Annotated in this window: 162 protein-coding genes (1 of these 162 cut by a window edge); 72 read left to right on the top strand and 90 right to left on the bottom strand. The window is 37.0% G+C overall.

Going from position 1 to position 230,686, the window contains the following annotated elements; genetic code table 11:
- From F3J23_RS14520 to F3J23_RS14510, 3 genes are all read right to left on the bottom strand, one after another.
- On the bottom strand, positions 1 to 102 hold the 5' end (the start) of the coding sequence (locus F3J23_RS14520; protein ID WP_167030388.1) for a hypothetical protein. It extends 3,576 nt beyond the left edge of the window; 102 of the gene's 3,678 nt are visible here — the first part of the coding sequence; its start codon is at positions 100 to 102; the stop codon falls past the left edge of the window.
- A gap of 406 nt (positions 103 to 508) precedes the next feature.
- Entirely contained in the window at positions 509 to 889 is a 381-nt protein-coding gene (locus tag F3J23_RS14515) for a hypothetical protein (RefSeq protein ID WP_167030386.1), read from the bottom strand.
- 56 nt (positions 890 to 945) lie between these two features.
- A complete protein-coding gene (locus tag F3J23_RS14510) occupies positions 946 to 1,113 on the bottom strand; it encodes a hypothetical protein (protein WP_167030384.1) in 168 nt (55 codons plus the stop codon).
- Positions 1,114 to 2,529: 1,416 nt separating this feature from the next.
- Between F3J23_RS14510 and F3J23_RS14505 the strand changes: the two genes are divergently transcribed.
- Positions 2,530 to 3,195: a S24 family peptidase gene (locus tag F3J23_RS14505; RefSeq protein ID WP_228455343.1), complete on the top strand. Its 666-nt coding sequence runs from the start codon at positions 2,530 to 2,532 to the stop codon at positions 3,193 to 3,195.
- 160 nt (positions 3,196 to 3,355) lie between these two features.
- Here F3J23_RS14505 and F3J23_RS14500 read toward each other — a convergent pair whose 3' ends face one another.
- The 18 genes from F3J23_RS14500 to F3J23_RS14415 all read right to left on the bottom strand — a co-directional run bounded on the left by F3J23_RS14500 (position 3,356) and on the right by F3J23_RS14415 (position 27,089).
- Complete coding sequence (locus F3J23_RS14500; RefSeq protein ID WP_167030382.1) at positions 3,356 to 3,634, bottom strand: hypothetical protein; 279 nt, start codon at positions 3,632 to 3,634, stop codon at positions 3,356 to 3,358.
- 106 nt (positions 3,635 to 3,740) lie between these two features.
- A complete protein-coding gene (locus F3J23_RS14495) occupies positions 3,741 to 4,409 on the bottom strand; it encodes a hypothetical protein (protein ID WP_167030380.1) in 669 nt (222 codons plus the stop codon).
- 95 nt (positions 4,410 to 4,504) lie between these two features.
- Entirely contained in the window at positions 4,505 to 7,462 is a 2,958-nt protein-coding gene (locus tag F3J23_RS14490) for a PKD domain-containing protein (protein WP_167030379.1), read from the bottom strand.
- A 98-nt stretch (positions 7,463 to 7,560) separates the two neighbouring features.
- Entirely contained in the window at positions 7,561 to 10,545 is a 2,985-nt protein-coding gene (locus F3J23_RS14485; RefSeq protein ID WP_167030376.1) for a PKD domain-containing protein, read from the bottom strand.
- A 13-nt stretch (positions 10,546 to 10,558) separates the two neighbouring features.
- Complete coding sequence (locus tag F3J23_RS14480) at positions 10,559 to 13,348, bottom strand: hypothetical protein (RefSeq protein WP_167030373.1); 2,790 nt, start codon at positions 13,346 to 13,348, stop codon at positions 10,559 to 10,561.
- Positions 13,349 to 13,373: 25 nt separating this feature from the next.
- Complete coding sequence (locus tag F3J23_RS14475; protein WP_167030370.1) at positions 13,374 to 16,424, bottom strand: baseplate J/gp47 family protein; 3,051 nt, start codon at positions 16,422 to 16,424, stop codon at positions 13,374 to 13,376.
- A gap of 88 nt (positions 16,425 to 16,512) precedes the next feature.
- Positions 16,513 to 16,923 (bottom strand): GPW/gp25 family protein, encoded by a 411-nt coding sequence (locus F3J23_RS14470; protein WP_167030368.1) that lies wholly within the window; start codon positions 16,921 to 16,923, stop codon positions 16,513 to 16,515.
- Between the two features lie 156 nt (positions 16,924 to 17,079).
- Positions 17,080 to 17,370, bottom strand: a complete 291-nt coding sequence (locus tag F3J23_RS14465; RefSeq protein WP_194303860.1) for a PAAR domain-containing protein — start codon at positions 17,368 to 17,370, stop codon at positions 17,080 to 17,082.
- 5 nt (positions 17,371 to 17,375) lie between these two features.
- Positions 17,376 to 19,121, bottom strand: a complete 1,746-nt coding sequence (vgrG, locus tag F3J23_RS14460) for a type VI secretion system tip protein VgrG (protein WP_167030365.1) — start codon at positions 19,119 to 19,121, stop codon at positions 17,376 to 17,378.
- A 1-nt stretch (position 19,122) separates the two neighbouring features.
- Positions 19,123 to 19,842 (bottom strand): CIS tube protein, encoded by a 720-nt coding sequence (locus tag F3J23_RS14455; protein ID WP_167030362.1) that lies wholly within the window; start codon positions 19,840 to 19,842, stop codon positions 19,123 to 19,125.
- The gene (locus tag F3J23_RS14450; protein WP_167030358.1) at positions 19,842 to 20,003 is read right to left on the bottom strand and encodes a DUF5908 family protein; all 162 of its coding nucleotides are present in this window, start codon (positions 20,001 to 20,003) and stop codon (positions 19,842 to 19,844) included. Before F3J23_RS14450 ends, F3J23_RS14455 begins: the two co-directional genes overlap by 1 nt.
- Before the next feature lie 201 nt (positions 20,004 to 20,204).
- Positions 20,205 to 20,672, bottom strand: a complete 468-nt coding sequence (locus tag F3J23_RS14445) for a phage tail protein (RefSeq protein ID WP_167030355.1) — start codon at positions 20,670 to 20,672, stop codon at positions 20,205 to 20,207.
- A 2-nt stretch (positions 20,673 to 20,674) separates the two neighbouring features.
- Positions 20,675 to 21,106 (bottom strand): phage tail protein, encoded by a 432-nt coding sequence (locus F3J23_RS14440; protein ID WP_167030349.1) that lies wholly within the window; start codon positions 21,104 to 21,106, stop codon positions 20,675 to 20,677.
- A gap of 37 nt (positions 21,107 to 21,143) precedes the next feature.
- Positions 21,144 to 22,469, bottom strand: a complete 1,326-nt coding sequence (locus F3J23_RS14435; protein ID WP_167030352.1) for a phage tail sheath family protein — start codon at positions 22,467 to 22,469, stop codon at positions 21,144 to 21,146.
- 24 nt (positions 22,470 to 22,493) lie between these two features.
- A complete protein-coding gene (locus F3J23_RS14430) occupies positions 22,494 to 22,925 on the bottom strand; it encodes a phage tail protein (protein WP_167030349.1) in 432 nt (143 codons plus the stop codon).
- 37 nt (positions 22,926 to 22,962) lie between these two features.
- A complete protein-coding gene (locus F3J23_RS14425) occupies positions 22,963 to 24,687 on the bottom strand; it encodes a phage tail sheath family protein (RefSeq protein WP_167030346.1) in 1,725 nt (574 codons plus the stop codon).
- Positions 24,688 to 24,762: 75 nt separating this feature from the next.
- A complete protein-coding gene (locus F3J23_RS14420) occupies positions 24,763 to 26,466 on the bottom strand; it encodes a phage tail sheath family protein (protein ID WP_167030343.1) in 1,704 nt (567 codons plus the stop codon).
- A 38-nt stretch (positions 26,467 to 26,504) separates the two neighbouring features.
- Positions 26,505 to 27,089 (bottom strand): DUF4255 domain-containing protein, encoded by a 585-nt coding sequence (locus tag F3J23_RS14415; RefSeq protein WP_167030340.1) that lies wholly within the window; start codon positions 27,087 to 27,089, stop codon positions 26,505 to 26,507.
- 433 nt (positions 27,090 to 27,522) lie between these two features.
- On the opposite strand from F3J23_RS14415, the gene F3J23_RS14410 reads away from it, so the two are divergent.
- From F3J23_RS14410 to F3J23_RS14335, 16 genes are all read left to right on the top strand, one after another.
- Positions 27,523 to 27,843 carry a hypothetical protein gene (locus F3J23_RS14410; protein ID WP_167030337.1) on the top strand — a complete coding sequence of 107 codons (321 nt, stop codon included), beginning with the start codon at positions 27,523 to 27,525 and terminating at the stop codon, positions 27,841 to 27,843.
- Between the two features lie 46 nt (positions 27,844 to 27,889).
- Positions 27,890 to 29,338, top strand: a complete 1,449-nt coding sequence (locus F3J23_RS14405; RefSeq protein ID WP_167030334.1) for a contractile injection system tape measure protein — start codon at positions 27,890 to 27,892, stop codon at positions 29,336 to 29,338.
- Positions 29,339 to 29,725: 387 nt separating this feature from the next.
- Positions 29,726 to 33,724 carry a DUF6861 domain-containing protein gene (locus tag F3J23_RS14400; RefSeq protein ID WP_167030332.1) on the top strand — a complete coding sequence of 1,333 codons (3,999 nt, stop codon included), beginning with the start codon at positions 29,726 to 29,728 and terminating at the stop codon, positions 33,722 to 33,724.
- Entirely contained in the window at positions 33,714 to 34,133 is a 420-nt protein-coding gene (locus F3J23_RS14395) for a hypothetical protein (RefSeq protein ID WP_167030329.1), read from the top strand. Before F3J23_RS14400 ends, F3J23_RS14395 begins: the two co-directional genes overlap by 11 nt.
- Complete coding sequence (locus F3J23_RS14390) at positions 34,130 to 34,495, top strand: hypothetical protein (RefSeq protein WP_167030326.1); 366 nt, start codon at positions 34,130 to 34,132, stop codon at positions 34,493 to 34,495. Before F3J23_RS14395 ends, F3J23_RS14390 begins: the two co-directional genes overlap by 4 nt.
- Before the next feature lie 221 nt (positions 34,496 to 34,716).
- Positions 34,717 to 35,781: a serine hydrolase domain-containing protein gene (locus tag F3J23_RS14385; RefSeq protein ID WP_167030322.1), complete on the top strand. Its 1,065-nt coding sequence runs from the start codon at positions 34,717 to 34,719 to the stop codon at positions 35,779 to 35,781.
- Between the two features lie 501 nt (positions 35,782 to 36,282).
- On the top strand, positions 36,283 to 36,639 hold the full coding sequence (locus F3J23_RS14380) for a hypothetical protein (RefSeq protein WP_167030319.1): 357 nt from the start codon (positions 36,283 to 36,285) through the stop codon (positions 36,637 to 36,639).
- A complete protein-coding gene (locus F3J23_RS14375; RefSeq protein WP_167030316.1) occupies positions 36,599 to 37,027 on the top strand; it encodes a hypothetical protein in 429 nt (142 codons plus the stop codon). The genes F3J23_RS14380 and F3J23_RS14375 overlap by 41 nt, the downstream gene beginning before the upstream one ends.
- A 40-nt stretch (positions 37,028 to 37,067) precedes the next feature.
- On the top strand, positions 37,068 to 40,721 hold the full coding sequence (locus F3J23_RS14370; RefSeq protein ID WP_167030313.1) for a hypothetical protein: 3,654 nt from the start codon (positions 37,068 to 37,070) through the stop codon (positions 40,719 to 40,721).
- Between the two features lie 35 nt (positions 40,722 to 40,756).
- Positions 40,757 to 42,121, top strand: a complete 1,365-nt coding sequence (locus tag F3J23_RS14365) for a hypothetical protein (RefSeq protein WP_167030310.1) — start codon at positions 40,757 to 40,759, stop codon at positions 42,119 to 42,121.
- Positions 42,122 to 42,138: 17 nt separating this feature from the next.
- Positions 42,139 to 53,031, top strand: coding sequence for a LysM peptidoglycan-binding domain-containing protein (locus tag F3J23_RS14360; RefSeq protein ID WP_167030307.1), 10,893 nt, complete (start codon positions 42,139 to 42,141; stop codon positions 53,029 to 53,031).
- A gap of 273 nt (positions 53,032 to 53,304) precedes the next feature.
- Positions 53,305 to 54,270, top strand: a complete 966-nt coding sequence (locus F3J23_RS14355) for a helix-turn-helix domain-containing GNAT family N-acetyltransferase (protein WP_167030305.1) — start codon at positions 53,305 to 53,307, stop codon at positions 54,268 to 54,270.
- Between the two features lie 6 nt (positions 54,271 to 54,276).
- A complete protein-coding gene (locus F3J23_RS14350) occupies positions 54,277 to 54,678 on the top strand; it encodes a PaaI family thioesterase (protein WP_167030303.1) in 402 nt (133 codons plus the stop codon).
- Between the two features lie 103 nt (positions 54,679 to 54,781).
- The gene (locus F3J23_RS14345) at positions 54,782 to 55,396 is read left to right on the top strand and encodes a TetR/AcrR family transcriptional regulator (RefSeq protein WP_167030301.1); all 615 of its coding nucleotides are present in this window, start codon (positions 54,782 to 54,784) and stop codon (positions 55,394 to 55,396) included.
- Between the two features lie 59 nt (positions 55,397 to 55,455).
- Positions 55,456 to 56,742, top strand: a complete 1,287-nt coding sequence (locus tag F3J23_RS14340; RefSeq protein WP_167030299.1) for an MFS transporter — start codon at positions 55,456 to 55,458, stop codon at positions 56,740 to 56,742.
- A gap of 15 nt (positions 56,743 to 56,757) precedes the next feature.
- On the top strand, positions 56,758 to 57,312 hold the full coding sequence (locus F3J23_RS14335) for a cysteine hydrolase family protein (RefSeq protein WP_167030296.1): 555 nt from the start codon (positions 56,758 to 56,760) through the stop codon (positions 57,310 to 57,312).
- A gap of 199 nt (positions 57,313 to 57,511) precedes the next feature.
- Here F3J23_RS14335 and F3J23_RS14330 read toward each other — a convergent pair whose 3' ends face one another.
- Complete coding sequence (locus tag F3J23_RS14330) at positions 57,512 to 57,901, bottom strand: AtzH-like domain-containing protein (RefSeq protein ID WP_167030293.1); 390 nt, start codon at positions 57,899 to 57,901, stop codon at positions 57,512 to 57,514.
- A gap of 135 nt (positions 57,902 to 58,036) precedes the next feature.
- Positions 58,037 to 58,906 (bottom strand): helix-turn-helix domain-containing protein, encoded by an 870-nt coding sequence (locus F3J23_RS14325; RefSeq protein ID WP_167030290.1) that lies wholly within the window; start codon positions 58,904 to 58,906, stop codon positions 58,037 to 58,039.
- Between the two features lie 254 nt (positions 58,907 to 59,160).
- Here F3J23_RS14325 and F3J23_RS14320 point away from each other — a divergent pair, with 254 nt between their 5' ends.
- Positions 59,161 to 60,321: a M50 family metallopeptidase gene (locus tag F3J23_RS14320; protein WP_167030287.1), complete on the top strand. Its 1,161-nt coding sequence runs from the start codon at positions 59,161 to 59,163 to the stop codon at positions 60,319 to 60,321.
- Positions 60,322 to 60,353: 32 nt separating this feature from the next.
- Here the strand turns inward: F3J23_RS14320 and F3J23_RS14315 are convergent, their stop codons facing one another.
- Positions 60,354 to 61,862 carry an adenosine kinase gene (locus F3J23_RS14315; RefSeq protein ID WP_167030283.1) on the bottom strand — a complete coding sequence of 503 codons (1,509 nt, stop codon included), beginning with the start codon at positions 61,860 to 61,862 and terminating at the stop codon, positions 60,354 to 60,356.
- Between the two features lie 783 nt (positions 61,863 to 62,645).
- On the opposite strand from F3J23_RS14315, the gene F3J23_RS14310 reads away from it, so the two are divergent.
- The 5 genes from F3J23_RS14310 (at position 62,646) to F3J23_RS14290 (ending at position 70,781) form a co-directional block, all read left to right on the top strand.
- Positions 62,646 to 65,600, top strand: coding sequence for a SusC/RagA family TonB-linked outer membrane protein (locus F3J23_RS14310; protein WP_167030280.1), 2,955 nt, complete (start codon positions 62,646 to 62,648; stop codon positions 65,598 to 65,600).
- 7 nt (positions 65,601 to 65,607) lie between these two features.
- Positions 65,608 to 67,071 (top strand): RagB/SusD family nutrient uptake outer membrane protein, encoded by a 1,464-nt coding sequence (locus tag F3J23_RS14305; protein ID WP_167030277.1) that lies wholly within the window; start codon positions 65,608 to 65,610, stop codon positions 67,069 to 67,071.
- A 482-nt stretch (positions 67,072 to 67,553) separates the two neighbouring features.
- A complete protein-coding gene (locus tag F3J23_RS14300; protein WP_167030274.1) occupies positions 67,554 to 69,008 on the top strand; it encodes a hypothetical protein in 1,455 nt (484 codons plus the stop codon).
- A 49-nt stretch (positions 69,009 to 69,057) separates the two neighbouring features.
- Positions 69,058 to 69,597: a hypothetical protein gene (locus F3J23_RS14295; protein WP_167030271.1), complete on the top strand. Its 540-nt coding sequence runs from the start codon at positions 69,058 to 69,060 to the stop codon at positions 69,595 to 69,597.
- A gap of 149 nt (positions 69,598 to 69,746) precedes the next feature.
- Positions 69,747 to 70,781 carry a serine hydrolase domain-containing protein gene (locus F3J23_RS14290; RefSeq protein WP_167030268.1) on the top strand — a complete coding sequence of 345 codons (1,035 nt, stop codon included), beginning with the start codon at positions 69,747 to 69,749 and terminating at the stop codon, positions 70,779 to 70,781.
- Between the two features lie 74 nt (positions 70,782 to 70,855).
- On the opposite strand, the gene F3J23_RS14285 is transcribed toward F3J23_RS14290, so the two are convergent.
- A complete protein-coding gene (locus tag F3J23_RS14285; protein ID WP_167030265.1) occupies positions 70,856 to 71,965 on the bottom strand; it encodes an acyltransferase family protein in 1,110 nt (369 codons plus the stop codon).
- Positions 71,966 to 72,149: 184 nt separating this feature from the next.
- Here F3J23_RS14285 and F3J23_RS14280 point away from each other — a divergent pair, with 184 nt between their 5' ends.
- The 5 genes from F3J23_RS14280 (at position 72,150) to F3J23_RS14260 (ending at position 76,255) form a co-directional block, all read left to right on the top strand.
- Complete coding sequence (locus tag F3J23_RS14280; RefSeq protein ID WP_167030262.1) at positions 72,150 to 73,214, top strand: sensor histidine kinase; 1,065 nt, start codon at positions 72,150 to 72,152, stop codon at positions 73,212 to 73,214.
- Complete coding sequence (locus F3J23_RS14275) at positions 73,207 to 73,902, top strand: LytR/AlgR family response regulator transcription factor (protein WP_167030259.1); 696 nt, start codon at positions 73,207 to 73,209, stop codon at positions 73,900 to 73,902. Before F3J23_RS14280 ends, F3J23_RS14275 begins: the two co-directional genes overlap by 8 nt.
- A gap of 384 nt (positions 73,903 to 74,286) precedes the next feature.
- Complete coding sequence (locus F3J23_RS14270) at positions 74,287 to 74,844, top strand: hypothetical protein (RefSeq protein ID WP_167030256.1); 558 nt, start codon at positions 74,287 to 74,289, stop codon at positions 74,842 to 74,844.
- Between the two features lie 80 nt (positions 74,845 to 74,924).
- Positions 74,925 to 75,632, top strand: coding sequence for an ABC transporter ATP-binding protein (locus F3J23_RS14265; RefSeq protein ID WP_167030253.1), 708 nt, complete (start codon positions 74,925 to 74,927; stop codon positions 75,630 to 75,632).
- A 182-nt stretch (positions 75,633 to 75,814) separates the two neighbouring features.
- Positions 75,815 to 76,255, top strand: a complete 441-nt coding sequence (locus F3J23_RS14260) for a hypothetical protein (RefSeq protein WP_167030251.1) — start codon at positions 75,815 to 75,817, stop codon at positions 76,253 to 76,255.
- 112 nt (positions 76,256 to 76,367) lie between these two features.
- On the opposite strand, the gene F3J23_RS14255 is transcribed toward F3J23_RS14260, so the two are convergent.
- From F3J23_RS14255 to F3J23_RS14220, 8 genes are all read right to left on the bottom strand, one after another.
- The gene (locus F3J23_RS14255) at positions 76,368 to 77,168 is read right to left on the bottom strand and encodes a patatin-like phospholipase family protein (RefSeq protein WP_167030248.1); all 801 of its coding nucleotides are present in this window, start codon (positions 77,166 to 77,168) and stop codon (positions 76,368 to 76,370) included.
- Positions 77,169 to 77,669: 501 nt separating this feature from the next.
- Positions 77,670 to 78,308, bottom strand: coding sequence for a hypothetical protein (locus tag F3J23_RS14250; RefSeq protein WP_167030245.1), 639 nt, complete (start codon positions 78,306 to 78,308; stop codon positions 77,670 to 77,672).
- Complete coding sequence (locus F3J23_RS14245) at positions 78,305 to 79,024, bottom strand: hypothetical protein (protein WP_167030242.1); 720 nt, start codon at positions 79,022 to 79,024, stop codon at positions 78,305 to 78,307. Before F3J23_RS14245 ends, F3J23_RS14250 begins: the two co-directional genes overlap by 4 nt.
- A gap of 214 nt (positions 79,025 to 79,238) precedes the next feature.
- Positions 79,239 to 79,958, bottom strand: coding sequence for a hypothetical protein (locus F3J23_RS14240; protein ID WP_167030239.1), 720 nt, complete (start codon positions 79,956 to 79,958; stop codon positions 79,239 to 79,241).
- 8 nt (positions 79,959 to 79,966) lie between these two features.
- On the bottom strand, positions 79,967 to 86,587 hold the full coding sequence (locus F3J23_RS14235) for an RHS repeat-associated core domain-containing protein (protein ID WP_167030236.1): 6,621 nt from the start codon (positions 86,585 to 86,587) through the stop codon (positions 79,967 to 79,969).
- A 6-nt stretch (positions 86,588 to 86,593) separates the two neighbouring features.
- Positions 86,594 to 87,049, bottom strand: coding sequence for a hypothetical protein (locus F3J23_RS14230; RefSeq protein ID WP_167030233.1), 456 nt, complete (start codon positions 87,047 to 87,049; stop codon positions 86,594 to 86,596).
- 512 nt (positions 87,050 to 87,561) lie between these two features.
- On the bottom strand, positions 87,562 to 88,950 hold the full coding sequence (lpdA, locus tag F3J23_RS14225; RefSeq protein WP_167030230.1) for a dihydrolipoyl dehydrogenase: 1,389 nt from the start codon (positions 88,948 to 88,950) through the stop codon (positions 87,562 to 87,564).
- 227 nt (positions 88,951 to 89,177) lie between these two features.
- Positions 89,178 to 89,441 carry a hypothetical protein gene (locus F3J23_RS14220; RefSeq protein WP_194303859.1) on the bottom strand — a complete coding sequence of 88 codons (264 nt, stop codon included), beginning with the start codon at positions 89,439 to 89,441 and terminating at the stop codon, positions 89,178 to 89,180.
- A gap of 248 nt (positions 89,442 to 89,689) precedes the next feature.
- Between F3J23_RS14220 and F3J23_RS14215 the strand changes: the two genes are divergently transcribed.
- Both F3J23_RS14215 and F3J23_RS14210 read left to right on the top strand, forming a co-directional pair.
- A complete protein-coding gene (locus F3J23_RS14215; RefSeq protein ID WP_167030227.1) occupies positions 89,690 to 90,076 on the top strand; it encodes a hypothetical protein in 387 nt (128 codons plus the stop codon).
- 123 nt (positions 90,077 to 90,199) lie between these two features.
- Positions 90,200 to 91,081, top strand: a complete 882-nt coding sequence (locus F3J23_RS14210; RefSeq protein ID WP_167030224.1) for a hypothetical protein — start codon at positions 90,200 to 90,202, stop codon at positions 91,079 to 91,081.
- A gap of 62 nt (positions 91,082 to 91,143) precedes the next feature.
- Here F3J23_RS14210 and F3J23_RS14205 read toward each other — a convergent pair whose 3' ends face one another.
- From F3J23_RS14205 to F3J23_RS14140, 14 genes are all read right to left on the bottom strand, one after another.
- On the bottom strand, positions 91,144 to 93,807 hold the full coding sequence (locus F3J23_RS14205; protein WP_167030220.1) for a beta-glucosidase: 2,664 nt from the start codon (positions 93,805 to 93,807) through the stop codon (positions 91,144 to 91,146).
- Positions 93,807 to 95,252, bottom strand: a complete 1,446-nt coding sequence (locus F3J23_RS14200) for an alpha-L-fucosidase (protein ID WP_167030217.1) — start codon at positions 95,250 to 95,252, stop codon at positions 93,807 to 93,809. The genes F3J23_RS14205 and F3J23_RS14200 overlap by 1 nt, the downstream gene beginning before the upstream one ends.
- A 49-nt stretch (positions 95,253 to 95,301) precedes the next feature.
- The gene (locus F3J23_RS14195) at positions 95,302 to 96,201 is read right to left on the bottom strand and encodes a TIGR01777 family oxidoreductase (RefSeq protein WP_167030214.1); all 900 of its coding nucleotides are present in this window, start codon (positions 96,199 to 96,201) and stop codon (positions 95,302 to 95,304) included.
- A gap of 512 nt (positions 96,202 to 96,713) precedes the next feature.
- Entirely contained in the window at positions 96,714 to 97,184 is a 471-nt protein-coding gene (locus F3J23_RS14190; protein WP_167030211.1) for an SRPBCC family protein, read from the bottom strand.
- A gap of 30 nt (positions 97,185 to 97,214) precedes the next feature.
- The gene (locus F3J23_RS14185) at positions 97,215 to 98,027 is read right to left on the bottom strand and encodes a DCC1-like thiol-disulfide oxidoreductase family protein (protein ID WP_167030208.1); all 813 of its coding nucleotides are present in this window, start codon (positions 98,025 to 98,027) and stop codon (positions 97,215 to 97,217) included.
- A gap of 5 nt (positions 98,028 to 98,032) precedes the next feature.
- Positions 98,033 to 98,398 (bottom strand): hypothetical protein, encoded by a 366-nt coding sequence (locus F3J23_RS14180; protein ID WP_167030205.1) that lies wholly within the window; start codon positions 98,396 to 98,398, stop codon positions 98,033 to 98,035.
- Positions 98,399 to 98,517: 119 nt separating this feature from the next.
- Positions 98,518 to 99,192: a class I SAM-dependent methyltransferase gene (locus F3J23_RS14175; RefSeq protein ID WP_167030202.1), complete on the bottom strand. Its 675-nt coding sequence runs from the start codon at positions 99,190 to 99,192 to the stop codon at positions 98,518 to 98,520.
- Positions 99,193 to 99,326: 134 nt separating this feature from the next.
- Positions 99,327 to 99,704 carry a hypothetical protein gene (locus F3J23_RS14170; RefSeq protein WP_167030199.1) on the bottom strand — a complete coding sequence of 126 codons (378 nt, stop codon included), beginning with the start codon at positions 99,702 to 99,704 and terminating at the stop codon, positions 99,327 to 99,329.
- Between the two features lie 71 nt (positions 99,705 to 99,775).
- Positions 99,776 to 100,471 (bottom strand): hypothetical protein, encoded by a 696-nt coding sequence (locus tag F3J23_RS14165; RefSeq protein ID WP_167030196.1) that lies wholly within the window; start codon positions 100,469 to 100,471, stop codon positions 99,776 to 99,778.
- A 12-nt stretch (positions 100,472 to 100,483) separates the two neighbouring features.
- Entirely contained in the window at positions 100,484 to 100,987 is a 504-nt protein-coding gene (locus tag F3J23_RS14160) for a GbsR/MarR family transcriptional regulator (RefSeq protein ID WP_167030193.1), read from the bottom strand.
- 146 nt (positions 100,988 to 101,133) lie between these two features.
- On the bottom strand, positions 101,134 to 105,654 hold the full coding sequence (locus F3J23_RS14155; protein WP_167030190.1) for a TonB-dependent receptor plug domain-containing protein: 4,521 nt from the start codon (positions 105,652 to 105,654) through the stop codon (positions 101,134 to 101,136).
- Between the two features lie 3 nt (positions 105,655 to 105,657).
- The gene (locus F3J23_RS14150; RefSeq protein WP_167030187.1) at positions 105,658 to 108,426 is read right to left on the bottom strand and encodes a hypothetical protein; all 2,769 of its coding nucleotides are present in this window, start codon (positions 108,424 to 108,426) and stop codon (positions 105,658 to 105,660) included.
- A 65-nt stretch (positions 108,427 to 108,491) separates the two neighbouring features.
- Positions 108,492 to 110,957 carry a vWA domain-containing protein gene (locus tag F3J23_RS14145; protein ID WP_167030184.1) on the bottom strand — a complete coding sequence of 822 codons (2,466 nt, stop codon included), beginning with the start codon at positions 110,955 to 110,957 and terminating at the stop codon, positions 108,492 to 108,494.
- Positions 110,958 to 110,969: 12 nt separating this feature from the next.
- A complete protein-coding gene (locus tag F3J23_RS14140; RefSeq protein WP_167030181.1) occupies positions 110,970 to 111,491 on the bottom strand; it encodes an RNA polymerase sigma factor in 522 nt (173 codons plus the stop codon).
- 208 nt (positions 111,492 to 111,699) lie between these two features.
- On the opposite strand from F3J23_RS14140, the gene F3J23_RS14135 reads away from it, so the two are divergent.
- A complete protein-coding gene (locus F3J23_RS14135) occupies positions 111,700 to 112,902 on the top strand; it encodes an aminopeptidase C (protein WP_167030178.1) in 1,203 nt (400 codons plus the stop codon).
- Positions 112,903 to 113,008: 106 nt separating this feature from the next.
- Here F3J23_RS14135 and F3J23_RS14130 read toward each other — a convergent pair whose 3' ends face one another.
- Positions 113,009 to 113,476 (bottom strand): ASCH domain-containing protein, encoded by a 468-nt coding sequence (locus F3J23_RS14130; protein ID WP_167030175.1) that lies wholly within the window; start codon positions 113,474 to 113,476, stop codon positions 113,009 to 113,011.
- Between the two features lie 100 nt (positions 113,477 to 113,576).
- Between F3J23_RS14130 and F3J23_RS14125 the strand changes: the two genes are divergently transcribed.
- Positions 113,577 to 113,735, top strand: a complete 159-nt coding sequence (locus F3J23_RS14125) for a bacteriocin-like protein (protein WP_167030173.1) — start codon at positions 113,577 to 113,579, stop codon at positions 113,733 to 113,735.
- Between the two features lie 179 nt (positions 113,736 to 113,914).
- Here the strand turns inward: F3J23_RS14125 and F3J23_RS14120 are convergent, their stop codons facing one another.
- A complete protein-coding gene (locus F3J23_RS14120; protein ID WP_167030170.1) occupies positions 113,915 to 114,976 on the bottom strand; it encodes an NADH:flavin oxidoreductase in 1,062 nt (353 codons plus the stop codon).
- Between the two features lie 166 nt (positions 114,977 to 115,142).
- On the opposite strand from F3J23_RS14120, the gene F3J23_RS14115 reads away from it, so the two are divergent.
- Positions 115,143 to 115,535 carry a winged helix-turn-helix transcriptional regulator gene (locus F3J23_RS14115; protein ID WP_167030167.1) on the top strand — a complete coding sequence of 131 codons (393 nt, stop codon included), beginning with the start codon at positions 115,143 to 115,145 and terminating at the stop codon, positions 115,533 to 115,535.
- Between the two features lie 219 nt (positions 115,536 to 115,754).
- Here F3J23_RS14115 and F3J23_RS14110 read toward each other — a convergent pair whose 3' ends face one another.
- From F3J23_RS14110 to queA, 10 genes are all read right to left on the bottom strand, one after another.
- Positions 115,755 to 119,366, bottom strand: coding sequence for a polysaccharide lyase family 8 super-sandwich domain-containing protein (locus F3J23_RS14110; RefSeq protein WP_167030164.1), 3,612 nt, complete (start codon positions 119,364 to 119,366; stop codon positions 115,755 to 115,757).
- A gap of 1 nt (position 119,367) precedes the next feature.
- The gene (locus F3J23_RS14105) at positions 119,368 to 120,249 is read right to left on the bottom strand and encodes a hypothetical protein (RefSeq protein ID WP_167030161.1); all 882 of its coding nucleotides are present in this window, start codon (positions 120,247 to 120,249) and stop codon (positions 119,368 to 119,370) included.
- A 10-nt stretch (positions 120,250 to 120,259) separates the two neighbouring features.
- Positions 120,260 to 121,153 (bottom strand): hypothetical protein, encoded by an 894-nt coding sequence (locus F3J23_RS14100; RefSeq protein WP_167030159.1) that lies wholly within the window; start codon positions 121,151 to 121,153, stop codon positions 120,260 to 120,262.
- Positions 121,153 to 122,361 (bottom strand): hypothetical protein, encoded by a 1,209-nt coding sequence (locus F3J23_RS14095; protein WP_167030156.1) that lies wholly within the window; start codon positions 122,359 to 122,361, stop codon positions 121,153 to 121,155. The genes F3J23_RS14100 and F3J23_RS14095 overlap by 1 nt, the downstream gene beginning before the upstream one ends.
- A 403-nt stretch (positions 122,362 to 122,764) precedes the next feature.
- Positions 122,765 to 125,197, bottom strand: coding sequence for a thiamine pyrophosphate-dependent enzyme (locus F3J23_RS14090; protein ID WP_167030153.1), 2,433 nt, complete (start codon positions 125,195 to 125,197; stop codon positions 122,765 to 122,767).
- A gap of 432 nt (positions 125,198 to 125,629) precedes the next feature.
- Positions 125,630 to 126,607 carry a polyprenyl synthetase family protein gene (locus tag F3J23_RS14085; RefSeq protein ID WP_167030150.1) on the bottom strand — a complete coding sequence of 326 codons (978 nt, stop codon included), beginning with the start codon at positions 126,605 to 126,607 and terminating at the stop codon, positions 125,630 to 125,632.
- 73 nt (positions 126,608 to 126,680) lie between these two features.
- Positions 126,681 to 127,559 (bottom strand): hypothetical protein, encoded by an 879-nt coding sequence (locus F3J23_RS14080; RefSeq protein WP_167030149.1) that lies wholly within the window; start codon positions 127,557 to 127,559, stop codon positions 126,681 to 126,683.
- 191 nt (positions 127,560 to 127,750) lie between these two features.
- Positions 127,751 to 128,695 (bottom strand): sterol desaturase family protein, encoded by a 945-nt coding sequence (locus F3J23_RS14075; RefSeq protein WP_410497948.1) that lies wholly within the window; start codon positions 128,693 to 128,695, stop codon positions 127,751 to 127,753.
- A gap of 77 nt (positions 128,696 to 128,772) precedes the next feature.
- On the bottom strand, positions 128,773 to 129,807 hold the full coding sequence (gene rlmN / locus F3J23_RS14070) for a 23S rRNA (adenine(2503)-C(2))-methyltransferase RlmN (RefSeq protein WP_167030147.1): 1,035 nt from the start codon (positions 129,805 to 129,807) through the stop codon (positions 128,773 to 128,775).
- A 71-nt stretch (positions 129,808 to 129,878) separates the two neighbouring features.
- Positions 129,879 to 130,928 (bottom strand): tRNA preQ1(34) S-adenosylmethionine ribosyltransferase-isomerase QueA, encoded by a 1,050-nt coding sequence (queA, locus tag F3J23_RS14065; protein ID WP_167030146.1) that lies wholly within the window; start codon positions 130,926 to 130,928, stop codon positions 129,879 to 129,881.
- A 156-nt stretch (positions 130,929 to 131,084) separates the two neighbouring features.
- Here queA and F3J23_RS21645 point away from each other — a divergent pair, with 156 nt between their 5' ends.
- The 6 genes from F3J23_RS21645 to F3J23_RS14035 all read left to right on the top strand — a co-directional run bounded on the left by F3J23_RS21645 (position 131,085) and on the right by F3J23_RS14035 (position 137,293).
- Positions 131,085 to 131,330, top strand: a complete 246-nt coding sequence (locus tag F3J23_RS21645) for a hypothetical protein (protein WP_228455342.1) — start codon at positions 131,085 to 131,087, stop codon at positions 131,328 to 131,330.
- Between the two features lie 162 nt (positions 131,331 to 131,492).
- A complete protein-coding gene (locus F3J23_RS14055) occupies positions 131,493 to 132,185 on the top strand; it encodes an AIM24 family protein (RefSeq protein ID WP_167030145.1) in 693 nt (230 codons plus the stop codon).
- 50 nt (positions 132,186 to 132,235) lie between these two features.
- Positions 132,236 to 133,771 (top strand): peptidase M61, encoded by a 1,536-nt coding sequence (locus tag F3J23_RS14050; protein ID WP_167030144.1) that lies wholly within the window; start codon positions 132,236 to 132,238, stop codon positions 133,769 to 133,771.
- Between the two features lie 174 nt (positions 133,772 to 133,945).
- Positions 133,946 to 135,343, top strand: coding sequence for a Gfo/Idh/MocA family protein (locus F3J23_RS14045; protein WP_167030143.1), 1,398 nt, complete (start codon positions 133,946 to 133,948; stop codon positions 135,341 to 135,343).
- Positions 135,333 to 136,247, top strand: a complete 915-nt coding sequence (locus tag F3J23_RS14040) for a sugar phosphate nucleotidyltransferase (RefSeq protein WP_167030139.1) — start codon at positions 135,333 to 135,335, stop codon at positions 136,245 to 136,247. The genes F3J23_RS14045 and F3J23_RS14040 overlap by 11 nt, the downstream gene beginning before the upstream one ends.
- Entirely contained in the window at positions 136,238 to 137,293 is a 1,056-nt protein-coding gene (locus F3J23_RS14035) for a phosphotransferase enzyme family protein (protein ID WP_167030136.1), read from the top strand. Before F3J23_RS14040 ends, F3J23_RS14035 begins: the two co-directional genes overlap by 10 nt.
- Before the next feature lie 124 nt (positions 137,294 to 137,417).
- Here F3J23_RS14035 and F3J23_RS14030 read toward each other — a convergent pair whose 3' ends face one another.
- Together F3J23_RS14030 and F3J23_RS14025 are read right to left on the bottom strand one after the other, a co-directional pair.
- A complete protein-coding gene (locus F3J23_RS14030) occupies positions 137,418 to 137,909 on the bottom strand; it encodes a DNA-deoxyinosine glycosylase (RefSeq protein ID WP_167030134.1) in 492 nt (163 codons plus the stop codon).
- Between the two features lie 186 nt (positions 137,910 to 138,095).
- A complete protein-coding gene (locus F3J23_RS14025; RefSeq protein ID WP_167030131.1) occupies positions 138,096 to 140,090 on the bottom strand; it encodes a S9 family peptidase in 1,995 nt (664 codons plus the stop codon).
- A 208-nt stretch (positions 140,091 to 140,298) separates the two neighbouring features.
- On the opposite strand from F3J23_RS14025, the gene F3J23_RS14020 reads away from it, so the two are divergent.
- Complete coding sequence (locus tag F3J23_RS14020; RefSeq protein ID WP_167030129.1) at positions 140,299 to 141,165, top strand: chitobiase/beta-hexosaminidase C-terminal domain-containing protein; 867 nt, start codon at positions 140,299 to 140,301, stop codon at positions 141,163 to 141,165.
- Positions 141,166 to 141,246: 81 nt separating this feature from the next.
- On the opposite strand, the gene F3J23_RS14015 is transcribed toward F3J23_RS14020, so the two are convergent.
- The 8 genes from F3J23_RS14015 to F3J23_RS13980 form a co-directional block, all read right to left on the bottom strand.
- Positions 141,247 to 142,128, bottom strand: a complete 882-nt coding sequence (locus F3J23_RS14015) for a glycerophosphodiester phosphodiesterase family protein (RefSeq protein ID WP_167030126.1) — start codon at positions 142,126 to 142,128, stop codon at positions 141,247 to 141,249.
- The gene (locus F3J23_RS14010; RefSeq protein WP_167030123.1) at positions 142,118 to 143,047 is read right to left on the bottom strand and encodes a glycerophosphodiester phosphodiesterase family protein; all 930 of its coding nucleotides are present in this window, start codon (positions 143,045 to 143,047) and stop codon (positions 142,118 to 142,120) included. The genes F3J23_RS14015 and F3J23_RS14010 overlap by 11 nt, the downstream gene beginning before the upstream one ends.
- Before the next feature lie 16 nt (positions 143,048 to 143,063).
- Positions 143,064 to 144,464 carry a RagB/SusD family nutrient uptake outer membrane protein gene (locus F3J23_RS14005; RefSeq protein ID WP_167030120.1) on the bottom strand — a complete coding sequence of 467 codons (1,401 nt, stop codon included), beginning with the start codon at positions 144,462 to 144,464 and terminating at the stop codon, positions 143,064 to 143,066.
- A gap of 22 nt (positions 144,465 to 144,486) precedes the next feature.
- Positions 144,487 to 147,696, bottom strand: coding sequence for a SusC/RagA family TonB-linked outer membrane protein (locus tag F3J23_RS14000; protein ID WP_167030117.1), 3,210 nt, complete (start codon positions 147,694 to 147,696; stop codon positions 144,487 to 144,489).
- An 84-nt stretch (positions 147,697 to 147,780) separates the two neighbouring features.
- Complete coding sequence (locus F3J23_RS13995; RefSeq protein WP_167030114.1) at positions 147,781 to 148,608, bottom strand: FecR family protein; 828 nt, start codon at positions 148,606 to 148,608, stop codon at positions 147,781 to 147,783.
- A 109-nt stretch (positions 148,609 to 148,717) separates the two neighbouring features.
- Positions 148,718 to 149,197, bottom strand: a complete 480-nt coding sequence (locus F3J23_RS13990; protein WP_167030111.1) for an RNA polymerase sigma factor — start codon at positions 149,195 to 149,197, stop codon at positions 148,718 to 148,720.
- A gap of 171 nt (positions 149,198 to 149,368) precedes the next feature.
- Entirely contained in the window at positions 149,369 to 149,713 is a 345-nt protein-coding gene (locus F3J23_RS13985) for a phage holin family protein (RefSeq protein WP_167030108.1), read from the bottom strand.
- Between the two features lie 118 nt (positions 149,714 to 149,831).
- Positions 149,832 to 150,254, bottom strand: a complete 423-nt coding sequence (locus F3J23_RS13980; RefSeq protein WP_167030105.1) for a PaaI family thioesterase — start codon at positions 150,252 to 150,254, stop codon at positions 149,832 to 149,834.
- A gap of 200 nt (positions 150,255 to 150,454) precedes the next feature.
- Between F3J23_RS13980 and F3J23_RS13975 the strand changes: the two genes are divergently transcribed.
- A complete protein-coding gene (locus F3J23_RS13975; protein WP_167030102.1) occupies positions 150,455 to 150,877 on the top strand; it encodes a hypothetical protein in 423 nt (140 codons plus the stop codon).
- A gap of 200 nt (positions 150,878 to 151,077) precedes the next feature.
- On the opposite strand, the gene F3J23_RS13970 is transcribed toward F3J23_RS13975, so the two are convergent.
- The 4 genes from F3J23_RS13970 to F3J23_RS13955 form a co-directional block, all read right to left on the bottom strand.
- A complete protein-coding gene (locus tag F3J23_RS13970) occupies positions 151,078 to 153,207 on the bottom strand; it encodes a type IA DNA topoisomerase (protein WP_167030098.1) in 2,130 nt (709 codons plus the stop codon).
- A gap of 235 nt (positions 153,208 to 153,442) precedes the next feature.
- Positions 153,443 to 154,162, bottom strand: coding sequence for a M17 family peptidase N-terminal domain-containing protein (locus F3J23_RS13965; RefSeq protein ID WP_167030095.1), 720 nt, complete (start codon positions 154,160 to 154,162; stop codon positions 153,443 to 153,445).
- A gap of 140 nt (positions 154,163 to 154,302) precedes the next feature.
- On the bottom strand, positions 154,303 to 154,740 hold the full coding sequence (locus F3J23_RS13960) for a MarR family winged helix-turn-helix transcriptional regulator (RefSeq protein ID WP_167030092.1): 438 nt from the start codon (positions 154,738 to 154,740) through the stop codon (positions 154,303 to 154,305).
- A 14-nt stretch (positions 154,741 to 154,754) separates the two neighbouring features.
- Entirely contained in the window at positions 154,755 to 155,507 is a 753-nt protein-coding gene (locus tag F3J23_RS13955) for an SDR family NAD(P)-dependent oxidoreductase (RefSeq protein ID WP_167030089.1), read from the bottom strand.
- 443 nt (positions 155,508 to 155,950) lie between these two features.
- Between F3J23_RS13955 and F3J23_RS13950 the strand changes: the two genes are divergently transcribed.
- From F3J23_RS13950 to F3J23_RS13930, 5 genes are all read left to right on the top strand, one after another.
- A complete protein-coding gene (locus tag F3J23_RS13950) occupies positions 155,951 to 156,949 on the top strand; it encodes an EamA family transporter (RefSeq protein ID WP_167030086.1) in 999 nt (332 codons plus the stop codon).
- 19 nt (positions 156,950 to 156,968) lie between these two features.
- Entirely contained in the window at positions 156,969 to 157,997 is a 1,029-nt protein-coding gene (locus F3J23_RS13945; RefSeq protein ID WP_167030083.1) for a methionine ABC transporter ATP-binding protein, read from the top strand.
- A complete protein-coding gene (metI, locus tag F3J23_RS13940; RefSeq protein WP_167030080.1) occupies positions 157,990 to 158,646 on the top strand; it encodes a methionine ABC transporter permease MetI in 657 nt (218 codons plus the stop codon). The genes F3J23_RS13945 and metI overlap by 8 nt, the downstream gene beginning before the upstream one ends.
- Positions 158,647 to 158,806: 160 nt before the next feature.
- Complete coding sequence (gene metQ / locus F3J23_RS13935; protein ID WP_167030077.1) at positions 158,807 to 159,616, top strand: methionine ABC transporter substrate-binding lipoprotein MetQ; 810 nt, start codon at positions 158,807 to 158,809, stop codon at positions 159,614 to 159,616.
- A gap of 254 nt (positions 159,617 to 159,870) precedes the next feature.
- On the top strand, positions 159,871 to 162,135 hold the full coding sequence (locus F3J23_RS13930; protein WP_167030074.1) for a glycoside hydrolase family 3 C-terminal domain-containing protein: 2,265 nt from the start codon (positions 159,871 to 159,873) through the stop codon (positions 162,133 to 162,135).
- Between the two features lie 247 nt (positions 162,136 to 162,382).
- On the opposite strand, the gene F3J23_RS13925 is transcribed toward F3J23_RS13930, so the two are convergent.
- The 8 genes from F3J23_RS13925 to F3J23_RS13890 form a co-directional block, all read right to left on the bottom strand.
- Positions 162,383 to 164,560: an outer membrane beta-barrel protein gene (locus F3J23_RS13925; protein ID WP_167030071.1), complete on the bottom strand. Its 2,178-nt coding sequence runs from the start codon at positions 164,558 to 164,560 to the stop codon at positions 162,383 to 162,385.
- Positions 164,561 to 164,955: 395 nt separating this feature from the next.
- On the bottom strand, positions 164,956 to 165,507 hold the full coding sequence (locus F3J23_RS13920) for a DUF2652 domain-containing protein (RefSeq protein ID WP_167030068.1): 552 nt from the start codon (positions 165,505 to 165,507) through the stop codon (positions 164,956 to 164,958).
- A 59-nt stretch (positions 165,508 to 165,566) separates the two neighbouring features.
- Positions 165,567 to 166,979, bottom strand: a complete 1,413-nt coding sequence (locus F3J23_RS13915) for an efflux transporter outer membrane subunit (protein ID WP_167030032.1) — start codon at positions 166,977 to 166,979, stop codon at positions 165,567 to 165,569.
- A gap of 17 nt (positions 166,980 to 166,996) precedes the next feature.
- On the bottom strand, positions 166,997 to 170,137 hold the full coding sequence (locus tag F3J23_RS13910; protein WP_167030029.1) for an efflux RND transporter permease subunit: 3,141 nt from the start codon (positions 170,135 to 170,137) through the stop codon (positions 166,997 to 166,999).
- Positions 170,138 to 170,146: 9 nt separating this feature from the next.
- On the bottom strand, positions 170,147 to 171,292 hold the full coding sequence (locus F3J23_RS13905; protein ID WP_167030026.1) for an efflux RND transporter periplasmic adaptor subunit: 1,146 nt from the start codon (positions 171,290 to 171,292) through the stop codon (positions 170,147 to 170,149).
- 216 nt (positions 171,293 to 171,508) lie between these two features.
- Complete coding sequence (locus F3J23_RS13900) at positions 171,509 to 172,423, bottom strand: helix-turn-helix domain-containing protein (protein ID WP_167030023.1); 915 nt, start codon at positions 172,421 to 172,423, stop codon at positions 171,509 to 171,511.
- Between the two features lie 139 nt (positions 172,424 to 172,562).
- Entirely contained in the window at positions 172,563 to 173,315 is a 753-nt protein-coding gene (locus tag F3J23_RS13895) for a metallophosphoesterase (RefSeq protein ID WP_167030019.1), read from the bottom strand.
- 189 nt (positions 173,316 to 173,504) lie between these two features.
- The gene (locus tag F3J23_RS13890; RefSeq protein WP_167030016.1) at positions 173,505 to 174,896 is read right to left on the bottom strand and encodes an MFS transporter; all 1,392 of its coding nucleotides are present in this window, start codon (positions 174,894 to 174,896) and stop codon (positions 173,505 to 173,507) included.
- Between the two features lie 143 nt (positions 174,897 to 175,039).
- On the opposite strand from F3J23_RS13890, the gene F3J23_RS13885 reads away from it, so the two are divergent.
- The gene (locus F3J23_RS13885) at positions 175,040 to 175,510 is read left to right on the top strand and encodes an Lrp/AsnC family transcriptional regulator (protein ID WP_167030013.1); all 471 of its coding nucleotides are present in this window, start codon (positions 175,040 to 175,042) and stop codon (positions 175,508 to 175,510) included.
- A gap of 761 nt (positions 175,511 to 176,271) precedes the next feature.
- On the opposite strand, the gene F3J23_RS13880 is transcribed toward F3J23_RS13885, so the two are convergent.
- Together F3J23_RS13880 and F3J23_RS13875 are read right to left on the bottom strand one after the other, a co-directional pair.
- The gene (locus F3J23_RS13880) at positions 176,272 to 176,787 is read right to left on the bottom strand and encodes a hypothetical protein (protein WP_167030010.1); all 516 of its coding nucleotides are present in this window, start codon (positions 176,785 to 176,787) and stop codon (positions 176,272 to 176,274) included.
- Between the two features lie 17 nt (positions 176,788 to 176,804).
- On the bottom strand, positions 176,805 to 177,857 hold the full coding sequence (locus tag F3J23_RS13875) for a hypothetical protein (RefSeq protein ID WP_167030007.1): 1,053 nt from the start codon (positions 177,855 to 177,857) through the stop codon (positions 176,805 to 176,807).
- A gap of 484 nt (positions 177,858 to 178,341) precedes the next feature.
- Between F3J23_RS13875 and mnmE the strand changes: the two genes are divergently transcribed.
- On the top strand, positions 178,342 to 179,727 hold the full coding sequence (gene mnmE / locus F3J23_RS13870) for a tRNA uridine-5-carboxymethylaminomethyl(34) synthesis GTPase MnmE (protein ID WP_167030004.1): 1,386 nt from the start codon (positions 178,342 to 178,344) through the stop codon (positions 179,725 to 179,727).
- 248 nt (positions 179,728 to 179,975) lie between these two features.
- Here the strand turns inward: mnmE and F3J23_RS13865 are convergent, their stop codons facing one another.
- On the bottom strand, positions 179,976 to 180,839 hold the full coding sequence (locus F3J23_RS13865; protein WP_228455341.1) for a YXWGXW repeat-containing protein: 864 nt from the start codon (positions 180,837 to 180,839) through the stop codon (positions 179,976 to 179,978).
- 521 nt (positions 180,840 to 181,360) lie between these two features.
- Between F3J23_RS13865 and F3J23_RS13860 the strand changes: the two genes are divergently transcribed.
- Positions 181,361 to 182,788, top strand: coding sequence for a PLP-dependent aminotransferase family protein (locus tag F3J23_RS13860; protein ID WP_167030001.1), 1,428 nt, complete (start codon positions 181,361 to 181,363; stop codon positions 182,786 to 182,788).
- Positions 182,789 to 182,882: 94 nt separating this feature from the next.
- On the opposite strand, the gene F3J23_RS13855 is transcribed toward F3J23_RS13860, so the two are convergent.
- Complete coding sequence (locus F3J23_RS13855; protein ID WP_167029996.1) at positions 182,883 to 183,272, bottom strand: STAS/SEC14 domain-containing protein; 390 nt, start codon at positions 183,270 to 183,272, stop codon at positions 182,883 to 182,885.
- 243 nt (positions 183,273 to 183,515) lie between these two features.
- On the opposite strand from F3J23_RS13855, the gene F3J23_RS13850 reads away from it, so the two are divergent.
- The 4 genes from F3J23_RS13850 to F3J23_RS13835 all read left to right on the top strand — a co-directional run bounded on the left by F3J23_RS13850 (position 183,516) and on the right by F3J23_RS13835 (position 185,976).
- Positions 183,516 to 184,334 carry a transporter substrate-binding domain-containing protein gene (locus F3J23_RS13850; RefSeq protein WP_228455340.1) on the top strand — a complete coding sequence of 273 codons (819 nt, stop codon included), beginning with the start codon at positions 183,516 to 183,518 and terminating at the stop codon, positions 184,332 to 184,334.
- 32 nt (positions 184,335 to 184,366) lie between these two features.
- Entirely contained in the window at positions 184,367 to 184,831 is a 465-nt protein-coding gene (locus tag F3J23_RS13845; RefSeq protein ID WP_228455339.1) for a RidA family protein, read from the top strand.
- Positions 184,832 to 184,835: 4 nt separating this feature from the next.
- Entirely contained in the window at positions 184,836 to 185,357 is a 522-nt protein-coding gene (locus tag F3J23_RS13840) for a GNAT family N-acetyltransferase (RefSeq protein ID WP_167029993.1), read from the top strand.
- Between the two features lie 184 nt (positions 185,358 to 185,541).
- The gene (locus F3J23_RS13835; RefSeq protein ID WP_167029990.1) at positions 185,542 to 185,976 is read left to right on the top strand and encodes a RidA family protein; all 435 of its coding nucleotides are present in this window, start codon (positions 185,542 to 185,544) and stop codon (positions 185,974 to 185,976) included.
- A 63-nt stretch (positions 185,977 to 186,039) separates the two neighbouring features.
- Here the strand turns inward: F3J23_RS13835 and F3J23_RS13830 are convergent, their stop codons facing one another.
- From F3J23_RS13830 to F3J23_RS13820, 3 genes are all read right to left on the bottom strand, one after another.
- Entirely contained in the window at positions 186,040 to 186,738 is a 699-nt protein-coding gene (locus F3J23_RS13830; protein WP_167029987.1) for a DUF1826 domain-containing protein, read from the bottom strand.
- A 184-nt stretch (positions 186,739 to 186,922) separates the two neighbouring features.
- Positions 186,923 to 188,788 carry a T9SS type A sorting domain-containing protein gene (locus F3J23_RS13825; protein ID WP_167029984.1) on the bottom strand — a complete coding sequence of 622 codons (1,866 nt, stop codon included), beginning with the start codon at positions 188,786 to 188,788 and terminating at the stop codon, positions 186,923 to 186,925.
- A gap of 69 nt (positions 188,789 to 188,857) precedes the next feature.
- Positions 188,858 to 193,669: a PKD domain-containing protein gene (locus tag F3J23_RS13820; RefSeq protein WP_167029981.1), complete on the bottom strand. Its 4,812-nt coding sequence runs from the start codon at positions 193,667 to 193,669 to the stop codon at positions 188,858 to 188,860.
- A gap of 498 nt (positions 193,670 to 194,167) precedes the next feature.
- Here F3J23_RS13820 and F3J23_RS13815 point away from each other — a divergent pair, with 498 nt between their 5' ends.
- The gene (locus tag F3J23_RS13815; protein WP_167029978.1) at positions 194,168 to 195,400 is read left to right on the top strand and encodes a BamA/TamA family outer membrane protein; all 1,233 of its coding nucleotides are present in this window, start codon (positions 194,168 to 194,170) and stop codon (positions 195,398 to 195,400) included.
- A 255-nt stretch (positions 195,401 to 195,655) separates the two neighbouring features.
- The gene (glsA, locus tag F3J23_RS13810) at positions 195,656 to 196,669 is read left to right on the top strand and encodes a glutaminase A (protein WP_167029975.1); all 1,014 of its coding nucleotides are present in this window, start codon (positions 195,656 to 195,658) and stop codon (positions 196,667 to 196,669) included.
- A gap of 64 nt (positions 196,670 to 196,733) precedes the next feature.
- Here the strand turns inward: glsA and F3J23_RS13805 are convergent, their stop codons facing one another.
- Complete coding sequence (locus F3J23_RS13805) at positions 196,734 to 197,588, bottom strand: alpha/beta fold hydrolase (RefSeq protein ID WP_167029973.1); 855 nt, start codon at positions 197,586 to 197,588, stop codon at positions 196,734 to 196,736.
- Between the two features lie 1,311 nt (positions 197,589 to 198,899).
- Between F3J23_RS13805 and F3J23_RS13800 the strand changes: the two genes are divergently transcribed.
- The 17 genes from F3J23_RS13800 to F3J23_RS13720 all read left to right on the top strand — a co-directional run bounded on the left by F3J23_RS13800 (position 198,900) and on the right by F3J23_RS13720 (position 227,366).
- The gene (locus F3J23_RS13800) at positions 198,900 to 205,931 is read left to right on the top strand and encodes a type I polyketide synthase (protein ID WP_167029970.1); all 7,032 of its coding nucleotides are present in this window, start codon (positions 198,900 to 198,902) and stop codon (positions 205,929 to 205,931) included.
- 19 nt (positions 205,932 to 205,950) lie between these two features.
- Positions 205,951 to 210,201 (top strand): type I polyketide synthase, encoded by a 4,251-nt coding sequence (locus tag F3J23_RS13795; protein WP_167029967.1) that lies wholly within the window; start codon positions 205,951 to 205,953, stop codon positions 210,199 to 210,201.
- Entirely contained in the window at positions 210,189 to 210,488 is a 300-nt protein-coding gene (locus tag F3J23_RS13790; RefSeq protein ID WP_002977699.1) for an acyl carrier protein, read from the top strand. The genes F3J23_RS13795 and F3J23_RS13790 overlap by 13 nt, the downstream gene beginning before the upstream one ends.
- The gene (locus tag F3J23_RS13785; RefSeq protein ID WP_167029964.1) at positions 210,479 to 211,261 is read left to right on the top strand and encodes an alpha/beta fold hydrolase; all 783 of its coding nucleotides are present in this window, start codon (positions 210,479 to 210,481) and stop codon (positions 211,259 to 211,261) included. The genes F3J23_RS13790 and F3J23_RS13785 overlap by 10 nt, the downstream gene beginning before the upstream one ends.
- Positions 211,254 to 213,656 (top strand): glycosyltransferase, encoded by a 2,403-nt coding sequence (locus tag F3J23_RS13780; protein ID WP_167029961.1) that lies wholly within the window; start codon positions 211,254 to 211,256, stop codon positions 213,654 to 213,656. Before F3J23_RS13785 ends, F3J23_RS13780 begins: the two co-directional genes overlap by 8 nt.
- A 15-nt stretch (positions 213,657 to 213,671) precedes the next feature.
- Positions 213,672 to 214,943, top strand: coding sequence for a condensation domain-containing protein (locus tag F3J23_RS13775; protein WP_317167729.1), 1,272 nt, complete (start codon positions 213,672 to 213,674; stop codon positions 214,941 to 214,943).
- Positions 214,940 to 216,193, top strand: a complete 1,254-nt coding sequence (locus F3J23_RS13770) for a phthiocerol/phthiodiolone dimycocerosyl transferase family protein (protein WP_167029956.1) — start codon at positions 214,940 to 214,942, stop codon at positions 216,191 to 216,193. The genes F3J23_RS13775 and F3J23_RS13770 overlap by 4 nt, the downstream gene beginning before the upstream one ends.
- Positions 216,190 to 216,741 carry a hypothetical protein gene (locus F3J23_RS13765; RefSeq protein ID WP_167029953.1) on the top strand — a complete coding sequence of 184 codons (552 nt, stop codon included), beginning with the start codon at positions 216,190 to 216,192 and terminating at the stop codon, positions 216,739 to 216,741. The genes F3J23_RS13770 and F3J23_RS13765 overlap by 4 nt, the downstream gene beginning before the upstream one ends.
- A 419-nt stretch (positions 216,742 to 217,160) precedes the next feature.
- A complete protein-coding gene (locus F3J23_RS13760; RefSeq protein WP_167029950.1) occupies positions 217,161 to 217,991 on the top strand; it encodes a helix-turn-helix domain-containing protein in 831 nt (276 codons plus the stop codon).
- Positions 217,992 to 218,037: 46 nt separating this feature from the next.
- Positions 218,038 to 218,454: a hypothetical protein gene (locus F3J23_RS13755; protein WP_167029947.1), complete on the top strand. Its 417-nt coding sequence runs from the start codon at positions 218,038 to 218,040 to the stop codon at positions 218,452 to 218,454.
- 314 nt (positions 218,455 to 218,768) lie between these two features.
- Positions 218,769 to 219,293 carry a hypothetical protein gene (locus F3J23_RS13750; protein ID WP_167029944.1) on the top strand — a complete coding sequence of 175 codons (525 nt, stop codon included), beginning with the start codon at positions 218,769 to 218,771 and terminating at the stop codon, positions 219,291 to 219,293.
- 72 nt (positions 219,294 to 219,365) lie between these two features.
- Positions 219,366 to 220,169, top strand: a complete 804-nt coding sequence (locus tag F3J23_RS13745) for a molecular chaperone (protein WP_167029941.1) — start codon at positions 219,366 to 219,368, stop codon at positions 220,167 to 220,169.
- On the top strand, positions 220,162 to 221,190 hold the full coding sequence (locus F3J23_RS13740) for a hypothetical protein (RefSeq protein WP_167029938.1): 1,029 nt from the start codon (positions 220,162 to 220,164) through the stop codon (positions 221,188 to 221,190). Before F3J23_RS13745 ends, F3J23_RS13740 begins: the two co-directional genes overlap by 8 nt.
- Positions 221,191 to 221,233: 43 nt before the next feature.
- The gene (locus tag F3J23_RS13735) at positions 221,234 to 223,990 is read left to right on the top strand and encodes a hypothetical protein (RefSeq protein WP_167029935.1); all 2,757 of its coding nucleotides are present in this window, start codon (positions 221,234 to 221,236) and stop codon (positions 223,988 to 223,990) included.
- Positions 223,991 to 224,287: 297 nt separating this feature from the next.
- Positions 224,288 to 224,614: a nucleotide pyrophosphohydrolase gene (locus F3J23_RS13730; RefSeq protein ID WP_167029932.1), complete on the top strand. Its 327-nt coding sequence runs from the start codon at positions 224,288 to 224,290 to the stop codon at positions 224,612 to 224,614.
- 7 nt (positions 224,615 to 224,621) lie between these two features.
- Complete coding sequence (locus F3J23_RS13725; RefSeq protein WP_167029929.1) at positions 224,622 to 226,799, top strand: DNA/RNA helicase domain-containing protein; 2,178 nt, start codon at positions 224,622 to 224,624, stop codon at positions 226,797 to 226,799.
- Positions 226,800 to 227,006: 207 nt separating this feature from the next.
- Positions 227,007 to 227,366, top strand: coding sequence for a helix-turn-helix domain-containing protein (locus F3J23_RS13720; protein WP_167029926.1), 360 nt, complete (start codon positions 227,007 to 227,009; stop codon positions 227,364 to 227,366).
- A gap of 137 nt (positions 227,367 to 227,503) precedes the next feature.
- Here F3J23_RS13720 and F3J23_RS13715 read toward each other — a convergent pair whose 3' ends face one another.
- On the bottom strand, positions 227,504 to 229,972 hold the full coding sequence (locus F3J23_RS13715; RefSeq protein WP_167029924.1) for an outer membrane beta-barrel protein: 2,469 nt from the start codon (positions 229,970 to 229,972) through the stop codon (positions 227,504 to 227,506).
- Positions 229,973 to 230,686: the final 714 nt, after the last annotated feature.

Genomic DNA, 230,686 nt, shown 5'->3' with positions numbered 1-230,686 from the left:
TACCTCGGATAGAGGTACAACCACCTGTTCCTGCTGCCTTTGCTTTTTGCTCTGGCTCTGGTGGGATTTGCTGTCTTTTTCTACAGGATTTGCTGTTTTCATTGACTTAGTTTTTTAAATTTCATATAAAAAGGCATACAAAACGCAACTGAAACAATTGCGTTTTATATACCCTACCTGTTGGAGTTGAAAAATCTGACCACACACGGTAGATTCTTAAAGTATTTGAGTAACCGGAAGCAGAGCTCAACTTTGCGAAAAGAAACAGGTAGTGCTGAGCTACTTCTTTTTTGAGTTTCAGGTTTCAAAATTCATGCTTTTCCAGCAGAATATTATGCTTTTTGAAGCGTGGATTCTGTAGTTGCAGCAAAGAGCTTTTCAGGAACTTTTGTTACTGTAATTCGGGGGAAACTTATCCATTACATCCATTTTTATGCTGCATCATGTTCTCCCGGGCTGCTTATGTTCTGTTGTTTAGAAAAGTCATGGTTTATAGTTCTTGTATTGCCTATGGGTTCATTTCATCTTTTTTTTCTTCCATCTCATCAGGCTGTCTGTCTGTCTTACCTCCATATCGGTTGTCAATAAGAAGATTCACTGCTTTATCAATCCAATTCGGCAGATTGGTAGTGATCATTTTTAAGAATTTATCATAGCCATATCCCAGTACAAATAATACTCCTGTTGAATACCATTTATCATGCAATTCTGCTCTGTTCATTAAATAACTCATTGTAAAGCCCACAATTACAACTATTGTTAATGTAATAAAGTGTTCCCATGGTTGTTTTTTTTCTTTATTTTGTATGGAGACCAGCACCCTTAATAATCCTCCTGAGAACGCAATTGCAGTTCCGATTAATAGAGCTTTTATACTATCCAAGTTCATTTTATATATAATTATTTATTAAAATTTTGATTTTTGTACCACTTTCAGATCGTTAATTACTCCTGTATCAGCATATACATATCATCTAAAAATCTTTTACTTTTCCGGATATTTCCTTTTTCATCTGCATAGGCCAGTTCGTCAATAAGATCATTGAAGTCTTTACGGGGCTTTTGCTGTTTTTCCTTATTTTTTTGCTTTTTCTTCTTTTCTTTTTTTTTCATGGTTTCTAAAATTGTATTGAACGGACAATTGTTTTCTCTCGCTTTTTGAAATTGATTCCCCTTAAAACTAAGGTGAGACGGTTTGGTTTTTCGGTTGATATTTCACCTGAAATAATAGAACTAAAAAGCAAAAACCGTTTTTCACCTTAGTATTTTACCTATAAATTTAAATTTGAGAAAGATGGCAGGACAACCCTCTGATTAATCTGATTGACGGGTAGTTATCGGGTAGTATAATAACTTTGAATCCTGTTCTATCTTTTGGGAATATATAATTTAAAGATCTAATTCATGAGTCTATATTAGGTCTAAAGGATCATCTTAATGGGGTTATTTAAGCATTATTGTATTCATAAACTAACCTTGAAGAATGATGTTATATATTGTTCTTTCCGACAAAAACAACATTTCTGTTAACTCTGTTACAATTACTTTCATCTGCTTGCTTTGATTGCGTTTTACATATTCGATAACGAAATCTTTTCTTTTCTCTACTAATTCTTTACTACGTTTCATTTTTGTTATGGTTAAAAGTTTTGTTTTTTAAGGTTTCAGTTTTTTTGTTTTTAGTATCAGATTTTCGCTCATCTTGAACTTTCTCGTTGAATAGAGTCGGTAAAACACCTAAAGGCTAACTTTAGGTCTTTGAGCGGATATCTAATTAAATTTTGGTTGTTCAGAAGTTGATACCGGGGTATTTCTATAGAAATAATCCACCATTGCTTCTAAATTTTACTTTTGTAAATAATTTTATTGATGCTTATAAGGAATCATGTTTTATAAACAATTAAATAATCAGTATTTACTTTTCGTATTTGTAAAAGAGCTCAGCATTCTGTTTTTGGCTTTTAAATTATCTTTAAAAAAAGCAATTGAGCTTGTTTCACACGTTTTGTTTATTCTTTTGGATGTGTTAACAATCTTACTGATAACTATAATTAATCGATATTTTATATGTTAAACAGTAATGTTTTACTACATTTTTTGCTTGTTTTTTATTTTCGAAAAAAACAAAGAACTAAACGGCTGCTTTATTCTTAAATCAATTAAAAATAAACGCATTTTTATCATCAAAACAAACAACAACAAACGCACAAAAACAATAAAAACCCATATAAAAAAACGAACAAATTGCATTAAAAAGTTTTTTTTCATTTCATTAATACCGGATAAAACAAAATCCAGCCATAAAATAAACGGGTATAAAAACATTATTTAACTTTCTAAATACAAGACTAAAGTTGTTTTAAATAAAGCTTTTAAATATTAAAACAAGATTAAATTATCAATATAATTTTGTATATTTGCGCTGTTCCATCTTAATGACGAAACAAATATACGAACATTGTTCGTTTTTCAAAATATAAAATGAATATTTTACGTATTTTTTTAAAATAAAACTATAAACATATCAAAATGAACTATTTAGAATTCAAAGAGATCAGAAAGAAACTAAACATGAAGCAGGCTGATATAGCAAAATCTATAGGAGTTGGCACCAGAGCCGTACAATATTGGGAAAAAGGCGAACGAAAAATACCGGAAACGACTGCTTACTTTGTCACTAATTTACTGCTAAAACAACAAAAGGAACTCAATAACGACAGTGCTTCTCCGGTTGTTTTTTCAGATTTAAAAATCATGAATGTTCCGCTTGCGAATCAATATGCACAAGCTGGCTATTTGAGCAGGTTTGCAGATGAAGAATACATAGAAAGCCTGCCTACCATTCCTTTTACCGACGATGTGGAACATCGGGGAGAATATATGTGCTTCGAAGTAAAGGGAGACAGTATGGACAACGGGTCGTATGAAAGCTACCTGGAAGGTGATATTATTTTATGCAGAAACATCAGGCAAGATTATTGGATGAGTAAACTGCATTACGATAAATGGGATTTTGTAATTGTTCACAAGGAAAAAGGTATTCTGGTAAAACGAATCATCAACCATGATGTTGAGAATGGCATTATCACCCTTCATTCTTTAAATGAGTATTATGATGATCTTGAAATTCACCTGAAAGATGTTGCAAAACTTTTCAACATCATCAGTACAAGACGTAAAAACAACAGAAGATAAAATAAAGAACTGCTTGACTGAATTAAAATCCTCATTTTTTAGAGGATTTTAATTTTCGCCAATTTTATAACTATTAAAGATTTTTCTTCAATTTCCAATGAATTGAAATCAATTCATTTATAATAAGTAATCATCCGGGCAAAAGCCCATCTTGGTTGGATTACTTGCCCTTGCTGCAGTTGCCAATTTGAAAAGAGCTTTCTTTTTTAACACTTGCCCCATCTTTCGTTTTTAGTGTTACCACTAAATCATAAACACCAGGTGTATCAATGGGCGGTAGCGATACTACTCCTCCACTCACCGGCACCGGCTCAATAGTGTATATCGTATAGGGATTCCTTGATCCTTTGATTTTATAGGACGCAGTTGCGCCTGTTATTGGCTCTGAAGACGTATAATCTATCTCAAATAAAATACTGCAATTTGCTGCTGCTGCCATTATGTTGTTTTTTTATTGTTATTATTATGTTTTTATTGATGTCTAAGGAAAACAAAAGACAATTGAATGATGAACAGCATCCTCTATCAGCTGATGTATTAATCAATTATTGGGTATAACCAGCTCCCAATGCATAATTCAATCCCGGATCTACGGTAAACGCAAAATTTCTTATCGTTCCTGAATCTGGCCCGATATGCTGATAATCAATAAATAACGCATTAGGTGCTGTAGGATTCACTACGTTCACTGTACCGGTTTTACCTGTTGTAGTACAGGTAAACATACCTCCACTCGTTTTGCCCGTAGCGCTTTTTATCAGATTTGTTGTGAACTCTATTTGGTCACCAACTTCTGCTGTGAATGATTTCCACTTTTCTATCGGATCAATATATCCAAGGCCGGTTTCTGTTGTATCCACTATAATAACGCCGTTTTTTTTGATTGAAAAATTAACCACAGTATCCAATTTATCTCTTATAAAAACACTATGGTTCCAAAATATTGTTCTGGTTGGGCACTCACCAATATGAAAGAAACTTTTTTTATTTGTAGTTGCTCCTTTCGAATGCAGTGTTACCATTAAATCATACTTCCCGGGAGTTTCAATAGACGGAAGAACTACCGTACTACCGCTTGCCGGCACCGGATCTATAACATAGACCTCGTAGGGATCTGTTGAACCGCTGATCTTATATGATGCAATTGCCTCTGTTATTGGCGTTGAAGATGCATAATCTAACTCAAATGAAATATTACAATTTGATGCTGCCATGATGTGATTGTTTATGGTTATTATGTTTTCATAGATATCTAAGGGGAGCTTATTTAATCTATCCACTCCCCTTTAGCATTACAAAGAATGTCTGTTTATGACAAACATCTATTCATTTCTTTGCTGTTAAATTCGACATTATGATTAGCTTTCAATTCAACTTCTTCATGTATAGCCCCTGAATCATCCGTTATCTGTAATGTTAGGATGGTAGTATCGGTTTGTTGACCGTAAATAAAACCGTTCACATTTAAAAACATTCCGAAAGTTACCGGCACTTCTATTTTTTGCTCAAAGCCATCGTAAACGATTACATCAGAGAAATTTTTTATTCCTGAATAATTTTTAAAATCATTAGTGCTTACAGTTCCTTTTTTGAAAACCTTTACCAGTCTTACCTGGCCTCTCGGAACATTCACTCTTACCACCATTCCTGCTTCACATTGGTTATAAACCGGTTTTACGATCACTTCAAGTTCTGGTTTAGATGGTAACGACAACACGGCTATTTGTGCAATATCAGTAGCCAACACACCACTAACAGGATCCTGAACCATAAGTTCAAATTGATAGACTCCATCTACCAAATCTGTAACTTGCAGCGTAGCTTGGTTTTCTCCATTAAGTGTGGCTCCAGGGCCACTTATCTGGCTCCATTTATAAATAAGATTTGAAGCTCCTGAACCAGACCCCCACAATGTAACAAAATTGATAGGTAAAGAGATTGTTTGATTACCTCCTGCATTAGCTATAATAGTTGGAGGGATATATCCTTCACAGCAATTGCCTTTTGGGAAATTGATATTCTTTATTGTAATATCCGGAACAACATACCAGTTGTTTATTTCTATGTCCTGAGTACATCCGTTGTTGCCTACACTCACTCTTATCGTTGGAATTTTTGGCGGAGTCAGATTGTAGAAAGTATAACTAAGATTTCCTTTGGCATCCGGGTTCATAGTAACGAAACTTCCGTTACCCAAGAAATCCCAGCTGTAGTTATAGCTTGCAAAATCGTCTCCCGAAACTTTAAAGTTGACTGTGGTTGCCGGTGAACTTCCTTCCGGATAATCAACAGAATTAGCAACTATCTTTACTTTTGGCTGTGCAGTAACTTTAATACTGCAACTCGTTGGTACTCCGTTGACCGTAAAGGTAATTTCCTGACCATATAACTGAGGGCTTACCGATGCCGGATCAAAGAAATATTTTCCATTGATTATTTGTACTCCTCCATTCAAACTTCCATCAACAGCAGCTTTTACAACTCCATTTAAAGGAAGTACAGTAAAAGGTATAGGGCGCGACTGGGCACAGATAACAGTATTGGGCAAACTTAATTGTATTTTTGTTTTTGGGGTACAGCACATGTATGGAAGTGAAAAATCTGCAATAACTCTTCCTACAGGATCATAAACCATTGCAAAAGTACCTCTTCCTTCAACACCTCGCTTATGTTCCAATCCCGGATGTTTTTCCAGATACTCGTTGAAATAAGCTTTTACCACATCCTGGTTATTAACTAATTCTTCTAAGGACAGCACCATAATATCAAAGCCCAGCTGCTGCTTATCCCTGATCTCCTTTATTAGATCAAAGGCCTTTTGATAATCCATTCCCTGATGTCCTTCTATATTATAAAACGAGTATTTATCTAAGTTAAAATTTAAAGGATATTGTACATACTCGTTTGATGACAGCATAGTTCTGTCATATGCTAAATTAGTTTTGAACGACCGATTACTTGTTTTATCAAAATTCCATGTTTTTAAAAACTCGTCTGTGATCTGGTAGTAAAAAGGGACTGCTTTATTTCCCGGAAAACCTGATCTTTTCGATGGAGTAATTTGTATTTGCCCCTTAAAAGCATCCGGAGGATTAATCACTCTAAAATTCTGTACCTGCTGATTAAAACGATTTATTAATGCTATTACTTTTTGTGTTGCTTTTTCATCATCTAAAACAGGCGAATTATAAAACTGATGTCTTCCGGGGTCTATCTGATTGCTTGACAGCAACTTCCCAAGCATTATATGTTTAGGAAAAGAAAGGAAGTCAGGAAAACATTTGGTAAATGCTTTAGGAAGTAATTTTATAATTTCAGAATAGGTATCCATCAAATCCTGTACTACATCATAAGCATACTGAAATCCAAATCTTTGAGTAAGATGTTTTTCAAGTCTGTCCCTGAATTGTTTGTATCCGCCTGTTGGAAGTCCCATTATTTGGCAAATTGCAGTGATTTTTTTAAAAATACTCTCACCATATCCATTTTTTTCTAAAACGGAGGTATATATTTTTTTCAAATCAGAGGATAAAAAGTTGGCTTCAACTCCTCTTTCCAGAATAAGCCGTTCAACAATAACTCTTTCTTGTTTTACAGGTTCCAATATATCCTTTATAAACAAAGGATGAGACTGAATACGGTCTTTTCCTAAAATATTACTGATACCAGCTGATGTTGTAACTAATACTTTTAGGTTCCGGATCTGCTGAATTCCATGATTATCACAGTCTACCCCTCTACAAGGCTTCACTTCTTTCTCATAATCCTCCAAATAGAGCAACAGGTATTTGTCATCTAAATTTGATAGATTACTAAGGGGTTGAAAGCTGGAATTTGCTTCCTCATCTGTTGCTAATTCCCAAAGCTCAATCTGTTTATCGCTTCCGTCATAAAATGCCGGATATTTTACTTTGAAATTATCATATGTTTTAAAGTGAGTATAATTTTTACGTTCTACTTTAATGGTCTTTAGGTCGCTTACATACAAATCTTCACTTACTTTGCTGGTTTTATTCAAGGTGAGCAAATCTCCGTCAGTTGTCAGCCCTACTCCCTGAGAAAGCTCTATACCGCTCAACAACTGGTTTGTATAGATAAGATTGGGTTTGAGGCCACATACGATACCAACTCCTTGCAGCAGTACTCTGGATAAACGGTCCTGATCTTCAAAAAAATCCAAAAACTCGTTGAACTGTTTATGTTCTATGTATTGTCCTTTACTGAACTTGCGGTATTGGACTGCTATATTACTTAATTGATTATTCACAATTGTTAATTTTTAATGATTTATTAAGATCGTTTAATAAACTTCACAGACAGCATGACTGCCTATGAAGTTATTACACTTATTCCTCCTTAAAATTCTTATCTTTTGTCTCCTGTACAAGGGTTAATTTCTAAGAAATTTCCAACTGGATTACCAAAATAAATTGGTGTCGGATCATTAGCAAGGAATAGCTGAGTATAAGCAACACCGGTATGGCAAGAACCTAATGCACATTCAAGAGAGAATTTCACAAAACCATCTTGAGCTCCTGCTGCTAATTGTATTGCTTCATCCTGAGTGATGATGATTTCATTGTATCTGCTAAGTCCGCTTGTAACACCTGGAGGATAATTGTGTCTATCCTGGGTTGCATTGGTATTACTTAAATGGATGTTTCCTTTTATCACTCCTCTAGGATCCACGTATGGATTAGTACCTTTTATCAACTGCCCGTTTCCAAATAAATTGAAACTAGCATCATTACACTCATGATATTCATCTACGCCATGTCTGTACTGAATTACGATTCTCATTCCGTTCAGACACACAACTGTCATTTGTCCTGTCAGTTTCAGTGGAGCAACAGCAAATGTGGTACTACAACCGTTTTTATTCGTTACGGTAAGAGTTGGATGGAAGGTTTCTTCCTGTCCGGCAATAAGATTATAGGTATGCTGAACAATTCCATTGCTTGGTAATGTGTTTGATGATAGCAGAGGGCTTCCGTCTCCGAAATTCCATGTATAAGTAAGGCCGGCACCGTTATTCGGTACGCTGACATGGAAGTCTACAGTAGCATCCGGATCTGAAGTGTCTGCACCATATGTTACGTTTCCTGAAGTAACAGATACGGTTGGCTGTTCATACACAACTAATTGAGCATCCACAGGATCATCATTAACGGTAAAGGTAATTGTTTGTCCGAAATAGGCAGGATTTACCAAACCAGGATCAAAGAAGTTCTGACCTCCGGATTGTGTAACTGCCGGTATCAGAGTACCATTTACAAATGCTTTTACCTGAGCATCCAGCGGAACAATTGTTAAAACAATAGGAGCATCTTTTTGGCATAGTTTGTTGGTTGGTAATACCAGGAATACCGGATCTTTTTTAGAACAGCATAGGTAAGGCAATGAAAAATCTGCAATAACCTGATTTTCTTCTTCTGACACATAAATTAAAGCGATAGTTCCTCCCAGTTTTGAACCTGCTATATGCTCCAATCCTGATTTTCGCTCTAAAAATTCGCTTAAAAGTTCACCTACAATATCTTTCTTTCTAGGGTCCTCTTTCACAACTGTAATACCGTCTGCAGAACCCTTGGCAAATTCAGCCTGGTTTAATAATTTTAATTTATCATCTAATTTAGAGATATTAAGCAAGGTATTTTGTGAATTTCCTGTTCGGTTGCTGATATCACTTGAAATGGATACCAATTGCTTTCTGAGGTCATCTATCGATACTGTTTTTTCATCACTTGATACTTTGACCTCAATTTTTCCATCCTTTTTTAGAACCAGTGCAATGACATCAAATGCTAATCCGTATTTTGCTTTAAGATCATTAATATTTTGTATTGCCGTTTTATAAGGCAATCCTATATGACCTTCAATTCTACAGAAATCATTATCATCAATATTATAATTCAGTGGATTCTGAATAAAATCGGCTCCGGCTAAGTTGAGGGTATGATAGCTTAAGTTGAAAGTTTCTCTGTCGGTTTTTGTTTTTTCAAAGTTCCATTGATCCAATAATGCTTTATCTACATTATAATAATATGGAATTGCTTTTTCTCCCAAGTCTGCATCAAGATAAGAAGGAGTAATTTTAATAGGTCCTACATACGATTGAAATCCGTTTATTTTCTGTACAAATCGATTAGCAAGCATTATAATTCTTTCATAATTCTCATCATCGTTTGTAGTTATTGGTGAATTATAAAAACCGTGACGGAAAGGGATATATTCTCCTAACGCAAGCGATGCAGAAACAGGCCCAAGCATAAGGTGTTTAGGGAATGAAGCTATAGCCGGGCAACATTCTGCATTAAGATGCAGTACCAATCCTTTTATTTCGTTATAGGTATCAATTAAATCTTTTATCAGATCATACCTATATTGAAAATCTTTCCCGCTTACCGTGGGGTATAACAAAGACTTCAATTTATCAATAAGAGATTGCCCCCCAAGGTTAACACCCACGTTAAAAGTTCCTGCAATTGCGCTGAAACCTTTGTTTAGGTCTGCAATAGCACTAACAGCAGCGTTTATAAATTTTGCTTCTAATTGTGCTGCTGATATAATACTGGAATCCAGAATAACTCTTTTAGCCTCTATACTAGGCAGCTGATCAAAAAGCTCTTCATAGCTATTGTGAAGCTTGTAAATTGTATCTTTTGCATCACCCTTAGCCATAAGCTCTGTAACCGCACTTGAATCTGCTAAAAGCACTCTAAGATTCGATACCTGCTCTGCTCCGTTATTATCACAATCAGCATCCTGACATGGCGATTCTTCATTGGAATAACTTTCTAAATACAGGATGATCACTTTATTGTATATATTGTTGATGGTTTTTACCAGCTTAAAATCTCCAACATTAACACCTCCGGATTTTAACTGATTATATTCATCTTCCGTAATCATTTCCAAAAGAGGTATTTGTTTACCATCAATACGGAAATGTTCGTATCTGATTTCATCAACGTAATTTCTATAATATTTATAGGCTAAAGCATCGAAGTTAATATTAGTATTAGATGGTAGGTCTCCTCTTTGGCGGAGCGTTATTAAATCTCCATCTGTAGTAACCCCAGCACCTTGTGAGATTGTAATAGCGTCAAGGTCTATAATTTCTATTCTTTCAGCTTGCGGATTTTTCTCCATCAAGGCTTTCATACTTGAAGTTTCTACGTATATGGATTGAAAGCCGCATACTACTCCTACACCACTCAGTCTGGTTCTCGAGAGTCTGTCCTGGTCTTCGAAATAGTCTATAAACTCGTTTAGTTGCCCTTCCGTTAATGCCTGATTTGCATTGAACTTTCTATATTGGGTTGTTACATTATCTAATTTGGTATTCATTGTTTTTCGATTTTTATATATTTGATTGTCCTAATATGATTTTTCCGTCTAAACTGTCATTATCATCTGCTGCACAGTCTAAGAGTCTTCCCGGTCGATAAATATTGTTCAGATTGGTAAGAGCGGTCAGTAAGTCCTGAATACTGTTTCCTAAGTTGATAATATTATTTTTCGATTTATCCGAAAGGTATTTTTTAAAGGCAACTTCAAATTCAGACAAGTCATTCTGAGCGGTTTGTTTTTCGCTCAATCGGTCTCCAACCCAGCAAATTTTTGCTAAAACATGGGCCGGAATCTCCTGTCTGATCACTGTTTCTGCATAGCGTCTGAAATCAGGATCCTGAAAACGATAGGCAAAACCAGGAAGAACGATACTTACCCGGTAAGAGTACGGATCAAAAACATCTGTTTCGCAGTCTTCTTCACAGGAAGACATAAAGGCTTCCGAATATTTTATCGGATCTACTGCAGGGTCTTTTTCATCGAGGTCATACATTACTCTGAATGTGCCTTCTATAGACATGCAACCAATACCACCCATGAGTTTATAGTCTTTAGTGGTTGGTTTTAATAACAGATGCTCAACAAGGAAAATTCCCTCTTCGGTAAAATCATATTTAAAATAATTCACCGTTTTAATAATACCTTTTCTCAATTCCTTCAGCGTTATGTAAGGATTGGTCTTTTTGTGAGTAGCAATCACCTTTGGTTCATCACTATCATCCAGAATTTCAACATAGTAGTTACCTCCTAAAGAAAAACGAATTACCATATTTCCGATTAAACCATCTTTACCTGCTTCCAGTTCATCCAAAGCATTTTCAAGATCTTCCTGATCTATCTGAATCATCTGATAAATTGCTTCATTAAGGTTTTTGGTGGCAGCATATTCAATCTGATAAGTATTTACAGATGACAGGATAATATTGCTCTCGGCATCTTTTATTTTCCAGGTATAGCTTGCTTTACCCTCCGTATTTTCTGTTTTAATGATGGATACCGGAGTCTGAGATAAATTTCTCTGGGTATAATTTTTAATTCCCAACAAACGGGCTATTCTTTTTTGTACACCGGAAATATTATTGGTATTCCAAATATCTGCATCCGAAAACAAAGTGTAATTGTAACCTAATCCACGATCTTTACTTAGGGAGGTATATTCGTTTAAGAAGCTTTCTTTGTTACTTAAAACAATTTCATCGGCAGATTTTCCATACAATGATTTCATTAAGAACGTATAGTCACTGAATGTTTCGGCAAAACGAGAGATCAGATGATCTAAAACTTCATTTCGGCGTTCTACGCTGTTATCCAATTCCTCATACAATGAATCTGTAAGTTCGTCATCATCATTGGTAATATAATCTGAAACCAATTCATCAAAACCTTTGATATTCTTAAGAGCCTGTGTAAAATAAGTTCTTTTTAAATCACCGTTAACACTTAATACTTCTTTTACTTTTTCAAGGTGTTTGAAATAGCTGGCAAGGACCTGATCAAAAAATAGCAAATACCCTTTCAGCTGTTTGGCCAAGGCTTCTCTCTCCGGAGATTGATTTCCAATAATTCCTGCTTCGCCAACTCCGTAAGTATCCGGGAATTCATTTAAAATAGTAGCGTAGTTCGCTATATCATATGGAGTTCCCTGTGGCAAGATCAATTCTTTATTTTGTCTGGCGTCATCTCTAAGTACTTCTTCTTCTTTTTTGAGTGTTTCCAAGTACTCCTGAACTTTTTTGTCATTGATATTCAAAGGAAGTGAACCTTTGCTGTAGCTGAATGAACTTAGCTCGCACAGTTCCGGTTTTTTGCCTTTTTCAATGCAGATCAACCAATCATTGGTTTGTTTGATCACACTATCACAGCCTGCAATAGAAATTTCGTGAATTTCTTTAATTCCATCAATTTTCATAATTTCACTGATGATATCTGAAAGACGAACTTCTCTTCTTAACTGACTGTTTTTGAGTTCTTCAGTATCGATAAAACCATTATCTAAAAGAGGGCCTTCAAAGATCTGATCTGTAGTGAACCCTTTTTCAAGCATTTGCTTCAGTGAATAAAAATGAACCTCAGGGGACAGATAATTATTGATTGCTTTAATTACTTTAGCATGTACCAGCTCTTCATCAGCTTTGTTTACAAGTCCGATACGGGCACACACAGCCACTTTTTGGGTTTCGATTTCTTTAATTTCAGCTAGATCTTCGCAAAGACTTCTATTGGCATGGTAACGGTCTAATATTGTTATATTGACATTGGATTTTTCGCATCCGCTGCCTTCGGCATCAATATCTTCGGCATAATCTACATAAAGATCATAAAGTCCTTTTACGTTAAAGTCCTGTGTTTTTTCTCCGATAGGTTTAAAGTCCAGCTTTCCTGTTTTACAATCAACGTACAGTTTTTCATTTTTAGGAACCAGCCAACAGTTACGGATAGGTCTTTTATGACCCGCCACCAGATTAATATCTATAAACAGTTTTCTATAATCAAGTTCATTGAGAGGCCTTGAAGGCAAAATTTCTGTTGCCTTTAGAAATTGTGTATGAATATCTTTATCTATCTCTGTTGAAGACAAAATATCTTCCATGTTCAGGTTCATTCTCATGCCAAGATCTGTTATGGCATAGCTTAAAACTTCCAAAGTGGTAATACCGGGATCATGAGAGTTATAATCGGTCCAGAGTTTCCCTCCTAACTTTTCGATGTATTCAACTCCTGTTTTACGTAGAAAATGAAAATCAGTCTGATCCCCGGTTTCTATATTTTTTGATATATTAATGTGTTTATTTTCTGACATGATTATGTTTTATTCTTATTTATTATTAAATACATACTTGTTCTGTAATCGTAACCTGGTGCTGCTTGGCAGATACCAGTATTGATTTTGGATCTACTTCGATTAAAGATTGTTTCTGTAAAACATTATTCACTAATATTTTGATCTCATCAATGTAATCTACATAATACAGCTGCTCCAGATAATTAATCAACTGATTAACATTCAATTCTACATTAAAATCAATATCTTTAGATTCTGTAAAAGCCCAAGGTGATATATATTTTTTAATATCTTCATCCAATTGTCTGGTATAAAATGCTTCGTCATACTGCTCAAAGAATTTCACCTTTGTTTCTACTTTTGCTTCTTTATAATTGGGGTTAATAACCTGAGCTTTAACATGCATCGTATTTAATTCATTGACATAATTTTGAATTCTATTCAGACTCGCCCTGCTTACTCTGGGCTGATACACATCAAATGCATTTTTATTTTTAATATTAGGCACCACCATCAGGGTTACATGACCCGGAGCCATATAGGAGATTTCAGAAGTATGATTTAAGCATTTTACTTTGAAAACTTCCGGAAACTCTTGTAAAACCAGCTGTTCGTAGTCCCATTGGGTAATGGCTCTGTGTTTATGTCTTAATCGTTCACTCACGCGTCTGTAAAACTCCGTATCTGTTTCTTTGTATTTACCACCAAACGAATTATAAGGCTGGCTCACCGCTTTTACCTGAGGAACTCTGGTAATAAGTTTAGTAATGGTATTTGCTTCTAATCCGTTATTGAGATGAGACAGATCATTATCCTGATTCTGGAAGGTGGCCAAAACAGCCTGGGTATATATTCCCTGAATTTTACATACCGCATCATAACTTCTCTTCGATTTGGCTCTTATCCAGACTAATCCGCTGGTAAACCTTGTGTGGTTTGTACTAACGTCTTTAGGAATTTTAAACTTTACAATCCCCGATTCCAGGAATTTTCTGGTTTCATTTTTCAGCATATAATCTGATAGACTTGTCCATATGTTATTGGATAGGATATGCCATTCTATAAATTCTTTTTCCTGGAAAGTATCCACTAATGGGTTTTCACTTCCTTCCAGCATTTGGATCAATAGCGAAACGGTTGTTTTAGGCATTGCTTCCAGGCCGATGTATAATTCACCTCCGTTTTGGTGTACGGGTACAATACTTTTAGTGTCAATTTCTTTTTCGTATTGCCCGAATGCATCTTCATGGTATAATTGTACTCCTTTGCTTTTTGAAGCTATATCATCAGAACTTTTATCTAAATATGAATATACATTTTCCTTTGCGCTATAATTGAGTTCTATATCTTCAGCAAAAGGGATGTAAGGTTCGTTGGGAATGAGTTTTTTACTTCCCGGGCTGCTTGATAATGCCAGGGTATACAATTTAGGGTATACATCCTGTAATGAAGACTGTTTCAATGTTAACCGGATAGACTCACCTGTGCCGGCTTCATTACTTGAATTAAGTATAGAAAACTGGGTTTTGTAAGTCCCATCAGCTTTTTTAAATAAATCGATATTACTGGCTTTGGCATACCATATTTCTTTTTCCAGCAAAGCTGTATCTGCTTTAAAATAGGCATCAGAACTTACAACTGACGGGGTTCTCAGTGCTTCAAAATCCTGTAAACTGATATTTTGATTAGGCTGAATGATATAGCCGTTGTATAGATCTTTTATTGAATCAGGAGCATTTTTCCAATTGATGGTAATGTCTGCATTTTGCCATTTCTTAGAAAACATTTCAGCACATTTAATATAGAAATTAGATCCTTTAACGGGCTGTGCGGTGAATGGATAATATGGTTTCTCCGAATTTAAGGTGGCACTGTCATTTTCAATCTGAACAGATTTTACCCCTTTTACATCAACCGCTATTTCAATGTTTTTGATTAGTTTTTCTGAAAGTGCTTCATAAATATCATAGTACTTCTCTCCCTCGATCATGAATCTTACAATCGGGAAACTGGTTTCAAATGTTTCTGCCAGCGTTTCTTTATTGTATTTTACAACAGCAGGGAAATCTTTAGGTAATGTAAAAGAAAGTTCTAATTGCTCTTCTTCGTTTCTGTTACATTGTAAAACAATGCCTGATAGCCATTCTTTTTCTCCACTACAAAGTACTTTTATATTATTTTCAATATCTTTTTTTGAAATTTTCTCTAATTTTTGAGTTGAGTTCTTATTAAAATCTATTGTAAGAGTGATTGTTCTTTCACCTTCTTTTAAATCAAATAATGACGATGCTACAGAAAAGCCCAGTTTAGCTTTTGGAAGATCTTTATACATGGATCTCTCTGAATTTGTTTCATCAGAGTTATACCCGAACGGCCACCAATAATTGCTGTCTTCCGGCAATTTATCTCCAATACCATTGGCAGAGTTTGCTACCGGCGCCATTTTTAGTTCTCTTTTTTTAACATCATTCAAAAGGCTTTTGATTTCCACAACTTTTGCCTGATTGGCTACAAGCTCTTCTCCTGTTTTGTAAATGCGCTTTTTCCCATTAATGTCTTTACCGCCATCCAGCAGTGTACCGTCTGAAATTCTTTCCTGAAGTGCTTTTTTTGCCAATTCAAAAATTATGTAGACTTTATCCGACTGGGCATCATTTTTCTCGATTTGAAGAATTTCACTATAATAGAAATCCAAATGCCTTTTCGTTAAATTATTGAAGGCTTTTTTTGAGAAATCCAATAATTTTATAAAACAGACAAATAAGGTCAGGTGGGGAGTCAAGTTGCTGTCTTGTTCAAACTGGGAAATAAGATCTGTAACCTGTTTTTTCATACTTTTATATTCAACGCTTTCTCTGCGCGGAATAGCATGGGTATCATCACCAAAGAAGAAGTTCCCCCACTTTCTTTTTGGTGTTGTATTATCATCTTTATCAAAATAATGCACACTTCTGGCAAAATTGTTTGCAAATAATAGCCAATCAAACAAATCGAAATCGTGTAATTCAAGATTGCCCGGATCTAGTTCTGCTAAAAAGCGCTGCATTTGTGATTTTCCTTCACGATAATGTGAAAATGTATCTGTTTTTTTCATTTGTTTATATTTATCTTTCTATGGTCAGATGCAATACTTATGTAGTGTTTGGTAGTATTTAAAATGGCTACAGACATCCCGTAATTCATTATATTTCGGTAGCTTCTCCTTTGTAAAAAGGAAAAACAATATTGCTTCTTGTATTAGTATTTCTTACTTCGTAGTCAATTTGTATCAAAACTTCTCCCTGAAGTTCGTCTTTAGTATCAATTTCAATACTTAGAATGTTTATTCTAGGCTCATGATATAAAATAGCGCGCTCAATGATTCCTTTCATTTGAGTAATGAGCGTTAAGTCCAGAGGTTTAAATAACATTTCTTGCAGATCACATCCGTAATTAGGGAACATGACACGTTCACCCGGACGTGTTGACAATAAAATAATAAGACTGTTATTGATGTCCTCTACATCTGTGGTCATTGCCAGTTTTCCTTCGGTCTCATTAAACTCAGGCGGGAAACTCCAGCCTATTCCTAAAAAATCTGTATTTATTTTCATACGTTATTGGTATTATATTTAATTGTAACATCTTGCTTCTGTAACATAGAGTTTTAGTTATTGTAACTGTTTTGTTATGGATGTTTTACATCATACTTTTAGTCAGATCACATATCAATGACGGCTCCTATCTGTATCAAAAGCCATCTTTACCTATCATCCTCCTATCAAAACAGTAGCTTCTCCTGCGGTTATCACACCTCCATGAGCGGTAGAGTCTCCCATCCTTGCAGCGGGTTTTCCACCTATCAAGACACTTGAAGATCCTGAAGCAATGGTGTCTAACGGGCCTGTACATACTGCTTTGTCTCCCACTCGTGCCGCGGGCATCCCTCCAATAAGTACGGTAGGTTCTCCTGCCGGAATGATGGGGCCGCCTACATGCGGTACATTTCCCGTCACCATAGGACAGGTATGCATATCTGTAATTCTTGCTGCCGGTTTCATGATGATTAATTGATTTTAACTTGAGATCCTTTAACAACCGTTACTGCTCCTGATTTAAGTTCTGAACCTGAACTCCCTTCTGCCTTCAATTGGGCACTTGCTTTTATATTGATGTTAGTTCCTTCCATATTGATATCCCCTGAGGCTTTGATTTTAATATCCCCTGCACTCTGCATCGTAATACCGTCACTATTAAGGGTTAAAACATTGGAATGATCATCTTCAATTTTAATAACATCGGCATCTTCATCTACAATCAGTTTTTTACCTGCCGGTGTTTCCAGGGTGTATGAAATTTTATCATCATTAAAAATCATTTTCATTTCGCTTCGGGTTACAAAGCCCTTTTCGTTATTATCATCAGAAGCTACAATAGGAGCTGGTTTTGCACTACTGTTTAACATCCCCAGTACCACCGCATCATTGGGATCATCATTAATGAATCCGATGATGACTTCATCCCCGATTTCCGGCCTGAAAAACGACCCTCTGTTTTCTCCTGCATCAAGGGTAGCTACTCTTGACCAGATTCCTTCTTCTTCGGCATTAATGATCGGTATTTGTACTAAAATTCGATCTTCTCCATCCGGATCAGATTCTAATTGTGATACAACCCCCACCTGAAGCCCGCTTATGGAAGGAATAATCCCGGAACCAGGCATTTCGCTTATATCATATGTCTCTGAAAACCATGTTGGAGAAAGCCCGAATTGAGCGTCTACCAGCCAGTTTCCATCAGCAATCTCATGACGAACCCCTGTTACGTATATTTTCCCGTTAAATCGGTTTCCTACTCCCTGTAGTGTTAATGAAACCCCTGGTTTAACAGATGGGATTCCCTGGAATTTTACTCTTCCTCTTGTCTTTGCTAACTGCTGAAAAGTTGCTTTGGCATCTCCCCATTCCTGCAGCTCACCCTGGGTTATATTTCCGCCATGTCTAAGCTGCAAATCTTCAATTCCAAAAACATTAGCTAAATCACCGGAAGAAAGATTTCCATTGAGATTAATGGCCGGATCCTGGGCTTCCACTTCTGTAAGTTCCTGATCGGTATAGCTCCATGTTTTAGCGGTAATTTTATTGAATTGATCTCTGGCATCTATCTCTCCGTCAAATTCATGTACGGATGAGCCGTAGACCACAGTTTCCACAGTTTCTCCACTAAAATCAGGTTTAGCTACTTTGATGGTTCCGTTGTCAACAAAACAAAGTTTACCGTTGGCCTGTGCTCTGGTCAGCATAAAATCCCAATCAGAAGCACGGTATTGTATGAGTTCTTTATGAGTATTGGTTGTTGCTTCTACATCGGCTGATGCTCCGCTGTTACCGATCAGTTCTTCAATGATATCACTGTCTTTACTGTCGTAGAAATATTTGCTTTTTCTTCCTAAGGTCATTTTTACAGCCTTATCTCTGCATTCTATGATGAGGTAAGAAGAGCCGTTTCTCACTTTTATATTATGCTTTACAACCACTCCTTTAAAAATGGTTTCTTCTTCAGAATGGTATCCGGCAGTGATCTCAATTTCTTTTCCGGGAATTAACAAATCTTCATTACTTAATTTGAAGTCCTGTTCCGGTGCACTTCCGTCTAAAATAACAATGCGGGCGTAGGGAATTCTGTTTACTTCTTTTTCCACTACAATACTTTTCACCCCGTACTTGCCAGGCAACTCTGTGCCTCCGGACATTACCTTATAGGTAATTAGATCTGGATTTTTTACTGTTTGTATATATCCGCTATTATTCATATTATGAGACTTTTTCTAATGGCGGAAAGTACAGCTCCTGTCCCGGGATTAATTGTCTAAAATTGATGAGGCCATTTACTTTGGCTACTTCCAGGTAATATTTGGAATCTCCGTAAATTTTCTCGGTCATTAATGGTAAGGTATCTCCTGCCTGTACTGTTCTTTTGTGCGTTAAATCGGGAGAAGATTTTTTGTCTTTTTGTGCTATAAGCTCCTGGCTAATTCCTTCTACAAAGGTTGCCTTACCTATCGCTCTTAATGGAGTTCCATCTTTATTAAACATCTTATAATCTACCGTAAATTCAGTAAGAGCTCCTTTAAACTCAAATTTTCCCCAGATAATAATCACATTGTATGGCTTATGAATCGGGCCTTTAAAATCTCCTGTTGCTTCATAAAAACGATTCAATTGAGCCGTAACGGTGTCATGAGTGAATTTTTTGTTCTTTATCGTATTGATAAGTTTATTACCTGTATATGCTTCTGTTACTCCGGTACCATCAAATAAAAACTCCAATTGTAAGGATTGCGGTGGTGTTTTTACATACTTTGAATTAGTTCCACTTGCTCCGGTTTCTTGTGTCGTATTATATTCAATTTTCCGGGTAAAAGAAAAACCTGTCGGGTTAATAAGCGCTACAAAAGCATCACTATCGATTATACTTTTATAGCCATTATCCTTGTAAGTTCCTATCTTAACTTTTATAATTTCACCTCCCATTATCTTTCTTTTTTACGTTGTTCAATATTTACTACTTGTTCCACGCTTTCACTTATAGCCCGCATAATCTGCGATTCATCTACAGGTGTTTTAGTAGTCTCTGTTGCTGCTTTTTCGTCCACATTAATTTTAATGTGGAGTTCTTTTATTTCTATTGGCATTTCATTCGTTTTTAATCAATCATTAACATTCAAAACATTAACAATCAATGATTTAACATATTTTTTTTAAAAATCTAAGCACATGAAAGGGGTGTTCAGGCTTGGTGATAGACCAATCTGTCATTTTTTATAGAAAAAGATTTTGCTAAAAAGTGATCTTTACCCTAACACACTTTCAAATGCTTAGATTTGATTGAGAAATTACAAGCCCAGGCTTGCTAACGATGAGGGTATTGTGAAATATCTATATTTCAGTTCTATTGTTTCAATAGCAAGTTTGCTTTCTTCCGCATTGAATTCTGAAACTTCCCATTTTACCGGATATGCACCAACTACATTCCAAACCATTAAAGGTGCCGTAGACTGAAGCCCTCCCGAAAGAGTAATAATCAGATTTCTGGGTTCAAATTCGAAGTTTTCCATCGCATTTCTACACCAGCTTATCAACCCGGAACTTACGATTAGCCCACGCTTAAGAACTAGATTAGGGTATTTTGGTCTCAAAGGAAGTTGATGAGTGAATCTGTTTTCACCTCCTTCGGCATATTCTTCAGTCCCAATTTCTGTTGATAAACCAGATATAGACTGAAATCTGGAGTCAATACCCTCTGTTGTTGAAATCCCGTTAACAATAAAAGAGAAACTGGTTGGAGGATATAAAACAGCCATGATTAGTTATTTTCAATGGTTAATCCTTCATGTGCAATCTCTAAGGTCTCAACTGCTACCTCATTACCTTCAGCTTTCAGATCTGTTGACTGTAACTTAAGCGGGAATGCATTTTTCACTTTCCACGTTACTGCAGGTTCTCCGTTCTCGTCTAATAGAGAAATGGTAATAGATCTGCGCGCTACTGTATTCAGCTGAATGGTCTTGAACCACTCAAAGTATTCGTTATCACTTTTGAAAGTTCCTCTTTTAAAGGTGATGTTGCTGTAGCTTGTTATTCCCGGCATCTTAATTTTGCTGAAATCAGGGCTTGCGCCATGTCTGTATTCAATTAAAGCTGTTTCTGCATTTAAGCCGCTTACTTCCTGGAATCCTACTTTGGTTCCTCCCCAATCTACTTCAAAGGCAAATTTTACTAATGGATATGTACTCATAATTTTATTTATATTTATTCGTTGTTATTAATTTATTTTATGATTCTTGAAGCTTGTGTGAAAAACGTAACACAATAAACTCAGCAGGACGTACTGCAGCCATACCGATCTCGATGTTCATTCTTCCTTCTAAAATATCCTGAGCAGACATCGTCTTATTAAGACCAACACTTACATAGTAGGCATCTTCAGGCTTGCTTCCTGCCAATGCACCGTCTCTCCATTGTTCGTTAAGGAAATTTTCGATCATCGTTTGTACACGGATCCATGTATTGGCTGTATTGGATTCAAAAACGAAACGTTCTGTGGCTTTCTTCACGGATTCTTCTACCATGTTGAAGAAACGACGTACAGACACATATCTCCATTCATTGCTGTTTCCGTCTAAAGTTCTCGCTCCCCAAACCAATGTTCCTTTTCCTGTAAAAGTTCGGATCGCGTTAATTGATTTTCCAGATGCTGCATCTACGTTAAGACCATTCTGCTCTTCCTGAGAAATTTTTACGGTAGGCTCTACTACATTGTTAAGAGAAATGTTGGCAGGAGCTTTCCATACTCCGGAAGTACTGTCTACTTTAGCGTAAGCTCCGGCCATTGCTGAGGATGGAGTCAATACGACACGTTTAGATTCAATCGCTTTTTTAGCCTGATTATACAGATCTGAATTTTTTGATTTCAAATCTGCCAGGTTCAGCACATTAGGAATGCTCATAACAGAAACGTCTGCATCGTTAAAAGCATAAGTTAAGACTGTTTCTAATTTTGGATAATAAGCAGCTCCATATTTTAAACGCTGGCCGCTTGGCCCTGATCCTAAATATTCTCTAAAATCAGCCACTGCGGTATCTCCGTTACCCACAACATCCATAATGACAAATCTGTCTTTTAATAATTCTGCCTGGTCTAAAGCAAGTCCGTATAACTGATATGCATTATTACCTAAAGCTTCAACGTCCGGGAAAACAATAAGAGTAGGTTCGTCTTCTTTTTCAAGCGTAGCAAGCCCTTCTTCTAAATCATCACGATCTACTCCGGCAGGATAACCTGCTGCTCCTACAGAAACGATATAACAAGGTCCGCCACCATTGGCAAAGTACATTTGCATAGCGTAGTACATTTTAAAAGGGCTTAGCGTTACATCTGCTCTAAGAGTTCCTGCAGTGGAAGTAATTTTAAAAGCCTCAGGTTTTGCTTTTCCGAAAGTGGTCTCATATTCCAACATAGAAGCAATTCTTGTTGGTTCATTTTTTGGTCCTTCTGCTGTATATCCGATAAAAGCAGGAATGGCCGTTTCTACTTGTGCTACTGATGGCGGGAATTTTGCAATTTCCTCTATGTAGGCTCCAGGTGTTTTGTAATTCATTTTTAAAAAAATTTAAAGTTAATATTAGTTATTTTCAATAGTTAATCCCTCGTGTGCGATTTCTAAAGTTTCAACTGCTACCTCATTACCTTCAGCTTTCAGATCTGTTGACTGTAATTTAAGCGGGAATGCATTTTTCACTTTCCACGTTACTGCAGGCTCTCCATTCTCGTCTAATAGAGAAATGGTAATAGATCTGCGCGCTACTGTATTCAGCTGAATGGTCTTGAACCACTCAAAGTATTCGTTATCACTTTTGAAAGTTCCTCTTTTAAAGGTGATGTTGCTGTAGCTTGTTATTCCCGGCATCTTAATTTTGCTGAAATCAGGGCTTGCGCCATGTCTGTATTCAATTAAAGCTGTTTCTGCATTTAAGCCGCTTACTTCCTGGAATCCTACTTTGGTTCCTCCCCAATCTACTTCAAAGGCAAATTTTACTAATGGATATGTACTCATAATTTTATTTATATTTATTCGTTGTTATTAATTTATTTTATGATTCTTGAAGCTTGTGTGAAAAACGTAACACAATAAACTCAGCAGGACGTACTGCAGCCATACCGATCTCGATGTTCATTCTTCCTTCTAAAATATCCTGAGCAGACATCGTCTTATTAAGACCAACACTTACATAGTAGGCATCTTCAGGCTTGCTTCCTGCCAATGCACCGTCTCTCCATTGTTCGTTAAGGAAATTTTCGATCATCGTTTGTACACGAACCCATGTATTGGCTGTATTGGATTCAAAAACGAAACGTTCTGTAGCTTTCTTCACAGATTCTTCTACCATGTTAAAGAAACGACGTACAGACACATATCTCCATTCATTGCTGTTTCCGTCTAAAGTTCTCGCTCCCCAAACCAATGTTCCTTTTCCTGTAAAAGTTCGGATCGCGTTAATTGATTTTCCAGATGTCGCATCTACGTTAAGCAAATCCTGATCTTTAGTAGAAATTTTTACGGTAGGTCCGTCTACAAGATTAAGTCCTAAGTTAGCAGGTGACTTCCATACTCCGGAAGTGCTGTCTACTTTAGCATAAGCTCCGGCCATTGCTGATGATGGAGCTAATACCACTTGTAAAGACTCAATGGCTTGTTTAGCCTGGTTATACAATTCAGAATTAGCAACCTTCAAATTCGCTAAATTTGTAATTCCAGATGCTCCAATAACCGGAACATCGGCATCTTTGAAGGTATAGCTTAAAACTGTTTTTAATTTTGGATAATAAGCAGCTCCATATTTTAAACCTGTGGCAGTTACTTTATTTCTGAAAGTAGCATCACTTCCAAGTACATCCATGATAACGAATCTGTCTTTTAATGATTCTGCCTGACCTAAAGCACTGTTGTACACTGAATAGGCTGAACTGATACCAGCATCATTATTGGATCTGGAAGTAACCAAATTGTTGGTAGTAGTAGCAGTTGCAGCAATACTTAGAGCAGTTGCATGATCTGTATTCAGGACATCTGCAACAGCCTGAGCAGCAGTCTTAACAGTAGCAACAGTAGCATTATTAGCAGCAGCAGCCACCCTAGCAGCGTCTACAGCTGCCTGAGCACCCTTAGCAGCAGCAACCTGAGCTACATTGTTAGGATCGGTAATAGTGTAGGTACCAGCCTTAGCAACAGCAGCATCAAGAGCAGCCTGTACATTAGCACCTGCAACAACATCTGCAACGGCTTTAGAAGCATCTTTTGCAGCAGCAGCTCCAATCCTGTTATTATCTGTAATCTGAACAGCAGCTCTGGCAGCAGCAACATCAGTAGCAGCAGGAACTAAACCTTGAAGATCCGGGAATACGATAAGCGTAGGCTCATCTTCTTTTTTTAGCAGTTCAAGACCATACAATAGAGTTCCTGTTGTAGTGGAAGTTCCTACAGCCACTGTCCCGCTGTAATCTCCTACAGAAACAATATAACAAGCACCGCCACCATTAGCAAAATACATTTGCATAGCATAATACATTTTAAAATCGCTTACCTGAGTCTGCGTCGCCGTTGCAACACCATCCTTGAACGCTACAGCGAAGATTTCCGGGTTTGCTTTTCCAAAAAGCTCTTCATATTCCAACATAGAAGAGATTCTCGTTGGTTTATTTTTTTGCCCTTCTGCAGTGTATCCAACGAAAGCAGGAATAGCCGTTTCAACTTGTGCTACGGAAGGTGGAAACGTTCCTTGTTCCTCCACGTAAGCTCCAGGGGTTTTGTAATTCATTTGTTAAAATTTTAAGTTAATATTAATTATTACTCGAAGTAAAACTTCGAAGGTTGATTCGTGATTGAGAGTATTTTAAAATTCTTGTAATTGATGTGAAAAATTCAGTACAATAAACTCTGCCGGACGTACTAACGCAATTTTGATTTTTGCATTCATAATATGAGTCCCTATGGCTCCGTCAATTAAGACTTCGTAAGCTTCTTTCGGTGTACTTCCGGCTAATGCACCATCCAGCCATTGCTGGTTAAGAAAATTTTCTATGGTAGCTTTTGCCCGCAGCCATGTATAGCGTGTATTGGGTTCGTTGATAAACTTTTCCAGTGCTTCACTTATTGAATGTTTAATCATATCATAATAGCGGCGTACATGTACATATTTCCATGCATTATCCTTACCGTCTTTTTGATCTGTCCCATCCAGAGTTCTGGCTCCCCATACCAAAGTGCCTTTTCCGGTAAAAGGTCTGATAGCATTAATAGACTTCCCTGTAATATGGATATTCAGATCCGATTGTTCCTGATCGGAAACTCTTTCTGTAGGAGTCATTACATAATTTAGACTCACATTTGCCGGAGCCTTCCACAATCCTCTGGTACTATCTACTCTACCATATACTCCAGCCATGGCTGATGATGGCGGTAAAATCACTTTTAACGACTGTATTTCTTTTTTTACCTGATTGTATAGTATTGAATTGGATAATTCCAAATTCTTGAGGGTGATACCGTTTGCATCTCCTTTTTCATCTTTTACATTAAGAATTGCTGTTTTTAAAGTATCAAATTCTCCACTAAAAACAGGTGCATTTTCGTCCAGATCATCAGGTATGACAAAATCATCTATTGTACCGTCATATATGGCTTCCAATACGATTCTGGCCTCATGAATAGCCTCTGTTAAAGCCGTTTTTATATCTGCTGTTTCATTAACTTCTTCTGCAATGGCAATAGCCTGGCTTAGTAAATCGGCAAGTACAAAAGCATTGGCAGACCCACTTGAGATTTCATCACTTGCTAATCTTTTTAACTCATCTAAAGCAGCAATCTCGCCAGCATAAAAATCAGCGCTGCTTTGTCCTGTTGTTTGTAAACCAGAATGTTTTATAGTAGCTTCATTTTCATTAAAAGTATAATTCAAAATAGTTTTCAAATGAGGAAAATACGCTGCTGCATGACTGGTTGAATCTACTTCTTTTCTAAAGTTTTCAATCGTATTAAGATTGTTTGACAGAGTTGTAAAATTACCGTAATAGGTATCTAATATGGCAAATCTGTTTTTCTTATCATCCCCTGCTTTGGCAATTGCCAGATTACAAATACTGTAAAAATCGGCTTCATTTTTTAACGAGATGGCATCAGGCAGAATAATAAGTATGGGCTCTTCTATAGATTCGGTCATATTTAACCCTTCTTTCAGTGAAGATAGCAGAACTTCCCCCGTTGAAGGATATGTCCCTGCGGAAATAATATAACATGGGCCGCCGCCATTGGCAAAATACATTTGAAGCGAATAGTACATTAAAAACTGTACCTGAGGTGCTACAACAGTTACTCCTTTACCTTTAACATCTTTTAGCTGAAGATTTTCTTTTTTTGCTTTTCCAAAATATTGCCTATATTCCAAAAGAGAATTGATTTTTAGCGGCTTATCAATGCCGGCAGGTATTAGCTCAGTATACCCGATAAATGCAGGTACGGCCGATTCAACTAATGCAACTGAATTTGGAAGTCGTGGAATTTCTTCAACTGAAACACCCGGTGTTGTTGAATTTAACATGTTTGAAAAATTTAAATGGTTATTAGTTTTTTTTTTGATTAATTAACTTTAATATCTTTTATATTAACTTCATTAATTAATTCAATAGGGATTAAATCATCCGCCATAATTTTTATTACACTGATTTTATATAAAGCAGAAGGCAATACCTTTCCTCCTAATAATCCCCAGATGTAACTTAGCTGATCGAACGGAACGGAATGTAATTCTATTCTGAAACTGAAATCTTTATCATGGTTATTTGCAGGATCCTTATACTCCATTACATTCTTTGCCTGAAATACTTCAATAACTTTTGAAATGTTGGCCAGAGCATTGGCGTAAGTTGCTCTGTTAGCAGAAATCATCACATATAGGTTTAAATAAGCCGGAGTGCTCTCCATTTTCATTTCATATCGGGGTGGAGTTTCACTTATCTTTTTCTTCGTATAGCCTGACATGTTTTTCAATGTTGACTCTTCTTCAACGTTGAGCAGAGTAATTACTACCTTATCGTCCAGCCCTGAGGCTTCGCCGTCATGTTTTGCTATATCATCAACTACAGTAATTTCGCCTAGAACGTCCTGTAATCCTTCGGAACCATTCAGCTGATTTTTTAAAACTGTTAATACTTTATTAATCATAATTTCTGTTCTTAATTATTATGGTGCAAACATACAATCACACTTAATCAAAAGACAAATATTTAAGGGCCTCAAACCTGTCTTTGCAGTAAATAGAATTTTCCTGTTTTTTAAAATCTCAAAAAAACAAAACACACAAACCACTAACAGCCAAAACTTTAAACCTCTATTGTAAAAATGAAAATCTAGCAGAGGGATCCTTCCGTCCTTCCATCCGGATTATGATCTGATTTGAGTTCGTCAGCAAGTATGTTTTTTATCAGTAAAAGTTATCCCTTTTAAATACCGGATCATAGCTGAAAAACTATAAACCTGCTTGACTAGGAAATGATTTTATCATTTACTGCAAAGACAGAACAGAGAGGGCTTATAATTCGTGAAATGATTTTCCTTCTTCTAATTTTGGCCCTAATAATTTTAAAACTTTTATCACATGAATATCAAAAAACTTTTCGGCAAACGCAATGAAATCATTGGCGGTCATTTCAATGAATTACGCTCAAAATTGGGTGTAGCCGATCAAAACGAAGAAGCTATTTTCTCTTTAAGAGAAGAAATTTGTAATGCGTGCCCTCTAAAAAACGGCAACAACTGCAACGCAGTAAAATGGATGAACCCTGCTACACTGGAAATTGCAGATGGTCCAAAAGATGGATATATCAGAGGATGCGGGTGCAGATTGAGTGCCAAACAAAGGTCAAAGTTAAGCCTATGCCCTGCAGGTTTTTGGGGAGGAGAATTCGATCAAAAATAAAACAATGTGACCACTATTGGTATTGTATAACTAAAATCTATTTAATGTGAAGCAGGATCATATCATTCAGAAAGTATTTGTTGAAATTACAGTTAATAACAAGGAAAAGGCATTGGGAATAAAAGAGGATATTAACAGCTTTTTGTCTATTGATGTTTTTCCGGAAATAGAAAAGTACATCAATACTTTAGAATATAATTTAGCTGGCCATACGTTGCAAATCCCCCGGCTGGAATTGAATCTGGATGTAAAAAACAGCTTGTTAAATTCTGAATTAAAAGATCAGATTGTTCAACACCTGGAAAAAGAATTATCAGAAATTACCGAATCTATTGTAAGCTCAGATCAAAAAACGGAAAATGATTCTCAATTATATCTGGTAAACAATCAGGAAAAGGTAATTCAGGCTTTTATTTATTTTTTAGAGAAAGGGTCTATGCCTTGGTGGAATTTGAATGGAAAAAGCATTGCTGTTTTGGAGCCAGCTGTATTTGAAGCCATGATTCTAACCAAGAATTTTGGAAAAAGAATGATTCCGGTTTTGTCAAAACAACATGTTCAGGAACGAATAATTAATCAGCTTTCAAACAAGCAGATTGCGCAATTATGTCAGATTATTTTAGAGGACAGGGAATTAAAAATCGACTTAGGGATAGACACAATACAATATATATCAGCACTGAATCACACTGAAAGGGTTATCATATGGCAATTGGTTTTCAATATATTATCAAAAGATTTTAACTCATCAAATCATAATATTCAGGAATATATTTTACAACAAATATCAAAAATAGAAACGGCTTCGTCATCACAGGCAAAAAGCATCCATCAGCATTGGAAAACAGCAGCTAAGATATTTCCTTTTATAATAGAAAATGAAATTCTTAACATCATTAAAAACAATATAACTGATAACCTTGATACTCCGGAAACTCTGATGAAAAAGATGGATTCAATTGAGCAAAAAAATACTGAAAGCCATGAGGATTTAAGCGAGAACGGGCAATATGTTCAAAATGCAGGACTCGTTTTGATACATCCATTCATCAAAACCTTTTTTGAGCATTGTGATCTTCTGCATCCGGAAACCGGGCAGCTCCTGGATCCTGAATTATGTGTCCATTTATTACATTACATCGCTACCGGAAACACAAACGCTCCGGAATACGATATGATTTTTGAAAAATTCTTATGCAATATTCCAATCAACCAAAGTATTAACAAGCATATTAAAATTTCACGCAAACATAAAACCCAGGCTAAAAATGTAATAGAAAGTGTTCAACACAACTGGGGACCAATGAAAAAGTCTTCGGCAGCATTATTACAAAATGAGTTTTTTCAACGCTCGGGTAAATTAGTGATTACCGATTATGATTATACACTTACGGTAGAACGAAAAACACAAGACATCCTTATGGAAAAACTTGCCTGGGGAGTGGGTCTTATTAAGCTACCCTGGAAAGAAAAATTCATATTTGTCAACTGGTAATAACGGATTATTTTTTTAATACTCTCCCATTGATTTTAAATCGGGAATTATTTAACTACAGTGCGTACATCAATATTGCGGTAAAAAAGATTTTTGAAAAAACACTTTACTGCAGCTACGGAAACCATCGTTCAAAAAGTATGTAATTCTCCCGAAAAAGAATGAATTTTGAAATCTGAGAACTCAAAAAAGAGTAAAAAAATAGAAGTGCTTAGTATTACCTGTTTCTCATCAAAAAACTAAACTCCACTTCAGGTTACTCAGATTCTTTAAAAAAAATCAGCCAAATATGGTTAGATTTTTCAGTTCCCAAAAGTATATAAAACACAGTATCAATTGCGTTTCATATGCTTTCTTACATCAATATGAAATTAAAAAACCAAGTCAATGAAAGCAGCAAATCCTGTAGAAAAAGACAGCAAATCCCACCAGAACCAGAGCCAAAAACAAAGGCCTCAGGAACAAGTGGTTATGCCTCTATCCGAGGTAGATGTAGTCGGCACGCAGACAAACAAATCTGAAGACTCGACTGTTAAACCCGGAATATCAGCACCCAAAAGTAATTCAACCGGCCTCAACGGTACTATTGCAGCCGTTCATGGTTCACAAACCATTTATGATCAAGGCTCAGAACTCATGTATGGCGGTCTCCAGGAGAGTCTGTCGCAAACCGGCGATATCAATCATCCTGAGACCAAAGAAACGGAGAAAGGTTATATGACAACGCTCAATATAGATCAGGCCCGTGATTATCATGATCACAAATCGGGAACCTATATGCCCAAAACAGTACAAGAGCAAGCAGCGGCCTATCAGGAGAACAAAAAGAACCAGAAAGGCGCTCCGAAACAAAAAGAAAAACCAGCCGGCAAAGGAAATACAGATATTTCTTTGGCTGAATTGTCAAATTCTTCAGCTACCCAATTGGCTGGTGATTTCAATGCTGTTCAAAATAATAGTACAGCACTTTTAAGTAGTCAGGCCCAAAAGGCAACAGACGGTCTTCCGAAAGTGAATTCAAAAATAGGAAGTGCTTTTTCTCAGCCTAAACCAAAAGGTAAAGTAAACCCTAATAAAACGGCAGCTAAATCAAGCAAAAAAACAGTTAAATCTGTAGCTCAAAAACCAAAATCAAAAGAAATTTCCTTCCCACAAAACGATCCGTTGAAGAAAGTAAATTACTCTTTTAACTCAGCAGGAGCGAAAAGCGGAGGCTTTGAAAAACAGGCTCAAAATCAGTTTGATGCCATCAACCTGAATACTTCGGCAATCCCAACCACCATGCAGCAAAGTGCAAGGTTAGACCTTAGCGGAGAAGCAGATACAGAACACCTGTCAATTGAACAAAATGATGCTGCACAGGATATGAATATCAAAAAGAATCAGGCGGCAAAAGACATTCACAAAGATTATGGTGAAAATGATATCATCAAAAAGCCAAATGATGAAATTCTTAAACCTTCACAAAAAATAACTTCCAGATCTGTTAAAAAACAGCCTATTAATGCTCTGAAGCTGGAAAATATTGATGAAGCTGGTGTTAATGCTCATTTTGAACCTATTATTCAATCTAAAATAGGTGCTGAAACTGAGAAATACCAAACAGCCGAATTAGAGCACAATCAAAAGGTGCTGGAACAGGAAAAAACGGCCGAGACACGAATAGGTGAAGAAAAAGATAAATCACAGCAACATCAGTTAAAATCGGTAAAAGATGCGCAGACAGATGTAAATCAATCAAGAACTGAATGGCAGAATGCGCTTGATAAAACAGAATCCGATTTTGCAAAAAAATCCGGTGATCAGGCCAGAACAACTTTAAGCTCTATAAAAAATAAAAAAACAGAAGGCGAAACCAAAGCTCAGGGGCATATTACTAAAGCCAATGACGATGCACGCAAGAAAAAAGAGGCTGCCGACAAAGAAGCACAGCAGAAAAAGACAGAAAAGAAAAATGAAAGCAAAGGTTTCTTTGGCTGGGTTGCTGATAAAGCTTCGGCATTCATCAATGCCCTTAAAGATGCCCTGAATTATATTTTCACCAAACTACGTGAAGCTGTAAAAGCCATTTTTGAAGCTGCCAAAAAATTAGTTTTAGAAGCATTAGAGCTAGCCCGAAAAGCAATTATAGGCTTTATCAAAGGATTTGCTTCATTACTAAAAGGCTTCCTGGATATTGCTCTCGCAGCCTTCCCTGGTATAAGAGATAGATTGAAAGCCAAAATAGACAAATACGTGGCTGCTGCTGAAAAATTTGTAAACCAAACCTTTGAACGCTTCAAAAAAGCAGTTGTTGCTATTATTGACTTCTTAGCTGAAACTGTGGATAATTTACTGGGAGCATTACAGGCTGTATATAATTTTGTTCTTGATGCAGTTGATATTATTGTTTCAGGAATCATTAAAATGCTTGAGTTTATCCTTAATATAGAAAAGCAATACGATCTTTTCAAAAGTTTAATTACCGGAATTCAGGAGATCTGGAATAATCCAAAGATTTTAGAAAATTATGTTATCGGATTTATAGCCCCATACATAGATAAAATACCTGGAGAAGCGAACAGTCAATTTAAAAAGTTCTTTGCGCAGGCCGGAGTATCATTAGCAAAACATATTACAGGAGTTTGGAGTCATTTACAGCCTATTTTAGCTTATATGGCCGGCAATTGGTGGGGTGAAATGAAAAATATGATCTGGTATTTAGTGTGGCCTTTTGCTGAAGGAGGTCCGGTTCGTACGGAAGCCCCTAAATTGTGGACACTTATTCCGGAAATATGGAACAATATCTCTAATAATAACTTTAGTAAAGCTATTGATGGCGGATTAGCCTGGATGCAGACTTTAAATACTGTCATTGGTACGTTTTCGGGCTGGATCACGATTGGAAGTGTTTTAATTGGTGGTATTGTAGGAGCCTTTTTTGGAGGAGTTGGAGCTATACCGGGCATCATGGCAGGATTGGAATTTGCAACTGCAGTAGGAGAAGGATTATTACTATCAATGTTAGCCACAGAAAGCAGTATGATATTAAAATCTATCTATGATATACTTACAGTTGATGATGATGGTATTGAAGGAGAGGCTATTAAGAAAAAAAGAGAAAGCAGTGAAGGCGGACAAGGTAACGAATCATCCTCAGAAGAAAATTCTGCTGCTCATTATGAAAGTAATGATGTGGAAACCGGTCATGATCGTCTGCAATATGCTTACCAACGTATTGCCAATAGCGGATTTGCACTGGCTATTATAGGAGTATTTATTGCTTTAGGATATCTTGCAACTAACATCGTTAAAGCATTGAAGCCGAAGTTTGGCCCTAAAGTCTCAAGTTTCAAAGCGAAAATTAAAAATACTAAAGCAGGAAGACTGTATAGTAAAGGGAAAGCAAAAATTATAGAGAAAGGATTTGAGGATTATCGTCCAGATTGGATGAAAAAGAAAGGAAAATCCAATATTAAAGAAGAGGATGTAAAACCAATTCAAACCGAACATGGAAAATCTTATGGACAAGCAAAAACTCATGAAGGACATACGGTTACCATAACGGAAAAAGGAGAAATATATATTTGTGCTTCTCCTTGTGCACCTATCCGAGAGAAGTATGCATTAGAATTAGAAGAAAACCCTGCAATTAGCCGCCATGTAGATGAGTTGGAGGCAGATATTACCTTTACCGATCAGGAAAAAGCAGATTGGATCGCAGAAGAAATTGAACCTCTACTTTCTAAGATAAAGAAAGAGAATGAAGCTAAAGTTGAAGAAGATCTTAGTAAGGTACAGCCAACAAAACGACACAGTCCTAAAGGAACAATCAACGAGAGAGGCAAAGCTAAAATTACACAAACCGAAGACATTACCCCTGCAGGAAAACTACCAATCGGCAAAACACGTATTGTTATGGTGAAGCGGATCAGATTTATGCAATCTTCCATCAGCAATCCTACTGGTGACTATTTTGTACTGGAAAATGCCTACAACCTGTATATGGGTAAATCACTACCTGCAAATAATATTAAAGTATGGTATAATATGGCAGACGATGCAGAAGGATTATGGACAGTGGATCACCGACGATTAGCAGCTTATAAAATCGCAGGAAGAGAAAATATTAGAATAGAATATATCCACCCAGATGAGCTCATGGCTAAAAATACCTTTAAAATGACTACAACAACCAAAGGAACGGACATGGATATATTTGTATATTTGGATGAAAATGGTAAGTTTACGAAAAAGCCGGAAAAAGGTAGTTTAGAAGCAAGAACCACTACGCTTGAAAAATGGAAATTAATTGAGCAGGAAGACGGAAGTATGATAATCAAAAATCAGCAACAGAAAATAGTCCATATAAAAGAAATAAAAAACTATTTACCAAATGAAAAATAATGTATTAGAAGAATTTAACCAATTAACATTGGATAGTTATTGGATAAGAGTTATTAATGATTATGAGGATCCCACATTTTATTTAATTGATGTAAGAATCATCACTGATGGTAATTTAAAATCCTATTATTTTCATGGTTTATTGGAAATGTACCAAAGAAACATACAAATTCAGGAACAAAAAAATTGTTTAGTGATTAATGAAGAAAGTAATTGGGTTGAAATATTCATAAAAGAAAATAATGAGAAAGAATCTGAATATATGGAGATTAATGAGGAGTTATTGAAACATTATATATTTCGGATTGGAGAAATCGAATTTAATATATTAGCAGAAGGATATCATGTTGATAATAATTTTAGGGAAATGTTCAGACAACAGGAAAAAATCAAAAATTTAGTATCATGAAAGCAAGACCACTATTTCCCTTTTTATCAGAAGGAACTATCATGTATAAACATAAAGCCATAGAATATTATCATGCATCAAAAAAAATCTTTACGATAGCAAATATGTATGATGAAGAAAAAAAAGAATCTATAGCTGCTGGTTTTCTATTTACAGGAGTGGAAGAGGTAAGCCAGAAATTAAAGACCAATATATTACTCAAAGAATTAGGCTTAGAAGACAATCCTATGTTTGAATATGTTTTTTATTTAGATAGTGACGATGAACTAAAAACATATATATTAGCTATAGATGCTACAGTTCTTGTTATAAAAGCAAAGGAAGTGGAGCTAATTACAGAAGATATCTATTATATGGGATAATAAAATATGCTAAGCCATATATAATTAAAAACAAACCTCGCAGCCACACGACTCCTATCGTGTGGCTTTTTTAATTATCATTGTTAGATGATATAATGCTTAATCTTTTATCTTTAAAATCTCACAACAAACTTTTCTTTTAATGCGATAAAAATATTAACAATTGTAATATATTTGACGACCGAACTGTCATATTTATGACTTATAAACAATAACTAACCATGAAAAATACAATTGCTTTACTGCTGCTTCTTATTTCACACCATCTTTTTTCTCAAAATATCGATTCTGAAAAATTAAACAATTACTTCAATTATATTGAAAATAATAATCTAGGAGTGGGCAGTTTATCGATTTTTAAAAATGGTAAAGAGGTATATACTAAAAATTTCGGACAAAAAAATATACCTCAACTTACTTATGATAAGAATACCAGATACCAGGTAGGTTCTGTAACCAAAATGATTACCGCCGTTTTGATTTTCAAATTAATTGAAGAGAACAAATTGGGTTTAAATGATAAACTTTCGGAATTTTATCCGGAAATTCCTAATTCAGATAAAATAACTATTAAAAATTTATTAGGGCATACCAGCGGACTGGGAAGCTATGTGGTAAAAGATGGAGAAGTATGGGTAACGGAAAAAGTAAGTGACAAAGACATTATGGCTTTGATTATCAAACAAGGCAAAACTTTTGAGCCGGGCGAAAAGGTAGCCTACTCCAATACAGCTTATTATCTTTTAACAAAAATTCTTGAACAAAAGCATAAAAAATCCTTTCAAAAACTAGTTCATTCAGAAATTGTAAAACCGCTCCGATTAAAAAATTTAACATCGTTCAAACCAGATCAAAAAAATGTATTTCTCCCCTATCATTATGAAAATAATTCCTGGAATATCCTGAAAAAGGATATAGACTTCCCCAATGTAATAGGTGTAGGCGATATCTCTGCAACTCCTTACGATCTGAATATTTTCATCAACAATTTATTTCATAACAATATTCTGAAGAAAGAATCTCTGGCGCTGATGCAGCCTGTACCAGAAAAAGAAAGTTGGGGAAGAGGGATGGCAATCTGGGATTTCGATGGTATTATATTTTATGGACATGGTGGCGATACATTAGGATCACACGCTATTCTGATCTATAATAAAGAAGCCGATCTTTCCATCGCTTATGATACTAATGGGGAACGAATTGATAAAGAGAATTTCATGAAAAATGTAGTTAACCTGCTCTACAATAAAGAAATTAAGCTTCCCGAAATCAAAGACAAGCAGTGACGATTATTAAATGTTTCTATTTAAAATATTGTAAGTTATAATCTATACAAAAAAGTCTAATAATATTCAAAACCGACAGCTGAAGATACCACACTTCTCTGTCGTTTTTTATTTCCTACCATATTATTATACTAGCAGATATGCACTTACGTATAAATACGTAATCCCTAATTTCGGTACTTTCACCTAGCAGTGTATTATTTTATTTTCTTTACTTTGAATCGTTATCTGATGAAGCTTTTAACACGATAAACAAAGGTAAATTTTGAAAAGCCTGTTCATAAATTAAAGCGGAAAGAGATAAGAAACTCAACCACAAACAGGGTTCAAAAGACCACGAATTATGAGGCCTTTATAGATATTAATATAGAGTTGGATTTAGAAATGAAGGAGAACTATCACCGACTGTAAACTGTAATACATACATAAAATTAAGTCTTGTTCTGTAATAACATTACAATCTTCAAAAATATTTTTTATAACTTTTAAAAACCAATAATTATGGCATCACAAAACCCAACTATCGACCAAAGCGGAACAGCTAGTATCACATCAAATCAATACTGTACCTGGAATACTGCAAACGGTACAAATTCAACGATTACTATCGCTAACGCCAGCAGAAGCAATGTATTAAAATTTGCTATTTCGGGAGCTCCCGGAAGTGGTATTACTGTAGAAGATGGAACTCAGTCAAGAACAATATTTGACGGTATCTATTCTTTAAAACCTAATTCTCCCAATATTGTTGTTACTGCTTTTGGTGATTTTGGAGGCTCAACAGTCACTATCACCAACATAACTAATTCCCAAAATGATGCTGAAGCAGCTATTCAGTGCCAAACACAAACAACCTAAGTGCAGCGGTAAACTCCACTTTCTGATTATTTTATTATTTATTCTTAGCCATACCCTGGCAATGGCTCAGGGTGTGGTTAAGTCTAAAGCTGATACCTTATTGCTTTCACGTTTTGAATTCGCACAAAAAGATACCAATAACGGAAGCGATTGTATCTGTTCGATCACCAATACCAGTCAGGCTAATATAGCGATGATCACTCTCACCGGTGCACCTGATAATGATACTATCCGGCTAGATAATACGGAAGTCTTCAATGGCACTCATTTTTTAAAGCCTGGGCAACAGGTTGTTGCTGTAGGCAATTTCGCCGGCGCGAGGATCACTGTACTCAATCTTTCTCTTTTGAATGTTCTGATTACTGTTATGTTATTCTGTCCTGGTTAAGTATTCACTTATCTCACCTTGAGAACTGATAATTATTCTTATGGCACAATCCGAAACAGAGATCATATTCAGCAATGAAAATTCCGGAAATCCTGCACTCTATATATACAATCAGACAGGGCAGCATTGGACCGCTTTATTACTTCCGGAAGGATCTTCTTATACTGATCCCACCATTAGTCTTCAGGCAGCAACCCTGCAACAGGTATATTTTCTGTTTGCTACAACAGTACCCACTGATACAAAGGACTTCATTGACAGCTACCGGCCTTACCTGTCGAATTTCCGGCAAAATGTAACGGCCAATCTCACCACAGCATGGTTAAGCGATCCGGATAAAAAACCCTCTACCCTCAATACAACGGTACTCAACTTTGCACAATATGGTACTGGCAAACCTTTTGTGGTTGGACAAACGTTTAATGTAACTATTGGTAGCGGCTTTGGTACACTTACCATCCAGAACAATACCGTTATGACATTACAACCGGATGAAGCTCCCAATGCGCTACGGCTTATCTGGAAATCCGGCAGTCCCAATATGAGCTTTGCCAATAAAGTATTTGGTACCAATTCTCTTTTCAGAAGTGATATTACAATCCCTTTCAGCGGTCCGGGAACAGGTTCCTTCCGTTTTTCTTTGGGACTGAATATGAAGCTGGATTTTAAAGGATATGGTTTGCAAAACAACTATTACTACGGAGATAGTACAAATCCCTCCTACTTTGCTTATCCTATGCTGCAAACAGGCAGCAATAATGATTACCTCATTACCCAGACTGAAATCGATCTGCTAGATGTGGCCAATAAGAATGGACTGAACACTTACTTCGCCATTACCGGTCAGATCTACAATACAAATACCGGCAAAACAAGAGCAGCAAGCCTGCCGAGTTATTATGCCATCAATACCGGGTATGCTCTTACCTTATGGCCGGCAGTGGATATGATAGATTCCGGAGCCCCGGTCAATAATTTATTTCCAACAGACAATAGTGCCCGCTTTGTCATATCTCCACAGGATGCGGCTGGCATTAAACCTTACTACCTTTCGCCGGAAGGAGATTACTATCTTGATCCCGGTATTTCACAGGCTGCTTTTGCCGATGAAAACGGACAATACAGCTTACTACCCGGCCTCTCAGGTACAGAAGTCATTACATTTACTCCTTATAAAAATAATTCCGGTACTGTTACCGGAGACACCATACGTTTTAAATCAAAACAAGCAGCCTTTGCTGCTAATTTTCCAGGCCAGGAAGTATCTCTGGCCAATCCAGGTACCGATAAACCGGTACTTGACAGCACTTATCTGACAGCTTGGGCTAATATTGTGGCAGCCACACCGGACAGTGTGCAATATTCCTCGCAGCCTCAGGGTGCTTCTTTATATGCCAAAGATCATGGAGTAGCATCTCCGGATAACAATATAACAGGATTCCTTGGCTTTTATGAACCCTCCGTAGATATGCCGCAGGACAACAGCTTTTCTGTGCCTATGGCTCCTTATCTCGGTGTAAACCCTGTCCCGCCACCCAGTGCTGAAGGTATTGGCACTTTTGAATCCAAGGTTCTCAGTGCTAAAAGAAAAACTTTAATATCGGATGCCTTCACTACCCCGCGTGCCAGTAAAAGCCAGGCTAAAAGAGCCATGTTCAAGACGGGGGCGGCAACCTATACAGCCTCCACAACGCCACAAGGCTTAGTGGCTAATGTAAATAATGATGGCAGCTGGAGTTTACTGAACCTGGCTCAGAATACGGTAAACAGCGGTTCACCTGAGTATCTTAATCCTGAAGGTCAGACACCGGCAACCCCGCCACAATACCAGCTCAGCTTCATCAATCTGATGCCGCAAATGCAAAGCGCCTTTCTCACCAATCAACAATTTCTGGTGATGACTAATAACCAATATCTGGGCGATTTGTTTTCAACAATGAATACACCCGGTGGCGGTTTCAGCAGTCAACCCATATTCAACAATAAAATGTCTATTGAAGATTGGCCGTTTGACCTGAATGTTGGAACGAACAACACCTATGCCGACTATAATAATGTTTTAATCTTTAAGTTCTGCAAAGGCTCCATCATCGACCGGGTAAAAAATCCAAAAGAATGGACACAGGCCGATGCATTTAATATTGATAAAAATAACACCGATCCCACAGCTTCTTATAATCAGCTGGTCGCAGTATCTTCCTGGCTCCAGACTTATTTACAAGATGCGGTAGATTCATATCAAAAGGCAAAAGACGATCCTTCATCAGATCAATTAAAATATTATGAAAAATTCTATGCCATTATCAACGATCCTGACTGGAATGGTATCCTGGCATTAAAAGCAACAATTGACTTACAGGAATTTCCACAGCAATTAAAAGGATTGATCAGCGGAATCAACCTCAAGAACTTCTATGCCCATCATTTCGGTATAGAAGTGAACCGGGTAAATGCCGGTGATGTGATAACTATGGACCCTGTAAGCTCGCTTTTTGGATTGATTAATTATGTAGATCCCGCCTATGCTCAGCAGATATCACAGGGGCTGAATCCCAATAAGCCGGTGCAGCCTGCAGCAGGAGCTACTTACGATTTTAAAGTACTATTTCTGCAGGTGTTGTTTGAAAATACAGCCATCAAGGATTTTGCCAGCAAATTACAGCTGACTATGAACAATTTGTTCTCTGATAAAGTTATTGGTACTAATAATCCCTATGGCTCCGGTAGCTTGAATACGGTAGTGCTTAACGGTACTTATCAGGATCATAATGGAACACCAGTCTATGTGTTCGATAACAAGGATGATAATCTGTTCTTCTTTGACAGCAATTTACTGACCAACGTAGAAATTACCAAGATACAATTCAATACACTCACCACAGATCCTGCAGCACTAGATATACAATCAAGATTTACGATGTGGGGATACCTCAACTTTGATACCATGACAGCCCCGCCTCTTAATGAAGGTGATGCAGATTATCCTTTGGATGCTTTTTCATTTGGGATCAAATTGAATAGTGATGCGTTACAGCGAGGACTCAATTACAGCAACCTGTATGTAAATATGGCATTCAACCTTAATACCCCAACGGTTACAACCTTTGCTTTTGATGCCTCACAGATTGCATTCAACTCATCACAAAGTAATTCCAGATCCGGAAGTCTTTATCCCAACTTTGCATTACAGATCAATAAGCTGTTGAGTGGAAATGATGAATCAGCTCCATCAGGTCAGGGATATTTAAAACTGGCCTTACCGGGTATTAATGCTACCGGGCTTGCAGGTGATTGGTATGGATTACAAATGACACTTAATATGGGATCACCTGGTGAACTGGCCAGCAGTGCAGGTTTTAATGCAAGTTTGCTTGTAGCATGGAGTCCAGGTTCTAAAAGTGCAGCTCCCGGCTATAATGCATTTGTAGGCATCAAGCTGCCCGGTACTGCCAGCAACGCCAAATTGCTGAGCATACAAGGTGTATTGAAGCTCACCATCGATAAGCTGAGCCTGCAATATGTGGCAGACCAACAATCTTATCTGCTCACCTTGTCCAATATTGCTCTGAAATTGCTGGGGATACTAAAACTTCCACCTGGCGGTAATACCGATTTTCTGTTATTCGGCAATCCCAATCCCGGTGCCACAGCTAAAAGCCTGGGCTGGTATGCTGCCTATAACAAAGATATATAAACCTTTATTGGAATTAATTAAAAACTACATCTCTCATGGTTCGCATCTTATATTGGAATATTGAAAAGTTCGGAATCAACAAAATAAATGAACCCAAAGCTAAGCGGAAATGGGATGATACTCTTACGATCCCTCCACCACAAGCTGGCTACAGAAGGGAAGTCATCCGTACTACGCTTATCCAAAATACACCTGATATCTTTGTGGTAGTAGAAACATCTACAGGCACAGGTACCCCGGGCACACTGGTAACGACAGGCGGGGAAACAGGCAGTCTGTTCTTATTAAAACAATTAAGAACCTGGTTTCCCGCACCTAATGACTGGCGACTTGTTCCTCCGCTCAGATTGGGACAAGGCAATGTACAGGAAGGTATTTCTGTATTTTATAATCATGCCAGAGTACAATTCACAGGCCCCTGGGGATGGCAGGGCGATGCCAATCCTTCCGATTCGGTTGCTACTATCGGAGCAGGAAATCTGGTGAATTATGGAATTAACTGGAAGAATGCATTACCACTGGGCACTGCACCTGCAGGAAATAATCCTATCAATCCAGGTATACCCTATCGCAGACTGGCAGGCCAATGGCAGTTCCGTGGACCTGTAGTTGGCGGTGTGGCACCTGTATTAGGGTTTCCTAATGTGTATAACAGAACTCCTTTTTTAACTACATTCTGGGATCCTGCGAGCACAAGAACCATCAAATTATTAGCTTTTCATGCTTCTCCAAAAAAACAGCAGTCAGCAGATGGAACCAATCAGTTATCCTATATCCAGGAGATGACGACAAGTCTTGTCGCGAATGAAGTAGGTGTAATAGTAGGTGACTTTAATGTTGATATATTCAACACTAATTTCGAACCTATTGCTTACGGCAGGTTAGTGACTAATCCTCCACTAGGTGTTGGCTATACACGGCAAATAAATCCTACTCCCAATGTGTGGCCTGACAAAGCTTATGTATGCACTATGATCAGATCATACGATAATGCAAAACCATGGCAAACCAACGGATATCCTGGTTATGAATATGTAATACCAAAAACTTTTTCAAGTGTAGATAATATACTTACACGTTATGGCGGAGGAACAGCTGTTGGCCCCTCTACCAATATCACCATTGTAAACAGAATAACCGGTACGCCATACAATCTCGATGCCCCGCCTATAGCTGGTGCGCCGCCCGGCAGCCTGGTATATGACTCTGCTATGGCTTTGAACGTGGGAATGCCTGCAGCAGGTTTGCCCTCCGCTTTACCGCTTCCGCCGGCAGGGCCTACAGGACATGGTGGTTTTGACAGAGGCGATATAGGAGCTCTGACCACTTTTGTAGGCTGGGACAATTACCGCAGGGTAAGAAGTACCAGTGACCACATGGGACTAATTGTAGATGTTTAACCGAATATCATTTTATTATGAGCTTATCCAAATTAGCTGCTACTTTCAGGAGCCAGGCCGCTGCCAATAATAACAATATTACCATTAATGTAGCATCTTTTACCGATTCGGACCTGATACCACAGGTTGGACTCAATGATCTGTTGTCCAAAAGCTACAAATTACCCACTGATTCGTATCTGTTGATCGATGTCTCCGGTACTTCCATTCCTGAGCCTGTGGGAAACACATTAACGATTTCCAGTGCAACGGCTGCAATACTCAATGTAGAAAAGAGTAATACTTCCGTTACATTAATTGTTACAGCAAATGATGCGGATGAAGTTCAGTTTACCATACAAATCAATCTCTCCAACTGGATATTTGCTACCAGCTGGCCTTATATGAAGGGTGGTGTATTCGATAATCTTCCTTATACCTCTCCTTCTTTTATTTTCAGTACACAAGCAGTAAGTGCTTTCAACTGGCAGAAAAAAAGTATTTCCTTAACAGAAGGACAGAACTTCGCTGCCTTGATTACATTAACCAAATGGCTTCAGCCTGTTGTGAATTTCTTTACTTCCTGGACCTCATCCACCCAACTGGCCCTTGTGGGAAGTATAGATCCTTCGCAGGTTAACAATGAAGATATTGTTTATCCTGAGCTGGACCTGTTTGTAAATATTGATGCTACCCTGATATCATTAGGATTCCTGAAAGTGAGTAACCCTGGTGTCGGGTTTCAGATCAAAACAGAAGAAGAAACGGTTACTACAGAACCTGAAGACGAAGGAGATGCATTACGCATTGAGTATGAAACAGATGACGGTCTGATGCTGGCAGAAGAGGAAACACAAAAAGTACAGACCCCCATACTCTACTTCCGTTTGTTACTAGCAGCGGGCGATGCAATTGTACTGAATTTTAGTGCAGCCGTTGAATCAGGTTCATCCTCTTTCCTGCTGAATGTAGCAGCCGAGCCTGACAAGCCGCTCACACCACTCAATTTATTTGGGTTGATGGCAGGACAAAACTGGTTTCAGAATATTCCTCCTACCTTACAACAGTTTCTCAACAGTATTGCTTTTAAAGGATTCAATACCTCTTTGGATTTCAGTAACGGACTGAGTATAAACAGTGTATCAGCTTATATAGGATCGAATGGCGCATGGACGCTTTTCGATAATTTTGTTATTGAACAATTTGATGTGAACTGGGTCATCATTGATCCGGGTACTACCAATTCACAAAGCTTATATTTCAGTGCCAGAGTCAACTTCTTTCCTACCCTATTTGTAGGAGGTTTTGATGTAGAAATCACTTCTGGTCTGAATCTTTCTGCGGCATTTACAGGATCGGTAACGTTTAATAATTTATTATCAGCTATTACTGCCGGAGCTATTACGATCCCTGAAAACCTCTTGCTGGTTGAATTTACCGCTTTCGGTATCAATATGGATATCAACAGCAAGTATTATGAGTTTTATGCGAATGCCAATATCGACCTCAATTTCATCACGAACGTTTCGGTAACGGACGGAACCCTTCGTCTCACTTCTTCCTCACCTGCAAGCGGCACCGGCCCGAGCATATTTACGGCTCAGGTATCCGGATTGTTTGCAATTGGCAGCTTGCAGCTCAATACAGATGTAAATTATAATTCTTCTGACGGTTGGGACTTAAGTATAGCTATGCCTGAAGGCAGTAATTTAAATCTGGGTGAGCTCATCAAGCAATTATTTGAGACCATCAGTCTGCCAACCAGCTTCCTTCCTGACAGTTTAAACATCACTCAGTTCTCACTGAGCGCCACTATCCCAAGTGGAACAGGACAAAGCAGCTATGAAGTAAAAGGAGGACTGCAATGGATATTCACCTTCCCAATTATCGATCAGAAGATCAATATCATAGCCAATCTCTGGCTGAAATATGAGGCCGCAAGCAATAATTCGGGTACTGGTAAATATTCCGGTGGTGTATTAGGCAGCGTAACTCTGGAATATTTCAACGCTACTGTTGACATCAGCTATAACTTCTCTGAAAATAACCAGCAGCTTGCTATTACCTGGGAAGGTTTTACAGCGATGTATGATGTAAGCGGACAAAGCCGTACCATTGTTTTCTCCATCAAGAACTGGACATTGGGCGGACTGATCACTTCCTTCATGAAGATGTTATTCAATCCGACATTCGAGCTTGATGCACCGTGGGATATACTCAACAAAATAAGCCTGGATGGCTTCTCAGTTACTTATAACCTCGATACCAAAGATATTAAGGTTACCTATAAATTACCTAAAACGCTTAATCTGGTATTCATCAATATCAACGGTATCAACCTTACTAAAACCCAAAAAGGTGTATTTATTACCTTCGATGGTAATTCCGTTGTGCCTTCTATCAATGAAAGTAACCTTTTCAAACCAGCCAGCGGCGGACAGGATATTCAGAAAATGCCGGATGTTCCGGGACAAGGTAACCAGTATTTCGATCTGCGTCTGCTGGCAATGGGACAGCATGTAGAGTTGGCAAATCCTGCCCAATACAACTCCATCAAAGATGTCACTAAGGCCATGCAGGAAGCTTTTGCCGAACCAAAGCCCGGCACAGTACCTATAGGACCTGGCTCAGGAAATACATTGTTGAAATTCAACGAAGACAGCAACTGGCTTATCGCTACCAATTTTGGGATCCTGAATGCAGGTACCAAAGATAAACCGGTATGGACTCTGGATATGCAGGTAGTATTTAATGATCCTAATCTATATGGTCTACGCATCGCTATGGCAGGTGGTAAAGCCAAAATATTTGAAGGTCTCGATTTTGAGATCATGTATAAAAAGATCTCCGACTCCATTGGTGTCTATCAAATGGATCTTACCCTGCCCAACGCACTGCGTTATCTGCAGTTTGGAGCAGTTAATATCACATTACCTTCCATCGGAATCGAAATCTACACCAATGGTGATTTTACGGTAGATATCGGCTTCCCTTACAACATGGACTTCTCCCGCTCATTCACCGTACAGGCTATTGTGCCACCTGGTATTCCAGCAATGGGTTCAGGAGGCTTTTATTTCGGAAAACTAAGCAGTGCCACTACCAATAAAGTACCTAAAACCAATTATGGAAATTTTAACCCGGTAATTGTATTTGGGATCGGTTTGCAGGTAGGTGTAGGATACAGTGTAAACTATGGTATTCTCAGCGCGGGCTTCAGTGTTACTATGTTTGGGATTATTGAAGGAGTGATAGCCGCTTACTATCCTTACAGCGGTACTTTACAGGAAAGCAATAAAGAACAGGTAGAAACCTCCTATTATTATTATCTGCAAGGCACCATCGGAATTATTGGTAAATTATATGGGTCTATAGACTTCGGAATCATATCTGCCAGTGTTAATATTACGGTCATGGTATATGCACAGGCAACTTTTGAAGCCTATAACAAAATACCATTGGCTATTGTAGCTTCAGTAGATGTAAGAGTATCTGCCAAGCTAAATCTGGGAATATTCTCTATTACCATTCATTTTACCTTTACTGCCAGGATTCGTTTCGATCTCACTATCGGTACAGACCAGACAGCCAAAGCTCCTTGGAACAATAATCTTCAGGCTCCGCAGGCTGCAGCTCGTTTGTCAGCTCCGGCAGCAACAGTACGTGTTGCACCAGCCCGCATAGCAACGCCGCTTGATGGTACTATACCTGTTACTTTTGCAGCAATAGATGGAGTTGAATCAACTGAGGAAACGATATCGGATGTAATGGTGATCCGCCGTTCACCACACATGCCTATGAATTACCATTCTGTTTTGACAGAAACTTCTTCAGACACCCTGCCTACATTGAGCTTGTATTTTGTACCTCATTTAACAGTAGCAGGACCGGAAAACGGTAATCTGAAAGATCAGTCTGCACAATATGTAGCAACTCTGTTCATTGATGCGCCAGATCCGTCGGGTAATGGTAATGAAACCACCACTTCCTTTGAATATTTATGTTCAGATTTCTTCCGTTGGCTGATGCTCAACTATATTGACCACACTCCGTCACAATCATTCCGTACGGAAGTAGATACGGAAGGTATTTCAAAAGCTGATCTTGATGCATTGATCACGTTCCTGTCCAGCGAAAATAACCCTTTCCCTATACCAACGAGTGATTTGCTCAACTTCCTGCAAAACAGCTTCCAGGCAGTAAATGTTCAGCTACTGCAAGGCGATTTGTCTGCAGCTGCCATTTTCCCTATGTTCTTTGATCTTGATCTGAAAGTACCTGATATCTCATTGGACATCCAGTTCAATAATTATAACATGGCCACCCAGGAATACCTTTCAGCAGTGAAAGAATGGTTCAATGAACTGGCCGTAAAAGTTCAGGAAGAAACAGCCTCTGCTGCTAAGCTTGCCGTGGCAGCCGATCCGCAACAATGGAGTATGTCTACTTTTGTTTTTGAAGATTACTTCGTGCTTTTAGGCAAACAACTGGCAGGTTATGCTTCCGATGCCATGGATAACTTTACCTATCGTCTCAACAATGGAAATAGTTTCTCAGCCATGATAAACTGGGCCAATGGTATCACCGTAGATGGAACAGGAAATAAGGTAACTGTGCAGGATATTGCTACGGCTAACCAGACACACCCGCTTACCGGTAATAAACCGATAATAATAACAGGTGTAATGTATGATATCGTAGAAAGCGATACCTTTACTTCTGTGGCTGCAATATATGCCATTACAGCCAACATGCTGATTTCTGAAAATGCAGCCGTTCCGGGATTATTAGCACCACAGACTATTACCTATAAAGGGAACTCCTATAATGTACAGGCTACAGATACCATCAATACCATAGCAGCAGGATTAAAAACAACGGTAGATGATCTTGCAGCTGATACCAACTTCCAGAATACGGCAATACTTACGATAGGCAGCTGGCTGATTATTGGTGCAGCAATCTATACTGCGAAAAACGAAGATACCTTTAACAGCATCAGCACGGATGTTTATAAAAATATTGAGGTATGCACCCTACTTATGCAAAACCAGATAACGCCAGGTTTGTTTATTGCAGGTAACAGCTTTGAATACAATACGACTCAATACACTATTGTACCAGGAGATACACTTACCAGCATGGCAACGGCTATTTCAGCGCTAACAGGCACTACGGTTACCCCTCAGGATCTTGCATGCAACGCACAGGTTCAGGCGCAGCAAGTTCAACCGCTTGGTCAGGTACTAGTACAACCTTTTATACATACTACCGCTACTTTCACCGATGCTGCTCAGGCCGACACACTGGATACACTGGCACAGCAATACAATACCACAGCCGCTCTGCTGGCTACCAATTATGCTAACCAGCAACAAGATAATTTCTTCTATAACGGTGATGGATATACCAATGCCAATATCCCAGGTCTGCAATACCTTACCATAGGCAGCATTCTGGAGTATTTTACTGATAATAATTCATATGGGCAGTTGTCCGGTATGGTGTCCCGCTACCAGTTACACGGAATGCGTTTACCAACTAATTTACCTGGTCTTACCCTTTCAGCAGGTTCAAGCTGCACCGGATCCAATTGTGCACTGTATGCGCTTACCGGCCAGGAATTTGCCCTTCCAAATCCAATTCCTGACGATTTCTCCATACAGCTCATTAACAATTCCTTAAACTGGCTGCAGTTTGACGGAAAAACGATACAGGAAGGAGGCAGTACATTGGATATAAAATTGACAACCGAAGATATTAACCAAATTAACACGCTCCTTACTTATGCACAAAATACGGGTATAAAACCAGATGTACTGGAACTGACACCTATGCAGCCTTTTAATCTCCAGCAGGTACAATATACCTTCCAGACGACTACACAATGGCAGACATCCGGAGCGCTGAAACTCCCTTATGGATCTCCTGAAGCTCAAAGCAATGTGTCTCCTCTTATCTGGCAATTCCCTTCAGGTTTGCTTAATCAGCTGGCATTACCTAAAGAGCAAGGTTCAGCGTTCAGCATTCAGATAGGACAGTACGATGCTGCGAAAGGCGTGATGGATTATCGTCCATCCTCTTATTATGGATGGAGCACCATGGTAGATATTGAAATCAAACTGCTGGATACTGATTCTACAGCTCCTGTAAATGCTTACAGCTATGAACTTCTGGGTGCGGGGGAAGCAGGTGCTACCATTCTGCAAAGACTTTTGTTGGCACTGGATCCGAAATCTGCTGGCAATAACATGGATAAAATAGTTGATATACAATGGCTGTATGAAGGCTCGGATGGCTTATTGTCCGTTGGAATGGAACATATGAAAACATTTATTGTACAAGCCAACCTTTCTACCGAAACCAATCCTGACACCTCAGCACTGATAATGGCAGAAAGAATGGCAACGGAAGCAGCTCCTACTACAGGTATCCTGAACAGCATCTATGATTTTATAAGACTGTTATGGGAATGCAGCATTACCCGCTCAGGAGGCTATTATCTCATGTACAATGAAACCGAAGGCAACACTGGTTTTCCTTCCAGCGTATTTGGTAAAGGCGATACTGCTAATGTGCGTCTTCTGGTTACCTACAGCAGCCAATATAATAACAAGCCAAGTGATTACATGACCTGTGCAGTAACAGGTGATAAAATTGATTCTAATTCTTGTGTGGTATATGCCCAAAGCGAAATGCAACAAGGATTGTCATACTATGTAAACACTCCTGACGATACCATTGATGCTATTACCGCCCGCTTCAATATCCTGCCTGCTGAATTGGTAGAATTGAATAAAAAAGTAACCCTCAATACAAAAGCTGATATAAATGATCCTGGAAAATACCCTGTACCTGCTATCACCTTTAATGGTTTAGTATGTGAAGTGGGAACCAATGGACCTGGTAATACTTTATCTTCCATTGCCGCTTACTATGGAGCTGATGCCACAGCTATACAGCAGCTCAACCCTGGTATCAGTGATTGGAATAATCTTCCACTCTGGCAGCTGGTGATATTACCACAGATACAATACACTATCAGTACCAGTGGTAAAGCGGGAATTACATTCGAAAGCATTGCAGCTTATTATTTTATAGATATGGCCGCGATGGCCTGGGCAGCCAGAGATGTTGTAAATATCTTTGTAAACCCGACTACTCTTACCATCAACGATCAGATTCTGCATAAAGTAGCTTCTGTACAGCAAGGTACTGCCGGCTTCGACCTGAACCGTACCAATCCTAACCCTGATCCTGATAAACAACCTAAGATAACCGATCCGAATTATGCTGAGGTATACCTTAACAATATGTACAATCTGCTTAGTTATCAGATAGTGGAGAACAGTTGGTTTACAGAAAGTATTGTAGGCTTACCTGCAGGACCTGCCAAACCACAGACACAGGACGATGTATTAGGTAAAACAGACAATAGTGATGGCCAGGATGATCTGATATGGTACTATAATCAGGTTGTTCCTATTGCAAAATTTGCCAGATCTAATCCTTTCATGAATTATCCTGCGGGCTATCCTCAGGAAGACGACAATCCTTACCGCGGCATCGGTCATCATGTACAGGTACATTTTGATTGGGTAGATTATTATGGTAATATAACCGTTACCCCATTCAGTGATCCACAGTTAGATTCTTCTACCCCCGTCAATAATCCACCTATACAGACCGGTTATGTAGATGAACTGAAAGGATTAGGTAAATGGCCGAGCGTGGAACTTAGCTATTTATTTGATCTTGATACCAGCAATCAACCTGAACTGAAACTAGAGTTCAATTTCAATACGCAGCGTTATAATGAACTGCCTGATGTACCGGCAGATCAGCAGCAGGATTGGAAACAAAATGCAGCTAATGATCTTTTGACCTATACCAATGTATATTATCAACTGACTCAATTAAATCCGGTTGATGGCAGGAACACATTGACTGCCACTCTCAGCACATCGCTTACACCTGATAAAGCAGTTGATCTTTCTGGTGATCAGTTCAACCAGTTGCTGCAGTTTGTAAAAGACATTTATACTTATCTGTCTGCACGCAGCTTGGGTAATCAGGCTCCGGCTCCGGTTATGAATCCGCTCACCAGCTCAATTAATGCAGCAGACATAGATACACACTCTATATTACAACTCACTGTCAATCTTGATTTTTACCGTGATCTGCAATACGTAAACACCGACTTTAAAGACAGTACTTTGGTAACTCAGGCTCTTACGCAAGTGAAACCAAAGACAATGTCCACAACGGTACAAACTGATTCTGATCCTCAATACAGTCTGAATGAGTTTGCCGCCTTATTCGAAGCCGCCTTCTTAAGCGCTGGTAATTATGAACTGAAAATCGCCATCGGAACCAATGCTGCCACTGCAGGCGGAACCAACAGCCAGGCTGTGTTTGTAGTACGTATGGGCTTAAGATCCGGTCAGGGTATTTACTGGCAGGTAAACCAGGCAGGTACTTATCAGTTAACGACCGACTCTATTACTCAATTGACAGCTGATGGTGTACCAACAGATGTGACCGCTGCCATCAATAGCTTAGTAGGCACTCTGTATGACAGCAGAGATCTGTTCGACACTGCATTGCAACAGCAGCTGACGGCTGCACAGTTTAACCAATACCGCATCAGTATCTATACCTACAGCTTACTGAATGCTGTATTCTATGCTCCAAAACCGCTGGCTACAAGCCTTGTCTCGAAAAGTGATGTTCCTTTATGCAGTTATATAACAGGTAAAGGCCTGGATTGCAGTAAAGGAGAAATACAGAATTTTACAGGCATAGATATGGATACCTGGGGGGCACAATCTCTCAATGCCATAGATGTTTTCCTAAGTGCTGATTATGCAGTACCTGCTTTCCTCGTGGATCAGCTGCAATCAGATGAAGAAAAGAAATGGCTCACAGCACAAGGTATTGATGCCACTACTTATCTACAAGCTATCACTAATGCTAAAACAACACTTGCCGGAGCTATTGCTTCGGAAATAGAACCCATACTTACAGCACCTTATGTTTCATCTGCATCAGGAGACAATACCAGTCTTGGGAATGCTAAAGAGAAATTCGAACAGCAGTTGCTTAATCAACTTGGCAATGCCTATACCGTAAATGCTCTGGTACAATTTGAAGTAACTGCTGAATCAGATTTTGTAGCCTCCGGCAGCTATCAAACGCCACCTCGACTCTACGGAACACCGGTTATTAATAACAAGGCAGATGGTGAAGCCAAAGAATACAGCATCTCCACTTCTAAGATACAATTGAATGAAAAAGGGACAACTGATACGGATTCCTTCCTCACATTCAGCTTTACCACTAAAAATGCTAAGGAATTTACCAGCGTAGATCTGGATATGACTTATGTAGTTACTCATGTGGAATGTGATATCAGTGAAGTAACAGGCATTAAAGGCTACCAGGGTTCCAACTGGCTTACTTTCATTATACCTGCTGATGTAAGCAGTAATGGTAACACGCCTAATGCCGCTTCTTTACAACAAAGCTTGGGTAATGTGGATATACCTGTAGTACTGCGCAACTACCCTACACCTCCTACTTTAACCACTCAAACAGGTAAAGGTGTTTCTGTAGAAGGTGATACCACTAAAATTCGTCTGGCTAAAGCATCCGAATGGGACTTTACCTATTCCTATACTGAAGATCAGGCGGCACAGGATAAGATATTCTCTGATATCGAGTTTAACATGATCCCTGATGCTTCCTCAAAAAGGCTTACAACTACTTCCCGAGATCTTTTCAGTGATCTGGCACAATTTGTAACGGTATGGCCTCAGGTATTAGATGATTTCAACCGCTACCTGAAACTCATTACCGCCAAGTCGGACAACAGCGATCCTAATCTGGCCAATGCTTATTACGCATTGCAGACTATGGTAACCTTAACGAATAACCTGGCTATTGCCTGGAGCCAGTTCAATAGTTTACTTTTCGGAAATCCTTATGGTAATGCAGCTATCCGTGCTTATGATTTTATCATTCGTCAGACAGATGATATTGATTTTGACAATCGTCTTCTGGTAACCATCATCCCTTCTGCGGATATGTCAGCCGATGATCTGTCATTATACCGCGGCACTAAAAATGTACTTGAAACAGATATTCCTCAAACACCATATGTTACGATTGATAATTATACAAAAGTGAATGCTACCGATAAAAACGGTAACCCTATTCCTGATGCATATTGGTATCAGGCGGGAGATAACACTTATCTGTCATGGGAAGAATCGTTCAATATTCCATCCCGCACTGTTAATGTAGATGCATTGAATATATTACAGTTCCAGTACGCGTGGGCAGGCCTTTCTATTATCAGAAATGAAGACCTCGTACCTTATAACCCTACAGTAAATGACTTTATTTACCGTACACCGTTAGTAAGGTTCTCGAATAAGCTGATCCCATTGCTCAGCAGTGACAGCACTTTTGACATTGCCAGGATTAACAATGACACAGGCCTTAACCTACCATTAGCCCAGCAATTGGCAAATTTCTTCAGTACCTTCTTTACGTATGATGAATTGAAAGAGCAACTGGTGAAGCTCAGCGTATCTTGGAATTATCCTTTACTGGCTGTATCTGATGATGTGATGCCAGCAATAGAATTACCTGTATTACTGGCAGCACCGTTTACTTTTGAAATTCCTGCTGATTATGAGATTCCTGCCGGAGGATGCCAACCTTCGTTCAACGAGTCCGATCCGTTTGTATGTCGCCTGGCCAATACCCTTAAAATGTGGTACAGTCAGCACAATCCTGTCACCAATGGTGCCTGGCTGCAGATCGATATCGCTGTCTTTTCATCACTCAGTGAGAGCAAACTGCCATTGATAGAGCTTAAGAATGTTATATTGTATTATAAGAATATTACAGATATGAACGTGTAACAGCAACATTCAGAATCTATGACCATTGAATTTTACCAAGGTCATCAAAGCAAATAGCATCATTATTTTAAATGGTGCTATTTGCTTTTGTAATAACTAAATTCCAAATCTTTTTAATCTATATGTTTTCCCTGAAAGAAAGAATTCAAAATAAAAAACTAAAAATTATTTGAATATTTAAATTCATTTTATACATTTGCATAACCAGTTATGTAAATAGTTATTTAACTGATTTTAAATTTGATTTAATTCTCTGAGCAAAAAATTTTAGAAATGGACTTTTTCAATAAAACAGGTAAAATGGCCTTAGGCAGCAGATTGCGTCTATTAACAGCAAAAGTAACCGAAGATGCTGCAAAAATTTATGAATTGTATGATATAGATTTTTCACCCAAATGGTTTCCGGTTTTCTTTGTACTTTATGATGAAGGGGCAAAAACTATAACTGAAATAGCAGAGCTAATAGGCCATTCTCAGCCATCTGTTACTAAAATCATTAAAGAGATGGCCAAAACAGGATTGGTAAAAGATAATATCAAATCACAAGATAAGCGTAGAAATGTAACGGATTTAACGGAAAAAGGAAAGATAGTAGCAGAAAAAATGATCAAAGTACAATGTGCAGATATAGACCACGCTATTGACGGAATCATTGAAGAAGCCACTCACAATCTTTGGGAAGCTATTGAAGAATGGGAATTCTTACTGGAACAAAAATCTATGTTCAAAAGAGTACAGGATCAAAAGAAGCTTCGCGAAAGCAAAGATGTCCAGATCGTGGATTATGAGCAACAATATCAATCTGTATTCAAATCCCTTAATGAAGAATGGATCTCCACGTATTTTGAAATTGAAGAAACCGATAGTAAAGCATTGGATAACCCTGAAGAATATATTCTGGATAAGGGAGGAAAAATACTGGTTGCATTATATAATGGGGAACCATTGGGAGTTTGTGCTTTAATTAAAATGGATGATCCGGATTACGATTTCGAAATGGCAAAAATGGCGGTATCTCCAAAAGCACAGGGAAAAAGTATAGGTTGGTTATTAGGACAGGCTATCATCAATAAAGCAAAAGAATCGGGAGCTTCAAAAATTTATCTGGAAAGCAATACAACGCTGAAACCTGCTATCAATTTATATTATAAAATGGGATTTCAGAAAATAACCGGCAGGCCGACCCCTTATAAACGAGCCAATATTCAAATGGAATTAGAATTAAAAAATGAAAAATAAACAGTGATGTACGAAAGAATAAAAGAAAGTTTCGATAAGCAGGGACTAATGAAAACCTTAAATGCCCAATTAGCTGAGGTAGAAAAAGGGCAGGTAAAAATCACCTGTGAATTTACTGATGCATTAACACAACATCATGGATTTTTTCATGCAGGGGTTCTGACAAGTATTGTAGACAGCGCCTGTGGCTATGCAGGACTCACCATGATGCCTGAAAATATGGAAGTCTTAACCGTGGAATTCAAAGTGAATTTTATGAGACCTGCGCAAACAGATAAACTTATTGCCATCGGTAAGGTGTTGCAGGCAGGCAGAACATTAACAATTTGTGAAGGTTATGTTTACGATAGTTCTCAGGAAAAACTTATTGCCAAAATGCAGGCTACAATGATTGCTGTGTCACAGTAAAAGAAAATAATAACAGATTCTGTTCTGGTATTTTTACACTTTTTGACAAAATTTGTATTTCTGTCAAAAATATAATATCTTTGTACACAGAAAATCAAAATTTATGTTTTCAGCCATACATAACGAACAGGATCAACTTTCGGAACAGATACTCAATGCTGCGTCTGAGCTTTACCTGAAGTATGGTTTCAAAAAGGTAACGATGGATGATATTTCCAAAGCCATCGGTAAAAGCAGAACTTCTATTTATTATTATTTTAAAAACCGAGAGGAGGTATTTCATGCTGTCCTAAACTCTCTGGTAAAAGAAGTAGCTGCAGAAATCGGAAATGCGATGGATCTTCAGCCCACCATAGAAGAGAAAATCAGAGCCTTTTGTCTGACTAAAATTAAAACTTCAGAAAGCAAAAAACCTTTTTTTACTGCGGTAGAAACCGGGATGAATGCGGAAGAAAAATCTAGGCATTCCCAGGTTATGGAAGTGGTTCATCAGCATCTGATGAAAGGGGAAAAGTTAATACTGGAAAAAGCTTTAACGGAAAGTATCCGTAAGAAAGAGATCCGTCCTTTAACAACTGAAGAAAAGGACACTGTTATTTTTATTTTACAGAGCAGCATCAGAGGAATCAAGCGTGAGATGCTTTTAAAAAATAATTTTGATGATTTAAATACGACCGTTGATGTGCTGACATCTATGACCATTCAATGGCTTGTATAAAATTTTTTATTCTAATTTTGACATTTTTACAATATATGTCGAAAGGTTTGTTTTGAAATATGAAAAAATTAAGTAATATCAGTACATTCAGAGCTTTCCAAAGTAATAATTATACTTTGTATTTTTTTGGGCGTTCAGTTTCACAGTTTGGAACCTGGATGCAGCGTACTGCAGTGGTCTGGGTAGTATACAGCATGACTCATTCTGCATTTATGCTAGGGCTTACTATTTTTGCGGAACAATTCCCTTCCTTTTTATTTTCTGCTTTCGGTGGGGTGGCGGCAGACCGCTATAACCGGTTTAAAATTATCAATATTACACAGATTGCTTCTTTGATTCAGTCGGTTTTATTAGCAGCACTGGTTATGATGGGACATCAGAATGTGTGGTTAATTCTGGGATTAAGCATACTACTGGGAATCATCAATGCATATGATGTTCCTGCAAGACAATCATTGATTAATGAAGTTGTACATGACCCGGCAGATTTACAAAGTGCACTTTCTTTAACTGCAGCTATGGCAAGTCTCGCCAAGTTATTAGGTCCTGCTCTATCCGGAATTATCTTACATCAGTTTGGAGCCGGCGTTTGCTTTTTATTGAACGCTGCAAGCTTTGCCGCAGTAATGCTTTCTCTCTCTATGATGAAAATTCCCAAAATATCTTCTATTCAGCACACCGTAAAACAAGGTGTATTTAAAGAGCTGGCAGAAGGATTCAGATACATCAAAAAAGAATCTTCTATCGGGTGGGTTATTGTTATGCTTAGCATTACGGGGCTTCTCGTTCTTCCTTATGATACACTTACCCCTGTCTATGCTAAGGAAATATTTAAAGGAGATGCTCAAACCTTCGGATATATATCCAGCTTTATCGGTGCTGGGGCAGTACTGGGAACAGTTATTCTGGCTTCTTTAAAAAAAAACGTATCTATGAGAAAGATATTAATTGGAAGTACAATTATTCTAAGCGTCGGGCTTATCTGTTTCTCCTATACGAGTAATTTTATGCTGGCCATGTTTTTTGCAGCTGTTACAGGTTTCGGAGGAGTTGCCCAGTTTACGACCTGCAATATAATAGTACAGTCTGAAGCGGCACCCGAAATGCGATCAAGAGCAATCAGTATTCTTTTAACGGCTATATTTGGAATGCTTCCGCTGGGGAGTCTTCTTATCGGAATCGTTTCAGAAAAAATAGGAGCTCCCAACACGCTTCTTTTGGAAGGAATTGCAGGTATGATTATCGCATTTTCTTTCAGAAATATTCTAATAAAAAAAAGAAAAGAAACTCCGCCGGATCAACAGCTGCTGGAGGAATCTGAAGAATTATTTATCAATAAAACATAATTAAGAATCATAAAAATGGAAAAAACAAAACAAGCATTATTGGTCATGGATATGCAGTCTACCATCTTAGGCTTATTATCCGATACAACAAAATTGGTTGCTGATACATCAAAAGCAATTAAAACAGCAAGAGAGAAACAGATTCCCGTGATCTATGTAGTAGTAGGTTTTAGACAGGGAATGCCAGAAATAAGTAAAAATAACAAGGCATTTTCTTCCATAAAACAACAGATGGCCCACGTAGACATGCAGGGATGGTCTGCCGTTCATCCGGATCTTACTCCACAGGAACAAGACATTATTGTTACTAAAAAACGTTTCAGTGCCTTCACCGGAAGTGATCTTGAAGTTGTCTTAAGAGGCCTTGAAATAGAACATCTGGTATTAACCGGAATATCAACCAGCGGAGTTGTTCTTTCTACACTAAGAGAAGCCGCAGATAAAGATTTTCAACTGAGCGTTATTGAGGATTGCTGTGCAGATGGTGATGAAGAAGTACACCGCGTTCTCATGAATAAAGTATTTCCAAGACAGGCAGAGGTAATTTCTTTAGACCAATGGGCATCTTAAAAAAGAATTTTTATTGAAAGTAGGAGAAAACCTCCTGCTTTCCATTTTCATAAACACTTTACAATCAAACATTCATTTATTATTCATCGGAGTACTCATTTGAGGGAAAAAGATTGCAGTACTTTTTATAAATTCAAAAAAAGAACTGCAAAATTTTCAGATGATCTTTATGTTCTATAAAAGAAATTCTATCTTATGCTTAGTCCAAAAATGTCTGGAATAACTTGGAAATGATCTTCCACTCATCATTTACCTTGATCAGCGCATGATAATCCATTCCATTTTTGTCAGCCGCATTTCTTTCATATTCAATACGGGCTAAAGCGATACGATCTGTTGTATGAAGAATATCAATATGCGTTTTAATATGGGGAGCTGTTCCGTGTTTTCTTACAGAATCATATAAATTGGTAATACCTCCTTCTACAAGATATTCATCCCAATATCCATACATTATTGCATCCTTATGAAAAGATTGTTGAAGCTGTTCTACATTTCCTGTTTTCAGTCCTTCAGTATAATTCTCCAAAACAGTTACGATATCCTGATAATCCTTAACACGATTATCTTTTTTACCTGATAATGCCATACATTAGATTTTTTTAATTAATTATTCAATGTTTCTCAGGCAAAGGTATTGGCAATAAGACTCGTTTGTTTTTCTATATTGTCCAGATAAATGTTCTTTCCGGATCATTTTTTACAGAACTAAAATTTTTTATGATCACAGAGATCGGTAAAAAGAAGGAATATTCCCATGGTACTCTTTGAAAATTCTTGAAAAATGTGAGATATTTTCAAAGCCTAATGAAAAGCAGATTTCTGCAACAGGCAGTTGTGTTGATTCAAGCATTTCTTTAGCTTTATCAAGACGTTTTTTTCTGATCCATGCAGCCGGAGTCATATTATAAACAGCCTTGAAATCCCGTTTAAAGCTGGAAAGGCTTCTTCCTGACAGATAGGCAAGATCTTCAAGCGAAACAGGTGAAGTATAATATTGTTCTACTACATGTTGAATTCCTGTTTGTACAGGTTTTCGGAGTTGCAGCAACTCCTGAAATAAGCCATCATTGCCTATTCCCAAATGGTACAGCATCTCTGTCATTTTCAATCTAAGCTGCCCCGAATAAACACCGGAGCTCTCATTAAAATAAACACGAAGAGATTCTGTAAATGTGATCAGACATTCACTCATAGCATGTACTCCAGTCCTTATCTTACCATCTGTACCCTTGGGAACTATTTTTTCTGTATGGGCTAAAAAAGAACCGACCATCTCTTCATTGATACTGAACATCATTTCGCAGTACCTCCCATCATTTTCAGGATTTCCCAATTTCTTATACTGAACAGCAGTAGCCTTTTTCAAAAGAGTCATCTCATTTTTACCCACTACATATCTTTTCTCCCCAAAAGTAAGGTTCAGCTCCCCTTCCAAAACAAAAAGCAATACATGACTTTCCATATACATGATCCCTTTTTCTTCTGTACCTTGAAAACTCAACTCAACAACAGAATAATCATCAAAGTCCAGATTACGTTCTTTTACAGAAACGTTATTCTTCTCAGCTGGGATTTTAATTATTTTTTTCATCCATTAATGGGATTTATTCTCTTTCCTTTTTCGAAAGCACAAATTTATATCTAAAATTCAAACCCACTTTCAACGATACGAATGTATAAGATTTATTGTAAATATGACCTATCCCGTTGTAAAAAGCATTCTATGTCTTGTATTCTGTACTGCTGTTCATCTATTTTGTAATTAATAATTAGTGTATATTTAAAGCCTTAAATGCTGTAAAGCCATCAATAACCAGAAAACGAATTTTAAGCTGTAATTTTTTTATGGAAGTATTTGAAATACCCGCAACTATTATTGTCTTTCTTTTAATAATACTCAGACCTCTTACCGTTTTTTTCCATGAGATGGGACACGCAGTTACAGGATGGCTGATTACCCGGAAAAAAATAAATGTTTTTATTGGCTCATACGGAAATAAGGATAAAAGCTTCAAAATTAATGGTAAAAATTTCAACTACTATATTTTTAAAAACCCTTTAAAATGGGGCATTGGTCTCTGTGAGACTGAAGAGAAAAAGATATCTTTTAATCATCAGATTTTATTTGTATTTGGAGGCCCTGCTGCCTCACTATTATTAGCTGCACTCTCCTATTTAATCATTTCCAACACTGACTTTTGGGAAATATTTTTCACTGTTTTATTGATTTCTTCTGCAATTGATTTTATAACGAATATGTATCCTACCTCAAAAACGGTATATTTAAGCGACGGAAGATCAATATCAAATGACGGAAGAACCATTATAAATCTCTTTACACTTAAAAAGCTACCCAAAGAATATGTTGAAGGAATTGATAAGTTTAAAGAAAAAAAGTACATTGAAGCAGCATCTATCTTTGATGAGGTATTAAAAGAATCAAAAGATCCTAATGTTTACCGAATGGCTATTGTCTCTCACCTCCAAAGCAGAAATAATAAAAAAGCTAAGGAAATTGCCATTGAATTTAAGAAAAATCATACTATGAATTCTGATGATTTGATAAATTTCGCATTAACACTTACTTACACAGGAGAATTAAAAAAATCTTTGGAATATTATGATAAAGTATTGGAAAGTAATCCTAAAAATAAATTTGCTTTAAATAATAAAGGCTATACATTAATCCTTCTTGAAGAGTATGAAAATTCTATCCCGTTATTTAATAAAGCAATTTCTCTGGATAAGAATTTTTCCTACTCATATAATAACCGTGGTCTTGCAAAACTAAGTTTAGATTATGATGAGGAAGGCCTTAAAGATATTGAAGATTCATTAAAACTTGATCCTGAAAACTCCGATGCTCATAAAAACTTAGGAATTTATCATATGAAAAAAATGGATTATGAAAAAGCTCTGGATTTATTTTTGTATGCCAGACAGCTCGATGAATCTACATATCAAATTAATGAATTAATTGGAAAAGCACAATCCATGATAATTTAAATGCTTTTTTATTTCCAGCATGAGCTTAATAATCAATTTAATGCAAGATTTGTTTTCTGAATAAAATGATCCCATTCTTTGTTCAAATAAACAAGTGCCTGTTTTCTTTCATTGTCATTCAGAGAAGAATAATTGATTGAATTAAAAACCAGTTTTTTCAGTGCTTTCATATCCAGTTCCCAATATACAAAAGCTGCCCAGAAGTCATAGCTGAGACCATCATATCCGTATACTGACGGATCGTCACTATTAATAGAACACTGTACTCCGTTACTTAGCAAAACTCTGGCAGGATGATTCCTCAAATCGCTTACATATCCCAGAACTTGGTTACTGATCGGGCTTACTTCTACCAGTTTATCCTGTTTTTTGATCTGCTCCATGGCTTTTGGGAAATAGATGAGGTTAAGACCATGGCCAATCCTTTTGTTATTCAGCAATGAGATATCCAGAACATTTTTATTGAAAACAGAAGTACTTTCACCGGCATGCAGGAAAAGAGGCAGATCTACCCCATATTTTTTATTAAGATCTTTCAGTTTTGTCCAGTCTTTCTGGAAAGAATAAATACTGTTTCCCGCTGCTTCATCAGCTACGAGATCAAACCCGGAAATCATATCCGGAAATTCTTTTTTGAACTGATAAGCAATTTCAAGCTGCTTTTCTATGCTTTCCGGATCCAGGAATTTAAAGCTTGAATAAATCAGCTTAAGACTGAATTGCGGGTCAGACAGGTGTATCTTTTTAACAATATCCTGCAAATCCGTGATTGAAGTTTTTAGAGCATATTTTCCATGTTCGAAGTCGTAAAGCTCATCAAAGATAAACCTAATTTCCAGATGCTGTACTTTGTTCTTTACCAGATCCTGAAAACCTTTCAGATAATATTCTTTGAAAAACGGGCGATAGGGCAACAGCAGATTGATACGTTTAAAACGTTTCTCAAATTCAATCCAGTAATCAGAATAAGAGCAAAGGTTATCACGTTTCAAAATCAGAAGTTCCTGTAATTCTTTTTCAAAACCGGGCTCTGCGGTTAGTTTCTTGTCAAGACTAACAAACCCTTTGGGAACTTTTCCTTTTTCAAAAAAAGCCAGCTGCCCGAAAATGTACTGATCATTATCTTTCTGATCATAAACATAGCATTCATTATATTTTCTTGCCGCTGCAATCACCCATTTTACATCCGTAAAGCCTCCGCTGTGCGTATGCAGTAAGCCACCTTTCGGCATTGATTGAAAAACTTCAAACAATTTACTCTTCTCAATCAAGGGCTTCATTTCATTAAAAGAGCTGTTATATAAAGGATATTTTTGTTTGTCTGCTTCGTTAACGATTTGTTTTCGCAGCTCAAATAATTTTTTGTCCAATTTGAGCTCCGCATCAGATAACCTGACCTCTGCATCAAAGGCCAATGCTTCATTTTCCTTCTCTAATTCTGTCCATTTCTGCTGATAAACAACGTTTCCGTCTGTTCTATTTTGGCACAGAAATAAAGGTGCTCCAAAAAGTAAAGTATAAGTAAAATATTTTTTCATCATATAATCAGGGTGCTTCTGTTAGCAGTTATGCAATAACCGTCTTAATAAAGGTATCTCAAAAGTATAATTTATTTTTCTGTTAAAGAATTTTAATTTAAAAAACAATGATAAAAAGTACCTTTTAGTGAAAGCTGACTCCAATTCTAAGCGTAATAAAATAAATAAAAAGTCTACCAAATCAATAGACTTTAAATATTAATTTTTATTCATCAATAAAAATGCACTTTTATTAAAATTTTCCAGAGTTTCTTACAACACACACAATAGATTGATTTACAATACGTTAAATCATACAAATCATTAAAAACTAATACATTAAACCAATATCCTACCAAATTAGTAGACTTATATGATTTATTTCATATGCCCTTTTAACTGCGGTTTTCCAATTAATAAATAATTTTGACCCAGTTAAAAAAAACATAAAACTTTATTCTCATGAATAAAAATTACTTTAATTCTTACCTACCAATCATCATGGCTATGTCGCCTGAGCTGCAGTCTGCAAAAGACAAAGGCTTTTCACTGCATACATTTATTTTAAAAGATATGTGCTTTGATATGATGATGTGTAAAATGATGATGCTATAAACTAAAATAGAACCATTACTGTAGGAATTAAAGCCCTATCATACCGACACCGGTTTAATCCAGCACTTCTCCTGTAAATAATACCATTCCATTCTTGAAACCTCCCTGAAAAAGGAGGAAGGAACTTATTTTTCTAAACCGGGAAGATCAGCAGTAATACACACATTTAATTTTAAACCTAAGATTAATATAATGAAAAAAAAACAATGCAAACTTGGTGTATTGGCCCTGCTGTTATTTGCAGAATACGGCTTTGCACAAAGCAAGGACAGTCTTTCTAAAGAAAATGCCATTAAAGAAGTAGTAGTGGTAGCTTTCGGGAAGCAGAAGAAAGAAGAAATCACAGGTTCTGTGCAGTCTTTAAAAGCTAAAGATCTGTCTAATCTTCAAAATGGAAATATCCTGCAGGGAATTGGAGGAAAAGTAGCGGGAGTACAGGTAATCTCATCTGGTCAGCCGGGTTCCCAGCCTGTTATAAGAATGAGAGGTATCGGTTCTATCAACGCTTCCAGTGATCCGCTGATCGTATTGGACGGTATTCCTTATAACGGAAACCTCAACAGTATTGCTGCGGCAGATATTGAAAGTATTTCATTTCTTGAAGATGCCTCATCCAATGCTTTATATGGTTCCAGAGGAGCTAACGGAGTGATTATTGTCAATACAAAAAGAGGAAAAAATAAAGGACTTAGTATTGAAGCAGATGTAAGAACAGGAGTAAACTTCAGATCGGTTGAAGATTATCCGGTTTATACTTCTCCTCAGGATTATTATACGGCTTATTATAACAGAGCGAGAGTCGGGGAAATTGCGAGATTGAAGCAGCCAGGAGCTGTTCCGTCGGGCCCGAGTCCTCATGATGTGGGGATTGCAGCTCTGGGCAAACTCGGATACAATGTTTATAATGTACCTTTTAACCAGCTCATCGGAAAAGACGGTTCATTCAATCCTGATGCTCAGCTGCTTTATCAGGACAACTGGAAAAAGCTGCTTTTTAAACCTGCTTTGAGAAGAGAAGCTACGCTGGGCATTAATGCAAACGGTGAGCAGGTAAAATCTTACACTTCACTGAACTATCTCGATGATAAGGGCTACCTCATTGGTTCCGGCTTTGAAAGATTCGGAATACGATCTAACGTGGACTACTCCATTACTTCAAGACTAAAACTGATTACCGCGTTGTCTTACACGCACAGTAAACAGGATTTTGGAGAATCAGGAGGGTTTTCCAACCCGTTTCAGTTTGCCAGAAATATTGCGCCTTTTTATCCTGTTTTCCTTAGAAATGATAATTATCAAAGGCTTTATGATAATAATGGAAATGCTCTATATGATTATGGAGACGGCCAGGGCCCTAACGGAGCGACAAGGTCATATGCCGTTTTCGAAAATCCTGTAGGAAACCTTCAGAAAGACAAATCCCGGACAACGAATAATATTGCCAACATCAATCTGGGATTAAACTATGAAATCATCAAGGGGCTGGATTTCACTTATAATTTTGGGGCCTATCTTGAAAATATTAAAACCTTACAGTTTGGAAATACAGAGGGAGGAACTTCTTCATCTGTTGGAGGAACCATTTCACAAGGCGCTACCTTTAAATACACATTGAACCATCAGCAATTGCTTACCTATCAGAAAAAACTGGGTAATCATAATTTTAATCTTCTTGTAGGTCATGAATTAAACAAGATCAAAAATGATGGATTTTCAGGAACAAAGCAACAACTCCTGCTGCCCAACTCATTGTCTTTTGATAATGCAGTAAAAATAACAGACCTGTCAGGAAATGGTTATGAATATGCCGTGGAAGGTTATTTTACCCGATTGCTTTATAATTACGATGGGAAATATTTCTTCAATGCCAATATAAGAAGAGACGGTTCTTCAGTCTTTTCTCCGGAAAGCAGATGGGGAAATTTCTATGGATTAGGATTGGCCTGGAATATTGCTAAGGAAGATTTCCTTAAAGATAACTCAGTCATCAATTCTTTAAAACTAAAAGCTTCTTATGGCCAGCAGGGAAATGATAATATTCTTCTGGACAGTTCTACAAGGGATTATTATGCTTATCAGGATATCTACGGAATCAATAATTTCGGAGACGATAAGCCTGTTCTGTCTCTAAAAAAGCAAGGAAATAAAGATTTAAAATGGGAAACTTCCAAAAACCTGAATGCCGGATTTGAAATTTCCCTGTTGAAAAACAGAATTACACTGAATGCTGATTATTTCGAAAGAAAAGTATCAGATATGATCTATACCCTTCCTCTTCCTCCATCTAATGCAGGATCTTATGTGAAGTACGGGAATATCGGAGATATGACCAACAGAGGAGTTCAGGCCAATCTGAATGTTGATATTCTTCGTAATGACCAGGTTCAATGGAGTTTTTATGCCAACGCTACTCATTATAAGAATAAAATTACAAGACTGCCCGCCGAACAAAGAAACACAGGGCTCGTTACAGGTCTTTTTATTCTGACGGAAGGTGGAGACCGCTACACCTATTATCTTAAAAAGTTTGCAGGAGTAAATCCCGAGAACGGTGATGCATTGTGGTACCGAACTTCAATCAATCCAAATACACACCAGGAAGAAACCACAGTAACCAATAATTATAAGGAAGCTACTGATTATAATACCGGAAAATCAGCAATTCCAAAAGTCTATGGTGGGTTCGGAACTGATGTAACCTACAAAAGGTTTAACCTGTCTGTAAATTTTGCCTACCAGTTTGGTGGATACGGTTATGATGATATTTACAGAAGTTTATTTCATTCAGACAGCTACGGATCTAACTATTCAACAGATCTGGATAAGACCTGGACACCGGAAAATCCGAATGCTGCTCTGCCAAGAGTGGATCTTAATGCTACAAATCAAAACGGAAACTCAACCTTGTATCTGATCAAATCGGATTACATCAGCCTTCAGGATGTGACACTCTCCTATCAGCTGCAAGATGGCTTTGCACAACAGGCTGGTTTATCAGGCTTAAAAATCTATCTGACCGGAAACAATCTTTATCTATGGTCTAAGAGAAAAGGTTATGATCCAAGGGCTTCATTAACCGGAGTATCCGATTCATACAGATATTCCTTGCTATCCAGTGTCTCGTTAGGATTTAAATTAAATTTTTAAAGAAAATATGAAAACAATAAAATACTTTATAGCAGCAGCTGCCATTGGTCTTCTTACCTCCAGCTGTGCCAATGATCTCAATACACTGCCGGAAGGAGATATTTCAGGTGAACAGCTGAATAATGATTCCTCAACCCCGGAAAAAATTCTGGGAGGAATCTATCTTGATCTCCGCAGTAACGGAGCCGGAGGTACTACTTCCCATTCTGATTTCGGAATTATGGGAATCAAAGCAGGTGCAGACCTTATGTCTAATGATGTTATCCAGTCTACCAACCAGCACCTGGGAATGTTCTATAATTATGAAGCTACTAATGCGAGTAATCTCGCTTCTGAAATTGTGTGGACCACTTTTTATGCAAGAATATTTGTGATCAATAAGTTATTGGATGATCTTAAGAAAGATTCAAGTACCAAAAACAAAGCCATTGCAGGACAGTTACTCGCTTTGAGGGCATATTCATATTTTTATCTCATCCGTTTCTATGCCAATGATTATAAAGACCACCAGTCTGAACCCGGGATCCCTCTGGTTCTTACAGCTAGTAATCCGAGCCAGGGACTTCCGAGATCAACAGTTTCCGAAGTATATGGCCAGATCAAGAAAGATATTGAAGAATCTGTCAGCCTTCTGGACAGCTATGCACGTCCATCCAGAGCCCAGATCGACCAAAGAGCAGCTAAGGCAATTGCTGCTGAGGTATTTCTGGCCACAGGAGATTACATTAAAGCAGCAAGATATGCGGAAGAAAGTAAACAAGGTGCAGCACTTATGACGGAAAATGAATATACCACGACAGGATTTTCAAACATCAATAATCCTGAGGTAATATGGGGCTTTCATAATACAATTTCCACGATGAGTATTGGTAATTATTATGCTTCCTTCTTCTCAATGTTTGATAATACAAATGAAGGATATGCCGGAGCTGCGCAGATCCGCAAACTGATAGATAAACGTCTTTACGAAGCTATTCCGGAAACGGACTATCGTAAAAAAGTGTTCAATGGAAGCCAAAGCGCCCAGTATACATTTAACGGAAAAACAAAAAATTATCCGGCCTATGTAAGCTGGAAGTTTAAAGATCCGAGCCTTTTTGAAGGTGATTATATCTATATCAGAGCTTCCTCATTATATTATACTGAAGCTGAAGCTCTTGCCAGACAAGGAAGAGAAACCGAAGCCAGACAAGTATTATTTGATATAACCTCGAAAAGAGATAAAGGATATATCTTATCTTCAAAAACCGGTAATGAACTCATCAATGAAATTATCCTGCAAAAAAGGATTGAACTTTGGGGAGAAGGCTACGCATGGTTTGATATGAAACGGCTAGGAACTCCACTGGAAAGAATATATCCGGGAACTAACCATACTTTCGGAAGATTTAACCTCACTCCGGATAAATTCAGATTCCAGATTCCGAATAAAGAAATTAATAATAATCCCCAAATCAAACAGAATGAATAAATAAAATCTAAGCAACACATTCAATTTTAATATTCTGAGTTAAGGCATCGTTCATTTTAAACGGTGCCTTTTCATTGTTTTATAATCCTCAACAAAAAAAACGTGGAACACCTCATTATTATGGGATAATTGCCAAATTTAGTTTCCGGATCTATTTATTAAACACTCACTTCTTTTACCATATTTTCAAGACCATAACGATCAAAAAAAAAGCAAAATTAACTGTATATCAACAAATTAAATATTAAAAAAATATAGGTTTTAAGCTTTTTTTAACTATTTTTGTGATAATAAACTGTTACAATTGAAAAAAAAATTATATAAACACAAACAAAATACATAACATTTCAACCCTCAAAAATTCAAAGATCTTACCCACTACAGGAAGGTGTAAATTCCTTTTTTTAAATTAATTGTTCTATTAAACAAAGCTTTACATAAAAAGCTTGCTTTCATATTATTAAAATTTACATAATATAAAAATGAAAACATCTATTCGAATGACTTCCCAATCATTGAATACAAAGATTTCTGTATTCTTCTCTTTTTTTCTTTTATTTATCGCACAGGTTGGTTTTGGGCAAACAAGAATTGTCGTAAATCCAGGTCTTGAGTTTGGTGTGGCCAACGCTACAGTAAGTATGCTTGATGCTAATTTCGGTTTCGGAGCTACTTTTGATGCGGGCGCAGCAGTTACTTCACCTTGGTATACCTCGCATCCTACACAGACAGGAGCGTGCTCTCCAGGTTTTTCCGGAGATTGTCATCCTATCGAAGTATGGGGAACCGGATTCAATGGTGTACCCGCTGCACAAGGGAGCAATTTTGTAGAGCTGAATGCATTTGTGAGCTCAATGATTTATCAGAATATGTATCTGGCTAATGGCGATGTAATTACATATTCTTTTATGCACAGAGCCAGAACCCGTACTGCGGAGCAGGCAGCAATGGTAATTGAGGATCAGAATCAGGTGAACATAGCAACTGTGAAAACAACTACAGTTCCCTCAAGTACAACAGCCTGGTCTACCAATCAGGGAACCTATACCTTTACAGGAACATCCGGTGTTTACCGTGTAGGTTTCAGAGCTTTGGTGGATGGAGGTAACCCTGGTCTTGGTAACTTCCTGGACGATATCAGAATTTCTCTTAACCCGTTGATTGATTTGAAATTCTCCAACGCCTTGTCTTCCTGTGAAGGTTCAAGTAATGGGAATTTGTTTCTGAGAATCAATGGTGCAGTAACAGGAGTAACTACAGTAGCAGTTCAATTAATAAATCCTGCCAACGGTACTGCATTTATTACGGACAGTGATATCACTTTAACCCCTGTCACGAATTCAAACGGTACACCAACAATATCCCATGTACCCGGAAGCACTATTTATTTAATAACTATACCTCCCGGCAATTATGATGGTGGTGTAATCCCCGGATATTCAAGTCCCAACAATGATGAAGACGGAATTGCCATCAATATAGCCTCTGTAAATGACGGAATTGATGAACCGGATGAAACCTTTAAGTTTGAAATTAAACAACAAGGAACCAATGGTTCTACCAACAATTTTGTTTCAACATCTTCTCCTGTATTTGGGGACACTTATTACCCTACAACGAATGATTATTTTATATTGAGATGTATTTGTTATAATGATGCAAATACCGGAACCGCAGGTGCAGACTCTAAATTTGGAATTACCCTTTTACAGAGAGCAGGAAGCAGTAACGGTAACTGGCCGATGCTCAGAAAATCTGCTCACGCCGTTCTCGAATCAAATACTCAGGGGTTCGTTATTAACAGACTTACAACACTTCAGATCAATGCTATTGTTTCTCCACAGGAAGGAATGATGGTGTATGATACCACAGCCAAATGTTTGAAATTATATGACGGAACTTCATGGAGCTGTTTCAGCACTCCAACCTGCCCGTAATCTGAAATTAAAGCTTTAGAAACATTATCTGAATTTAAAAATTTAAAAAATGAAAAAAATTATATTAACCATCTGCATAGGAACTGCAGCAATGTCAAACGCTCAAATCATTCTGGGAGACGCTGTTGGTACATCACCGGTAAAAACTTCTGTTCTGTTAGAATTTCCTGCCAATCAAAATAAAGGAATTATTTTACCTTATGCCCGTACACTTCCTCTTACTCCGGCAGAAGGAACTATACTTCTGGATTCTGTTGACCCTACAAAAGCACGGGTAAAGTATTATAACGGAACGTGGGTAGATTTAAGTGGTCAGGATGCCAACATCACGAGTGCCATAGCAGCACAGCCTACTGCCTTACAAGCTCCTGAACTGCCAGCTGCAAAAGTAATCATCGGAGCACAGACAAGTACGGCCAATGGCGTTTTGGTTCTGGAGTCTACAACCAAATCTATGGTACTGCCTATTGTAGCCGATGTACAAAATATTCCAAGCCCATCACCGGGAATGATGGTGTATGTAAATAAAGCCGGAGCAAAACGTCTCGCGGTCTTTAATGGCAGTAAATGGTCTTTCTGGAAACCATAAAATATTTTCAATACTTAATACAACATAAAACCACTTCTCTTTGGAAGTGGTTTTATAATGACTCAACATTTTAAATAAAAAAGGATGAAATACATATATTTGGAAACAAGATTTCTTTCAAATAACCATTCATAAAAGAATAGCCAGAAATGACCGGAACAAAACTCTTCATTACCTTTATCCTGACAGCATTATCTGTTGGTATGAAGGCTCAAAAAACAGATATTTATACTCGTAAGATAGACAGCATTATTAATGTTGCTTCTCCATTACAATTCAATGGAGTTGTTCTGGTTTCTCAAAAAGGAAAAGTAAAATACCTGAAATCTAACGGTTACAAGGATTTTGAAAAAAAGATTCCTCTCAAAACGGATGATCAGTTTGAAATCATGTCCAATACCAAGCAGGTAACTGCCGTTTTGATCTTACAAGCCGCTGAACAGAAAAAACTTAATCTGCAGACACCTATCAAAAAATACCTTCCTTCTCTTACGCAAACCTGGGCAGATACAGTTACTATACATCATCTCCTTAATCATACACACGGCATAATTGACCTGGATAAACCGGCTGCTTTCAAGGCCGGGTCACAGTTCAAATACGGAAACCTGTCTTACATGTTATTAGGAGAAATTCTGAAAAATACAACCGGAAAAGATTTTACGGAACTGGCCGATTCCCTTTTCAAAAAACTGAAAATGGAAAAAACATTTATTTACAATACAAAAAACCATCAATCGCTTGTTCCCGGGTACATGAGTGAGAATAATAGGTTTGAAAAAGTAAATGAAACTTTTCTGAATCATGAAATTGCTCCTGCCGCCGGAGTCATTTCAACGGTACTGGACCTTGCCAAATGGAATGAAGCATTGTTTAACGGGCGGCTTCTTTCCCCTGAATTCAAAAAGCAGATGCTTACCCCCTCCACAATGTCCCAACACAATGTTTTCGGAAAAGAAAATATGGGTTTCGGATATAATGTAAGGATCATCAAAGAAGCCGGTCTGGAATATTTTGGAGTTACCGGCCTTGGTGATGGTTTTACCTGTTTGAATGTCTACTTTCCTTCTGCAGACCTCAGCCTTATTGTTCTTGAAAACCAAATGCCAAAAAACAGAGAATACTGGAGCCTGAAAGAAGCTCAAATAAAAAATGCCGTTTTGCAGGCTTTAGCTTCTGAATAGCCTGCATTGATATTCTCCCATTACACATCGTTCAATAAAAATCTGCGAGATAAGTTAGTAAGCAAACCCTATATTTATTTCTTCAATATTTTGGTTTTAATTCTGGAAAGAGGTCTTTCAATCAGAAATCTGTAGAAAATTCCGCCTATAATACAAGCCAGAAGGCATACCAGAAGACTTATATTATCTGAAGATTCAAAATTTAAGTAATCGATACCATTCTGGACCATATGAATAATGCCTTTATGAGAAAGGTAGATCGTATATGATAAAGCCGCCAGCTGTGATGTAATATAAGATTTTGATCCTGAAAGAAAAGAAGATGCAGAAACCGCACTCATCACAATAAAACCAAAACTTACAGCAACCAGCGTAAAACCAAATATGGAAGCATTTTTTGATGCCTGATCATTACAGAACCAGAATGAAATTCCCAATAAGAGTATTCCCAAAAAGAAAAGCCGGTTACCATTATTATGAACTACTTTTTTAAACGATTCCGAATACTGCATTAGATAGCCTGTCAAGACGCCGATTCCCAGCCCGTCCAGCCTTGTATGGGTCGGATAATATATTTTCATATACCATAATTTCCAGAAATCGGCAGAAGAGTTATCGGCAGTTTCAATAAATTCATTCCAGGTCAGCCATCTTAAAATCACAGAAAAGCTTAGGAGCATAATAATGAAAAAAGGCAGAAATTTAAATAACCTCATCGGACTTAAAATCAAAAGCAATAAAGGAAGAATAAGATAAAACTGCTCTTCAATACATAAAGACCATGCATGAGAGAAAGTACCTCTATGGATAACATCCAAACCATAATTCTGAGTAAAGGTGACAAATTTCCATAATGAAGATAAAGCTTCCCTTTCTCTGAAAAAAGGAAATGTAAAGTAGAGAAAAACAGTAAAAAAGTAAGCCGGAAAAATCCTGAAAAACCGTTTTATATAAAATGTTTTAATACTGAATCTCCCATTATTCTCTATTTCTTTGAATAATTGCCCGGAAATCAGAAAACCACTTAGAACAAAAAACAAATCTACCCCAGTCCAGCCAAATCTTCCGATACTGTCAATCCAGCCCGGGTGTTGAAATGCACGATAATGATACATCAGTACCAGTACAATTGCGGCGGCTCTCAGATGATCCAGCCCATACAATCTTTCAGAATGCTCTCTCATTATATTTTTTCCTGCAAATATTGACAGATTTTACATTCGATCTCAATACAGTATGCAGAAAGCAATTGATTCATGATCAACTGTAAAACAGGCTGTCTGCATAAGAAACTGTATTATTCATCATTATTTTAGGGTCTTTCTTAATGCTTTTATTTCCGCAGCTTAAGATTTCATATTTTTGAACATGGTAAAAATAAGGCCGGAATCCCGGATCAGGCAGAATGTATACTTCCAGATATTCTTTTGGACAGCTCTATTTTTATTCGGAACTGCCAGAACATATGGAGAATATGACGGCGGTAATTTCAAAGAACTGGTCATCTACAATTTCTGTCATTGGATTTTTCAGATTATAGGCGCTAACATTATCTTTTATATTCTGATCCGGAATTTCTATGACCGGAAAAAGTATATTGAATTTTCATTGTATACCCTCACTTTTTTGTATGTTATTTCGGTAGTCAACAGGGTTTTTCTTGTTTACATAGCTGAGCCTTTTTTCGTAAATGAACCTAAAGACAGCTTCACAAGCATTTTTACGGATATCAGATATCTTTTATTTCATTATACTTTTCCAATTATCAGCGGAGCATTTATTTTTATTTCGATTATGTTTATTATTCGGTATAAAGATGCAAAAGAGAAAACGATACAACTTCAAAAGGAGAAAACCGAACTGGAACTACAATCACTTAAATCCCAGCTCAATCCTCATTTTCTTTTCAATACATTAAATAATATCTATTCTCTTTCTGTAAATCATTCAGACAAGACTTCCCAATCAATCAGCCAGCTTTCTGATATACTGGATTATATTCTGTACAAAGGACAAAAAAAGTGGGTCTCTGTTTCTGATGAGCTGGCCGTTATTGACGATTATATTGCTTTGGAAAGCCTTCGGTACTCTGAAGAAAGATTAAAAATAAATAAACGGATAGTAGTTGACTCTAATAATATGATTCCGCCGCTATTGTATCTCACTTTGGTAGAAAATGCTTTTAAGCATGGCGCCGGAAAAAATTCGGCTCAGACAGAAATATTATTTGAATTAGAAACCAATTCCCGAGAATCTGTCTTCAAAATTGAAAATAATTATTCCAGTCATCATAAGAATCATGAAAATGGAATAGGATTAGAAAATATAAAAAGACAGCTGCAGCATCACTACCAGGAAAATTTTATATTCCGAATCTCACAGGAAAACAATATTTTTAAAGTTGAAATCATCACCCCTACTTATTATGATTAACTGCATCATTGTGGATGACGAGCCTCTGGCAGCCGCATTACTGGAAAATCATATTTCCAAAATCGATGATCTGAGGCTGGCCGGAAAAGCTGAAAATGCTTTGCAAGCGTATAAAATACTTCAGAGCCAGCCGGTAGATCTGATGTTTCTTGATATCCAGATGCCTGATCTGAATGGAATTGATTTTCTAAAATCCCTATCTCAAAAACCAAAGACTATTTTCACCACCGCTTATAGAGATTTCGCTATCGAAGGGTTTGAGCTGGAAGCTGTGGATTATCTTCTAAAGCCCATCCCTTTTGAACGCTTTTTCAAATCCGTAGAGCGTATTCTGAGGACTCCGGCTGATCTTAAAGAAGATTTTATTCTTATTAAAACAGAAGGGATGCACAGGAAAATTCCACTTTCTGAAATTGTTTTTTTCGAAAGCCAGGGAAATGATATCAAAGTGGTATTAATAACAAAAGACTGTTTTATCTCGAAAAGCAAGATTACCGATTGGGAAAGGGATTTATCAAGGAAAGGGTTTATCAGAATTCACAGGTCTTTTATGATTAATACAAAATTTGTGACGGCTTTTAATAACAGTGAAGTCCTTCTCGGCAGTCATCAGATTCCTGTGGGTAGAAGTTATAAACAGGAATTTGACTCGTTTATATCTGATTTCTCCAAAAACAGACTATTATAACACTGTTTATCAATACCTTACAGTCAAAACCATTCTGTTTTTGTCATTTTAATTCACGAAATCAGTATTTTTTTAACATTTATTTTACATTGGTTCTGATACTTTTATTTATTCCACAATTTTGATCCTGTTTTTCAATGCATTAGGCTATTTTAATTTTTATAATCCTATGATAAGTTTCATATTTGTTAATCTATTCGAAAATCATTAAACAAATGATTAACAATTAATTAAAACAAACAATGCAGTCCATAGTATCAAAGGTATCTCCCTGATAAATATTAAAAAAAAGTATTATTTTTGCTTGAAGGAATAAAATTGCTTTTTAGTTTTTTTATTAGTAAGTTTATGTGCACCAATTTATAAAACATTAAAATTCATTTCATGAGAAAAATAATTCTACTTATTACATGTATGTTCAGTATTTCAGTTTTCTCACAGATTAAAGTGTTGAAAAATGAAAGTTTGGTGGAAATTGGTAAAGATAATTCCGTTGGTCTATATAAAAAGGAAGATAAATTTACAATCAACTACCAGGATCTGAATACCAGCAACCTGAATACAATCCGTTCCTTTTCATTCCAAAACCTGAATGGAGATGTTGCCGGATTATTTAAACTCATCATGGATGGCTTTACATCGGTTCCGGATGAAAATATTGTATTGGAGCTTCCCAATGATATTATTGAGCTTCATTACGAAAAAAACTATGGACAGCAAACTGTACAATTTATCCAGGTGATCAATAAAAATCGTAAATACATTGGTAAATCACAATTTTTAACACAGAAACAGGTGGAAAAGATCTTTGGGAGAACCAATGGAAAATATGCGATGTATGACAAGCCTGCAGCCATCACTCCTAACGGTAAGGGGGCATCTAATACCGCCTCTACGGCAATACCGGCATCAGGCGGGGCTAAGAAAAAATCAAGAAAATAATTATAATGTAAAAATATTGCGAAACTCATTCTATAGGATGAGTTTTTTTATTTTATTTTTGCAGAAAGACATTCAATATTATGCCACTTCAGATAATCAACCTGACCAAAAAATTTGGTGAACAAACTGCCCTTAACAATATCAATATTTCCATTGATAAAAATGAGATTATCGGCCTTCTAGGCCCCAACGGAGCCGGAAAATCGACTCTGATGAAATCTATAGTAGGAGCGCTGAAAATTGATCAGGGTGAAATTATCTTTAACGGTTTAAATATTTCCGGCCACGAGATTGAAAGCAAGAAAAAAATAGGCTTTCTTCCGGAGAATAATCCGCTTTATCTGGAAATGTATGTAAAAGAATACCTGCAGTTTGTTGCCAATATCCATAAAATCCCTGAATCCAGAGTAGATGAGGTGATAGAGCTGGTCGGAATTACTCCGGAAAAATCAAAAAAAATCGGACAGCTTTCTAAAGGCTACAAACAACGTGTAGGATTGGCACAAGCTATTATCCACCAACCGGATTTACTGATTCTGGATGAGCCTACTAATGGTTTGGATCCCAACCAGATTATTGAAATCAGAAATGTGGTGAAGGAGATCGGGCAGCAAAAAACCGTACTGCTTTCTACTCACATCATGCAGGAAGTGGAAGCCCTTTGCTCAAGGGTAATTCTTATTCATCAGGGAAATATCCTTCAGGACTGCCCTATTGATGAGTTTAAAGGAAGATTTGACAGTCTGGAAGAGGCTTTTGCAAGCTATACTGCCATTTCTAATGAATAACATATCCAATCTTTAGGAAATAAAATCTTTATTTTATAACCAATACCGTAGCCTTTCTCTTCCAGAAGGGGTTATGATTGTTATATATTTTAATAACTTCAAGTTTAAATTTTAAAATATTCCGGGAATACTGGCTTCATATTTGATAAGATTTAAAATACTAACCAATAACCACTTATCCTATGATTAAGCATTTTTTATTAGGGACCTTCTGTTTAGTACAGTTTTCTTTTGTGAATGCTAAAGAGCTTCCGAAAAATCCCAAAACAGAGCACAGTACTTCCATAGCTGCTTTGCAAAAAGTACCTAAAACTGTTATTATTAAAACCAAAAAGTTTAAGATAAGAATTGACAAGCAGCCGAATGGCAAATACCTGTATCAATCCTGGAATGCCAATGCAAAAATTACGTCAAAACCGGGTATGATTATCAGTGACGGGGAACTGATTCCTGATGGAACAGGAGGAAATTACTATATCGCTTTTAATAATGAGGGCTACAGCTATCAGATATGGAGAAATTACCTTACTGATTCTGCAAAAAAAGCGCCTTACACATTGGTTGTAAATGATGCAAATAACAATGAGATTGTACGGGAGGACGGGCATGTTGTAAAGAATTAGAATATGCAAAGGCTGAAAGTTGGAAGGTATATATGTATCTACACTTTAAGACCTCAAAATCGGCCTTTCTTTCATATAAAAAAATAGAAATCCTGCGTTACTGCGGGATTTTTTATGAACCGGATTCTCTTAGTTCGGTAAGAAAACGGCTGGATTCATAGCTTTCTCTGGCAGCTTTATATCCGATATTAAAAATCTCTTCAAGACGGTCTTTCCGACGTTCAAAAGTTCCATAGGCTGATAGTTTCTGGGATGAAATAAACCAGTCGCAGTGATCAAACTTTATTCTTTCAATTCTGTAGGAAAGAAGGTCGTAAGAACGAGAAACAATGGCTTTAATTGAATTCAGGTCCTTAATATTTGCTTCATTGGGAGGTGATACGAATACCCCAATCAATTTATCACAGTCTTCTCTGATGATATCTGCGGGAAAGTTGTTCAATACTCCACCGTCACAATACATTTCATCTCCGATAATATAAGGAGTAGTAATTCCCGGAATGGAGCACGAAGCAATAATGGCATCCACAATTTCAAAATTTTCATCAAAGATCTTTTGAGTTCCCGAAACCAGCTCTGTGGCTACAATTTTTACATCTATATCCAGATCTCCTAATTTCATTTCATGGAAAATAGGTTTAAGATAATTTCTGAAGATCACGGAAGAAACCAATCCCGGTTGATTGAAAGTAAAATGTTTCCAGTTGAAAAAGTAGACTGAATTGAAAAATTCCAGGATTTCATCCGGTGATTTTCCGATAGCATGCAGACATCCTACAATAGATCCCGCGCTGCAACAGGAAAGTACATCTACCTCAATTCCTTTTTCTTTCAAGAATTTTAATACTCCTGCATGAGCGATCCCTTTGGTACCGCCGCCTGATAAAACAAGTCCTACTCTCTCGAAATTCATAGAATAAATGTAAGAAAACAGGCTGAGAAAATCAGATTAAATTTAATAAATATGTTAATTTTAAAGTTATTTTAATAAAAATATTTGGCAGTACAAACTTAATTGCTCCCGGGCTACTTGCTATACTTCCCAGCATTCCTGAGATGGCAGCTCCTCCAATTGCTCCTCCTAATACCGCACTCCAATTATTTTGCCAGTCCCAATTTCAGGGATTCCATGAACCGTTGGCCTGTACACCATTCAAATATCCACCCACTAAAGCACCTATTGTCTACATCTAGAACAATCAGTTCGGAATATTTTACATCAGTTAAAGTCCAACTTTTAAGAAACAAGAGGCCGTATCACAACTCGTGAAAACAGCCTTTTTTTTTATGAAATTTTCCTGTACCCTATACGAGAAGGATTTTTGTTTAAGCAATTCTCAACCCGCATCGTTTAGTTATGATACACCTTCTTATTTAAGATATGATTTCAGAGCAAATTCAAAATTAATCTAATTTAATGATGTATATCTTTATCAGAGATTTTTAAAATTAAGCTGTCCTTAATTATAGGTTGTTCTACAAACTTTATATGCTCAAAATTAAGTCTTGAAAACCTTCTCAAATATTCTCCTTCAGGATACTTGCCTTTTAATATTTTATTATAAGGGTAATAATTTTGTTTGAATTTTGAAGAATAATTATGAATTGGAGGAGATTGCCGGATAATTAAATTATATTTTATTTTTATTTTTTGCATCTTTTTTAAATAAAATACAGAATTTCCATCACCTGGTTTCATTTCATTTATTAAAGCAGCCATGTCTCTTTGTGACAAATCAGCATTCATAATACTATCTAATTTCTTTTGATAAAATTTTGAAGATTGATTAGGGTTTATCACTCCATAAACTGTTATCGGAAAAGAGCCTTCCATACCACCTTGGGTAGAAAAATTTTTAAAATTTTCATCTCCAAATTCAAGTGTATTAGGTGCTGGAAAAATAATATCCTGAGAAGTCTTGTTGTCAAATAAAAGAATTAGCTCATTATTATTTTTAATATACTCCAAACTAAAAATATTATTTTTTTCCTGCTTTTGCTTACATGAAAATAAACAAAATATTACTAATAATATTAATGTGAAATCTTTCATTTTAAAGTACTTTTTAAATAATTATCAAAAATTGGTTGTATTCTGGGCTTTAATACATCAAAGCTCTTAAATGTACTTATTTCAGTATTAAATGACTCCATATTCAAGTTAAGTTTTTCCCATCTTCTGTACATTATATATTGTTCTTCCCATCTGGATGTGAAATATTCATGTACACTAACACTTTGATTAACTCCTGTACGTTCTTGTACGTCAAAAAGTCGAGCATTATTTAGTATAGAGTGAAAGATTTCGTGCCCCATTGTTAAATCCAATTGCTCTAAACTTATAAATGCTCCTTTGGGTAAATATATCCTTTGCCAAACGATAACATCCTTGTGAGTAACTATTTCAGTTAACCCCCAAACATTGTTTCCGTTTCCATTAACTATAAGGTCCTTACTACCTCCAAATGAATAACCTTGCCTTCGAATGTAACCACTTAAATCACTTGCTTCATCTACAAAATGCCAACTTCCTCGAATAAATTGATTTTTATAGTGAGCCTTTTCTATTTTTAATACTGTATCACGGCTAAACTCAGCCTTAGTTCCCCCGAGTAATGTATTCTCATCACTGACAAGCATTTCATTGATACTATATTTAATATCAAACATATTTATCGAACTTATTTTGTTCCCAAATAAATTCCCTGTGTAGGATAATCCACCAATAGCTCCTCCCAAGAAATTACCACCATTAAATGCAGAGCTCAATCCTCCGGAGACAATTCCTGGTAAGAAGCTTTTAATAGCTCCTGCATTACTGGCAATATTCCTTAAGGCTCCTGAAACAGCTGCTCCGCCTATGGCACCACCCAGTACTGCACTCCACGTATTCTGCCAGTCCCATTTTCCAAGAAGAAACCAAAAGCAGGATAATTCCTACTTTTGGTTATTTAAGAGGAATCGTTTATTTTATAGAAAAACTTTAATGTTTCTCCCAGAACCAACTTTCCTTAATATAATACTTTTCAACTTTTTTATAAATGCTTTTGAAGGTCATTTTTTTATCTTCAAGAAGTTTTCTTTCTAATAAAACATTTAAATAATAAAAAGAAAATGAATGATCATCATAAGCTAAAATTGGTTCATTAAACGGATGAAAATACCATCTTTTACTAAAACTCCAATCAGCTTCAGGACAAAGTTTAAGTAAATCCTCACCAATAAAATAAAGTGCAGGTACTACAAATTTCTTCTTTTCGTCTTCGGATAAAGTCTTCACCAGCTTTTCTGCATCAGTGTAGAAGGTATCTTCGTTATAATCTAGTCCAATGTCCTTTAAAACTTTTATCATGTTTTCCTTTGTGAAGCCTTCTTTATTCATTAAATCCTTATACAAGAAATATGGAGTATTATTTTCAGGTAAAACAGGATAGGAATTATTCGCAATCATTTCCTCATACTTATTTTTTGATATGATTAAACAACTCCCTCTATCTATATTGGGAAATACAAATAATGTATTATCATCAATAAAAAGTGAAGTAGCTCCATTATAATCAGGAAATGCATGATCCTTCATATTCCTTATGTTATACTTCTTCGACTCTTCAAAGGTAATAACCTGAAAATCTTTGCTTGCATTCTTTTGTGCTCCCATTGTATTAAATTTAGCTAGTAATATTAAAAAAAATAATATTCTCATAGTGTTCTTTATTTTAGAATGACTGAATCTGTTATATCCGTCCATTTATACTGAAACCGAACGTGCATGGCACCGGAAATCATTCTATAATATGCTCTGTAATGAACTATATCTATATTCATTTTACCTGCATATTTATACAAACTAGGAGCAATATAAGTATCTGACGTTGTTCCTATCATAAGATTTCCCCTACCTGCTTTTGCTACTGCATTACTAAATCCCATGTAATTTAACATTGAGTAAATTTGTCCCTGATTTGAACTGCTATACAATGTTCCATCCATCGCTTTCACCTCTGCAAATGAAGCACCACTATATGTTTTGAATTTAAAACCGCCGTCGAACTGCATATCTACTAAATCAAATACACCGTCAGGGACAGTACTTCTGGGTCTATCTTTATACATTCCTGGAAATCTATCTTTGTTATTAGTGTAATTTAGCATCGATAATTTGGTTCTCATTATTCTGTTAAATGCTTCTTCAAATCTTTTCCCGGTATCCTGTTGCAGTCTTCCATAAGAACAGTCTTCACAGAAATTTGCTTTAACATAGTTTAGTAACGTATTCTTGGTTAAACCTTCCCAGTCATCTCCCGAATAGTCTTCTGCAGGAGAGTTGATATACCGATATCCCGTACTAATTCCATCCGTAGAAGTAATTTTATTAGTAAATAAATTACCTGTATAGGATAATCCACCAATAGCCCCTCCCAGAAAGCTTGATCCTGTAAAAGCAGAGTTCAGCCCTCCTGAGACAATACTTGGCAGTACAAACTTAATCGCTCCCGGGTTACTTGCTATACTTCCCAGTGTCCCTGAGATAGCAGCTCCTCCAATTGCTCCTCCTAATACTGCACTCCAGTTCTTTTGCCAGTCCCAATTTCCGGGATTCCATGAGCCGTTGGCCTGTACACCATTCAAATATCCGCCCACTAAAGCACCTACTGCCCACATCCAGAATTCTCCCTTTGGATCATTGTACATCATTGGATTATTCATCACATACCCATATTTATTGTAATTCTGGGTATTTGCAGGATCCTGAATATTTTCATCAGCATTCAAAAATCTTCTGAGTAGTGGATCATAGAGCCTTCCATTCATATGAATAATCCCTACTTCCATAAAATGCTCATGACTGGTATAACCACGGTCTATCAATAACCCTCCGGAATCGTTGATAAGGGTGGATATACTATTCTTATCTACAGCTGTTTTACTGTTTTCTATCTGTAAATGAGTTAAGTTACCCCATGCATCAAAATGCCTTTGCTCCAGTCTGGTTCCCGCCTCATTACTTATAGCTAAAACACTTCCAAGATAGTCCTTATGCAAGAATTTAAAAGATCCGCTGCTCTCATCAAAGTTTTTTAAATATACAATATTACTTTCGTATGGATTTCCTCCGATGTAAATAATATGCTTTTCTTTCCCGCTGGTATTATTCTTCACAATCTCAAAGCTGCCTTCTTCACTGTATAATCTGGTAAATTTTCCATTTCCTTCAGGACCAAAGTTTCCTCCATAAATTACCTTTTGTCTCATGCCGGTTAACCCGTACTGGAATTTTACAGTCCCTTTTTTTCCTAAGATAAGCACCGGATCATTATTCTCATTGTAAGTAACAGACTGAACCAGATCCTGATCATAATTCTTTACCCCTTCGCTATTCAGTGCCATTCCGCTAGGTTGATAGAGCTTTCCGATGTTTTCAAATTTAATGGTGCCCACCTGATCATTTTCCATGATCCTTCCTTTTATATCATAGATGTTTCTATTGGCAGAAGGTTTAAGCCCTAATACAGGATCTGTCCAGTTTACCAGGCGGTTGTTATCATCATAGTCAAAAGATTCTTCAATAAGACCTCCGGATGTTATTCTTTTCTTAAGTTCATTTTTAATGGCATCAAACGAATATGAAAATTTAAGAATATTAGGTTTTATAGCTGATGAATGATTAACACTCGTTAAAAATCCATTTTGATCGTAAGTGTTAACTACCTCTGCCGCTCCTAATTTAGCCTTTGATACCAATCCTTTGGCATTGGTTTCTTTTAGCTCCCACAGAACCTTTCCTGAGTTTTTATCTTTAACCTGATAGAGTTCGCCATTCCACGGATTGTATATGTTTTCAATGGAAGCCTTTGTTGTAACTCCTGAAGATGATATTTGTTTTTCATAAGAACTTACCTTTCCTTTACTGTCATAGGCTACGTTTTCAAGAAATTTAGCTTCAGGAGTCTCTTGTGAAGAGGAAATCATTCTCCCCTGAGGATCATATTTCATGGTGTATGTATACTGTTCCCCATTGGAAGTTCCTGATTTTTTAGTAAGCCTGCCTTTATTATCGTAGGTAAAGGAAGTAGTCTTATTGGTTGTTCCTCCTCCATCTGTTGTGGAAAGTTCTTTTTGAGAGACTAACTGCCCTAGATTATTATATGTATATTCTTTTGTTCCCTTCGGGCTGATAGTTTTGTTAAGCTGACCTAAGCCATCATATTCATATTTATACTTCCCATTCGAAGGATCGTTAAATTCAGATTTTCTTCCCCATGAATCATATTTTGTCGTTACAACATTTTCGGCATATTTAGCCTGAACCTGCTCTCCCGCAGCATTGTAGGAAAACTCTACTGTTCCGCCCTTATCTTTGGAAGAAATTATATTGCCTAAAGCACCAGCTGTTTTGGATGTTATTCTTCCGTAGTCTGCCGTATTTGATTCTTTTACCGTTGTCGTAAGTCCTGATACAGTAGTTTCTGTTTCTTTACCGGTAAACATTCTGGCTGTTACTTTGGCCGGAAATACAGTATCATCATACGTAATAGTATTCCATTGGCTGGCAGACTGCCCTTCAAAATAAGGTTCGGACTCTTTAATTTTCCTGCCTAAAATATCATAATGTATTTCTTTGGAAACATACTGCCCTTGTCCGAAAGCTTTTACAGAAGTTTTATACAATTGCCCGAGTTTGTTGGTAAATGTTTTAGATATATTACCATCCGGTTCGTTTTTAATGACAGTAACATTATCACGATTATCCCTTTCATATGCATAGGAAGTGATTCCCTCCAGATTGGTTTCAGAACTTAATAGTTTACCCCAATCATCGTAGATGTTGGTAATGGTATTTCCATTAGGATCCGTTTCTGTTAGTATCTGTCCCCAATTATCATAGGTAAGCAGGGTTTCTAATCCCAAGTTATCTGTTTTCTTAACTACAAATCTTCCTACAGTATCATACTCATTCTTTTCAGTACGTGTAGTCATATCATAACCTGAGCGGGTAAGCTTTTGAGTAATATTTCCGAACCCATCATAGGTAAATTCATCTACTATAGCCTTGTCAATATCAATTCCAGGAATTGTGGTGGTGGTTTTTAACCTGTTATTTTCATAAGTATAATACTCAGCCCTGGTATTGGTATCTGAATAGGCTTTTTTCTCATCGACACTAGCAGTAATACGCCCTATATAATAATCTTTTCCCTGCCCGGAAGGATTATTCGCATAAGTTATTTTCTTAGTAGATACAGCAAAGGTATTATTGATTTTTGAAACACTTTGTGTCGGAAGATAGTACTGTCCGTATGTAATGGTACTTTCTGCAGCAGCGCCCGTTAAAAAATCTTTTCCTTTGGTTGTTTTAGGTAAAATAGCAGTAACCACTCTGGCTTTATCGGCGTCAGAAACGCTTGTTACCACTTGCCCGTTCAATATTTTATCAATCTGATAGGTTGTGGACTTAAAGCTTAATAATTGTGTATTATTTTCAGAAACATCCGCAGGAAAAATATCCGCATCCGCAAACTTTCTTGTACTCCATTCTTTTATTGGGATACCATCATTGACAGGATCAATCTCAACCCCTGTCCATATTCTTGTATTTGTAAACCCATTGGTATACCAGGAAGATCTTGCCATCTTTCTGAAACCAACCATCCCTTTACCCAATATATTAGCAGTAAGCCCCCTGTATTTAAAGTCCTGCTGCAATATGTTGCTTGGGGGAGGATCCAGAGATGTGAAAGGATTTTGAGTCATTTTAGAAACCACATACATTCCGTAAGACTGGTTTATTTCAACATAAGGATAGTTTTCCGTTTTGGTTCCTGTATAAAGTTCCCCATCGTCTTTTCTCAATTGTCTGTAAGTAATCTCTGTAGTTACCCCTCCTTGTAGAATCGTTTTGATACGAGCTTCTTTTGCCACATCAACATACACATTGGAAGCTTTTTCCTGCTCATTAGCAAAACCATAGTTTTCACCAAATGCAGAAGTCATCGCAAAATGTCTGAGCATACCGCCAGTCCATTGGTCGACAGGAAGTCCTACAACATCTCTTCGGGTAGGGGCTAGCTCTGCATTAATATTACTGCTATTGAGATAGAGAATTTCATTTGAAATTCCATAACTGCTGGACATAGGAGGTTGCTCTCCTCCAAAAACTGAGAATATCTTTGCATTTGCTGTATAACTTCTTGTGTATTTTACTCCTTGTCCGCTGTCCTGAACGTCCTGCTTGCGGTAATATCTGCCGCCTTCCAGCATAATAAGATCTGTTTTCCCATCATTATTGATGTCATAAGCAACAAAAGTTCTGGGATTGGAGATTGTGATATGATCATAAGCGTCCCTGGTAACTCTCCTTTCTTTTTCCGGCCGGTAAAAAACTTTCGTTTCTTCCTTAAAACCATTTCCCTTTGAGGTATAGAGATACCAAATGGCTGAAGTAGAAGTACCCGGCATCATGAGGTCACTCAACCCATCACCATTATAGTCTCCAACAAGACTGTCCGTCCAATATCCTTTTACAGTTTCATCATTAGCGGGGTTAAAAGGTGATATAAACGAAGTATATTGCCCCTGGGCATTTTTCTGAAAAGTAATCAGTACAGGCTTCTGATCGCCACCGAGTTTCAAAAAGTCAAAGATACCATCCCCGTTGAAATCACCGGCTCTATAAAGAGTAAATAAATCCTGATCCGATTTATCAAAATCAGGATAAAGCTCTAACGGATAAAACCAACTATTGTTCTGAATCGATTCATCGGGATTTATTACATAATATCTCATATAACTTTGACATTCACTTGGCAGTTTACCCGAACTGTTGATATTTACAAGTGAACATTCCTTGTCTTTGAGCTGTAAGACAATTTCGCTCAATCCATCTCCGTTGAAATCAACATTCTTTAATCCTACAACAGTCGTCCTTGTTCCATTCTGGAGGGTTCCGGAGAAATTGTCATAATCGGCATTAGGAATTATCTTTTTATAATCCAGCACCAGCTCGTTATTGTCTGTAAGCCCATAAAATGACAGCTCCAGATCTGACTTGGAGGTGGCAGGATTGGTTACAAGCTTTTTAGTAACAAATCCCTGCCTATTGCGGATAAGATTGCCTTTTCTCAGATTAACGGCAATGGCATCCTTTACTCCTGATAAAGAATTTCCTACGAATACAGGCTTTCCACTATGAGAGTAAAAATTACTGGCATTGTAAAAATTAAAATAATCACTATAAAGATATAATCCTATTTGCGGTGTTTTATCAGATGTTTGTGAATGGTATCTTAATATATCCAGATTGCCATCCCCATCAAAGTCTCCTACTACATCGGTATCTGTATTAGGTCTTAATGTATAACTACTGTTCCATTTATCATTTTTATAAGGAGAGTCTTCATATGTAAACTTAACAGGATTAGCCTCTCTATTTTTACTGTTTAATACAGTAATCTTTTCTACATACTTGTACAGATTCTGCGAAAGGTCTCTATAAAAAACATTATATTTTTTGTATTGTTTTCCGCCAGTAGAAATCATAACAGATTCAAGCAGCTTGGACTGGGATAAAAGATTCCCTTTGATATAAGCCGTTTCAGGGAAAGGTCTTGTTGTAAAATTAAAATCAATCTTGTTAAAATGCTGTTTTCCCTGTGTTTCATTTCCTCCCCATTGAATGTTGCTGATCACAGTTGTATTATCTTCTGAAACATAGTTATAGGTCACATAATTCCCATCTGAATCCTTTGATTTTACAATATTATAATCAATAGGAGTTCTTGCAGAACTAGTTCCTGAAGCTGCAGCGCCATACCATGCCTGAGAACCATCCGGGGAAGTGACTTCCCAATATTCCGGGCCCTTCCATGCTACATCTGCCAGAGCACCTATCGATTTAATCTTTATATTAGAGTATTTCTCTGTAACATATTCCGCACCATCTTTACCATATTCTCCGGATTTTAGAATTAGCCTCTGTCCGTTAAAGCTATAATAGTCAGAATAATCAAGCTGTACACCCTTAGTAACCCCATCTTTTTCGATATTTTTTCCGGTTCTTGAAATTGAGCTGATTCCTGAAATATTCCAACCATACCCTACAAGACCATTACCAGCACCACTTACATAAACAAGGCTTATTTTGGGTATAGTATTTTTAACTCCCGGAGGAAGGTCAAGCCCTAATGTATATTGGAGTTGCCCAGCACCTGTAACTTCTATATTTCCCTTAGTATCATGAAATTTCTGTCCCGTCTGTGAAAAACTGAATACAGAAAGAAAAGAGAATATAAACGATGAAAATAATGATATTTTCTTATGATAATATGTCTTCATAGTACATTATCTTTTGGTGATGTTTTTGCTGAAAACTCTTCCGTCTTTTAAGGTAAAGCGTAACATATAAACACCCCAGTCGTAACCGGTCATGTTTATTTTTAGCTGCCTGTTAAGATCAGGTAAATTCTGCTGCTGAAATTTCCAGTGTACCGTACTATGCTGATAAAGGGAAACAGATTGAATAAGTCCGTCTACTTTTTCTGTCCAGTCAATCGTTAAGAAATCACCCACTGGAACGGGATACAGACGAACATCTTTCCAGAACGTTTTTTCATCCATAAGCTGGGAATCTTCTAGAGATCTGGTTTTTAAAGAATTTGAAGACGCTTGATTGGCACTGGCTTCAGGACCACGGTACCGCTGATTGCCCGCTTCGTCATATTTGAAATAGACCTCTGTTTGAGAATAGCCTAAAAAGCCTATTAAAATTGAGGATATTGAAATAATCTTTTTTCTCATAAGTATTATTTGTGTATATATTTTTTGAAGTATTCCAGATTTTTATATAAAATCAAAATACATTTTAGTCGTAAAAATTTCTTATTTATTTTTTTTGAAATATAAATATATAACTCAAACAGAAGGGATCTTTTTTATTATGTTAATCACCTACAATACAAGGAAAAACGCCATTTAAAATTAAAATTATCATATGATTTTATTAGACTAGCTTTACATATTTATAAGAAAAAGCATAACTCATATATAGTTTTCTTTACTCAAATACTTCAAACAAATAGCACTATACTTAAATATTTAAAAAAGGGGAAAATTTTTGAAAACATATCTTTAAATAGCATTATTATTTTCATCAGAGTTCTTCTCTATTTCTTATTATTCTAAAAATATTATTACAGCTTTCACAGATATTATTCCTAAAAAAGACTCCTACAATTATTTTTGAGGAGTGGTAACAAAAAAAGCCCGGATTTCTCCGGGCTTTCATAATATATATCTGTATATTTTTCTGATTAAATGTGAATCACTTCACCATAAGCAGCAGCAGCAGCTTCCATAATAGCTTCAGAAACTGTTGGGTGCGGGTGAATAGATTTAATGATCTCGTGACCTGTAGTTTCAAGTTTTCTTGCCACAACAGCTTCAGCAACCATATCTGTTACACCTTCTCCAATCATGTGGCATCCTAACCACTCACCGTATTTAGCATCGAAAATAACTTTGATGAATCCGTCTGTGTTTCCGTTTGCAGTAGCTTTACCACTTGCAGAAAGAGGGAATTTACCTACTTTGATTTCGTATCCTTTTTCTTTAGCCTGCTTCTCAGTAAGACCTACTGATGCAACTTCCGGGTGACAGTAAGTACATCCAGGGATATTGCCATAGTCGATTTTTTCAACATGCATTCCTTTGATCTTCTCAACACAAGTAATACCTTCTGCAGAAGCAACGTGAGCCAATGCCTGAGTTGGAATGATATCTCCGATAGCATAGTAACCAGGTACTGAAGTTTCATACCATTCGTTTACTAATACTCTTCCTTTATCCGTCTGGATTCCTACTTCTTCTAAACCGATGTTTTCGATGTTAGCAGCAATACCTACCGCAGATAATAAGATATCAGCTTCAAGAGTAATGTTTCCGTTAGCTGTTTTTACAGTAGCTTTTACTCCTTCACCGCTTGTATCAACACTTTCTACTGAAGCGTTTGTCATGATTTCGATTCCTGTCTTTTTAAGAGACTTCTCTAAGTGTTTAGAGATTTCCTCATCTTCTACAGGTACGATGTTTGGCATGAATTCAACAACAGTTACTTTTGTTCCCATTGTGTTATAGAAATCAGCAAATTCTACTCCGATAGCACCTGAACCTACAACAATCATAGATTTTGGCTGTTCCGGAAGAGATAATGCCTGTCTGTATCCGATTACTTTTTTACCATCCTGCGGCAAGTTCGGTAATTCTCTTGAACGAGCTCCTGTAGCAATAATGATGTGGTTAGCTGAATATTCAGTTACTTTACCGTCTTTATCTGTAACAGAAACTTTTTTACCTTTCTGTACTGTTGCAGTACCAAGAATTACGTCAATCTTATTCTTTTTCATTAAGAACTCGATTCCTTTGCTCATTTTGCTGGCAACACCACGGCTTCTCTGAATTACATTAGGAAATTCAAAGCTAGCCTCCACTTTATTCAGACCATAATCTTCAGCATGGTTGATATAATGAAAAACCTGAGCAGATTTCAATAAAGCTTTAGTTGGAATACATCCCCAGTTAAGGCAGATTCCTCCTAAGTTTTCTTTTTCGATAATTGCGGTTTTGAAACCCAATTGTGCTGCTCTGATCGCAGTAACATATCCACCAGGACCACTTCCAATGACAATAATATCGTAATTCATTACTTTAAAAATTTTTATGCGAATTTAAGGAAAAATATTGGATGTATCATGTTTCTGTCAATTGATCTCAAAATGCATTAATAACGTTATTTTGATTTAATTTTACATGAAAAAGAGGACACAAAACGTGCCCTCTTTCAATAAATCATATGTTACATTGAAAATTTATCAAAAATCAAAATATAAAAAACGATTGTTTCCATTTTAATAACGGCAAAAAAACTGCATTATTTTGCCTCTCTAAGTAATCGTTTTTCAGCCGCATATCTTTGATTTAAGGCTTTCATCTGATCTCTCTTCATCTGCTTGGTGGCAAGAGGGTGATTAAGAATCAGTTTTTTTTCAGTATTGTATTTTTTGGTAAGCTCTTGCATTTTAATATTCACCAATTCACTTTTTGAAGGATGTGGAGGTACTGGCGGATGCTTCTGGGCTGAAACATTCATTGATAAACCTAATAACACTACTGTTGAAATTAATAACTTTTTCATGATGTTTATATTTTTGAATGATGTTGATTAATGCCTGTCATTACATTAAATTCATTCCGGTTCACCATAAACATTACACATATCATACCAATTTATGGAACTAAAAGCAAAACACGAATAGCAAACCGTTGGTACAAGTAGTAATTTTTGCAGCCGAGTGTACAATCTGTTGTTTCATTATGAATCTAATTATAGTCCTGATTATGAAGTATTTTTCATACATTTATTTATACTTTTAAATAAAGACTATGAAAACATCTGCAAAGAAAAACAATTTAACTAAAGACAATATCTGGATGAAAGAACCGGAAGATCATGATTTCCCTGCTGCACAGGATTATCTTGAGCTTCTTTTTGAACCGGATGAAGCTCAAAAACTGGTACAAAAACTAAAGAAAGCTCCAACCATAAATAAAAAGTCCAAGGATATTTTAAGAGCCAGCAGGCTTGCTCTTCTTCCCGAAACCAATATCCACGTAAAAGAAAACCTGAAGAAAGTAGAAAAGAATAAAAAGCTTTCCCCTATATTACTGGTACGTGGACAAAATGATCTGATCATTGCAGATGGCTACCACCGCTTATGCTGCAGCTATTATCTTACAGAAGACCTGGAAGTTCCTTGCAGATTGGTTTAATCTTTTCAAACCCCGCATATTATATTGCCTAAATTAAGATCAATAATGAATATTAAATTATTCAATACAGAGTGATATTTATAGTATTTTTTCATAATTTTGTTAACATCCAACTTTATAGATATGAAAAAATACATTTTGATCTTCTTATTTGGGGCTGCATCCCTATCAGCACAGGTAGGTATTAATACTACCACCCCTAACAGTACTTTAGCGATAAATGGTTCTCTAAGAGCGGGCTATACCCAAATTACTGCCACCTCTTACACAATATTGCCAACCGATCATTACATAACGTATAATGGAACTGCCGATGCGACATTTACCCTTCCAGTCATTGGAACCGGAACATCCAGCTATACCGGAAGAATTTATAAGATCAAAAACATATCTCCGGCCGGGATTACCCTTCAGGCATCAAGTGGTAATACGCTCAGAATAGACAATACGCCGGTTTCATCGTTTGTCATTCCTACAGGAGCCTATGCCGAGGTTGTTAATAACAGCAATACCACCGGGGGAACATGGGATCTGTCTTTTACTGTTCTTCCAAAACCTAGTAATGTGGAAATCTATGGTACACAGCTTTCCATTCCTCCGCATGCACTTGGAACCACAGCTATTGCAGACTGGACTAATCATGGTAATGCATCCTATGATACGGGAACTGCAACCGACAGATGGTGGGTCATCAGTAAGACCTCTGTTGATAATGCTCATTTTGCAGGTTATTCAAATGCCAGCAGAATGACGATCGTATATGAATACCAGGGAGCCCCTTTTAATGTAACCAATATGTATCCGATTCTTACTGCTGGGAACAATTCAAGTTTTCCGGATGTATTTACCGCATCGTTTGTAAGTCTTGCTAATAATGGTACCGCAGGAAGAACCAGACTTACCGTATCCGTTGCCCGTGTTGACTTCGTTGGAAATAACGGGGCCAATAACAGTAACTGGACAGGTACTTTCCTATTGAATGTCTTACTGGCCAGAAAATATTAAAAAAGATTAAAATTATATTTTGTTTACAGGAGGGCAGATGTATTTCTGCTCTTTTTTAATGTCTATAGGATTTCAATATTTTGTTTTAAGGACAAATTCTTCGAGGAATTACCTATCATAATTCTGTAAGTCCCTTTTTCAACATTCCATTTCATATTTTCATCCGGAAACTGTAATTGCTTTACGGGAACTTCAATGGTAATAGATTTTGATTCTCCAGGCTGCAATTTTATTTTCTGAAAACCTTTCAGTTCGATAACAGGTCTTGAAACAGCAGCCAATAAGTCTTTCACATAGAGCTGAACGACTTCGCTACCTTCTTTTAAACCTGTATTTTTTACATTTACCTTAGCTATAATGGTATCATTTTCTGAGTAATGAGTTTTGTTCAATTCCAAATCTGAGATTTCAAAAGTGGTATAACTTAATCCGAAACCAAACGGATACAATGGCTCACCACTCAGGTCATAATAGTCATTTCCTCTTCCGGTAGGATGATGATTGTAGCTCAGAGGCAGCTGCCCTTCTTCTATGGGAAAGGTAATGGGTAACTTTCCTGAGGGACTTTCGGCCCCAAAAAGAACTTTTGCCACGGCGCTTCCTCCTTCTTCTCCAGGATACCAAACGTCTAAAATAGCACCCACTTTATCTTTCCAGTCAGTGATTTTTATGGCTGATCCTCCCACCAGGATTACAGTTACAGGTTTATTTAATTTTGAAATTTCATGAATAAACCTTTCCTGATTTCCTGGTAAGCCTAACGATGCGCGATCCTGAAACTCGCCTTCATGAATTCCGGCGGCCACAATGATATAATCTGCTTTCTGAGCCAGATCCGAAGCTTCATTAAAATCTTTTTGATAATGAGGAAGCCCATAATTCCAGATCAGCTCAATGTTGGCTTCACCCCGGTTTTCATGAAACTCAACGGTAATGTCATATTTTTTTCCTTTAACAAAATCAATATTCGTTGTTTTTGTAGAGTAACTCAACTTTTCCCATTGATCAATGACCAATTTTCCGTCCACATACAATCTGAAACCGTCATTTCCACGCAATCCCAATTGATATTTTCCGGAATCGGGTGCTTCCAGTTTCCCTGTCCAACGGATACTGTAATGATCTGGCTGAAGTTTTTCCGGATCAGGTGAATAGAGAGTCCATTTGAAGTTCAGCTGCTCATCTTGTTTTTCAAAAGCAGGATTTCCTTTTAAAGTTGTATTGGAAAAATAGATTCCTTTGAGTCCTTTTTTATTTTCAAAAGATAGATATTGATTGGAAATTGTGGTAAAATCTTTTACATTCCAGTCAATTCCTTTTGAATATATGATTTCAATTCCTTTATTTTTGGTATAATTTTTAAGTCCTTCAACAATATTTATTTTTTTATTCCCCGGTCCTGAATACCCTCCTAATCTTGCATCAGCGGCATCTGTTCCCACCACCAAAATATTTTTTACATTTTCAGGAACCGGCAGTGTTCTGTTATTATTCTGAAGTAGGACAAAAGATTCCGTGGCAGCTTTTTCTGCAACGGATTTATGATTAATTTTCTTTAATTCTTTAATTTCCTGAGATGAAACGTAAGGTTTTTCAAATAATCCAAGTTCAAACTTAGCTCTCAAAACTCTTGAAACGGCATCATCAATTCTTTTTTGCGATATTCTTCCATCTAAAAATGGAGGAATGAATAGTTTATAATGCTGGTATTCTGTCTGAAAAATCACATCAAGTCCTGCATTTATAGCTTGTGCAGAAGCATCATCATAATCTTTTGCTGTAAAGTGCAGAACATTGGCGCCGCCTACAGCACTTGCATCACTAATAACAAATCCTTTGAAATTCCAGTCTTCCTTTAATTTCTCTGTTAACAACCAGTAATTGGCTGTAGCAGGTCTGCCATCGAGTGAATTATAGGATGTCATCACTGATCTGCTTTTTCCTTTCGTAAAAGCATTATAAAAAGGCATAAGATGAGTTTCTTCCAAATATCTTTTACTCCAGTGAATCGGATATGAATCTCTTCCTCCATCTCCTACATTGGCTAAAAAGTGTTTGGGAGTAGTAATAATTCCCTGGTTTTCAAATGATGTAACGAAATGAACTCCCATTACAGAAGTCAGAAAAGGGTCTTCTCCATAAGTTTCCTCAGTCCTTCCCCATCTTACATCGCTGGCAAGATTCACTACCGGAGTAAGAACCTGACGGATTCCTCTTAATTTAGTTTCTTTTGCAATAGCCGTAGAAACATTACTCATTAATTCAGGGTTGAAAGTGGCAGCCAGGCCAATTGCCTGCGGAAAAGCCGTTGCTCCCTCGCGCATTAATCCGTGTAAAGCTTCATCAAAAGGAATAATTGGGATTCCCAGCCTTGATTCTTCCACGAAATACTTTTGAATAGCATTGATTTTTTCAGCCAATTTCTCCGCACTTTCATTGGCATTGTATTGCAGCAGCTGTCCTGCAGCTCCTCCGCCCTGGTTTCCTGCGCTCACCTGTAATCCGAAAATCCCGTGAAAATATTGCCCTTTAGGAACATGATCCAAGTCCCCGGGAATCATAAAGCATTGCCAGAATTTTTCTTCAGGTGTCATTCTTTTCAAGAGGTCCTGGATTCTTGCTTCAACAGGCTGTTTCGGATCTTTGTACAATGGTTTTTGTGCAAAAACGGATGCTGCACTAAACAATAACACAATGCTTGTAAATGTAACACAAAGTGATCTCATTATTGTGTTATTTGGATTACTGTTGCGTATTTGAGATTTTTTCTTTCTTCAGGTAATTTGATTTCAATTGTATTCCCTGTTGTTCTTTTCCATTGTACTTTGGAGGAAATACCTAGTACTTTCAAAGATTTTGGCTTAAAGTTTTCAGGTATAGATAACGTAAGATTCTCAGGTGTTTGATATTCCGATTTTTCATCAATATGGAATATATTCACTGTTTTATGGTCTTTACTTTGGGTATAATAAAAACTTCCTTCATGATACGGAGCAATGCTTCTGGTCGCGAAAACTGCAGTCCCGTTGTTATCCATCCAGGTAGAAATTTCCTTTAATCTTTCATATACAATGGCATCATAATCGCCTTCCGGCCCTGGTGCAATATTCATCAGATAATTTCCGCCTCTCGAAATAATTTTAACTAAGGTTTCAATGATCTTTTGAGAGGATTTATATTTATCATTCAGAACATAGGAAAAGGAGTTTCCCATGGTGATACAACTTTCCCACGGAATGGAAAGCGCATGTTCCGGAACCGCCTGTTCAGGGGTCACATAATTTTCCCATTTTCCGGGAACCGTACGATCTACAATAATAATTCCCGGTTGATTTTTACGGGCCATAGCTCCCACTTTATCCATATCAATATCCTGTTCTACTTTGATGGTCCGCTGCCACTCTATTTTAGAATCTATGGTATGAAAAGGACGTACCCAGCCTCCATCCAGCCAAAGGATATCTATTTTTCCGTAATGGGAAGTGATTTCATTCAGTTGGTTAAATGTAAACTTTTTAAAGCTTTCCCATCTTTCCGGATATTTCTTGGGATCATAGTTGACATTTCTGTCTTTTGGCGGGAAATAAGACCACCAGTAATCATCGGAATGCCAGTCCGGTTTTGAAAAATAAGCACCTATTTTAAAACCTTCTTTTCTAAATGTACTGAAAATCTCTTTTGTGACATCTGCTTTTGGATTTTTTGAAAAGGGGGTTTTGGAAGAGGTAATTTTATAGTCTGACTGCCGGGTATCAAACATAGCAAAACCGTCATGATGCTTGGTAGTGAAAACAACGTATTTCATTCCTGCTTTTTTTACGGCTTCCGCCCATTTCTGCGGATTGAATTTTACAGGATTGAAAGTGGTTTGAAGGTTTTCGTAGTTTTTTACATATTCGTAATAAGATTTTCCGTGTTCGGGCTTTCTCTGAGTCCATGATTCGTCTTCCGGACATAAGCTCCAGCTTTCAACAATTCCCCATTGGCTGTACGTTCCCCAATGCATAAATAAACCGAATTTCATATCCTGCCATTCTTCCAGATTCTGAACAACAAGCGGATCTGCAGGCTTCTGATAGCCTTCAGAAACATTATGAGCCTGGGAAAAAAGCATGGAGCTGAAAAGCACGGATGAAAGAAAGAGAGTTTTCGTATTTGATCTAAGGAGCATATGGAATAGTTTCCGCTAATTTAATTATCATTCGGTAAATGCGCAAACATTAGGATTCCAATAGATTGAGAAAAGCTTTTTCAATATCAAAGTATGAAAACTGAAATCCGGATTTCATCAGTTTTTCGGGGTAAACATTTCGGCTTTTTAAGAGTAATTCTGTTTCTGTTCCCAGAAATACGGATGCAATTTCCAACTGCCAGACCGGAGCATTAAGTCCAAAAGGAATTTTCATCGGTATTCTTAATTTTCTCATCATGGTCTCATTGGATACCGGTACAGGAGCTGTTACATTGATTACTCCTGAAATATTTTCATTCCGGATAATATATTCTACCGCTCTGCAGAAATCTTCAATATGGATCCAGCTTACCATTTGATTTCCCCTTCCCTGTCTGCCGCCTAAACCTAATTTCGTGATCATTTTCAGCTTTGGAAAGGCACCTCCGCTTTTTCCTAAAACGATGGAAGTCCGGAGGGCAACTTTTCTTATCTGTCCGTCATTGATTTTAAAAAATTCTTTTTCCCAGCTTTTGCATATATTCATTGAAAAATCATCTCCAATAGTTCCATTTTCTTCGGTATTTAACTGTTTCTCTGAGTGAACGTAAATGGTTGCAGAACTGGCATTCAGCCAAATCTTTGGCTGATCTGAACATTGGTTTATGGCTTCCTGTAATATTTTTGTGCTGTTAATTCTTGAAGAATAGATTTCCTGTTTATTTTTCTCGTGGTATCTGCAGTCTACAGATTTTCCTGTAAGATTGATCAGAACATCCGCCTGTTCGAGAGTATTTTTCCATTCACCTATTGTTTTTGCATCCCAATAGATCTCGTTTTTACGTGTTGGTTTTCGGGTAAGGATGTATACCTGATTTCCTTTTTCTGTAAAGTATTTTTCTAAGTTTTCTCCCAGGAATCCGGTACCTCCGGCAATGATTATTTTCATGATTTGATTATTTTAAAATTAAGGTCACAATGTTTTTACTATTTTAATTAATTATTTTTCATTCTAGAAACTTTATAGGTCAAAAACAACAGCAGCCCAACTGCCATCAGGTTTTCGGCTTCTAAAATAAGGATCAACAGTCCGGACCTGTTGGTATTCACTTCCCTTTGCAAAAAGTAAAACAGGATAACAAAGGAGAAATTCAAAATTCCCATATATATTTTCCTCACTTTCCATTTATGAAGAAAAATATTCATTGTTATCAGTAAAAGAATAGGAAGTATTATTGATCCAACTAAGAGCAACATGATTACATATCCTAAATCTGGGAACATACCGGTCATTGTTTTTATATTTTAAAGATTCTTATTTAATTAATTCCAGGTCTCATTTTCAAACCTTGCTTGTCTTTGTTTTTACTTTTATTGCAGCGCCTTAATGATAGAGGTTTTTGATGATTCAGACATTCAAAATCTTTTTATTACTCCTACAGGCTTCATTCTGTTTTGGAGTTATACCAGTTTTAAATGGGTTCTTGACTCTGCCATAGTTTTGATTAACTTATTCCTTTCCAGCAAAAAGTTTCTGAGATAATTCCGGAGGAAAACCCTGTTAAAGATCTGTCCTATGATTCCGAATGGAGATTCAAATTCAAAAATATCTGTCATCATGGTTTTCCCTTCTACAATTTCAAAAATATGCTGATGCTTCATAGATGTAAAGGCTCCTTTCTGCATCACATCGGTAAACTGAACCGGTTTTTCCATACTGATTATTTTTGTAGTAAGATTTTGATATACTCCCAGATGTTTTGCCCGCCAGGTTACTGTTTCATTCAGTTCTATGAGTCCGGATGTACGTCCGGCAATAGCTCTTTCATTACTTTTTGAAGTTGATTTCTGGTGCAGATCTATGTCTCTGGCTAAATCAAAAACATTTTGAATATCTGCATTAATAAGCGTTTGTAAATAAATTCTTGACATGTGTATAGGTTAATGCGGGTTAGTTTTCATTTAAATTTTTATCAAAATGATAAGTGCTAAAGCTGTTATCCTGAACAGTATCCATGAGATGGTAGGAGCATAATTCAGTTGGAGTATTTTACATCTTCTCAAATGTTCCAGAAACATGATCAGCACAACAAATCCAAAATAGATGGTATAAAAAACCGGAGTAAAATCCGTCATCAGAGCCGGAAGTAAAAGTAAGGTCCCGATTAGAGAAACTGTCATCATATTTCCGAGATAATCCCATATCTTATCCTTTAAATAGGCTCCCAGAAAAATGGTCTGCCAAGTGATCTGCCCAATGCAGACCGTTAATTCTCTCCAAAAATCTTTTTCCAGATTCAATCCTAATTTTCCGGAATATATACTCAGAATATAAGCTGAAAAAAGGACTACGAAAACCATGTATGCAATTCTGTATTTGAGGTTGAAATCCGGAATACATGACTGTTCTGCTTCATTGCTTTTTGATGGGATAATCTGTTTCCGGTTGTAAGAAACAAAGGAATACAGCTTTTTGAAAAACCAATACAAAGGTTTTATTCTGGCTGTTTTTTCCAGCAATGGGAAAGAGTTTCCAATGATCATTAACAGGCTGTCTAATCCATATACTACTTCATTTTTGTTATGATCAACCAATGCAATTTCATTTTTTGCCCGGTTGAAATCTATCAGGTTTTTATTCCTCAATGAAAGTTCTGTAAATGCTTCTCTTCCATCTCCATCCAGCATTCCGTATTTTGTAAATCCTTTGGAATAGATATTACACATCGGGCATTCATTATCGTAGATCAGGGTGTGATTTTTGAGTGGTTTCATAATGATTATTTATAAAGTTGGTAAGTTCTGTAACAATCATACACATAGACAAATGCCATTGCCGGGCTGTAGCACAGGGAAAAAATCAAAATATACCCTAAGAAATTGGTAGCATCATTATTCAGTTTTAATACAAAAACTATTAATATGGAAATCCAGACCGGTAATATCAGTATGCCATAAATGATGAACTCTTTTGATTTTTTTGAATCCAGCAATAGCTTTATAAGAAAGCTGATCAACTGTGAAATACCGGCTATAAAGTAAAATGCCATGAATCTCCATTTTTCAAATCCGGCAATTGAAATAACAACTCCTGCTATAATGGAGAATAATTGAATGTAGTAATCGTATTTTACAAATGTTTTCATGGTAATATTATTTAAAGTGATCCTTTTCTTCCGAAATAGATAATCAGAAATATGTGAATGATTAAATTTTTCATAATTATTATTAATTTAAAATTTTCAGAAATTTTTGAAAGATAAAATCAAATAAAAAAAGAGTCTTTTCTTATGTGGAGAATTTCAACCAGATCCAAATATCTTTTGTGTGAAATAACAGACATCTTATTATCTATAAATTGATTTTTAAGAGGATTCAGACTTTCATTTCTATTGATATAATGGAATAATGTTCCAAATTCTTTTCCGAAGACTGTGGAGACCAATACCTCAATGTACCATTTTGTACACTTGAATCTCCATGGGGTTTCCGGCTTTACGAATTCTACAATGATAATTTCTCCTTTTTCATTAATAATTTTTGATAAACGATCTGCAAAAACCGTCATTTTCTCTTTATCTATTGTCTTTGTACCGTAAGAGCATAATATGACATCTATTGAGCCCTCCGGGATTTTGCTTTCAAAAAAATCTTCCTGTATCTGTTGTAAAGAAAATCTGCTGTTGAATGTTGAAAACAGTTTCAGATTCATTGCGGAAGAGAAATCCAGGGTTACAACTTCTGTATTTCTATTGTGCTTCTGAAGAAATTTTAAATTTTCTCCCTGCCCGCTCATCAGATCCAGAACTCTTTTATTTTCATAGCTCTTTACTTTTTGTACTGCCATTTTTCTGAACAGCCGTGTAAAACCTAAAGATGCAATTTCATTGATGTAGTATCTGGGCTGTATACGGTCAAAATATTGCTGTAATTCATTCATTTATGGTTATGTTTTATGGGTGATTATCTTATTTTAATCTTTTGTGTAAATACAATCCGGTCCCTTTTCCAAATATAGATTTGAAATTTTTCTCTTACACTGTAATGCTTTAATATTATTTTATAAAAAGAATGTTATAAAATGGCTCCTCTCCTTTTTTCATCCAGTCTTGCTATGATGAAACCTACATTAAATCCTGCCATAATTGAAAAACAAACAAAAGGAATCAGGAGGATAATAAGAACAGCGCTTATCTGTCCAAATGCCATTAATAGTAAGGAAAGCACAACCAGGCCTGCCATAACTTTTAAAATATTCTTCACTACTTTACTTAATCCTGCCTCGTTAAAATATTTTATGTATCCTATAAAAAAACCTATGGCCGCAGGAAGGCTGAAAAACAAGGCGATTTGGTAATCTCCCCCGGAACTCTGCAACATCCATGCTCCGGCAATCAAAACAGCTGTTATAAAAACTGTGAGATAAAAATACTGTTTAAAGATCTTTTCCATGATATAGTTAATTTATGTTTCAATAGTCTGTAAGTGCTTTCATGAAATAAGAAACGGTTTTAAGTGCTGATTTATTGCAACTTATTCTTTTGGAGATAAGCTTCCAGATCACTCCGGAAAGAAAAATTACATGTCCCGTCTATAATGGTATCTGTTTTTCCTTTAGCATAAAAAATGTAGACATCTTTTGTTGTACATTCTCCATTTTCAGGGATTTGTCTTATTTGATTTTCTAAATTGACGAAAAAAGCCCAGATCTTTTTATCAATCTTTTTTACCCTTCCGTTTTTCACCTGAATAAAATAGTCGTTTCCTTTGTTAATAAGCCTTAAAGAATCTTCTTCCTGATGAAAACACCCTCTTGATTTATAGACTAGTTTAACCTCATCATTTTTAATCTTTCCAAAACTTAAATCTTTGATCTTTCTGCTTACTTTATCCGGATTGATACTTACTCTGTATGTTTTGGAATCATCAACCTTTATCTCTTTCTTTATTGTTTCCCCAAAAAGACTTTCATACACAAATGAATATTTCCCGCCTTTTATACTGTCTAATTTTATATTTTTATCTAAACTGGGAGCCAGCTCTACAGGTTCTATTATTTTAAATATTTTATCGTTTTTATAGATTTCAATTTTCCGTATATCAAAATACCTCTTATCAGCAGGATTTACACTTTCAATATGAATATCAAAGTCCGCAATAATATCTTTTTGGCAGCTTGTCACCAGTATTAAAAGAAATAGTAATAAGCAGGCTCGCATTATAATAATAATTTATTTCAATAAGTTAGTGATTTTCCCTACCAGCCAGTGATCATCGCTTTTAATGGCCAGATCCATAATATTGTTGATCTTTCCGGTTACTGAACTGAAATCATTCATCAATTTGATAAATTCTTTCGCTTCTTCTGAGTCTTTATCATCAATATTTTTCAATTCTTCCAGGAAAGAGATTACAGGTTCTATTTCTCTTTTTCTTCGCTCTTTTGTGATCTGCTTAAATAGATACCATACATCTTTTTCCGCTACGAAATATTCTTTTCTGTCCCCTTTTATAAATTCTTTTTTTACAATTCCCCAGTCTATAAGAGCACGAAGGTTCATATTGGCATTTCCTCTTGAAATCTCAAGCTCTTCCATCACCTCATCTGTGGAAAGCGGTCTGCCACTCGCTAAAAGCAATGCATGTACCTGTGCCATGGTACGATTGATTCCCCAATTGGTAGCAAAGGTTCCCCAGGTTTGAATGTATTTTTCTTTTGCTTCTGAAAGTTGCATTTTGTTTCTTATTTAAATTTCTTATACAAATGTAATTATATTTTTCGAATTTTCAATAATTTTTGAAAATTAATTTTTAAAATAAAGCAGACATCCCTGAGAATGCCTGCTGTCATTATGTTTTTATATATTCAAAATCCTGAAAATTAAGGTTCAACTTTTGTCGTAATGCCTTGATTCCAGTATTTTGACTCCGGCATATAATACAAATAGACGCTGCTGGATTTTCCGGTATATGTTCCCGCAAATTCCACTTTAAGATCAAGATTGATCGTTTTCGTTTCTGTTGCCTCTAAATGTTCCCAATATAACACAAGATAATTATCAAAAATTTCATAGTAAGAAATCTGTTTTTTATCGATCAGATCTTTTAATAAGGCATTTTGCAATGTAAGTCCGGCAGGAATACCAATCTTGGCAACGGTCATTGGCAGCTGACCGTTTATTTTATTTTTAATGGTAACGGTCATTCTGTTGGTTTCACCTACTTTTGACAATTCGGATTTGAGTCTGGTTTCCATAGTTACAGGAATATCTGCACTTACTGGAGCCTGTAATGTAAAATACTGATATTCCAGTTTATAAGGAAGCCCCTTGCCTCCCTCCGGATAATGTACAGTAATCTGGTTGTCTCCCGGCTTAAAAGCTGATGAAAAACTTAATCCCTGAAAAACATCGGCTTTATTAATCTTAATCACCGGTTTATCTTTTCCGTATAATTTTTCATTCTTTACAAAGAAATCGGATAAAGTTTCTATGGCCAGACTTGTTGCCTGAGTAGATCCAAAACCATAATAACCGCCGTAACTAATCAGTATATCTGCCATTTCTGCAATTTTCAGCTGGTTCAGGCTTTCATCTTTTTGAAGTGCCATCATATAGAGTGAAAGTGTTTCAGCATTGGCAGAAATTCCACCGGAACCTGTAAATGTAATATTGGTTTTTGCCTGTTGAGTCTCATATTGTTTATTCAGAATAGCCATAAGGTCATCATATTCTTTATGTTTTCCAAGGTTGGCTGAAGCATTGGCCATTAAAGCCAGCTGATAAGAATCCTTGGTAGCCAGAGCCCTTGCCAGCATTACTTTATAAGAGTCTTCAATTTCGTTTTTAAAGCCCAGTTTAGATAAAGCATACATAATGTACATATTTCTGGACCATGAATATTCTGAGAAAATATTATTTTTAGATTCATAAGACCTTCTTACTTCAAAGAGTCCATTTGCAATTTTCTTTGATAATATAAACGAAGAAAGCTGCTGAATGAATTTTGGATCTGCTGTTACATATTTTTTCAACTCTGTAAACTCCAGCAGAGCAAATGCGGAAAGAGCAGCATCTGATTCTGAAGCATTGAAGTACCCGAAACCTCCGTCCTTGTTTTTATAGCCCAGCATTTTCTGGAAACCTTTTTTCAGATTTTTGATAATCAGATTTTCTGTGGCTGTATCAATTTTCTTTATTGATTTTAAATAGTTCAGAATAAATATATTCGGATAAACCGTTGAAGAAAGCTGCTCAAAACATCCGTAAGGTTCTTTTTTCAGTCTTTCAATATCTTCAAACATTCTCAAAGCAGTATTTTCAAAAACATAATAGAATGAATACATACTTCCGTTGATATACTCTGGAATATTAATCTTTATATCTTCTGTTTTATTATTGATGATGGAATATTGATGTGGGAATCCTTTTTCTTCTACTTTGAAAGGAAGAATCATCGTTTCTCTAAAGTCTCCGGACCTTATCATAAACTGAATATTGGAATCAATCACTTCATCCGTCTGAATCTTCACAAACAGCTTTCCTGATTCCAGCGGTTTAAGAGTGACCACACTATCCGAATGAATTAATTTTACATGATTGGGAACAATGACATCCATGGTCATTTTTCTGGTTTCCGGAGAATTGTTCTTAACTACAACAGGAATGATCATCTGGTCTGTTCTTGTGAGATACTGTGGAATCTTAGCATCCATTGAAATAAGACTCTGTGCGGCATAAGTAGTTTCATCTCTTCCTAAAAGTCCGGATGCAGAAATTCCTTCGGTCATTACTCTGAATGTAGAATTGGCATCGGAATTATAAAACTCAACTTTTGCTTTTCCATTTTTATCTGTTTCTACTACCGGATTCCAATATAAGGCTTCTCTGTAATCAAAACGATAAGAAGTATTGGTTGTAGTATATACCGGATAGGCAAATTCCCGTGATGTGGAATAGTATACAAGATTTCCATGAGGGAGTGGTTCTACGGCAAAATAAGATTTTGGAGTGACGTCAAAACTGATCTTTGATAGATTATTTTTGAAAGAATTTATAATAACGACTCCATTTGCGGCCCGGCTTCCGTAAACAGCTGTAGCAGCTGCATCTTTAAGAACTGTAATACTGCTGATATCATTAGGATTGATAACGGTACTAAAGTTTTCTACCGGAACACCGTCTACAACAAACAATGGATTTTTGTTGGCAATAGAAGCAGAGCCCCTTATTTGTATTTGTGTGCTGGCACCGGGCTCTCCTGAAGGTGTTATGGTTACCCCCGCAACCTTACCACTTAATAATGATATCATATTAGGATTCTGAATTTCCATAGGAACGGAAATGGTTGCTGCTGCCGTTGCTGTTTTGTCCATGCTTCTGGCATATCCTAAAACAATCACTTCTTCAACCTCTTTATTTCTAATCGTATCTCTCCTTGACTGTCCCGGTTTATTAAGTTTTTCGGTATTATTTCTGTTTTCGGTTTTGGTTTCTTCTTTTCTTTCAGCTTCTTTTACAATTTCTTCTACATCAATATTGGCAAGCTTCTGTTTAACTAAAGGATTAATATCCAATCCATAAGATAAAATCCTGACCTTTACTTTATGTTTAGGCTGAAAGGATCTTGCTATGATTTTATATGAATTACCTGCACTCAGATCTGAAAAATAGAATTTTCCATTTTCTGCTGTAACCTGTTTCAGAATTTTGCTTTCATATTGATCTACCAGAAAGACATCGGATTTTACCGGACTTTTATTTTCATCTTCTACTACCCCATAAATCGTGTTCTTCTTTTCTGGAAGATATTTGTATTTGTTGGTTTTAATAATTTCAGTAATAGGTTCAAAATACCTGTAACCATTTGTCAGCATAACGAGATCCAGGCTTTTGTCTGCTTTTTCTTCTTTTTTATCAAAATAAAACTGTGGCTTTTCAATTTTCCCTCTCAGCTCAGAGTCTATCAGAAGCCATGAAAGGATATGATTCTGCTTATCATCAGCATACGTCCAGAGCTTATCGTCTACTACGCTTATTGCAAGATTACCGGAGACAGGATTGTTATTATGGTCAGTAGTTTCAATATCCAATATTACTTTTTCCCTGGGCAGATAATGTTTTTTCACAGGCGTTATTTTCACGGTCATCTGTTGATCTTTATTGGTGAAAACAATTCGTTCTGCTAATGGAACCGTATTTTCAGACACGGTAAATCTGCAGATTCCGGCTGGAAGCTCTTTTTCAGGAATGTTCAACTGGCTGCTTCCCTTTTTCAAGGTAAGGGTTTTATTATAAATCTCTTTTCCTCGAAAGCTTCCGTTCAGAACCACATTTCTTTCCTGTGTAGAGGTAACCGTTATCATCAGAGATTCGTTTTCTTTTCTGATATTCAGGATTACTCCGTCATTTTTAGCCGTAGGAAGCGGATATGTTTGAGTGATATTCTCAGGTTTCAAAACTTTTGCATAATAATTTTCTCCACTTTTTGGGGTAAAGACAAAGCTTCCCATTCCAAAATTAAAAGCGGAAACTTCTTTTATTTTCTGGTGATTCTGATTGTAAATTCCCAGAACGGCATCAACCGGTCTTTCAAATTCATCCAGAATTTTAAAAGCAATATTCTGTTCTGTATCATTAATAAAAGTTCCTCCTTCAGGCATCAATTTAACATCAAGATTATTCAGAACAACCGGAATATTCCTTGAGACAGATTCTGTAAATCCATCAAAGCTGACCTTTATATTTAAAAGGGCATCAGAAGATTTGAGTGTTTGCGGAAGTTTAAATTTCAAAAGTGCTTTTCCTTCCTTATCTGTGGTCAGCTTTCCTTCTGAAAATGTTTCTCCATTGTTCATGGTTGTATAATCTCCTTCATAAAAAGGAATAGGCAGGCTGCTCAGGCTTCGCATTGAAAATTCTGCGGTCACCTCATCTCCGGGGCCGTACCCTTTTTTAGGAAAATCGAGCTTCATTAAAATTCTTGGTGATACAATTTTCTGCAGCGTAATTTCTTTTTCAAAAACATTCTTTCCCTCTTCGTTCTGCATCCAGTTGGTAAAGGCCCTGATCTTATAAATTCCCCCTTTCATATCTTCTCCAAAATGGAAACTTCCGATGGCATATCCATTAATAACTTCATATTTTGATTTTATTAAAACACTTCCGCTTGGATCTGTGATTTCAAAATTAACAACTCTGCTGTCCTCTGCCGGAAGGTTATCCCTGCCTTTTATCACGTATATTTTAAAATACATTTCTTCGCCCGGTTTATAGAAAACATGGTTGGTCTGAATGTATGTTTTTTCTTTTTCGAAATTCTGAAATGAATGTTGTGCTTTCATCAAAACAGTTGAAAGCACTAAGCTTAGCAGGAAGATATATAATTTAAATCTGAGATTCATAGGTTAAAATTTGAATGAAACAATGCAGCCGAATGTTTTAAAGGATGGAAGATTGAAAAAATCAAGACCTCTTCCATTATCCATATCATAAAAATTCTGATTGGGATCTGCTCCCTTACTGGCCTGCCAAAGCAGAATATTATTCACATAAAAAGTAAGTTTTATTCTCTGCTTGCCATAGTTGACAGGAAAGTTAGCAGACAATGCGATATTATTAATCCTCACATAATCTGATTTCTGGACATAATTTTCAGCTACGCCGGCAAAACCATATCTCGCCCATCTGTTTTCAAGAACATTCCGGTTAGGATCATAGAAATCTACGGGAATCTGATTGACATTTCCATTAGCCTGCACTCCCTGAAAAACATAATTCCGGATATTTCTTTCTTCTCCTGAGTCATAAGAACGGCCATAATAATCGAGAACGGCTTGTGTTCCGTTCCAGAGCTGGCCTCCTTTTTTCCATTCCCAGTTGATGTCTAAGGAAAGGTTTTTATATACAAAATTGTGATTGAATTTCATCACAAAATCCGGTGTAGGATCTGCAATAATCTTCTTTCCCGCTGCTTTTTTAGGGAATCCGAATTCATCAATAATCAATTGTCCCTCTGTATTTCTTTCAAAATAGCTTCCGGTTATGACTCCAAGAACCTGCCCTTCAGCCAGTGTTTTATGAATATCTTTAAACCCTGCAATCGCCTGGTTCTGATATCCCGGAGCAACCCTATCCACCAGATCTCTGTATTTAAAAAATGAAATCCTGTTGTTCATATAGAAATCATATCCAAGCCGGACTCTGTCATAGATAAAGGTAAACTCATAGCCGCTGTAGGTATGATCTGCCATATTCTTTAGCCTCAACTCATTATTTTCAAACACAGGAAATAGATCATCTGTAATTTTTTTGTTGAAATACTCTCCTTCTACACTGATATCATAGCTGAAACTTAATTTACCGCCCACTTTCCATTCCCTGGTGTTGATATTGAGAAGATTTCTGAAACTTTCAGCTTCCTGTACGGGAAAATATTGATTGTAATTTTCAGCATTTAGCAATGTAGCGGCATATGAAGCGTATGATCTTGTAATCTCGGGTTCAGAGCTTAACTGAGTATAACTTCCCACTAATTTAAAATTGTAATTTATCCAGTTAAAGATATCATTGAATTTCAAATAGGCATTCGCTTTCGGAAGCCAATAATTGTTCAGACGAGACGTATTGGAAATATAAAACGAGTTTCCGAGATTGAACCCGGCCTCAAAATCATAATCACGAATTTCCATATTATAATTAAAAATATGATCCTGAGATGTTCTCTGATAAAGGTATTGACGATGGGTCAAACTATTATAAACATCCGATTTCCTGTCGTTTAAAATAAAATTAAGACTGAAAGCATTTTTAAAATTATAGTCTCCCAATGTATAAATTCCCAATATATTGGAGTGATACAAACTGTTGGTCTGGGTTCTTTCATTCAATATTCCGCTGCTGAAGCCATAGGTAGAGGGTTTATAGCTGTCTACATTCCGAATTCTGTCATTTTCATAGGATTGGTTGATATCCAGCTTAAATTTCCTCCATGTTTTAGATGCGCTAAGGCTAAACTGCCTTTGATTTCTTTGATACCGGTATTTATCATCCTGCATAAAAAGGAAAGAAGGATTATCTGCATATTGGCTGTAACTTCTCTGTGAACCATTACTCAGGAATATCTGCTGTTCATTGGAAAAGGAAACCGGAGTCAGCAGGGAATTCTGATAAACTCTGTTGAAAAGCCCTGCCCTGTTGGTATTGGTAGCTTTATCTTCTTCATAATTAAATGCAAGGTTTACGGAATATCCTCCGAAATTTGTATTTAGCCTTGTCTTAAAAGTATTGGCTATATCAAACTGATCTATAAAATACATCTGGTTCTTCTGTTGTCCCAGATCTAATGATAGGCGGATTCTTTCCTGGTAACCTTCTTTAATAAATGCATTTACATTGAGCTGATTATTATATCCAACGGTGGTTTTAAAAAGGTTGTTATTATATGGTTGTGCCCGTTGAAGCCCATTAACCCACGGTATTAATTTTCCATTCTGATCATATTCATAAGGGATACCGGTAAATCCCAATGTGGAAATATCCGGTCCGAAACTGAACATTTCGTTTGTTTCAGGCCCTTTCCAGAAAAGGTTTCCGTTTTCTGATCTTCCCTGTACATATTTACTTTGAGTTTCCGGAATAGAATTTCGGCTTTTCACATCAAAAGAAGTTGTAAAACTTCCGTTCAGCAATAATGTGATCTGATTGAGGCTTTTTAGCTTATAAGTATTCTCATTTCTTTGTTTCAGCTTCCTTACTTCATTGAAGTTAATGTCGTAGCCTTCACTTAAAACGGTTTTAGATTTTTCAATACTGAATTCATCTTTTGTCTCTTTTGCAACCAGGCTGTCATAAGTTTTACTGTAGATATTTTTAACTTCTTTTTTTTCTGTCTGGCTTTCCAATATGGTCTTGAGTTCTTTCAATTGAAAAGAAGCAACTATTTCAATATTCTTCCCGTTATTCCACGTCAGAGTATCGTAAGGCTGAGCAGCAATAATGGCAAATCCTTTTTCATCAGTAAGTTCATAAATACCACTGCTTTTATTATAAATTTTTAAAAAGTTCTGAGGTTTATTTTTAGGTGTTAAAAATGTTCCGGAATAATATAATTTTGAATTTTGTGCCTTTAATAAGGTGATGGTAAACGGCAGCAACAGCAAATAATTCTTTCTCATCGGTGATTAGTATGCTTTAAAAATATAAAAAAAGAAATTTCCGGGGAAATTTCTTTTTTTAAAATTTACTTTTGAATTGTTTTGTAGGTCTCTATCAGTCTGATAAATTCTGAACGGTATCCTTCTTCATCCTTGCTTTTACCTTGTCTGGAAAGATTTTCAACATCAGAAAGATCTTTTTTCTTAATCAGTTCCGAGTTTCTTACAACCAACCCGAACCATGCAACTGAAGAGGCAAATTTAAAATCAGGACTTGCTGAAGTGATTCTGTTATCAACATTTTTCACAGTCTGACTCATCTCACGGCTTTTATGTCCATCCGGTTTTTTGTATCTGAATTTTATGGTTGCCAGTTCATCTCCAAATTCTTTTGAAGTGGTATTCTGTGTATATTTCAGATCACTGTCTTTCGGAAGAAATTCTGATTTTACATTGGCCGGAATAATCTCGTACAATGCAGTAACAGTATGTCCGCTTCCTAATTCTCCGGCATCTATTTTATCATTTGCAAAGTCTTCATTTTTAAGTTTTCTGTTTTCATAACCAATCAGTCGGTAAGATTTTACATATTCAGGGTTAAACTCGATCTGAATCTTTACATCTTTGGCAATCGCATACATACTTCCTGCAAATTCTTTCCCCAAAAACTTATTCGCCTCCTGCATATTATCGATATAAGCATAATTCCCGTTTCCTTTATCAGCAAGGGTTTCCAGCGTATTGTCTTTATAATTTCCCATTCCGAAACCTAAGCAGGTTAAGAAAACCCCGGATTTTCTTTTATCTTCAATTAAGGTTTTAAGATCTGAGGTTGAAGACATTCCTACATTGAAATCCCCGTCTGTTGCAATAATGACACGGTTATTTCCATCTTTCACAAAATTTTCCTGTGCCAGTTTATAGGCCAGTTCAATGCCAGCACCTCCTGCTGTACTTCCTCCTGCCTGCAAACGATCCAGCGCTTCTATTATCTTATCTTTTTCCCCTGCTGAAGTTGGGGGCAATACCATTCCGGCACTTCCGGCATATACAACAATTCCTACTTTATCTTTTGATCTTAGCTGATCCAGTAAAACTTTAAAGGAAGATTTCAACAATGGTAATTTATTTTCTTCATTCATTGAGCCTGAAACATCGATAAGGAAGATGAGGTTGGATGCGGGTAATTGATCTACAGGAATATTTTTTCCCTGAAGTCCTATTTTAAGCAGTTTATGGTTCGGATTCCATGGGGCATCATTGTATTCCGTACTGATTGAGAATGGTTCTCCATTTTTAGGCTGCGGATAATCATACTTAAAATAATTAACCATTTCTTCAATTCTTACTGCATTTTTATCAACCACCTGTCCGTTATTGATCATTCTTCTGACATTGGAATAGGAAGCATTATCCACATCGATTGAAAATGTAGACAAAGGCTGGCTTCTTGTTAATTCAAACGGATTTTCAACAAAATCATCATAGCTTTCATTATTAGGTACTGCTGAAATCTGTTTCTCTTTACCAATCTCTTTCTCAAGTTTTTCCAATCTTTTTCTTTCTTTTCTTGAAAGGTCTTTCGTCATCACTACAACTACGCCATTCATTGCTCTGCTTCCGAAAATTGCAGCAGCAGATGTACCTTTTAAGACATTGATACTTTCAATCTTGTTGGGATCTAAAGCACTGAGGTACTCTCCATTTCGTACTTCCCCGTTAATGACGTATAATGGCTGGTTCCCCGGGTTAACAGTAGCGGCTCCTCTGATCATGATCTGATTATTGCTTAGATAGCCAGGGTTTATATTATCAAATGTCTTTTTAATTTCTCTTTTTCTTCTCTTATCTGATGAAATCTGTATTCCAGCCGCAGTCCCTTGCAATGCAGAATAACCGGTAGTCTGTGGTGCAATATTCTGTGAGCTTACCACTGTTGATGACCCTGTAACAGAAATCTCTTTTCTTTTATATCCTAAGGCAGTTACTACAACTTCTTCAATATTTTTAACGGTATTGGTATCTTTACGCTGACCTGAAAATCTTTTTTCAGTAAAAGTGTCATTCATATTCCCCGTTATTGTTGTCTGACGTTTCTGATCCGGCATTACATCATCAGATGCTGAGGTATGAAGTGGAGACGGAACCACAGTAGAATATACAACAGGTGCAGGAACTTTATGGATGGCAAGGTTTTCTACTGGTTTATCAATTTTTTTCTCTTTCTGAATATTTTTTTTCGTTAAGCTGTCTATTTCTGCAATCTCTGATCGGGTAACCGGACCTCTTGTAGTTGTATTCTCAACGATTACAGGCTTTAAAGGCTGTGCCGTTTCATTTTTATTCATAAAATAAAAAGCTCCCAAACCAATGACGAGACTTGCCGCAATCCCATAAGGCAGCCAAAGAGGGATTGTTCTCTTTTTCTCTTGCTTTTGATCTAATTTTTCTTCAATTTTTCCCCATACTTTTTCAAAACCATGAAAAACAGCTGGCTCTTCTGAAAGCTTAGAAGCTTCATTGAATTGTTGATCTATATGATTATTTTCCATTGTTGTAAAAGTTTAAATGTTTTGATTCACTAAAAGTTCCTGTAGTTTTTTCCGAGCAAAATTGAGCTGGGATTTTGATGTCCCTTCACTAATAGAAAGCATCGTAGCAATCTCTTTATGAGGATATCCTTCAATCGCGAAAAGATTAAAGATCGCCCTGCAGCCCTCGGGCAGAAAGTTCAGAAGGTTTAGAATATCTTTTTCAAAAGATATATGTTCCGTACTTCCTTCTGAAGGATTGATCAGGCTGTTTTCTTCCAGGGAAATAAACAAGGCTTTACTTGTTCTTAATTTCTGAAGGCATTCATTCACTGCAATTTTTTTAGCCCAGGCTTCAAAGGTATCGGGATTCTGAAGCTGGCTGATCTTCGTGAAGATTTTATAGAATGTATCGGCCAATACTTCTTCTATATCTTCATCGTTTTTCAGATAGCGCTTACAGACAGAGTATAGTCTGCTGGCCATTTTCTCGTAAACTTTCCGCTGTGCATTGCGGTTGCTACGCTGGCATTCTAATAATAATTCTCTTTCCATAGTCAGGAGTTATATTATGATAGATGCGGAAATTTCTCTGTGGGTTGGAAACATGATCAACTTTTTTGATAAAAAAGCAAATTTGCAAATCAGTCTTTTAGCTATTTTTAAACTTTTAACAATTTTTTTTCGTTTCAAATTTAACTTTTCCCCTTGTAACAAATCTCTAGTATTAACGACTATTAATATAAATAATCTTTTTATAGTAATGAAAAATGCGAAAATTGCATCATTACTTTTTGTTTTGTCTGCAGGAAGTATGATGTTTGCCCAAGATGACTTAATCAACAAGTTAAAAAACAACCACTCACAAAATGCTAATTTCCAGTTCACAACGTTAAAAGATGTTGGTGCTACTTCGGTAAAAAATCAGGGTTCTTCGGGAACTTGCTGGAGTTATTCAGGAAACTCTTTCCTTGAATCTGAAATGCAGAGGATGGGTAAAAAGCCTGTAGATCTTGCTGAAATTTTCACGGCCAGAAACTCTTATCATGATAAAGCGAAATTATATGTTTTAAATAATGGAGCCATCAGCTGGGGTGACGGAGGTGAACTTCATGATGTAATCAACATGTACAAAAAGTATGGGGCCGTTCCTCAGGATGTTTATACGGGATTAAAAGCCGGGCAGACTACAAACAACTTCAAGGAAATGCAAGGAAAGCTGAAGCCAGTTCTTGACAGCCTGGTTCAGGCTTCTTCCAAAGGAAAACTTACGGACAACTGGATGGATTCTGTGGATGCAATTCTTGATGAATATTTAGGAAAAGTACCTGCTAACTTTACTTATGAAGGGAAAAACTATACTCCAAAAACATTTGCTAAAGAAGTAGTGGGAATTAACCCTGAAGATTATGTGGAATTGTCTTCTTATAAGGATTATCCATATTATCAGAAATTTGTAGTTCCGATTCCTGATAACTGGAGCCATGATTCTGACTGGAATGTTCCGATGAATGATCTTACAGCAATTATTGATAATGCTGTTGGCAAAGGATATTCTGTAGGTTGGGCAACTGACGTTTCCGAGCCTTATTTCTCTTATAAAAACGGAGTTGCGTATGTTCCGGATATGGATCTTGACCAGATTAATGCAGACAACAAGCAGACTTTGTTCACAGAGCCTAAAAAAGATAAAACAATTACTGAAGACATGCGTCAGAAAGCCCTTAACAATCTTTCTACCACGGATGACCACGGTATGCATATCGTAGGTTTGGCAAAAGACCAGACCGGCAAAGAATATTATATGGTGAAAAACTCCTGGGGAGTAACGAATGATTTCGCAGGATATCTTTATGTAACAAGACCTTATGTTGAATACAAATCAACAGCGATCCTTGTTCACAAAAATGCGATCCCGAAAAGCATCCTTAAGCAGTTGAAACCTACTAAAAATATTGGTTTATAAGAACATCACTCCTGTCATTTCATTATGGCAGTTTTAGATATTTAAATCTGTTAAAAATCCGCTCTCATCATATATGGGAGCGGATTTGTTTTATTTCAATATACGTTTACAGAGATTCAGTAAATACTACTTTAAAATATTCGCAAACGAGTGGTATTTCTGACGTAGGAATTCTTCCGATACGCTCACATTCTGACTGTATATATTCCTGATACATTTCACGCCAGCTTTTCAGTGTCTGATCTCCTTCTCCGCAATCAAATGCAAACTTATGATCCACTTCATTAAACGGAATAACGGATATATGAGTTGTCTGAATAATACAAACCGGGTTTCCATCAGAATCTGTAATCACATTATATTCTCCAATTTGAGGAATGGGACTATTTTCTTCTTCATAAACCCACAATAAAGATGCTGTCGCTTTCTTGGTACCGGATATGACCAGTTTTGAAATAGAGGTAGCATCTTCTTTTCCTCCAAAATGAAAAGATCCGGCCAGTTCCGGCAGCCTGGAGGAATCATTTTTTAAACTCTTTGCAAACTTTTCCCAGTATAGTGTTATTTGAGACATGAATTAGATAATTAAATAATGTATATTTCAAAATTACATACAAAATACTATATCGTTTATAAAAAATATTATTTTTGTTTTTATCAACAAATTATTACTTATGAAAAATGTAAAAAAATTAGCAAAATCAGAATTAAAGAAAATTAATGGAGGTAACGCTCCGGAATGTCCAACCGGAACAACCGCTTGCTATATCCCAGGTAATAACGGAGCGCCTCCCCGCTGGAGATGTCTGCCTGATACTATAGATTGTCCTTAGAAATTGAAAAAATAAAACCTGCTTTCAGAAATTCTGAAAGCAGGTTTCTTAATAAATAGGTGAAAATTAAATATAAAATAAAGTGAATTATGTTGATGGATAGCTAATTCTCATTCATCGGAAAATAAAATATGCTGTAAAAAATTAACCGTGAAATAAATTTGCTATGACCATTGACATTAAAATAATACGCCCATACTTTCTGCTGAAAAATCCAGAAGAGCTTCATTATTGCCTTCTTTGATCTTCTGCACCCAATGAGGGTCCTGTAAAATTGCTCTTCCTACTGCCACCAGATCAAATTCTTCATTATCGAGTCTTCTGATCAGTTCTGTAAGATCTGTTTTTTCTGTTCCCTGACCTGCAAAAGCATTCAGAAAATCTCCATTTAGCCCAACGGAACCTACGGTAATGGTTGGCTGTCCAGTGATTTTTTTAGCCCAGCCTGCAAAATTTAAATCTGAACCATCAAATTCCGGTTCCCAAAAGCGACGCTGCGAACAATGGAAAATATCTACTCCTGCTTCTTTTAGCGGTAATAGCCAATCTTCCATTTCATTGGGAGTAAGGGCAAGTTTACTTTTGTAGTCCTGCTGTTTCCATTGCGAAAGACGGATGATAATGGTAAAGTCCTCTCCTACTGCTGCTCGGATTGCTTTTACTACCTCTACCGCAAATCGGCTTCTTTCTTTTAATGTTTTACCGCCGTATTCGTCTGTTCTTGTATTGGTTACTTCCCAGAAAAACTGATCGATAAGATAGCCATGGGCGCCGTGAATTTCAAGGCAGTCAAACCCAAGGTCTTTTGCTGATTTTGCAGAAGCAGCAAATTGAGCAATAGTATCCTGAATATCTTCAATCGTCATTGTTGAAGCCTTTTCCATAGCTGTTAACGGATATTCTTCTGACATTCTCGTATCTCCTACATGCCAGATCTGAGGTCCCATTTTACCACCGTTTTGGTGTACGGTATCGATTACATTTTTCCAGCCTTTTAAAGCTTCTGTTCCATAAAAATCAGGAATGTTCTGTAAGTTCTTGGATGCAGGCCTGTTGATAACGGTTCCTTCGGAAAGGATTAATCCAACTTCTGAAGCGGCTCTTCTTCCGTAGTAGTCTGCGATATTTTGTGTTGGAACTCCATTGTCAGACTGTGCTCTGGTCATAGGAGCCATTACAATTCTATTTTTAAGCTGTAAATTCTTGTATTGAAACGGTTTAAATAATGACATTGTGCTCATATTTAAATTTATATTTTATAATTGTTACACAAAGTAACTAATAATAGTTCACTTTTGTATCCTTCATTGAAAAAATAGTGGTAACTTCGCAGTAACTTACATTAGTAACATCAAAGTAACGTATGAAACTGCGGTTTCACATGGTATTTAAAATCAATATTTCTCTATGAAAAAGAATGAATTAATGCAATACAGCTGTCCTCTGGGCAAGGCAATGGCCGCTTTGGGAAGCAAATGGAAGCCAATTATTGTTCTCGTTATTAAAGACAGGAAGTTACGTTTTGGTGAGCTTGCTGTACGTATTAATGTTATTTCCAGAAAGGTACTTACTGATCAGCTTCGAGAGATGGAAACAGACGGTCTTGTTATTCGTGAAGAGTTTAAGGAACTTCCTCCAAGAGTAGAATATTCTCTTACGGAAAAAGGATTGGCTTTGCTTCCGATTTTGTATCAATTGGAAGAATGGGAAACGAAATATCATGTTTATGACCCTAATAAAGCAGAGGATTGTAAAACTCTTTTAGAAGAGAAGAAGATGAAAAAGGCCGCCAATGTTTGATAACATATTCTATAAAATGTTCCCGCTCTAAAATAAGCAGCTATCATTCAAATAAAATGAATTCCTGGGAAACATATCTTTTCATTAATATTAATCCCAGGATCTCCATCTTAGATTTTTCTTGACCTTCTCTAAAAATCTCTAATTTTAATAAATATTATGGAGGAGAGAAGATCAACTTAAAAAGCACTTAATACAATTAACTGTATTGTTTATCTTCTATTGGTAGTTAAATTCTATCAAATAGGTTTTTCCCAGACTTGAAGATACATCCAATAATAGCTCGGTATAGCCATTAGTAAAATTGTTAGAAATCACATTACTGATGTCTCCTGTTAAATTATTCATTAAAACACCTTTAAGTTTAATATAAATTTGATTTTGGTTAAAATCGGGATCTGCAAAAGCAAGTTTTATTTTCTTTGAATTTTTGTCAATTCTCATCAAAAATATAGAGGCTTTGGATACAATAATTTCTTTAAAATCTTCATAGCTATTTAGTAGTAAGTTTGATGGATTAGCCTGGTTAAAATTAGCTAAACCATATAAAGTTTCATTATTATTTATTTTATAACTCACTAAATGCTGGTTATTATTCTGCAAGATATTTACAGGATTATTTGTTGTAAAATTGAGTAAATCCGCTTTGGTAGTAGATGGTAAAATAATATACTGAAAGTTAGAATTTGTTCCAGTGGGATTAACTCCATGATATCTTTCAATATAATAATAAGATCTTCTAACAGAAAGCGTGTCTCCTGTACTATTAATATTTTGATATTTTCCTGAGTTTTGGGTAAATTTTATATTAAAAGCACCATCTACCGAATTATTCCCAGATGTATTTGTACCTAAAAAAGAAGGAAAAATATAACCTGTTCCTCTGGAGGTATCTTCTACTCCATCAATAAAAATAGAAGAAATATTAGATGTATAATCAGAAGGAGCAATATTCTTTATGAGCTTAGTACTTGAATTATTATTGAAAGAAACTTTTGATCCTCCACCAGTAGTTGTTTTTCTGTAATCTATAACAGTTTTTGTAGAATAATTATTATTACTAATAATATTTGAGACAGTATGAACAATTACTCCATCAGTCATCATCCAAGATTTATATGCACTTATATCATTATTTTGTAAGCCAATTAAGTGATTTGATGTAAAGGAGAAATTATCTAGTTTAATTGAATTAGAAAAATCATTAATTCCATTTAATCCGGCATTTTTACCGACAACAAAATTAGTAGGTGAGATAGATGTTTCCAGAGGCATATCAGTCGTTGTTGTTCCGGGAAGTTTTTTATATTCTGCAGTAGGCCAATAGAAATCATGAAAAGTATTGGTGTGGTCTGGATGATTTAACATAAGGCCGTATCCTTCATAATGTCCCAAAAAGTTTTCACCATTAATGGACTCATAATTTTTAGTTCTTTTTGAGTATACAGAAATAGTTGAGGTATTTTTTGAATCCCGGAAAACTGCTCTATCAGAGATCGGATAAACACTAGGTCCTAAAAAAGGATATTCAGAAATTATATTGTTATTATTCTGTAATTCATCAATAAGAGAACTTATATAAGCATTATAAGCTCTTTTCTTCCACAAATCTAATCCAAAATTATTTATTTGATGCTTAGCTATTTTTTGTATTTCGTTTGAAAATCCAGGTTTATCAATACATTTTGCTAATAATAACCCTTGATTATATATTTCTTTTCCTGCATAAAAGTCTTCTGATTTTCTAGACACCCCTCTTCCTATGAACGCTTGGAGCCCATTTCCTTTATAAGTAAATGGAGAAAAGTTTTTCTTAAAAATATTAAGCAGAAAGTTTTCAACGTCAGTGTCTATAAGTATTCCTGCTGATTTAAATAATACATATAATCTTACAGCATCTTGCCAAAATACTCTTCCATAGCCTCCGTTATAAGCAAATCCAAAATGCATAAAATCACCTGTTTCCAAAGGCCCGTCATTTAATCCGGTTGAAAGAATCATTTGAGACTTATACGACAAATAATTATTGGTAAAATTAGCTGTATTATTTTTAAAAGCATTTCTAATAGTACTTATATATGTTAAGTTAGATTTATTTGCATCTTTAGCCACTTGATTTTGGGGCTGCCCCGCTACTAGCGGATCATGAAGTCTTATTGTATCATCATCAGGAGAATAATAAATTGATTCATCTACTAATTTATTTAACAAATTACTATTTAATAATCCTTTTCCTAAAGTAACAATATTTGCAATACGTACTCCTACTCCTATTTCCCAAAACCACCAATTACCCACATAAGCATTCGTTAAATGATTATACCTATTATTATACAACCAATCCAAGGCATTATTTAATATATCTACTACTGTACTGTCATTATAATATATGCTATTAGGAACAACCACAGATTTTAATATATATTCTATTCTCAAGAAAGAATCTCTCATATGCTGTGGATTAGAAGCATTTGCTAAATCGGGCCATAAAAATGTTCTATTTGCTGCTTTATTTAAAGAAGAATATACACTCTGTGCCAAACCATCAATATCACTGGTATTTATATCGGATACACCTTCAACTCCTCCGGAACTTACATCATTAGGATCTGTTGCAGATTGAAGATTTTCTATGTCTGAAATTAAAGCCGGGCTATAACCAATTAAGAAAATTTTATTTGATTCTAATACATTATTAGGAAATATAGTACCATTAGATTCTCCGCTTATTTTACAGATATTATAAACACTTTTTGCCTCTATTTCAATGGAAGGAGTAAAAATAGTATTATTAAAAAGAATCTCTTGCTGTAAGGAAGCTGTATTTTTTAAGCTGATATTTTCACTTAAAAAATGCAGGCGAGCCAGAGAATCAATCTTAAAAATTCTACCCCCATAATTATTAGAGTAATTAAAATTACTGGTGGTAGCAAAAATCGATTTTTTATTTTGAACAATATCATTGTATATTCCTGCTGACTGAAATTCAATATTATTATTTCTAAGTTTATAAAAACTTTTTGTTTTTTCATTCAAGTCATCATCTATGTCAATTAATAAGTCATTTTTAGTAAGATTTAAAGTAAATTTTTTATTAAGAGTAAAGTATGAAGAGCTACTCTCAAAATAGTATTTAATAGAATTAATATTACTAAGGTCAATTTTTATTTTCGAAGGAGATGTAACAGATCTGTTGGATATTAATTCAATATTATTATTTCCCAGAAATTTTATTCTGGCTAAACTTGTAACTTTAATTCTGGAACTAGAATTATAAAAACTCCATATATCTCCATGAAATATAGATTTATTTGATAATAAGGCCGGGTTTAAGGCTATATATTCCGTTGTAAGCAGCTTAGCTCCTGAAGGAATATCCATTATGGAACCATTTGGCAACGTTATTTCAGCATTACTTATAAAAATATAATTTCCTGAAGATACTTCTTTTTGAAATTGAGGAAGTTGAACGTAGAATGTTCCTTTAGGAACCTCAACAAAATGTTTATTTATATAAAGATAAGCTCCATTAGAGAGGTTATCAGTTATACCGTTCATACTTACCCATTTATTTTTATGGTTTCTGAATTGTGCTTGATCCATCTCGCTATTAAAAAAAACGGTTCCACTTACTATCGCTTGGTTAGTTGGATTTTGAATCGTTGTACTATCATTAGTATTAGGCAAAACAACACCGTATTTATTTGATCCGGGGAGATTATTTACATCTAAAACTCCATTTGGATTTTCAGTATGTATTCCGATTTGAGAAGAAATACATATAGGTATTAAGAAAAGGAAGCATATATTTATTTTTAATAAAAATTTCATGTTAATTTGTTTTAATACATTTGACGTTTAGTCCATTTGCCGCTGACATCTCTACCAATTCATAAGAAGTATTGTTTAGTATCTTTATTGCAATATGGACATGTCTTTTTAAAGATAAGCTGGAGGTCCAATAATATCCAACATTGTTGTCCGTTATTACTCCTGTTGATTTGGATCTGAATCCATTTTTAGGAATATTTGTTAATCCCTTTATTTGCAGATAATACATAAATTGTTGAGAAGTAGGAACAGCATATCCTTTCGGACATGGATTGTTTGCCAAATGTGCACGTTGATTATCCCAGGAATATTTCATTTCTATATCTGGAAACATCCAATATGGATTATCAGGATTCATTATAAACTTTCCTTCATATTCTGGATTCATTTCAAATACACTAATTGATTTATTAGATATTGTATTATAGTTTATGCTAGGAGAATTGTTTTTTTGGTGATTATCATCTATTCTGCCATATTGAAAATACCAAGAATTTTGTCCGTCCGTAGTGGTTGAGCCAAGATTTCTATCTAACCAAAAAAAATCATTTATATTCTCTACACAATACTTAATACCTTTATTATAAAAGCAATTTCCTGCTACTTGCATCTCTTTAGTCGCAACTATACAATCTCCCCAGGATGATGTACCTTTTATTTTAACACACTCATCAGTTAAATCATATACTACCGTTCCTTTATATGCATTTTGAAAAGATGCTAGTTCTCCTTTTGGTAAAACCAGACCTAAATTGTTTTTCCCATCATTCTTGTTTAAATCTAGTAAACCATTAGGGTGAGAATTACCAATTCCCACTTGTCCATAATGAATATTTAAAAGAAATGAAAGTATAAAAAAAGTAAGTTTAGATATATTAGTCATATTATTACAGTTATTTTTTTAAACATCTCACCCTTAAACCAGAGTCTCTTCTTTGAGGTAAAATTAAAATACTGCCACTTGAAACTTTAACAGCTTTACTCATATCTGCCTGATCAATAGTATTCGTCCAAAGAAAATATCCATTATTACTAAATGTTCCTTCCTTATCTCCTTGTCTAATACCACGAGTATTTGCTATAAACCCAAAAAGTTTATTAATATCGCCTATACTTAAACTGGAGAAGTCTTCTTCTGTTGGAACTTTCCAGCCACTCGGACAAGGATTATAGGAAGATATTGTATTAGAATCCCAAAGACTAGAATGATTGGTGAAACTTGGATCAATCCAATTTTTATCAGTATTATAATTGATAATAAATTCAGTAAAGTTATTACTTATAAAAGGTATAGGCTTGGGATTTAAATTTATTACAGAAGAAACAGGAGATTGATGACCATCACTTCCTCTTCCCCATTGGTAATAAGCTGAATCCTCTAAATCTTTATTTAGCCACAGTTTTCCAGTACTCGATTTTAACAGACAATAATTAACATTATTAAATATAAAACAATCATTTTCTTTGGCAGACTCGGAAGTAGAGACAACCGTATTTTTGCCACCAAAACATTGAGTCCAATTTTGTAAATGATGTAAGTATACTCTGGGACAATTATTTTCCAGATCATATACTACAGTTCCATGGGCTATATGATTATCTCTTATATAAGTAACACTTTTTATACTATCAACCCTTGGTAAAACTAAACCCATTGTAGAATTACTCCCATCAAAAGTAGATAAGTCTAAAACTCCTTTTGGTATATGAGTATTGATACCTAACCCCTGAATTTGAGAAAACCCAAAGGAAAAGTAAAAAAGAAAAAAAAAATAAAAAGATTTCATTAATTAGGTATTTGAGAAGATAGCTTATTCAAAATAATTTCCAACTGGGTTATTTTTTCATTTTGACTTTTGATTTGCGATTTTAAATCTTCAATGACAACATCATAGTTCGCAATATTAGAAAAAGCATTACTACTTCTAGCTACGCTTGATGCAGATCCGGTAGACATCGATATCAACCCTGTAGATGGATCTATAAGTAAGTATCTGTTTCCCGCACTTCCACTATATGCAACACCTGTGAGTTTTAATTTTGATGTAGTTGCATCTCTTTCTAAGTTAATATCAGGAATATTTACAGTTCCTGCTCCCCATCTTAGCTTTCCATTTATCATTACTTCAAACATAGGATTAGGATTTGATACACTATTTAAGTCATTCGTAGATACTCTGATTGCAGGAGTTGTATCTATAGGACCTGTACGAGAAACTGCAAACGTCGTATTTTGTGCTCTGAATAAATTAGCTCCTCCTCTGGATAGTCTTACATCTGTAGCTGCATCCCCGCTTCCTAAAACGATCACTCCATCTTTATTGATTGCAAATGAGGGAAAAGAATCTGCAACAGCATCAAAAGATTGCACGTTCACAGTTCCTGAAGATCCATTATTTCTAACAGTAAATACAGCCTCTGTCTGCAGATTATTTGCTGAAGTTCTTTTCATAAGAACATCTGGTGTGGCCGTAGCAGTGGAATTAAAGTAAAGCATATTTCTTATACCTGAATCTGTACGAGTAAATACACTTCCTTTAACATCTAAATCTGCCGTTGGGCTTTCTATAGAGAAGTCTCCTATACCCACTTTGCCCATTTGATAAATGTCTTGATTATTAGCCGAAGCAGGTATGATAGAGGTTACCATATTCCACGGTCCACCTGTTATATTTTTCCATTGATTTATATTGCTGTCAAAATAATAATATCCAGTAGCAGTAATATTCACTCTTTGAGATAAATTATTTCCACCAGAAACATTAGTAATATAAATAAGGGATCCGTTTTGAGGGTTACCATATAAAGAGTCTCCTTTTGTAGTAAGTTCTGCTCGTGTTAATCTAGGAACAATAAGCCCATCTATTTTTGAAATATCAGAAGGGTTGCCTTCTATATCAAGCGTAGCTTTAGGAGTAATTGTATTTATTCCCACCTGTGCATATACAAAAATAGCAGAAAAAATAGTCGACAGAAGAAATGCTTTCTTTTTCATTTGAAATCCGTTGAATTATAAATTATTCTACAAATTTTGATAGAAAAAGACGAGAGAGCAAACTCAAAATAGCTTAAATAAAGACAAAATACATTAAATGTCTTTTTGCGTACATATACTCATTTGCTAAATTTCAGCCCTCAGGATAGAATAGAATTATTTAATAACATTATTAAAATACTTTCAAGCAAAACACCAAAATAAAACTGACAGAGCATTTCACAGAAACAGAAATTATAGAGCTTATGGCAAGTACTACGCTGATGAATACTTTGAGTAAACTGAGGATTATATTGAATGAAGGATATTAATTAAAACTAAATCTCTATTCTAGTTCTTAATATAAAAAACTGCGGGCTTTCAGAAATCTGAAAGCCCGCAGTTTTATTATTTAAAATCTCAATTAGAATATAGCCGGATATTTCTGAGGATTTGTTTCGTTGAACATAGCATAGATCTTTTCTACCATATCATCTGCAGACGGTTTGCTGAAGTAATCACCATCACTTGCATAGGCAGGTCTGTGATCATTTGCAGAAATCGTTAACGGATCTGAATCCAGATATCTGAATGCTTTTTGTTTTTCAAGGATCTGCTGTAAGATAAATCCTGTAGTTCCTCCTTCCACATCTTCGTCAATCACAACCAACCTGTTTGTTTTCTTAACACTTTCAGCTATTTCATGGGATAAATCGAAAGGAATCAATGACTGGATATCAATCACTTCAGCAGAGATTCCTAATTTTTCCAATTCATTAGCGGCCTCCGTAACGATTCTCCATGTAGATCCGTAAGTAACAAGGGTAACATCTTTTCCTTCTTTGGTTACTTCAATTTTACCTACAGGAACGGTGAATTCCCCTAAATTATCAGGTTGTTTTTCTTTTAATCTGTATCCGTTAAGGCATTCTACAATGATTGCAGGTTCGTCAGCCTGAAGCATTGTATTATAGAATCCTGCAGCTTTCGTAAGGTTTCTTGGCACCAATACTAAAATACCTTTTGAAAGGTTTAAAATTCCTGCCATCGGAGAACCTGAATGCCAGATTCCTTCTAATCTGTGCCCTCTTGTTCTGATGATCAACGGAGCTTTCTGACCTCCTTTGGTTCTGTAGTGTACTGTTGCAAGATCGTCACTCATTCCTTGTAAACAGTAAAGAACATAGTCTAAATACTGGATCTCAGCGATAGGTCTCAACCCTCTCATTGCCATACCAATTCCCTGCCCAAGGATAGTCGCTTCACGGATTCCTGTATCTGCGATACGAAGTGCTCCGTATTTTTCCTGCATTCCTTCCAACCCCTGGTTTACGTCACCAATGTTTCCGGTATCTTCTCCAAAGATTAAAGTTTCAGGGTATTTTTCAAAAATTTTATCAAAGTTATTTCTGATGACTACTCTTCCGTCTACATCTTCAGAACTGTCGGAATAAACCGGTTTGATTTCCTCAATGTTTTCAGCCTTCCACTCAGAATGAGAGTATAAGTGAGAAGAATAGTTGTCTTTTTCAGTGGCAGCCACTTCATTGTATTTCTGCATCAACTGGTTTCTTTCTGAAGAGTTTGCTCCTCTTGTTGCCAATAAAGTTTTTCTTACCAAATGGAAAATATCTTTTTTAGCTTTTGTTACCAGCTTGTTGAAGTTAGTAATATAGTTTTCAACTTCAGTACTCTGACCTTTAAGGTTTTCTACTAAAGGTAAAATAGACTGAATTAATTCTGTAATAGCTCTCTGATAGTTATCCCAAGCTGTTTTTTGCCCGGCTTTTGCTTTCCTTTTCGCTTCATCATCAATCGCATCCAGTTCTTCAGCTGTAGCAATTACTTCTTCTTTTCCGTCAATTTCGATCGAATAATTCAAGATCCATTCTTTGAATTTTGCCAATCCGTCATACTCTGCTTCCCATGCAAGACGCTCTTCACTTTTATATCTTTCATGAGAACCGGATGTAGAATGCCCCTGAGGCTGGGTAACATCTACCACATGAACAACTACCGGAACGCTTTCCGTTCTTGCAAAATGCTCTGCTTTAGCATACGCATCCAGTAATGCAGGATAATCCCATGCTCTTACCTGAATAATCTCGCATCCCTGGTTTTCACCATCTTTTCTCTGGAAACCGCTTAACATCTCACTGATATCACCTTTGGCTCTCTGATTTTTTGTAGGAACTGAGATTCCGTATCCGTCATCCCAGATTGAAACAATCATAGGAACCTGAAGTGCACATGCAGCATTCAACGTTTCCCAGAAGTGTCCTTCTGCTGTAGACGCATCTCCAATAGTTCCGAAAGCTATTTCGTTACCTTCTCTGGAGAATTTTTCAGAACCTTCAAATTTTACACTTTTATAGATTGTAGAAGCCTGGGCAAGTCCTAATAATCTAGGCATCTGGCCAGCAGTAGGAGAAATATCTGAAGAAATATTTCTTTGTGCCGTCAGATCTTTCCAGCTTCCGTCTTCATTTAAACTTCTTGTTGCAAAATGCCCGTTCATTTGTCTTCCCGCAGATGCAGGTTCTCTTTCTACGTTTGTATCTGCATACATTTGTGCAAAGAAACTTTCTACTGTTAAGGCATCTATGGCCAATGCAAAAGTCTGGTCTCTGTAATATCCTGAACGGAAGTCTCCATTTCTGAAAACTTTCGCCATGGCCAGCTGAGGAAGCTCTTTACCATCCCCAAAAATTCCGAATTTAGCTTTCCCGGTAAGGACTTCTCTTCTTCCAAGATAAGACATTTCACGGGAGATCCTTCCTAACCTGTAGTCATCAAGTATTTGATTTTTAAAATCTTGAAAGGATATTTGCTGTGTTTCAATATAGGTTGTTTGCATAGCTAAGTAAAAAAGTTTTTTATTCTTCAAGTATTCTGCTAATATACACTTTTTAAATTAATTTTAATTTTTATTAATCTTTTTTAAAAATTTGATAATAATAAAAATTGTGCTTTATTTTGATAAAAATTGTATAGATGGAAAAAAAGTCACCTCATATTTTAAATGCATCGAGCAATCTTTTAGGATTTTCATTGATTATAATTACGTCTTTGAAAATCGCTAAAATAAGTCAGAGCACGTATCTGGACGAATTTGCGGGTTTTGCCTGTATTCTTTTTGCCTGTAGCTGCTTCTTTTCGTTTCTGGCAATAAGAACGAGACATGGAAAGCGTGAATATACGTTTGAGACTATTGCGGATTATTTATTTTTAATCGCTTTATTTTGTATAGTTCTAGCCGTTATTATTGTAACCCTAAAAATAATTTAATTTAAAATTTTCTTTCAATTACATAGTCTAACATGATGTGTAAGGATTTTCTCGCTTCAGAATCCGGAAATTCATTCAGAATATCCTTGGCTTTCTGCTGAAAATCTTTCATTACAGTTATGGCATACTCTAATCCTCCTGAGTTTTTAACAAATTCGATAAGTTCTTTTACCCTTTTCGGGTTGTTATTATAACGCTTTATTGTATCGAAATAGTATTTTCTGTCCTTTTCGTTGGCCATTTTCAGGGTATGGATCAATGGCAGTGTCATTTTCTGTTCTTTAATATCTATTCCCACCGGTTTACCAATGACGTTCGAGCTCAAATAATCGAAAAGGTCATCTTTAATCTGAAATGCCATTCCCGTATAGGTTCCGAAATCCATCATCTTTTTCGCAAGAACTTCATCTGAGCTGTTGGAAAGAACTCCAATTTCACAGCAGGCAGCAATGAGAGTGGCTGTTTTCTGACGGATAATTTCATAATAAACATCTTCCGTAATATCCAGTTTTCTGGCTTTTTCCAGCTGAAGAAGTTCTCCTTCAGACATTTCACGGATTGTTCTGGAAATAACCCCAAGCAGGTCATAATCTTTATGATCGGTAGATAATAAAACTGATTTTGACAAAAGGTAGTCTCCCACCAAAACTGCAATTTTATTCTTCCACAAAGCATTAATGGAAAAGAAATTGCGGCGTTTGAAACTTTCATCCACCACATCATCATGTACCAGAGTTGCAGTATGGATCAGCTCGATCATAGAAGCCCCTCGATATGTTTTTTCCGTAACATTTCCCACCAGCTTAGCACAAAGAAAGACAAACATAGGACGCATCTGCTTTCCTTTGGTAGTAACAATAAAACGGGTTACTTTATCTAATAAAGGTACTTTACTCTGCATTGATTCATAAAACTTCTGTTCAAAAAGCTTCATTTCCTCATTGATCGGTCGTTTAATCTCTTCTACTGTATTTGCCACAATCTGCGAATGCTGGGTGAATAATTATTAATTCTCACAAAGATAATTTTTTTAGTTCAATTTTAAGAGAAAATTAATCTTTGAGTTGATCTTTTGGAATAAAATAAAGTGACGGTTTTGTACTTCCCAACGGAGATCTGAACTTTTCTCCGGAAATATAAATTCCCGTTTCATCTACAGTGATACCTTCAATCTGGCTTATGGAAAGAGAACTTCCGAGATAATAATGTTTAGGGATCTGTTTAAAAAATATTCCGGGCTCCGTTTCTGTAAAAATATCCAGAAAAACTTCTGTTTTTTTAGTATACCCTACCAGATACAGCTTTTTATCAAAATAAGCTGCATCTGTAACTACAAAATTGGTTTTATAAGACTCTATCTTTATCGCATCCTGCTTCTCATAATTTTCAGGATCAATGGTATAATGAGTGGTAGCTTTTGAGGTCCATTCTTTTGTAAAAAGGTGAATTTTTCCGTTAAGATAAATCATGGCTTCTGCATCAAAATCTGTTTTCAGATAACCGGAAGCATAATCATCTTGTTCAGGATACTGAAATGAAATCTTTTTGATCTGATTATTCTGCAGGCTGTCATTTTCGAAAAGAATTTTATAAATCTCGAGATCTCTTCTTTTCCCGCCATTATTTCCAAAATCTCCTATATAAAAATGAGTTCCGTCATTCGTCAGAGCTTCCCAGTCCTTATTTTTAGCCTCAACTTTCAAGGTATTTACAATTTCTCCCGATGTCTTGCTGATCTCAAACAACTCGGGATCATTTCCACTATCATTGAATGTATATAATTTCCCGTTCAGCAGGCTTAGTCCGGAAGTTTCCTGAATTTTATTATCCAAATGACTAATCCTGTATTTTCTGATTTTCAGAAAATCGGTCTGCTGTGAAAATGCAGATTGGGTGATGATGATACTAATGATCAGAAATATTTTTTTCATAGTACAAAAATACAGTTTAAGAGCTGGAAGTGAACAATACAAGGCTTTTTATATTACCTGTGAAGATCTTTTATAGTGGCTGAAACACTTTACTTTTAACAAACTCACCTTTTTTCATTCTTTTAAAATAGAAAAACGGGCTTTTCAGCCCGTTTTTCCTTATAGATTTTTATTGATGTAAAAAACTTAAATTATGCAATTTTTTGTTCTTTCTGATTTTGTTCTTCTTTCTTTTTAGCCTGTCTTGCAAAATATTCTCTCTGATATTGTCTTACTGTTTTTCCGGTTCCGTCATGTCTCCATCCCGGTGAATTGAAAATATAATTGATTCTGTCTGTAAATTTAAGTCCGGGCTGCTTAAGGTCTTTCCAGATCTTCCTCCATTCATAAAACAGAACCGTGTCTGGTCTATTGTCCGGCATTTTTGGATAAATCCCGTATTTTACAGGAACATTCGGATCTTCTTTCTGAAAAGTTCCGAAGATCTTATCCCAGATAATCAGACACATTCCCATATTTTTATCCAGATATTTAACGTTACATGCGTGATGTACACGATGGTGGGAAGGAGTTACAAGAATGTATTCCAAAAATCCCATACTTTTTACCGTCTGTGTATGGACCCATGTTCCGTACACTTGCCCGATAGCATACGCCACCATAATATGCCAGGGATTAAATCCTAAAAAAGCCAACGGTGAGAAATACAAATATCTGTAAAGCGGCTGTAATACAGGACTTCTGAACCCCGTGGTGAGATTAAAATATTCTGAACTATGGTGCGTAATATGAACTGCCCAGAATGCTCTGGAACGGTGATCTACATAATGCAGGACATAGTAAGCAAAATCTGTGATGATAAAACAAGCCAGTAAGTACCAGATACTAAGATCCCATGAGAAAAGCCTGTGATGATAAAAGAAAAACATTACTCCCATGGCAAATGCCTTCATGATAAGGTCAAGGCCAAAGTTCATCAATGCAAGATAAATGTTGGTAGCAAGATCTTTTCCGCTATATAGTTTAGCCTCCGAAACGTGGCTGTAAATCATTTCAGCTAAAATAACAGTAGCATGCAACGGAATAGCCCATGCATAAACATTTTCTAACCCGTCCTCACTCATAAGAAAATCCATCATCACAAAATAATTTTCGCAAAGGTAGGGTTTTATAAGAGGGGTTAAGAGAATTTTAAGGTTTTTTTAAGGAAATTTTAATCCGTTGTTTTGTTGGCCAGCTGTCCGCAGGCAGCATCAATATCTCCTCCACGGCTTCTTCTAACCATTACAGTAATTCCTGCATTTTCAAGCTGACGGATATAATTTTCTTCCGCCTGTTTGTTACACTGGTCATATTTTCCGTCTCCGATAGGATTGTATTGAATCAGGTTTACTTTTGAAGGAACCTGTTTACAGTATTTGATCAAAGCTTTGATATCTTCATCTCCATCATTAATTCCTTTCCAAACACAATATTCAAAGGTAATAACAGAACCTGTTTTCTGGTACCAATATTGAAGAGATTCCATAATATCCGTTAACGGAAATTTATCTGAAAAAGGCATGATTTCATTACGCTTGGATTCAATAGCTGAGTGAAGAGACAATGCCAGCTTCACACGCAGTTCATCATCTGCAAGCATTTTGATCATTTTAGGAATACCGGATGTGGAAACGGTAATTCTTCTTGGAGACATTCCCAATCCTTCCGGCTGGGTGATTTTTTTAATTGCTTCCACTACATTTTTGTAATTCATCATAGGCTCTCCCATCCCCATAAATACGATATTGGAAAGCGGTCTGTCGAAATACATTTTGCTCTGGCTGTCAATAAGGGCTACCTGATCCACGATTTCAGCCACTTCAAGGTTTCTCATCCTTTTCAGTTTTGCTGTCGCGCAGAATTCGCAGTTTAATGAGCAGCCAACCTGTGAAGATACGCAGGCGGTAGTTCTTGTTTCTGTAGGAATAAGAACAGATTCCACCATCAGCCCGTCATGAAGTTTCACTCCATTTTTAATGGTTCCGTCTGAACTTTTCTGAAGAAGGTCTACGGAAACAGGGTTAATGGTATATTCTTCAGAAATTCTCTCCCGAAGCGGCTTCGAAAGATTCGTCATTTCATCAATTGAATGGAGATTTTTACTCCACAGCCAATCATAGACCTGTTTCGCACGAAACGGCTTTTCTCCTAAAGATACAAAGTAGTCTTTAAGCTGGTCTAGTGATAATGTACGGATATCTTTCATTGTAAGGTTGTAGATTTTAGGTTGCAGGTTGCAGGTAGTTATTACCTGCAACCTTTTACCTTATATCTTAATTAAAGAATTAACATTGCGTCACCGTAAGAATAGAATTTATACTTTTCTTTTACGGCTTCTTCATAAGCATGCATTACGAAATCTCTTCCGGCAAATGCAGCAATCATCATGATCAATGTAGACTTCGGCGTGTGGAAGTTAGTGATCATTGAGTTTGCAACTCCGAAATCGTGAGGCGGATAGATGAATTTATTAGTCCATCCGTTGAAAGCAGAAATCTTTTTGTTTGAAGAAACAGAAGTTTCCAGCGCTCTCATTGTTGTAGTACCTACCGCACAAACTCTTCTGTGAGCATCTACTGCTTTATTGATGATAGCAGCATTCTTCTCATCGATGATGATCTCTTCAGACTCCATTTTATGTTTAGAAAGATCTTCTACTTCAATCGGGTTGAATGTTCCCAATCCTACGTGAAGGGTAACTTCAGCAAAATTGATCCCTTTGATCTCTAATCTCTTCATCAAATGCTTAGAGAAGTGAAGACCAGCCGTAGGCGCAGCTACTGCTCCTTCTATTTTTGCATAGATAGTCTGGTATCTTTCTGCATCTTCCGGCTCTACAGCTCTTTTGATATATTTTGGAAGCGGAGTTTCTCCTAATTCTTTTAATTTCGCTCTGAATTCGTCGTAAGAACCATCGAATAAGAATCTCAATGTTCTTCCTCTTGAAGTGGTATTATCGATAACTTCCGCTACCAAAGATTCATCTTCAGTGAAGAATAATTTGTTACCAATTCTGATTTTTCTTGCCGGATCTACCAACACATCCCAAACTCTGGTTTCTTTATCAAGCTCTCTTAACAAGAAAACTTCAATTTTAGCTCCGGTTTTTTCCTTATTTCCATAAAGACGTGCAGGGAAAACTTTCGTATTGTTGAAGATAAACAAATCATCCTCATCAAAATAGTCCACTACATCTTTGAATAATTTGTGCTCGATAGTTTCTGTTTTTCTATCAAGAACCATTAATCTTGCTTCGTCTCTGTGTTCTGATGGGTGCTCTGCTAATAGTTCCGCAGGAAGATCAAAATTAAAATCTGATGTTTTCATTTTTTAAATTACGGTTTAAAAATTATTTAGAATTACAAGGTGTAATTTTCGGAGTGCAAATATACGACATTGGATACCCCTTTGTCAAGTATTATTTACATTCAAATTAAAAACCGTGATTTTACGGGAATTTTCAAGGCTTAAAAAAGACTATTTTTGGAGAAATCCAAATTCAATATGGAAACCGAAAATAAAATATATTTCCTTCATAATCCGTATCCTAACGATCATAAAACTGTTACATTCAACTGGTATGGGCGAATTGATGAGGACGAATCGGTCTGGCTTGATTTTCACTTAAAAACTGAAAATTATTACACCAATGATGAAGATCTATCTGATTGGGACTCCAAAATCGTATGGAGAAATTATCATACCTGTACTTTATTATCTACTTATTAGGGTGGGCAGAGAGGGATCAGAATTGACAAACCACGGGGAAAAACTGAATTTTGATGCGTATGAATTTGTAGATCTGAATCCCAAAAGTAACAAAAGGGAGTATAAGCTCGACAAACTAAAACAATAAAATACTAAAAACGATACTTAAAAAAAATTATAATCATGAGTAAATATTCAATAGAAGCATTTATCAACGAAACAAAAGAAAACCCGCAACAGAGAGATTATTTTGAGCTGGAAACGAAGCACCTTCTGGAAATCAATCTGAATAATCAGACTGTATGGACAAAAAGAGGAAGCATGGTAAGCTACGTGGGTAATATCAATTTTGAAAGGCAGGGAATGCTGTCCGGCGGAATTGGAAACCTTCTTAAGAAAGCCATCAGCGGAGAAGGAAGTAAACTGATGAAAGCGGAAGGAACAGGAAAATTATATGTAGCAGATTCCGGGAAAAAGGTGCGTATTCTTTATCTGAATAATGAATCAGTCTGTGTTAACGGAAATGATGTTCTTGCCCACGAACAAAGTGTAAAGAGTGATATTACCATGTTAAAAAGCATCGCAGGAATGATGTCTGGCGGTCTTTTCCAGGTGAAGCTTTCCGGAACGGGACATATTGCGATTACAACTCATGGAGACCCGCTGACTTTAGTGGTAACTCCGGATACGCCTGTATTCACAGATCCTAATGCAACAGTTGCATGGTCCGGAAACTTAAGCCCTGAACTGAAAACCAATGTCTCTTTTAAAAGTCTGATCGGAAGAGGAAGCGGTGAGGAATTCCAGATGAAGTTTTCAGGACACGGATGGGTGCTGATTCAACCTTACGAAGAGGTATACTATATGGAAAAATAGAATATACACCTTAGAAGTGATTTAGAATTTTCGTAATAAATATCCAGCCTATGAATACCCTTATAAAGCTATTTTTCGTGATCATTATATTTCCCAATATTATGATTGCTCAAAGAACAAAGAAAAATTACGAATACAATATAGATCTGCTTCACATATCCAATGATGAAGTCCGGGTTTCTTTTTCTCCTCCAAAGAATAATTTTAAACAGGGTAAGTTTATTATTCCCAAACTGGTTCCCGGATTTTATCAGGCTATGAATTTTGGACAATACGTTTCGAACTTCACAGCCACAGATAAAAACGGGAAAAAAATCATAACTGAACGTCTGGATACAAACAGCTGGCTGGTTCATGACCTTAAGAATGTAAAGAAGATATCTTATCAGGTAGCTGATGGATGGGATTCTCTGGATAAGAACACTCAGGAAGCCAAGTCTCCAGGTACGATGTTTAAAAAAGACAGCGTTTTTGTGATCAATTATAATTCTTTGGTGGGGTATTTTGAAGAAATGAAAGATTTTCCCTATCAGATTAACATTACGAAAAATAAGGATTTTTATGCTTCTTCTGCTTTAGATTATCAACAGAAAAATAAAAATACCGATATAGTCTGGGCTAAAGATTACCGGCAATTGGTAGACTCCCCTGTTTTGTACTGCGTTCCTGATACCACATGGCTGAAAATAGGCCACACCGAAGTGCTTGTATCATTCTACAACAATAAAGAGCGGCATTATTCAAAAACAATTGCTCGTGAAATAGAAAATATTCTGAAAAATCAGCAGGCTTATCTGGGGGGAAGATTGCCCGTAAATAAATATGCTTTTCTGATCTATTATGAGTCTTCCAACGAGAATGGTTATCTGGGAGATGGCTTGGAACATTCACATTCTACAGTGTGCCTGTACCGTTCAGGAAGTATGAAGTTTCTCCCGAATGCTTTAAACAGAGTGGCTTCTCATGAGTTTTTCCATATTGTTACGCCTCTCAATATCCATTCAGGGGAAATTCAGCATTATGATTTTCTCAACCCCGTCATGTCCAAACATTTGTGGCTATATGAGGGTATGACAGAATATGCTACCATACACATGCCCATAAAACAAAAAATGATCAGCTTGGAAGATTTTGAAAAAAGTCTGGAAGAAAAAATACAGGGCATGAAAGAATTTGACAATAAGCTATCCTTGACTGAAATGAGCAAAAACTCCATGGAAAGACAGGATCAGTATATGAATTTCTATCAGAAAGGGGCATTAATTGGTGCATGTCTTGATATAAGACTAAGGGAACTCTCTAACGGAAAAATGGGAACTCAGGACCTGATGCAGATGCTTATGAAAAAATACGGAGAAGGCAACTCCTTTAATGATGATGATCTTTTTGATGAAATTACAAAAATGACTTATCCTGAAATACGTGTATTTTTCAAAGATTTTGTGGAAGGCAGCCAACCTATTCCCTTGAAAGAATACCTGGAAAAAGCTGGCTTCAACTATGATGAAACCACCAGGAAGATAACTCTTTTGCCTAATCCGGATTCAAAACAATTAGCTTTAAGAAAAGCCTGGATCAATCAATAATTTTTTTCACAAATAGCAAAAAGATAAAAGGAGTTAAAGAGTAAAAAGGTTAATCTTTTTTACTTCCATACTCTGATTCCTTCAAATTGTTACATCATTTTACTCAACATTCTATTATCTGTTCCCCCTCAACGGTGATTTACAAAAGTTTTAATATATTTAAGAAAAAAATAGATGGACAATAGTAATTCCCGTAGAAACTTTATAAAAACAGCTGCTTTGGCAAGCTTTGGAGCATTGGTTTTACCCAACTCCTTATTTGCATATTCAAATGATTTTAAAACAGATAAAAAAGTCCGTGTTGGTTTTATCGGTGTTGGTCTTCGTGGGCAGGAACATGTGAAATTACTGGCAAAACGCAATGATGTGGAGATAGTAGCATTTGCTGATCCTGAGAAAAGAATGCTTACTGCAGCTCAAAAAATATTAAAAGACAATAATAAACCGGCAGCTCAGGAGTTTTCAAACGGGGAATATGACTATCGAAATCTTTTAAAATTAAAAACAATTGATGCCGTAGTCATCGCTACCCCATGGGAATGGCATCTTACTCAGGGTGTTGAAGCCATGCGTGCTAAAAAAATTGTAGGTATGGAGGTTTCCGGGGCTATAAAACTTCAGGACTGCTGGGAATTTGTAAAAGTATATGAGGAAACAAAAGTTCCTATCTTCATGATGGAGAATGTATGTTACCGAAGAGATATTATGGCGATTCTGAATATGGTACGTAAAGGAATGTTCGGAGAACTGGTACACGGAAGAGGCGGCTATCAGCATGATCTGAGAGGCGTACTTTTCAATGACGGAGTAACCCCTTATAATTCCGGTGCCGAATTTGGAGATAAAGGCTTCAGCGAAGCAAAATGGAGAACAGAACATTATGTGAAACGTAACGGAGAACTTTATCCTACTCACGGATTAGGCCCTGTTGCTGTGATGATGGATATCAACAGAGGAAATCGTTTAACAAGGCTTTCTTCATTCTCATCAAAATCTGTAGGACTTCATAAATATATTGTGGAACATCCGAAAGGAGGAGAAAATCATCCGAGCGCAAAAGTAAAATTCAATCAGGGAGATATTGTGACTACACAAATCGCGTGTGCCAATGGAGAAACCATCCTGTTAACACATGATACTAGCTTACAGAGACCTTATGATCTGGGCTTCCGTGTACAGGGAACTGAAGGACTTTGGCAGGATTTCGGCTGGGGAGATTTCAACCAGGGGCATATTTATTTTGAAAAAACAATGAATCATACCCACCGTTGGGACAATACGGAAAAATGGATGCAAGAATATGATCATCCGATGTGGAAGAAGTTTGAAACTACAGCTGCAGGTGCAGGACATGGCGGGATGGACTTCTTTGTTATGAACACTTTCATCGAGTGCATCAAACGGAATATAGAATTCCCGATGGATGTTTATGATCTGGCTTTATGGTATTCTATTACGCCATTGAGTGAAGAGTCTATTGCTAAAGGCGGTCAGGCAGTTGATATTCCTGATTTCACCAATGGTAAATGGAAAACCCGCAAACCTGTATTTGGAATGACCGATGAGTTCTAGAAAAACGTTACTCATATTGGCGGGCGGATTAGGCAGCAGATACAAAGGCCTCAAGCAGATAGACGGAATACTCGATAATGGATCTCCTATTCTGGAGTACTCTGTTTTTGATGCTTTAGAAGCCGGTTTTCAAAAAGTGGTTATTATTGTCAACAAACTGATTCCTCAAAGTTATATTGAAAGACTCAACAGCATCTCTGAAGCTAAAAATTTTGAGCTGCATTGGGTTTATCAGGAAATAAACAGTATTCCTATTTCGTTACAGGGTTTCGATTATCCTGATCGTGAAAAGCCATGGGGAACGGCTCATGCTGTTCTTTGTGCCAAATATTCGATACAGGAACCTTTTGTTATGATTAATGCTGATGATTTTTACGGAAAAGAAGCTTACCAGCTGGCAGCCCATGAGATTAACCATCACCATATTTCAGATTCTCATCTGGGAATGGTTGCTTATCCTGTGGGTACAACATTAAGCGGTAACGGAGCTGTGGCAAGAGGAATATGTACACTGGACCGGGAAAATTATCTGATCGAGGTAGAAGAGCAAACTTCTATTCAGAGAATCAATAACTCAATCATTTATAATAAAAACGGAGAGAATATAAAATTAGATCCTGATACATTGGTATCGATGAACTTTTTTATTTTCCATCCTCATATTTTCTGCTTCCTGGAAGCTTATTTTTATGATTTTATCGAGTCTGATCCTCTACCGAGCCAGGAATTCTACATTCCTTCTGCTGTACAGAGAATGATAGATGAAGAAAAAGTGAAAGTAAGGGTAAAAGTATCTCCTTCTCAATGGATGGGAGTTACTTATGCTGATGACAAAAAAGTAATAACGGATTTTCTGATTTCAGAAATTAAAAATAAACGATACCCTGAGGATTTATGGAGCTAAAAGACATTGTTATTCAGTTTATTGATACAGATTATTATGATCTCACTCCAATTAATGACGGGTTGATCAATACCACTTACCTTCTGGAAGATAAAAGTCAGGGCAGGAAGTTTATCCTCCAAAAAATCAACAATCATGTTTTTAAAGAACCGGAGGTTATCATCAATAATCATTTACTCATTAATGATCTTCTCAGGTCGAATAATTATCAATTTCAAATTATAGAACCTATTCCTTCTCTTACCAATAACCTTCTGGTAAAAGATACAGATGGCCAGCCTTGGCGCTTGTTAAGTTTTGTAGAAAACAGCGTTACCTTTCTTACCGCTCCATCTTTACAGACGGCTTTTGAAGCCGCTAAAACCTTCAGCTATTTTCTTGCCACGATAAACACTGAAAAACTTCCTGCTATTGAAGATCCTCTTCCTAATTTCCTCAACTTTGAGAAAAGGATTGAAGATTATAAAAACGCACTCAGAGATGCAGCCCCCCATTTAAAAGAAAATGCAAAGGCTGAAATAGAGATCACCAACCGGTTTCTTTCTTTACCTGATCAATGGATCGAAATGGAGAAAAGCAATCACATCCCTAAAAGAATCATTCATGCAGATGTAAAAATCAGCAATATCTTATTCGATCAGCAGTACCATCCGCTGGCAGTAATTGACCTGGATACCATAATGATTTCTACTATTTTATATGATTTTGGAACGATGATCCAGTCCTATACCAACACAACAAATGAGGATGATGGTAAGGCAAGAAACAATTTTAATCCTGAAATGTATAAAGCCGTAAAAAAAGGATTCTTATTCTATTTACAGGAAAAGTTGACACCAGAAGAGTGTGATAGTCTTGATTATGCTGCACAAGTCGCTATTTATATTCAGGAGCTTCGTTTTTTAACCGATTATCTGAATGGAAGTACTTATTATTCAACGAAATATCCTGAGCATAATTTAGACCGAACGAAAAACCAACTGGAGCTGTTGAAAGGATTGAGAGCGTATTTGGGAGCGGGTGGGCTTGAGTGTCTGAGTGTTTAAGAATAATAAATTAAATTATGCTTCTGCGGAGTGATACAGTATACAGAGAGATAAAGCATTCTGTTTGTCATTCCGTAGGAATCTATGCTTTTACAACTCAAACCTTCCTGCTTTTAAACTCACTCTAAACCAAAAACTCCAGAATTTTCTTCCATTCTTCCAGCTTTTTATCAAAAGAAACGGTGTGAAGCGGACTTGTTGAAGGCAATAAAATGATGGGAAGTCTGTAGTTCTTTCCCAACAGTTTCTGTAAGTTTTTGTAGGACTTACCGCCATTACAGAAAATAGCTTTCACATTGGGATGTTCTTCCAGTAGTTCTGCAATCTGATTCGCTTCTTCATTTCTGATCTCCGAATCCAGGCTTCCTTTTCTTTCACAGGAATCAATGACATCCCAAAGGGCAATATGATTTCTTTTTATAGTTTCAATTCTTTGAATATAATCTTCAGTAAACTCTTCATTCAGTAATTCATAGATAATTTTCCAGAATTTGTTTTGAGGATGTGCATAATACTGTTTTTTCTCTAATGATTTTACTCCCGGAATGGAACCTAAAATGATTATTTCAGATTGAGCATCAATAAGTGGTGGAAATGAAGAAATACGGTTTTGCATAGTCAAATATATAAATTTTGGCTAAGGCTCATTCTTCTTCCTGATTTTTATTTCCCGCAGATTATACTGATTATGCAGATTGAAAGTCATATTCCTTATTCAGATTTTGGCTAAAGCCATGGGTCGTTTTAACCATTAAAAAAGCGGGCTAAAGCCCGCTTCTATTGATAATTATTTTTATTGATCTTATAAAGTTTCCTTCAGCCAGTCAAAGAATTCTCTCTGCCATACCAGTCCGTTTTGCGGATGAAGTACCCAGTGATTTTCATTCGGGAAATAGACCAGTTTGGATTTTAAACCTCTTAATTTTGCAGCCTGGAACGCTTCCTGGCCTTGCTCGTAAGGTACACGGAAGTCTATTCCTCCCTGAACGATCATAATAGGTTTATTCCATTTTTCCACAAAGTTGCTTGGGTTAAATTCCGTATAAGCTTTCGGCTGCGGTTTTTCCCATGGAGAACCGATATCCCAGTTGGCAAACCAAAGTTCTTCGGTAGTAAGATACCATGATTTCATATCGAACAATCCATCATGCGCAATGAATGTTTTGAATCTGTTATCGTGAATTCCAGCCAGCATAAATACGCTGTATCCTCCATAACTTGCTCCTACTGCAGCCACTCTTTCACCATCTACGTAAGTCAATGTTTTTGCATAATCGGTTGCAGCCAGATAATCTCTCATTGGCTGTCCTCCCCAGTCTCTTGAAATTTCTTCATTCCATTTTGTTCCCCAGCCCGGCATACCTCTTCTGTTTGGAGCCACAACAATATAACCGTTGGCGGTCATTAATGCAAAGTTCCATCTTACACTGAAGTACTGTGTTAATGCTGATTGTGGACCTCCCTGGCAGTAAACCAAAGTAGGGTATTTTTTATTCGGGTCAAAGTTTGGCGGATAGTGGAACCATACGCCCATTTCTTTACCGTCAGAAGTTTTAACCATTTTAAGTTCAGATTTCCCCTGAGCTAACTTAGCATAAGCATCTTTGTTCGCTTCAGTTACCTGCTTCATCTCTCCGTTTTTAACGTTTACAGAGAACAATTCCGTGGCATGATTTACGTCTGTTCGTCCTACTAAAAGTGAAGTTTTATTATCTGTAAAGATTTCGTTTACATCAAAATCTCCTTTGGTAATCTGCTGTACTTTCGCTGATTTTGAATCCAGAGAGAAAAGCTGTTTTGTTCCTCTGAATGCGGCTGTAAAGTAGATTGTTTTTGAATCTGCTCCCCAAAGTACATCTCCGGAAACGCTTTCATCCCAACCTGCTGTAAGATTAGTCGTCTTACCGGTTTTCCAGTCCATGATTTTCACATCATTTTTATCGGCCTCATATCCGTCTCTGGCCATACTCTGCCAAACCAAGGATTTTCCGTCCGGGCTGAATTTAGGGTTAACATCATATCCTTTATTGGACTCTGTAAGGTTTTTTGTAGTTCCTGATGCTAAATCATAGGCAAAAATATCCGTATTGGTACTTGTTGCATATTCTTTACCGCTTTTAGGCTTCGTAACATATAAAAGCTGTGCAGAATCCGGACTCCAGATAAAGTCTTCAGCACCTCCGAAAGGCCTCTGAGGCGAGTCCCATGTTTTTCCTTCCAGCAGATCTTTTGCAGATTCTGCTTTATCAGAAGTATTCACTACAAATACATGGTTGTATTTTCCTTCGTTGAAATAATCCCAGTGTCTGTGGTTCAGATCGGTATATACCTGAGCAGTCGTTTTAGGAGTATCATTGAATTTATCTTTCCCCATTACCTTTTCTACCAACACCTGCTTACTGAAAGCAATTTTTTTCCCGTCCGGAGAAATTACAATATTATCAGCTTCCCCAATAGTATAGAATTCTGTCCAGGTTTTTCCGGCATCTTTAGAAAGATAGATTTTATCACCTTCCTGAGCATAAATTCCGTTTTTATCCCATTGAATAAGGGCTTTTTTACCGAAATCAATTTTGGAAGACTGATTATTAAGAACATTCAGAAAATAGTTCTCATTTTTTGTTTTCTCTGTTTTCAGATCAACCTGTCCTACTTTATAGATAAGGGAAGCCTGATCCGGCGAAACTGCCTGTACTCCAACTTTTTTCAAAGTCCAAAGAATTTCAGGCGTCATTACTTGTTGTGCATTCATTAAAAGCGGAGCTGCCAAAGCCAGCAGACTGTACTTAAGTTTCATATATTGATATTCATTTTTTAACGGATGTACGGAATTCTGTTCATTTCATACAGCCTTTTTGTTAAATTCAAAGATTGCCAAAGTTAATATTTAAAATAAAAATGGACGAAAGAATTAACATTTAAGTTTTCTAAAATTAAAAAATAAGTCATTTATTTGCAGGGAAATTTTATTAATTTTATAAAAAACTAACTAATATCCATTTTACATGAAAAAACTTGTACTTTTTTCTTCATTTTTTGTGTCATCATTTTTTTTCTCCCAGCTAACAATCATACCTGTTGCCACTCATTATAATAATCCTTACCAGGCTACTATTTCAGGAAACGGAACCATTTATTATACTACTGACGGAAGCACTCCAACACTGAGTTCGAGTTCGGCAATCAACAATATACAGATTCCTATTGATCAGAATAAAGAAATTAAGGCATTTCTTGTGAACGGACAGGGAAATTCCTCAGCTGTAATCAGTAAAAAGTATTATACAGGGAGTATTCCTGAAGCTACTATTTATTTTAAGATTCCATCTACATGGACTAACGGAGGCTGTGTAATGGTCGATATGGTGAATCCCAATTCAATTGACGGGTTTGCAATAGATACATTCTGGCCGGGAGTTATCATGCAGCCTGCAGGATGCGAATCATGGTATAAGACTACCCGAAATTTTGAAAGCGCCAATGTACGTTTTAACAACTGTACTCTTTTTGAGAATATTCCTGCAACCATCAGTACGAATCTGATTCCGATGGGAAGTACTATTTATTATGATTTTACGGACGGAGCAATAACAACTCCACCATCATGCTTGTTTTTAGCAACTCATGAAACACTGCCAAAAAACAACAGTGTTTTGGTCAAAGTTTATCCTAATCCTGTTTCCGATGTTTTAAAAGTAAATACCGACCAAAATTTCCAGACGTTTGAAATTATAGACGCCAGTGGAAAAATTGTTGTAAAGGATCAGTTTATGAAAGAAATTTCTATTCATCATCTTACTTCAGGAAATTACTTTTTAAGGCTAAAAGACCAGCAGGGAAGCTTGGTTTTACTAAAATTCATTAAAAAATAAAAAAAGAGGTGTCTCCTATGTTTGCAATGTCAAATCCAGGAGACCCCCTCTTCTCGAAGTATTTAAAATAAATGAAAAAGCTTATTTTACCTCAGAATAAAGATTTTTCTTTTTCAGAAAACGGATCAACTCTTTTGGCCGATCTGTCTGAATGATATTGATATTATTTTTAACATACCATTCATAAGCTTCCGGATCATCAAGAACGAGATCATCATAATGACCGGCACTTTGCTGAGGCCAAAGTGAATTCACCCATATCCTTGCTCCTTTTTTTCTGAGCTCCATGAAATTGATCAGATGGCTTTCATCGGGGCCAAGTGTCAGCTCAAACCCGTAAACTTTTCCTTTTTCCAGATAATCATTGATTTTAGACCAGCCTTCATTCTTATTGAGTCTCACAATGGGCATATAGTGGATTTCATTTTTGATCTTTCCATATTTTCTATCGAACTCTTCATAGGGCGCAGTACCTTTGAATAGTATTTCATCCAGCTGCTCTCTCTTTTTCAGGATCGGATAAACAATATTAAAGTAATCGAATGCTTTATCGAGATTAACAAAGATTTTCCCTTTTGTAAGATCCAGAATCTCTTCGAGAGTAGGAACTTTCATTTGAGTAGGAACTCCCAATCCATCACGAAGGTTTAGCTTTTTAAGTTCTTCAAGTGTATAATCCGAAGGCTTCCCTTTCCCGGTTGTTGTTCTGTCAATTGTTGCATCATGCATTAAAACGAGTATGCTGTCTTTAGTGAGGGCAAGGTCTATTTCAACCATATTCACCCCAATCTCCATTGCTTTTCTTACTGCCATTACAGAATTTTCGGGGGCTTCCCTCCAATCTGCCCGGTGAGCCACTACCATTATTTTATTTTGAGAGAAATGGGTAAGGGAAATTTTTCTCTGTCCGAGCACCAGCCCCGAAAGGAACAACAGGCAGTAAAAAAGTCTGTTAATTTTCATATTTCAGGTTTTTAGATTTAAGGTATTGGATAAGTGCTGCCGGCCTGTCGGTTTGGATGATACCTGCTCCTTTCCTGATCATCCATCCCCAATGTTCTTCGGGGTTGTCTATGGCTTTATCATCATCGTGTCCGGCACATAATTCCGGCCATAGTGCATTGATCCAGATCATCGCATTATGTTTACGGATCAGCTGAAGCAGTTCATCTGCTTTTGAGGTATCATCTTTTATAATCACTTCATACGCAGGCGGATTAAAAGTTGCAGCAAACTCTTTGATATATTGCTTGGGGTTCAGCACCTCATCTCTTTTGTAGATACTGTAATCTTCCGGCCAAACCATAGGCATATAGATGATATGATCCAGTTTATTGCCTACTTCCTTTTTTAGTTCTGAAGCTTTTTTATTTCCTTTCAGAATAATCTGTTCCGTAGTCCCTGTTTTTTCAGTTAAAACTCTGACTTCATCGATAAAATCCCACCCTTTATCCAGATTAAGCATAATCCTTTTTCCTTTGATGAAATTCAAGACCTCTTCCAATGTAGGTACTTTTTCCCGGGTAGCCATTCCGGCTCCGTTTTTAAGAATGAGGGAACGGATGTCTGCAAGATTGGTTTGGGAAATCTCTCCGCTCCCATTGGTGGTACGGTCCAGTTTTTTATCATGCATCACAATCAGGTGTCCGTCTTTTGTTTTCTGAAGGTCTATTTCTACAATGTCTACTCCCATTTGTATGGCACTTTCGATAGCTTTAACAGAGTTTTCAGGATAATTTCTCCAGTCTCCTCTATGGGCTGCAACTAATATCTTGCCTTGTGGAACAGGTTTTTTGAAATAATTTGTTTGTGAAAAACCCAATTGAAATATAAGGGTTCCGATTAAACTGTATATGAAGTTTAAGCAGGTATAATGTTTCATGTTGTAATGGTATTTATTAATATCCTGGATTTTGTTTGATAGCGGGATCGGTATTGATCTGACTTTGAGGTACAGGCATCAACAGATTGTACTCTTTTATTACAGCGGTATTATATCCGGGTGTATTCTGAAAATATTGAGTCATTACTGAAACTGCTTTTCCTGTTCTTACCAGATCAAACCAGCGGTGACCTTCTCCTACAAGTTCTTTTCTTCTCTCCAGGGCGATTTCGTCAAGTAATAATTGTTGATTGGTCATATTCACTGTACTGATTCCTGCTCTTGTTTTAATCTTGTTAAGATATGTGTTGGCATTTACATAATCATTTCCTTTGGCATAGCATTCTGCCATAAGAAGATATACATCTGCCAGCCGCAGCACAACAATGTTACTGCCTCCGTCTGCAACAGCATTGGAAGTTTTTACCAGTTTTTTCGAATAAGGTACGCCATTAGGGGTAAGCCCTACGAAAGCATCTCTTCTCAAATCACTTGAGGCAAATAGCCCGTAAACTTCTTTAGTAGGCAGATTGTGTCCTTTCGCCCCTGAAACAAATCCTGACGGACTGAACATCTGATAAGCCTGGCTTCCTTCTGTATTACCATTCAGCCCTGATGTAAACTGAACATCAAAAATAATTTCTGCATTATTTTTATTAGCCGGATTGAAAATGGCAGAAGGATCGCTCAACAGACTGTATCCCAAAGTTTCCAATTGTTTAAGGTATGGCAGCGCTTCCGTGAACTTGTTTCTACTGATCAAAACTTTGCCGAGAATTCCCAGAGCAGCTCCTTTGGTTACTCTTCCCTTTTGAGAAGCGGCTGCCGGCAGAAGAGCAATAGATTCTTTCAGTTCAGACTCAATGAAATCATATATTGTTTCTACCGGTGTTCTTCCCTGCCCGAAATATTCATTAACGTTGGTTGTTTCTTTTGTAACCAGCGGTACATTTCCGAATATCCTTACGAGGTCAAAATACATCAGAGCCCGCAGAAATCTCATTTCGCCCGTCCTTGTATTTTTGAGCGTCTGATCCATTGATATTCCTCCAATTCTGTTCAATACAATATTAGCCTGCTGTATTCCCACATAATGGTCTTTCCAGGCTTCAGCCAATAGAGAATTGTTAGGTTGTATGGTAAAAAAGTCGAATTCTCCATAGGTAAAGCTATCATTAGCAGGCACCTCATCAAAAGTATTATCAGACGGAATTTCTCCTATTGCAGGCATCGCCAGCTGGTATTGTCCGTTATATTGAAGGGAAGCATATACTGCGTTCACTCCTTGCTCCAGCTGTTCCTGATCCTGATAAAAATTAGCTGTCACTTTAGTGCTTTCAGGAGATGTATTCAAGAGATCTGAGGAGCACGACTGTAATAAAATGGATACAAAAAATGCTATGTATAATCTTTTCATTGTTGTAATTTTTAGGGATAGATTAAAATTTCATATTCATTCCGAAAGAATAGATTCTGGCAACCGGATAGTATCCGTTATCATACCCTTGTGTAAGGATACTGTCCGAATTCGCATCAAGGTTTTGTCCTTTATAAGAAGTAAAAGTAAAAAGGTTATTAGCAATCAAATAAAGCTGAAGAGATTTCACTTTTAAAGCTGAAATAAGATTTTCCGGAAGATTATAGGATAATTTTAATGTTCTTAACCGTACATAATTACCATTTTTAAAGAAGATATTTGAGGTTCTCGCTTCTTTCCTATTATTGGAGAAATTCATATTAGGCATAGCAAACATACCATTGGGATTGGTGACAGGATTATATCTGTTGTCAAAATAATATTGGGAAGGAACCCCAAAACCTTCTCCTGATTCTGCTATACTTACCTGATCTCCATTGTATATTTTCCTTCCAAACTCTCCGTACAATGTAAAGCTCAGCTCAAAATTCTTATACCTGAATGAATTGGAAAATCCGGCTATATATTTGGGAATCCCGGAGCCAAAGCTCTTTTTGTCTTCCGCATCAATTTTTCCGTCTTTATTGATATCTTCCATGATATAGTCTCCTACTAAAGTTCCCGAAATATGAGGAGAATTATCAATTTCCTGCTGGCTTTTATAAACTCCTATAATATTGTATCCATACATCTCAGCAATGGACTGTCCTACTTTTGTAACCGCAAAATTATTAGCTCCTGCTACAATCTGAGTTTGTCCTTCTGCTAGGGCAAGTACTTTATTCTTATTGGCAGAAAAATTAATATTACCGGTATATTCAAAATCGTTACCGATATGAACAGGTCTTAAGGATACTTGTATTTCAAAACCCGTATTTCTGAGTCTTCCGATATTCTGAAGAGAAGTACTGTAACCCGACTGCTGCGGTACCGGAACATCCAGCAAAAGACCATCTCTGTTCAGGATATAATAGTCGGTAGAAATATTCAGGTATTTATTGAATAGCCCAATATCTGCTCCAAAGTTTTTAGATTCTGATTTCTCCCATGAAATATTAGGATTGGGAGCGGTTGAAGATCGGTATCCGGGAGCAAGAATACCTCCGAAAACATAATTTTCCTGTGCCATCAATGAAAGTGCTCCAAAATTTGGAATCTGATTATTCCCGTTGCTTCCGAGACTAAATCTCAGTTTTACCGGATCTAAAAACTGATTTTTTGGAAAGAATTTCTCATTACTCAATGTCCAGGCTAAAGATAAAGCATAAAAATCTCCCCATTTGGAGTTGGCTCCGAATCTGGATGACCCGTCACGTCTATAAGAAGCCATTATACTGTATTTTCCCTGATAAGCATAGCTGAATCGTGTAAAATAAGAAATAAGAGTCCACTTATACTGATTAACATCTATTTTAAATGAAGTTCCGCCTGCAATATTGGTAATACTATTATCAGGGAACCCGGCTGCCAGGGTTGTCACCTTATTAGATTCTTCCTGTTGGTAAGACTGCCCCACTATGGCATTGAAAGAATGGTCGTTGATCTTTTTATCGAAAGTCAGAAGATTTTCAACAAGATAGTTTTTAGTAATATATTCTGTTCTGCTTGCAGTAGTAACATCCGGGGCTGCTGTTCTGTAGCTTCCTACGGTGGAAGGATCAAAAAAGTTATATTCATAGCTTGTATAATCACCTCCTGCCGAAAGTTTATATTTAAAATTCTTCAGAAAGCTCCATTCTCCAAAGATATTTCCAAAAGTCTTAAAGAGAGTATATTTTCTTTTGGTCATTTCAGCAATGGCAACAGGATTTTCTACAAGAGCACCATCGGTGGGTGTATTGGCTTTGATCTGCTGGGAAATGAGAAGGTTTCCGGCAGTATCTCTGGGAGCGAAAAAGGGATACATGGTACTTGCCATTTGCAGAAGATTATAAGTTCTTCCTCCTTTTTCCATATCAAAAAGGGAACCTTGAGAAAATGAAGGCATCATGGAGACTCCAAATTTCAGTTGATCTGTTACCTGAGTCACCAGGTTGATATTTCCTGAATATTTTTCATAGTCTGTTCCTATCAGTATTCCTTTCTGATTCAGATAACTGCCGGTAAAAGAGTATTTTGTTTTATCGGTTCCTCCCAGCATATTTAGTGAAATATTACTCATTGGAGCAGGTTTCAATACAGTATTATACCAGTCTGTATTGGTAAGCCCCGGTTGTCTGTTCAGATAAGGCTGCAGATAGTCCGGAATTAATTCCCTCAATGTTGCTCCTTTGGAAACCCTGGTCGCATTATTATCAGAAGCGCTTCTTCCTGAACCTTTGGAAAGATAATTATTATCTCTTGCTTCCTTCATGAAAACAGCCATATCATAGGCATCTACAAATTTCTGGTTATCACTTCTTGTCTGTATTCCGTAATAAGTATCCAGTGTATATTCCAGTTTCCCTTTTTTTCCTTCTTTGGTCTGAATGAGGATTACTCCATTAGCTCCTCTGGAACCATAAATGGCAGTTGAAGCTGCATCTTTAAGGATATCGATAGAAGCAATGGAATTAGGATCTATAGAATTGAGATTAGTTCCTTCCGTTAAAGGAAACCCGTCTACTACAATCAGGGGGTTTGCTCCTGCTGTCAGAGTACCTATACCTCTTATTCGGATACTTGGAGAGGCTCCTGGATTGGCATTGGTCTGAGAAATTTGTAACCCAGTTGCTTTTCCGGCAATCATATCTCCAAAGTTTCCTGAAGCCACTCCTTTAAGATCTTTTTCCCCGATAGATACAATGGAACCGGAAATATCTTTTTTATTCTGCTTCCCATATCCGATGAGTACTACTTCATCCAGCTTTTTTTCTTTTTGAGAAAGGGTATCGTTAGCTGCTATTTTCTGAGTATTCTCTATTTTGGAAATTGATTTTCCGGCGGTTCTCCGCACCGTCACTACATTATTTTGAATACTAAATTCAACAGGATAATTTTTCTCAAGATAATCTAAAGTTTTGCGGAGGGAAGTATAGTCGATTTTCCGGTCATCAACCATAATATCTTCAAGATCAGAAACGGAATAAAAGACCTGAGTCTTTGTTGCTTTGCTCAGCTTCTCCAGGACTTTTGTCATTGGGAGCTCAGCTGCAGAGGAAAAATGTAAATTAGGGTGCATTTCTGATGCATAGGTCATTTGTGCTGGCCACAAAATTCCAAGCATAGCAATGCGAATTGCTGTTTTTTTCATAAATTCGCAAATATTAATTTTTAAACTTTTACCGGTTTTTAAATTGAATTAATCAGCATCGATACGCCAATATCGGTGCTTCTTTTATTTTAACTGTATTTCTTTATCATTAATTTTCTGAGGTTTGAGATTAAACGGAAAGCTGATCACAGAAAGAATTTCATTAAGATTTCCTGTAAATGATCCGCTTACTTTTTTGTTTCTGAATGTTTTTGGATATGTGATATGAATGTTATACGTTTTTTCTAGTTCAGTTACCGCATCTGCATAGTTCGCACGGTTAAACTCAAAACTTTTTTGTTTTTCCGGATGATAATAGTGATAATCTGCCCGGTTCTTATCATGAAGCCATACCTCCTTAGGAAGGAGATAAGTAATTGTACTTCCATGCTGGATTTTTACCTTTCCTTCAAAAAGCTCCACTTTTTTCTCTTCAGACTTCTGATCCAGATAAAACTCTGTACCCAATACCTGCACTTTAAATTCCCCTGCATTAATCCTGAAAGGTCGTTCTTTGTCTTTAGCCACACGAAAAATCCCCTGTCCGGTAAAACTCACATCCCTGCTTTTTTTACCGAAATTTTCATTTAGCACAAGTTTGCTGTTTGGCTTAAGCTCAATCTGGCTCCCGTCCGGAAGTGTATAGGTTTTTGCGGCCCCTGATGTCTCAAATATGTTAACCAAACTACTCTTTTTTTCTTCTTTTGAAAATTGAGTACTTTCATAAATACTTAAAAGTGTAAATAATGGGATCAGAACCGCTGCTATCCAATATATTTTTTTAACAGGATTCTTTTTCCTTATCTTTCTTTCTATACCTGTCCATATTTTATGATCCGTTATATCATCTATGGTATCATGATCGTCAGATAATGATTTCCAGTTTTTTTCAAATTCTTTTTCTAAGCTCATATATTATGTATTAAGAGACTTAAAAGCCATTTAATAATAAATACGCGGAAAAAGAAAATCGTCAACCTCAACAATTGGGATTTAACAATTAGTTCATATTAATAAAAAATTACTGAAGATTGATCTTGAGAAAATCAAGGGCTTTATTGATTTGTTTGCCAATCGCTGTTTTAGAGACTTTATGTTCGTCTGCAAGCTTAGAATAGCTTATGTTTTGGGTAGTATGCCGGAGCAACAGCTCTTTGGTTTTCATGGGAAGTTTATCCAGTAATACTTCCACTTTTTTCATTTGTTCCTGGGCAGATACTTCATCAGAAATATCATCTGCATTTTCCGGGATTATATTTTCTTCTGAGGAAACAAATAATATTTTATTTCTACGGTAAAAATTGGAAATCTCCTGTTTACTCGCCTTAAAAATAATAGCTTCAACAGCCGAAGGACTATCTGCTTTGTCCAGATGTTTCCATAAATGAACAAATATATCCTGCACAATATCTTCAACATCCGTTTCCTGACGGACATATTTTCTGACAAAGAAATAAACTCTATGTTTATATTCAGAATATATTTTTTTGAATTGCTCCATTATGCATACGGTATCCAGCTGAAGCAAATATATTTATAATAAGTTCTTCTTTGATTAAAGGTGTGTTAATTTTCAAAAAAACTTCAGCTCATGGCATCCGAAAGGCTTTTAAAAAGAATCTCCGCCGGCTTAAAGCCGGCGGAGATTCTTTTTAAATATATTCTATTCGCATTAGTCTCCATCCGAAAACATTGAGTTCGCCAGAGAAGTTACGATTGACAATAATATACTGAAGATAAATGCCCACCAGAAGCCGTCTACAACCATACTGTCTATAAAATAATCTGCAATCATAATGATAGCGGCATTAATTACCAGTGCAAAGAATCCCAGTGTAATGATGGTTAACGGAAGACCAAACAGGCTCAAAATAGGTTTTACAAATATGTTTAAAACTCCAAGTACAATGGCAAAAATAATTGCTGAAGAGAATCCTTCAAAATGTACTCCGGGTAAAATTTTGGTGAGAAGATAGGCTACAATTGCCGTTACAAATAATCGGATAATTAAGTTCATATCGTTATTTTTTAATGTTTATGGGGGGTATGGAGCAAAAGCCATTCCATTCCGGTAGGAAGAAATGTGTAAAATCCTTTATTTAAGGAATATTTTTAATCATCAACTCCAAAATCTTCTATTTTATTTTCATCATCGTTACTAATGAAGTCGCCACATGGCTTTCTGAACTTCCGTTTTCATCCTGAACATAGATCTCTGTTCTTACAACGCTGATCTTTGCTCCTCCTTTGATTACATAGGATTTTGAAACCAAAGCATCACCTATTGCAGGACGAAGATAGTTAACTTTTAATTCTACGGTTACCACATAACAGTCCTCCTCATAGTGGCTCACTGCTGCATATCCAGAGGAAACGTCCACCAAAGAAGCAATCATTGCTCCATTAAACATTCCTGCTTTTCTGGTCATCATTTCCATTTTAGGAATTTTCATCGATATAAAATCGGTTTCTACATCCAGCAATTCGGCTTTATAAAATTGTAAGGTTTCTGAACGGTTGAAGCTGTCTGTAATGAGTTTCTTTTTTTCCGGGGTCATTGATTTTAATTTGAATGTAAATTTAGAGATTGATTTAAAGAGTAAAGAATTAAATGATTAAAAATTAGCTGTACGGCAAATATTTATCGTCTATCTATATTTTGAGTTCTCGCAGACTGAGAAGTTATAGTTTTTTTAATCTGCACGTTTGTTATCATTTTATTTGCAAAAAGCTAGCTTTGCATTAAACAAATTATTCTATGAATTTAAAAAAAGTTCTCATTGTTTTCAGCTTTCTGACAGGGTGTATTTTTCATACACAAACCCTTCATTTGTATGGTGGTGCTGATCAGGATCAATATCTGGGATGCCTGAATTGTGATACTTTTGATAAAAATTCAATATGGAACAAGTATAGTGATTACGGAAATGTATTCGGTTCAAAATCAATCTGGAATACCTACGGAAATTATGGAAGTTCTTACAGTACTTATTCTCCATGGAGTTCCTATGCATCCTATCCGCCGGCTATTCTGGATGAGAATGGAAATTTCTATGGATTTCTTACATTAAACCCATATAAATCTGAAAGATCAGAACTGGAACTGGCTATGATTTTATGCAAACATCATGAAGAGATTAAAAACGATATCGGCGGATGGTACGAAAGGCTTTTTCATTAAATCATTTCACCAAATTTTCGATTTGATACCTGTTATTTCCGTATGTTTGCAGTGTCTTAGAATAAAAACTGTAAAAATTCAGACATCATCTTGTCATATAAAAGCCGGCGCGTTTGACTGGCAGTCAAAAGGTCAAGGGTTCGAATCCCGTATTCTCCACTAAATGAAAATACTTAAAGCATTATTTGGAATTTATTATCTTACTGGCTTAGCTGCACCTGAAAATCATCATTTAAAGTTAAAACACCTTCCGTAAGTTCTGCCGGATGAGCAGTAAACCCTTTCAACTTTGATGTTTTTCCTTTTAAAACAAGATCTAAAAGCTGTTTATCAGATAATTTTTTACCGAAAATTTCAAAGGTGATTTTAAAGCCACAGTTTTTGAAATCGGAACATCCAACGGCTGTTTTTCCTTTGATCAGATTGTGTTCTTTACATTTCGGGCATTTTGTTTCTTCCCAGGACTGAAGCTCTTTTTTCTGTGCAGGTTCTCTTTTTTTCTTTTCCTTCACTTCTTCTTTTTCTTCTTCCTGCAGCGTAATAACCTTCCCTTTTCCGTACACCACTTTTTCAGTCAGCTCCGTAACCATCTGGATCAGTTCTTCTTTAAAAAGATTAGCTTCATACTCTCCTTTTTCAATTTTACGAAGTTTAGATTCCCATTCACCTGTCAGTTCAGGGCTTTTTAACAATTCGTCTTCAATAGTGTCAATCAGCTGAATTCCTGTTTGAGTCGCGATGAGGTTTTTCCTTTTCTTTTCAATGTACTTCCTTTTGAAAAGGGTTTCAATAATATTTGCACGGGTAGATGGTCTTCCGATACCGTTGTTTTTCAGCATTTCACGCAGTTCTTCATCTTCTACCTGTTTCCCGGCGGTTTCCATAGCTCGCAGCAATGTTGCTTCCGTGTAAGGTTTTGGAGGCGTTGTTTTCCCCTGATGAATCATCGGATCGTGTGGGCCGGTTTCACCTACAATAAATTCAGGAATAGTCTGTTCTTCTTCTTTTTCTTTTTCCTTATCGGCAGATTCTTCTTTAGGTTCTTTAGCATAAACGGCTCTCCATCCCGGTTCCAGGATCTGTCTACCACTGGTCTTAAAAGGAATGGTTCCCACTTTACCTTCCACCAATGTATTGGAAATCTTACATTCCGGATAGAATACGGCAATAAAACGTTTTGCAATCAGGTCATAGATCAATTTTTCTTCTCTGCTCAGATTCTGAGAAGGTGGAATTTCCGTTGGAATAATCGCATGGTGGTCTGTTACTTTCGTATCATCGAAAACGGCCTTTGATTTTGGAATTGGAGCCTCCAATAATGGGGCAATCAGGTCCTGATAAGGATACATTTTCTGAAGAATACCCGCTATTTTCGGATATAAACTATCTGATAAGTAAGTGGTATCAACACGCGGATAGGTTACATGTTTCTTTTCATAAAGGCTCTGAACATAATTCAACGTATTCTCCGCTGAATACCCGTATTTTTTATTCGCTTCCACCTGAAGCCCGGTCAAATCGAAAAGACGAGGATTTTTTTCTTTCCCCTCTTTAATTTCAAAAGAAATGATTTCAAATGGATTGACTTTCAGATACTCCAATCCCTTCTCGGCACGTTCCAACGTTTTTAAACGATCAATTGCTGCATTGAAAACAACATCGCGATACCTGGTTTTGAGCTCCCAATATTCTTCTGTGGTAAATGCATCAATTTCTTTTTGGCGCTGAACCAGCATTGCCAATGTAGGAGTCTGTACTCTCCCAATGGAAAGAACGGCTTTATTTCCACCGAATTTTTTGGTAAAAAGTCTCGTAGCATTGATCCCCAACAACCAATCTCCAATGGCTCTGGCATTTCCGGCCAGATACAGATTTTTATAATCTTCCGCGGGTTTTAAACTCGCAAAACCCTCTTTAATAGCATCTTCCGTCAAAGAAGATATCCATAGACGCTGGATAGGTTTGTTACATTTTGCTTTCTGCAATACCCAACGCTGAATGAGTTCTCCCTCCTGCCCGGCATCCCCGCAGTTAATGACTTCATCACATTCTTCAACCAACCTTTCAATTACTTTAAACTGATTTTCAACACCTTTATTCGGGATCAGCTTGATTCCAAAACTGTTGGGAATAATTGGCAATGAAAACAAATTCCAGGATTTGAACTGAGGACCGTAATCGTGAGGTTCTTTCAAGGTGCAAAGATGCCCGAACGTCCATGTCACGCAATAGCCGTTCCCTTCCATATAGCCTTGTTTAGGCGTGGTAGCACCTAATACTTTGGCGATATCTCTGGCAACACTTGGTTTTTCGGCAATACATAATTTCATGAACTCGGGTTTATTGAAGGAGTGCAAAAATCGGGATTTTTTTTGACTTTTCAAATTTAGCTGATAGTTTGAACTTGGAAATTTTACTTCTCGCAGATTGGGCAAATAGAGCCGGTCGAAAAAATCTGTACGCTCTCAATATCTTGTGAGAGGAAAAACAGATTATATGTTTCACATAAAAAAGCCCCCTTATAAAAAGGAGGCCGAATCAACAATAGTAACAAAACTAAATTTATTATTTCTTTTTTACCTCTGCAATGGCTTCAGAAATTCCACCGCCTGCAGTTTCAAAGAAAGCGGGTCCAGCCAGCAGATATACTTTTTCTAATTTTTTTGTGGTGGATAATTTGTGTTCTTTCAGATAATTTTCAGAGCGGTTGGCATGTACAATTCCTATTACTACGTTTCCGGCAATTAAAGCAGTTGGAGAATCTATTCCTGCATCTTTCAGGTCACTGGCAAAGGCAAAATTGGTAACCCCTAACCTCATTGCTTCCCGGGCCGCCACTTCTCCTACGGAAGTCATTAAATCAGGAGTGAATTGGTTACGGTCTCCCAGTCCGATTAATAATAATTTTTTAGCAGGCATTGATCCTGTAGGCGGGGTGATTAAAATCGTTTCCAAAGAATGCCCCTGAAACTGCCCAGATTTTCTGATTTTAGTCAGCTCTCCTTTTAAAGCTTCATCCAGATGAACCAATCCGTTCAATTTAGCGGGTAAAGCCTGAGCATTAAAGATATCTCCTTCCGTATATTCAAAAACACAGGCTACCTGAAGCTGAGCATCCGCAGAGGAAGGCCCTTGTACCAATCCTACCATAGAAATTCCGTCTACTGAACCCCAGTTCTTTGAAGTTCCTATGGCAGTAGTTTGCGAAGTGGTAGTTTGCGCAAAATTCAATGTAGAAAATATCAATGCTGTTATTACAAATGATTGAATGAACATGTTTTTCATATTATGGTCGTTTTTATTGGGTTAATAATGGTAACTCAAAATTACAGAACACAAAAATCATCCGCATTGATCTATCATAATAAAAAGAAGACTCAACTTCCGCTGAATCTTCCCATCCTGATTTAAAATTTCAGTAATACTTATACTTTTCTCATCTTTTCAAAAAGGCGGATCAATACTTCCACTTCTTCGTCTGTAAGCGCTCTGTAGACATCATCTACTCCGGACAGATCTTCAGTAACTGTTTTATATAAGGTTTCCCCTTTATCAGTAAGCTTTACATCTATAAGACGTTTGTCCCCTTCATTTACATTTTTTTCAACAAGTTCTTTAATGATCAGACGGTCTACCAATCTGGAAACTCCGGCATTTTTCTCCAGCATTTTTTTCAGGATAGCCGAAGTTGACAACGGCTTTCCTGCATCATACAGAATAGAGAGTACATTGTATTGCTGGGAAGTAAGCCCATAAGTTGCAAAAAACTCCTGAGATCTGTCATAAACATTGTTATAGGTTTCTACCATTGCAATGCCCAGCTGTCTTCGAAGTGGAAGCTCTTCCGCTTTTATTTTTTTCATTCTTTATTATTTAATTACTGAATCAGATAACCGCCATCTACCGGCAGATAAGCTCCTGTACAGAAACTTGCATCTTCAGAAGCCAAAAATAAGACAGCTTTTGCAATTTCTTCCGGTTTTCCTAATCTTTTCATCGCATGCTTGGATTCCATATAAGATCTGTACTCTGCACTTTGTGCTGCATTATCCATTAATAATGGGGTTTCTATGTAACCCGGACCTATTGCATTAACACGAATGTTATCTGTTCCATTCTCTAAAGCCGCTACTTTTGTAAGCCCTACCAGACCATGTTTTGAAGAAGCATACGATGCAATCCCGAATTCTGCTACCTGGCTCATAATAGATCCCATATTCACTATTGCTCCTCCTGTTCCCTGCTTTCTCATCTGAGCTATCTGATATTTCATTCCATAAAACACACCACTTAAGTTAATATTGATCACCCTCTGCCATTCTTCTATTGATTTCTCATGAATCGGAGAAGCATCTACAATACCTGCATTATTCACAGCTATATCAAGACTTCCGAATATTTCTACGGTTTCATATACAGCCTTTTCAACGTCTTCTGCTTTTGAAACATCACATGTTATGAACCTGGCATCTGTTCCCTCCTTTAAAACTTCTTCCAGTGTTTCTTTATTTTCTTTAAGATCCGCAATTACAATTTTTGCTCCTTCTCTTGCCATCAGTATAGCAACCGCTTTACCAATTCCGGAGTTTCCTCCTGTAATGAATGCTACTTTGTTTTTAAAACGTTTCATAAAAATTGTTTTTAAATTAATATAATTTGATCAAACAAAATTAATGACTAATCATCAATGTCTAATCATAAATTATGTTAATCTTTAAAATCTCTACTATTTCTAAATATTAATAAAATTTAAAACAAACACAACAATCTTATTTACAAACATTTATAACATTAGTTAAAAAAAAATATTAAAAAGTCTATTATTTTAATGGACTAATAAAAATATATATTCTATATTTGCAGCAGAATTTAGGAAAACAAAAAAAATGAAACCAAATTTTAAGGATAATACAATGGATAAACATATCATTAAAACAATGATTATGTACAACTGTATGCCTGTACATCAAGAATCCCGTGGTTAGCCTTACTTTTATATGACATATTTCTAAAGGCCCTACCACGTGTAGGGCCTTTTTCATTTTAATAATTAATACATTGAAAAAATACAAAATGAGCAATTCTAAACACAAATGGTTGGTACCGTTGGCATTTACCAATATTTATGTGATATGGGGAGTCACCTTTTTAGCTATTTCATTTGGCTTGAAAGGGTTTCCACCGTTCATACTTTCCGGGTTAAGATTTCTGGTGGCAGGAATTCTGATGATCGGTTATCTTCTTTCAAAAGGAGAAAAAGCAAACTCGTTGATCAACTGGAAGAAAAATGCAATTACAGGTATTCTCATTCTTACCGGAGGAACCGGATTAGTTGCCTGGGGAGAACAATATGTGACAGCTTCTGAAGCAGCAATCTCAATAGCTACCGGTCCGTTCTGGTTTATTGCAATCGACAGAAAGAACTGGAAGTATTATTTTTCGGATAAATTCATCCCAATCGGATTAATGATTGGTTTTGCAGGATTGATTTTATTCTTAAAAGGAAGTGCCAATTCGCATGCAGCCCATGCCGCACTTAATGGAAATCTACGGATCACCGCATTTGCAGTATTGGGATTAAGTTCTGTAGCATGGGTTCTCGGATCTTTATATTCAAAGAAAAATCCTGCGTCTCAATCTACTTTTATGAATATTGCACAACAGCTTATAGTAGCAGGATTAGCTTCTTTTCTGATCGCTTTTTTCAGAAAAGAATGGACTGATTTTTCGGTTTCATCAATCCCATTATCAGCATGGCTGGGTGTTCTGTTTTTGATATTCTTTGGATCGATAGTCGCTTATTTGTCGTACATTTGGCTCCTGTCTGTAAAACCTGCCGCACTGGTAAGTACCCATACCTACATCAACCCTATTGTAACGGTTATTGCAGGCTGGATTGTTGCCAACCAGAGCATTAACGGAGGCCAGCTTTATGGTTTAGCCGTCATATTATTGGGAGTATTGCTGACGAATGTCACCAAGTATTTCAAGCTTTCAAAACGGTCCAAGGTCAGATTAAGAAGAGTGAGAAGATTTTTTAACAGAGCAGGCAAGCGGTATCAGCCTATTTAAACAGTATTAAAACATCAGAATGATAGAAATCAGAAATATATCAAAAACATTTCACCAGAAAAAACAGTCTTTTAAAGCCCTGGATAAGGTGAGCCTCAATATAGAAAAAGGAGATATCGTAGGGATAATCGGATTTTCCGGTGCGGGAAAAAGTACTTTGATACGTACTGTAAACCTGCTGGAAAGACCGGATGAAGGCCAGATCATTATTAATGGTAAGGATTTTACAAAATTAAACTCCAAACAGCTGGCAGAAGAGCGTAAAAAAATTGGAATGATCTTCCAGCATTTTAACCTTCTTTCCTCAAGAACCGTTTTTGACAATGTAGCACTTCCTTTGGAGCTGGACCATACCAGTAAGGACGAAATCAACAGAAAGGTTAATGAACTTTTGAAAATCGTAGGATTGGAAGATAAAGCTAACGATTACCCCAGAAGTCTTTCCGGAGGCCAAAAACAAAGGGTTGCCATTGCAAGAGCCCTGGCCAATGATCCTCATCTTCTTTTGTGTGATGAAGCCACAAGTGCACTTGATCCTGCAACAACACAATCCATCTTACAGCTTTTAAGAGACATCAACCAAAGACTGGGAATCACTATTCTTTTGATCACCCACGAAATGGAAGTTATTAAAGCGGTCTGTAACCATGTAGCGGTTATAGACAAAGGAAAATTATTAACAAAAGGAACTTTAAGCGAAATTATTTCGGATAAAGAACACCCGGTAATCCGGCAATTTATAAATTCAGACATCATGACCCTGCCTCAGGAACTCAGTAACAGACTGCAAAAGGAGCCTAAAGAAGGTTTATTCCCGCTGGTCGAAATAGAACTTAACGAAAACATCAGTGTTGAACAAATTCTTTCAACGCTTTATAGTCAGTATAAAATCCCTTATAAGCTTTTAAAAGCGGATGTTGAATATTTCGGAAATTCTAATTTCGGAAAATTGCTGTTGCAGCTTCAGGGAGAAGCGGAAGAAAACCAGCAGGCAATCTATTATTTTAACCAGAATAAAATTCAAAACACAGTAAAAGGATATGCTTAGTGATACGGTAATTGCCCTTTTGGCAAAAGGAACCTGGGAAACAATTTATATGACATTCATGTCCGGATTTTTTGGATTTGTCCTGGGACTTCCGGTAGGAATCATGCTTTTTTTAACAAGAAAGGGACAACTTCTTGAAAATACTTTTTACCACAGAGCTTTATCTATTTTGGTTAATATTTTCCGGGCAATTCCTTTCATTATCCTTATCGTATGGATGATTCCTTTTACCAGAATTTTAGCAGGAACTTCTATTGGTGTTAACGCGGCATTGGTTCCATTAAGTGTTGGAGCTGCACCATTTATCGCAAGATTGGTAGAAAACAGTCTTATTGAAGTTCCTCACGGACTGATAGAAACAGCAAGAGCATTGGGAGCTTCACCGTTACAGATTATAAGAAAGGTATTGCTTCCTGAAGCACTTCCTTCGTTGATTAATAATGCAACCATTACATTAATTACTCTGGTAGGATACTCTGCAATGGGAGGAGCTGTAGGTGCCGGAGGATTAGGTCAGGTTGGATACCAATATGGGTACATCGGTTATGATATTGTGATCATGAACACGGTATTGATCCTGCTTGTTCTGTTGGTATTTATGATCCAGTTTGCCGGAGACAGATTATCAAAAAGTTTTGACCACAGGTAGTTCGGATTGGAGATTCGGAGGGTTTGAGAGTTGCGAGTTTTGAAATTCGAAATAAAAAATGTAGAAATAAGTCCTTTTTAGCAATTTTACCTTTCTACACTTTTGCCTCTTACTCTCTCAGTTTTCTTTACCCTAACAACCCATTTAAATAAAAAATAGAATGAAAAAAATAAAGATTTTTGGTTTATTAGCTGCTGGAATATTACTGTTCAATGCATGTTCCGGAAGAAAAGATGATCCGAATTTTATCCGGGTAGGAATTACTTACGGACCTGAACAGGAAATTGCTGAAGTAGCGAAAAAAGTAGCAAAAGACAAATATAATCTGGAAGTGGAACTTATTCCTTTTAATGATTATGTTGTTCCTAATGAAGCACTAACCAACGGAGATATTGATGCCAATGCTTTTCAACATGTTCCTTATTTAACGGAACAGTCAAAGCAGAGAGGATACAATCTTGCCGTAGTTGGAAATACTTTTGTGTACCCTATAGTAGCTTACTCAAAAAAGATCAGCAGCATCAGCCAGCTGCAGAATGGAAGTACAGTTGTTATTCCCAATGACCCTACTAATGGGGGACGTTCTTTATTACTGCTGCAAAAAAGTGGTCTTTTGAAATTAAAAGATGGTGTTGGATTACTACCCAAAGTAACTGATATCACTGAAAACCCAAAAGATCTGAAGATTATGGAGATCGAAGGAGCACAAATTCCAAGGGTTCTGGATGACAGAGATGTTGTGGTAGGGATCATCAATAACAATTTTGCTGCTCAGGCCGGCTTAGATTCAGAAAAACAAGGTATTCTTATCGAAGATAAAGATTCTCCTTACGTGAATGTTGTCGTAGCGAGACAGGATAACAAAAACAGCCAGAAGGTTAAAAACTTTGTGAAAGCCTATCAATCTCCTGAAGTGGAAAAGAAAGCAAAAGAAATTTTCAAAGGAGGAGCCGTAAAGGGATGGGATTAATAAGTCAGAACGTTTGAGAGTTTGAGAGCTTAAAGAAACAGATAAACTGTTACAAATAAATGAATCTGCTTTTTAATCTATTAAACTTCCCAATTTTTCTTCATTTGACGAACTTCTATCATTAAAAATATGGATCAATCAGCTGTCTGCTAATAAGTGGGCAGTTTTTTTAGGTTTGAATTTTTATTTTCTCAATTTGAGATAATAAAGAAAATTTTCTTTACTTTTGTGTTTCAATCAAATAGAAAGGCATTATGTTAAAGAAAACTACCATTATAAGTTTATTCACCTTTATTTCTGTTTCATATATGGCTCAGAACAATTCTACTTTACCCGCTTATTTAGATGAATCAAAACCTGTAGAACAGCGTATTCAGGATGCTCTTTCCCGAATGACACTGGAAGAAAAGGTAGCTATGCTTCACGCACAGTCGAAATTCAGCTCACCGGGTGTTCCAAGATTGGGGATTCCTGAATTCTGGACAACAGACGGTCCTCACGGAGTTCGTCCTGAAGTAATGTGGGATGAATGGGATCAGGCCGGCTGGACCAATGACTCTATTATCGCCTATCCTGCCCTAACGGCTTTATCTGCAACATGGAACAAAAAAATGTCATGGAACTACGGTAAAGCATTAGGAGAAGAAGCCCGATACAGAAAAAAAGATATTCTTCTGGGACCTGGAGTCAATATCTACAGAACTCCATTAAACGGAAGAAATTTTGAATATATGGGGGAAGATCCTTATTTAACTTCAAAAATGGTAGTCCCATACATCAAAGGAGTACAATCTAACGGCGTAGCAACTTCTGTAAAGCATTTCGCATTGAACAATCAGGAAATGTTCCGCCATACCAGCAATGTAAATGTGGACGACAGAGCCCTTTATGAAATCTATCTTCCTCCTTTTAAAGCAGCGGTAACCGAAGGTGATTCCTGGACAATCATGGGAGCTTATGATATGTACAAAGGGCAGTATGCCAGCCAGAATCAGTATCTTTTAAATGATATTTTAAAGAAAGAATGGAATTATAAGGGTGTTGTGGTATCCGACTGGGGTGCTGTCAACAATACTGAACAGGCTATTCATAACGGACTGGATCTTGAATTCGGATCCTGGACCAACGGACTTTCTGCCGGAACCAAAAACGCTTACGATAATTATTATCTGGCCAAACCTTATCTTGACCTGATCAAAGCCGGAAAAGTAGGCACCACAGAACTGGACGATAAAGTAACAAGACTCCTGCGTCTTGCTTACAAAACAACCATGAACCGTAACAAACCTTTCGGAAATATTGCTTCCGAAGAGCATAAAGCTATAGCCAAAGAGATTGGAGAGGAAGGAATTGTTTTATTAAAAAACCAGGGAAATATTCTTCCTATTGACATCAATAAAGCAAAGAAAATAGCAGTGATTGGAGAAAATGCCATCAAAATAATGACTGTAGGCGGCGGCTCTTCTTCTTTAAAGGTAAAATATGAAACGCTTCCTTTAGACGGAATCAAAACCAGATTCGGAAAGCAGGCAGATGTACAGTATGCCCGTGGATATGTTGGAGATATTGGCGGAGAATACAACGGGGTAAAATCCGGACAGGATCTGAAAGACACCAGATCTGAAACGGAATTACTGAACGAAGCGGTAGAATTGGCTAAAAAATCCGATTATGTTATTTTCGTAGGCGGATTAAACAAGGCTGACTTCCAGGACAGTGAAGGGAATGACAGAAAAAGCTACGGACTTCCCTATAACCAGAATAATGTAATTGCTGCATTGGCAAAAGCCAATAAAAATCTGGCTGTAGTTTTAGTTTCCGGAAATGCTGTAGCCATGCCTTGGATCAAAGAAGTTCCAACCGTTTTACAGGCTTGGTATCTGGGTTCTGAAGCCGGAAATTCCATTGCTTCTATTCTAGCGGGTGACGCAAACCCGTCAGGGAAACTTCCGTTTACATTTCCTGTAAAACTTGAGGATAATTCAGCACATCTGCTTGGAGAATATCCGGGTCAGAAAGATGAATTGGCTGCCGGAAAAGGGAAAGATCAGAAAAATCCGATCAATATCACTTATAACGAAGGTATTTTTGTAGGATACCGCTGGCATGATACCAAAAATATAAAACCTCTTTTCAGTTTCGGGCACGGATTGAGTTACACCACTTTTGAATTTGGAAAAGCAAAGGCAGACCAAACCACAATCTCACAGGATGGCAAAATTACTTTCACTGTAACGGTTAAAAATACAGGTAAAAAAGCAGGCGCTGAAGTTGCCCAACTTTATATCAGTGATCTAAAATCATCTGTTCCACGTCCTGCCAAGGAATTAAAAGGCTTTGAAAAGGTATACTTAAATCCTGGAGAGGAAAAAGAAGTGGCATTTACCATTGATAAGTCTGCCTTAAGTTTCTTTGATGCCCAGAAACATGATTGGGTAGCTGAGCCTGGAGATTTTGAAGCTCAAATAGGAAATTCTTCCGATGCTATTAAAACAAAAGTGAAATTCACTTTGAAATAGACGGAAGGTTGAAGGATGGAAGATGGAAGAATGAAGCTGGAGGTTCCTATCATACTATCAATATTTTAAAACCATAGAACATAAAAACAGATTCCTGATTGGGGATCTGTTTTTGTTTGATAATAAGCTCACGCAGATTTTCCAGATACAGCAGATAATTAAGAAAGATCTGTATGATCAGCGAGAGAAATAAAAAGCAGATTCCTAATCAGGAACCTGCTATACATTTTATCTAACAAATCTTGAATTATTTTCCGCCACCACCGTTTTTCTCAACATCGGTTTTGGTATTTTCTTTTACTTTCTGGTTTCCGAAACGTTTTACAAAAGTAAGAGAAACCCCGTACCAGTCCCATTTTGAGTATTCTCTGAATGTTCCATCCGGTCCGTAGGTCGTATTATCACCATAAGGTCTTTTGAAAATATTCATGAGCTGCATACTCAGCTCCATTTGTGTTTTAGGGAAAATTTTAGTTACAGAGATATTGTGGAAGACATTCGTATTGTTGGCATATGAGTTTCCGTTGTTCTGATTGGCAATTTCCATCCAGGCACTTATATTAATATTCTTGTTGAACAGATTTGTATAAGATGCGTTCAGTGATCCACCCCAATAGCTGATATAGTCTTTAGCACCTAACTTATTCTTTTCATTAAAGTCTTTGTTGTTAATGTAGTACCAGCCAAATCCAACATTCACATTCAGTTTATTTTTCAGGAAATTCTGATTGGTATTGGCAAAAAGATAGTATTTCTCAACTTTTCCATCGAAATTCCCCGGCAAAGAAACAGTTCTTCCATTTTCCGTTACATAAGTTGTCCAATAATCCTGGTTCGTATGCATGTATCTTGCGGAGATAAAATACTTCTTCAGAATTCCGAATTTCAGATAAAGACGGTCGTTAGGGTTAGGATTCAAATACAGGTTTCCTCTGGAGTAGGTTCCGTTAATTTCCGGAACAAGAAAAGGATTGAACTCTGCATACCAAGGTCTCCAGATACTACGGTTGTAGGTAAGGCTTACATCATATTTATCTGAAAAGGTATATTTCAGCAATAAGTTCGGGAGGAAACTGCCATAAGAATCTCTTCTCTCAGTACCTGCAACATCTTGTCTTACTTTAAAATCAATATATTCATAACGAACTCCTATTCTTGTTTCCAGTTTTTTGAAAAACGTTTTGCTGTAGTTGGCATACAAAGAGCTTAGATTATCCTCATAATGGAATCTGTCTCCTCTGGAAAGATCATAAAATTCGGATCCTGGATCACTCATACTGGTACCATACAGACTGTTGGAAATAGAATGGTTATTGATTTCAGTTTTACCCCCTACTTCAATGGTTCCCCCTGTTTTTCCTATTGGCTGTGTATAATCTACTTTCAGGTAGTAATTACGCATCTGATTGTCACTGATTACCCCTAACTGCTGTGCTGCGTTCGTTCCCTGTTTATCAATCAGCTTATCAATTAAATTATCATTATTATCACCGGAATAATTGGTTCCTAAATTGATATCTAAGATTTTGTTTTTTTCTTTATCATAGTACTTGTAAAAAGCATTCGTTCCGAGATTACGGCTGAACCCCCACATATTTTGCATCTGTTGGTAAGAATCTCCGGGGACTCCGTTCAACGAAATCAATCCCTCAGATTCTGCAGTAGATAAATTTCTATTCTGTGAATACTCCAATACAAGTCCGATATTATTTTTGTCATCAATGGCGAATTCCGAAGTGGAAGAAAGAGAAGGACTCTCATTTCTCATGATATTTTCCAGGCTGAATTGAGTAAGCTTATTATTTTCATACCGGTTATCCCAGGTCTGGGTTTTCTGAACGTAATTTCCGCTATTGTAACTTCCTATAAAGGTCTGGGTAAATTTCTTCTTATGATAATTCAGGTTGAAATTTGTGTATTGTGAATTTTTTGTACTTTGTCTGTTATTTAATGAGATGCTTCCTTTCACTCCTTCATCATCCCTTTTCTTCAGTACAATATTGATAACGGATCCTGAGGTTTCGTAGCGTGATGACGGGCTGGTAATCACTTCAATTTTCAAAAGGTTATCTGCAGGTATTGTTTTAAGATATTCTTTCAGTTCTTTTCCTGTAAAAATTGATTTTCTGTCGTTAATATATACAGTAACCGTCTGTCCTTCTGCTTTTACCGCATCATTATTATCAATACTTACCAATGGAGTCATTCTTAGAACATCCCACGTTGTATTTCCGGCTAAAATAGCACTGTTCGCTACATTAAAAACGGTTCTGTCCACTTTAGACTCCACCGTTGGCTTTCTGGCAACAAGAGTAACTCCTTCTATTTCTTTGGCATTAGTCTTTACCGTGTCTTTCGCTGCCTGTGTCTGGGCTAAAGCTAAAGAACCTGTTAATATTGCTATTGGAAATAAAATTATTTTCATGTAAAATATAGTTTTTCTTATAAGACCACTATCTCTATAACTTTGTTACATCAAAAAGTAAAAAAAAATAAAATAAATACCTATCTGTCAGTCAAATACAGACAACACACTTAAACATAAAGCAGAAAATGATATAAAATTTTTAATAAAACAATACAATACAAATAAGCTCCATAATAAATATTCTTAAAAACACCTTTTATCTGTAATTTGAATTTTACTTAAAAAAATTTTAAAATATGTTATGAATGCATTATTTTTTTTAAAGGCGTTTTTTTACTAAACCACAAAAGACACAGAAGTATTTTAAAAAGTCTTATCAATAGAAAAAGCCCGGATCTCACCCGGGCCGCTAGCAATAGCAAATTTACAAGGAATTAAAATTAAAAAATATGCTAGTTTAAATTTTCAAAATAATGAATAACCCCTACTTCCGGCAGGTTTTGTTTATCATTGTTAAATTCAGATTCTTGATTTTTACTGCTCTCCAGAAAAGAATTACTGAACAACGCATATGAAGGCTGTTCTGCCATTCCGTTTTTCAAAAGCTGATGGGCTTCCACAATGGTTTTCCCGTATAACTTTCTGAAGTTTCCGATATTATATTGTGAAAATGACCCGTAATGAACAATAAATTTAAGAGACAGATCAATGGTAGTACTCAGACTCTTACTTAGCTCTTTTATTCTTTTATTGAAGGCACTTCTCATTTTCCAGAGCATTCTTGAGATACTTTGGTAAGAAGGATTTTCGTCATAGCGATAGAATAAAATAGCATCTCCTTCAATTTCAGAAATTTCAAAATACTGATCATTTACATCAATCAGTGTAGACAGCAGCTGTCTTACAATATATTCTCCGGTGTACAGTTTTGTATTGAACACAAATTCGGTAAATCCGCTGAAATCCGGAATAAGAATGATGCCATCTTGTATATTTGTCTTCATAATGATAATGGATTAAAAACCTGCTTCATCATCAAAGACGAAGCAGATTCAATTTTACTTTATTGCCATCCGCCGCCTACGGAACGGTAAAGAGCTGTAATAGCGTTCAGTCTTTGAGCTTTCAGAGAAGCCAGTTCCAGTTCTGCCTGCAGTTTATTGGTTTGAGCCAAAATCACTTCCACATAAGTTGCAGAATTGTACTTAAATAACAAATCTGCCTTCTTCACTGCTTCTCCTGATTTCACAGCCAGCCCCTCAGCAATTTTCTGCTGTTCTTCCAGTTTCTGGATCTGCACCAAAGCATCGGAAACTTCACCAACAGCTTTTAAGACAGATTGCTTAAAGTTGAGCTCCGCCTGATCAGCCAATACTTTAGATTGTTCATACTGTGTTTTCAGCTGTTTTCCATTCAGAATAGGCTGTGCAATTGCTCCGGCCGCCATCCCGAAAAGAGATCCCGGAACACTGAACCACTTACTGATCTGAAAAGCATTCACTCCGCCCTGTGCTGTAATATTCAAAGAAGGATACATATTAACTTTTGCAATATGGATGGCCACAGCACTTTTCCTTACTTCAAGCTCTGCTGTTTTAATATCCGGTCTGTAACTTAATAACTCTGAAGGAATTCCTGCACCTATCTGATCCGGCGATTCTACGTTATCCAAACTTGCATTTCTTTCAATGGCACCAGGCATGGAACCGGTTAACAAACTCAGCGCATTTTCCTGAGTAGCAACAGAACTTTCAATAGCCGGAATTGATTTCAGGATCTGATCTTTTACAATTTCCTGTTGTTGTACCGCTAAAGCAGTTGTTAAGCCCAGCTCCTGTTGTTTTATCAGAAATTTTAATGTATTATCTGCATAAATCAAATTGGATTTTGTTATTTCCAACTGAGTATCCAGCATCAGCAAATTATAATACCCCTGAACCACAGCAGTCACCAGCTGGGTTTTTACAGCCTTTGCAGCTTCCTGTGTTTTAAGATATTCAGCTAAAGCCTGTTCTTTCCTCCCTTTGATCTTTCCCCAGATGTCCGCTTCCCACGAAATATTAATGGAGGTTGTATAATCTTCCATATATCGTTTTCCCATGAACTGCCCGGCCATCATTCCATTCATACTGTTATCCGATGGGCGATTGATATTTGCATTGGCTGCAGCACTAATTACTGGAACATTTCCCCATTTGCTCTGATGATAAGCTAAAGAAGCAAACTCGATTTGTTTTAAAGCTGCCTGAAGATCATTATTCTGTACCATAGCTTTGTCTATAAGACTTACCAGAACAGGATCTTTGAAAAAATCCTTATAACTGATCTTAGCGATATTCTCCTGATGATCTGCAACAATACTGTCACTTCTGAAAGCTTCCGGCATTTTCACCTCAGGCTGTTCATATTTCTGGACCTTACACGAAATTGCAGTCCCGGAAATGAATGCGATATATGCTATATTTCTAATTTTCATTTTTAAAATCGTTTGAATTAATATTCCCAGTCAGCATCTGTTACTACTCTTCCATTGACTCTCTCATGCAAAGCCTGAAATACTACGAAAAGAACGGGAACCACAAAAATCCCTAAGATCGTTCCGAACAGCATTCCTGAAATAGCAGCATACCCGATGGAATGGTTACCCAACGCTGACGGACCTACTACAAATATTAATGGTATCAGTCCTGTAATAAAGGCCAGGGAGGTCATCAAAATAGGACGTAAACGTGCCTTGGCACCTTCCACAGCAGAAGCAATAAGACTCTTTCCTGCCCTGCGTCTCTGAATGGCAAATTCCACGATCAGAATACCGTTTTTCGCTAATAAACCAATCAGCATTACCAAAGCAATCTGCACATAGATATTATTGGAAAGATCCGCAAATGTGATTCCTACAAACACCCCCGACAAACCTACCGGTATAGCAATCAGCACGGCCAATGGAAGGATATAACTTTCATATTGTGCTGATAAAAGAAAGAATACGAACACGATACACAATCCAAAGATCATCACTGATTGAGAACTGGAACCCGCTTCTTCACGGCTCATCCCTTTATAATCATACGTATATCCCGGAGGAAGTACCTGCTTGCTTACCTCTTCAATTGCTGCCATAGCCTGACCTGTACTGTATCCCGGAGCTGCCATTACGGTTAAATTAGATGAATTAAATAAATTGAAACGATCTACCACTTCAGCACCTGTTACCTGCTTCAGGGTTACCAACGTGTTGACAGGAACCATTTGCCCTAAATTATTTTTAACGAAAATACCGTTCAGTGATTCTTTATCCTGTCTTGTCTCCGGAGTGGATTGCACCAATACTCTGTAATATTTTCCGAACCTATTAAAATCCGAAGCCTGAATACTTCCGTAATAGCCCTGCATTACTCCCAGCACATCTGAAACATTCACTCCAAGCTGCGCAGACTTCACTTCATCAACAAGTACTTCAAACTGAGGATATGTAACATCAAATGTTGTAAATGCTACCGCAACTTCCGGCCTCTGCATCAAAGCCCCCATCATTCCGTAGGAAATATTCCCCAGATTCTGAAGATCTCCGTTAGTACGGTCCTGAAGCACCAGTTCCATTCCGCTCGTGTTTCCGAAACCATCTACCGTTGGAGTATTGATCACAAGAAAATTAGCTCTTTTGTCCTGAGAAAGCATTCCCTGGGTTTGTCCTATGATGTCATTGATGTTGTTAACAGGTCCTCTTTCTCCTCCTTTTTTTAATTTAACGAAAATAGAAGCTGCAGAAGATGACATAGAGCCGCTGAACAGGTTTAATCCGTCCACCGAAATTACTTTGTCCACAGCAGGATTTTTCATCAGAAGATCTTCCGTGTCTGACACTACTTTAGATGTTCTGTCTTTTGACGCCCCCGGAGCCAGATTAGCTGTTACAATAATAAAACTCTGATCTTCATCCGGAATAAATCCTTTGGGTGTTGTCATAGACATCCATGCGAACAACCCTCCAAACGCCACAATCATAGCGAAAGCAATCCACTTTCTTTTCAAAAGGAATAGCACTGCTTTTCCATAGCGGAAAGTCAGTTTATTAAAGCTGGCATTAAATCCGGCAAAGAAACGGTCTTTGAAATTCATTTTTTCATGAGCTCCCGGATGATGATGCTTTAAAAATAAAGCACATAATGCAGGGCTCAAAGTCAGTGCATTTATAGCTGAAATCACAATGGCAATTGCCAGCGTTAAAGCAAACTGCTGATAAAATAATCCTGTGGAACCACTCATAAATGCTACAGGAACAAAAACCGCAGACATGATTAAAGTAATAGAAACAATTGCTCCTGTAATCTCGCTCATTGCTGACATGGTTGCTGCTCTCGGATTTAATTTTTTATGCTCCATCTTAGCATGTACAGCTTCCACTACTACAATTGCGTCATCTACAACGATACCAATAGCCAGTACGAGGGCAAATAAGGTCAGGATATTGATCGAAAATCCGAAAACCTTCATAAAGAAGAATGTTCCCACAATAGAAACCGGAACTGCAATAGCCGGAATCAATGTAGAACGGAAGTCCTGAAGAAAGATATACACGACAATGAATACCAGAATAAATGCTTCTATCAGTGTATGAATCACCTGTTCTATCGACTGGTCCAACGCTTCTTTTGTTGCATACGGAATTTCATAATCCATACCTGCCGGGAAAGATTTTTCGAGTTCTTTCATTCTTTCCTGAAGGGCAATCTGCACTTCATTGGCATTGGAGCCTGCCATCTGGAAAATCGCCATTGTTACGGAAGCCTTCTTATTAAAATTAGAAGATACGGTATAGCTGTAAGCTCCGAATTCTACTTTGGCAATATCTTTCAGTTTTAAAACGGAACCATCATTCAAAGCTTTAATGGTAATATTTTCATATTGTTCCGGTTCCGTGAATTTCCCTTTGTACCGAAGAACATATTCCATCACCTCCTTACTTCTCTCCCCAAATCTTCCGGGTGCTGCTTCCAGGTTTTGCGTCTGGATGGCACGGGATACATCTGCAGGAGTAAGGTTATATGAGGTCAGTTTATTCGGATCAAGCCAGATACGCATGGAATAGTCTTTATTTCCGTATACCATTGCATCACCTACTCCTTTTACTCTTTTCAGTTCCGGTACAATATTGATTTTTGCATAATTTTCAAGGAAAAGATCACTCATTGAGCCGTCTTTACTGGTAAGGGAAACCATGGCAATCATACTGTTCTGTCTTTTTACCGTAGTAATTCCTGCCTGAATTACTTCTGCAGGAAGCTGATTGGTTACCTGTGCCACTCTGTTCTGAACATTAATTGCAGCCTGATCAGGATCTGTTCCCAGCTTAAAGATAACCGTAATGCTTAATGTTCCGTCGTTACTGGCCGTAGAGGTAATATAATCCATATTTTCTACGCCATTGATTGCATTTTCCAGTGGTGGAGCTACAGATCTTGCAATAGTTTCAGCATTGGCTCCCGGATAAGCAGCCGTTACCATAACGGTAGGCGGTGCAATGTCCGGAAATTTGGTAATCGGAAGACTCACCATACCAACAATTCCAAGAATAACAAGCAATACGGAGATAACCGTTGCCAGTACGGGTCTTTTTATAATTTTCTTTAACATGATTTCTTTTTAGGATTTTTTCTGTTGAGCATTTTTCTTTTGTGCCACTACAGGAGTCCCCGGCTGCAATCTGTCGAAACCACTGGCAATATATTCATCACCTGCTTTAAGACCTTTGGAAACAATGAAATTATCACCTGCTTTACCGGCAACTTCAATGGGAAGCATGGCTGCTTTTCCGGCCTGAATGGTAAACACAAAAACCTTATCCTGAATGGTTCTGGTTGAAGCAATAGGAAGTAAAACAACATTGCTGTACAACTGATCCATTACTACTTTTCCGGTATTTCCGCTTCTCAAAATATTCTTTGGGTTATCGAATTTTGCTCTTAATGTAATAGAACCTGTGGTTTTGTTAAACTGTCCTTCCACCGCATCAATTCTTCCAGTTTCCGCATATTTTTCTCCACCGGAAAGCAAAAGAGAAACCGCCGGTGTATTTTTGATCACCTCATCAATACTGCTCCCGATATACTGTTTCTGGAAATTATTAAAATCATTTTCACTCAGGCTGAAATAAGTGTATACCTGATGAATATCTGATAACAACGTGATCGGCTCCTGATTACCAGGGGTCATCAGACTTCCCAAACGGTAATTGAACCTTCCGATAAATCCGCTTACAGGAGCTTTAATCGTTGAGAAATTAAGGTTGATCTTAGCAGATTCAATAGCAGATGCCGACTGGCTTACAGCACCTCTTGCCGCGTTATAAGCTGCTTCCGCTTCTTTGACCTGTATTTCTGAAACCATTTTATTTCTAAACAGCTCTTTTTTCCTTTCAAGATCAATTTTAGAGGTTGAAAGATTAGCCTGAGCAGTGATTAAAGCAGCCTGAGCACTTTTCAACTGCTCACGGAATACCTGATCTTCAATTTTGAACAAAACCTGTCCCGCTCTTACAAAATCACCTTCATCCACAAAAATTTTGCTTAAATATCCTGTTACCTGAGGTCTGATCTCCACATTGGAAACCCCTTCTACCGATGCTGCATATTCTCTGGAAACAGATGCGTCTCCCTGCTTCACTGCTGCTACAGGAAGTTCCGGCGCCTGTTGTTGATACGACTGGTTTTGATTATTTTTCCTACATCCCGCTAAAACGATTAACGAGAGGAAAAGTATGGTTGATTTCTGAATAAAAAATCTTTGCATAACAATACTCCTTTTAAATTTTCCGCACAAAATTCGAACGAAAAAAATTCAATAGGATTATTCGAAAAACTCCTTGTTTTGTCAAAAAGACTCCTTATTTTTAAAAACATGAGAAATATCATTTATAGACATTATAGATGATAATATTTAATAATATGAATCAAAAATTAATACAAATTTAGCAAAAAGACACCAAGACACACAACTCATTCATTATCAATACAAATCATCTTTCCTATATTCTAACGGCGACCTTCCGGTATGTTTTTTAAAGAATTTGCTAAAAGATGCCTGATCTGAAAATTTCAACTGTGCAGCCACTTCATTCACATTCAAATTCGGGTTTTTAAGCAAAAGTCTCGCTTCCACCGCTAAAACCTGATGAATGATATCTCTTGGCGATTTAAATGTTGTCTTATTAATAACCTTCGTAAGATATTTACGGCTGATAAATAATTTATCTGCATAAAACTGAACATTATGTTCTTCTTTGAAATACTCCTGAACAAGCTTGAAAAAGCTGGTAGTAAGTTCATCTTCTCTGTGGGTAACCAGATGAGGTCTTTCAATTTTTTTAAAATAATTATCGATTTCATAGATCACCAAGGAAAAGTGATGCCAGATCATTTCGTTAAAATAATAATTATCTTTCTCTTTATTGTTCAACACTTTCAATTCATCAAGATGAAAATCCAGCCTTCTGTACAAATCAGGTTCATTTCTGATGATGTGGGTAGGATCCGCAGAAAGGCTTTTCAAAACATTGTTCGATTTATAATTAAACCCGGCCTCAGAAATAAAATCAACAGAAAAGAAAATATATTTCGCGTGATAATCATCTGCAATATGATCTACCCAGAATGTTTCAGCTATAGGGCAAAAGACAATATCTCCTTTAGATACTTCATAGCTTTTGTCATCAAGCCTGAAGCTCACACTCCCTTTCTGCACCATAAAAACACAGAAATAGTCTGAGCGGTAAGGGATATTAGGCTTTATAATATAGTTCGCTCTATTAATCTCCATAACCACAAACTCCTGAATTCTGAGATCAAATTCAACCTGTGAGAGCACCTCATCAAAAGCTAATTGTGAAACAAAATCGGGTTCCGGGTTTGATTTTCTGGACATTGAAAGAAATTGTGATACGAAGGTAGTGAATAGTTGTTAAAGAGGGAAAGAGCAAAATCATGAAAGAGTAAAAAGGTAAAAAAGACCGAGGGATCAGCTTACAGACCGACCTGTTTTTTTACATCTCTGTACTTATACCCTATTCAACAATCTCGATAATCAGTTCTTTATTATAGCCGTTATATTGCTCATCAATATACCCGTGAGGATTACAGATAATTTCCGTGTTCTCAATGGTATATCTGCAAGGGGTATGAATATGGCCATGAATCCAGTATAAAGGTTTATACTCTGTTATCATATTCTCCAGATCCGAAACATAGGCTGCTGTTAACGGGTCTTCTCTATAATGCTCCGGTGCAGATCTCAGACTTGGTGCATGATGGGTAATTACAATATTTTTAAGTCCTTTCGAGTTTTCAAGGCTTTCTTTCAACCACAATTTTGAAAACTGATGGATTTTAAAGATATCAATTGTTCTCATTTTTGAATAGGAAGGATCTCGTCTGATCATTTTATAGTCATTCATTTTTGGCTGGCAGATTATTCCGTATTTAACCGGATTTCCGAAAATGGAGAAATCTGTCCATAGCGTTGCCCCATGAAAACGAATTCCATTAATATCTACAAATGAATTTTCCAGTACAAAGACATTCGAATTCTGTGCTGCTTCTTTAATTTTATTAAGTGTTTTCGGATATGAACCTTTATAATACTCGTGGTTTCCCAAAACATAGATGACCGGTTTATCGGAAATTTTATTTTTAATCCATTCTATACCTTTTGTTCCCAGATGAATATCTCCTGCCAGAATAACCACATCTGCATTATCAAAATAGATTTCCGCACTTCCGAATTCCTGATGAAGATCACTGATGATTTGTATTTTCATGAATATATAATAAGAGGCAAAGGTAGTGAATAAGGAGGGAGAAGAAAAAAGTGAAGAAAGCTGAGAAAGCAAATAGGCGAATAGGCGAATAGGCGAATAGGCGAATTTACTGTTTATCTTTTTGCAAAAAAAGAACCGACACCTAAGTATCGATTCTTCCTTATATAGTTTGTGTATTTTTAAGATTGCTTATGATGAAACAGCTACTTTTGCCTGCTTCACTTTTAAGCTTTTCCATATAAAATAAAGTAACATCCCGATTGCCAGTAGTGCATAGCTGATTAAAACAATCAGATTCAAACTTCCTACTGCAAATTCCGAAGGAAACACCTGGCTCATTAAAGTCATGAATGACAGTCCAATTCCGGCTCCCAGAAAGTAACTCGTAGAACTCAAACTTGAAGCCAATCCATAATTTGCCGGCTCAACATCCTGGATACCCATTACGGAAAGTGCTGTAAAACAGAACGTCATTCCTACCCCCGAAATACATGCAGCTCCTAGCAGAACTACAGTTAAAGGATGTCCGGTAAAAACTGAAATCAACAATAGTACCCCACCCATCAACATGAACAACCATCCAAAAACACCCATCTGTGAAGAGCTTAATCGCTTGGAAACAAGAGGGAGAATAAATTTAGCCGTTAAAGCTGATATAATACTGAACGGGACCAGCATTAATCCGGCAGAAGCTGCACTATATCCCATATCTTTCTGAAGCATCAGTGAAATTAAGAACAAAAATCCTATAAAAAATGCTCCCAGCGAGAAAAAAGCCGCATTGGAAACCACCAATGACCTGTGTTTTAAAAGCTCTAAATCAAACAGCGGTTCTGCAACAGATTTTAAACGATAATATACCATAATTAAAAGCATTACAGCCAGAACCAGGGAACCAACAACCAAGAACGGCTGTTCTTTAATATGAATCAGCTCATGTGTTCCATAAGTGAGACTTAAAAGCCCCAGCACCATCAGTAATCCGGAAACCACATCTGTTTTGCGGGCAGTTTCGTTTTTTTCGTCTCTTGGCAGATAGTAATAAGACAGTACTAAGGTGATTAAAAGAATCGGAACATTGATGAGAAAAACCCAATGCCAGCTAAGATATGTACTGATAATTCCACCTACTGAAAGACCGCTTCCCGAACCAATTGCAGCAAAAGAACTGAAAATTCCGATCGCACGGTTTCTTTCCTGCTCTCCTCTGAAGGTATTGGTAACAATAGATAAAGCTGACGGCATCACCAACGCTGCTCCCAACCCCTGCAAAGCTCTGAAAACAGCCAGTACTTCAAAGCTCTGAGACAATCCCGCTCCCAGTGAAGTCAGCATAAAGATCAAAGCACCCAGCAAAAACATTTTTTTTCTGCCGATCTGATCTGAAAGCTTTCCGCCAATGATCAGAAACCCTCCGAAGAAGAGCACATACAAAGTCTGCAACCATTGTACAGTTTCCGCACCAATCTGAAACTGCTCCTGAATAGAAGGAATTGTTAAATTAATAATGGCAATATCCAAAGCCTCTACAAAAGTTCCTACCGATGCTAAAATTAAAATTAAGTTTTTCCTCCTGTCCATATGTTCAAATTTCCTGCAAAATTAGAATTAATAGAACATATTATAAAATTTAAACTTAAATTTGGAACAATATTTGAAATAAAAACATTTAAAAAGAACAAAACAACTGACACCTCAAATTAAATCTCAAAAAACAGAACAAAATGGCAGCAGAAAATTATACCCCCGATGAGAAAGATCTTTCCATATTAAGACTTCTCCAGAAAGATGCAAAAATGAGTGTCCGTGATATTTCAGCAAGAATTAATCTGAGCACAACTCCTACCCACGAGCGTATTAAGCGCATGGAAAAACTTGGAATCATTAAGGAATACACTGCTGTGGTTGACCGTAAAAAGGTGAATAAAGGTATGATGGTCATCTGTATGATCGCTTTAAATGCTCATAATAATAAAACTGCAGGAAAATTTATTGAGGAGGTAGGAAAGCTTAAAGAAGTGGTTGAATTTTATAATATCAGCGGCGATTTTGATTTCATGTTGAAAATCCTCGCTCCCAATATGGATGAGTTTCATGAGTTTTTTGTAAACAAACTTTCAGAGATCGAAGGCATTGGTCAAACCAAAAGTATTTTTGTTATGAACAGTATTAAAGAAAGCGCCCAAATTATTTAAAAACACCTGGATCATAATACAGCAATGTCCATTTTTATTTTACTCCTCTTTTTAAAAAATGATTAAAAAATAACTCGGAGTCAATTATCATTTAAAAATTAAAAGAAGTATAAATTTTACGTTTTAAAAGCCTTCTCCATTAAAGCACCCTAAACATCTGATATAAAAACCTATTCAGATGAAATAAAATGCTGTTAACATTTTACATACATTCATGATAAAAACAACTAACAAAAGTAAAATATAACACACTAAAAAACAGAATTTTAAAATACAAAAAGCTAACACTATGAAGCTATGTAGTATGTTATCTTTTTGGAAATAAACCCAATTATTAAATATGTTTGTTACATAAAAAAATTAACCCTAACAAAAATTTAGACAAGAAAGAAAATCTAAATTTCTTTCTATGATAATTCAGTAACAAAACAAATCTCACTCCCATCACCACCATTTGAATTTAGTCTAATAATCAGTACACAAGTGATACCATAAATGATGAAAATAAGGGGAGTGGGATTTAATTTATACACTAAACATAATAAAATACAGTACAAACAACAAAAGCCTAAAAAACATTTTCCAGGATGAAATAATATCTGCGAGATATTACAATCAATATTATTAGTTTAGTGATGAGAGGTTACATATTCTTTATTTGTAACCCCTCTTTTTTGTGTTTTACAGAACATGAAAAAGCAGCTGTATTCAGATACAACTGCTTAAAGGTTTCAGCCCGGAGATCCGGGATTTTATATTTCTTATTTCCAGTAATTCCATACTGATCCATCAAAGACAGCCAATGTTTTACTGGCTGTATCATAGCACATCATTCCCGGATAAGGATTTTTCACATTAATATGAGGGGCTGCTATTTTTGGAAGAACCATCGCTTTATCCGAAGACTCCAATACCAAAACACCATCTGCACTGCTTGATGAATTACCAACAACTACTCCATTTCCTACTTCAACAGAATTATTTGCAGCAATAGCACCTGAATTCCCGGCATCCGATAAAGACTTCCATACATCATTTTCATATACCTTTACTTTATTATCCGTTATATCAAAAATAAATGTTCCGTTTACCAAAGATCCTGTAGGAAACCCTGAAATAGCCGGAAGAATCAATCCTTTTGTATTTCCCGCTGCGTTATCAAAATCCAGTACTGTACTATTGCCATCTACCTGCTGTTTACCTATTGCTACCTGGGATGATAAACTGCTAAAAATAACCAAAGCAATTGCAATGCTGATGTTCTTTATATTTTTCATATTCTCAACCTTTTAAATTAATCATTGCAGCTTTGTTGTACACATTTCCATTCGGTACCATTATAAAGCTTTATACATTTGTCCTGAATGTCATATAAAAGCATTCCTTCTTTAGGATCTGCAATTGCATCACCAGGCTGCGGAGTCTGGCTTACGTGCTGAACCCTTGTAACAACAAAACCTTTACTTTTTGATTCTAAAGCAAGGAAACCGTTGGGAATATTCTCCGGCCACGCCTCATTTTTCTGCTGTACAGTAATTCCGAATTTAGTAAAGCCGTCAGGCGCTCCCGCCATTCCCGGTTTTGTACAAACTCCATCCATATCATCAATAATCACAGGTGCATTCCCACAACTTGTTTTATCTTCTGATAATCCTTCAGGCCACAAGGCAGGGCACATTGCTTTTGTTGCATTGGGGCCGCAAAAACTTGCATTTCCCATACCCAGTCCTGTTACGGAACCCATAGCAATTGCCACAATCTGACTATCATCACTAATTATGGAAGCTCCCCCGCCTCCACTTACATCTGCCTTGGCAATACAATAAGCCTTACCTGTAGGTATACCGATATACTCAACAGATGGATAAGTTGTTGACTGCTGGGTAAATGTTCCGCATATTTCCACAACACTACTTGTCCCCATTTCAATTACGGAGGTTGTTCCAGGAAAAAAACCGCCAAAAGTAGGATCTTCCTGTATTACAGATCCCACCAGAGATAAGAACGACTTGGTTCCTAGTGTTATTTTTGAATTCTGCTGAGATCCAAATGAACCCACTTTAATGGTACCGGTAGATTTTACACTTGCCCCATCACCAATATCCAAAACACCAACAACCTGAATATCAACAGACTGCAATTGCCCTGACTGGATCAACAAAGTGGCTCCATTTGGAATACTAATATTGGTACCTACATTGAGGTTTCCATTGAGACAATAAGTATTTCCACTTATCATTGGCTGCCCGGTATAGGGAATACACTGTGCATTGACAGCAGCGTAAAAGACAACCATTAATAAAGAAATGATTTTCTTATTAAGATTTAAAAAAAATAAGCTATCCATGTATATTTATAATAATTTAACAGATTTTTCGCATTCTAATGGCAAATATTTAAAATTTTGACATCAACGACCGGCTAATAAACAATTAACATACCAAACTCATTTTCAACAACAAATAATAATATAAATGCTAGCTGAAGCTTATTTTTTCAATAAAAAAATTTACCGTTTATCGAGTTCAACGCCCTTAACAACCTCAACTACAAAATATTATACAAACGAAAAGTTACAGCTATTCAAGAAATGTTTTTATATTATTTAAAAATTCAATTATTTTTTTTTCGCAAGATTCTATTTGAAAGAAAAAAAACAACAAATGCTTGAGGAGATATTATTCTCATTAACAACATAATGAAATATCAAAGTATTGTGAAAACGCATTGATATATAAAATACGTGTTCCGATTTTTCATTAATGAAATAATAGATTATCTGAATAATATACTCTTCTAAAAATTTATATTAAAAAGCTTAAATTTGCAGCATGAATAACGATACCATTTGTGCACTGGCTACAGCCAATGGAATAGGTGCTTTAGGCATTATCAGAGTTTCAGGTGATGAAGTATTACCTATAGTTCAGAAAAGTTTTCCGGCAAAAAAACTGGAAAAACAAAAATCCCATACCATTCACTACGGTTATTTTATGGATGGAGAGGAAGCTATTGATGAAATCATGCTTTCTATCTTTCTGGCTCCGAAAAGTTTCACAACTGAAAATTCTGTAGAAATCGCTTTTCACGGTTCTCCACACATTGGAAAACGTATTCTGGAAACCCTGATTAAAAATGGTGCCAGAATGGCCAAAGCAGGGGAATTCACCCTTCGTGCTTTTATCAATGGAAGAATTGATCTTTCCCAGGCGGAAGCTATTGCTGATGTGATTGCTTCTGAAAATGAAGCATCCAGAAAAGTAGCCATCAATCAGTTGAAAGGAGGTATCACCAATGAAATATCATTATTGAGGACCGATCTTCTGAATTTCGTTTCCCTGATTGAACTGGAACTGGATTTTGCTGAAGAAGATGTGGAATTCGCAGACAGGACCGCTCTAAACGGATTACTGGATAAGATTGAAGTAAAATTAAATTCACTTATTGAAAGCTTCCAATACGGAAATGCTATTAAAAATGGGACTGCAGTAGCTATTATCGGAAAACCGAATGCGGGAAAATCAACTTTACTCAACGCTTTATTGAAAGAAGAAAGGGCTATTGTAAGCAATATTGCAGGAACAACCAGAGATACGATTGAAGAAGTTTTACATATTAAAGGCCATGCCTTCCGCTTAATTGACACTGCCGGACTTCGTGAGACAGTAGATGAAATTGAAGCGATCGGAGTAAAGAAAGCAAAAGAAAAAGTAGAAAATGCCAGCATTCTTGTTTATCTGGCCGATGCTGCAACGGAAGATTTCTCTGAAGACATTGAAATGATCCAATCTCTCTTAAGGAATGATCTGAAGCTTATTATCTGTGCTACAAAAATTGATGAAGTTATCCCCACAAAGTATGAAATGGCAGAAGACATTTTCAGAAATGCCATTGCCCATGAGTTTGACTTCATTACAATTTCAGCTGTTGAAAATCAAAACATTCAGGATCTTAAGAATGAACTTTCTTCATATGTTGAGCATTTAAAAACTGAAGAAAACAATGTTGTTATTACCAACCAGCGTCATTTTGAAGCGCTGCAAAAATCTTTAGATGCGGTTCATAAAGTAAAAGAGGCCATTTCTTTCCAGATTTCAACAGAATTGCTTGCCTATGAACTCAGAAATGCATTGGAACACCTGGGCGAAATCTCAGGAGAAGTAACCAACGATGAGGTACTGGGGAATATTTTTTCTAAGTTTTGTATCGGGAAGTAGAAACACACAATTTGAGTGCTGAGCTTTTATAAAATTAATATTTATATACATTATTAAATTTAACATCAACCTAAGCTGCGATCAGTATGTATCTTATATAATATCAATTAGACATTAATGTTATAAAGCAAAAAACCAAGGGCTATACAGACATGGAAGAAATTTTCCAAACGGTATAGCCCTTGGTTTTAATCTATTTTCATCAATATATTGAGAATGGGAGCAAGACTTTCTCTTCTCAATTTGACTTACCTTCTTCCTCTTCCTCCTTCTCTACCCATTCCTCCCATTTTCATCTCTCTTCCTCCGGCATCAAATCCCCGACCTCCCGGAAAGGTCATACTATGAATGGCTGGTCCGGAATTATTGTTCCGAAACTGTCCCATGTTATTTCCCATATTCTTCTCATGGTCCATTTGTTCTTTACTTGCCGGGATACGATTATCATTACGCATCCCATCCATTTCGTCCTTGTTGGGATGGTAAGCTACTCCTTTTCCGCCATTGAAGCTTTCACGGTTTGTATTAACAATATTGACTTTATTGATATAAGTATTATGAATATTTTTATCTACTCTCCATACTGAAGTATTATACATGAAATGTCCTCTATCCCATCTTCCCCCATAAAAACCATTTCCGAAATACCCAAAACCATAATTAATTCCTCCGTAATATCCTACTCTGGGGCCCCAATATCCCGGATGCCATCCATAAAATCCATCATAAAATGCCCAATATCCAGGAGTCCATAGCAGTTCAATAGCAGGAGGCAGTACCCATACTCCGGGAACCCAATAATAACCGTTTGCAGCCCATGCCCAATATCCAGGGGTCCACAGGTAGCCATCACCAGGACATAAGGGTTGAACATAATCAGGTAAAGGTGGTGGAGCAAGCTCTGTTTTTACGGTAATAGAGGATCGATCATCCATATACCCCGTATTTTGTCCAAAGACGGAAGTTGTTGTCAATAGAACAATAATTGAAACTACAATGAGTTTTTTCAGTTCAAGATAAAAATTCACATTGAGCAAATTATTACCTGCGGATGCAATACTTTCTTTCATTAGAAATAGGTTCTCATGAAAGTGAGACATTTTTGTTTTCATAAAAAAGAAATTTAATATTAGTGAATACAGTATACAAAACCTCTACAAGGCTGTAACTGATTAAAAGAAGTGACTGTGAAAAAATATAAGATAAATATGAATGGCCTTACTATTAATTATTGTGATCAATAATTTAACAAAAAAGAAATTGAACTATCAGTTTCCTTTTTTAATAACATTCTTTCTCTTAATAACGTTATATCAAAATAGATACCGTAAAAGAATTATAGGACAATCATGTTCAAAAAAACTACTAAACCCGGCAATATGCAAATATTGACAAGGCAGTTATTGTATTATGCAATTTAAAGAATAATAAATAAAAAAACAATATGTATTATTAATTAATAATATAAAACAAAAACCACAAATTGATAAATCAACTGCAATACTGGACTTTTCCACGGGAAAATATAAAGTTGAGTTTAATTTATAGGGCTTGCTGGAACGGCATCTATGAAACTTCACTATATTTAACAGATTTTAAATTTGAACATTAATCTATAACAGTTTAATCTTTTATGAAAGAACCTGTTTATATCACATTTGCCAACAGAATCGCCAAAATGATTGAGGAGGGAACCTTTAAACCTGGTGATAAGCTGCCCTCCATTAGGAATTTGCATCAAAAAAAAGGCTTGAGCATTGGCACAATATTACAGTCTTTTAATTATTTAATGGAAAAAGGATTGGTTGTCTCTAAGGAGAAATCGGGATATTTTGTACAGGATGTTCAAGGTAAAGAGATCATGACACCTACTGTAATACCTGTTTCGTTATCGGCACAAACCGTACATATTGACAATTTACTGCAAAGGTTACCGCTTGATGGAACTGGAAAGAATTTTGTCTCATTTACCAATGCACTCCCTGATAACAGATTACTTCCTTTCAATAGTATTAAACGTTTTATCCAGCAAAGTTCGAGAGATTACAGCGGAAGTTATCTCGGACTGGAGAACCGCTACGGGAATAAGCATTTACGGGAAGAGATCGCCAAACGTTCCCTGCATTGGAAAGGTGCTGTTCATGCAGATGAAATAGTTATTACCAACGGTGCTTCAGAAGCTATCTTATGCTGCCTTAAAGCGATAACACAGCCTGGGGATACTGTACTTGTACAGTCACCGTGCTTTTTCGGTATACTCCAGATTATTGAATGTCTTGGTTTGAAAGCTGTTTCAGTACCTTCACATCCTGTGTCAGGTATTATTGCTGCAGAAGTAAGGCAAGTCTGTCAAAAATTACCTGTCAAAGCTTGTGTAATTGTCAGCAATTTCAATAACCCCGATGGTTCCAGTATCAGTACAGAAGAAAAAAAAGAACTGGCAGCCTTGGCCAATACGCTGCAAATCCCTATTATAGAAGATGATCTTTACGCTGACCTTTTCTTTAAGGGAATAAGGCCTGATACAATAAAAACTTATGATACTGATGGCTGGGTAATGTATTGCAGTTCGTTTACCAAAACTTTAGCTCCCGGACTCAGGATTGGATGGTGTGCAGCAGGACGTTTCACCTATAATGTTGCAAGAATTAAATCTGTGCTTAATCATTCTACTTCCAATTTCAACCAGCAAGTCATTCTCCAGCTGCTTCGCTCCGGTGCCCTGGAAAAACATCTGTTGAAATTCAGGCTTGAAATGCAAAAGAACCTCCACCGTTATACCACTCTTATCCAGCAATATTTTCCTACCGGGACCAAAATTACACAGCCTAATGGCGGACTTTACATCTGGATAGAGCTTCCTGCTCCCCTCAATACTTCCCAACTTCTTGAAAAGGCAATAGATCAGGGTGTATCTTATGCTCCCGGCGAACTTTTTTCATCCGGCGGAGATTATCTGAATTATCTACGTATCAGTTATTCAGGTCTTTGGGAGAAAAAAACAGAACTTGCCCTTGCCGGTTTAGGAAAGCTTTTTAGCAGTGCTGTTCATGAATTTTGATCAGTTGATCGTCAACCAAACTCACAAAGAATTTAAGCATTCTTAGTTGACGAAGATTCGTCAATGTTTTAAACTCTGTGAGTTATCATTTAATTTATTCATTGGGGGTTATGAATTTTAACGCTTCATCCAATTCTGTTTCATCAAAATATCTCTCTTCCAGGGAAGGATTGAACAAATGAAGGACCTTATTTTCAATAGTGACTACCGATTTCATAAAGTCTGAATGGGATACAACGGCACAACGTCCTATTTTTCCAAAGTGCTTAATTCCCCAAAGTTCGCCTTCAAAAAAACCTTTCAGTTTCATATCTTTAATCACCGACATATCTTTTACCTTAATGAGTATATTGATATGCTGATGCCCTTCATTCAGCTTTTCTTGGAAAAGCTTCTCTATAAGCAATGCATCCGGTTCTGTGAATTCCCCATATATCTCCAGCGCAATGGCGTTATCCTTAAATTCTTTTATTTGATTAATCATAACTATTTTGTTTTTAAATGTTTACTTTTCAGTATCACCTGTTTAACAAATTTAAGCAAATATTACAAGGAGTAAGATCTAACCACCATAATCTTATAAGCATCTTACTGAGATGTGGACATTTATAAAGTGTTAATATCATTTCGAAGCCAATCTGTTACAGAAAAATATACAAAATCTGTATCTGTTATGATATTAAAATCACTCGTAGTTTTGTAATACATTTCATTAAATCAATCATATATGAGTAAAAAATTATTAACACTCATTATCATACTATTTAATTTTAAAATTATGCAGGCACAAGATTTCCAACCCAAAACGCTGGACAAAAACACGAAAATAAAAATAGCTTATGTTGATGAACCTCCTTTCTATTGGACAGAAGGCGATAACGTAAAAGGAGCTGATATAGAACTGGCGGAAGCAATCCTGCATGCCATCGGCATTACGGATATTGAATACATCCATACAACGTTTGAAAATCTTCTATCGGATGTTCAGGCTGGCTTATGGGATATGAATGTTCCGATTTTCGCAACTGACGAGCGTGAAAAAATGGTAACATTCAGTATTCCTGTCTGGGCTTTAGGAGATGGATTTGTAGTTTTAAAAGGGAATCCTAAAAACCTAACCAGCTATGAAGCTGTTGGAAAGCGGGCAGATGCACGTCTGGGACTGATACCTGGCCAGGTACAGTTTGAAAAAGCAAAAGCAGCAGGTGTGGCGGATAACCAGATTTCCATGTATAAAGACCAGCCTGAAGTGATCGCAGCTTTACTTGAAGGTAAAATTGATGCATTTGCTGCAACCGCAATCGGAAACAACTCTATTGCTCAGGCTAATCCTCAATTAGAATCTGTTCATCATCCAATCGACAGCAAAGATCAAATACCAGTGGGTGCTTTCTCGTTTAAAAAAGAAAATTCAACACTGATTAATGCTGTAAACAAGCAGCTTCTTACCTATCTGGGAACTGAGGATCATCGTGGAAGAATGGCAAAATATGGAATTACAGATGCAGAGATTAATCCTGTGGTATCAAACAAGGATAAGAAATAATATCCACAATGTTCTTCTATTTTCGCAAAATAATGGTATTGTTCCTTTTATCAGGAACAGCCATTTCCGGCAATGCACAAGCAAACAAAATAACGCCTAATAAGAATATCATGGTAAAGCACAACGAAATTTCACAGTTTGGCTATTCAGAATATGTAGAAATTAATTTAGGAACAGCCAAAATGCTGGTCTTTTCTGGACAATTGGCTCTAGATGCAAATGGTAACACTGTTGGTTTGGGAAACTTTGAACAGCAGGCTGAATATATTTTTTCTAATATCCAAAAGAAGCTAGCTAAAGCCGGCGGCAGTATGAAAAACATTATTAAACTGAATAATTACTTTACCGATATCTCTCATCTTCCAACATTCAGAACCATAAGAAATAAATACATAAATACGGCACAGCCTCCTGCACAAACTTCTGTAGAAGTGAAACAGCTTTTCAGACCAGATGTACTATTGGAAATTGAGGTTACAGCAGTCATTAAATATTAAAGCCATGACAATACAAAATAGTACCCACCACGATATTGATGAAATTTTCAGACTCTATAAGATCGCTACAGACCTTCAAAAAACGAAATTTCCTGTTCACTGGCCGGAATTTGAACGAAGCCTTATTGAAACTGAAATTAAAGAAAACAGACAATGGAAGCTTATCATTGATAATAAAATTGCCTGTATCTGGGCAACAACTTTCAGCGATGTTCAAATCTGGGAAGAGCGGAATATAGATCCATCTTTATATATTCACAGGATTGCAGCGAACCCGGATTTCCGGGGTCAACATCTTGTGAAGCAAATTGTAGAATGGGCCATGGTTTTCGCAAAGGAAAATAATAAACGTTTTATAAGAATGGATACTGTAGGTGATAATCCGGGATTGATTGAGTATTACATACAATGCGGTTTCGACTTCCTGGGCTTATCCACGCTTAAACACACTAAAGGACTTCCTGCTCATTATGATAATGCAACGGTAAGCTTATTTCAAATGGAGATCAGGGGAGATTATGATTAATCAATAGGTATATCTATAAAATATGGATAAACAATATTTTTTTGTAATTTAGGCATCAGCACTCAGCGCTCATAACGTTTGTACAAACAACGATGGATCTCTTCGGACTTCATGGTAATCATTAACAATATAACGGCGGCTATTGCATTTTTTATAAAAGCACCTATTCCTAAATTATAAAATTATGAGATATTTCCTCCTTCTTCCGATAGTATTATTTTCCTGCGCTGCTTTTTCACAGGAAGCAAAAATTAAAAAAGAGAAATGGCATTGGGACAACAAGGCACAACAAGATACAATTGCAGGCTATGCTCAGGTTTTAAAAGTTGACAATATCCTTTACATTTCAGGTGTTGTTACTAACGACATTACTCCTGAAGGCATTACTTCAGTTTATAATGCTTTAAAAAGAGCTCTATCAAGTTATGGGGCTACATTTGAAAATGTGGTAAAAGAAAACTTATATACAACAGATATTGAAGCCATGAAAAAATATAATTATGTCAGAAAAAAATTTTATAATGGTGATTTTCCGGCAGCAACATGGGTACAAATAAAAAGGTTATATATGCCTAAATCAAAATTAGAAGTTGAATTAACGGCACATCTTCCAAAATAATCTGAGACACCCTACTTTTCCTTCAAAAATACAGAACAAACTCATTTGAAGCTTCTGCAACCTTTAGCAAATCAGCAGCAATCTATATTCACCATCATTTTCAACAGGAGCTCGGTGAACACAGGGTAAAACCTGCTGTGACGGATGATCTACCGCCAAACGCCAAAGATGCCCCAATCCTAAATTAACCGGTTCAGCATTGGGCTTGGGCTCATAATGCAAATCGAAGAAATATTCTTTAAGAAAGGTTTCAAATTCCTCTTCCGGACCGTTGTGCAGTTCTTTAAGCTTTTCCCGGATTTTAGGAATTAAAATTTTTTGTTCAACCTGATCATTGGATATGATATCACTTGCCGCACCATGATAGGTGCACAGGAAAGTATCTGTGCCAACCGGTGAGCGATCAACGTGATAAGAATATACATCTGTTGAAATGAAATCCAGCTCATCATCACGGTCATAGGATTTCAATAAATTGAGGGAAGGTAATGCTCCGAAATCAGTCAGCTGCTTTAGATCATTTAAAATAATTTCCCTTGCCGCAACACCTTCTTCCGATAGCTCCAATGCTAAAAGATCTTCAATATAAACTTCGGTAATATTCTCTTTTAACTGAAGCTTAGATACAATTTCTTTAAAATTTCCAAATAAATCTCTTTTCCAGCAAATGGCATTCACCGTTCCCTGGAAAACTGTATTTGTCAGTTCGGAAAATGTAGAAACTACCTCAATTTGTGCGTTGTCAGAAAATGTATTGCTCATAGTTCAGGATAAACAATCCGGTTGTTTAATTCTCTGCAAAAATAATGAATAGCCGGAACAATCATATTGAGATTAAAATCTAATATTGCCATATATAGGATTTTTGAAATTCCAGCATAAAAAAACGATGCTTTCAGAAGAAAGCACCGTCTGTATATAATATGATCAGTGATTCTGTTTCAGATTACTTCTTCAGTATTTTTTCAGTTACTGTGGAAGATTTGGTTTTTAATTTAATATAGTATACTCCTGTCTGTAGAGAAGATAATACAATTTGTTCCTGTGTCATATTTAAACCTCCCTGTTTTATCAATTGTCCTGTAGTTCCAAAGATCTCATAAGAAACCAATGGTTCTTTGCTTCTGATGTTGAGTACATCCTGTACCGGATTCGGATAAAGCTGTATTCCCGCCTGAGCGGCAGTCTCTTCTACTGACATCTGGCTGCATGCCGATTTAGCAAATTTTGTAAAAAAAGATTGTGACTTCCCTCCCATAACGTTAATCGCCATAGTATTAACACCATCATTAGGATCTACAAAAAGCTGATCATGAAAAAAACCACCTACGACATAATTCCCATCTTTATCTGCAGCAACTGCAGTAAATTCATCTGTCTTATTAAAATTACTTAGAATTTCACCTGTTCCCAGAACTGCTCCGGTATCTTTGTTAAGCCTTACCAATAAAGGATCTGATCTGTCTCCATCAGGGCGTGTCATTACATAACTTCCCCAGATATCAGACCAGCTGCCTTTAGCAAACGCTATTTCATTTCCATTAATAGCCAGTACTCCTTTTGTAAAACGATATCCAAACTGAAGACCGGACATTCCCTCAGGGGTTCTCGCCCATTGTACAGCACCTGAAGCATTAATCCTCATCACAAATGGAACTGTTTCAACATAATTTCTTAGCGGAAAAGTATAATTTCCAAAAGTTGCAGGCACTGATATTCCGTTAAAGTAACGACCTGAAATATAAATATCCGACGTCGCAGGATCTTTTACAATAGAATGAATTTCGTCATCTGTAGCGGTTCCGCCATTGTTAATTTCTCTTCTCCAGACTTCTGCCCCTGTGCTGCCATCAAAAGCCAGCACATAAGCTGATTTTGTAAACGGAACATTATTATAGGACAGATCAAGCATATTACTGAAGCCTGCATCCATTTTTTTCCCTGCAAGATAGTACCGGTTCAAACTTTCGTCATATACTAAATTCACCTTTCCTTCTCTTCCTACACCGCTTATTGCATCCCCGGTAATTGGAAGAAGCACCGGAGTAGCCGGAGTCATATTTCCATTATCATAATTGAATTTAACTGCATAATACTGATAAGTTGAGGTATAGGTTGATGGTACCGTAATTAAACCTCCCAAATGGGTTCCCGCTCTGAATCCCATCACCGAATGAATATTTTTGGAAGAATCCATATACATCATCTGAACATCGCACATACGAGAAAAATAATTAACGTCTCCCTGCAAAGGTTTACTCCATGCCAGCGTACCATCAGATGTATTATATTTCAGCAGAAAGGCTGCTTTGTGAGCAGGCTCTATGGTTTGATCAAAATAGGTATACAAGGGCTGAGTATGAGTATCATCAAAATGTACAGGTACTGCATTCGGATCTCCTGCATATGAATTATTGTAAATGGTAGCGACAATATATAATCCCCCGTTATTATCGATCTTTATATGCCAGGCATTCTCTCCGTCTCCTGAGCCGCCTATCGCTCTAGACCATCTTATATTCCCCTCACAATCGGTAGAGAATAGAAAAAGATCGCTAAGCCCATAGTTGGTTACCGATGTGCCATTCAGGTTTTGCCCCTGTTCCCGCATCAATGCCAGATAATACGTGTTATTATTATTATCTACTACGATATCCCTTATTGATTCATCAAAAATATAATGAAACCCCGGATCAGCCGAGCCTGTTACTCCTCCTGCCTGCTTTCCCCATTGCCATTGATAATTCTGGCTGAAAGATGCTATTGGCAGCATGGTGAGCAATATCAACAGTTTGTTTTTTAATCTTATCATAAAAGTTCATTTTGTTATCTCATACTATAAAAAACAGTGCTCTCCGAAGAGAACACTGTCTATAAGCTACTAATTTTTAATCAGTTTACCTTGTAATGATGTGTCTCCCGTTTGTACAATGACAATGTAAACACCCTGCAGCCAGCTTGAAACTTCCACGTCTACCTCTCCGGAAGCCGCTTTCACTTCTTTACGGAATTTGACATTGCCCATGGCATCAAAAACCGTAACCTGTTTTGCAAGTAATTTTTCATCACCTGTATTGTACGAGATTTTCACATTTTCCTTCGCAGGATTAGGGATCATTTTCAGAGAAGAAACTGAAGTGGTACTCACTCCTTTTCTGTCTTTTATAGCTCCACCCCAATCTTGTGCTTCCACTTTGATCGTGAATTTACATTCTTCCGCCGTAAATAAGATCTCATCAAAGCCTGTGAAGTTTGAATTCGGATAGAATACTAAAGGATTAATATTCATATCATATACGCCTCCGGCAGGAATGGTAATGATAGAAGGTATATAAACCCCATATCCGTATGCACTGGAAACCGTAAGACTTATCGGCTGGCTTCCACCATTGTAAATCACACCGTATACATTGAAATGATCTTTAACCCATTTCATGGCCTTAATTTCACCTTCTATCTTACATTCAGGTTTAACTCCACATTCTTTACCCGGGAAGTAATTCATATTTCCGGAAGTATACTGACAACCCAAATGATTGATCTGTAACTGATATGTTCCGGATGCACCAATATACAACGGATAAATATAATCATTGGTTCCGTTCTGGATACTGTTTCCGAACAGCTGCCATTCGTGGTAATCAAATATTCCTTTTGGTCCCAGAATATAATTCTTTCTGAAACATTCGTCATAACAGCCTGTAGGGAATACCCACATCAGACTCTCAAGACTTAATGGCACCTGTACTTCGGCACTTACTTTACAGCCGCTTGGTGCTGTATAAGTAACCATATAAGAACCACCCTCGTTCACTACAATAGACTGACCATACATTCCGTTACTCCAGTTGTAATCTCCTGCAGACGGCCCTGAAGCTGTTAATTTAATTTCGTACGGCTGGCAACTTTGCATTGCATAGGTTACTGCAATTCCTGTTGGAGGATTACTTACTGTAACTGTAAAGTTTTTAGAGCTTGTACATCCTGAAGTTCCAGGAGTTCTTACTTCAAGAGTATAAACATAAGTACCTGCAGTTAATGCTCCGGTGTTATAAGTAATAGGATAAGGAGAAGAAGTCCAAGGTACTACCACAGAGCTTCCTTTTTTCCATTGATATTCCAATGAGTTATCCGTTACAAGACCGCTAAGAGTTGTAGAAGATCCTGCACAGATATTGGCTTTTCCTGATATGTTAACATACGGAGGATTTTTAAGTATTACAGACGTTGCTTTTGTACTCATCACACTTGTTTTACAACCGTCTGATGATACAAGTATCGGCCAATAGCTTCCCGATTGAGTCGGAGTGAAAACTGGAGAACTTGGTGCTCCCGGCACAGGCTGAGAACCATTCATCCAGATATATTGGCTAGGAGATCCAAGAGTGCTGTTGAAAGAAATACTTGGAACACTTCCCACACACGCTGTAAGAACAGGTGGTGCCATATTTCCATCAAGAGTTGCTTCTTTCACGCCAATATTAATAACAGCAGAAGAGTATTCACATCCCATAGGAGTTTTAATTTTCAGCTGTATTGTTTTTGTTCCGCCTGAATTATACGTAACAGTAGCGTTCGGTCCTGAGGCAACATAAGCCGTACCGTCAAAAAGCCATGTATAAGTATAAGCCGGATTATATGAAGCCGGAGTGAATGTAATCGGCTCACGTACACAGATCCATGCAGGCACCAGGAAGTTGGTACTTGGAATCGGATTCAATGTAATAGTCTGCGTAGTAGTACATGTTGGTTTTCCTGGTGCAGACATTGTCATTGTAAAGGTATAAGTACCTGGTGCAAGATTGTTATATGTTGCCGTTTGTCCTGTTTGTGTAGATAACCCTGTTCCACTGAATGTATAAGTAATGGATGAAGGATTAATGTCGAATATCGTAGAGGTATTATAAAGCGTAACGTTATATCCGTTTCCGTTACAAACCTGACCGATATTAAATTTAGGCTCGTAATTCTTTCTTACTTCCACTCCTTTGGTATACCAGCAAGAACCATATCTAAGACGTACAAAAACTATGTGAGCTGCTGCAAGGTTAGTCTGATAAGTTGCTGTTGGCAATCCCTGAGTTGAAGCTAAAGTAAGCACACTGTCAGACATCCATTGAATCTCGTTAGGAGTTCCAGCGTAAGTTAAACCTGAAACAGAAATGGTGTTACAGCCAGACCATGTAGGAACAAAATTGATCTGAGGATCTGTTGTACAGCCTCCACTGCTTGGACACGATTGTGTTACATTGATATTTTGTGAATAAACCACACAACCGTTTAGGTCTGTTGCCCGTACTTTGTAGGTTCCGAAAGCTCCGGCACCAAAAATCGTATAAGAATTACTGGTAGCACCTGAAATTTGTGCGTTATTTTTATACCATTGCCAGGAAACAATTCCGGTAAGTCCTGTGGAGCTATTAGCCGTAAGGGTATACGGAGTCATTGTCGTTGGATCACAAACAGCAATATTATATACCGGAGAAACTGTAATAATTGTTTCCGGGAATATTGTAAAGTTGGCAGTTGCCGTAGGTTTGTAATTACATCCGTTCGTTCCGGTGTAAGTTACTGTTACTGTTTGAGTAATATTACTTCCGGTATTGTTCAGAATATATCCGTTATTCGGGAAGCTGTAATTTCCTGTAGGGTTGAAACCTGTAGAATAAGTTGTTCCGTTGGCAAAAGTGAAAGTAACTCCTGTTGCTGACGTAATGGTTCCCTGATTAACAGTGAACGCAAGGTTTGAACCTAAACAAACACCTCCTACATTAGTAAAGCTTACCACCGGAAGTGTCAGTAATGATACCGGAATACTTATAATTTTTGTTACCCCGCATTTCACGACTCTTAAATTCAGCGTCGTGCTGCTTGTTGAAGAAATCTCGTTAAAGTTAACTGTAATATTAGCAGTCCCCTGCCCTCCTACAACACTTCCGAAATTCGGACTTGCAAAAGTCCATTCCATAAAGTCAGGAACAATACCATTCAGGTTAGCACTGAAAGTCTGCGTGCTGCTTGGACAGAAAGGTCCCGGATTAGGATTAATCACAATTGTATTAAGATCCAACGGCACTACATTGAATGAAATTGGAGCAGAAATACAACCAGCATTGCTGATAGATTTATTTTGAGCCGAAACCGAATAGGATGAAGCACCTGTGTTAAATACAACCGTTACAGAAGGTCCGGCATTGCTTCCCTGAATTGTTCCGTTGGTAACACTCCATACCGGCACCATTCCCGGATCTACAGAACTGATGGTGTAGACATAAGGTTTTCCAGGACATACTTTCACATCTCCGGAGATAGTTCCAGTAGGTGCTGATGGAATTGGTAATACTTTAACAATTCTTGCATTACTCTCACAACCTCCTCCTTGTTTCGTTGCTGTTACCGTATAAGTACCTGCCAGAGTAAAATTATAGGAGAAAGGTCCTGTAATCGGTCCTGAAGTATAGGTAGATCCTCCTGTAGTTACCTTCCAGATAACCGGAACATTCGGTGTAGCGGTAAATGTCTGGCTTGTTCCTGCACAGATTTCGTCAGCTCCTCCGCTTACTACTACCGGTTCTTCCACTACAATCTCCATTTTTGCATAACCCTTACAGGTCAATAATGTATTCATGTAGTCAGCAGTAAGTGTATATGTACCCGGCTGAGATGCACTGAAGACCACTTCATTTCTCTGCTGAGTATAATTCAGCTGAGCTCCCGCAGGACCCGACACATTCCATTTAACGCTGGTAGTAGGCCATTGAGGGATTGAATAAGTATATTGCTTATTAGCACATACCACCGGCTGTCCTTTTATTTTCGCATTTCCTAAAATGACAGGAATTTTAATCGTTGTCCACTCAGGGCATGCACATTCAGATAAATACATTACATAACCAAAACCATCAAGCGGATCTACCTGATCCCACTTCACCTGGATCTCGTTACCGTTGTTCCCTACAATAGTCCCGCCAATAACTTTCCATTGTCCTTTATTACATCCATCCTGTGCACTGTATGTTTCAACACTGCCTTCGCATACCACGGAAGCACAATTGATCTGCACCGGCGGAGCTTTTATTACTTCCAGATCCTTTTTGTATACGTCCTGACAACCACACTTATTGGTTACCACCAGACGAACAGTATAAATTCCCGAATCTGTATAAGCGTGAGACGGTTCAAAAGCCGTAGAAGTTGTTCCGTCTCCAAAATCCCAGAAATAATTGATAATATCCGATCCTCCGTTTTGCTGAGAGAGGTTATCAAAATAGATCGGTGTATTTTTACATACCTGATAATCCAGGTTCATCATTTCAAACATCGCAATCGGTCTGTTGATCTTTTCGATGCAGATGGTCTGATTCTCTACGGTTCCGTCATTGTACGTAATCGCAGCCTGTAAAGAACCGTTACCTGCAGCTCCCCAGCTTACATACGCCTGGCTGTTTCCAGGGCCTGAAAATGTTGCAGTTCCTCCTGAGACCGTCCATTGTACATAAGAGACGTTGGAGCCTGCAACCGTGTAAAATACGCCGGATTTCTCACAGACACGGAGACATTGAGAAGAATTGATGTAAGAATAGGCGACGCCATTATCAGGAATTTGTCCTTCTTTTTCGCCACGGAACTCCTGGCATCCGACCTGAGCGGTCCATGTAATTCGAGCTTGAGCTTGGAGTACCCAGGGTACCATAAGCCAACATAGTAGTAGCCATCTGAAGATGTACTGCCTACCAAAATAGGTGTTGTTTTTCATAGTTATTAAAAAAAGTGTTATTAATTTTTTGTCAAATTAATAAAAAAAATAATATGAAAATCATTTAACCGTGAAAAAATAACATTATTTTACACCTGAATCATAACAATATACAGCAATTCGTGACTATATGTTATTTCACCTGCATTATAGTTATATAAAAAAATATCATCATTTTCGATGATTGAGAGATTTTCAACTATTAAAAATTAAAAACATACCCCATTACAGCACCTAAAAAAGCAAACAAAACATACAATTAAATAATTAAGTTTATTTTTTTCTATATAAACAGATTTTAAATTAAAAATAATCAGTATAAAAAAGACACTTTGAAGAAAATAATAAATACAGTCCAGTAAAAAAAATAGCTTCAGAATTATTTGCAATTATCCCTAAAAATATATGTATTATTGTGTGTACAAACTTACACCGATGAAAAGAGCCCTCACCTGTTTTCTTCTTATCTTTTTCTTCCTTTTCTTCAAGGCACAAAACAACAAGACTCAAGAACTTGTTGATTCTTTGCAACAACCGGAAACATCACAAAAAGATATTGTAGACGTTCTTCACAGAATTCTCCATAAAAAAGGCAATACAGATACAGTTCGGGCGGGAAAAAAATTTAACTGGTCATTAATTCCAGCAGCAGGCTATACTTTACAGACAGGATTTGCAGGCGTTATAAGCGGCAACATCGGCTTTTATCAGCAGGGTACAAAAGATCAGAAGATCTCCAACATCAACACAAGCTATACGTATTCACAATATAAACAAACCATTTTCCCATTATATATTAATATCTGGACAAAGGGCAACAAAATCAACCTTATCAGTGATTTCAAATACCTCAACTACCCCTCAGAAGTATATGGTTTAGGAGGAAAAAAAATTTCAATAGAAGCTAATTCCAATACAGCCTATACGGTTAACTTTAAATATATAAAACTACATCAGTCCATTATGTTTAATGTTTTAAAAGACTTTTATGCAGGAGGAGGTATTTATTATGATCAGTTTTGGGGTATTAAAATTACAGACTCGTTAGGAAAAAGAATCAGCCACCTTCTTTCCAGAGATTTAAAAACCTCGGAAAGGGCTTCAGGATTAGCCATAAAAGTATTGTATGACAACAGAATCAATCAGATCAATCCACAGAACGGCGAATATCTCAGCATTACTTACCACCCCAATTTCATATTTATGGGAAGCCAGGCCAACTGGTCTTCACTTCAAATAGATGCCAGAAAATACATTCGATTGCCAGCCAATTCGCAAAACACTCTTGCATTCTGGGGCTTTGCATGGCTCACTACCAGTAAAACTACCCCTCCTTATCTTATGCTTCCAAGTACGGGATGGGATGATCAGAACAATACAGGAAGAGGCTATATACAAAGCAGGTTCCGCGGCAAAAATATGTTCTATTATGAAAATGAATACCGCTTTGGAATTACCCGAAACGGCTTACTGGGAGGAGTTGTTTTTGCCAATGTACAATCATTCTCTGCCGACCTTTCCGATGAATATAAAAAGCTTCTTTTCGGATACGGAGTCGGGTTACGTATCAAACTGAACAAACACAGCAACACCAATCTGGCTATAGATTATGGTTTCGGACAAAATAACTCTCACGGTTTCTTTGCCAATATCGGAGAAGTTTTTTAACTCATTTTATGTAAGACTTCACCCCATTACAAACAACACATTTCATAGAAATAAAAACTGCGGAGAATCATTTTTCTCCTTATCACCCGTATTCTTTACGGTTATACTTTCGAAATATAATAATTGTTACAATAATTAAAAACTTCCCTGAACGGTATTATTAAATGAATACAATGGGAGAATTGTCAACTAAGATGAAATACTTTATCTTTGTTTTTTAAGGCTTATCAAAAACATTTTATTTGAAGATCTTTTATGAAAAAAAACAGCTTTTTATTTTCCGCAAAGGGAATTCTTACAGCAGCCATTCTTTCCTTGAACACAATCGTATATGCTCAGAAAGCAGCAGATATTAATACGATTTCGGAAAAGACTTTAAGCAGCATTCTTGAGAAAAACAGAGCTTATTATACACAGGGGAAAGTTGCAGATTATATTCCTGAACTGGGAAAAATGGATGCCAAAGCCATTGCCTTCTCCGTGGTTGATAAAAACGGTAAGGTTTTTAATACCGGTGATGTGAATAAAAAATTTACCATGCAGAGCATTTCTAAGATCATAGCATTAATGGTAGCTGTTAATGAAAAAGGTGAAGCTAATGTTTTTGATAAAATGGGGTATTACGGATCTGACAAACCTTTTAATCACTTTTCGAATCTTGAAACCACCGGCAAACCGCTTAACCCAATGATGAACGCAGGGGCTATTCTTACCACATCCTTAATATCCGGAGAGGGCGAGAAACCTTTTCTTAAAATTCTGGATCTGGTTCGTTATATCACCAAAAATCAGACAATTGATTATAACAAATCAGTTTATGAATCAGAAAAATCTACAGGACACCGTAACCGCGGAATGTTCTACATCATGAAAAACAGCGGCCTTATCACAGGAAATGAAGACCAGCTTGATAATTATTTCAAACAATGTTCCATAGAACTGACAGCAGAAGATCTTGCTAAAATCGGATTCTTCTTTGCCAACCAGTGCGTTCGTTTTGATGGAGACACAACTTATAAAAATCCGGAAATGGCAAAACTGATAGAATCACAAATGCTTACTGCTGGGATGTATGAATTCAGTGGAGAATACTCAAGAACAGTAGGCTTACCAAGCAAATCCGGAGTTGGAGGGGGTATTACCGTAAGTGTTCCGGGAAAAATAGGAATCGGGGTATTCAGTCCGTCTTTAGATCAGCATGGAAATTCGTTGGCTGGTTATCACATGATCTTAGATCTTGCAAAACAATACGGATTAAGTATATTTTAAAAAATAAAAAAGGATATCACAACGGCTCCAAAACACTTTGTTTTGGAGCCGTTATAGTTAAATACTACACTGCTTTCTCTTTCATTAAAAACACATTGATTCTATCAGCAAGATCAAGCAATATATGTCCTTTTTCGGGATCAATATAAAATTCAAAATCCGGCAGAAGAGCCTGAAGTCTATCTTTTATTTTTCCGGAATCCCGTATCACATCATGAGCTCCACCAATGAACAATGTTGGCATAGTCATATTTTTCAACTCTTCATCAGAAAAAATATACTCTTTTTCCATCCTTGCATTAACAGAAGACTGCATGAGATCCATAAAATCCAAAACCTGTTGATCCACTTTTTGATTTCCAAGAATCAGATTATTGATTTTCCTTTTCCCAAAACTTCCAAGAAAAGAGAACAAGACCGCTTTAAAAATAAAACTCTTCGTTGTATTGACAATTCCTGCAGGGGAAAGAAGAACAAGCCGATCTATTTTTTCCGGAAACTTCACAGCAAATCTCACCGCCAGCCATCCACCTTGTGATAAACCTAACAAATGTAACTTTTCTATTTGCAGCTGTTCAAAAACCTCATTAAGCCAATCACTATAACTGTCGTCTTCATAAGGCAGTCTCTTCGGCTCACTTTTTCCAGGCTCCCCAATAATATCAATAGCATACACTTTGTATCTTTTACCGTAAAAACAGATGTCTTTTACCCAGGAAGAAGCATTAGAATTAGCTCCATGAAGTAAAATAAGCTTAGGATACTCATCATTCCCATAACTCAGCACACTGGTTTCTCCAAAGCTCGTATAAACCTTTTGCTGTTTGATATTTCCTTTCAATTGTGCTAAAGTAATATCGTACTTATTTAATACCCTTTTTCTATGATCATCTGATTTGAAAATTGTTTTGTGTTTCATATATACCTGTTTTATTAACTTTTATTTAAATCCAAAAACAAATTTCTTTAACGATCATCTTAAAAATACGAAGCTTCAGATATACCTTAAAAAGCAACAAAGTCAGATCCGAACAATATGAGTATAATCGACATAATTTATTAGTGGGTTGAGATCATATACAGCTTCCCGTTTTTGACTACCATAAAAAAGTACACTCAAAAACAAGCTGAATATTATAAAAGAACAGGCACATCAAACCAAAATTCCACATGAAATGAAATAATGAATGGTTTATAATGAGGTAAAAGTACAAAAGTCTAACAGAATATAAAAGCACCAAGGTTAATAAATTGTAAATTTTCAAAATCATTAGTTATCGGAATTTACTACATAATCTCTCCCACACCAGAAGAAATTTTAGTGAAAGGCTCGTTTATTTTCTTCCCCCTAAAAAGGAAAATTTCAAAACTGAAATATCAGCACAATATATTGATTATCAAAACATATATGAAGGTACCACACTTTCAACAATCCCCAATTTTTAATATTTTAACATCATAACTAAATATTAATACATTTTCTTCAAAAAATCACTATCTGGTTATTTATCAAAAAGATAGAAAAAATTCACAAATAATTTAAATTAAATCACATCATATTGATTAATTTTGCATAAATTAGCTCTATCAATTTATCATATTGATAAAGACTATTCCACAGTTTACAACCCTATTCATGGTATATTATTTTTTTGTAATATACCTCAAAACAAATCTCCTTATTTTGAAATATTTTATTTTTTATTCCTATATTTGCTTAACATTTCTTTAACTATAAATATTTATGTTTATAATTAGTGAGATTGTACCGGCCCATTTCTAAGAATAAGAAAATAATAAATATACTTTAATACCATTTGAACAATTAGTATTTTTTTTGTTAATAAATTATTACTAAATTTCATTTATGATTAAAGATATATCATATTTTCACTATTTTTATTTCCTCATAGAAACAAATCGTGCTATATGCTGATATATTTAATGTTTTACTATGAAATCCTATCAATTATTTCAACACTATAGATGCTATGAAAAACTTGACTAACATAAGGCTGAGGCCTTTTAAAAAGCCGGACAACACCCTCATATTCAACAATTCATTGAATACCAGCCAAGTATTGAATAATTATCACAAAATGATAATTATTATTAAAGATATAACAAAAACCAATTTTATTATATCATAACAAAAAACAACCGCCTTATACCGAAAGGCTTAATATTTTGTTGTGAAATCTCTTGCTATCATTTCAATAATTATCACGCCATGAAAAAATTAACCATTATTGGACTAACGCCTTTTGAAAAGCCAGACGTTAACCTTATGCCAAGACTGCATCAGGCGGGTGCATTTCCCGTTCTAAGTTTAGGAAATGAGTTAACGACGGCCCAGGAAGCGCTTAATCAATTAGATCGAATAGGCATACCATCATATGGTATTTATTTTTCAAACAACAACCTGACATCTCTTCAGATCCCGGAAAAAGTAAGCTTTGCAATTCTTCCGTTTGGAATGTCTCTTGAATCATCCACCTTACCTGTTGTTTATCAGGTGACGAGCCTGGAAGAAGCCAGACAAGCCAGACTATCAGGAGCGGAAGGCATCATCATAAAAGGAAATGAGGCAGGTGGACTGGTAGGCTATGAATCAACGTTTGTATTGTTTCAGCGCATCATTAAAGAAACTCAGGATATTCCGGTGTGGGTACAGGGAGGAATAGGTCTCCATACCGCAGCAGCGGCAAAAGCACTGGGAGCAACCGGTATTATATTGGACAGCCAGCTTGCTTTGTTCCCTGAAACATCAATCCCACAGGAATTAAAAGATGTATGTTCAAAACTAAACGGCACGGAAACTAAAATTATCGCGAATCATCGTGTACTGGTAAGGCCTAATTCACCAGCTTTACCTGATAATGCTACTTCCGAAGATCTGCAGCAGTATTTTACAGGCTTTGACCTCAGCACATGCTACATCCCAATGGGACAAGACATTTCATTAGCTGTAGATCTGTATGAAGATTTCAAAACACTGAAAAAACTGATTTTCGGGTTTAAAGAAGCAATGTATGGTCATCTGAAGCAGGCAAAAGCACTTCAGGTTATTGATAAAGACAATCCGCTGGCACAGGAACTTGGATTACGCTACCCTATCGCCCAAGGGCCAATGACCAGAGTAAGTGATGTCCCTTTATTTGCCAATGCAGTAGCAGACGCAGGGGCTCTTCCTTTTGTTGCATTGTCTTTATTAAAAGGAGAATCAGCAAAATCTTTGATTACAGAAACCAAAAAGCTGGCAGGTGAAAAAACATGGGGTGTCGGAATTTTAGGATTTGCTCCCCAGGAATTAAGAGATGAACAGACTTCCTATATATTAGAAGCAAAACCACCTGTAGTTCTTATCGCGGGCGGAAGACCTGCACAGGCTAAAATATTTGAAAAAGCAGGCATTAAATCATTCCTTCATGTTCCATCTCCTGCTCTGCTGGACATTTTCCTGAAAGAAGGTGCCAAAAACTTTATCTTCGAAGGACGTGAATGCGGCGGCCACGTTGGCCCTCTTTCCAGTATGGTTCTTTGGGAAAAACAGATTGAACGTATTTTAAAAGAAGATAACCCTGAAAGCATCAGTGTATTTTTTGCAGGAGGAATCCATAATGCATTTTCAACAGCCTTCGTTTCCATTATGGCAGCTCCATTAGCTGCAAGAGGAGTAAAAATCGGCGTACTGATGGGTACAGCCTATTTATACACACAGGAAGCAGTAGAAACAGGTGCTATTCAGGAAGAATTCCAGTCGCAGGCAATGCAGGCGAAAGACACTGTTCTTTTGGAAACCGCTCCCGGACATGAAACCCGTTGCTTAAACACAGCATTTGCCCATCATTTTAATACGGAAAAGGCAAAACTTCTGGCCGCCGGAATGGATAAAAAACAGGTATGGGAACAGCTTGAAAAATTAAACGTAGGCCGCTTACGTATCGCGGCTAAAGGCATAGAACGTCAAGGCGACAAACTTGTTAATATTCCTAAAGATGACCAATTAGACTTAGGAATGTACATGATCGGGCAGATAGCAACCATGCATAACAGGGTGATCTCCCTTGCAGCCCTGCATCAGAGCATCGCTGACAATTACGAATATATTAAAGAAGCTGCATTACCAACAGAACCGGTTTCAACGGAGAAACCACTGGACATTGCTATTGTTGGAATGGAATGTATTTTCCCAGGAGCTAAAAACCTAGATGAATACTGGAGAAATATCATTTTAGGAAAAGACAGCGTTACCGAGGTTCCGGACGAAAGATGGAACAAAGAATTATATTACCATCCCGATTCTGACGAATCTGACGTATCACATTCTAAATGGGGTGGGTTTATTCCAAAAATTGATTTTGATCCGTTAGCATTTGGTATCCCTCCACAATCATTGGCAGCTATTGAACCTACGCAACTATTAACTCTACTGGTAGCCAAACGTGCAATGGAAGACGCCGGATATGGAGAAAAACACATTAACAGAGATAACATTTCTGTAATTATAGGAGCTGAAGGAGGTAATGATCTTGCCAACAGTTATAGTTTCAGAGGATACTACAAGCAGGTTTTCGGAGAACTTCATGAAGAAGTTAAGGAAGCCTTCCCTCATACTACAGAAGACTCTTTCCCTGGTATTCTTGCCAATGTAATCGCAGGAAGAATCACAAACAGATTAGATCTTGGCGGAAGAAATTTCACTGTAGACGCAGCTTGTGCCTCATCTTTAGCAGCCATTGATCTGGCTTGTCAGGAACTTGTCCTGGGCAAATCGGATATGGTTCTTGCCGGTGGAGCAGATTTACATAACGGAATCAATGATTACCTGATGTTCTCCAGCACCCACGCGCTTTCCAGAAAAGGAAGATGTGCAACATTTGACAGTGAGGCAGACGGTATCGCTCTTGGAGAAGGTATTGCTATCCTTGTTTTAAAACGATATGAAGATGCCATACATGATGGCGACCGTATCTACTCTGTCATCAAAGGAGTTGGCGGCTCAAGTGACGGAAAAGCTCTTGGATTGACAGCTCCAAGAAAAATAGGCCAGGTAAGAGCTTTAGAGCGTGCTTATACTCAGGCGGGAATCAGCCCGGCATCCGTAGGACTGGTTGAAGCACACGGTACAGGAACCGTAGTAGGTGATAAAACCGAACTTAGTGCCCTGACAAATCTATTCAGCCGTTCCGGTGCTATACCAGGTCAAACACACCTAGGTTCAGTGAAAACACAGATAGGCCATACAAAATGTGCTGCGGGATTAGCAGGATTAATCAAAGCATCCTTAGCAGTTTATCATGGTGTAAAACCTCCTACTCTTCACCTTCAGCAGCCTAATGCTTATTACAATGCAGAAACCAGCCCGTTCTCTTTCCATGCGGAAACAGGATTATGGACGGAGAAAAACCGTTATGCAGGAATCAGTGCTTTTGGATTTGGAGGTACTAACTTCCACACCGTAATTGCTAACCATCCAAAACAGGATGATTCTATTGCGATGCAATCATGGCCGTCTGAATTATTTGTATTCCGTGGGGATACGTATGAAGAAGCAAAAGAGCAATCAAGTCAGATCAAAACGTTATTGGAAATCAATGATGAGATTCCATTAAAAGATATTGCTTACAGTTTAAGCATTGCATCAGAGAAGCCAATCCAATTCAGTGTCGTAGCGGATAATGCCGTAGACCTTATGATGAAGCTTGAACTGGTATTGCTAGGGATTGAGACCAAAGACACTTTTACTGTTAATAAAAAAGAAGGTAAAGTTGCCTTCACATTCCCGGGACAAGGCAGCCAGAGAATCAATATGGCCCGTGATCTATTCGTAGTTTTCCCGGCAATGCGAAAAATTATTGACAACTATCCTGAGCTTGAAAAAGTAGTTTTCCCATCGAAAACTTTTAACGAAGCAGATTTAAAACAACAAAAAGAAACCATTAAAGATACCCGTTTAGCCCAACCGCTTTTAGGAATTGTTGATCTTGCACTGGCTAAATTCTTAGAATCATTGGGAATTATTCCTGATATGCTGGCTGGTCATAGCTATGGAGAATTACCTGCTCTATGTTTCTCAGGAGTATTTGGTGAGGATAAACTGGTTGACTTAAGCGTTAAGAGAGCTCAGTCTATTTTAGACTCAGTAGAAGGCGGAGATCCGGGTTCAATGCTGGCTGCAAGTGCCACCGCAGAGCGTTTACAGCCCATCATTGCTAAAGTAGAAGGATGTTATCCGGTGAACTTTAATGCTCCTACTCAATGTGTTATTGCTGGAAGTACGGAAGCTATTAATAAACTGTTGGAAGTGCTTAAACAGGAAGGCATTTCTGCTAAAAAACTGGAGGTTGCATGTGCATTCCACAGTCCTTTATTAGCAAAATCCAAAGGTTTGTATGCTGAAGTTTTAAAAGACGTTCCTTTCCAGGAGATGCAGATCCCTGTGTGGTCTAATACTACCGCAGAAGTATATCCGGAGAATCCGGCAGCAATAAAAGAAAGACTTACCGATCATCTGGTACAGCCTATGAGGTTTGTAGAACAACTTCAGGCCATGTACAACGATGGAGCACGAATCTTCATCGAAGTAGGACCCGGAAAAGTTCTTACCGGATTAACAAAATCATGTATTGAAAAAGATCAGCTGACCTTATATGCCGAAGACAACAGCCGCAATAAATTTACGCACCTGCTTTGTATGCTGGCTCAATATTTAGGAACAGGCCGCAGCTTTAATATCGAAAAACTTTTCGATGGAAGAAGTGTTACGGTTATTAACCTTAATCAACCTGATCTTTATAAGAAAAGCCCAGCTATTTGGCGTGTTAACGGGCAAACTGCCCACCCAACTACTGGTAATCTTCCATCCAATGGTGCATTACCACTTATAAATCCTATTCCCATGAACAATTTTACCAATAATCCACAGGCACCGGCAACCGAAGCTCAGTCTACCGCTGAACGCATGTTGCAGGAATATTTAAATAGTATGAAATTAATGATACAGGCGCAGCGCGATGTGATGCTTTCCTTTATGGGACAAAATCCTCAGGCATTTCCGGCTCCGGTTTATACCACTCCGGTTTCTGCTCCTATAAGCCAGCAGGCAGCAATTCCGGTACAGCCCGTTCACCAGGAAAGACAAGCTACAGCTTCCGCTGTTGTAGTGAAACAAGCTCCTACAAAAGATATTAAAGCATTATTACTACAAGTTGTAAGTGACAAAACAGGGTATCCACAAGAAATGCTGGGCATGGAAATGGATTTGGAAGCTGATTTAAGCATTGACTCTATTAAAAGAGTAGAAATCATCGGAACCCTTCGTAACGAACTGGGAAGTCTGGGTAACGGAAATACCAGTGAAGATACTGTTATGGAGCAATTAGCAGGAATAAAAACCTTAAGCGCCCTTGTTTCATGGCTTACTGAATTCTCTGGAGCCGAGACAACTGCCACCACTGAAAAAAATGGAACTACAGCTGAATCAACAGCTTCAAAACCACAAACTCAAACGGCATTTTCTCTTGAAGACCTTCAAAATGTAATTCTGAATATCGTAAGTGAAAAAACAGGATATCCAAAAGAAATGTTAGGTTTAGATCTGGATCTGGAAGCAGATTTGAGTATAGATTCCATTAAACGTATGGAAATTATTGCTGACCTTAAAAACAAAATCGGCTTTGGTGAAAACCTCGAGCAGGCTGATGATATCATGGAAAAATTAGCTGCTATTAAAACTCTTCGCGGATTGGCAAGCTGGATCAGTGAAATGAGTGGCGATACTAATGAGGTTAAAAACGAAATAAAGGAAGAAATAACTTCTGAACCAACAAATAATGTATTATCACGTCTTCGTTTTGACATCACGCCTACAGATGCTTCTTCACAACAAAATACAGAGGTTCTGCAAGGAAAACGTTTTGCGATCACCCAGGATGACAGCAAACAAACCTCAGCGATTAAAGTTGAATTGGAAAAACACGGAGCTATTGTAGAACTGGCAGATGCAGACAAAGATCTTTCAAACATTGACGGATTAATTATGCTGGACCTATTCTCAGCTACACATAAACCAAGCATCATTGATCATGTTGATCTAATTAAAAAACTGGATTTTGATAAAGCCAAATGGGTATATCTTATTTCTGATATTCCTGCACATATTCAGGAAATCAATGATGTAAGTGTATTACGCCATCATCAGGGATATCCGGGGCTGTTCAAAAGTCTGGCAAGAGAATTTGATAATACCACTTGCAGATTAATCAGTCTAAGCACACCTCAGGAAGTGGATCAGATCGCTGAAATCACTTTAAAGGAAATCCTTACCAATGATAAACCTGCTGAAGTTATTTATAAAAACGAAAAAAGACATAAAGTAGATATCATCCCTTCCCCATTGTCAACAAGCTTAAATGAAGCACACATTCAGTTAGATCAGAAATCAGTGGTATTGGTATTGGGAGGCGCACAGGGAATCACTGCAGAGCTGGTAAAACATATGTCTCAGGCTTATCCATGTACTTATATCTTAGTAGGAAGATCAGCAGATCCAAGAAATGAAACTTCTGCTAAAGAATTCGAGGGAATGAAAACGAAAGAGGAAATAAGAGCCTTCATGATCAAATCCGGAAAATTCACTTCTCCTTCTGAAATTGAAAAAGAAACCACAAAAGTTTTCAAGAACAATCAGATCCTACGCACGATCCGTGACATGGAAGCAATTGGAAACACAATTATTTATCAATCATTAGATCTTTGCAACGAAGAAGGTTTAAGCAGCCTGATCAGCGGTATCTATGAAAAATATAATCGTTTGGACGGAGTAATCCATGGAGCAGGCCTTTTAGAAGATAAATTATTCAAACAAAAGACGACAAGCTCTTTCGGACGTGTATTTGATACCAAAGTGAAACCGCTTCGTGTATTAGCTGAACAACTTCGTACAGACTGCCAGTTTGTAGTATTATTCTCAAGCATTGCTTCTGTATACGGGAACAAAGGCCAGACAGATTATGCTGCCGCCAACAGTGTACTGGATGATTATGCGAATGCTTTAAATAAAAGATTAAAAGGAAAAGTAATCTCTATCAACTGGGGACCATGGAAAGGAGCCGGAATGGTTTCTTCTTCCCTAGAATCGGAATACGAACGAAGAGGTATTTCCATGATTCCATTGGATGAAGGGAAAGAAATCTTCCTTAACGAGATCAAATACGGAACTGAAAGCCAGGTGCTGATCATGTCAGGAAATAATTGGTAAACCTCTGTAGAAACTAAGTATGAAAAAAACAGATGTTGCTGTAGTTGGACTATCCTGCGTCTTTCCCGGGGCGCAGGATGCCCATACTTTTTGGCAGAATATTGTCAATAAAGTAGACTCTACCCAATCCGCTCCGGCTGATAGGATAGATCCGGTACACTTTAGTGATGCCACCAACCCTGTCGATCGTTTCTACTGCAAGCGAGGCGGGTTTATTCCTGATTATGAGTTTGACCCTACCAGCTTTGGTATTTTACCTCTTGCTGTGGAAGGAACAGAACCCGATCATTTACTGACCCTTGATTTAGTTCAGAAAGCTTTGGAAGATGCCGGAGTTTTTCAAAAAAAGACTTCCCTTGAAAAAGCAGGAATCATCATCGGGAAAGGAAACTATACCGGTCCTGGAGCTACCCGTGCTATCGAAATTGTAAGAACCGGAGAACAGATTTCCTCATTATTGCAGGAACTTCTCCCTCAGGTATCTTCCGCTGATATTGAAAAAGTAAAACATGCTTTCCAGGAACGTAAAGGACGTTTTGCTGCTGATACTGCTATGGGACTGATTCCTAATCTGGTAGCTTCATTGGTAGCCAATCGTTTTGATCTCAGCGGAGTTGCTTTTACCGTTGATGCCGCTTGTGCCAGTGCTTTAATCGCTGTAGATCATGCAGTACAAGAACTTCAGAGAGGCCGTTCCGATATGATGATCGCCGGGGGTGTTCACACCGGACAAAATGCTGCTTTCTGGAGTATTTTTGCTCAATTGGGAGCAATGTCCCGTCAACAGCAGATTAAGCCCTTTAGTATGGATGCTGATGGATTGCTGATTGGCGAAGGCTGTGGTTTCGTCGTTTTAAAACGATTAGAAGACGCTGTTCGCGATCAGGATAAAATCTATGCAGTGATCAAAGGGGTAGGTGTCAGCAGTGATGGTAACGGAACCAGCGTAATGAGCCCATCCGTGAAAGGACAGCTTAAAGCCTTAGAACAAGCCTGGATCAATGCTGATCTGGATAAAAATAAAGTAGGTTACCTGGAAGCCCATGGTACCGGAACTCCGCTAGGAGATAAAACAGAACTTCAGACCTTAGCACAGTTCTTTGGGAAAGAAGAAGCGGCTCCGGTAGCAGGAATCGGATCGGTAAAGTCCAATATCGGACATGCTATGCCGGCTGCAGGAATTGCAGGACTCATCAAAACATGTCTGGCACTCCACCATGACACGTTACCACCAACTCTATATTGTGAAAATCCCACTGCAGAGATGCAGAACACAAGATTTGAACCGGTACAGGAAGCCAAAAGCTGGTCAAAAACAGGACTGCCAAAAGTAGCAGCAGTCAACGCTTTCGGATTTGGAGGAATCAATGCACACGTTGTTCTTGAAGGCTATGATATGCCGAAAAAAGACACGGTATTGCTGTTGGCAAGACCTACCCACGCAGAACTAGTTTCTGCATTAAAAAATAACGAAACAACAACAGGTGAAGGAGATTTCAGAGTAGCGATATTCGATCCTACGCCTGCGAGAATAGAAAAAGCCCTTAAAATCGTTTCCAAAAACCTGATCTGGAAAAACAAACAGGATATCTGGTACACTTCTACCCCATTATTAAAAGATGGCGAAAAAGTAGCTTTTGTATTTCCTGGACTGGATGGACTGGCAAAAGGTGAGGTGGAAAGTGTAAGCCGTTATTTCGGATTAACAGCCCCTATAGAAACAGAAGGTGAAGGCCTTTTAACAGATGCTTTAAACATCTTCAACAACTGTAGCATCCTTGACAATTCATTGAAAAAACTTGGAATTATTCCAGATATGAATGCAGGACACAGTTTAGGAGAATGGCTGGCTGGATATTCATCAGAACTGGCAGAAGCAAACTCTGTTAAAGCCTTAATCGATGTATTGAACCCGGAAACTTTTGAATTAAAAGACTCCAAATTCATTGCCATCGGAGCAGGAATTGATGTCGTACAGCCTTTTATTGCTGAAATTTCAGACCTGTATGTTTCCAATGACAATTGCCCTAATCAGGTCATTCTCTGCGGTAGCAATGCAGCATTGGATGAATTGGTTCCGCAATTAAAATCAAAACAGATCTTCCATCAGGTACTGCCATTCCAATCCGGATTCCACTCTCCTTTTATCGCTGATAAACTGGATGTGATCCTTGCCGGAATGGAAAAAGCACAGTTCCAGAAAACGAAGATCCCGTTATGGTCAGCTACGACTTTAGAACCTTATCCTGCAGATCAGGCAGCCATCAGAAAACTGAGTGCGGAGCATTTGGTAGAGCCTGTTCGCTTCCGTGAACTGACGGATAAGTTATACGAAGAAGGCGTAAGAGTTTTCATTCAGGTAGGTACCGGCGGGCTGATCGGATTTATTGATGATACCTTAAAAGGAAAAGCATTCAGCACGATTGCTTCCAGCGTTCCTGCCCGTTCTGCATTAGCGCAGTTACAGCGTGTGGTTGCATCACTATTTGTAGAAGGTAAAACCGTTGCTCTAGACTTTTTAGAGCTTCAGCAGCATTCAAAAAAATCATCAGGTAAAGGAATTAAACTGGAATTAGGCTCACCTATTATCCGAAATTTTAAAGAAGTAAAAGCATTAACTCCATCCTTTGAAACACCAAAACAATATACTGCTTCAGCCATGACGGCTAAAAGTGGGCACCCGCTGGTACAGGCATTCCAGGACAACGTTACGGATATGATCCGTATGCAGGAAGAAGTATTGACTTTATTCCAAAACCGTCCGGAAATCACCATTCCACGTCCGGTTCCTGTAGTACAACAAGCAGCTCTCAAAGCACCAAGAAGTACAACCTTCTCAAAAGATCTGTATGTGACACTTGAAAGTCATCCTTATCTGATCGACCACAGCTTATTGAGACAACCCAAAGGATGGGCTCATGTAGCAGATATGGAACCGGTAATCCCGATGACCATGATCTTTGAGCAGCTTGCAGAAATTGCAGAAGCGGAAATCCCGGGAACACAAGTTCATAAGATTATGAACGTAAGTGTTTTCCAATGGATGAACGTCGCCAAACCTTTTGAAAAGACGGTAAAAGGAGAATGGCGTGGAGCTAACCATGCTTACTTGGATATTGAAAACTTCGCCAATGCAGAAGTGATCTTAAAATCTACATCTATCCCTATTCCAACATTCAACCTTTCTGTTGGTGATCTTTTACCGATTGAAAGAACACCGGAAGAAATCTATGATGCTCACATGTTTCATGGCGACAAATACCAGGGAATTACCGAAGTTTCAGCGGTTGGAAAAAAAGGAATCGTAGGAAAGATTAAAGGAAACGGCGGAAAGGGTTCTCTACTGGACAATGCCGGACAGTTATTCGGGCTTTGGTTACAGCTTACGTTGGTGAAAGACCGTATCGCATTCCCCGTGAAGATTAGAGATATTGAATTCTTTGGTGATATGCACGATCAGGAAGGTATCTTTGAATGCACCTGTATGCTGACTGAGCTTAATGATGAGTTTGCCATTGCAGATATCATCCTGAAAAGAGACGGAAAAGTATGGTGTGCCATCACAGGCTGGCAAAACAGAAGACTGGAAATTGATGCCGCTTTATGGAATGTTTCCATGTCGCCATTGCATAACCGTCTTTCTGAAGAGATTGCTCCGGAAGTATTTTTCTTCCATCAGGCGTATACCAGAGTAGCTTCATGGGATTTTATCCTGAAAAGATATTTCAACCAGACGGAAAAACAGCACCACCAGCAATTATTACCCAACAAAAAGAAAAACTGGATGGTAAGCCGTGTGGCCGTAAAAGATGCCGTAAGAAATCTTCTTCGTCAGAAAAAAGATCATGCCTGCTTTCCGATCACCTTTGAAATCCGTTCCGATGAAGTAGGGAAACCTTACCTAATCAGTGATTTTACAGAAGATATTCATATTTCATTAGCTCATAAAGGCAAAGAAGCCGTGGGGATCGCGAGATATGGAAAATCCGTAGGAATCGATATGGAATTAATGGAAGAACGCAGCGAAGGTTTCTACGACATGGTATTTACCGACAACGAATTAACATTATTAAAAGACAGAGATCAGGCAGAATGGACCACCCGTTTCTGGGTAGCCAAGGAAGCTTACGGAAAGTTTCTGGGAACAGGATTAAAAGGAAATCCAAGAGCCTTCGAAGTCGAACTTATTAAAGATGATCACTTGTGGATCAACAATATTGAAATCAAAACTATTAAACATAAAAATTATATTATCGGATGGACACTGTAAACGCAACATTAAAAATGAACCACGAGGAACTTTTTACTTTATTAAAAGGTTTTATTACTGAAGTGATAGGTGCTGAATTTGTAGAAGAAATGGATATTACTCCTGAAAGTTCATTCACCAAGGATCTTGAAATGGACAGCATCGAGATTGTCTCTTTCTCAGAAAAGATCAAAGCGCATTTTGGCGATCAGATCGACTTTACAGGTTGGTTATCTTCTATGGATCTTGACCAGCTGATCAATCTTGACCTTAGTATGATCATCAATTACATCTACGAATGCCAATAATCACTGTCAATAACAGACAAGTTCACATACAGGAACTCAACAAAGGAGCCGAACAAACCGTGGTACTGATCCACGGTATGTTCAGTAACCTGTCCATTTATTATTTTAATATTGCCCCTGTACTGGCAAAACATTTCCATGTGGTGATGTATGATCTGAAAAGTCACGGTATGAGTGAACGCTTTTTGGATGGGTACGACCTTGATAACATGTCATCCGATCTAATCGGTTTAATAGATCACCTTCAACTGGAAAAAGTACACCTTATCGGATATAGTTTCGGAGGGCTTATTGCCTTGAAAACAGCTTTAGAATATCCTGACCGCGTGAATCAGCTCGTCGTGATGGAAGCTCCCGATCCTCAAGACGAAAAAGCCCGTAACATCATTGATGAATACAGCAAAGAGTTTCTTGAGCATTATGTAGCCAATTTTACGGATACGACCAAAGTACAGATGGGGAAAAGACAAATGGAAAAGAACCACCGTATGTATGAATTTCTGTTTAATCAGACCAGTATTAAAGCAGATATGATCAGGGAAAAACATTTCCTTGGTGAAGCCGATTTCAATGGATTGACGGCTCCCACTCTATTGCTTTATGGTGCTGATTCCAACTGCAGACCTACCGGTGAGTGGCTGCAATCACAAATCAGCGGATCTGAACTTGAATTAATTCCGGGCGATCACAATATCCCTATCCAGGAACCCAATCAAATTGCGGAAACAATCGCTCAATTTTTATCTAAAATTTTAACACAAAACCATGGCTAAATTTGCATTTATAGTTCCCCCATTGACAGGACATGTCAACCCCACTCTAAGCATCGGTGCTACTCTCTTAGAAAGAGGACACGAAGTAGCCTGGATCAGCCTTGACCCGACTTTAGAGGCTAAACTTCCTGAAGGAGGAAAATTATTACTGATCCAATATGATCAGACTGACGAAGAAAAGAAAGAAAGCGAACAATATCTCGATATTATTTCAAAAAAGGTAGTGTACGGAATCGACAGTGTGAAGTTCCTTTATGAAGAGGTTCTTATCCCGTTGAACAGACATTGCTATAATGGTATTGTTTCATTATTAAAAATAGAACAACCTGATTTGATTATCGGGGATCATCAGTTATTTGCAGCTCCGGTTGCAGCGAAAACTCTTGGAATTCCTTATGCCACGTCCGTTACCGCTCCGGCGGCCATTAAAATCATGAATGAGCTGCCAAAGGTACACGAGTGGGAAGTGAATCAGATCATTGACTTACAGAAAGAACTTGGTTTTCAGGAAGAACATTCTCTGGCAACCTCTGAGCTTTTGACGCTTGTTCTTACCTCCAATTATTTCTTTGGTGAAATGGAGGATCTGCCTTCTCAATATCAGTTCACAGGCCCTGTTCTTACCGAAAGGCGTGTTTCATCTGAGTTCGACTGGGAGAAATTAAAAAGCAATCACCATAAAAAGATCCTGGTAAGCATTGGGACTACCTTCGATCATGATCATAAAAAAGCATTTTTCCAAAAGGTTATTGATGCCTTTAAGGATGAAGATCTAACCGTTGTAGTGGTTTCTGATCCGCAGCTTTTCGAGCAGTGGCCGGATAACTTTATGGTGTACCAGCAGGTTCCTCAGCTGGATCTGCTGCCTCATCTTGACGGAGTGGTTTGCCATGGCGGCCACAATACCGTTTCCGAAACATTATCACATGGTATTCCTCTGGTTGTAATCCCAATTGCTTATGACCAGTCACACGTTGCAGGACGTGTGGTACGTACAGAAGCTGGCGAAAGGCTTAATTTCAACAGATTTAAAGCTAACCACCTGAGAGAAGCAGTACAACAAATCTTAAATAATCAAAGCTACCGTGAGGCAGCTCAAAAAGTAGGACAATCTTTTATGGAAGCAGGAGGAGCAGCTACAGCAGCTAATTTACTGGAACAGGCAATAAAAAAAGCTTCAAAACCGGAAAAACCGTCTAAATTCTTATTTGTAGTTCCGCCGTTTTTCGGGCATGTGAGCCCTACTTTAAGTGTGGGGGCTAGTTTAATTGCCCGCGGCCACGAAGTAAAATGGTTTGGGATTACCCCTTTAGACAGCAAACATATTCCGGAAGGAGGTTCTTATTTCTATCCTGAAGAAGATCTTATTCCTTATCAGGAGGAAATTGCCCGTATTTTAAAGAGACAGGACGACGGACCGGCATGTTCCGGACCTGAAGTGATGAAACTGGCACTGGAAGAAACATATGTTCCTTTTGCCAAAATGATGATGCCGGGACTCACAAGACTGACAGAAAGCTGGATGCCTGATGTTATCGTGAATGACTGCATCACTTTCGGAGGGGCCCTTTTCGCTCACAAACACAATATTCCTTGCGTAACGACAACTCCCGTTCCGCCGGATGTGATGGGAGATACAGAAAAAAGTGCTCCAAAAATCTGGGAATGGCAGCAAAACCTGATCAAAGACCTGCAAAAAGAAGTAGGAATTCATGAGGAAGGAATTTATATTCATTCTCACAAACTGAACATGGTTTTCACCTCACAAGCTTTCGCCGGATTTGAAACCGTTCCTTCTCATATGAAATTTGTAGGCCCGGTAAAAGGACGTCCCAACGATGCCCCATTTGACTGGGATAAATTAAATGCCTCCACAACTCCAAAGATCTTTGTATCATTAGGAACATTGTTGGTAGATATTAGAAAAGCTTTCTTTGAAAAAATCATCGCTGCATTTAAAGACCAGCCGGTTACTGTTATTGCTGCTACTCCACCGGAAATCTTTGAAGAATGGCCGGATAATTTCATTGTAAACAGCTTTGTCCCTCAATCAGCAGTGATGCAGCGAATGGATATGGTCATCTGTCATGGCGGTTTCAATACGGTTAACGATACTTTCCGTAATGGGTTACCGATGTTGATAACCCCTATTGCTTACGATCATTTCCATATTGCAAAATTAATTGAACAGGCAGGCTGCGGAATCAGTATCAGATATAAGAGACTTCGTGTGGATGCTCTTCGTGAAACCGTTTTTGAATTGCTTGAGAATCCAAAATACAGAGCTGCCGCTCAGGAAGTAAGAAATACATTCACTCTTGCCGGAGGTAATGACAAAGCAGTGGAACTGTTAGAAGATTTTGTGCAGGAACATTCAACATTAGTTTCCGTATAGCCTATGAATCCACACGTGAAAAGAAGATTATTATTTGGTGAGCGTATGTTATTAGGTGACGGTACAGAACCTTTTAACGCGGTTATTCCGTTCAGGCTGAGAGGAAGCTTTACCTTAAAAGAAATCCAGCAGGCTCTGGCCCAAATTCAAAATAAACATCCTTGGCTGAGAGCATTGATCAGCTATGATGAGAAAAATATTCCGTGGTTCAATGTTCCTGAGCAGCCCATATCAATACCCGTAAGGATATTGACCAGACAGGGAGAAGATCAGTGGCAGGAAGAATCCAGGAGAGAATGGAATACACCATTCAATTATGAAAAATTACCTCTCATCCGGTTTGTCTGGATCAAGGGGGAAAACGTTTCTGACATGCTATTTGCGTTCCACCATTGTTTATGTGATGGTGGCTCTGCAATGGCCTTTCTGCACGAATTTCTGAAAGTACTGGACAATCCGGCAGCCGATATTGGAATAGAAAATCCGATATTGGGAATCCAGGATGTAGTTCCTGCAAAAATTCTAAACAGCCGCAGACAGAGGCTGAAAGCCAAGTTTATCGGAAGATTGGCAGCTACCGCTATCAAATGGATTCCGGTAGGTAAAAAAGCCATTGAAAGACAAAATGACTATCTGATCCACTGGAAACTGGATGAAATAATAAGCAAACAATTAATAGCCTACTGCAAATCTCAGGAAGTGACCGTGAATACGTTTTTAAGTGCGGCTGTATTGCAGGCATTTAAAAAAGTAAGAGGTGAAAAATCTTTCAATAAGGTTTCCTGCCCGGTAGATATCAGACGTTTTGCCACGCAGATCAAAGAGGACCATATCTTCGCTTTCGGGCTGATGATCGTGGTTTCTTCTGATGAAAAACTAAGCTTTACAGACAATCTCCGTGCAATGCAGAAATCTGTGGAGCAAAAAACCTCCAAACTGAATCCTTATATCACAATGATGGTAATGGAATCCGGGCATGATGCACTGAATAACTTCACGAAGCTGTTAAAGAACGGAAAATCATCCAACGATTGTATGTTTTCAAATCTGGGGCGTATTCAGATTCCTCACGAATACAAAGCATTCAGTGTCGATACCATTTTCAGTCCTTCTGTAATTGGGCCTTTGGGAAATACGACAACAATGGTAACCTCAACGTACCGTGGTGAAATGGATTTTTCATTCATGGGCAGCGAAGGTTATTTACCATATCCAGATGCATTGGCCATCCGCGATGAGGTGGTACAAATGATTCATTCACAACTTAAACAAACAGCTGTATCATGATCAAACGACCTTTAATGATGGTGGAAAGGATCATGTATGTGGATCCGGAAACACCTTTAAATTGTATTTATACCGCAAAGATCAACGGCCAGATTTCTGAGGAGACTTTTAAAACAGCCCTTGTCAAAATCCAGCAAAAACATCCTATATTAAGAGCCACCATTGATCATACGAAAGGGCGCTATCCTTATTTTATAGGACAGAAAGATATTGAAACTATTCCCCTTCGTATTGTGGAACGAAAGGCAGACGATGACTGGTTTAAGGAATCCGAAAAAGGATGGTTTCGTCTCTTTGAAGAGCCTAAAAAGCCATTGGCTGAGGTGGTTTGGGTAAAAGGTCAGGATGTCTCAGAAATCCTTTGGATCATGCCTCACTGTATTTCGGACGGAACTACCGGAGTAACTTTAATACGTGAACTTCTTAGTTTGCTGGACAATCCTTATTCTCCATTAATTCCTTATATCGCTTTTGAGTCTGTTGATGATTTTCTGCCTTCGAATTTTAATACAGGAATTAAAAAATATAAGGCCGGCTTTTATTTGTTGTTTGCTAAAATATTCTTTTCTATCCAGCGAAAAAGCAAAAAGAGAAATCTTGGAAAGAACTACGCCATTCACTGGAAAATGAGTCCGGAGGACACTAAACTTATTACTGAAAAATGCAAAGCCAACGGAATTTCTGTACATGCTTTGCTGTGTTCTTCCGTAATGCAGGCCTTCCGCGATATTCAGGGAGACCGTGCCAAAGGCAAGGTGATCAGCCCCGTAGATGTACGTCATTTTATTCCGGAAATTAAAGAAGATCATCTATTTGCCTTCGCTCCAACGGTAGAACTTTCTATAAAAAAAGACGGTAAGGATGTTCTGAGCAATGCCAAACAGATCAAAAAAGACCTTACGGAGAAAATAAATAAAATGGAAGCCCGCGAACTTTTATGGATGGGAGAACATATGCATCCTATTGTAGAACGTATGATCAATATGCTGAAATCCAGCGAAGGCGGGCATGATGTAACCTTATCCAATATGGGAAAGGTGAATATTCCCAATGATTATAAAAACTTCAATCTGGAAACAGTATTCAGTCCTACTGTGGCTTTCCCATGGCTGAATTCAAACACTTTAGTTGCCAGCACGTACAACCAGCAAATGGACTTCACTTTCATGTCTAATGAAAATTTTCTTCCCAAAGAGGAAGCCCATATGATAAAAGATAAAGCTATTGAGCTATTGACCACCTCTCTATGAAATTTAAAATAAAGCCTCCAAAGCCTAAACCAATAAAGAAAACCACCCTCAGACGCTTTCTCATCAAGCGTACGATTTACTATGTCCTCCCGAATGTGTTTTTTAATTTCATCATTGCGTATGCCAGCTTTAAGGAACTAGGTTACACGCATTTTTTTTCCGGAACACAAAATCTGGCACGTCTGACTCTGCCTATGGCCATTTTTCTTCCGGTAGTCCTTACTATTGATATCATTAAAAGAGTAACGGATGCAGCCCATCAGGAAGCCATAGAATTTACCGTTGATGAACAGCTTAATATTAAAAAACTGATGACCAAACTAAGCATCTTACATGGCTTGATCACCGGATCATTGGTACTTTCTCTGCTCTTTATAGGCCAGTATAATTTCTCAAAAGATTATAAGCTGGATGCTACTGCAATGGCTGTAGTTGTAGGAACACTGGCGGGAATCTTATCTGTGATTTTCGTATATCTGCCGGTATGGAGATTGAGAAAGTGGATGTGCAGGCGAACACAGGCGGTAGCTGTGGGATTAAATCCATAGTTTATTTCTGATATCAATTCCTATCTTTAACAGCATTCATAGATACTATTAAAGATAGGAATCTGATACAAAAGAAATTCTACATTTTATAACAAAAGAAAACCTGAAATACTTATTTGTACAGGGAATTTCATCAAAATCAGGCGAGTAAAGATTAACAGAGTATAGCTTCAAAAAAATAGCCATCTAATTATTGAAGGATCTCAACAACACTCTCCCAACCTAACAACAAAGCGCTAAAAATCAAATAATTACAAATACAACCTTCTCAATATTCCTGAATGGTTATAAGCCTGTTCGGTATTTCAACACCTAGTTAACTTAATTTTTTTCTTTAAAATGCGATATTTAATAAATTTTTTATTTATTTATATCAATAATTTACAAGAGTTTTTCTTGGACAGAATGAGTAATAATGTATGTACAAAATCACGGATCAGTTAAAAAATATAGGATTCAGTATCAATCGTTTAGATTATATTATCAGTAGAAATAATAACAGAAGAGAATTAAACACATTAGAATATTTCTGTATTTACATTATTCTTGAAGATATCCATTTAACAGTAGAAAGTGTTCTTTACCCGTTAAAAAGGGGAAACATTGCTTTTGTTGGCCCGCAAAAGAATATTGTTTTTGGTGAGAACAAAAAAGCTGATGTTTATGTGATTGCTTTTTCATCCAGTTTTTATGAAAGATCAAACAAAGACAGCCTTTTTATCAATTCACAGCTTTTTTACAATTATGATTCACATATCTTTATTGCTCCGCTCATTAATATCGAACAGATGAGAGTGATCTTTATGGAACGGATGGAAAATTTCCGGAATAAGGATGAAAGCCTTTATATATCTGCGGCCCATAATGCAATAGAAAGGCTGATGCTTGATGCCTTTTTACATATTCCCACCGAAGAAATCAAAAAAGATATTAAGTTTGACTATATGTATTATGTCAACCGGTTCAAGGTGCTTTTACAACGAGATTACAAAAAAGCAAAAAAAGTTGCCTACTATGCCCAAGAGCTGAATATTTCATCCAGGAAACTGACAGAGATGACAGAATACGTACTTGGGAAAACAGCCAAGCATATTATCATCGAAAAATTGATCACAGAATGCAAAAAAGCATTAAATTTTTCCAATTCTACGATCTCTGAAATATCTTATGAGCTGGGTTTCAGCAATGAAGGAAACTTCACAAATTTCATAAAAAAACATACCGGAAAAAATCCCTCAGAAATGAAATAATTTGTATATTTACATAAATAACCTTTTGGGGAAAAATCTAGGTTATATGCTTGCAAAGTACATTTTATTCATTATATTATATTTTGCTTTTACTAAATCATTTGCACAATCAGCAGACGGCACGAGGCTAAACGTAAGGCTTTATCCCGTACAGATGCTTACGATTGGCAAAGGATTTTCGGACGATGGGAATGAAACTTTCTCACGGGAGGTTCAGTCTGTGACAATCTCAAGTCCGTCAGGGTTTCAGCTGAATGCGCAATATGATGATTATCGTGAGAAGATCGACAATCCTGAAGTTAAGAGGGAGAGATCTGATGAGTATCATCTTATCAACCATCATAAAGGAGTGGTTCAAAAGAGATATACAATTAATGATAAGATAGAAAATGCAATAAAAAATTTAATCATCAATAAAAATGATGAACCTAATTTTTTAATATTAACTCTAATTTCTCAATAAAAAAATAAGGAAGGCTTAAAAAAATCACTATGCAACGAATAGTAATTTTACAATTTATTTATTATCAATATGATAAGCATAAACAAATCTTTAGATTGATATAGCACTTCTTTTATTTTATGGTAATCTTATTGTTACTAAAATGATACTTTTTATGTTTTTAATCATAAAAAGCATTTCCTGCTGAATATTAATTTGCCTGTAAAAATTCACAAATAATAAGTAATTTTTCACAAAGACACTGATGTTCTTTGTATTTACCTTTGCAACCGCAATTTTAAAAATTATTAATACAAAAAAACGTCATTAAACCAATGAAAAATTTTATTTTAGCATCTTTTGCTCTTTTGGGATTCGCAACATTAAAGGCCCAGCAGAACGTAACTCTAAACGTAAGACTTAAACCAATTCAGACTCTTGTAGTTAACAATGCTCAGAAAATTGTAAACCTAGACTATGTAACTAAAGACGATTATGCAAACGGTGTATCTTCTGTGAATGCAGATCATTTGAGCATTTACAGCACCGGAGGTTTTCAGGTGAAAGTAAAAAGTGCTAACGCTGCTTTACAGAATGGAGGTAAAAACATCCAGGCCAACACTATACAAATTAAAGCAAGTGCCGGTTCTGAAGCTGTAAACGGTGCTCAATATGCTCAAAACGTACAATTATCTGCAAATGAAACCACTTTGGTAAGTTCAGCTAACGGAGGAGTAGATAAAAAAATCAATATTGAATATAAAGGAGCAGGAGCTAATGCTTACCTTGACAATTATATAGCTGGACAAGATCCTACTGTATATACTACTGAGCTGACGTATACTATTATTTCTCAATAATATATCATTATGTAATGATAAAGTGTTGTACCTACCACAGCACTTTATCCTCACTTAAAACTAATTTCCGTCATGAACAGATTCTCTTTTCTCCTTTTCAGCATTCTTTTCCTATTTTCTTTTCATGGATATGCACAAACAGGAGTTTCGGTTTCCCCTCCAAGACTGTACTTTGAGTCGGGAAATGGAAACAGCAATACCCAGAAAATAACGGTAACGAACGTAAGTGCAAAGAATTCTTTGGACCTCGCTGTAAGTTTGGGAGACTGGGAATATGACGGCAAAGGTGAAAATGTAACGTATCCCGCAAATACCCTTCCCACTTCCTGTGCAAGCTGGGTTTCCGTAAAAAAGGAAGACAATTACTTTACGCTGGCTCCGGGAGAAAAAAAAGATATTGATGTTACCATTACGGTACCCAATGCCCTTTCAGATCAATTGGCCGCACACACGGCCGTTTTGTATGTAAGCCAGATGAATCCTGTTGATGATGTAGATCATAAAGGTGCCAACATCAAAGTAAGCATCCGCTCGGGGATCAAGCTTTTCCATAAGCTTCCCGCAGCCAAAACCAAAAAGCTTGAGATTCAGAATCTGGTATACGGAAAACCCACCAATACAGTCAACGTTTTTTTTGAAAACCATGGAGATGTATGGGCAGATGGTAAAATATATACAGACTTTGTCAATACACAAAACGGGAAAAAAACATCGCTGGACCCGGTCATTTTTTATACAATGCCCGGAAATAAACGAGAAATGGACATTCCACTGCCGGCAGGCCTTGAAAAAGGAAAGTACACTGCTTCAGTAATGATCGATTATGGAGACAATAACAATCTGGAATTAGGAGAATTAAGTTTCAGCTATGAATAATAAAAAGCTCCTTTACCTCTTTCTGCTGGTTTCTCTAAACTGTTTCTCACAGGTAAGTTATACTTCATGGGTAAACAGTTATCTGCAGATTAATTCTTACAGCGGAAATACCAATCCCGAAGCTTATACTTTTACCTTGTCAGGCAATGGCCCGTTCAATGTTCCTTACTGGAAAATATCAATGAGGCTAAAACAACCTATCACTTCTACTGACGGAAAGTATACGATACCCGCTAACAAAATTTCATTTCAGCCGGTTTCCTCATCAGGACAGGCCTATCCAGGTCCCGTTCCTACCATTCCTCAAATCGGAATGCCATTGAACACTTTTCTTCAGGAACAACAGGAAGTCTTTTTAATTCCCCAGTCTAATGCCCCGCTCTACAACCAGCCGATACAGCCCAATGGATATTATAACCTTCAGCTGAAATACAGCATGAATGTTATGGGAGGATCTTATCTGGGAAACTACCCCTCCTGGATCAACTTTATAGCTCCCATACAGTTTACGGCGTATGACCAGTACAATAATATCATTGGCAGAACAGATCATAATTTTCAGTTCCAGATCGGAACGCTCAGCGGAACTCCTACGGATGTACCTGAAATGTCTCTTCAGTTTTCCGCAAAAGCAGTCAATGGATCACTGGAATTCAAAAGCATGTCAGATTATGTAAACGGAGTAAGTGCCACCTATACCAATGCATTGATTGTAAAAAGCAATACCAATTATCAGATCAAGCTGCGTTCTCTTCAGGGACAGTTTACCTCTCCTGCCGGAAATTTTATTCCTTTGGCAACTGTAAAACTGGATCTCACCCCCGTTTCAGGAAACAAAGGCAATGTATATTCTGTTCTCCTGAGTGCTTCTCCACAGCTTATTGCTACCGGAGGCTCTACCGGAAACTCAAGTGTATATTACGATATCAAGTATTCCACTAAAGCGAATGATGAAAGGGTGATTAATGCTAAATCAGAAGAATATTCCACAACACTTCAATACGAGATTATTCCTCAATAAACCTATGTTTCAAGACCTGTTCAAAAAAATCCTTTTCATTTTTTTGATTTCGTTTCGAATATGGATTCCGGCACAGAACAGTCCCGGAATAAGTCTTGATATCCGCAATGAATCCAGAGCAGATAAAGCAGATATTCTGGATCTTATGGTAGTACTGAACAATGAGGGTGCAACCCATTTCAAAGGAAAAGTGGAAATTAATATTCCTGACGGCTTCAGAAATATTTCCGGAAACAGTCTTCAGGTTGACATGAAACCCGGTGAGCACCTTTTCTTACCCGTAAAAATATTGGTGAGTAATAATGCAGGTTCCGGAGAAGCCCGGCTTGCTTTCCGGCTTTCGGACCAACAGAATAAAACAGTTGTAGAAAAACAAATTCTATACACTGTAACAGAGAATAATTCCATGCGTATCACCGCAGAAAATCCGGTGATCTATATGAATAAAGCCACCGATTCGGTAGAGGTTAGAGCCAGGGTTTCCAATCTTGGTAACAGGAAGCAGAATGTAACGGTTGTTTTTAAAATTCCGGAAGCTGACCAGGGTAATGCATTTATAGAGAAAAAAGGAAGTATTGGCGTACAGAAGGATTCGGTATTTATATTCCGTTTCATGCCATCCAGGATCAGATCCCGGAGTAGTCAGATTTCCGTAAATATTGCAGGTTTCAGAGAGCCAGATAGGGAAATCTTCGGCAATACCACGGTATCTATACAGAATGTTTCTTCGGTACAGCGTTATGAAGATATGGAATCTACTGCTTTTTCAAATTTCACCAAGAATACCATCACGGCAAGCTACAGACATGCCGGAGAAAATCTGGACATGTATCAACTGGTAGGTTCCGGGGGCTTCAATCTTCCTTCAGGATATCTTTTTATCCGCGGGAATATTTACACCATGAATCATCAGAGTGATCCTATTGTCAATAATACCTATCTTACCTACCATCGGGAAAACAGTGAATTCACAGTTGGAAACATCAACAAGTTACTGGAGGTTTCTATGTTTGGAAGAGGGGTTGAATACGCCTACACTTCTCCGGATAAGGATAAGAAAATTGAAGCAGGCTTCGTAGACCAGACCTTCAGCCTGATAGAAAGAAATTCATTTCTGAAGTATGGCTATGGATTTTATACCAGAGGCGTTCTCGGAGCGCAAAATGCTTCCCGGAATATCTCCGGAACTTATATTTTCAGGAATGATCCTTATGAAAAGGCAAGACACCATGTAGCAGGAACAGATATTCAGTCTGCATTCGGTAAAGACTGGAAAATGAATACAAAAATCTACGGCGGATTAAGTTTCTACGAAAACAATCAGCCCACCAAACCTTCTTTGGCTTTGGAATCTCAATATTCAGGAATGATCAAGAAGATCAGCCTGAACGGAAACTATTTCTACAGCACAGATTATTACCCCGGAAACAGACGCGGGATCTTACAGATTCAGCAGAACTTTTCCACGATGATTTTCAAAGACCATTATGTATATGCCAACATTATGGCCTCCCAGTTTTCGCCTAAATTTTATTTTTACAACAATACTCTCAATTCAAGCAATATAAGACTGGATGCGGGAATCAACTTTCCTAAAAAAGGTAATTTCGGAATGGGGTTCGGGTATCAGTACCAGGAAGAGAATTCCAACTCTTACAATAATTTTTTCAATGCCCAGCCTTACGAGGACACGAAACAGCTAAAGGCACAACGCCTTACCGAATATCTTACCTGGCTGAGTCCTGATAAGCAACACTCTTCCATCCTGAGTATGGAAACAGGGCTTGTTCGTTATCCGGACAATGATAAACCTCAGTACCAGATGAGAGTAAGCGGAACGTACAGCTACAAATGGCTTACCCTGAATGGTATTTATCAGCATGGAAGTTATTTCCTTTCTGAATATGCTTTTTCAAAGATGCTAAATAAAAGCAATACCTACGAAAAGCTTTCCCTTTCTGCTTTCGTCAATAAAAACTTCTTCGACAACAAGCTGAACATAACCTCAGGAGTTTCTTACACCGACGATATTTTGTACGGAAAATCTCCTTCAGGCTTTTTAAATCTGAAATATTCAAGGGAAAAGTACGCCCTGTATCTGAACTCTTCCTACTTCAATTATTCTTCGGGAAGTTTCAACAATAATCTTTTTACGATTGAAGCCGGTGTTACCGTTAATCTTAGAAACAGTACGCTGGACCCCGGTAAGAAAGGAGACATCAAAGCTTTTGTATATTACGATCTGAACGAAAATAATATCTATGATGAAGGCGACAAAGAAGCGGCAGGTTATCTTATTATGCTGAATACCATTTCTTTTAAAACCGATCCATCAGGTTATATCAGCTACCGTTCTATCCCATACGGAAAATATGCACTGAAACAGGTAATCCAGCAAGGCTGGTATTATGATGAAACCGAGTTTACAGTAGACAAACACCACTACTCTCTTGAAATCCCTCTTCATCAAAACGGAACCACCCAGGGAAAAGTGACCTACGATTTCGACACCAAAACAGCAGTAGATTTCACTCCGAAAACCGGAGGTATTCTGTTCAATATCTATCGCAATGATCAGTTAGTACAACACATCATGACCGATGACAACGGAGAATTTGCCTCCTTCCTACCCTCCGGAAACTACAGGATTGAGCTGAACAAAAACTCCCTGCCTACCAATACCTACTGCGACCGCTCTACAGCTGCCTTCAAAGTGGAAGCAGGGAAAATAGCTCAATTAGAACCTTTTGTGATTAAGGTGAGGGAGAAGGTGATTAGGGTGAAGAAGTTTGGGAGTTAAAACTATTGTATAGCTTATTTACGCTTCGTTACTCTTTATAATACAATCTACTTTTTGCTAGATACTATGGCAATGGCTGTAGAATAAGCATACTAATGAGTGTTTAGTCTGTGCTGTTTGTGTATTCTTATTGAGATAAAAATTATTTAATTAAATAGTGGAAATAAAATATTTGTACATCAGAATATTCATATATTTAACCCTAAACCGTTGGAGAAAACTAATAATTTTGAGATAATTATCCTTAAGATTTACTATTTTTAAACATTAAATAGATTTCACTTTATTAATAATGCTATGGTAGATAAAAGTACAATAGAAAAACTACTTAAGTTTCGAGATGAAAGGGATTGGGAACAATTCCATAATTCAAAAGATCTAGCACTTGCTTTATCGATTGAAGCATCAGAACTATTGGAGGTTTTTTTATGGAAAAAAAACGAAGATTTTAATAAAGATAAACTAGAAGAAGAATTGGCAGATGTATTTATGTATGGGATACTCCTTGCAAATAAAAATAATATAGATATCAATAACATTATTCTAAAGAAATTACAGAGAAATAATGAGAAATATCCAGTAGAAAAAGCAAAGGGAAAATCAAATAAGTACGATGATTTGTAGTAAAAAAATGAAGAATTTTACAATTACAGAGGAATACGATTTTGATCACCTCACAGAAACAAAAATAAACAACAATCACAGAGATTACTTATCTTGGCCAATAGTTTATTTTTTGAAAAATAAAAATACTAAAACGGCTTATGTAGGGGAGACTACAGATGTACTAACAAGAATAAACACTCACCTAAAATCTGAAGAAAAGAAGCAGCTTTCATCGGTAAATCTTATTTTAAGCAATTTATTCCATAAATCTGCCACTTTAGATTTAGAATCAAATCTTATCAAGTACATTTCTGCTGACGGGCAATATACCTTACAAAATGGTAACCTTGGTATTGCTAATCATCAATATCATGAAAAGAAAGTGTATTGGGATTTATTCAAAGATATTTGGGATGAACTCAGACAACTCGGCATATCTCGACACTCTCTGGATTTTATTAATAATTCAGACCTTTTTAAATATTCTCCTTATAAATCTCTTTCCAAAGAACAAATTAAAGGATTGAAAATGATTCTGAACTGTTTATTGGATGAAAATGCTAAAGTTAGTCTTATTCATGGAGGAGCTGGAACAGGTAAATCTATTTTAGCCATTTTTTTATTTAAACTACTAAAAACAAATTTAGAAGATTTTAATTATGCTGATTTTGATGAAGATGACGATGAACTTTTCCTTTTATTAAAAAGGGTTAAAGAGAAGTTTACTGATTTAAATATGGCACTGGTAATTCCAATGGCATCATTCAGAAAAACTATTTCCAATGTTTTCAAGAATGTAAACGGTTTATCAAGAAAGATGGTGATAGGACCTTCAGATTTAGCACAAAACAAATATGATCTTATTATAGTTGACGAAGGGCATCGTTTAAGAAGACGAGTAAATTTAGGTTCATACTTTGGAACATTTGATCGTAATTGTGAAAAGTTAGGTTTAGATAAGTTTAAAGCTTCCGAATTGGATTGGGTTACTCTACAAAGTAATAAATCTATTATTTTTTATGATCAATATCAATCTATAAAACCTTCAGATGCCCTTAAAGAAAGTTTTAACAAATTAGAATTGAACCCATCAACACGCGTTGAAAAACTAAAAACTCAGCTTCGGGTACGTGGTGGAAATAACTATATAAGGTTAATTCATAAAATTTTTGATGCACCTTCCACTCTTTCCTTACAGCCATATAAAACAGATGACTACGAATTCTATCTTTTCGATGACTTGTCTCAAATGATTGACAGAATAAAAGCCAAAAATGAGCTTCATGGTTTATCGAGAATGGTTGCAGGATATGCTTGGGAATGGGTATCAAACAAAAATACTGAAGCTTATGATATCATTATTGGTGAAAATCAATTAAGATGGAACAGTACTTCTGTAGATTGGGTAAATTCAATCAATTCTATAAATGAGGTAGGATGCATTCATACCACACAAGGTTATGATTTGAATTATACAGGAGTTATTATAGGGCCAGAATTGGACTATGATTTTGCATCTGGAAAATTAACTGTTGATAAGCAAAAGTACAAAGATAAAAATGGTAAAAATTCTATTCAAAACGAAGAAGAATTACTAGATTTCATTATCAATATTTATAAGACTATATTGTTGAGAGGAATCGAAGGTACTTATATTTATACATGCAATGAAAATTTGAGACGTTTTCTTCAGCAATTTATTCAACCTTACAACTCCTCCGCAGAAGAAAAATTAATACAAATTACCAATACTCCTACAAAAAGCTCAATTCCTTTCTATGATTTAAATATTGCAGCAGGCTCTTTTTCTGATATCCAAGAAATAGAAAATGTAAAATATATTGAACTAGATAGCTTATATAATAGAGATGACTATTTTGCATGCACTGTAGTAGGTGAATCTATGAATAAAATCATCCCTAACGGGAGTATTTGTTTGTTCAAAAAATATAGCGGAGGTTCTCGTAATGGCTTAATTACTCTAGTTGAAGGAAGAAACATTACTGACTTAGAATTTGGGAGTAACTACACTATTAAAGAATATTCCAGCAAAAAATCAACTGATGAAGAAGGATGGCATCATGAAGAAATAGTATTGATGCCAAAATCCAATGATTCCAGCTTTGAATCAATCATTCTTAGAGATGAGGAAACAGTTGATTTTAAGGTTCTAGGTATATTCGTGAAAGTATTGAAAAAATAAAAAAGGTTCAGCACACCCTGAACCTTTTTATATCTGAAATCATACCTTCTCAATCTACCCCTCCGATTTCCCCATCACCTCATCCTTCTTTGACCTTCTCCTGGCCGCGGAAAGGTCAATATCATTAGCTGCATTTATACTTCACAAATACAAAACTGCCACAATCCAACTAAATTTTCTCTATATTTGTAAAAACACGCTCCCCCTATGGAAAAGCTAAAAAATCTAAGAAAGCAGAGAGGTTACACACAAGATTATATGTCTAAAATTTTATCTACAGATGTTTCTAACTACTGTAGAAAAGAAAATGGTGAAGTAAGAATCTATGATGATGAATGGGAAAAGCTTGCCAAAGCTTTGGATGTACCAGTTGAAGAGATCAAAGAAGAAAGAAGTGCAAATATTGTTAATTTTAATGACACTTCAACTAATTCTGGACCTTTTATGAATACTTATTTAAATATTCCAGAATACATTTTAGAAAATCAACAGGAATATATTAAGCTTTTAAAAGAACAAATTGAGTCTCTAAAACAGGAGGTACAAAGTCTTAAATCAAAAAAATAAATCTGTATTTCTCTAAAGAAAAACAGATCTTATCTATAACTATACAGCTTCAATGAAGCTGTATTTTTTTATTTTAAAATTCCTTACTTACAATTTCTCATATCATTCCTTTAATTCAATTACTATAAAATATCAGTTTAATTCCCCGATCCCGGCCCATTCAAATACTCATTACTGATATCCTTCTCCTTTTTAAAATCCATTTTCCCGAATTTATAACTGAAGCTGATTCCAAAGGAACGATAAGGCAGATCTCTTACCGAATAAGACTGATAGTCGCCGGTATCCACGGTGGTTACCTGTCGGATATACTTATTGAACGGATTGGTCATCGTAAAGCCTATGCTAGCTTTTTTGTTCCAGAACTCTTTTCTGCCCGCAAAAGTATAAGTAATGGATTGCGGATTTTTACCCTGGATATTTTTGGCCGCTGAGTTGTAATTTCCAAATACCTCGAGTACAAAGTTCTTCGGAAACTGATAATTAAGATTAAGATTGGCACGATAGCGCATTCCCATATCCAGGTTCCCTACATAAGTATGACTCACAATATAGCGGTGGAATACCATGATATTACTTCTCAGGTTCAGCTTATTCTGGAAAAAAGGAAGTGAGACAGAAACAATTCCCCCGGAGTTATATTCCTTACCGATATTATCCCTTGCAGTAACGGATACATTGGTATATTCAGTTCCATTGGCTGTAAAGGTGGGATAAAATGTGGTGATCTGTTTTAAATCCTGACTGTTGATACGCTCTACAAGTGACAGGGAAATATTCCCGCCGTTAGTAAAATTCTTAGTGTAACCTAGCTCCATATTATCTCCTATTTCAGGCTTCAGAGCCGGATTTCCGGTGGTAATATTATGAGGGTCACTGATGTTTAAAAATGGATTGAGCTCTGTATACTCAGGTCTTTCTACTCTTCTTGTGTAAGAAAATTTCAAAGTTTCACCACTTTCAAACTTATGAGACAGAATAAATGACGGAACCAGCAACCCATAAGACGGGATATTCGTATCCGGGAAATCTATTTTTAAATGTGTGTACTCATACCGTAAGCCTGCCCTTACATCCAGCCAATTAAATAATGAAAGCTTTGAAGAAAAATAGGCCGCATAGATTCCCATATCATAATTTAAATGATAAGACTGCAGCGGATCTGTTTCATACTGCCCCGATAAAGTATTCAGTACATGCACATCCGTTACATTGGTGATATGCTGTTGTACAGTTTTCGCTCCCATTTCAAAGGTTATGTTATCATTCAAGGGATGCACATAATCTATGGATAGGTTATGGCTGTTATCCGTTCCCGGATTATTTCCGGAAATCCCATTGTATGGAGAGGCAGCTCCCATAAGGCTTTGAGTCTGAATATAACTGCTTTTCGGAGAACCATAACTGAACACATAATCAGCAGTAAGCTCCTGCCCTTCTTTCTTAAAAGTTTTTCTGAAACTCAAGCTTCCATCTATGGAACGAACAGAGGATTGATTGTCTGAAGTTCTGTTCCCAAGAATAGATTCCACATTCGAGGAATTATAATCCGTGATATACTGCTGTTGGCTGATCAGTCCCGTGCTTTTATTCGAGAAGCTGTTAAAAGAGAGTGAACCGCTTAAAGAACTGGATTTGCTCATAGACCAATCGAAGCCCAAGCCTGTTCTGTAGCCGTGTCTTTCAAAATCGGTATAGCCATCCTGTAATAAATGAGTTCCTGTATTGGAAGTAACATCCCTGGAAGTCCGGTCCTGGGAAAAAGGAGTCTTCGCCTTTAGTTGTGCATTTCCACTGAAAAAGGCATTCATGCTGAAACTGTTGTTTTTATAGTTCAGATTCAGAGAGCCCGTTTCAAATAATGTTCCGCCAGTAGCATTCACAATTCCATTGATCCCTTTTACTTTATTGTCCTTTAAAATGATATTGATGATTCCTCCGGTACCCTGCGCATCATATTTTGCACCAGGACTGGAAACCACCTCAATACTTTTAATCTGGCTTGCCGGAATAGATGCCAGTGCATCCGCCAGACTGTTCCCGAATATACTGGACGGCTTTCCGTTAATAAGAAATCTGATATTAGAATTCCCCTGAAGCTCTACATTGCCATCCGCATCCACTGTTACCTGTGGTACTTTTCTCAATACATCAATAGCAGCACCATTTTGTGATGTCACATCATTAGCCGCATTGAACACAATTTTGTCAACTTTATTCTCAATAACTGCTTTTTTACCCACAATGGTTACTCCTTCCAAAGCTGTTTCAGTGCTTGTAAGCTGAATATCTCCCAGTACAGCATTTGTCGTATTACTGTCAATCTGAATTTCAGAAGTCGTTTTATTTTTATATCCCGCATAGAAAACAGCTACTTTATAGGCCCCAAAAGGGATATTATCTATGGTAAATTCACCTTTCCCATTGGAAATAGCTCCGTTGATCTCTTTATTGTTTTGGAGCAGGCCTATGCTTGCACTGCTTATTCCGTTTCCTGTACCGGCATCTACTACTCTTCCGGTGATTTTCCCATAGTTAATGGTCTGTTGTGCATTGACTATGCATATAGAAAACAGCATGGCCAATAGAATTGATAATTGTTTCACAGTCATATTAAAATTACAGCACAAAAATGGAACTCAATTTAGTAGAAATTCTGAATTATCAGTTAAAATAATTTGAATACAATAGCTTTTGGCTAAAGCCCGTTCTTATTGAATACTTTTTCTCGCGGATTTTACTGATTACGCAGATTATTATTTCCAAAGTTTATCCGCCTATTATTGTCATTCCGGAGGAATCTAAATAATGTATTCAAGTTTAGGGAAGACCCGCTTCCACTAAATTTCTGCAGCACACCAAAATATAAACGCTTCATCATAAAAGCAGGAGCGTAGATTCCTACGGAATGACAAGGTTAACGTATATGTGATGTGTATTGATTAATTGCCTATAATACCGTTCAATCCTTAGCTATCCTCATAGTCTGTCATTCCGTAGGAATCCAGATAGCACATTTAACTTTAGGTTAAAGCCAGTTCTTATTGAATACTTTTTCTCGCTGATTTTGCAGATTACACAGATTATTATTTCCAAAGTTTATCCGCCTATTATTGTCATTCCGGAGGAATCTAAATAATGTATTCAAGTTTAGGGAAGACCCGCTTCCACTAAATTTCTGCAGTACACCAAGATATAAACGCTTCATCATAAAAGCAGGAGCGTAGATTCCTACGGAATGACAAGGTTAACGTGTATGTGATGGGTATTGATTAATTGCCTATAATACCGTTCAATCCTTAGCTATCCTCATAGTCTGT

It is taken from the genome of Chryseobacterium sp. Tr-659, from assembly GCF_011752975.1.
Classification (GTDB): domain Bacteria; phylum Bacteroidota; class Bacteroidia; order Flavobacteriales; family Weeksellaceae; genus Chryseobacterium.
The sequence above is the reverse complement of the archived record's forward strand: the minus strand, read 5'-3'. Positions and strand labels throughout refer to the sequence as shown.

What these genes read in the sequence shown, in the direction of transcription:
- F3J23_RS14455 (WP_167030362.1), bottom strand. Translation starts at nt 19,842, where the DNA reads ATGGGAGGTGAAATTATAAAAGTTAAGATAGGAACTTACAAGGATAAT.
- F3J23_RS14150 (WP_167030187.1), bottom strand. Translation starts at nt 108,426, where the DNA reads ATGAGAAAGAATTATTTGCTGTTGCTGCCGTTTACCATCACCTTATTA.
- F3J23_RS14390 (WP_167030326.1), top strand. Translation starts at nt 34,130, where the DNA reads ATGAAAGCAAGACCACTATTTCCCTTTTTATCAGAAGGAACTATCATG.
- F3J23_RS14155 (WP_167030190.1), bottom strand. Translation starts at nt 105,654, where the DNA reads ATGAATCTCAGATTTAAATTATATATCTTCCTGCTAAGCTTAGTGCTT.
- queA (WP_167030146.1), bottom strand. Translation starts at nt 130,928, where the DNA reads ATGAAAACATCAGATTTTAATTTTGATCTTCCTGCGGAACTATTAGCA.
- F3J23_RS14210 (WP_167030224.1), top strand. Translation starts at nt 90,200, where the DNA reads ATGAAAAAATACATTTTGATCTTCTTATTTGGGGCTGCATCCCTATCA.
- F3J23_RS14030 (WP_167030134.1), bottom strand. Translation starts at nt 137,909, where the DNA reads ATGCAAAACCGTATTTCTTCATTTCCACCACTTATTGATGCTCAATCT.
- F3J23_RS14280 (WP_167030262.1), top strand. Translation starts at nt 72,150, where the DNA reads ATGGTAAAAATAAGGCCGGAATCCCGGATCAGGCAGAATGTATACTTC.
- F3J23_RS14185 (WP_167030208.1), bottom strand. Translation starts at nt 98,027, where the DNA reads ATGAAACCACTCAAAAATCACACCCTGATCTACGATAATGAATGCCCG.
- F3J23_RS13750 (WP_167029944.1), top strand. Translation starts at nt 218,769, where the DNA reads ATGAAAAATTTTATTTTAGCATCTTTTGCTCTTTTGGGATTCGCAACA.
- F3J23_RS14310 (WP_167030280.1), top strand. Translation starts at nt 62,646, where the DNA reads ATGAAAAAAAAACAATGCAAACTTGGTGTATTGGCCCTGCTGTTATTT.
- F3J23_RS13880 (WP_167030010.1), bottom strand. Translation starts at nt 176,787, where the DNA reads ATGAAAAATATAAAGAACATCAGCATTGCAATTGCTTTGGTTATTTTT.
- F3J23_RS14015 (WP_167030126.1), bottom strand. Translation starts at nt 142,128, where the DNA reads ATGAAAATTAACAGACTTTTTTACTGCCTGTTGTTCCTTTCGGGGCTG.
- F3J23_RS14370 (WP_167030313.1), top strand. Translation starts at nt 37,068, where the DNA reads ATGGCACAATCCGAAACAGAGATCATATTCAGCAATGAAAATTCCGGA.
- F3J23_RS14220 (WP_194303859.1), bottom strand. Translation starts at nt 89,441, where the DNA reads ATGAAAAAGTTATTAATTTCAACAGTAGTGTTATTAGGTTTATCAATG.
- F3J23_RS13875 (WP_167030007.1), bottom strand. Translation starts at nt 177,857, where the DNA reads ATGGATAGCTTATTTTTTTTAAATCTTAATAAGAAAATCATTTCTTTA.
- F3J23_RS14410 (WP_167030337.1), top strand. Translation starts at nt 27,523, where the DNA reads ATGAATATCAAAAAACTTTTCGGCAAACGCAATGAAATCATTGGCGGT.
- F3J23_RS13840 (WP_167029993.1), top strand. Translation starts at nt 184,836, where the DNA reads ATGACAATACAAAATAGTACCCACCACGATATTGATGAAATTTTCAGA.
- glsA (WP_167029975.1), top strand. Translation starts at nt 195,656, where the DNA reads ATGAAAAAAAACAGCTTTTTATTTTCCGCAAAGGGAATTCTTACAGCA.
- F3J23_RS13800 (WP_167029970.1), top strand. Translation starts at nt 198,900, where the DNA reads ATGAAAAAATTAACCATTATTGGACTAACGCCTTTTGAAAAGCCAGAC.
- F3J23_RS14430 (WP_167030349.1), bottom strand. Translation starts at nt 22,925, where the DNA reads ATGAGTACATATCCATTAGTAAAATTTGCCTTTGAAGTAGATTGGGGA.
- F3J23_RS14445 (WP_167030355.1), bottom strand. Translation starts at nt 20,672, where the DNA reads ATGGCTGTTTTATATCCTCCAACCAGTTTCTCTTTTATTGTTAACGGG.
- F3J23_RS14125 (WP_167030173.1), top strand. Translation starts at nt 113,577, where the DNA reads ATGAAAAATGTAAAAAAATTAGCAAAATCAGAATTAAAGAAAATTAAT.
- F3J23_RS14035 (WP_167030136.1), top strand. Translation starts at nt 136,238, where the DNA reads ATGGAGCTAAAAGACATTGTTATTCAGTTTATTGATACAGATTATTAT.
- F3J23_RS13960 (WP_167030092.1), bottom strand. Translation starts at nt 154,740, where the DNA reads ATGAAAAAAATAAAAGCGGAAGAGCTTCCACTTCGAAGACAGCTGGGC.
- F3J23_RS14320 (WP_167030287.1), top strand. Translation starts at nt 59,161, where the DNA reads ATGGAAGTATTTGAAATACCCGCAACTATTATTGTCTTTCTTTTAATA.
- F3J23_RS13860 (WP_167030001.1), top strand. Translation starts at nt 181,361, where the DNA reads ATGAAAGAACCTGTTTATATCACATTTGCCAACAGAATCGCCAAAATG.
- F3J23_RS13980 (WP_167030105.1), bottom strand. Translation starts at nt 150,254, where the DNA reads ATGACCCCGGAAAAAAAGAAACTCATTACAGACAGCTTCAACCGTTCA.
- F3J23_RS13755 (WP_167029947.1), top strand. Translation starts at nt 218,038, where the DNA reads ATGCTTGCAAAGTACATTTTATTCATTATATTATATTTTGCTTTTACT.
- F3J23_RS13855 (WP_167029996.1), bottom strand. Translation starts at nt 183,272, where the DNA reads ATGATTAATCAAATAAAAGAATTTAAGGATAACGCCATTGCGCTGGAG.
- F3J23_RS14010 (WP_167030123.1), bottom strand. Translation starts at nt 143,047, where the DNA reads ATGAAACATTATACCTGCTTAAACTTCATATACAGTTTAATCGGAACC.
- F3J23_RS14160 (WP_167030193.1), bottom strand. Translation starts at nt 100,987, where the DNA reads ATGCAACTTTCAGAAGCAAAAGAAAAATACATTCAAACCTGGGGAACC.
- F3J23_RS13780 (WP_167029961.1), top strand. Translation starts at nt 211,254, where the DNA reads ATGGCTAAATTTGCATTTATAGTTCCCCCATTGACAGGACATGTCAAC.
- F3J23_RS13740 (WP_167029938.1), top strand. Translation starts at nt 220,162, where the DNA reads ATGAATAATAAAAAGCTCCTTTACCTCTTTCTGCTGGTTTCTCTAAAC.
- F3J23_RS14255 (WP_167030248.1), bottom strand. Translation starts at nt 77,168, where the DNA reads ATGAATTTCGAGAGAGTAGGACTTGTTTTATCAGGCGGCGGTACCAAA.
- F3J23_RS14440 (WP_167030349.1), bottom strand. Translation starts at nt 21,106, where the DNA reads ATGAGTACATATCCATTAGTAAAATTTGCCTTTGAAGTAGATTGGGGA.
- F3J23_RS14140 (WP_167030181.1), bottom strand. Translation starts at nt 111,491, where the DNA reads ATGGAAAGAGAATTATTATTAGAATGCCAGCGTAGCAACCGCAATGCA.
- F3J23_RS13720 (WP_167029926.1), top strand. Translation starts at nt 227,007, where the DNA reads ATGGAAAAGCTAAAAAATCTAAGAAAGCAGAGAGGTTACACACAAGAT.
- F3J23_RS14200 (WP_167030217.1), bottom strand. Translation starts at nt 95,252, where the DNA reads ATGCTCCTTAGATCAAATACGAAAACTCTCTTTCTTTCATCCGTGCTT.
- F3J23_RS14470 (WP_167030368.1), bottom strand. Translation starts at nt 16,923, where the DNA reads ATGAAAATAAATACAGATTTTTTAGGAATAGGCTGGAGTTTCCCGCCT.
- F3J23_RS13765 (WP_167029953.1), top strand. Translation starts at nt 216,190, where the DNA reads ATGAAATTTAAAATAAAGCCTCCAAAGCCTAAACCAATAAAGAAAACC.
- F3J23_RS14055 (WP_167030145.1), top strand. Translation starts at nt 131,493, where the DNA reads ATGAGTAAATATTCAATAGAAGCATTTATCAACGAAACAAAAGAAAAC.
- F3J23_RS14400 (WP_167030332.1), top strand. Translation starts at nt 29,726, where the DNA reads ATGAAAGCAGCAAATCCTGTAGAAAAAGACAGCAAATCCCACCAGAAC.
- F3J23_RS14515 (WP_167030386.1), bottom strand. Translation starts at nt 889, where the DNA reads ATGAACTTGGATAGTATAAAAGCTCTATTAATCGGAACTGCAATTGCG.
- F3J23_RS13805 (WP_167029973.1), bottom strand. Translation starts at nt 197,588, where the DNA reads ATGAAACACAAAACAATTTTCAAATCAGATGATCATAGAAAAAGGGTA.
- F3J23_RS14265 (WP_167030253.1), top strand. Translation starts at nt 74,925, where the DNA reads ATGCCACTTCAGATAATCAACCTGACCAAAAAATTTGGTGAACAAACT.
- F3J23_RS13915 (WP_167030032.1), bottom strand. Translation starts at nt 166,979, where the DNA reads ATGAAAATTAGAAATATAGCATATATCGCATTCATTTCCGGGACTGCA.
- F3J23_RS14170 (WP_167030199.1), bottom strand. Translation starts at nt 99,704, where the DNA reads ATGGAAAAGATCTTTAAACAGTATTTTTATCTCACAGTTTTTATAACA.
- F3J23_RS14165 (WP_167030196.1), bottom strand. Translation starts at nt 100,471, where the DNA reads ATGCGAGCCTGCTTATTACTATTTCTTTTAATACTGGTGACAAGCTGC.
- lpdA (WP_167030230.1), bottom strand. Translation starts at nt 88,950, where the DNA reads ATGAATTACGATATTATTGTCATTGGAAGTGGTCCTGGTGGATATGTT.
- F3J23_RS14495 (WP_167030380.1), bottom strand. Translation starts at nt 4,409, where the DNA reads ATGGCAGCATCAAATTGTAATATTTCATTTGAGTTAGATTATGCATCT.
- F3J23_RS13795 (WP_167029967.1), top strand. Translation starts at nt 205,951, where the DNA reads ATGAAAAAAACAGATGTTGCTGTAGTTGGACTATCCTGCGTCTTTCCC.
- F3J23_RS14105 (WP_167030161.1), bottom strand. Translation starts at nt 120,249, where the DNA reads ATGACTAATATATCTAAACTTACTTTTTTTATACTTTCATTTCTTTTA.
- F3J23_RS13825 (WP_167029984.1), bottom strand. Translation starts at nt 188,788, where the DNA reads ATGATAAGATTAAAAAACAAACTGTTGATATTGCTCACCATGCTGCCA.
- F3J23_RS13760 (WP_167029950.1), top strand. Translation starts at nt 217,161, where the DNA reads ATGTACAAAATCACGGATCAGTTAAAAAATATAGGATTCAGTATCAAT.
- F3J23_RS13955 (WP_167030089.1), bottom strand. Translation starts at nt 155,507, where the DNA reads ATGAAACGTTTTAAAAACAAAGTAGCATTCATTACAGGAGGAAACTCC.
- F3J23_RS13945 (WP_167030083.1), top strand. Translation starts at nt 156,969, where the DNA reads ATGATAGAAATCAGAAATATATCAAAAACATTTCACCAGAAAAAACAG.
- F3J23_RS13815 (WP_167029978.1), top strand. Translation starts at nt 194,168, where the DNA reads ATGAAAAGAGCCCTCACCTGTTTTCTTCTTATCTTTTTCTTCCTTTTC.
- F3J23_RS14395 (WP_167030329.1), top strand. Translation starts at nt 33,714, where the DNA reads ATGAAAAATAATGTATTAGAAGAATTTAACCAATTAACATTGGATAGT.
- F3J23_RS13890 (WP_167030016.1), bottom strand. Translation starts at nt 174,896, where the DNA reads ATGGACAGGAGGAAAAACTTAATTTTAATTTTAGCATCGGTAGGAACT.
- F3J23_RS14180 (WP_167030205.1), bottom strand. Translation starts at nt 98,398, where the DNA reads ATGAAAACATTTGTAAAATACGATTACTACATTCAATTATTCTCCATT.
- F3J23_RS14375 (WP_167030316.1), top strand. Translation starts at nt 36,599, where the DNA reads ATGCTGAAGCAGCTATTCAGTGCCAAACACAAACAACCTAAGTGCAGC.
- F3J23_RS14355 (WP_167030305.1), top strand. Translation starts at nt 53,305, where the DNA reads ATGGACTTTTTCAATAAAACAGGTAAAATGGCCTTAGGCAGCAGATTG.
- F3J23_RS14075 (WP_410497948.1), bottom strand. Translation starts at nt 128,695, where the DNA reads ATGGATTTTCTTATGAGTGAGGACGGGTTAGAAAATGTTTATGCATGG.
- F3J23_RS13905 (WP_167030026.1), bottom strand. Translation starts at nt 171,292, where the DNA reads ATGCAAAGATTTTTTATTCAGAAATCAACCATACTTTTCCTCTCGTTA.
- F3J23_RS14130 (WP_167030175.1), bottom strand. Translation starts at nt 113,476, where the DNA reads ATGTCTCAAATAACACTATACTGGGAAAAGTTTGCAAAGAGTTTAAAA.
- F3J23_RS13730 (WP_167029932.1), top strand. Translation starts at nt 224,288, where the DNA reads ATGGTAGATAAAAGTACAATAGAAAAACTACTTAAGTTTCGAGATGAA.
- rlmN (WP_167030147.1), bottom strand. Translation starts at nt 129,807, where the DNA reads ATGAAAGATATCCGTACATTATCACTAGACCAGCTTAAAGACTACTTT.
- F3J23_RS13790 (WP_002977699.1), top strand. Translation starts at nt 210,189, where the DNA reads ATGGACACTGTAAACGCAACATTAAAAATGAACCACGAGGAACTTTTT.
- F3J23_RS13985 (WP_167030108.1), bottom strand. Translation starts at nt 149,713, where the DNA reads ATGAACTTAATTATCCGATTATTTGTAACGGCAATTGTAGCCTATCTT.
- F3J23_RS14115 (WP_167030167.1), top strand. Translation starts at nt 115,143, where the DNA reads ATGAAAAAGAATGAATTAATGCAATACAGCTGTCCTCTGGGCAAGGCA.
- F3J23_RS14040 (WP_167030139.1), top strand. Translation starts at nt 135,333, where the DNA reads ATGAGTTCTAGAAAAACGTTACTCATATTGGCGGGCGGATTAGGCAGC.
- F3J23_RS14435 (WP_167030352.1), bottom strand. Translation starts at nt 22,469, where the DNA reads ATGAATTACAAAACACCTGGAGCCTACATAGAGGAAATTGCAAAATTC.
- F3J23_RS14295 (WP_167030271.1), top strand. Translation starts at nt 69,058, where the DNA reads ATGAAAAAAATTATATTAACCATCTGCATAGGAACTGCAGCAATGTCA.
- F3J23_RS13845 (WP_228455339.1), top strand. Translation starts at nt 184,367, where the DNA reads ATGGTATTGTTCCTTTTATCAGGAACAGCCATTTCCGGCAATGCACAA.
- metQ (WP_167030077.1), top strand. Translation starts at nt 158,807, where the DNA reads ATGAAAAAAATAAAGATTTTTGGTTTATTAGCTGCTGGAATATTACTG.
- F3J23_RS14025 (WP_167030131.1), bottom strand. Translation starts at nt 140,090, where the DNA reads ATGAAACTTAAGTACAGTCTGCTGGCTTTGGCAGCTCCGCTTTTAATG.
- F3J23_RS13950 (WP_167030086.1), top strand. Translation starts at nt 155,951, where the DNA reads ATGAGCAATTCTAAACACAAATGGTTGGTACCGTTGGCATTTACCAAT.
- vgrG (WP_167030365.1), bottom strand. Translation starts at nt 19,121, where the DNA reads ATGAATAATAGCGGATATATACAAACAGTAAAAAATCCAGATCTAATT.
- F3J23_RS14380 (WP_167030319.1), top strand. Translation starts at nt 36,283, where the DNA reads ATGGCATCACAAAACCCAACTATCGACCAAAGCGGAACAGCTAGTATC.
- F3J23_RS14000 (WP_167030117.1), bottom strand. Translation starts at nt 147,696, where the DNA reads ATGAAAAAAACAGCAATTCGCATTGCTATGCTTGGAATTTTGTGGCCA.
- F3J23_RS13965 (WP_167030095.1), bottom strand. Translation starts at nt 154,162, where the DNA reads ATGAAAAACATGTTCATTCAATCATTTGTAATAACAGCATTGATATTT.
- F3J23_RS14305 (WP_167030277.1), top strand. Translation starts at nt 65,608, where the DNA reads ATGAAAACAATAAAATACTTTATAGCAGCAGCTGCCATTGGTCTTCTT.
- F3J23_RS13885 (WP_167030013.1), top strand. Translation starts at nt 175,040, where the DNA reads ATGGCAGCAGAAAATTATACCCCCGATGAGAAAGATCTTTCCATATTA.
- F3J23_RS13995 (WP_167030114.1), bottom strand. Translation starts at nt 148,608, where the DNA reads ATGAGCTTAGAAAAAGAATTTGAAAAAAACTGGAAATCATTATCTGAC.
- F3J23_RS13745 (WP_167029941.1), top strand. Translation starts at nt 219,366, where the DNA reads ATGAACAGATTCTCTTTTCTCCTTTTCAGCATTCTTTTCCTATTTTCT.
- F3J23_RS14425 (WP_167030346.1), bottom strand. Translation starts at nt 24,687, where the DNA reads ATGAATTACAAAACCCCTGGAGCTTACGTGGAGGAACAAGGAACGTTT.
- F3J23_RS14090 (WP_167030153.1), bottom strand. Translation starts at nt 125,197, where the DNA reads ATGCAAACAACCTATATTGAAACACAGCAAATATCCTTTCAAGATTTT.
- F3J23_RS14345 (WP_167030301.1), top strand. Translation starts at nt 54,782, where the DNA reads ATGTTTTCAGCCATACATAACGAACAGGATCAACTTTCGGAACAGATA.
- F3J23_RS14215 (WP_167030227.1), top strand. Translation starts at nt 89,690, where the DNA reads ATGAAAACATCTGCAAAGAAAAACAATTTAACTAAAGACAATATCTGG.
- F3J23_RS13920 (WP_167030068.1), bottom strand. Translation starts at nt 165,507, where the DNA reads ATGAAGACAAATATACAAGATGGCATCATTCTTATTCCGGATTTCAGC.
- F3J23_RS14135 (WP_167030178.1), top strand. Translation starts at nt 111,700, where the DNA reads ATGAAAAATGCGAAAATTGCATCATTACTTTTTGTTTTGTCTGCAGGA.
- F3J23_RS13895 (WP_167030019.1), bottom strand. Translation starts at nt 173,315, where the DNA reads ATGAAAATACAAATCATCAGTGATCTTCATCAGGAATTCGGAAGTGCG.
- F3J23_RS14385 (WP_167030322.1), top strand. Translation starts at nt 34,717, where the DNA reads ATGAAAAATACAATTGCTTTACTGCTGCTTCTTATTTCACACCATCTT.
- F3J23_RS14190 (WP_167030211.1), bottom strand. Translation starts at nt 97,184, where the DNA reads ATGTCAAGAATTTATTTACAAACGCTTATTAATGCAGATATTCAAAAT.
- F3J23_RS13910 (WP_167030029.1), bottom strand. Translation starts at nt 170,137, where the DNA reads ATGTTAAAGAAAATTATAAAAAGACCCGTACTGGCAACGGTTATCTCC.
- F3J23_RS14510 (WP_167030384.1), bottom strand. Translation starts at nt 1,113, where the DNA reads ATGAAAAAAAAAGAAAAGAAGAAAAAGCAAAAAAATAAGGAAAAACAG.
- F3J23_RS14475 (WP_167030370.1), bottom strand. Translation starts at nt 16,424, where the DNA reads ATGAAAAAAACAGATACATTTTCACATTATCGTGAAGGAAAATCACAA.
- F3J23_RS14270 (WP_167030256.1), top strand. Translation starts at nt 74,287, where the DNA reads ATGAGAAAAATAATTCTACTTATTACATGTATGTTCAGTATTTCAGTT.
- F3J23_RS13970 (WP_167030098.1), bottom strand. Translation starts at nt 153,207, where the DNA reads ATGAAATTATGTATTGCCGAAAAACCAAGTGTTGCCAGAGATATCGCC.
- F3J23_RS13930 (WP_167030074.1), top strand. Translation starts at nt 159,871, where the DNA reads ATGTTAAAGAAAACTACCATTATAAGTTTATTCACCTTTATTTCTGTT.
- F3J23_RS14365 (WP_167030310.1), top strand. Translation starts at nt 40,757, where the DNA reads ATGGTTCGCATCTTATATTGGAATATTGAAAAGTTCGGAATCAACAAA.
- F3J23_RS14505 (WP_228455343.1), top strand. Translation starts at nt 2,530, where the DNA reads ATGAACTATTTAGAATTCAAAGAGATCAGAAAGAAACTAAACATGAAG.
- F3J23_RS13925 (WP_167030071.1), bottom strand. Translation starts at nt 164,560, where the DNA reads ATGAAAATAATTTTATTTCCAATAGCAATATTAACAGGTTCTTTAGCT.
- F3J23_RS14415 (WP_167030340.1), bottom strand. Translation starts at nt 27,089, where the DNA reads ATGATTAATAAAGTATTAACAGTTTTAAAAAATCAGCTGAATGGTTCC.
- F3J23_RS14300 (WP_167030274.1), top strand. Translation starts at nt 67,554, where the DNA reads ATGAAAACATCTATTCGAATGACTTCCCAATCATTGAATACAAAGATT.
- F3J23_RS14485 (WP_167030376.1), bottom strand. Translation starts at nt 10,545, where the DNA reads ATGAATACCAAATTAGATAATGTAACAACCCAATATAGAAAGTTCAAT.
- F3J23_RS13770 (WP_167029956.1), top strand. Translation starts at nt 214,940, where the DNA reads ATGATCAAACGACCTTTAATGATGGTGGAAAGGATCATGTATGTGGAT.
- F3J23_RS13865 (WP_228455341.1), bottom strand. Translation starts at nt 180,839, where the DNA reads ATGAAAACAAAAATGTCTCACTTTCATGAGAACCTATTTCTAATGAAA.
- F3J23_RS14250 (WP_167030245.1), bottom strand. Translation starts at nt 78,308, where the DNA reads ATGAAAGATTTCACATTAATATTATTAGTAATATTTTGTTTATTTTCA.
- F3J23_RS14005 (WP_167030120.1), bottom strand. Translation starts at nt 144,464, where the DNA reads ATGAAAAGATTATACATAGCATTTTTTGTATCCATTTTATTACAGTCG.
- F3J23_RS14360 (WP_167030307.1), top strand. Translation starts at nt 42,139, where the DNA reads ATGAGCTTATCCAAATTAGCTGCTACTTTCAGGAGCCAGGCCGCTGCC.
- metI (WP_167030080.1), top strand. Translation starts at nt 157,990, where the DNA reads ATGCTTAGTGATACGGTAATTGCCCTTTTGGCAAAAGGAACCTGGGAA.
- F3J23_RS14285 (WP_167030265.1), bottom strand. Translation starts at nt 71,965, where the DNA reads ATGAGAGAGCATTCTGAAAGATTGTATGGGCTGGATCATCTGAGAGCC.
- F3J23_RS13830 (WP_167029987.1), bottom strand. Translation starts at nt 186,738, where the DNA reads ATGAGCAATACATTTTCTGACAACGCACAAATTGAGGTAGTTTCTACA.
- F3J23_RS13725 (WP_167029929.1), top strand. Translation starts at nt 224,622, where the DNA reads ATGAAGAATTTTACAATTACAGAGGAATACGATTTTGATCACCTCACA.
- F3J23_RS13785 (WP_167029964.1), top strand. Translation starts at nt 210,479, where the DNA reads ATGCCAATAATCACTGTCAATAACAGACAAGTTCACATACAGGAACTC.
- F3J23_RS14230 (WP_167030233.1), bottom strand. Translation starts at nt 87,049, where the DNA reads ATGAGAAAAAAGATTATTTCAATATCCTCAATTTTAATAGGCTTTTTA.
- F3J23_RS14480 (WP_167030373.1), bottom strand. Translation starts at nt 13,348, where the DNA reads ATGTCAGAAAATAAACACATTAATATATCAAAAAATATAGAAACCGGG.
- F3J23_RS14240 (WP_167030239.1), bottom strand. Translation starts at nt 79,958, where the DNA reads ATGAGAATATTATTTTTTTTAATATTACTAGCTAAATTTAATACAATG.
- F3J23_RS14095 (WP_167030156.1), bottom strand. Translation starts at nt 122,361, where the DNA reads ATGAAAAAGAAAGCATTTCTTCTGTCGACTATTTTTTCTGCTATTTTT.
- F3J23_RS14045 (WP_167030143.1), top strand. Translation starts at nt 133,946, where the DNA reads ATGGACAATAGTAATTCCCGTAGAAACTTTATAAAAACAGCTGCTTTG.
- F3J23_RS14050 (WP_167030144.1), top strand. Translation starts at nt 132,236, where the DNA reads ATGAATACCCTTATAAAGCTATTTTTCGTGATCATTATATTTCCCAAT.
- F3J23_RS13820 (WP_167029981.1), bottom strand. Translation starts at nt 193,669, where the DNA reads ATGGTACCCTGGGTACTCCAAGCTCAAGCTCGAATTACATGGACCGCT.
- F3J23_RS14145 (WP_167030184.1), bottom strand. Translation starts at nt 110,957, where the DNA reads ATGGAAAATAATCATATAGATCAACAATTCAATGAAGCTTCTAAGCTT.
- F3J23_RS14235 (WP_167030236.1), bottom strand. Translation starts at nt 86,587, where the DNA reads ATGAAGACATATTATCATAAGAAAATATCATTATTTTCATCGTTTATA.
- F3J23_RS14175 (WP_167030202.1), bottom strand. Translation starts at nt 99,192, where the DNA reads ATGAATGAATTACAGCAATATTTTGACCGTATACAGCCCAGATACTAC.
- F3J23_RS14110 (WP_167030164.1), bottom strand. Translation starts at nt 119,366, where the DNA reads ATGAAATTTTTATTAAAAATAAATATATGCTTCCTTTTCTTAATACCT.
- F3J23_RS14340 (WP_167030299.1), top strand. Translation starts at nt 55,456, where the DNA reads ATGAAAAAATTAAGTAATATCAGTACATTCAGAGCTTTCCAAAGTAAT.
- mnmE (WP_167030004.1), top strand. Translation starts at nt 178,342, where the DNA reads ATGAATAACGATACCATTTGTGCACTGGCTACAGCCAATGGAATAGGT.
- F3J23_RS14290 (WP_167030268.1), top strand. Translation starts at nt 69,747, where the DNA reads ATGACCGGAACAAAACTCTTCATTACCTTTATCCTGACAGCATTATCT.
- F3J23_RS14465 (WP_194303860.1), bottom strand. Translation starts at nt 17,370, where the DNA reads ATGAAACCGGCAGCAAGAATTACAGATATGCATACCTGTCCTATGGTG.
- F3J23_RS14260 (WP_167030251.1), top strand. Translation starts at nt 75,815, where the DNA reads ATGATTAAGCATTTTTTATTAGGGACCTTCTGTTTAGTACAGTTTTCT.
- F3J23_RS14275 (WP_167030259.1), top strand. Translation starts at nt 73,207, where the DNA reads ATGATTAACTGCATCATTGTGGATGACGAGCCTCTGGCAGCCGCATTA.
- F3J23_RS14020 (WP_167030129.1), top strand. Translation starts at nt 140,299, where the DNA reads ATGAAAAAACTTGTACTTTTTTCTTCATTTTTTGTGTCATCATTTTTT.
- F3J23_RS13900 (WP_167030023.1), bottom strand. Translation starts at nt 172,423, where the DNA reads ATGTCCAGAAAATCAAACCCGGAACCCGATTTTGTTTCACAATTAGCT.
- F3J23_RS14350 (WP_167030303.1), top strand. Translation starts at nt 54,277, where the DNA reads ATGTACGAAAGAATAAAAGAAAGTTTCGATAAGCAGGGACTAATGAAA.
- F3J23_RS13975 (WP_167030102.1), top strand. Translation starts at nt 150,455, where the DNA reads ATGAATTTAAAAAAAGTTCTCATTGTTTTCAGCTTTCTGACAGGGTGT.
- F3J23_RS14330 (WP_167030293.1), bottom strand. Translation starts at nt 57,901, where the DNA reads ATGGCATTATCAGGTAAAAAAGATAATCGTGTTAAGGATTATCAGGAT.
- F3J23_RS13990 (WP_167030111.1), bottom strand. Translation starts at nt 149,197, where the DNA reads ATGGAGCAATTCAAAAAAATATATTCTGAATATAAACATAGAGTTTAT.
- F3J23_RS14100 (WP_167030159.1), bottom strand. Translation starts at nt 121,153, where the DNA reads ATGAAATCTTTTTATTTTTTTTTTCTTTTTTACTTTTCCTTTGGGTTT.
- F3J23_RS14500 (WP_167030382.1), bottom strand. Translation starts at nt 3,634, where the DNA reads ATGGCAGCAGCAGCAAATTGCAGTATTTTATTTGAGATAGATTATACG.
- F3J23_RS14205 (WP_167030220.1), bottom strand. Translation starts at nt 93,807, where the DNA reads ATGAGATCACTTTGTGTTACATTTACAAGCATTGTGTTATTGTTTAGT.
- F3J23_RS14080 (WP_167030149.1), bottom strand. Translation starts at nt 127,559, where the DNA reads ATGAAAAAAATATTTCTGATCATTAGTATCATCATCACCCAATCTGCA.
- F3J23_RS13835 (WP_167029990.1), top strand. Translation starts at nt 185,542, where the DNA reads ATGAGATATTTCCTCCTTCTTCCGATAGTATTATTTTCCTGCGCTGCT.
- F3J23_RS14195 (WP_167030214.1), bottom strand. Translation starts at nt 96,201, where the DNA reads ATGAAAATAATCATTGCCGGAGGTACCGGATTCCTGGGAGAAAACTTA.
- F3J23_RS14420 (WP_167030343.1), bottom strand. Translation starts at nt 26,466, where the DNA reads ATGTTAAATTCAACAACACCGGGTGTTTCAGTTGAAGAAATTCCACGA.
- F3J23_RS14315 (WP_167030283.1), bottom strand. Translation starts at nt 61,862, where the DNA reads ATGATGAAAAAATATTTTACTTATACTTTACTTTTTGGAGCACCTTTA.
- F3J23_RS14335 (WP_167030296.1), top strand. Translation starts at nt 56,758, where the DNA reads ATGGAAAAAACAAAACAAGCATTATTGGTCATGGATATGCAGTCTACC.
- F3J23_RS14450 (WP_167030358.1), bottom strand. Translation starts at nt 20,003, where the DNA reads ATGCCAATAGAAATAAAAGAACTCCACATTAAAATTAATGTGGACGAA.
- F3J23_RS14120 (WP_167030170.1), bottom strand. Translation starts at nt 114,976, where the DNA reads ATGAGCACAATGTCATTATTTAAACCGTTTCAATACAAGAATTTACAG.
- F3J23_RS14325 (WP_167030290.1), bottom strand. Translation starts at nt 58,906, where the DNA reads ATGAAAAAAATAATTAAAATCCCAGCTGAGAAGAATAACGTTTCTGTA.
- F3J23_RS13850 (WP_228455340.1), top strand. Translation starts at nt 183,516, where the DNA reads ATGAGTAAAAAATTATTAACACTCATTATCATACTATTTAATTTTAAA.